The following is a 226,083-nucleotide window of genomic DNA, read 5'->3' on the forward strand; positions in this document are numbered from 1 at the left end:
GGTCCTCGAAGATCGGCAGGCGCATGAAGCTGGGGATGCCGGCGAAACGTGGGATCTGCGCGGCGTCCAGGGGTTGCGGGAAATCATGGGGCATGGGGCGTCTCCTGTCGGATTGAGATTCAGTCGGCCTGCGCCTGCAAGCTGGCGGCGGGTGCGCCGGCGAGGCTGACCACCACGAAGGTGACCAGGCTGGCGAGCAAGCCGTAGGCGATGGGGGTATTGGCGAGCACGCCGTCGATGGCCATGAAGGCGACCACCACCAGGCAACCGACCACGATGCTGGCCATGGCTCCGCGTGCGGAGGCACGACGCCACAGCAGGGCGCCGAGGATGGGCACGAGCAGGCCACCGACCAGCAGGTTGTAGGCGATGCTCAGGGCACCGATGACGTCGTTCACCAGGCATGCCAGGGCCAGCATCACCACGCCCATCATCAAGGTGAACAGGCGGCTCTCACGCAGGCCGTTGGGCGCACCAGGGCGCAGGAAGCGCGCATAGATGTCCTCCTGGAACACCGTGGCGGCCGCCAGCAGGCAGCCCGAGGCGGTGGACATGATGGCCGACAGCGCCGCCGCGACCACCAGCCCGCGCAGGCCTGGCTGGAGCACCTGGCGGGTGACTTCGGCGTAGGCGTTTTCCGGCACTGCCAGGTTGGGCAGCAGAACGTGGGCGGCGGCGCCGATCAGTGCACAGGCCAGGCCGTAGAGCATGCAGTAGACGCCCGCGCCGAGGCCGGCGTAGCGCACCACTTTCTCGCTGCGCGCGGTGAACACGCGCTGCCAGATGTCCTGGCCGATGAGCGCGCCGAAGAAGTACAGCAGGAAGTAGGTGAGGATGGTGTCCAGGCCGATGTGGCCGAGATCGAAGAAGCCCGCCGGCAGCACTTCCTGCATGCGCGACAGGCCGCCCGCCTCGTGGATCGACAGCGGCAGCAGCACGGCGAAGATGCCGAGGGTCTTGATCACGAACTGGATGATGTCGGTGAGGGTGAGCGACCACATGCCGCCAATCACCGAATAGACGATGACGATGCCGCCGCCGCAGAGGATCGCCGGGATGCGCGGGATTTCGAAGACCACCTCGGTCACCGAGCCGATGGCAATGGTCGCGGTGACCGCCACCATCAGGTCGTAGGCAACCATCACGATGCCGCCGATCAGCCGCGACGACGCCTGGTAGCGCTGCTCGAGGATCTGCGTGACGGTGTAGACCTTCAGCCTCGCGATCTGCCGCGAGAACACCAGGCTGAGGACGATGATCCCCAAGCCCAGCATGAACACCAGCCAGAGGCCGGACAGTCCGTAGAGGTAGCCCAGCTTCACCGTGCCGATGGTGGACGCGCCACCGAGCACCACCGCAGCCATGGTGCCCAGGTAGAGCCCTGGGCCTAGACGGCGCCCGGCGACGAGGAAGTCGTTCTGGTTGCGCGCCTTGCGCATTCCGTACCAGCCCAGGGCAAGCATGCCCAGGGCGTAGACCAGCATGATCAGGTAATCGAGCAGCATGGCGGGGGGCTCCTGTTGTTGTTGTGTGGGAATCAGGCCTTCGCCCCGCCAGCCTGATGCCCCTCGCCCCGCCGGCAAATCCCCGAAGCCGGAAGCCAACTTTCGCCGCCGCGAAAGTGCTGCTCCAGCCCGCATCCACAGGCCTTCGGGCGCCTTTCCGGGCGCCCGAAGCGAAAAACTTCCCCGTCCTCAAGTGCTTGATTCGTATACGTATGTTATCGTTGTAAACACTGTATACAGCGTAAACGGAGCTGTTCAAAAAGTGACCACCGTTGTCTCGTTCCGTGCCGATGATGCCCTCGTGGCGGCGCTGGACCAGCTGGCCCGCGCCACCCACCGGGACCGGCCCTACCACCTGCGCCAAGCGCTGGCGCAGTACCTGGAGCGCCAGAGCTGGCACGTGGCAGCCATCGATGAAGGGGTGGCGGACGCCGACGCCGGCCACCTGCTGGAGCACGCGGCCATCGAAGCCAAGTGGGGCCTGGCATGAGCCTGCAGTGGACGCACAAGGCTGCCGCTGACCTGGACGCCATCTACGACCACTACGTCGTGCTGATCGGCCCGGAGAAGGCACTGCGGGCCATCCAGGACATCGTCGAGCAGGTCAGCCCGCTGGCGAACCTGGAACAGAGCAGCAGCGGAGTGCCCAGCGAAGTGCCCGGCGTGCGCGAATTGCTGGTCGAGCGCTGGCCGTACCAGGCTGCTTTCCGGGTAAAGGGGCGTTCTGTGCAGATTTTGCGCATCGACCGTGTGGATAACTTGGGGTAAAAGTGGTCACACGGTTACAAGATGTTTCAAGGTATTGACTTTGGAATTTGGTTAAAAAGCATTCAAACGAACGAATACCAAAATCTCTGCCTATTTAGCGACCCTGATTGAGTGCGTGCATTTTCAATGACCGAAGATAGCGCTCATGGTCACAAATCCTCAGCGACGCCTGGCTTTTTCCAGGCAACAAAAAACCCGGCCTTGGCCGGGTTTTTCCGTTTTTGCGCTTTTTTCGCCAGCTTTGTCAGGCGGTTTGCCAGTTCACCGGCAGCTGGCCTTCTTTCCAGGCGAAACGGTCGAGGTGGCTGACCACCACGTTCTGCAGGCGCTCGAGGCCTTCCGCATCAGTGGACTCGGCGTCCATCAGCAGCGCTTCCGGGGTCGCGTGCAGACGGCAGGTGCCGAAATCGAAGGGCAGCACGCCACGGTCGTCGGTCAGTTCGACCGGCAGCTTATGGGCGAAGTGGTTGCACAGGCGCTTGAGGTAGCGCGCGGCATCGGGGGTAGGGACGGTGGCACGGCTCGAAGGCATCTTTTCTCTTCTCCATTTTGGGAGATGACATCCTAGGCGCCGGCAATCCAGGGAAAAACCCGCTATTTTGCCTTTCACTCTTTAGCGGAGCTTCACAATGGACAATCTTCGCGGCATGGCGGTGTTCGCCACGGTGGTCGCGCGCGGCTCCATGGCCGCCGCAGCCGAGGCGCTGGGCATGACGCCTTCGGCAGTCAGCCAGCAGATCCGCAAGCTCGAAGCCCACGCCCAGGTCACGTTGCTGCACCGCACCACCCGCAAGCTGACGCTGACCGAGGCCGGCGAAGCCTTCTACCGAAGTTGCGCGCAGATGCTCGCCATCGCCGAGGAGGCCGAGCAGCGCCTGGGCGAATGGCGCGAGGCGCCGGTGGGCGAACTGCGCCTGGCCGCGCCAGTGGGATTCTCCGGCAAACTGATCACCGAGGCGCTGCGCCCGCTGCTGGAGAACCACCGCCAACTGCGCCTGCAGCTGTTTTTCCACGACGAGCAGATCGACCTGATCGAACAGCGCATCGACCTCGCCATCCGCGTCGGCACGCTGTCCGACTCCAGCCTGGTGGCAAGGCACCTGGCGGAGTGGAACAACGTCATCTGCGCCGCTCCCGCGTACCTGCGCCGCATGCCGGCCCTCGATCATCCACAGCAACTGCAGAGCGTGGACTGGCTCTCGCTGAATACCGTGGCGCACCAGGCCTACCTGAACTTCAGCGGGCCGGGCGGGGAAAACTGCAAGCTGCGACTCGAGGCGCGCGTGGCGGCCAACAGCATGATCGCCCTGCGCCAGTTCACCCTAGACGGCCTCGGTGTGTCAGCCCAGCCCGAGCCGGAAGTCCGCGAGGCACTGGAGGAGGGCAGGCTGGTGCGACTGCTGCCGGAGTGGACGCTGCCGCCGTTCGGCATCTATGCCGTCACTCCGCGCCGCGATGCCCAGCCGGCCAAGGTGAAGGTCGCCATCGAAGCGCTGCGCCGGCACCTGGGCGGCTCGACCACGCTGCGCTTCCACGCACCGGTCTGAGGCGCGCTACCATGCCGCTCTGAAGACGCCACCTTGATGATCGGAGTGAACACCACATGGCCCTGAACTGGACCTGCAAGCACCACCGCGACCTGACCAAGGAAGAGCTCTACGCCATCCTGCAGCTGCGCACCGAAGTCTTCGTGGTGGAACAGAAATGCCCCTACCAGGAAGTGGATGGCCTGGACCTGCTTGGTGATACCTGCCACCTGATGGTGGAAGAGGAGGGCAAGCTGATCGGCTACCTGCGCCTGCTCGACCCGCAACGCCACGACGGCGACGTGGTGATCGGTCGCGTGGTGATCGCCCCGCAGGGCCGCGGCACCGGCCTGGGCCACCAGCTCATGGAGCAGGCGCTGCAGGCCATCGCTCGGCGCTGGCCGGGGCTGCCGGTGTACCTCTCGGCCCAGGCGCACCTGCAGGGCTACTACGGTCGCTATGGCTTCACGCCGGTGACCGAGGTCTACCTGGAAGACGACATCCCGCACATCGGCATGCGCCGCGACGCCTGATTCAGGCCGGATAGTGCCGGCCGAGGAAGTCCCCGAGCAGCGCGTTCACCCGCTCCGGCTGCTGGCTCTGGATCCAGTGGCCGCAGTTCTCCAGCACATGCTGTTCGAGGTTGGGCACGTGCTCGGGCATGCGCTGCACGGTGTAAGCCTCGAAACGGCCGACCGGGTCACGGTCACCGATCAGGAACAGCGTCGGCTGCTCGACCTTGCGCCCGGCCAGCGGTTCGGTGCGTTGCCAGCTGCGCTCGAAGTTGCGGTACCAGTTCAGCGCGCCGTGGAAACCCCGGCCCTCGAAGGTCCGCACGTACCACTGGAAGTCCTCTTCGCTGCACCAGGCCGGGTGCGCCGGCGGTGGCAGGCCGTCGAACAGGCGGCCGTCGGGGGACTGATCCGGCGCCAGACGCACGTTGTCGCCCAGGAAGTGGCGCAGACTCTGCGCGATGTCCGCATCCAGCTCGGCCTCGGCACGGCCGGGCTGCTGGAAGTAGAGGATGTAGAAGAACTTGCCAGCGAACACCTCGCGCATGATCTCCACGGGCGGGCGCTTCGCGCGGCCGGCAAAGGGCACCGAGAGCGTCGCCAGCACCGCCACGCGCTGCGGTTCCAGCAGCGCCAGGTGCCACGCCACCGGCGCGCCCCAGTCATGCCCGACCATCGCCACGCGCTCGTGCCCCAGCGCATCCATGGCGCCCTGGATGTCCGCGCAGAGCGTCAGCACGTCGTAGGCGTCCACCTCAGGCGGCGCGCTGGTTTGGCCGTAACCCCGCATTTCCGGGACGAACACGCGGTAGCCGGAAGCGGCGAGGGCGCGCATCTGGTGCTGCCAGGAATGCCAGCACTCGGGAAAGCCGTGCAGCATCCACACTGGCTTGCCGTCCGCCGGCCCGTAGCTGTAGAGGCTGAGCTGGATCCCGTTGACCGCCAGCAACTGGTGTTCGAACTCGTTCATGGCGCGCACTCCCGCAGATGGTGAGCTTCACTATGCCAAGCCCGACGTGCCAGCCGAACCCTATTCACCAGGCGAATGAAGGGGTCTTTCCAGCCGACAAAACGGCCACCCGGCGAAGCGCCGCTGGAAACTGCAGATAATGCCGGCGCTGCCACCGATCTCGCTCCAGGAAGGACTCCCATGAGAAGCCAGCCCACCGCCCAGCTCTGCCCGGAGCTCGACGCCATCCTGCGGGCCGAACTGCGCGCCGGCAACCAGCTCGGCGAAGGTCCCGTACGCACCGACTGGCCGCAGCCCGGCTCGATCTACGCGGCCCTGCGCGACAGCCTGAGAACCCGCGCGCCGGGCCAATCCGGCCCCGTCCGCCACTCGATCTGCCGCGACCCGCACTACGGCTGGAACGATGAATGCTACTGCGAGGTGCACGGCGATCTGCTGGTCGCGGGAAGCACGCAGCGGCCCTGATTTTTCCTGCCGGGAAGCAATCGGGTGCTCAGCGGCCCCTCCGAAAAGGACTTGCAATCCGACAATAAAAAACAGCATCGTATTCTGCACAGCGAAACATCATTCCGTTAAAACAACGCTAAAACGGAGTTCAGCATGTCAGATGCGGTACTGCTCGAACGCCGGGGCGAGATAGCCCTGGTGACAGTCGACAACCCACCGGTGAACGCCCTCGGACACGCCGTCCGCGCCGGGCTGCTCGCCGCCTTCCAGCAGGCCGAGGCCGATCCGCAGGTACGCGCGGTGGTGCTGGTCTGCGTCGGGCGCACCTTCATGGCCGGCGCCGATATCCGTGAGTTCGGCAAGCCGCCGCAGGCGCCGTCCCTGCCCGAGGTCGTCGATATCCTTGAAGGCGCCAGCAAGCCCAGCGTCGCCGTGATCCACGGCACCGCCCTGGGCGGCGGGCTGGAAGTCGCCCTGGCCTGCCATTACCGCATCGCCCGCCGCGATGCCCAGGTCGGCCTGCCGGAAGTGAAGCTCGGCCTGCTGCCCGGCGCCGGCGGCACCCAGCGCCTGCCGCGTCTCGCGGGTGTGGAAAAAGCCCTGGACATGATCGTCTCCGGCGCGCCGATCCGCGCGCCGCAGGCCCTCGAATTCAACGTCGTCGACGAGCTGTTCGACGGCGACCTGATCGACGCCGGACTCGCCTTCGCCCAGCGACTGCTGGCGGACGGCAAAGGGCCGCGCCGCACCGGCGAACGCAACGAGCGCGTGCAGGAAAGCGGCCTCGCCGAGCTGATCGCCCACAAGCGCGGCGAAGTGCAGAAACGCCTGCCCGGCCAGTTCTCCCCGCAACGCTGCATCGATGCGGTGGAAGCCGCGACGCAATTGCCGCTGCACAAAGGCCTGTTGCGCGAACGCGAGCTGTTCATGCAATGCATGGAATCCCCGCAGCGCGCCGCGCTGATCCACGCCTTCTTCGCAGAGCGCGAGGCTGCCAAGGTCGACGGGCTGGCCGCCGACGTGCAGCCACGGGACATCCGCCGCGCCGCAGTCATCGGTGGCGGCACCATGGGTGTCGGCATCCTGCTGTGCTTTGCCAACGCCGGCATCCCGGTGCAACTGCTGGAAGTGAATGACGAAGCCCTGCAACGCGGCCTCGACCGCGCCCGCAGCCTGTACGCCGCCAGCGTGGCCCGCGGCAGCCTGGGCACCGAGGAGATGGAGCGGCGTCTGGGCCTGATCAGCGGCGTGCTCGACTACGCCGCGCTGGGTGATGCCGACGTGGTGGTCGAAGCCGTCTTCGAAAGCCTGGAGGTGAAGCGCCAGGTCTTCGAACAACTGGACGCCCACTGCAAGCCCGGCGCGATCCTCGCCAGCAACACTTCGTCGCTGGACCTAGACGAGATCGCCGCCTTCACGAAGCGTCCGCAGGACGTGGTCGGCCTGCACTTCTTCAGCCCGGCCAACGTCATGCGCCTGCTCGAAGTGGTACGCGGCAAGGCCACCTCGGACACCGTGCTGGCCACCGCCATGCAGCTCGGCAAGCACCTGAAGAAGGTCTCGGTGGTGGTCGGCGTGTGCGACGGTTTCGTCGGCAACCGCATGATCTTCCAGTACGGTCGCCAGGCCGAATTCCTCCTGGAGGAGGGCGCCACGCCTGCGCAGGTGGACCGCGCACTGCGCAGCTTCGGCATGGCCATGGGGCCGCTGGCGGTACGCGATCTGTCCGGCCTCGATATCAGCCACGCGATCCGCTCGCGCCAGCGGCCGAACCTCAAGCCCGGCCAGACACTGCCCACGGTGCTCGATCACCTGATCGCCGCTGGCATGCTTGGGCAGAAGACCGGCACCGGCTTCTACCAGTACGGCGAGGGCGGTCGCGCCGCGCAGGACAACCCGGCGCTGCCGGCCATGCTGGAAAAGGCCGCCGCCGACCGCGGCATCACCCGCGCACCGGTCGCTGATGAAGAAATAGTCGAGCGCTGCCTCTACGCGCTGATCAACGAGGCCGCCAACATCCTCGACGAAGGCATCGCCCAGCGCGCCAGCGACGTCGATGTGATCTTCCTCAACGGCTACGGCTTCCCTGCCTGGCGCGGCGGCCCGCTGTTCTATGCCGACAGCGTCGGCCTTGCGCAAGTGCTCGAACGAATCCGCGAGTTCCACCAGCGCCTCGGCGCCTGGTGGCAACCCGCACCGCTGCTCGAACGCCTGGTGGCCGAAGGCCGCCGCTTCGCCGATCTGTAGAGGACCACCATGGACATCCACTTCACCCCTGACGAACTGGCGTTCCGCGATGAAGTCCGCCGCTTCCTCGACAGCCAGCTGCCCAAGGACATCGCCAGCAAGGTGCGCCTGGGTAAACACCTGAACAAGGGCGACCACCAGCGCTGGCAGCGCGTGCTTGCCGAGCAGGGCTGGTACGCCACGCACTGGCCGGAGGCGTTCGGTGGCACCGGCTGGAACGCCGTGCAGAAGCATATCTTCGAAGAGGAATGCGCCGCCTTCGGCGCGCCGCGCACCATCCCCTTCGGCGTCAACATGGTCGCCCCGGTGATCATCAGGTTCGGCACGCCCGAGCAGCAGGCGCACTACCTGCCGCGCATCCTCGACGGCACCGACTGGTGGTGCCAGGGCTACTCCGAGCCGGGCGCCGGCTCCGACCTCGCTTCGCTGAAGACCCGCGCCGTGCGCGACGGCGACCATTACGTGGTGAACGGCCAGAAGACCTGGACCACCCTCGGCCAGCACGCCGACTGGATCTTCTGCCTGGTGCGCACCGACCCCGAGGCGCAGCAGCAGCGTGGCATCAGCTTCCTGCTGATCGACATGCAAACACCTGGCATCACCGTGCGCCCGATCATCACCCTGGACGGCGAGCACGAGGTCAACGAGGTGTTCTTCGACAACGTGCGCGTACCGGTGGAAAACCTGGTGGGCCGCGAGAACGAAGGCTGGACCTGCGCCAAGTACCTGCTGACCTACGAGCGCACCGGCCTCGCCGGCATCGGCGCGTCCAAGGCGGTGCTCGCGCACCTGAAGCAGGTCGCCAGCCGCGAGCTGTGCGACGGCAAGCCGATGCTCGAAGACCCGCTGTTCCGCGCCCAGGTGGCGGAGGTGGAGATGCAGCTGATGGCCATCGAGATGAGCACGCTGCGCATCCTCGCCGCCGCTCGCGAAGGCGGCGTGCCGGGCGCGGAAAGCTCGATCCTGAAAGTGAAGGGCACCGAGATCCGCCAGGCGATCAGCCACCTGCTGCGCAAGGTGCTCGGCCCCTACGCGCTGCCCTTCATCGAGGACGAATTCGAGCTGGGCAGCGAGGCGCTGCATGCGGATTACTCGGCCGCGCCAGCCAGCCAGTATTTCAACCTGCGCAAGCTGTCGATCTTCGGCGGCTCCAACGAAATCCAGAAGAACATCGTCTCCAAGATGATTCTCGAGCTGTGAGGCCAGGACCATGGACTTCAAACTGAGCGAAGAGCAGCAGATGCTGCAGGACACCGCGGCCCGCCTGGTCCGCGACGCTTACCCGTTCGACAAGCGCGAGAGCTTCAGCAAAACCACGCTGGGTTACAGCACCGACTTCTGGCGCCAGCTCGGCGAGCTGGGGCTGACCTCGGTATCGCTGCCGGAAAGCCACGGCGGCTTCGGCGGCGGCGTGGAGAGCATGCTGGTGCTCACCGAACTGGGCCGTGGCCTGTGCCTGGAGCCTTACCTGCAATCGGTAGTGCACGGCGGTGGGCTGATCGCCCAGCTGGGCAGCGTCGCGCAGCAGGACCACTGGCTGCCGCGCGTCGCCAGCGGTGAAGCGCAGCTGGCAGTCGCGCTGGAAGAACCCCAGAGCCACTATCAGCTGCACGACGTGCAGACCCGTGCGGAGCAAACCGGTAACGGCTGGAAGCTGAGCGGACGCAAGGCGGTGGTGATCGGCGGGCAGAGCGCCACAGCGATCCTGGTCTCGGCGCGGGTGTCCGGTAATGCGCGGGACGAGGCGGGCATCGGCCTGTTCCTCGTCGACCCGCAGCAGGCCGGCGTGAGCCGCCGCGATTACCCGACGGTCGACGGCCAGCGCGCCTGCGAGCTGTTTCTCGACGGCGCCATCGGCGAGGCTGTTGGCCTGCCGGGCGAAGCGCTACCGGCGCTGCGTTATCAACAGGGCCGTGCCATCGCCGCGCAGTGCGCTGAAGCCCTCGGCAGCCTGCAGGAAGCCTGCGCGCTGACCCTGGACTACCTGAAGACGCGCAAGCAGTTCGGCACTCCTATCGGCAAGTTCCAGGTGCTGCAGCACCGCATGGTGGACATGCGCAGCGAGCTGGAACAGGCCACCAGCATGGCGATCCTCGCCGCCTGCGTCGCCGACCAGCCCGACAGCGTCGAGCGCAGCCGCACTCTGGCGGCGGCCAAGTTCATCGTCACCCGCGCGGCGCGCTTTGTGGCCGAGCAGGCGATCCAGCTGCACGGCGGCATCGGCATGACCTGGGAATACGTGCTGGCGCACCACGCCAAGCGCCTGGTGATGCTCAGCCACCAGCTGGGGGACGACGATCATCACCTGAAGGTTTATGCGAGGCTCATGGAAGTCGCGTGAGAGAAACCTCGAAGTTAACCGCCATTGCTCTTGAAGTCTTCCAGAGCGACATCCGAGCACTCCGGACCGCCCCTTTCAGGAGGCCTCGTTGAATTGGAGTTTCAGGGGTTGAGCGACATGGATGTCGCGAGAGCCACGATGGGCCAGGGATGGCCCTTCGTGGCGTGCCCCTGAAACTTCGATTCAACGAGGGTATTTTTCGCCTAGGCGAAAAACCGGATGGAGGGGCAAGACCTTTGCCTACTTTGGGTCTTTCCAAAGTGGGTCGCCCGAGGGGGCGAAACAAAATGCTCGCGCGCACGCCGAAGCGACGCGGGAAACAAGGCGTGAGGCTGACACATCGCGGACGGAGTCCGCTCCTACGTGAGCGCATGACGCCGTCGTTCAGATAGAGCCCCGAGTCAGCCGCGATGGATATCGCGGAGAAGCTCCGCTCCTACAAAAGCTTGCGGACGATCAGGCCCCGAGGCTCTCGATATCCCGCGCCAGAATCTCCAACTCATGCGCCAACGACCCGCACAGCGTTTCCTCGCTGAGCTGGAACGACGGCGCCCCGCAGGTCAGCGCCATCAGCCCGCCGTCGGCCAGGCGCAGCGGTACGCCGGCGGCGCGCACGTTGCGGTCCCAGTCGCCGAGGGACAGGCAGAAACCATGCTGGCGGAATTCCTCGAAGGACGCCTCCAGCGAGGCACGCATGACCGACCAATCGCCTTCGTGGCGTTCCTGCAGGGCCGACAGCAGGTGCTCACGCTCCTGCTCCGGGGTAGCGGCGAGGTACGCGCGGCCGGCAGCGGTGGTCGCCAGCGGCAGGCGCACGCCGGCGTCCATGCGCAGGGAGGTAGCTTTCGGAGGACGGCAGTTTTCCACGTAGATCATCGACAGCCAGTCGCGGCAGGTCAGGCCGACCGTGGTGTTGGTGCGACGGGCGAAGGCATCCATGTACGGCTTGGCCAGCTGGCGTACGCGCAGGTTGGAGACATAGGCGTAACCCAGCGCCAGCACGCCGGAATCCAGCTGGTACTTCTCGTGCTGCTGCGAGTAGCAGAGGTAGCCCAGTTGGGTGAGGGTGTAGGTCATGCGCGACACCGTCGCCTTGGGCAGGCCGGTGATCCGCGAGATTTCCTGGTTGCCGAGCACCACCGAGCCATGGGTGAAGGCGCGCAGCACGTCCAGTCCGCGGGCGAGCGCCTCGACGTACTTGCGGTCCTTGGGGGTGCTGCTGTCTTCGACGTCGTCGCTCATGGGGCCTCGGCGGGGGATTGCAGTTGCGGCGCCACGCGCGGCGCGGGCGAACGATAGCAGATCGCCCAGTCGCCACGCAGCGGTCCGCGTGTGCTCGTTGCGCCGGGCTAGCCTATCGCATACCATCGATTTCGACACGATGTTTCGCTGTGCAGAACAACAATTCGAATCCAGAGCCACTACAGGCTCGAAAAAGAAACGGAGAAGTCGATGTCTGCTCAACCCTCCGGTCACGTGGCCCGCGAGCTCGCCCGTCACGCCTACCAGAATCTCCACGACCTGCTGCGCGATGCCTGCCGCGAATTCCCCCAGCGCCTGGCATTTTCCTGCGGCGACAGCCACCTGAGCTTCGCCGAGCTGGAGCGCCAGGCCGATGCCTTCGCCCGCTACCTGCGCCACCACGCCGGCCTGCAACCCGGCGACCGCCTGGCGCTGATGCTGCCCAACTCGCTGCAGTACCCCATTGCCACCTTCGGCGCGCTGAAGGCAGGCGTGGTGCTCGTGAACACCAACCCGCAATACACCGCCAGCGAGCTGCGCCATCAACTGGCCGACTCCGGCGCCAGCGCCGTGCTGCTGCTCGACCGCCTGCTGCCGCTACTGCGCGGGGTGCAAGCGCACAGCGATGTTCGACAGCTTTTGCTGACCTCGATCGACGACATCGAGCGTCCGCAGTTCGACAGCGACGAGGCCGACTGCACGCGCTTCCAGCAAGCCCTGCGCCTGGGCGCCGAAGCGCCGCCAGTGGACACCGAGCCGGGCCTGGATCGCCTCGCGCTGCTGCAGTACACCGGCGGCACCACGGGCGTCTCCAAGGGCGCGATGCTCAGCCACCGCTGCCTGATCGCCAACGTCATCCAGACCCTGGAACTGTTCCTGCGCCCCGGCCTGCTGGAGCCGGCCACCGACGTGCGCATCGCGCCGCTGCCGCTCTACCACATCATGGCCTTCGCCACGAACTGCCTGTCCTCGGTGGGCATGGGCCTGCACACGGTGTTCATCCGCGACGGCCGCAACCTCGACGAAATCATCGGCGCCATGCGCCGCTATCCCTTCACCCTGATGAGCGGGATCAACACCCTGTTCGTCGGCCTGATGAACCACGCGGATTTCCCCAGCATCGACTTCAGCCACCTGAAGTGGGTGACCTCCGGCGGCGCGCCGCTGAACCGAGAGGTCGGCCGACGCTGGGAAGCGCTGACCGGCGCGCCGGTGCGCGAAGGTTTCGGGCTCACCGAGGCATCGCCGGTGGTCTCCACCGGCACGCTGCTGAGCCCGTACCGCGAGGGCTACGTCGGCCAGGCGCTGGTGGACACCGAGCTGCGCACCGTCGACGAGGAGGGCCACGATACCGGCCCCGACCAGCCCGGCGAACTCTGGCTGCGCGGCCCGCAGGTCATGCAGGGCTACTGGCAACGCCCGGAGGAGAGCGCCCAGGTGCTCACCACCGACGGCTGGCTGAAGACCGGCGACATCGCCGAGCTGGACGCCGACGGCATGCTGAAGATCGTCGACCGCAAGAAGGACATGATCCTGGTCTCGGGCTTCAATGTGTTCCCCAACGAGGTGGAAGACGCGGTGATGCGCCACCCCGGCGTACGCGAGTGCGTGGCCATCGGCGTGCCGGACGAGCGCAAGGGCGAATCGGTGAAGCTGTTCGTCAGCCTCAAGGACGAGACGCTGGCGCCGGCGCAGATCATCGCCCACTGCCGCGAGCACCTCACCGGCTACAAGGTGCCGAGCTTCGTCGAGGTGCTCGACGAGCTGCCCAAGACCAGTGTCGGCAAGCTGCTGCGCCGACAACTGCGTGACCTGGAACTGGCCAAAAGGACCACCGCGTGAGCACAGCGTCTATGGTTGAAGCAGGTGCGCACGACGAGACCCGCAGCATGACCGAGTCCTTCCACCGTATTGGCGTGATCGGCGCCGGGGCCATGGGCCGCGGCATCGCCCAGCTGTTCGCCAGCGCAGGCAGGACAGTGCGCCTGTACGACAGCAACCCGCAGACCGTGGAGCAGGCCCTGGCCTTCAATCGCGAGCTGCTGGAGCGCGCGGTGGCCAAGGGCAAGCTCGCCGCGGACGGCCTCGACGCCACGATGCAGCGTTTGCTGCCGACCCACAGCCTGGACGAGCTGGCCGACTGCGACCTGCTGATCGAGGCCATCATCGAGGACCTCGGCGCCAAGCAGGCGCTGCTCGCCGAGCTGGAAAAACGTGTGGCGCCGGATGCCGTGCTGGCGAGCAACACCTCGTCGCTCTCGGTCACCCGCATCGCCGCGCGCTGCCAGCACCCGGAGCGGGTCGCCGGCTTCCACTTCTTCAACCCGGTGACGCTGATGCGCATCGTTGAGGTGGTGCGCGGCCAGCGCACCAGCGAGTCGGTGGTGCGCCGCCTGAGCCGGCTGGCGGAGCAGGCCGGGCACTACCCGGCGGTGTCGCCGGACAGCCCCGGCTTCATCGTCAATCACGCCGGCCGCGCCTTCAGCACCGAAGCCCTGCGCATCCTCGGCGAAGGCATCGCCAGCCCGGCACAGATCGACCGCATCCTGCGCGACGGAGTGGGCTTTCGCATGGGGCCCTTCGAGCTGCTCGACCTGACCGGCCTGGACGTGTCCCACGCGGTGATGGAGTCGCTCTACCAGCAGTTCTACCAGGATCCACGCTATACCCCGTCGCCGCTGGCCGCGCAGCGCGTCGCCGGCGGCTTGCTGGGGCGCAAGAGCGGCGAGGGCTTCTACCGCTATCGCGACAGCCAGGCCGTGCGCGAGCCCGAGGAACAGCACGAAACCGTGTTGCTCAATCGCCCGTACTGGCTCGACAGCCAGGACCCGGAGCTGCGCCACCGCGTGGCGGCGATCCTCACCTTGGGCGGCGTGGTGCTGGAGACCGGTGAAGCACCGTCGTCCCGCGCCATCTGCCTGGTCACCCCGCTGGGCGTGGACGCCAGCACGCGCATCGACGCCCTCGGCCTGCCGCCGGAACGCAGCCTGGCGCTGGAGACCTTCACCGAACTGGACCGCCGCCGCGTGCTGATGCGCCAGCCGGCGCTCGACCCCAAGCTCGAAGCCCAGGCGCGCCAGGCGCTGGGCAGCGACGGCGTGCCGGTGGAAGTGATCAACGATTCGCCCGGCTTCATCAGCCAGCGGGTGGTCGCCGGCATCGTCAACCTCGGCGGCGAGATCGCCCAGCGCGGCATAGCCACCCCGGTGACGCTGGACCGCGCGGTACAACTGGCGCTGGGTTACCCCCTGGGCCCGCTGGCCTTCGGCGAGCACTACGGCGCGGCGCGCATCCTCACCATTCTCCAGGGCCTGCAGGTCTGCTACGGCGAGGCGCGCTACCGGCCCAGCCCGTGGCTGCGCCGCCGCGTGCAGCTGGATTTGCCGCTGCATAGCCCGGACAGGCCGGAGTGACGCTCCTCAACCTGCAGGAGCGAGGGGGAGCCTGGTTATTGCTCGCGAACGAGCCCCGGAGAAGTGCTCACCGGAAGCTGACGAACTCCCCCGCCTTCAGCTTTTCCAGCGCCGCCTTGCGCTCTGCCGGCGGCAACGCCCCGAGCTTTTCCACCCGCGCATAGAACGCCGGCCAGTTGCCGCCGACCTGGGCGAACAGCGCCGCGAAGGCCGGCACCCACTGGTCGTAGAGGCCGAAGGGCAACAGCTTGGCGTTGTTCAGCGGAGCGTTGACCCAGGCGTCGAAGGGCGCCTTGCCGCCCCAGTCTTCATCGCGCATCCGCGCGTAGTCGCGGCGCAGTCGCTCGAACTCGGCCTGCTTGCCGGCGCGCTTCTCGGCGTCGCTGCGTGGGCTGGCGTAAAGCGCCTGCAGGCGCTCGCGGGTATCGAGCACCAGCTCGGTAAAGCGCTTGCGTTGCTCGGCCAGTAACGGCGCTTCGTCCGGCAGATGGCGCGCCTCTCGCCAGCGGCGACCGCCCTCGGCCTCGACGAAGGAGGCGTAGGACTCGTTGAACGCCGTATCGCCGGGCAGGTAGAACTTCTGGTGCGCCAGCTCGTGGAAGATCGTTTCGGCCAGGCGCTGGTCGCCCCAGCGCAGCATGCTGCTGAGGATCGGGTCGTCGAACCAGCCGAGGGTCGAATAGGCCTCCACGCCGCCGACATAGACGTCCAGCCCCTGTTCCTTGAGGCGTTTGGCCTCGGCCTGCGCCCCCTGGTCGCCGTAGTAGCCGCGGTAGGCCACGCAGCCGGCGATGGGGAAGCAGTGGGTCAGCGGCTGCAGCGACAGCTCCGGCGTGGCGAACACGTTCCAAACCACGTTGGGCCGGTGGATGTCGGCATACAGGCGGTAGCTCTGGTTGTCCGGCAGGCCCAGCTCGGCGCTGGCAAAGGCGCGGGCTTCCTGGGACAGCTCAAGACGCTGGCGCAAGGCGGGGTCGCGGGTCGGGTCGGCGACCACTTCGGCCACGGGCTCGCGGGCGGCGAGCAGGCGCAACTGACCGTCCGCCAGCTGGCCGTAATACCCCACGGTGGAACAACCGCTCAGCGCCCAGATGGCCAGGCAGGGAACCCAGCGGCACAGGCGGCTGTCGAGTGTCGGGATAAGAAGGCGGAAGGGCATGCGCGGAACATAGCACAGGGCCTGGTCCGCTCGCTGCCGCCCCCTCGACCCAGGAGCCACCCCCGATGCGCGCCCTCCTCATACCTGCCGGCCTGCTCGCCCTGAGCGGCTGTTCGATGCTGATGCCCCAGCCGGACCCGAACCGCGCCTGGGTCGACCTGGACACCAATAGCCAGAGCGACCTGGCGGCCATGGAAGTGGACAACAAGGAATGGTCCAGCACCCGTTACTTCGAGGTCGACCCGGGCTCCCACGAGTTGCGTGTGCGCTTCCAATTCCAGGTCGAACCGGTGGACATCGGCCCGGTGGACGAGGCGCTCTGGCGCGACTGCGAAATGACGGTGCAATACAAGGAATTCAGCGCTGGCCAGCGCTATCGCCTGGAGACCGGCAGCATCGGCTTCCGCCCCTGGGCCAAGCTCTACGACGCCCAGGGCGGCGAAATCGCCCGCGGCCGCGAACGGGGCTGCGCCAAGGCCTGAGCGGGGTATGCTGTGGGGTGAATCCATCCCACGGTGAGCCTCCATGCGCCCGCGTCATCTCCCCGGTTTCCTACCCCTGGGCATCGCCCTGCTTGCCGGCTGCGCCAGCCCGCTGCCGGCCCACGACCCGCAGATGGCCTGGATCGACCTCTACACCACGCCAGGCAAGACGCTGATGGCCGAGCGCCTGGATGGCCAGTCGGTGAACGACGGCCGCTTCTACCAGGTGACGCCGGGACGCCACGAGCTGGTGGTGCGCTTCCAGTACGAAGTCTCCAGCGGCGGCGGCATGGGCCAGATGACCGACCCTTCGGAGCTGACCTGCCGGGTCAAGGTGACCTACGACGACTTCGCCGCCGGCCAGCGCTACCGGCTGGAGCTGCGCCCGCAACTGCGCAGCGCCCTGGCGCTGCTGACGGACGCCGATGGCAAGCTGGTGGCGAAGACGGATTTCCAGGGAGCGGTGCGCTGCGGGCCGTTCTAGATCAAAGGCGTTCGCAGCCGCTCTGATCGGCCTCTCCCGGTACGAGCGGGCCATGTCCGCGATCGCGCGCATGGCGCGCTCCTACAACCGGGCACCCGCGCGCAGGACTCAGCTGTCGTTCTTCTGGTAGATGATCCGCCGCTGCCCGTTGTCGCAGGTGCCGACCACCATGTTCGGGTCCTTCACCTCGGACTTGTCCACGATCTCCAGGGTGTAGGAGGTCACCCCGGCGGCCTGGATCTTGGTCTCGATCTCGGCCTTGAGCTCCTCGCAGGGCTTCACCGCCGCCCAGCTCGCGCCGCTCGCCAGCAGTACCGCCACGCCCGTCGCCACGGCCCACTTCATCGTCGTCATCACAGTCCCTCGTCATAGCCCCACGGCGGGGCACCCTATCCTAACGGTGGACCGCAACCGCCGGACAGAGTGCCCCGTAGGCTCATTCGAGGCTGGCGTCGAGGGTGATGCGCGCGTTGAGCACCCGCGAGACCGGGCAGCCTGCCTTGGCCTTGTCGGCAATGGCCTGGAAGGTCTGCGCGTCGGTGCCCGGCACCTTCGCCTTCAGCGTCAGGTGCACAGCGGTGATGGTGAAACCGTCGGTGAGCTTTTCCAGGCTGACCTCGGCCTTCGTATCGATACTCTCGGCCGTCAGGCCGGCCTCGCCGAGCATCATCGACAGCGCCATGGAAAAGCAGCCGGCGTGAGCTGCACCGATCAGTTCTTCCGGGTTGGTCCCCGGCGCGTCCTCGAAGCGGGTGTTGAAGCCATAAGGCTGGGACTTGAGCGCACCGCTCTCGGTGGAGATCGTGCCCTTGCCGTCCTTCAGACCGCCCTGCCAGTGGGCCGATGCCGATTTCTTCATGTCGCGTCCTCCGCGTGGGTTGCAGTCAGGACTTTCGAGGCCGGTCCGCACCCGTGGGTTCAGCTTTTTGCAGACCATGAAAAATGCCGGGCCCCTCGCGGAGCCCGGCCTCGTTGCACATCCAGGCGTTTACTTGGAGTAGACGATTTCCTTGGTGCCGCCTTCGCAGGTGCCGACGACTTGCTTGCCGCCCGCGCTGCCCTTGTCGACGACCTCCAGGCTGTACGAAGCAACGCCCTTGGCCTTGAGCTTCGCATCGATTTCCGACTTCAGCTCTTCGCACGGCTTGCCGGCGGCAAAGACGTTGCCAGCCAGGGCGAAGACCCCCACAGCGATCAGGAACTTCTTCATCGGTAACGCTCCCTCGTCGTTCACAGAAAAGGCCCGAACGGGCCGGAAAACCGGGCTACCCCGGTACGCACGACCACGCGCCTCGCCAACATGGCAGCGGCACGTGACAAAAGAGCCGCGTGAAAAATGGCCCTCGACAAACAGGCTCGAGCCGCAGGCGATCTAGCTGTTGGCGATGCGGAAGCCGACCTTGATGGTCACCTGGTAGTGCCCCACCGCGCCGTTCTCGATGTGCCCGCGAGTGTCCACCACCTCGAACCACTCCAGGAAGTCGATGCTCTTGGCCGCTTCGGCCAGCGCGTTGTTGATCGCATCCTCGATGCTGGTGCGCGAGGAGCCGACCAGCTCGATCTTCTTGTAGGTGTGGTGATTGGACATTGCCTCTCTCCTGGGTCTGGCGGCGCACAGGCAGAATGCCAGCGCGCCCAATGGACAGTAGTAGAGGGGTGGACCGACGGCAAACGGGGGTGGTTCAGACTTTACGCGCGGCCGTTCAGCTCCAGCTGCAGCCAGCGCGCCAGGCGTTCGGCACGCGGGTCGGCGCGACGCTCGGGGACCCACAGAGCCAGCCGCGCCGTGGTTTCGACGAAGCCCCAGGGTGCGGCGAGGCGGCCAGCGGCGAGGTCGTCGGCCACCAGTTGCTGCGGTGCGATGGCCACCCCGAGACCCGCCACGGCGGCTTCCAGCAGATAGTAGAGGTGCTCGAAGCCCTGGCCGAGCTTCAGCCGCATCGGGTCCAGGCCATGGCGTGCGGCCCACTCCGGCCACGCCTGCGGGCGAGAGACGGTATGCAGCAGCGACTCACCCAGCAGCGCCCCGGCGGGTGCCGCGCGCAGTTGCTCAAAGCGCGGGGAGCGCGGGCTGAGTACCGGGCCGATGCTTTCCACCGCCAGCTCCAGCACGCGCATGTCCGTCGGCCAGGGCGGCGTGGCGAAGCACAGGGTGGCGTCGAGGCCACCACGGCGCGGATCGAGGTCACCGTCACTGGCGGAAAGTTGCAGGCGCAGGTCCGGCAAGTCACGGTTCAGGCGGTCCAGGCGCGGGATGAACCAACGCGCCAGCAGGCTACCGGGGCAACCGAGAACGAAGGGCGCATCACCGCCGGCCTGGCGGCGCAGTTCGGCGCAGACGCTGCGCAGGCGCTCGAAGGAATCGCTGGCGACCTCGCTCAGGCGAACACCGGCATCGGTGAGTTTTACGCCGCGCCCCTCCTTGACGAACAGAGTCACGCCCAGCTCGTCTTCGAGCAGGCGAATCTGCCGGCTGATCGCCCCGTGGGTGACGCTCAGCTCATCAGCCGCTGCGCTCACGCCGCGCAGTCGGGCAGCGGCTTCGAAGGCGCGCAGGGCATTGAGCGGCGGAAGGTCTCGGCTCATGGCGTTCTATCTGTGAGTTTTCCTGACAGGTTGTGGCGATCTTATCGCTTTTCCCCGTCATCACACAGCCGTATCCTGAGCAGCACTTGTAGGAGCATCAGCCAACTCGCTGCGCGGTCGACCCGGTAGGGCGGATAACGCTGGCGCGTTATGCGCCCTACGAAAATTCACGCGGCAGCGCCCAGTGCCTTGCCGCCAAGAGACCCAAGGAGCCTTCCCATGTCCACACTGCGCACCGGTCCAGACGCCAAGGGCCTGTTCGGCCACTTTGGCGGCCAGTACGTCGCCGAGACCCTGATGCCGCTGATCCACGACCTGGCCCGCGAGTACGAGAAGGCCAAGGAAGATCCGGAGTTCCAGAAGGAGCTCGCCTACTTCCAGAGCGACTACGTCGGCCGTCCGAGCCCGCTGTACTTCGCCGAGCGCCTGACCGAGCACTGCGGCGGCGCGAAGATCTACTTGAAGCGCGAAGAGCTGAACCACACCGGCGCGCACAAGATCAACAACTGCATCGGCCAGATCCTGCTGGCCAAGCGCATGGGCAAGAAACGCATCATCGCCGAGACCGGCGCCGGCATGCACGGCGTGGCGACCGCCACCGTGGCCGCGCGCTTCGGCATGGAATGCGTGATTTTCATGGGCACCACCGACATCGATCGCCAGCAGGCCAACGTGTTCCGCATGAAGCTGCTGGGCGCCGAGGTGATCCCGGTCACCGCCGGCACCGGCACCCTGAAGGACGCGATGAACGAAGCGCTGCGCGACTGGGTGACCAACGTGCACAACACCTTCTACCTGATCGGCACCGTGGCCGGCCCGCACCCGTACCCGGCGATGGTCCGCGACTTCCAGGCCGTGATCGGCAAGGAAACCCGCGAGCAGCTGGCCACGAAGGAAGGGCGCCTGCCCGATTCCCTGGTCGCCTGCATCGGCGGCGGCTCCAACGCCATGGGCCTGTTCCACCCGTTCCTCGATGACGCCAGCGTGCAGATTATCGGCGTCGAAGCCGCCGGCCACGGCATCGAGACCGGCAAGCACGCAGCCAGTCTGAACGGCGGTGTGCCGGGCGTGCTGCACGGCAACCGCACCTTCCTGCTGCAGGACGAGGACGGCCAGATCATCGACGCGCACTCCATCTCCGCCGGCCTGGACTACCCCGGCATCGGCCCGGAACACGCCTGGTTGCATGACATCGGCCGCGTCGAGTACACCTCGATCACCGACCACGAAGCGCTGGAAGCCTTCCACCAGTGCTGTCGCCTGGAAGGCATCATCCCCGCACTGGAGTCCTCCCACGCGCTGGCCGAAGTCTTCAAGCGCGCGCCGGACCTGCCCAAGGACCACATCATGGTGGTGAACCTGTCCGGTCGTGGCGACAAGGACATGCAGACCGTCATGCACCACATGCAACAGGAGCCGCAAGCATGAGCCGCCTGCAGACCCGCTTCGCCGAACTCAAAGAGCAGAACCGCGCCGCCCTGGTGACCTTCATCACCGCTGGCGATCCGGGCTACTCGACCTCTCTGGACATCCTCAAGGGCCTGCCCGAGGCCGGCGCCGACGTGATCGAACTGGGCATGCCGTTCACCGACCCGATGGCCGACGGCCCTGCGATCCAGCTGGCCAACATCCGCGCCCTGGGCAACGGCCAGAACCTGGTCAAGACGCTGAAGATGGTCCGCGAATTCCGCCAGGACAACAGCACCACGCCGCTGGTGCTGATGGGCTACTTCAACCCGATCCACTACTACGGCGTGGACAAGTTCATCGCCGATGCGAAAGAGGCCGGCGTCGACGGCCTGATCGTGGTGGACCTGCCGCCGGAGCACAACGAAGACCTCTGCGACCCGGCCCAGGCCGCCGGCCTGGACTTCATCCGCCTGACCACGCCGACCACCGACGACCAGCGCCTGCCGACCGTGCTCAACGGCAGCTCGGGCTTCGTCTACTACGTTTCGGTGGCCGGGGTGACCGGCGCTGGCGCGGCGACCCTGGACCACGTCGAGGAAGCCGTGGCGCGCCTGCGTCGCCACACCGACCTGCCGGTCTCCATCGGTTTCGGCATCCGCACCCCGGAACACGCGGCGAGCATCGCCCGCCTGGCCGATGGCGTGGTGGTGGGCTCGGCGCTGATCGACAAGATCGCCGAAGCCACCAGCTCCGCCGATGCGGTGCAGAGTGTGCTCGGCCTGTGCCGCGAGCTGGCTGAAGGCGTGCGTAGCGCCCGCTGAGTGCTCCCCACTCCTGCAGGGAGCTGAGCAGTTCCGTTGCGTGATCCGCCCCCAGAAAAAAGCCCGGCGAATGCCGGGCTTTTTTCGTTTCGGGCGAAGCTTATTCGACGCTTTCTTCCTGCGGCTCTTCTTCCACACCAGCAGCGGCGCCGCCGCCCAGGCCCAGGCCTTGTGCGGAACCCATGGCGAAGGCCATGAATTCCGGCACGCTCATGTCCTTGCCGTTGAACTTCACCTGGTCGTTGGCGTAGGCCAGCGAGCTGGACAGCGCGTTGCCGTCGAGCACCGCCCACTGCGAGTTCAGGGCCATGCCGCTGAACAGGTCGGTCATGGCATCGGACTGCTGCTTGAGCGCTACCGGGTCGACGCTGCCGGCCGCCTCGCCCCCCAGCGAACCCTGCAGGGCGACGATGTCGCCGATCACCGCCTTGTCCACTTTCAGGTCGGCCTTGAGTGCGGCCAGGATGCTGCGCGCCATCTCGTCAGGCGTCGCAGCGGCGGCATTCGGCTTGCGCAGGTCGACCGACAGGGAGGCCTTGGCCACGCCATGGCTGGTCTGCAGCGACAGCTCGTCCAGCGACAGCACCGGCGAGCCTTCCAGCAGGGCCAGGCCGAGGCGCTTGAGTTCCTCTTCCTGGGCCGGGGTCAGCTCGGTGCTTTCCAGGCTGTCCAGCGCCATCTTGTTGTAGGATTCCTTGAAGGTCTTGAGCACGCCTTCATCAAGATTGCGCAGGCTCAGGTCGAGCTTCACGCCGCCGATTTCCTGACCCTGCACCACGACCTTGCCGATGCGGTAGGAGACGCTCTGGTCCAGACCTTTGCCGCCCTGCTTGAGGACTTCCTCGACCACGGCTTCGCGCAGTTCGACTTCCGGTGCACCCGGCGACTTGATGTTGAGGCTCTTGATGGTGGCGGAGCTGGGACCGAGGGCGAAGCCGTTGGCGTTTTCCTTCTTGTCCCCCTGCATACCCAGGTCGCGCATCTGCACGCGCGCCGGCTGGCCGGTGTTCTCGTCGGTGAAGTCCAGGTCGACCTCGGCGAGGTTGCCCACGGCGCTCACGTCCTTCTTGTCGGCGGAAACGCTGAAAGTCACCTTGGCCGGGGACAGGCGCAGCTTGTCGCTGTCCTTGGCGAATTGCAGGGCGGCGGTTTCAACGCTGCCTTCCTGCTTCTGGTCGTAGTGAATGGTCAGCTCGCCGGACAGCGGCGCCTTGCCGCCGGCAGCGGTGAACAGCGGGGCGGTCAGCTCGTTCTGCTCGAGGGCGAAATGGCTCTGCGCCATGACTGGCGCCAGCTTGCCAGCCGCCAGGCGCGAGGCGGGGAAGGGGCCATGCTCAAGGTGATCGGTGAAGACCAGGGTCTGCGGCGGCTCGCCTTCCTTGCCGGTGAAGGTCAGGTTATAGCGCGCAGTGCTGGAGAGCAGGCCGCGCTGGATGTCCACCAGAGTCAGATAGGCACCCAGACCGGGGGCTTCCTGCTGGAACAATTCGTTGGCTTCGGTGATGCCACGGTTCACTTCCTGCTCGACGCGGCTGCCGGTGTACCAGGCGCCGGCAACGGCGGCGCCGACGATGGCAACGGGAATGGCGATGGCCAGGGCGGTCTTTTTCATGCTGAGTCCTTTCAGGTGCGGCCGTACGGGGGACATCCTGTCGACCGTTTATGGGAGTGGGCGGCGGGATGCTAGCAGGCGCACTGCCATCACTCCAGCGTCGTTGGCGACCGACTTCACAGCGCCAGCATTGACCGTCGGGGCACGGCTGTCAGGATAGAGCGCTCCGACCCACCGGGAAGAACCGCCCATGGCCCTGCTGCACAGCCTCCATCATGTTGCCCTGATCTGCTCGGACTACCCGCGCTCCAAGCACTTCTACACCCAGGTGCTGGGCCTGAAGGTGGTCGCCGAGACCTACCGCACCGCCCGCGATTCCTGGAAGCTCGACCTGGAGCTGGGCGATGCGCGGCTGGAGCTGTTCTCCTTCCCCGGCGCACCGACGCGGCCGTCCTACCCGGAGGCGCAGGGGTTGCGCCACCTCGCGTTCGCCGTGGACGACCTGGAGAGCGCCGTGGACCACCTGCAGAGCCACGGCGTGGCCTGCGAGCCGATCCGCGACGACGAGCTGACCGGCAAGCGCTTCACCTTCTTCGCCGACCCGGACGACCTGCCGCTGGAGCTTTACGAGCGCTGATGCCTGGCTTCAGGTGCCTGGGCATGCCCTCACCCTAACCCTCTCCCAGAGGGAGAGGGGACTGTCCCGAGCGCTCTGAAAACTCGGTGCTCGCCGACTGACTCCGCCGTCTCGCTGCACGCCAAACGGCCCCCTCTCCCTGAGGGAGAGGGCTGGGGTGAGGGGGAAAACCAGCGCACCGATGCAGAACGGGACACGCACTCAGGCCGGCACCGCCTCGCTGCCCAAAGCTCCGCGCAGGCTTGCCAGATCGCGCAGCGGCGGCGCGCCGAACAGGCGGCTGTACTCGCGGCTGAACTGCGACGGGCTCTCGTAACCGACGCGATGCCCGGCCACCGCCACTTCCAGTCCTTCCGACAGCATCAGCCGCCGCGCTTCCTGCAGGCGGAGCTGCTTCTGGTACTGCAGCGGGCTGAGCGCGGTCACTTCCTTGAAGCGGTGGTGCAGGGTGGACACGCTGAGGTTCACCTCGCGGGCCAGGTCCTCGATGCGCAGCGACTTGTCGTAGTTGCGGTTGAGCCACTCGATGGCGCGGGTGACGCGGTGGGTCTGGCTGTCGGTCATCGCCAGGTCGTGCAGCAGGTGGCCCTGCGGGCCGCGCAGCAGGCGGTAGAGGATTTCGCGGACGAACAGCGGTGCCAGCATCTCGATGTCGCGCGGGGTGTCCAGCAGGCGCATCAGGCGCAGCAGGGCGTCAAGCACGGTGCAATCCAGGCGCTGCAGGTAGATGCCGCGGCTGGCCGGGCGCGGCGCGGTGCCGGCCAGGCCGGCCTCGGCGATCAGCCGGGTCAGCTCGCCGGGGTCGATGTCCAGGCGGATGGACAGGTAGGGCCTGTCCGGCGAGGCCTCGATGACCTGGCCGGAGACTGGCAGCGTCACCGACACCACCAGCAGGTTGAGTTCGTCGTAGCGATAGACCTCGCTGCCCAGGCGCACTTCCTTGCAGCCCTGGGCGATCACGCACAGGGCCGGGCGGTAGAGCGTCGGCATACGGCCTTCGTTGGGGCAGTCGCCGCGCGCGACCAGCAGCGAATCGATGGCGGTTTCGAAGAGACCCTCACCCTGGCAGTGGCGCTGGATGATGTCGGCCAGCTCCTGGCGGCCGGCGGCGATGGGATCAAAGGCGGGAACGGACTGGGACATGCACAGGACCTCCAGTGGCGGCGCACGAAGCTTACGCCCACGACGCATGCGCGCGTGTGACAGTAAGGCAGCCGCTGGAGGATCAGGCAAGCAATCGGCAGGAATGGACAAGCGATCCCGGCATCGGGTCGCGCACCGTGGCGGTGCAAGGGCCGGAAATGGCGCGGAAACACCCGGTTTCAGACTGCGACGAATGTCCCGCAGGATCAGGCAAGAAGGTGACAGCATCCGGATAACGCCCGGTGCTGGCCGCGCCGTAAGCTTCCTGTCAGTCGTCCGAGGAGCCACCTCGGGCTTCTTCCTGGAACGCGGAGGACAGGACATGCACTGGCAAACACCCATCGAACACGAATTGCAGATCCACCCCCGGCTAGGCCACGAGGCGGAGCTGGGTGCCCTGATCGACAACCTGGTCGACGGCGCACGCCGCGCGCCGGGATGCCTGCGCTGCCAGCTGGTGGCCCGTGAGAACGGCCAGCCGTGGCTGCTGCAGGGCAGCTGGAAGGACGAGGAGGCGCTGCTGGACTACTTCGCCACGCCTTCGTTGCAGCTGCTCGGCGAAGTGCTTTTATGCCACTGCCGAAGCCTCAGCGGCGGCATTGTGGAAACCCTCGATCAGGCCACCGGAAAGGTGGCCTGAGTCTTTTCAGGTAGAGAGATTTGGGTAGAGAGCTTTCTGGCTCTGAATTTCCAGGCACTCAGTATTCCAGGCTCCAGCCCAGGGTGAAGGTACGACCGCGACCCTGGTAGTCGTAGAGGTAGGCCGGCCCGTAGGTCGGCGAATAGAACAGCGCGGCGCGCTGGCCCCAGACGGTACTGTACTGCTTGTCCAGCAGGTTCTGGATACCGGCGCTGAAGGTGCCGAAACCGGTCTTCTGCTCGCCCATCAGGTCGAAGGTGGTGTAGCCGTCGATCTCGTGGTCCGCATCGTCCTTCAGGTTGAAGGCGTGCTGGCCCTGCAGGCGGGCACTGCGGGTGCCGTCGCTCCAGCCGACGAACGCGGTGGACTTGGACAGCGACGCATAGCGCGCATCGCGCTTGATCCAGTCACCATCGGCATCCTCTTCTTCCGAGCGCACCAGGTGCAGCGTGGTGCCGCCCTGCCAGCCATTCTCGAAGTAGCGGGTGACCGCACCCTCGAAGCCAAAGTCGCGGCTCTTCTGGTCCTGCACGTCGATGGTCAGGGTTGCCATGTCGGTGGTGATGATCTTGTCCGACCAGATGTAATACACCGCCGCCTGGGTCTGCCACTGCATGTCGCTGTAGCGCCAGCCGGTCTCGACCTGGCGGCTCTTGATGCCGGCCAGCGGGTTGTCGTCCACCGACAGGCCGGCCTTGCCGTAGTACTTGGCCGGATCGGGCAGGTCGAAGCCTTCGCTGTAGTTGGTCCAGACCTGATGGCCGTTCTTGAAGTCGTAGATCGCGCCGAGGTTGAACAGGTTGACCTGGTAGTCGTTGCTGCCGCCGGGCACGCCTTTGAAGTCGTCCACCTCCACGTCCATCTTCTGGTGGCGGGCGCCGCCGGAAATGGTCAGGTTCTCGGTGGCCTTCCAGTCCAGCTGGCCGTAGACCGACAGGCCGTCGACGATGTAGCTGGGGTAGCGCGGCGCACTGCTGGCGGTTTCCAGGTCCAGGCCGCCACTCTCGGAAGACAGGCGCTGGTCGAAGACCTTCTGCTCGGCGTTGAAGCGTTCGTGGTCGAAGTCCACGCCGTAGGTGAACTTCAGCGAATCCCACTGCTTGCTGAACAGGCCCTTGAGGCCGCTGACCTCGAAATTCTGCTGCGAGCCGGCGAAGTACACGCCCTTGGAACCGGTGGGCTTGCCGGTGTTGTAGTAGGGGAAGGGATAGAAGTTGTCGTCTTCCTTGCGGTAGTACGCCTGCAGGTAGAAGTCCTGCTCCAGCAGGTTGCTGTGGTGGTAGTTGGCGTTGAGCAGTACACGGCGCGAGCGCGGCTCCAGATCGGTGTCCAGACCACTGCGAATCTCCGCGTCTTCCAGGTTCGACGGGCCCTGGTACTTCAGGTTGGGAAAGTAGATGCCGGTACTGCCGTCGTTGCCCGAGTCGTAATACTGCGCCAGCAGGTCGAGGCTCTGCTCGTCGGTGAACTGCGCGGTGAGGTTGCCCATCACGTCGACGGTGCGGTTGTACTGCAGGTCGGTCTGGGTGTTGTCGATGAAGATCTGGTTGCCGGCGCCGTCGTAGAAGGCTTCGTTCTTTTCCGCCGAGACGCCCAGACGACCGACCACGCTGTCATTGCCGCCGCTGATGGACTGGGCGGCGCGGGTCGACAGGTCGTCGCTGTTGTTGAAGCCGCTGGTGGCGCCCAGTTGTGTTTCGAAGCGGGTATCACCGGCCGCACCCTTCTTGGTGATGATGTTGATGATGCCGCCGGTGGCGCCGCCGCCGTAGATGGCGCTGGCGCCGGAGAGCACTTCGATGCGCTCGACGTTGAACGGCGAGATGCTGTCGAACTGGCGCGACAGGCCGCGCGAGCTGTTCTGGCTGACGCCGTCGATCATCACCAGCACGTTGCGCCCGCGCATGTTCTGGCCGTAGTTGGTGCGGCCTTCCGGCGCCAGATCGAGGCCGGGGACCAGCTTGCCGACGGCTTCCTTGAGGCTCACGCCGGTGTCCAGCTGCTCGCGCAGCTGGGTCTGGTCCACCACCCAGACGGTGCCGGGGATCGAGCTGATCTCGGTGGGCGTGCGCGCCGCCACGCTGATCTGCATCGGCGCCAGGCTCAGGGCCGCGGAGTCGTCCTTCTCGCGCTTGAGCAGCACGGTGCGCTCGTCGGTGAAGCGCCAGCTCACGCCGCTGCCGGACAGCAACTGGTTCAGCGCCTCCTCGGTGCTGTAGGTGCCGTCCAGCCCTTCACTCTGCAGGCCCTGGATGTCCCCGGAGTTGAACAGCAGGTGCAGCCCGGCCTGGTCGGCGAACTGGGTCAGCGCGCTGTCCAGGCTGCGCGGGGCGATGTGCAGTTCGACGGCGGCGGAACCGGCCGCATGGGCCAGGGGAGCGGCGGTGCCGAGCAGGGAAGCCAGCAACAGCGCGCGGTGCAGCGGGGAAGGACGGTAGTGCATGCGGGTGAAATCCGTTCTTGTGTGGGCAGGGTCGCGTAGTGAGAATTTTTCGCGTTCCTGCCTACGACGAAACGGCCGGGCAAACCTTGCAGTGCTAAATGCAAAAAATTTTCATTTTCTTGTGTGAGAGGACGGTCATCGCTCTCGCAGGGCGAATGAAGCGGCACGCTTCATCCACCGATACGGCGTGCGCGGCGGATAACGCCGGGGCGTTATTCGCCCTACGGCTCCGCCCGGCTCTGTAGTCGTAGGATGGGTGGAGCTTGCGATACCCATGCTGAGCCCGAGCCGGAAATGATGGGTATCGCTGCGCTCCACGCCATCCTCCGAAGAGGCTCCGATCAGGCTTTCGGGGCGGGGCGGATCAGTACCAGCCAGGGCAGGTGGGTAACGCTCACCGGCTGCAACCGCTCCAGGGTCTTGAGCAGGGCGCCGGGGTCCTGCAGGTCGAACACGCCGCTGACCTTGTGCTGGCGTAGGGCGCTGTCGGTCAGCACGATGCGGCCGGGCACGTAGCGTTCCAGTTCATCGAGCACCTCGCCCAGCGGGCGCTGGTTGAAGATCAGCTTGCCGCGCTGCCAGGCGCTGGCGCTGGACAGGTCCAGCGGCTGCACCGGCTCGGGCACGGAGCTGTCGCGGTAGCTCAGGCGCTCGCCGGCGGACAGCCGCACCGGCGCACTGCCGGCACTGTTCACCTGGACCACACCTTCGGTCACGTCCACGCGAACCTGCGGCCCACGGCTGTCGACATCGAAGCGAGTACCCACGGCACGGACTTCGCCGCCTCTGGCTTCGACGATGAAGGGCCGTGCCGGGTCCTTGGCCACCTCGAACAACGCCTCGCCGCCATGCAGCCGCAGGCGCCGCTGCTGCGGGCTGAAGTCCACGGACAGCGCGCTGTCGCTGTTGAGCCAGACGCGGCTGCCGTCGGCCAGCTCCAGCATCCGCCGCTCGCCGGTGCGGGTGGCATAGTCGGAATACAGCCCGGCCAGCGGCTCGGGCAGGGCGATGGTCACCGCGATAGCGGCGACACACGCAGCGGCGGCCAGCGCCAGCAGGCGACGAGGGCGCCGCGCACGCTGGCGATAGCGCTGGGCGCTGCGGGTTTCCGGCAACGCGCCCCACAAGGCTTCGGCCTCGCGGGCGGCGAGCTCGTGCTCCGCGCTCTGTCCGCGCCAGCGCAGGAAGTCCATGCGCTCGGCGGCCCCGGCACTGCCCGACTGCAGCTGTACCAGGCGCTCGATGGCCTCATCCGAGAGGGATAGCTCCACGCGGCTCATGGCGTACCCTCCTGGCGCTGCGCCCAGTCGCGGCAGTGGCGCATGGCCTGAACGATGTACTTGCCCACCATGCTCTCGGACACGCCCAGGCGCAGGGCGATCTGCGCGTGGGTGAGGCCGTCGAGGCGGTTCATCAGCAGCGCCTCGCGGGCATTCGTCGGCAACTGGTCGAGGGCAGCGTCCAGATGTTCCAGCGCCTCATGGGCGAGCAGGCGGTGCTCCAGCCCGGACACGGGATCGCTCAGGTCGCTGGCAGCAGATTCGTCGACATGCAGCTCGGCCAGCCGGCCCTCGCGGCGCAGGTTGTCGATGGCAATGTTGCCGGCCACGCGGAACAGGTAGGCGCGCGGGTCCTGCACCTCGGCTTCGGCGGGGTGGTCGGCCAGACGCAGCCAGGTGTCCTGGGCAACGTCGGCGGCGCGTTGGTTGTCCCCCAGCCTGCGGGCAAGGAAGCGCATCAGGTCCGCATAGTGCGCCTGGAAGCTCTGCAGCAGGGAGGAGGAGGCGAAGCGCCGCATGATGGCCGAAATACCCTGGAAAATCGGCCAACGTCTGTCAGGCCGATACGAAGGGTGGGCAGCATACACCGAATCGAGAATTATTATCGAATGCAAAAAAGTGTCAGCTCGTGAACTGCGAGAGGTCCAGCGGCCGCAAGGCGCCCAGCCACATGGCGTAGTCGCGGTGATCACGCAGGTCGTTGCCGGTATTGGGGTGGATCAGGATCACCAGGCCGTCGCGGTTCAGCGCCAGCCACGGCACCAAGGTGGCGAAGATAGCGTTGTCGAAGGCCAACTGGCAGCTCCAGTCCGGATGCGGGCCGACCGGCCGCTCGTGGACGCGGCCCATCTTCGCGCCGAAGCGGCGCGCCGCCTCCTCGCACAGCGCGCGGGCGCGCTCGATGCTGCCGGCGTCGAAATAGACGTGGGCGTGGAAGTCCTGAATCTCGCTCATCGGTCCTGCTCCAGTTCCGCCTGCAGCCAGTCGACGAAACGCTGCACCAGGCGCATCCGCCGTTTGCGCTCGGGCAGCACGGCGTAATAGCCGAAGCGCGACTGCTGCGATCCGGCGATGGGTCGGCACAGTAACCCCTGTTCCAGCAGTTCGTCGACCAGATGCCGCCAGCCGATGGCCACGCCTTGCCCGGCGATGGCCGCCTGCACCAGCAGGGTGTAGTTGTCGAAACGCAGCCCGGCCGGCGCCGGCGCGCCGTCGATCCCCAGCGCGCGATAGACCCCGCCCCAGTCGAACCAGCGGCTGGAGGCCTCGGGCTTGAGGTGCAGCAGCGGCAATTCGGTGAGTGCCTGGGGCGACAGCGGCAGCTCGCGGCCTTCGAGCAGGCGCGGGCTGCACACCGGGAAGACCTCCTCGCTGAACAGACGCAGCGCCTCGCCGTGCTTGAAGCGCCCGTCGCCAAAGGCGATGGCCACGTCGATGTCGCTGCGCAGCGCAATCGGGCTGCGGTCGCTGCTGATCAGGCCGACGTCCAGCTCCGGATGCGCCTGGCGGAAGCGCGGCAGGCGCGGCATCAGCCAGTACGCGGCGAAGGCGAAGTCGGTAGCGACCTGCAGCACTTCGTGGGGATGTCGCGCGGTGACCGCGGCGATACCGGCGTCGATGGTCTCCAACCCGGCCTGAACGTGCTGCTGCAGCACCTGTCCACTTTCGGTGAGGGCAATGCCCCGGTGAATGCGGTCGAACAGGCGCACGGCGAGGAGTTTCTCCAGGCGCTTGATCTGCTGGCTGACCGCCGGCTGGGTGGTGCCCAGCTCGCCGGCGGCGGCGGTGAAGCTGAGCAGCCGCGCAGCGGACTCGAACACACGCAGCAGTTCCAGCGGCACGCTCATGGCTTGCTCTCGCATAAGCAGGCGTTATCCGAAGCATGCTGCGCCATGCGCTTTACCCCTAATCCAGCAGCCAACAGACTCGTACCGCACAGCATCCCATAACAGCGCCAACAGGATAAGCCCAACGCCATGAAGCGCCAGCGCCCAAACATCCTCTTCATCATGGCCGACCAGATGGCCGCGCCGCTCCTGCCCTTCTACGACACCCAGTCGCCCATCAAGCTACCCAACCTCTCGCGCCTCGCCGGTGAAGGCGTGGTCTTCGACTCGGCCTACTGCAACAGCCCGCTCTGCGCGCCCTCGCGCTTCACCCTGGTGAGCGGCCAGCTGCCGACAAAAATCGGCGCCTGGGACAATGCCGCGGATTTTGCCGCCGACACTCCCACCTACGCGCACTACCTGCGCCGCCTGGGCTACCGCACCGCGCTGTCGGGCAAGATGCACTTCTGCGGCCCGGACCAGCTGCACGGCTACGAGGAGCGCCTGACCAGCGACATCTACCCGGCCGACTATGGCTGGGCGGTGAACTGGGATGAGCCGGACGTGCGCCCGAGCTGGTATCACAACATGTCCTCGGTGCTCCAGGCCGGCCCCTGCGTGCGCACCAACCAGCTCGACTTCGACGAGGAAGTGGTGTTCAAGGCACGCCAGTACCTCTACGACCATGTGCGCGAACACGCCGAGCAGCCGTTCTGCCTTACCGTGTCCATGACCCACCCGCACGACCCCTACACCATCCCGCGCGAGTACTGGGACCTGTACCGCGACGAGGACATCCCGTTGCCCTCGGTGCAGATCGCCCAGAACGAGCAGGACCCGCACTCCCAGCGCCTGCTCAAGGTGATCGACCTATGGGGCCAGGAAATGCCCGCGGACAAGGTGCGCGCCGCCCGCCGCGCCTACTTCGGTGCGTGCAGTTATGTCGACGCACAGATCGGCGCGCTGCTGCGCACCCTTGAGGATTGCGGCCTGTCCGATGACACCCTGATCGTGTTCTCCGGCGACCACGGCGACATGCTTGGCGAGCGCGGCCTCTGGTACAAGATGCACTGGTTCGAGATGGCCGCCCGTGTGCCGCTGCTGGTGCACGCGCCCAAGCGTTTCGCCGCGCATCGGGTCAGCCAGTCAGTGTCCACCGTCGATCTGTTGCCGACCCTCGTCGAACTGGCCAGCGGGCAGGTCGAGCCCGGCGTCGGTCTCGACGGCCGCTCACTGTTACCGCACTTGCAAGGCACTGGCGGCCACGACGAAGTGATCGGCGAATACACCGCCGAAGGCACCGTCAGCCCTCTGATGATGATCCGTCGCGGCGACTTCAAGTTTATCTACTCCGAGCAGGACCCTTGCCTGCTGTTCGACGTCGCCAACGATCCGCGCGAGCTGCAGAACCTCATGGATTCGCCGGCCCACGCCAACCTGGTACGCGACCTGCTGGGTGAAGCCCGCGCGCGCTGGGACGTGCCAGCCATCACCCGGCAGGTGCTGGCCAGCCAGCGCCGCCGCCGGCTGGTGGCCGACGCGCTGACCCACGGCACGCTGAAAAGCTGGGATCACCAGCCCCTGGTCGACGCCAGCCAGCAGTACATGCGCAACCACATCGACCTCGACGATCTGGAGCGCCGCGCCCGCTATCCGCAACCGAAATAACAACCACAACACGCCGAAGGGGAAGGGAGCATGACCAAGCGCACCGTACGACAAGCAACCGCACTATTGCTGGCCAGCGCACTGGCGCTGGGCGGCCCGCTGGCCCGGGCCGAAGATGAAGCCTGCAGTACGGTGAAGCTGGCCGATCCGGGCTGGACCGACATCGCCGTCACCAATGGCATCGCCGCTTTCCTCCTCGAAGGCCTGGGCTACAAGGTGAAGATCGACACCCTGTCGGTGCCCATCACCTACGGCGGCCTGCGCGACGGCCAGGTCGACGCCTTCCTTGGCAACTGGATGCCGGCGCAGCAGGGCTTCCACGACCAGTTCATCGCCAGCCAGCAGGTCACCCAGCTGGCGAAGAACCTGCAGGGCACCGAATTCACCCTGGCCGTGCCGACCTACGTGTGGAATGCCGGGGTGAAGACCTTCGACGACCTCGACAAGCACGCCGACCAGTTCAACAGAAAGGTCTACGGCATCGGTTCCGGCGCGCCGGCCAACCAGTCGATCCAGAAGATGATCTCAGGCGACGAGTTTGGCCTGGGCGACTGGAAGCTGGTGGAGTCCAGCGAACAGGCGATGCTTGCGGAGGTAGGCCGCGCGGTGAAGCGCGAGCGCTGGGTGGTGTTCCTCGGCTGGACGCCGCACCCGATGAACGTGAAGTACGACATGAAATACCTCACCGGCGGCGAGAAGTATTTCGGCAGCACCGGCAGCGTGTTCACCGTGACCCGCAACGGCTACACCGAGCAGTGCCCGAACAGCGGCAAGCTGCTGGCCAACCTGTCCTTCGACCTGAAGATGGAGAACGCCATCATGGCCGAGGTGCTGGAGAAGAACGTGAAGAACCCCGACGCCGTGAAAGCCTGGATCAAGGCCAACCCGCAGAGCCTCGACACCTGGCTGCAAGGCGTGAAGACCCGCGACGGCGGCGATGCGCTGGCTGCCGTGAAGGCCAAGCTGTAGGCCGTCGATGGAGCGCCTGATCCGCCTGCTGCCGTTCCTCGTCTGGTTGCCCCAGGTCAGCGGTCGCGACCTGCGCCGTGACCTGGGCGTGGGCCTTTCCGGCGCGGTGCTCGCCCTGCCGCAGTCCATGGCCTACGCACTGATCGCCGGACTGCCGGCGGAGTACGGACTCTACGCGGCGATGCTGCCGGTGCTGATCGCCTGCCTGTGGGGTTCGTCGAAACACATGGTCGGCGGGCCGACGGCGGCGATCTCGGTGGTGCTGTTTACCGCCATCGCCCCGCTGGCGCCGCCGGGCAGCGCGCCGTTCATCCAGTACGCGCTGCTGCTGACCTTCCTCGCCGGGTTGTTCCAGTGGTTACTGGGCATGCTGCGTTTCGGCGTGCTGGTGAACTTCGTTTCGCACTCGGTGCTGCTCGGCTTCACCTGCGGCGCCGCGCTGGTGATCGTAATCGGCCAGTTGCCGTACCTGCTCGGCATCAGTGCAGCGGGGCAGGGCACGGCGCTGACCAGCGCCGCCGCGCTCTGGTGGAAGCTGCCGCAGTTCCACGGGCCATCGCTGCTGGTGGGCCTGTTCAGCCTGGTACTGAGCCTGATCGTCAAACGCCTGTGGCGGCGCGGGCCGGCGCTGCTGGTCGGCCTGTTCGGCGCCAGTGCGCTGGTCTGGGCGATGCCGACGACTTTTGCCGACGTTGCCAAGGTGGCCGCCTTCCGCAGCGCGCTGCCGTCGCTCAGCGCGTTGTCGTTCGACCTGACAGCCATCGCGCAGTTGCTCCCCGCCGCCGTGGCCTGCGGCATGCTCGGGCTGGTCACCAGCCTGTCGATTGCCCGCGCCCTGGCCGCGCGCTCGCACCAGCCGCTGGATGCCAACCAGGAAGTGCGCGCGCAGGGGCTGTCCAACCTGATCGGGCCCTGGCTGTCGGGCACGCTGTCCGCCGGCTCCTTCACCCGCTCCGGGCTGAACCAGGACGCCGGCGCACGCACGCCGCTGGCCGGGGTTTTCTCGGCAATGTGGGTCGCACTGCTGGCGGTGGCTGGCGCCGGATTGATCACCCACATCCCGCTGCCGGCCATGGCTGCGGGCATCCTGCTGATCTGCTGGAACCTGGTGGACCGCCCGGCCCTGCGCGCACTGTGGAAAGGCAGCCGCGCGGAATCCCTGGTGATGCTGCTGACACTCGCCGCGACCCTGCTGCTGCCATTGCAGAACGCCATCTACGCCGGCGTGCTGGCCTCGCTGTTCTTCTACCTCAAGCGCACCTCGCAGCCGCGCGTGCAGCAGTGGGAGAAGGAGGACGAGGAAGTGCTGCGCATCGAAGGCTCGATCTTCTTCGGCGCCTGCGACTACCTGCAGAAGCTGATGCAGCACAGCCGCGGCGAACGCCTGGTGCTGGACGCCCACCACGTGAACTTCATCGACTTCGCCGGCGCGCAGATGCTCCAGCAGGAAGCCCGCCGCCTCGCCGGCGAAGGCCGCAGCCTGGTGCTGCGCAACGCCCGGCCACGGGTGCGCGCGGAGCTGGAAAAGCAGATGGGGAAGGGCGGGGTGTTGCTGGTCGAGGAGTAGGTGTGCGCTTTTGCTTCACACCTTTGGGGTTGGGGTGCCCCGTTACGGGAGCGACCGTCCTTCACCGGATGATTCCGTGCTGGCGCTGTCCCCCTCACCCCAGCCCTCTCCCTCAGGGAGAGGGAGCAAATCGTGCCGGCTGACGCTGTGGTTTCATCCGGCACCGAACGGTCCCCTCTCCCCCTGGGAGAGGGCTAGGGTGAGGGCCGATCCGAGCGCAGGAGTAACCCAGGGGGAGCCCCGATCAGCCCTTGAGCTGACGGCGCAATTCATCCAGCACCGGCGCCGAATCCGGGCGCACGCCGCGCCACAGCAGGAAGGCTTCCGCCGCCTGCTCGACCAGCATGCCCAACCCGTCGATGCAGCGCGCCGCGCCGTGTTCGGCGGCCCAGCGGTTGAAGGCCGTCACGTCCTTGCCGTACATCATGTCGTAGCAGACGGTATGCCCCGGCTCGATCAGCGAAGGTTCGATGGGCGGCAGCTCGCCAGCCAGGGAGGCCGAGGTGCCGTTGACGATCAGGTCGAAGGGCTCGGCGCGCAGGTTGAAACCACCACCGCTCACCGGGCCCAGGTCCTTGAAGGCTTCCGCCAGTTGCTCGGCCTTGGCCGCCGTGCGGTTGGCGATGACGATGCAGGCCGGCTGCTGGCCGAGGAAGGGTTCGAGGATGCCGCGCACCGCGCCACCGGCGCCCAGCACCAGGATGCGCGCACCACGCAGGACGACGCCGTGGTTCACCGTGAGGTCGCGGGTCAGCCCGGCGCCATCGGTGTTGTCGCCCAGCAGCCCGCCGCCGTCGAGTTTCTTCAGGGTGTTCACCGCGCCAGCCCGGCGCGCTCGCTCGCTCAGCTCGGTGGCCAGGCGGTAGGCGTCTTCCTTGAATGGCACGGTGACGTTGCCACCCAGGCCCTCGGCGAAGAACTCGCGGGCGTTCCCGGCGAAGTCGTCCAGCGGTGTCAGTCGCGTGTCGTAGCTCAGCGCCTGGCCGGTCTGTTCGGCGAACAGACGGTGGATCTGCGGTGACTTGCTGTGGCCGATAGGGTTGCCGAAGACGCAGTAGCGGTCCATTCAGAATCCTGGAACGTAAGTATTGAAGGAAAGGGCTTGAGATTGCCGGGTTACCACCTGCGCTCCTGCAGGTTCGTGAAAGCTCGACTCAGGCCTGCGCCAGCCAGTCCCGATCGGTGAGGAAGTACTCGGTCAGGCGCGCCTCTTCGCTGCCCGGCTCTGGCTTCCAGTCGTAGCCCCAGCGCACCTGCGGCGGCAGCGACATGAGGATCGACTCGGTGCGCCCGCCTGACTGCAGGCCGAACAGGGTGCCACGGTCGTAGACGAGGTTGAACTCGACGTAGCGGCCGCGGCGGAAGGCCTGGAACTCGCGCTGCTGCTCGGTGTACGGGGTGTCCTTGCGCTTGCGCACGATGGGCAGGTAGGCGTCGATATAGGCATCGCCGATGGCCCGCAGGAAGGCGAAGCTGGTGTCGAAATCCCACTGGTTCAGGTCGTCGAAGAACAGGCCGCCAACACCGCGCGGTTCGTTGCGATGCTTGATGTGGAAGTAGCGGTCGCACCATTCCTTGTAGCGCGGGTAGACGTCCTCGCCGAAGGGCGCGCAGGCATCGCGGGCGACCTGGTGCCACAGCACGCAGTCTTCCTCATGGGCGTAGTAGGGCGTCAGGTCGAAGCCGCCGCCGAACCACCAGACCGCGTCCTCGCCTTCCTTCTCGGCGATGAAGAAGCGCACGTTGGCGTGGGAGGTCGGCACGTGGGGGTTGGTCGGGTGGATCACCAGCGACACGCCCAGCGCCTGGAAGCCGCGCCCGGCGAGTTCCGGACGGTGCGCGCTGGCGCTCGGCGGCAGGCCGGCGCCGAAGACATGGGAGAAATTCACGCCGCCCTTCTCGATCAGCGCACCGTCGCCGATCACCCGCGTCCGACCACCGCCGCCCGCCGGTCGCTGCCAGGCGTCCTCGACGAAACGAGCGTTGCCGTCCTCGGCTTCGAGTGCGGCGCAAATGCGGTCTTGCAGGTCGAGCAGGTAGGCCTTCACGGCCTCGATGCGGTCGGTCACGGGAATCACCTTGGAGCGGGAAAGCCACGCGTGGCGCGGGCCGGAGCGGGGTTCAGGTACGAAAACGGGGGCAAGCATACCATCGGACCCGGCAAAGCTGGTCTTGACGCCCGTCTTGCGGGCGGCTTGGATGAAAGTCTTTTCCCCGGCGAGGCAGAGCCTCGCGCCCTCAGGAGAGCGACATGGCCAAGCGTGTTCAATTCGCCAAGACCGGCGGCCCGGAGGTCCTCGAGATCGTCGACTACACCCCGGCCGAGCCGGGCCCGAACGAAGTGCGGGTGCGCAACCGCGCCATCGGCCTGAACTTCATCGACACCTACTACCGCAGCGGCCTGTACCCCGCGCCGAGCATGCCCTCCGGCGTCGGTACCGAAGGCGCCGGCGAGGTGGAAGCGGTGGGCAGTGCGGTGACCAGCGTGAAGGTCGGCGACCGCGTCGGCTACGCCACCGGCCCGCTGGGCGCCTACAGCGAGCAGCACACGCTGCCGGCGGCCAGCGTGGTGAAGCTGCCGGATGCGATCACCTTCGAGCAGGCCGCCGCGGTCATGCTCAAGGGCCTGACCGTGCAGTACCTGCTGCGCCAGACCTACAACGTGCAGCCGGGCCAGACCATCCTCTGGCATGCGGCGGCCGGCGGCGTCGGGCTGATCGCCTGCCAGTGGGCGAAGGCCATCGGCGCACACCTGATCGGCACCGTGAGCTCCGCCGCCAAGGCGGAGCTGGCGAAATCCCACGGTGCCTGGGAAACCATCGACTACAGCCACGAGAACGTGGTCGAGCGCGTGCTGGCGCTGACCGATGGCAAGAAGTGCCCGGTGGTCTACGACTCGGTGGGCAAGGACACCTGGCTGACCTCGCTGGACTGCACCGCCCAGCGTGGCCTGGTGGTGAGTTTCGGCAACGCCTCCGGCCCGGTGGACGGGGTGAACCTGGGCATCCTTTCGCAGAAGGGCTCGCTTTACGTCACCCGGCCGACGCTGTTCGGCTATGCCAGTACGCCGGAGCGTCTGCAGGCCATGGCCGACGACCTGTTCGGCATGCTCACCAGCGGCAAGGTAAAAGTGGAAATCAACCAGCGCTTCGCCCTGGCCGAGGCGGCCAAGGCGCAAACCGAACTGGCGGCGCGGCGCACCACCGGGTCGACCATCCTGCTGCCGTAAAGAGTGTATCCGTAGGCAGGACGGGGCCCTTACAGAGTCAGGAGGGCCTGACGGTCTCGCCGGTACGCAGATCGCGGATCAGGCTCGGATTACGGCGCCCGCCCAGGGCGCCACCGAGCACGCCATCCAGCTCGCCACGGAAATACTGCTCGACGCGCAGGCGGCTGCGCGCGGCAGGGCGGCCGGCGGGGTTGGCAGAGGTGGAGATCAGCGGGCCGGTGAAGCGGCACAGTTCGCGTACCAGCGGGTGGTCGGTGACGCGCAGGGCGACGGTCTCGTGCTCGCCGGTTACCCACTCGGGCAGGCGCCCCTGGTGCGGCACCAGCCAGGTATTCGGGCCGGGCCAGCTGTTGGCGAGCTTGTCCTGCCAGGCTTCGGGCAGGTCTTCGAGGAGGAAGTCGAACTGGCGGATGTCGCCAGCCACCACGATCATGCCCTTTTCCACCGGGCGCGCCTTGATCGCCAGCAGGCGGTACACGGCGTCGGCGCTCCACGGGTCGCAGCCCAGGCCCCAGACGGCTTCGGTCGGGTAAGCGATCACACCGCCGTCGCGCACGACCTGGGCCATGCGCTGGGTACGCCAGTTGCTGTACATCGTGAATTCCTCGGATCTGCGATGCGCGGCAGTTTACGTGCTCAGGGGGCTCGATGCACCCAGACGCCGGCCTCGCAGGCCACCCGCCCGTCCAGCTCCAGCTCGGTGAGTTCCGCCAGCAGCTGCGGCAGCTGCAGACCGCTGCGCAACGCCAGCTGCTCGCTGCTTTGCGGTGCCGCGCGCAGCAGGTCGACCAGTGGGTGAGGCGACAAGGCTGGCGCGACCTCTACTGTCCGCGCAGCGTGCGTCCACCCCTGCAAGCCTTCGAGGATGTGCTCGACCGTTTCCACCAGCATCGCTCCCTGGCGGATCAGCTCGTGGCAGCCACGCGCGCCGGGATGATGGATGGAGCCGGGAATCGCATAGACCTCGCGGCCCTGCTCGGCAGCCAGCCGCGCCGTGATCAGCGACCCGCTCGAGGGGCTGGCTTCCACCACCAGGGTGCCCAGTGACAGGCCACTGATGATCCGGTTGCGCCGCGGGAAGTTCGACGCCTGGGGCGCGCAGCTCAGCGGTAGCTCCGAGATCACCGCACCGCCCTGCTCGACGATGCGTTTCGCCAGCCCCAGATGACGACGCGGGTAGAGGTGCTCCAGCCCCGTGCCCAGTACCGCCACCGTCTTTCCTGCGACCTCCAGCGCCCCCTCATGGGCCGCGCCGTCGATGCCCAGCGCCAGCCCGCTGGTGATCACGAAGCCACCGCCGGCCAAGCTGCGGGCGAAGGCCCGTGCGGTATCCAGCCCCGGCTTGCTGGCCCGGCGGCTACCGACCATCGCCAGTTGCGGGCGCTCCAGCAGACCCGGATCGCCCGCCAGGAACAGCAGTGGCGGCGCATCATCCAGCTCGGCGAGCAGAGCGGGGTAACCGGGGGTGTCCCACATGACCAGATGATGCTCCGGCGCCTCCAGCCAGCGCAGCGCCTGAGCCGCCGGCTCACGGATGGACGCATCGCGGCGCGGCTCTGCGCAGACGGCGGGCAACCCCAGGGAGCGCCAGGCAGCCGCGGGCGCGCTCATGGCGGCGGAAGCCGAGCCGAAGGCCTCCAGCAGGCGGCGAAAGCGTCGGGGGCCCAGCTCCGGCAGGCCGTGCAGGCGCAGCCGTGCTTCGAGTTCGGACGGGGAGAGAGTCGGGTCTTGGGGCATGGCGCAGTCCTGGGAGAGGGGCAGACGCCCGGACTATGCCGCGCCAGCCGTAGCCCCCGCTGTCGGACCCTTCCGGATCGCGCCCACAAAAAACCCCGCCGGAGCGGGGTTTTCTTCAACTCACACGTCGATCAGGGATTGAGGACGCGGTCGTTGACTTCGAGCGAACGGGTGGCGGTCAGCACCAGGCCGTAGCTCAGGCGGTTGTAGGTGCGGAAGATCATCACCAGGCCCGAGCGCTCGTCCGGGATCTTCACCATGTCTTCGGTGACGCGATCGCGCACGGTTTCGCCCAGCTTGTAGATCGCCAGTACGTTGCCTTCGACGAGACCATCACGGGTACCCTTGTCGATGGTCACCACGTCGTACTTGCCGATCTGGGTCACGCCGCGCGGCACGTCGATGATGATGCCCTTGATCGGGGTGCTCGGCTCGCTGGGCATGAAGGTCGAGGTGATCGCGCGTTCCTCGGTGGGGAACAGGCGGTCGCCCGAGCGGACTTCCTGGGTCGAGCGGGTCAGGTTCAGGGTGGCGATATCGCGTTCCTTCGCCGTGACATTGGCACTGCCGACATCCATGGCGTCGACGCCCAGGACTTCGTTGGTTTCCGGATCGGTGTAGACCTTGGCCTGACGGAAGATGCCATAGCTGCCCTCTTCGGACAGCGAGTTGCCGCGAGCATAGGCGCGGTCGCCGGCACCGCTGATCACGCTTTCGGCGTCACCCGCAACCACATAGGGGGCATTGGCGAACTCATCGGTGCTGTCGACGATGCGGTTGGACAGCAGGAAGGCGTTGATCTTGTCCAGCGGGATGGTCGGGATCGCCTCGGCGATCGGAGTGCTGCGTACCCGCGGCGACAGCTTGATGGTCCCGCGCGATTCGCCGCGGTTGAGCATCAGGCGTGGCTGGCCGTCGACATACGTAAGGCTCAGCACGTCACCCGGATAGATCAGGTGCGGGTTCTGAATCTGCGGATTCACCTGCCAGATTTCCGGCCACTTCCACGGCTTGCTGAGGAACTTGCCGGAGATGTCCCAGAGGGTGTCGCCCTTCACTACGGTATAGCGATCCGGATGGCCTTCCTTGAGCTGCACGGCAGCCTGCGCCACCCCGCCTGCGGCGAGCAGCAGCAGGGCGAGTAGTGTTTTCCTCATGCGGTGAATCCCTTTATTATGTGTACACATGAAACGCCTGGAAGCCGCCCCTACCGCGCTTTCCAGCGTTTTTCGATGCTGCTCAGCATATTAGCAGCCGATTTTGACTTTATTCCACAAGTGCATCACAAACGTATATGGCCATTCTGAACATTCTCGAATTCCCCGATCCGCGCCTGCGGACCATCGCCAAGCCCGTCACGGTCTTCGATGACGCCCTGCGCACGCTGATCGACGACATGTTCGAGACCATGTACGAGGCGCCGGGCATTGGCCTGGCCGCCACGCAGATCAACGTGCACAAGCGCGTCGTGGTGATGGACCTGTCCGAGGACAAGTCCGAACCCCGGGTCTACATCAACCCCGAGTTCGAATTCCTCACCGAGGAAATGGACCAGTACCAGGAAGGCTGCCTGTCGGTGCCGGGCTTCTACGAAAATGTAGACCGTCCGCAGAAAGTGCGGATCAAGGCCCAGGACCGCGACGGCACTCCGTTCGAGGAAGAGGCCGAGGGCCTGCTCGCGGTGTGCATCCAGCACGAGTGTGATCACCTCAACGGCAAGCTGTTCGTCGACTACCTGTCCAACCTCAAGCGCGACCGCATCCGCAAGAAGCTGGAAAAGCAACACCGGCAACAGGCGTGACCCCATCCCCCAAAGGCTTGCCCCGGCAAGCCCCGCCAGCTCTTTCATAGAGAGCTTTTTTGTGAGCCCGATATGAGTCAGAGACTGCGCATCGTCTTCGCCGGCACCCCGGAATTCGCCGCCGAACACCTCAAGGCACTGCTCGATACTCCCCATGAGATCGTCGCCGTCTACACCCAGCCGGACCGCCCGGCCGGCCGCGGCCAGAAGCTGATGCCCAGCCCGGTCAAGCAGCTCGCACTGGAGAACGGCCTGCCGGTTCTGCAGCCGCCGACCCTGCGCGACCCAGCCGCCCAGGCCGAATTGGCCGCGCTCAAGCCGGACCTGATGGTGGTGGTGGCCTACGGGCTGATCCTGCCTCAGCTGGTGCTGGATATCCCGCGCCTGGGCTGCATCAACAGTCACGCCTCCCTGCTGCCGCGATGGCGCGGCGCCGCGCCGATCCAGCGCGCGGTGGAAGCCGGCGACGCCGAGAGCGGCGTAACCGTGATGCAGATGGAAGCGGGCCTGGACACTGGGCCGATGCTGCTCAAGGTCAGCACGCCGATATCCGCCGCCGACACTGGCGGCAGCCTGCATGACCGGCTCGCCGAACTCGGCCCGAAAGCTGTGGTCGAGGCCATCGCGGGCCTCGCCGCCGGCGCGCTCAAGGGCGAGGTGCAGGACGACGCCCTGGCCACTTACGCGCACAAGCTGAACAAGGAAGAGGCGCGCATCGACTGGTCGCGCCCAGCCGACGAACTGGAGCGCCGCATCCGCGCCTTCACGCCCTGGCCGGTCTGCCACACCGCCCTCGGCGAAGCCACGCTGAAAGTGCTCGGCGCCAAGCCGGCAGAAGGCAAGGGCGAGCCCGGCAGGATCCTCGATGCCAGCCGCGACGGTCTGCTGGTCGCCTGCGGTGAAGGCGCGCTGCTGCTGACCCGCCTGCAACTGCCCGGCGGCAAGCCGCTGGCCTTCGCCGACCTGTTCAACAGCCGTCGCGAGCAGTTCGCGCCAGGGCAGGTGCTGGGCGCATGAGTACCAATCCCCGTCTGGCGGCCGCCCGCGCGCTGGCCGCCGTGCTCGCCGGCCGCGCCTCGCTGGGCAGCTCGCTGCCGACCCAGTTGGAGAATGTCGAGCCGCGCGACCGTGGTCTGGTGCAGGAGCTGGCCTTCGGCAGCGCCCGCTGGCAGCCACGCCTGTCCACCCTCGCTGCACGCCTGCTGCAGAAGCCGTTCAAGGCCGGCGACCGTGACGTCGAGGCCCTGCTGCTGGTCGGTCTGTACCAGCTGCTCTACACCCGTATTCCCCCGCACGCGGCGATCGGCGAGACCGTCGGCTGCGCGGACAAGCTGAAGAAGCCCTGGGCCAAGGGCCTGCTCAACGCCGTACTGCGCCGCGCCCAGCGCGAGAGCGAAACCCTGCTGGCCGAGGTCGACAAGGACCCGGCCGCGCGCCTGGCGCATCCGCGCTGGCTGCAGAAGGCACTGAAGAAATCCTGGCCTGAGCAGTTCGAAGCAATCTGCGCCGCCAACAACGCGCACCCACCGATGACCCTGCGGGTGAACCGCCGTCACGGCAGCCGCGATACCTATCTGGAAGAGCTGAACCGCGTCGGCTTCGAAGCGACCGCCTGCGAGTTCAGCCGCGACGGCATCCATCTCGTGCAGCCGTGCGACGTGCGCGAGCTGCCGGGCTTCGCCGAAGGTCGCGTCAGTGTGCAGGACGAAGCCGCGCAACTGGCCGCCGACCTGCTGGAACTGGCGCCGAACCAGCGCGTGCTGGATGCCTGTTGCGCCCCCGGCGGCAAGACCTGCCACCTGATGGAAGCCGAGCCGGCGCTGGCTGGCGTGGTTGCCGTGGACCTGGAAGAGAGCCGCCTGGTGCGCGTACGCGAGAACCTCGCCCGCCTGCAGCTTTCGGCCGAACTGTTCGCCGCCGACGCCCGTGATACCGTCAAGTGGTGGGACGGCAAGGCGTTCCAGCGCATCCTGCTGGACGCACCGTGCTCCGCCACCGGTGTGATCCGCCGGCATCCGGACATCAAGCTGACCCGCACCGCCGAGGACATTGAGGCGCTGGCGCAGCTGCAGGGCGAGCTGCTCGATGCGCTGTGGGCGACCCTCGAAGTCGGCGGCGTGCTGGTCTATGCGACCTGCTCGGTAATGCCGCAGGAGAACAGCGAACAGATCGCCGCGTTCCTCGCGCGCACCCCCGGCGCCCGCGAGCTGGACCTGCCCGGTCCGTGGGGCATCAAGCAGCCCCATGGCCGCCAGCTGCTGCCGCAGGACGGCGGGCATGACGGCTTCTATTATGCCAAGCTCATCAAGATCTCGGCGCGCTAAGCAACACGGGCTGCTGCGCGTCGACGATACGTCGTCAGAGCACGGTTTCGAATGCTCATTTACATTCGTAAACTCCGCTTCCAAACCGCACTCTTCCTAGTCTCGTTCTAGCTCGCAATCCCTCCGTTAAGGAGTCAACAAAGAGCTCTCATGAAAATCATCATCCTCGGTGCCGGCCAGGTCGGCGGCACTCTGGCCGAGCACCTTGCCAGCGAAGCCAACGACATCACGGTCGTCGATACCGACGGCGAACGCCTGCGCGACCTCAATGACCGCCTGGACATCCGCACCGTCCACGGCAAGGCCTCATTCCCCACCGTACTGCGCCAGGCCGGCGCCGACGATGCCGACATGCTGGTGGCGGTGACCAACAGCGACGAGGTGAACATGGTGGCCTGCCAGGTCGCCTACACCCTGTTCAACACCCCCACCCGCATCGCCCGCGTGCGCGAGGCGGCGTACCTGACCCGCGCCGGGCTGTTCGACAACGAGGCGATCCCGGTCGATGTGCTGATCAGCCCCGAGCAGGTGGTGACCAACTACATCAAGCGCCTGGTGGAGTACCCCGGCGCCCTGCAGGTGATCGACTTCGCCGAGGGCAAGGCCCAGCTGGTGGGCATCCGCGCCTACTACGGCGGCCCGCTGGTGGGCCAGGAGCTGCGCCAGCTGCGCGAGCACATGCCCAACGCCGATACCCGCGTGGCGGCGATCTACCGGCGCAACCGGCCGATCATTCCCCAGGGCGACACGGTGATCGAAGCCGACGACGAGGTCTTCTTCATCGCCGCCAAGGCCCACATCCGCGCCGTGATGGGCGAGATGCGCCGGCTCGAGGACAGCTACAAGCGGATCATCATCGCCGGCGGCGGCAACATCGGCGAGCGTCTGGCCGAGGCCATCGAAAGCCGCTACCAGGTGAAGATCATCGAGATGAACCCGGCCCGCTGCCGGCACCTCTCCGACAGCCTGGACAGCTCCATCGTGCTGCAGGGCAGCGCCTCGGACCGTGACCTGCTGCTGGAGGAGAACATCGGCGACACCGACCTGTTCCTCGCCCTGACCAACGACGACGAGGCCAACATCATGTCCTCGCTGCTGGCCAAGCGCCTGGGCGCGCGCAAGGTGATGACGCTGATCAACAACCCCGCCTACGTCGACCTGGTGCAGGGCGGCGAGATCGACATCGCCATCAGCCCGCAGCTGGCCACCATCGGCACCCTGCTGACCCACGTGCGCCGTGGCGACATCGAGAGCGTGCACTCCCTGCGCCGCGGTGCTGCCGAGGCCATCGAAGTGGTCGCCCACGGCGACGCCAAGTCGAGCAAGGTGATCGGCCGCAAGATCAACGAGGTCCAGTTGCCGCCGGGGACCACCATCGGCGCGGTGATCCGCGACGACGACGTGCTGATCGCCCACGGCGAGACGAAGATCGAATCCGGCGACCACGTGATCCTCTTCGTGGTGGACAAGAAGCGCATCCGCGATGTCGAGCGGCTGTTCCAGGCCGGCCTGACCTTCTTCTGATCCTGAGGCGGGCCACCGTTTGGTGGCCCGCCAGATCAATCCGAGGCGGTTTCAGACAGGTCCTACTGCGCCAACCCGCTTCCCTTGTCACCCTGCGCGGCCTGTTCCAGCTTGCCTGTCTCCGGTCATGCGCTACTCCTCCATCGGTCGAATCCTCGGCGTGCTGCTGATGCTGTTCAGTGCCACGCACCTGCCGCCACTGCTCGTGGACCTTCATTACGCCGAGCGTTCGTGGCAACCCTTCGCGCTGTCGTTCCTGGTCACGCTGCTGACCGGCTTCGCCATCTGGTGGCCGTGCCGCCGGCACAAGCAGGACTTGCGCATCCGCGACGGCTACCTGGTGACGGCGCTGTTCTGGACCGTGCTGGGTTCCTTCGGCGCCTTGCCTTTCGCCCTGTCGGACGCGCCGCATATGGGTGTCATCGATTCGCTGTTCGAGTCCTTCTCCGGCCTGAGCACCACCGGTGCGACCGTCCTCACCGGGCTCGATACGCTGCCGCACGCGATCCTCTACTATCGCCAGCAACTGCAATGGCTGGGCGGCATGGGCATCGTGGTTCTGGCCGTGGCAGTGATGCCGATGCTGGGCATCGGTGGCATGCAGCTGTACCGCGCGGAGATGCCCGGCCCGCTGAAGGACCACAAGCTCTCCCCGCGCATCGCCGATACCGCCAAGACCCTGTGGTTCCTCTACTGCGGCCTGACCCTGGCTTGCGCGCTGGCCTACTGGGCGGCCGGCATGAACCTGTTCGACGCGGTCGGCCACAGCTTCTCGACCATTGCGATTGGCGGCTTTTCTACCCATGACGCGAGCATCGGCTACTTCGACAGCCCGTTGATCGAGCTGATCTGCATGACCTTCCTGGTGATTTCCGGGATCAACTTCAGCCTGCACTTCCTCGCCTGGCGCCAGCGCAGCCTGCGGCACTACCTGAAGGACACCGAGTGCCGGGCCTACCTCGGCATCCTGCTGGTGCTGTTCCTGATCACCGCGGCGACGCTGATCCTCAAGCACCACTACGACTCGCCGCTGCAGTCGATCCGCTATGCCGCGTTCATGGTGGTCTCGGTGGCGACCACCACCGGCTTCGGCCTGGCCGACTTCAGCAGCTGGCCGACCCTGCTGCCCTACCTGCTGCTCTACAGCACCTTCATCGGCGCCTGCGCCGGCTCCACCGGCGGCGGCATGAAGGTGATGCGCATGCTGCTGGTGTACCGCCAGGGCATGCGCGAATTCCTGCGTCTGCTGCATCCCAACGGGGTATTCCTGGTGAAGCTGGGGCGGCGCACCGTACCCGATCGTGTGGTGGAGTCGGTGTGGGCGTTCTTCTCGATCTACCTGCTCACCTTCGTCAGCCTGATGCTGGTGCTGCTGGCGCTGGGTGTGGATCAGCTCACCGCGTTCTCCACGCTCGCGTCCTGCCTGAACAACCTGGGCCCGGCGCTGGGCGAAGCCGCGGTGCACTATGGCAGCCTGCCGGCCAGTGCCAAGCTGGTGCTGAGCCTGGCGATGGTGCTGGGGCGACTGGAGGTGTTCTCCCTGCTGATCCTGCTGACGCCCGCCTTCTGGCGCACTTGAATGAGGCACAATGGCGGCCTGCTGACGGAGGTTCGCCATGATCGACTCGCTGGAAAAGATGCTCGCCAAGGGCGTGGACAACTCGCTGCTGCGCTTCGGCCTGGGCAAGGGCTACCTGGATGCCGGCGACGCCGCCAGGGCCGCCGAGCACCTTCGCCGCTGCGTGGAACAGGACCCGAAGTACTCCGCCGCCTGGAAGCTGCTGGGCAAGGCGCTGCAGGCCCAGGGAGACCTGGATGGCGCGCGCACGGCCTGGACCGATGGACTGGCCGCTGCACAAGCCCATGGCGACAAGCAGGCGGAGAAAGAAATGACGGTGTTCCTGCGCAAGCTGGATAAAGCCAGGGGCGCGTAAGAAAGAAAGGCGCCCATTGGGCGCCTTTTCGCGGGCGTGGCCCACTCCTGCAGGGCAGCTACAGAACCTCGGCCGCCACCGCATCCACCGCCGCCTTGGCGATGCCGACGACCTCGTCCGCTTCGGCGCGGGTCAGCACCAGCGGAGGGGCGAAGCCAAGGATGTCGCCGTGGGGCATAGCGCGGGCGATCATGCCGCGTTCCAGACAGGCCGCCGAGACCTTCGGGCCGACCTTCAGCGCGGGGTCGAAAGGCTTGCGCGCCTCGCGGTCAGCCATGAACTCCAGCGCCGCCAGCATGCCGTCGCCGCGCACCTCGCCCACCAGCGGATGGCCCTCGAAGGTCTGGCGCAGCTGCTGGTTGAGGTAGCCACCGACTTCCGCCGCATTGGCGGTGATGTTCTCGCGCTCGAGGATGTCCAGGTTGGCCAGCGCGGCCGCCGCACAGATGGGGTGGCCGGAGTAGGTCCAGCCGTGGCCCATGGCGCCTTCGCGGCTCGATGCTCGGTCGATCACGTCCCACACCTTCTCGCCGACTATCACCGCAGACAGCGGCGCGTAGGCACTGGTCAGGCCCTTGGCGGTGGTGATCAGGTCCGGGCGCATGCCGAAGCGCTGGCTGCCCATCTTGTCGCCGACGCGGCCAAAGGCGCAGACCACCTCGTCGGCGATCAGCAGCACGTCGTACTTTGCCAGCACCGTCTGGATCGCCTCCCAGTAGCCCTTGGGCGGGACGATGATGCCGCCGGTGCCCATCACCGGTTCGCCGATGAAGGCCGCCACCGTGTCCGGCCCTTCGGCGAGGATCAGGTTCTCCAGCTCCTGGGCGCAGTGACGCACGAAACTGGCTTCATCCATGCCGGCCGGGGCCTTGTAGAAGTGCGGGCAGAGGGTGTGCTTGACGCCTTCCACCGGCAGGTCGAAGTGCTGGTGGAAGCTCGCCAGCCCGGTAAGGCTGCCGGTGACGATGCCCGAGCCGTGGTAGCCGCGCTGGCGCGAGATGATCTTCTTCTTCTGCGGCCGGCCCAGCACGTTGTTGTAGTAGCGCACCAGCTTGACCTGGGTCTCGTTCGCGTCGGAGCCGGAGAGGCCGTAGTAGACCTTCTTCATGCCCGCCGGCGCCCAGTCGCGGATGATCCGCGCGGACAGCTCGATGATCGCCTCGGAGGAGTGGCCCACGTAGGTGTGGTAGTAGGCCAGCTGGGTGGCCTGTGCATGGATCGCGTCGGCGACTTCGGTGCGGCCGTAGCCGATGTTCACGCAGTACAGACCGGCGAAGGCGTCGAGCAGCTCGCGGCCCTGGTGGTCGCGGATGCGCACGCCGGAAGCGCCGGTAATGATGCGCCCCGGCAGCGCGCCGCTGGAGTGGTCGTGGGCGTGGGTCGAGGGGTGCATGAAGTGCGCGCGGTCGTCTTCGAACAGTTGGGCGTAGTCGGTCATGGCGATGGTCTCCCGGTCAGATGGCGCCGTGGTGCAGGGCGAAGTACTTGGTTTCGACGAAGGGCTCGAAGCCCTCGCTGCCGCCTTCGCGGCCCAGGCCAGAAGCCTTCATGCCGCCGAAGGGAATGGGGTGGCCGGTGAACCTGGCGCCGTTGACCGCCACCATGGCGAACTCCAGGCGCCGCATCAGCGGCCAGATATGATCCAGGCGTTGTCCACAAAGGTAGGCGGCCAGGCCGTATTCGGTGTCATTGGCCTGCCGGACGGCTTCGTCCAGGTCGTCGTACGCGCTGATGCCGGCGATGGGGGCGAAGTTTTCCTCGCGCCAGATGCGCATCTGCGGCGTGACATCGGCCAGCACGGTCGGCTGATGGAACCAGCCGCCCAGCGCATGGGGCTCACCGCCGGCAAGCAGGCGCGCGCCCTGGGCGATGGCGTCCTGCACGCGCTCGCAGGTGACGTCGAAGGCGCCCTGGTGCATCAGCGGGCCGATCTGGCTGCGCGAGTCGCTGGCCGGCCCGACGCGCAGGTCACGCACCGCGCGGGCGAAGCGCTGCAGGAAGGGTTCGTAGAGTTCGCGGGCGACCAGGATGCGGTTGGCCGCGCAGCAGTCCTGCCCGGAGGTCTGGAACTTGGCGTCGAGGGCGAACTGCACCGCCTGCTCCAGATCGGCGTCGGGCAGCACGATGAAGGGCGCGTTGCCGCCCAGTTCCAGGGCGACTTTCTTCACGTCCCGGGCGGCGGCCTGCAGCACGAGTTTCCCCACCCGGGTCGAGCCGGTGAAGCTCACGGCGCGCACGCGGCTGTCGCCGACCAGGGTTTCCATGGCCATCTGCGGCTCGCCGAGCACGACGTTGAACACGCCCGCCGGGAAGCCGGCTTCTTCGGCCAACTGCGCCAGAGCGAAGGCGGAGTAGGGCGTCTCGTGAGCCGGCTTGACCGCCACGGTGCAGCCCGCGGCCAGGGCGGCAGCGGCCTTGCGGGTGATCATCGCGCAGGGGAAGTTCCACGGCGTGAGCAGGGCGGCGACGCCGACCGGCTCGACCACCGTGCCCAGGTGCGCGCTGGGGATGTGGCTGGGAATGTTGCGGCCGTTCAGCCGTCGCGCTTCCTCGGCGAACCAGGGAATGAAGCTGGCGGCGTAGTCGATCTCGCCGAGGGCTTCGGCCAGCGGCTTGCCCTGTTCCAGGCTGAGGATCTGCGCGAGGTCCTCGCGATGCTGGCGAATCAGCGCGGCCCAGCGGCGCAACAGTGCGCCGCGTTCGTCCAGCGTGCGGGCTCGCCAGGCGGGGAAGGCGGCAGCGGCGGCGTCGACTGCGGCGACTATCTGCTCGTGGTCGAGCAGCGGCACATGGCCAATGACTTCGCGGGTGGCGGGGTTGTCGACGGCGATGCTGGTGCCGCTGGCGCTGTGCAGCCAGTGGCCATTCACATAGCAGAGCGACTTGAACAGCAGGGGATGGGCGAAGGACATGGCGGCGGCTCCCGGACGGTTGGCATGGAGACCATGCTAGGGGCCGGAGGCGCGCGGTTTTTTCCTAAGCGGGGGATGGCGGCGGCAAATCTTTTCGCAGTTCTGCCGCCGCTGTTGGGCTTTTTCGGGTGGCGTCAGGCCGTGGCGGCGCGACGCAGGTTACGGGTAATGGCGCTGAGCAACATGCCGTAGAGCGGCACGAAGAGCATCAGCATGACCGCCAGCTTCACGCCGTAGTCGACCCAGGCGATCTCCACCCAGTGCTCGGCCATGAAGGCGTTGTCGCTGTGCCAGAAGGCGATGGAGAAGAAGGTGAAGGTGTCCAGCAGGTTGCCGAACAGGGTCGAGACCACCGGGGCGATCCACCACTGGCGCATGCGGCGCAGGCGGTCGAAGACCTGGATGTCGAGGATCTGGCCGAACACGTAGGCCAGGAAGCTGGCCAGGGAAATCCGCGCGACGAAGGTGTTGAATTCGCCCAGGGAGGCGAGCCCTCTGAAGGCGCCTTCCTGGAAGATCACCGAGATCACGTAGGACGCCAGCAGCGCCGGGATCATCACCCGCGCGATGACCAGCCGCGCCGGGCGCTTGCCGAGCAGTCGGACGGTGAGGTCGGTGGCCAGGAAGATGAACGGGAAGCTGAACGCGCCCCAGGTGGTGTGCCAGCCAAAGAGGGTCATTGGCAGCTGCACCAGGTAGTTGCTGGCGATGATGATCAGGATGTGGAACGCGACCAGGCCGGCGAGTGCGCCGCGCCTTGCCGCCGGAAGGGATGCCGACATGCTTTGGGCCTTTTTCGTCGATGGGGTGAGGGAACCCATGCCCGGCACCATGCCGAGCGGCGCGCATTGTATACGATCCGGACCTGGAAGTCAGGATTTGTTGGGCAAAATTTGTTCAACCGCCGACGCGCGTTTATCTAGGAGCGAGCTGCCCGTAGGGCGGATAACGCGTCAGCGTTATCCGCCGAATCTGCCATCCGCACACAGAGGAACGGCGGATAACCTGTTCCAGGTCATTCGCCCTACGCAAGGCTCTGCTCCTGCGCCTCGACGGGAATCGCCGCATCCAGCGTCTTGATCACCTTGGTGACGATGTAGGTGAAGTAGCGCTCGATGCCCACGTCCTCCAGCAGCAGCTGGTCGATGAAGCGCTGGTAATGGTCGATGTCACGGGCCTGGATCATCGCGATGTAGTCCACCCCGCCGCCGGTGGCGTAGCAGAAGCCCACCTCCGGCGCCTGATGCAGGCGCTGCTCGAAGCGCTTCATGTCCTGCGCGGTGTGCCGTGCGAGGGTGATTTCCACCAGCACCTGCTGCTGTTTGAACAATGCCGGCCAGTCGATCTGCGCGCGGTAGCCCTTGATCAGCCCGGCCTCTTCCAGCTTGCGCACGCGCTCCCACGCCGGGCTGACCGAGAGGTTGATCGCCTCGGCCAGGCTCGACTTGGTGATGCGCCCATCGCCGGCGAGGATGCGCAGGATCTTCAGGTCATAACGGTCGAGCTTGATCATGCTTGCCTCCCGGACGGCTCAGTCGAGCACCTCGGCAACCACCGCGAGGGTGTCGCCGCTCTGAACCAGGCCGGGGAAGTGCCGCGCGACGAGGATGCCGCTGCGCCTGGCGCGGTACTCCACGGGTGCCGCGCCGGTGCGCAGCACGTCGTGCACCCGCGCCAGCACTTCGCCGTGTTCGACCCGCTCACCCAGGTCACGGCACATCTCCAGCAGCCCGCCGTGTTCACTGGCGACGAAGCAGTCGCCGTCGGGCATATCGAGCATCACCGACTGCGCCGGCTCCACGTCGCCGCGCAGGATGCCGGCCTGCACCAGCACGTTGCGCACGCCGCGCCGGGCGATGGCTACGGTGTGCGCGCTGCTGCTACCGCCGCCCCCGAGTTCGGTGGTCACGAACAGCTTGCCCTGCTCCTCGGCCGCCGTGTCGTACATGCCCACCGCGTCCAGCTCCAGCATGCGCATGGAGAAGGGCGCGGCGAAGGCACGCATCAGCGCCTCGCTGGCTTCCTGCTGGGCCTTGTCCGGCAGCACGTGGCAGGCGGCGAAGGGCAGGAAGTCGAGGGTGCGGCCGCCGGAATGGATATCCAGCACCACATCCGCCAGCGGCAGAAGGGTGCGCTGGAAATAGTCGGCGATCTTCTGCGTTACCGTGCCGTCCGGGCGACCGGGGAAGCTGCGGTTGAGGTTGCCGGCGTCGATCGGCGAGGTGCGCTTGCCGGCGAGGAACGCCGGGGTGTTCATGAACGGCACGATGATCACCCGGCCGCTCACGTCCTCGGCGCGCAGCTCCTGGGCCAGGCGGCTGAGCGCCACCGGGCCCTCGTACTCGTCGCCATGGTTGCCGCCCGTGAGCAGCGCGGTGGGGCCTTCGCCGTTCTTCACCACGCAGATGGGGATCATCACCGCGCCCCAGGCCGAATCATCCCGCGAGTACGGCAGCTTGAGGTGGCCGTGCTGCACGCCCTCGCACTGGAAATCGACGCTGGCGGAGATGGGGTTCTCGCGCAGCGGCTTGTCGAGTACATGGGTCATTGCCTCACTCCTTCACGAACAGCTGGCGCGGGTAGTCGCAGAAGGTCTCCACGCCGCGCTCGGTGATGAGGATGCTTTCGGTGATCTCCAGGCCCCAGTCGTCCATCCACAGGCCAGGCATGAAGTGGAAGGTCATGCCCGGTTCGAGCACGCTGTTGTCGTTCGGACGCAGACTCATGGTGCGTTCGCCCCAGTCCGGCGGGTAGCTGATACCGATGGGGTAGCCGCAGCGGCTGTCCTTGTGGATGCCGAACTTCTCCAGCACGCCGAAGAAGGCGCGGGCAATGTCGCCGGTGGTGTTGCCGGGTTTGGCGGCGTCCAGGCCGGCGGCAATGCCTTCGACCACGGCCGTTTCCGCGTCGAGGAAGTGCTTGGGCGGCTTGCCGAGGAACACCGTGCGCGATAGCGGGCAGTGGTAGCGCTTGTAGCAGCCGGCGATCTCGAAGAAGGTCCCGGCGCCGCGTTCGAAGGGCGTGTCGTCCCAGGTCAGGTGTGGTGCGCTGGCGTCGGCGCCGGTGGGCAGCAGCGGGACGATGGCCGGGTAGTCGCCACCATGGCCGTCGGCGCCGAGGATGCCGGTGCTGTAGATCTCGGCCACCAGCTCGTTCTTGCGCATGCCCGGTTCGATGCGCTCGACGATGTGCGCGTGCATCTTCTCGACGATGCGCGCGGAGACGCGCATGTACTCGATTTCGCGCGGCGATTTCACCGCGCGCTGCCAGTTCACCAGCGCGGTGGCGTCGACGAACTTCGCGCTCGGCAGGTTGGCCTGCAGCGAGCGGAAGGCGGCGGCGCTGAAGTAATAGTTGTCCATCTCGACGCCGACGGCCTTGCCTGTCCAGCCGTGCGCGGCGATGACCTCGCGGGACAGGTAGTCCATCGGGTGGCGCTCAGTGGACTGCACATAGTGATCGGGGTAGCCGACGATATTGTCCGCCTGCATGAACACCGTGCGCCGCGCACCGTTGGCGTCCTGGCCGCGACCGAACCAGACCGGCTCACCCTCCAGCGCCAGCAGCACGCACTGGTGCACATAGAAGGACCAGCCGTCGTAGCCGGTGAGCCAGGCCATGTTCGACGGATCGGTGACCAGCAGCAGTTCGATGCCGCGTTGTTGCATGCTGGCGCGGACCTTGGCGATCCGCTGGGCGTATTCCTCCCGGCTGAAGGGGAGGTTGACGACGATTTCGGACATGCGGAAATCCTCTTGGGAGAACCTGTTGCGGGCTTCTTCCGGACAGCCCGTGCCTGTGCAATTCCCTCATCCCAGCCCTGGCTGCGCGCCCCGCTCAAAGGGAGAGGGCTGGGGTGAGGGCGCTCATCCCGCGAAGCGGGACGAAATTTTTTCAGCTGCTGAAGCGAAATCCCTTGCCCATCCGCTGCGCCCGCTGGAAGGCCAGGCCGGCGATGGCGGTGTCCTGCGCGCCGGTGCCGGTGAGGTCGCAGAGAGTGATGTCTTCGGCGCGGCGGCGGCCTTCGCGCTGCCCGGCGATGACCTGGCCCAGCTCGGCAAAATCCGCATCCAGGCTGACGTTGCCGGCCTGCACCGCGTGGTGCAGCTCGCCCAGCACCCGGGTCTGGCTGAGGCGGTCGGCGACGTAGCAGTCCACCGCCGCCAGGGCGTCGGCGGCGATCTCGTTTTTGTGCTCGGCGTCCGACCCCATGGCGGTGATGTGCAGGCCGGGGCGCAGGTGCTTTTTCTGGATCAGCGGCTCGCGGCTGGGCGTGCTGGTGATGGCGATGTCGGCGCCTTCCAGCGCTTCGTCGATGCTGGCGCAGGCGCTGACCGCCATGCCCAGGCTGGTGCTCAGCTCCTGCGCGCAGTGCCGCGCCTTGTCGAGGTCACGCGCCCAGACGCTGGCGGCTTCGATGGGCCGCACCAGGCACAGCGCCTTGAGCTGCAACCGCGCCTGTTCACCGGCGCCGATCAGCGCGACCTGCCGCGAGTCCTCGCGGGCCAGCCAATTGGCCGCCACTGCGCCGGCGCAAGCGGTACGCACGGCGGTGAGATAGCCGTTGTCCAGCAGCAGCGCCTCGAGCAGGCCGGTGCGCGAGGAGAGCAGCATCATCATGCCGTTGAGGCTGGGCAGGCCGAGCTTCGGGTTGTCGAAAAAGCCGGGGCTGACCTTGATGGCGAAGCGCGGCAGGCCGGGCAGGTAGGCGGTCTTCACGTCGACTTCACCGTTGTGTTCGGGCACGTCCAGGCGAAGGATCGGCGGCATCGCCACCGGCGCCGTGGCGAGCAGGCGGAAGGCCTGCTCGACGGCGTCGAGGCTCTCCCGGTCTATGGCCACGCAGGCGCGCAGGTCGGCTTCGCTGAGCAGGGTGACGTCAGCCATGGGCGGATTCCTCGAGGATTTGCTGGTGTTGTTCGATGGCGATGTTGCGGCCGCTGACGATCACCACCACCGGGCCGACCGGGGCGATCAGGCCATCCAGCAGCGCGGCGATGCCGACGGCGGCGGCACCTTCCACCACCTGCCGTTCCTCGCGGTAGGCGTGGCGGATGCCGGCGGCGATGGAGGGCTCGTCGAGCAGGTGCAGCTGGTCGCAGTAGTCGCGGGCCAGGGCGAAGGTGTACCGGTTGTCCAGGCCGATGCCGCCGCCGAGGGAGTCGGCCAGGGTCGGCAGCTCTTCCACTTCGACGGGATGGCCGGCAGCGAGGCTGGCAGCCATGGCGGCGCCACGGCGCATACTGATGCCGTGCACGCGGATGCTCGGGTCGACGTGCTTGAGCGCCAGCGCCACGCCGCCGAACAGGCCGCCGCCGGAGAGCGGCACCAGCACCTGGCGTACATCCGGCAGCTGTTCGAGGATTTCCAGGCCGAGGGTGCCCTGGCCGGCGATGATCTGCGGATGGTCGAAGGGCGGCAGCAGCGCCGCGCCCTGCTCGCGGGCAATCCGCTCGGCTTCGGCCTGGGCATCGTCCTGGCTGTGACCGACTATGCGCACCTCGGCGCCCAGCTCGCGGATCGCCTGGACCTTGTTCGCCGGCACCAATTGAGACAGGCAGACGGTGGCGCGCACCCCGAGCATCCGCGCGGCATGGGCCAACGCCCGGCCGTGGTTGCCGGTGGAGGCGGCGACCACGCCCCTGGCCTTCTGCTCGTCGTCGAGCTGGGCAATCGCATTGCTTGCGCCGCGCAGCTTGAAGCTGCCGGTGATCTGCTGCGATTCGAGCTTGAGGTACACCGGCGCTCCGAGCAGGCGCGACAGGCTGGGCGAATGCTCCAGCGGCGTCTGCCGCACCAGGCCCTGGATGCGCTGGCGTGCTCGGTACAGCTCGACGAGGGAAATCGGCTCCATCTCGGCCTCCGGGGAATGCAGTGGGGCCGAGTGTAGGGGCGGGAAATTGTCGCAATGAATGTACTAGGACGATGTAGTTCGCGGAGGTGTTTTACGTAGCAGCGGATTCCGTCCGCGATAGCCTCCCGCGCGATGCAGCCCCATCGCGGACAGAGTCCGCTCCTGAGGGAAAGCTGGGTGCAGGCCGTAGGGCGCATAACCTGGAACAGGTTATCCGCCGTCCACCCTGCGGCGGATAACGCTGGCGCGTTATGCGCCCTACGAATAGGCCTAGCGCAAGCATCGACGTCCCCTGTAGGAGCCGGGCCATGCCCGCGATCGCGCCCGTGGGGCGCTCCTACAGGGAGGGGCCGGTGTCAGAAGTCGTGGATCTTCGGGTACTGCCCGAACAGTTCGCGCATGTCTTCCAGGGCGCTCGCCATGCGCTCGTCGCTGCATTCAGCGCCCATGCACAGGCGCACCGCTCGCGGCCTGGGGGTCCCGCGCACCATGAACGGATCGGGCGGCGTCACGGCAATGTGTCGATGACGCAGCTCGCGCACCAGGCTGTCCAGTTCCCAGTGTTCGGGGATGCCGATCCATGCGCTCAGCGAATGCGGATCACACCCGCGCAGATGCTCGCCGAGGTACTCGCGCACCAGCCCCTGGCGCTTCTCCAGCACTCGGCGCTGCAGGCCGATCAGCGCGGCGGCGTTGCCGTTGTGGATCCAGCGCGCCGCCACTTCCGCCAGCAGCGGCGTGCCCATCCAGCTGTTCACCCGCAGGATGCTCTCGGTGCGCAGCGCCAGCCGTCGTGGCATGGCCAGGTAGCCGATGCGCAGACCGGTGAGCACGCTCTTGGTGAAGCTGGTGCAGTAGAACGACAGGTCCGGCAGGTAATGGCTGAGTGGCGGCGGGCGGCGCTCGCCGAGCAGCGGACCGTAGACGTCGTCTTCGATCACATACACGCCATAGCGCTGGGCGATAGCGGCGATCTCGCGGCGGCGCGTATCGGGCATCAGGCAGGAGGTCGGGTTGTTCAGGTTGGGCGTGCACACCAGCGCGGTGATGCGTTCGTTGGCGCAGAGGTCTTCGAAGTGCTCCGGGTCGATGCCTTGCTTGTCGATCTCGACGCCCTTGAGGGTGAAGCCGAGCACCTGGGAATTGCCGATCACACCGTGGTCGGTGAGCTGCTCGCAGAGCACCACGTCGTCCGGCCCAGCGAGGGAGGCGAGGGCAAGGAAGATGCCGTGGGCCGCACCATTGGTGATCAGCACGTCGTCGCGCTCGCGCTTGAGGCCCAATTGCGCCAGCCATTTCACCCCGGCGTCGCGGTGCATATCGAAGCCAGCCACCGGGCGACAGGCGCGCATCCAGGGCTGATCGGTTTCCTGTGCCAGCTCACGGCAGCTGTCCTGCCACAGGCGGTCGTGCTCGCGGGTGTGGACGATGCTGGCGATGGAGAAGTCCACCAGCGCGCGCTCGGGATGGTCGACCATGTAGTGGGCCATGCCCTCGGTCATCCGCCGTGTGACGAAGCTGCCGCGGCCAACCTCGCAGCGCACCAGGCCCTGGCGCTCCAGTTCCTTGTAGGCGTTGGTCACGGTCTGCACGCTGATGCCCAAGCCATCGGCGACGTGGCGCTGCGGCGGCAGGCGCTGGCCGTCGCTCAGACGGCCCTGCTCGATGTCGCCGGCAATGGCCTGCACCAGGGTCTTGTACTTGGATTCGCCGACCCGCAGGTCGGCCAGGGCGCGACGCCAGGCTTCCATCTTCAGCGCTCCGTCTGGTCAGGGGTCCAGAGTGACGGACCGGCACACCGGCGGCAATTGTCCTAGTGCAATGTCGACCGTTCCGACCCTTTTGTATGCTCGGGCACAGGACATATAGCCGCGCACCTGTCAGTACATCGGGCCGCACATCGGGCCGCATTGTCAGGCCCGCGCAGAAAAAACCTGCGGATGCGTTCGTCGCGACGGTGGCTTTTTCCCGCCGCGGGGTTGTCGATCAGGAACAGCCGCAAGGCGCCGCGGCTTAGTCTGGCGTCGAGCTTGTCGCCGTCGCCATCGACAGCGGCGCAAGAACTTCGGAAGGCCCCACCCGGGGCCCGACCTACAAGAACAACAGTCGTACGACATTGCTACCTGCCATCCATCGCCGCGCGCCCACCGCGTTCGGCAAGCGAAGATCAGGAGATCCGAAGATGAGTACCGCCCCTGTTTTCCTGCGCCGCCTGAGTCTTGCCTGCACCCTGCTGGCCTGCGCCGTCGCCAGCGCCGGCAGTTACGCCGATACCACCCTGGAACGCATCAAGAGCACTGGCACCGTGCGCATCGGCTATGCCAACGAAGCGCCGTTCGCCTACACCGAGACCTCCGGCAAGGTCACCGGCGAGTCCCCGGAAATTGCCACGCAGATCTTCACGAAAATGGGTGTGAAGAAGATCGAGCCGGTGCTGACCGAATGGGGCGCGCTGATCCCCGGCCTGCGTGCCGGGCGTTTCGACGTCATCGCCGCTGGCATGTACATCACCCCGCCACGCTGCCAGCAGGTGATCTTCACCGACCCGCATTACCAGATTCCCGACTCGCTGCTGGTGAAGAAGGGCAACCCGAAGAACCTGCACAGCTACGCCGACGTGAAGAACAACCCGGACGTGAAGCTGGCGATCATGTCCGGCACCGCCGAGTTGGGTTACGCCCGCGCGGAAGGTGTGGCGGAAGAGCAGATCGTCCAGGTGCCCGACACCACCGCGCAGCTGCAGGCCGTGCGTGCCGGCCGAGCGGATGCCAGCGTCGGCACCGCGCTGACCATGAAAGGCCTCGCGGCGAAAGGCGGCGACTCGGTGGAAGCCATCACCGACTTCAAGGACGACCCGTCGCACATCGGTTACGGCGCCCTGGCCTTCCGCCCGGACGACAAGGACCTGCGCGATGCCGTCAACGCCCAGCTCAAGCAGTGGCTGGGCGGCGCCGAGCACCTGGCGACGGTCAAGCCGTTCGGCTTCGACAAGTCAAACGTCACCGACAAGACCGCCGCCGAGCTCTGCAAACAGTGACCGCGCAAGGTGCGTCGCTGGCATAGGGCGCGCCTGCCCGGTCGTTTGGTCGAACCTGTCGCAACGGGATACGTACCATGGGTGAATTGCTTCCTCTGCTGCTGGAGGGCGCCTGGATCACCGTCCAGGTGACCGTCTTCGGCTCCCTGCTGGCGGTCGCCGCCGCCATCATCGCCGCACTCGGCCGGCTCTCGCCGTGGCCGGCGGTACGCTGGGTGTCCATCGCCTACATCGAGCTGTTCCGCGGCACCTCCTTGCTGGTCCAGCTGTTCTGGCTGTACTTCGTGCTGCCGTTGCCGCCGTTCAACCTGGAGATGAGCGCCTACAGCGTGGCGATCATCGGCCTGGGCCTGCACATCGGCGCCTACGGCGCGGAAGTGATGCGCGGCGCCATCGGCTCGGTGCCCAAGGGGCAATACGAAGCCTCGCTGGCGCTGAACATGTCGCCCTTCACGCGCTTCCGCCGGATCATCCTGCCGCAGGCGCTGCTCTGCGCGATCCCGCCGGGTACCAACCTGCTGATCGAGCTGCTGAAGAACACCTCGCTGGTGTCGCTGATCACCCTATCGGACCTGACCTTCCGCGCCCGCCAGCTGGACCAGGCGACCTTCGAGACCATGAAGATCTTCCTGCTTACGCTGGTGCTGTACTTCGTCATGGCCCAGGTCATCGTCTTCCTCATGCGCCGCCTCGAACGCTGGCTGGGGCACGGCCGAATCCGCGGAGGCCTGTGATGAAATTCTTCGACTGGGACTTCGCCTGGCAGATTCTCCCGCAGTTGCTGCACGCCTCGCTGCGGACCATCGCCATCACCCTGGTGGGCTTCGCCCTGGCGGTGGTGTTCGGCCTGCTCTTCGCCATCGCCCGGCGCAGCCGGCACATCTGGCTGTCGTGGCCGGCGGCCTGGCTGATCGAGTTCATCCGCAGCACACCCTTGTTGATCCAGGTGTACTTCCTGTTCTACGTCCTGCCGACCTACGGGCTGAGCATGACCGCCCTGGTGGCCGGCACCCTCGGCATCGCCCTGCACTACGCCTGCTACACCGCCGAGGTGTACCGCGCCGGCCTGGAAGCGGTGCCGCGCGGGCAGTGGGAAGCAGTCACCGCGCTGAATTTCTCGCCGTTCAAGGCCTACCGCGAGGTGATCCTGCCCCAGGCCATCCGCCCGGTGCTGCCGGCGCTGGGCAACTACCTGATCGCCATGTTCAAGGACACCCCGGTGCTCTCCGCGATCACCGTGGTGGAAATCATGCAGCAGGCGAAGAACATCGGCTCCGACAGCTTCCGCTACCTGGAACCGATCACCCTGGTCGGGGTGTTCTTCCTGCTCATCTCCATCGGCCTGGCGGGCGTCGTGCGCCAGGTGGAAAAACGTACGGCGCTGCCATGACTGACTCTTCTGGAGGTACTCCGATGTCCGTTCACTCCCTACAGACTGCGCCGCGCGTGGCCAACCAGGATGCCCCGGCCGCGCGCGCCGAGACGGCCCAGCCGATGGTCAGCTTCCGCAACGTGTGCAAGAGCTACGGCAGCTTCAGCGTGCTCAAGGACCTCAACCTGGAGGTGAAGGCCAACGAGAAGGTCGCCATCATCGGTCCCAGCGGCTCGGGCAAATCGACCCTGCTGCGCGCACTGATGACGCTGGAGACCATCGACAGCGGGCTGATCGAAGTCGACGGCGAGCCGCTGACCCACCTCAAGCGCAACGAGACCCTGGTGCGCGCGCCGGAGAGCCACGTGCGCAAGGTGCGCAGCAAGATCGGCATGGTGTTCCAGTGCTTCAACCTGTTCCCGCACATGAGCGCGCTGCGCAACGTGATGGAGGCGCCGGTGCAGGTACTCGGCATGCGCCGCGAAGAAGCCCGCGAGCGCGCGGTGGAGCTGCTGGAAATGGTCGGCCTGGGCAACAAGCTCGACCACTATCCGTCACAGCTTTCCGGCGGCCAGCAGCAACGCGTGGCGATTGCCCGCGCGCTGGCGATGCGGCCCAAGGTGATGCTGTTCGACGAGGTGACTTCGGCGCTGGACCCGGAGCTGTGCGGCGAGGTCCTCAACGTGGTGCGCAAGCTGGGCGCCGAGCACAACCTGACCATGCTCATGGTCACCCACCAGATGGGCTTCGCCCGCGAGTTCGCCGACCGCGTGTGCTTCTTCCACCAGGGCAGCATCCTGGAACAGGGCAGCCCGCAGCAGTTCTTCGGCCATCCACAGCATGAGCGGACACGGGCATTCCTGAGTGCGGTGAACGAGGCGAATTGATAACGCGGGAGCCGTGCCCTGATGGTAGGAGCGAGCTTGCTCCTACAGAAAGGCAGTTCGCAGTGCAGCGGGGATCAGGCGTTGCCGACGAAGCGGAAGCCCGCGCCCTCGGCGTCGGTGCGCATCACTTCCATCTCCAGGATCGGCGCATCGAAGGGCATGTCCTGCACCTGGCCAGTCACGCGGGTGCCGGCGGGCAGCGCGGCGAGCACTTCATGACGGACGTAGACGCCGCCATCGGACAGATCACGGGTATGGCCGAACACATCACCGAAGCTGGCATGGCTGATCTTGATCCGGCACTTCATCGGGGTACGCGGGTACTGCCTTTGGTTCGACATGAATGGCATCCGTCCTGAATGTCAGCGCACTAATGGGCCTGAAACCCAGGGGTCAGGTCAAGCCAGCAATTGCGCGAGCAGCCAGAGATTGGCGGCGCTGATGACGCAGAACAAGCCCCAGGCCAGCACACGGGTCAGCAGGGAGTTGGCGAACTCGCCCATCAGTGCGCGATCGCTGGTGAAGCGGATCAGCGGCCAGAGCGCGAACGGCAGTTGCAGGCTGAGCACCACCTGGCTGAACACCAGCAGCTTGCCCACCGCCTTGTCGCCCAACATCACCACGCCGATCAGCGCCGGGATCAGTGCCAGGGCGCGGGTGATCAGGCGGCGTTGCCAGCAGGGAATCTTCATCTGCAGGAAGCCATCCATGATCACCTGCCCGGCGATGGTGCCGGTAAAGGTGGAGCTCTGCCCGGAGGCGAGCAGGGCGACGCCGAAGAGGATCGCCGCAAGGCCGGTGCCCACCAGCGGTTCGAGCAGGCGGTAGGCGTCCTGGATTTCGGTGACGCCGGTGTGGCCGGTCTCGTGGAAGGCCGCGGCGGCGAGGATCAGGATTGCCGCGTTGACCAGCAGTGCGAGGCTCAGCGAGACCACGGTGTCGATGCGCGTCAGGCGGATCGCCGCGGCCTTGCCGTTGCTGCCGCTGACCTGCCGCGTCTGCACGATGGAGGAATGCAGGTAGAGGTTGTGCGGCATCACCGTGGCACCGAGGATGCCGATCGCCAGGTACAACGGCTCGCGCTGGGTCACCGCGTCCCAGCTGGGCAGGAAGCCGGCGGCGACGTCGGGCCAGTAGGGCTTGATGAGGATCAGCTCGACCAGGTAGCAGCCGCTGATGGTGACGATCAGGCCGAGCATGATCGCTTCCAGGTGGCGGAAGCGCTGGCCCTTGAGGCCGAGCACGATGAGCGTGTCGAAGGCGGTGAGGATCACCCCGGTGACCAGGTCGACGCCTAGCAGCAGGTGGAAGGCCAGGGCGCAGCCGAGCACTTCGGCAAGGTCCGTGGCGACGATCGACAACTCCGCCAGCAGCCATTGCAGACGCGCCGTGCCGAGGCTGTAGCGGCTGCGCGAGAGTTGCGCCAGGTCCTGGCCGGTGACGATCCCCAGGCGCATCGCCAGGCACTGCAGGACCATCCCGGCGAGGCTGGAAAGCAGCACCACGAACAGCAGCTGGTAACCAAAGCCCGAGCCGGCTTCGATGGCGGTGGCCCAGTTACCCGGGTCCATGTAGCCGATGGAGACCAGCAGACCGGGGCCGGCGAACTGCAGGATGCGCTTCCACAACGGCGCGCCGGCCGCGACCTGGATGCTGCCTTTGACTTCCGAGGGACAGAACGGCGCAGTGGCGGTGGTCGGCAGGCCGAGCATGGGGAGGGATTCCGGGAGCGTGGGACGTTCAGCCTGACGCCCCGGGCATCAACAATCCAGGGGCGACGTGCCTATCGGGTCGATTGAGCGGGGCGTGCTCAGTACCAGCGGGCCTCGCCCTCGGGGCGCTTCTTGAAGCGCTTCATGGTCCACATGTACTGGCTGGGATAGGCACGGACGTACTTGGCCAGCTCGCGGCTGAGCGCAGCGACCGACACTTCCATGTCCTTGTCGTACATATCCGCCGGGGCCGCCTCGAGGATGACCTTGTAGCCGCTGCCATCGGGCAGGCGCACGGCGTGGAAGAACACGCCACGAGCCTTGCCGCGCGAGAGCAGCGAGGGCACGAACTTGCTGGTCAGCGCAGTGGTGCCCAGGTAGGGCACGAACAGGCCCGAGCCGAGGTCCGGCTCCGGGTCACAGGGGATGCCGACGCAGCCGCCGTTCTTCACTTCCCTGATCACGCTCTTGATGCCTTCAGGCGTCGAGGGCGCGACGCGGTTGCCCAGCTGTACGCGCTGCTTCTTCAGCAGATCGTCCACCGCCTTGAGCTTGGGCGGGCGGTAGAAAATGATCGGCTTGGCGTAGGAGCAGTAGAAGTGGTTGAGCACTTCCCAGTTGCCCAGGTGGCTGGTGATACCGACCAGGCCATCGCCGGAGGCCAGCGCTTCTTCCAGCACTTCCATGCCTTCGACTTCACGGATGTACTGCAGCGACTTCTGCGGCGACCACATCCAGGCGCAGGCGCTCTCGGTCAGCGTGCGGCCGATGTCCATCAGGCTCTGGCCGACGAGCTTCTCCAGCTCGGCCTCGGACAGTTCGGGGAAGCAGTGCGACAGGTTGATCCGCACGATCTCGCGGGACCGGTTGGGCAGCTTCCACATCAGCCAGCCGATGCCGGCGCCCAATGCGCCCACCGCGCGCCACGGCAGCATGGCGAACAACCGCAGGAAGCCCACCACCAGTGCGCCCTTGAATTTCTCCACGGAAAACTCCTTCAAGCAGATGGCGGCCATTGTAGCCGCTCGCGCCGGTAAATCGGGCGCCATCGCGGCTCCACACAATCTCCACCCGGCGAGCACATTGCGCCCACAGCGCGCGCGCAACCTGCGGCCATTCGATCCACTGGCCCGGAGGCCCGCGATGCTTACCCCCACCATCCTTGCACGGCTGTGCTGCCTGCTGCTGGCGATGAGCGCCAGCCTGGCGGCACTGGCTGCAGAGGACAGCAGCTCCAGTCCATACTTCTTCGTCGAGAATGCCGACCCGGCGATCGACGCGCTGCCCCTCAAGGCCACCCGCGTGGAGGCCCGCGTGCTGGGCAACATCGCCGAAGTGACGGTGACCCAGGAGTACCGCAACCAGGGCAAGACACCGCTGGAGGCGCGCTACGTGTTCCCCGCCTCGACCCGCGCTGCCGTCCACGGCATGACCGTGCACCTGGGCGACCGGGTGATCCAGGCGCAGATCCGCGAGAAGCAGAAGGCCAAGGCCGAGTACCGGCAGGCCAAACAGGACGGCAAGACCGCCGCGCTGCTGGAGCAGGAGCGCGAGAACGTGTTCCAGATGAACGTCGCCAACATACTTCCCGGCGACGCGGTGCAGGTGGAACTGCGCTACAGCGAGCTGCTGGTGCCCACCGACGGGCGCTTCCAGTTCGTCTTCCCCACGGTGGTCGGGCCGCGCTACAACGGTCGCGGTGAATCCGGCAGCGGCAAGCAGCAGTGGATCGAGTCACCGTACCTGCCGGCCGGACAGCCTTCGGCCACGACCTTCGCCCTGCAGGTCGAACTGCTGGCGCCGGTGCAGATCGGCGAGATCGCCTCGCCTTCCCATCGCCTGACCATTCAGCGTGACAGCCGGCGCGCCACCGCGCAGATAGCGGCTGACGATGCCACCGCCAGCAACCGCGACTTCATCCTCGATTACCAGCTCGGCGGTGAATCCGTGCAGAGCGGCCTGTTGTTGTCGCGCGGCGAGCAGGAGAACTTCTTCCTCGCCATGGTCGCCCCGCCGCGAGCGCCGGACGCCCGGCTTATCGTGCCGCGCGACTATGTCTTCGTGGTGGATGTCTCCGGCTCCATGAACGGCTTCCCACTGGACACCACCAAAATCCTGCTGCGCGACCTGATCGGCCGCCTGCGCCCCAGCGACACCTTCAACCTGCTGTTGTTCGCCGGCGACAACCGCAAGCTGGCGGAGCGTTCGCTCCCCGCCACGCCGGAAAACATCCGTCTGGCCATCGAGCTGCTGGACAGCCAGGTCGGCGCCGGCGGTACCGAGCTGATGCCGGCCCTGCGCGAGGCGCTGTCGATGCCCACGGATCCGGAGCGCTCGCGAAGTTTCGTGGTGGTCACCGACGGCTACGTCACCATCGAGAGCAGCGCCTACAAGCTGGTGCGCGAGAACCTGAGCAAGGCCAATCTGTTCGCCTTCGGCATCGGTAGCGCGGTGAACCGCAGCCTGATCGAAGGCCTGGCGCGGGCGGGGCAGGGCGAGCCTTTCGTGGTGACCGATGATGAGCAGGCGAACAAGGCGGCGCAGCGCTTCCGCAAGATGATCGACAGCCCGCTGCTCAAGGGTATCCATGCCCGCTTCGAGGGCCTCGATGTCTACGACGTGGAGCCGCTGCAATTGCCCGACCTGTTCGCCAATCGCCCGCTGGTGCTGTTCGGCAAGTGGAAGGGCGAGCCGCGTGGTGAGCTGCGTCTCGACGCCCACGCCGCCGACGGCCCGTTCCAGGTACGGTTGCCGACCAGCACCGGCAACCTCACTGACAGCGGCAGTGCGCTCGCCCACCTGTGGGCACGCCAACGCCTCGCCAGCCTGATGGACCAGGAGGCGCTCGATGGCGGCTTCGAGTTCAGCTCGCAGATTCTCGACCTCGGTCTGAAGTACCAGTTGCTCACGCCCTATACCTCGTTCATCGCCGTCGACCAGCAGGTGCGAAATCCCGACCCGCAGGCGAGCAGGACGGTCGACCAACCGCTGCCGATGCCCCAGGGCGTGAGCAACAACGCCATCGGCAGCACCGTGCCCGGCACGCCGGAACCGGGCGTATGGGCCATGTCGCTGCTGGCCGCGCTGGGCGCCTGGTTCTGGCGGAGGAAGGCCGCATGATCCGCCGCCTGCCCGGCTGGAGCTGGCTGCTGTTCGCCGCACTGGCGGCCTGGCCGAGCTGGCTGTGGGCGGCGCGACGGTTCAGTGATGGTTCGGATGATCCGTTGGGGATCATCGCGCTGGCGGCACTCGCACTACTGCTCCGGCGCGACTGCACCAGCCTGCGCAGGCAACCGCGCCTGCGCTGGCTGGGCAGCGCAGCGCTGTTGCTGGTTGTCGGGGCGCTTTCCCAATCGATCCTGCCGCCGCTGCTGCGCGGGCTGGTCTCGGTGCTGGCGCTGTTACTGGTGATCCTCAGCCTGCGTGCCTCCGGACAGCCCTGGCTGGCCTGGCTGGGGCTGGGCGTACTGTCGTTGCCGCTGCTGTCTTCGCTGCAGTTCTTCGTCGGTTATCCATTGCGCGTCGTCACCGCCGAGGTCAGCGCGTGGCTGCTGCGCCTGGGCAGTTGGACGGTGGAGCGGCAGGGCAGTGCGCTGCTGGTGGACGGCCAGTGGGTGATGGTCGATGCGCCCTGCTCGGGTATCCAGATGGCCTGGGTCGGCTACTTCACCGCCTGCGCGCTGGCGGCCTGGCTGCGGCTGCCGGACCGCCTGCTGTTGCGCCGCCTGCCGCTGGTGGGACTGCTGGTGCTGGGCGGAAACATCCTGCGCAACACACTGCTGGTGTGGGGCGAGAGCGAGGCGAGCGGGTTTCCCGGCTGGGCCCACGAGGCGGTCGGGCTACTGGTGTTCGTCGGAGTCTGCGGGATGATTTTCCGGGTGATCGGGCGGCGTGCATTTGTACCGTCGGCGTCGGTGGAAGCTACCCGGCCTGCCCCTTCTGCGCGTTTCGCCGGCAGCCTGCTCGGTGCCCTGCTGCTGGCGACGCTCTGGCCTTTCCTGTCACCGGCTACCACCGCGTCAGAGGCAGCTCGAGTCGCCCATGAATGGCCGGTGCAATTCGAAGGTCGTGTCTTGCGCCCGCTGGCGCTTTCGCCGGTGGAGCAGCGCTTCGCCGCGGACTTCCCCGGCCAGCTCGGCCGCTTCAGCGATGGCCAGCGCAGCATTGTGCTGCGCCAGGTGCTGCGGCCAACCCGCAAGTTGCATCCGGCGGAGGATTGCTTCCGTGCGCTGGGCTATCGCATCGAGCAGACGCAGCTTCGGCAACGGGTTGACGCGCAAGGTCTGCAACGCTGCTTCGTGGTCGAACGCGAGGGAGTGCGACTGCAGGTCTGCGACTACATCGAGGACGCCACCGGCCAATCCTTCTCCGATACCTCGTCCTGGTACTGGTCAGCGCTGACTGGCCGCTCCGCCGGGCCCTGGCAGGCGGTCACGGTGGCCAGCCCGCTGCCTTAGGCGCGGGTCAGCTCGGCGTAGCGGTCGCAGTCGACAGTGTGGTCCATCACCATGCCGGTGGCCTGCATGAAGGCGTAGCAGATGGTCGGGCCGACGAAATTGAAACCGGCCTTGCGCAGCGCCTTGCTCATGGCCTCGGCCTCGGGCGTCACCGCCGGCACGTCGCCGCGGCCGCTGAAGTGGTTGACCTTGGGCTGGCCGCCGACGAAGGACCAGAGGAAGGTCACCGGGTCCTCCAGCTTCAGCCAGGCCTGGGCGTTCTGCCGCGCCGCCTTGAGCTTGGCGAAGTTGCGGATGATGCCTGGGTCCTGCATGCGCTCCTCGATTTCCTCGTCGGTCATGCGCGCCAGGCGCGCGGGATCGAAGCCGAACAGCACCTCGCGGTAGCGCTCGCGCTTCTTCAGCACGGTGATCCACGACAGACCGGCCTGGGCGCCTTCGAGGATGATCATCTCGAACAGCGCGCGGGCATCGCGCTGGGGCACGCCCCACTCGGCATCGTGGTAGGCGATGTACAAGGGATCGTCGTTACACCAGAAGCAGCGGGGCATGGCAGTCGGCCTTGGAAACGGGAAGGTTCTGACTATAGACAAATGGCTGTACAAAAACACAGTCATCTGGCCAGTTTTTCGCTCATCGCGGGCGTACGAACGGTCGCGCAAAAAGCGCTGTGAAGCCCAAGCTGCAAGCGCCTTGCGGTATACTGCCGGGTTTTAGTCGCATATCCAGCACAGGTGAAATTCGTGAGCCAGACTACGCCCGCCGTGCCCACCTTCCAGGACCTGATCCTCGCCCTGCAAAAATACTGGGCCGATCAGGGCTGTGTGGTGCTGCAGCCCTACGACATGGAAGTAGGCGCAGGCACCTTCCACACCGCCACCTTCCTCCGCGCCGTGGGCCCGGAAACCTGGAACGCGGCGTACGTGCAACCGAGCCGCCGTCCCACCGACGGCCGCTACGGCGAGAACCCCAACCGCCTGCAGCACTATTACCAGTTCCAGGTGGTCCTGAAGCCCAACCCGGAAAACTTCCAGGAGCTGTACCTGGGCTCGCTGCAGGCTATCGGCATCGACCCGCTGGTGCACGATATCCGTTTCGTCGAGGACAACTGGGAATCGCCGACACTCGGCGCCTGGGGCCTGGGCTGGGAAATCTGGCTGAACGGCATGGAAGTCACCCAGTTCACCTACTTCCAGCAGGTCGGCGGCATCGAGTGCTACCCGGTCACCGGTGAGATCACCTACGGCCTGGAACGCCTGGCCATGTACATCCAGGGCGTCGACTCGGTGTACGACCTGGTCTGGGCCGACGGCCCGTTCGGCAAGGTCACCTACGGCGACGTGTTCCACCAGAATGAAGTGGAGCAGTCGACCTACAACTTCGAACACGCCAACGTCGAGAAGCTGTTCGAGCTGTTCGACTTCTATGAAAGCGAAGCCAACCGCCTGATCGAGCTGCAGCTGCCGCTGCCGACCTACGAGATGGTCCTCAAGGCCTCGCACACCTTCAACCTGCTGGACGCCCGCCGCGCCATCTCGGTGACCGAGCGTCAGCGCTACATCCTGCGCGTGCGCACCCTGGCCCGCGCCGTGGCGCAGAGCTACCTGCAGGCCCGCGCCCGCCTCGGCTTCCCGATGGCCACACCCGAATTGCGTGACGAAGTACTGGCCAAGCTGAAGGAGGCCGAATAATGAGCGCGAAGGATTTCCTCGTCGAACTGGGCACCGAAGAGCTGCCACCCAAGGCGCTGAAAAGCCTCGGTGAAGCCTTCCTGGCCGGCATCGAGAAGGGCCTCAAGGCCGCCGGCCTGACCTACGCCGCCGCGCGCTGCTATGCCGCGCCGCGCCGCCTGGCCGTGCAGATCGACCAGCTCGCCGTGCAGCAGCCGGACCGCACCGTGAACCTCGACGGCCCGCCGCTGCAGGCTGCCTTCGACGCCAGCGGCAACCCGACCCAGGCCGCCCTCGGCTTCGCCAAGAAGTGCGGTGTGGACCTGGAGCTGATCGACAAGAGCGGCCCGAAACTCAAGTTCAGCCAGACCATCGCCGGCCAACCAGCCGTGGGTCTGCTGCCCGGCATCGTCGAAGCCTCGCTGAACGAGCTGCCGATTCCCAAGCGCATGCGCTGGGCGGCACGCCGTGAAGAGTTCGTGCGCCCGACTCAATGGCTGGTGATGCTGTTCGGCGACGACGTCGTCGACTGCGAGATCCTGACCAAGAAGGCCGGTCGCGAATCCCGCGGCCACCGCTTCCACAACCCTGCCAACGTGCGCATCTCGGCACCGGCCAACTACCTGGAGGACCTGCGCAGCGCCCACGTGCTGGCCGACTTCGCCGAGCGCCGCGAGATCATCTCCAGCCGCGTTGCCGAACTGGCCGCCGAGCAGAAGGGCAGCGCCATCGTCCCGGCCGACCTGCTGGACGAAGTGACCGCGCTGGTCGAGTGGCCGGTGCCGCTGGTGTGCTCCTTCGAGGAGCGCTTCCTCGCGGTGCCGCAGGAAGCCCTGATCACCACCATGCAGGACAACCAGAAGTACTTCTGCCTGCTGGACGCGAACGGCAAGCTGCTGCCGCGCTTCATCACCGTGGCCAACGTCGAGAGCAAGGCGCCGGAGCACATCGTCTCCGGCAACGAGAAGGTTGTTCGCCCGCGCCTGACCGACGCCGAGTTCTTCTTCAAGCAGGACCAGAAGCAACCGCTGGAAGCCTTTAATGCCCGTCTGAAGAACGTGGTGTTCCAGGCCCAGCTGGGCACTGTCTACGAGAAAGCCGAGCGGGTTTCCAAGCTGGCCGCCTACATCGCCGAGCGCATCGGTGGGGATGCCACCAACGCTGCCCGCGCCGGCATCCTCTCCAAGTGCGACCTGGCCACCGAGATGGTTGGCGAGTTCCCGGAGATGCAGGGCATCGCCGGTTACTACTACGCCACTGCCGGTGGAGAAGCCAAGGACGTCGCCCTGGCGCTGAACGAGCAGTACATGCCGCGCGGCGCTGGCGCCGAGCTGCCGGGTACCCTGACCGGTGCTGCGGTGGCCGTGGCCGACAAGCTCGACACCCTGGTCGGCATCTTCGGCATCGGCATGCTGCCTACCGGCAGCAAGGACCCGTACGCGCTGCGTCGCGCAGCCCTGGGCGTGCTGCGCATCCTCATCGAGAAGCAGCTTGACCTGGACCTGGTCGACGCCATCGGCGTGGCTGTGTCTCAGTACGGCGATAAGGTGAAGGCCGAAGGCCTGTCCGAACAGGTGCAGGACTTCGTCTTCGACCGCCTGCGTGCCCGTTACGAGGATGAAGGCGTCAACGTAGCCGTGTACCAGGCCGTACGTGCACTCAAGCCGACCGCTCCGCTGGACTTCGACCAGCGCGTGCAAGCCGTGCAGGCCTTCCGTCAGCTCGCCGAAGCCGAGGCCCTGGCCGCCGCCAACAAGCGCGTGTCGAACATCCTGGCCAAGGCTGAAGGCGACGTACCCGCTTCCGTCAACGCCAGCCTGTTCACCGAGAACGCCGAGAAGGCCCTTGGCAGCGCCGTGGCAGCTGCCGAGAGCGAAGTAGCTCCGCTGGCTGCGGCCCGCGACTATCGCGCCGCCCTGGCCCGTCTGGCGGCCTTGCGCGCGCCGGTGGATGCCTTCTTCGAGGAAGTACTGGTCAACGCGGACGACAACGCCGTGAAGGCCAACCGCTACGCGCTGCTGGCGAAGCTGCGCGGGTTGTTCCTCGGCGTCGCCGACATCTCGCTGCTGGGTTGATGCCCGCCTGAAAGCCGGGAGTTCGCAACGGTTCGCCGTGACGGACTCCCGGCTTTTTCATTTCCAACTTATCGAAAGCGTCTGACTTGTCGAATCACTCATGAAGCTACTGATCCTCGACCGCGACGGTGTCATCAACCAGGACTCCGACGCCTACATCAAATCCCTCGACGAGTGGATTCCAATCCCCAGCGCCATCACCGCCATCGCCCGCCTGAGCAAGGCCGGCTGGACTGTGGCCGTGGCCACCAACCAGTCGGGCATTGCCCGCGGCTATTACGACCTGGCCACCCTGGAGAGCATGCACCAGCGCCTGCGCGAACTGGTGGCGGAGCAGGGCGGTGAACTCGGCGTGGTCGTCTACTGCCCCCATGGCCCCGACGAGGGCTGCGACTGCCGCAAGCCGAAACCCGGTATGCTGCTGCAGATTGCCCAGCATTACGGCGCGGAATTGCGCGGCACCTGGTTCGTGGGTGACAGCCGGGGTGACCTGGACGCCGCGCTGGCCGTCGATTGTCAGCCAGTGTTGGTAAAGACCGGCAAAGGCGAGCGAACCCTGACCAAGCCGTTGCCCGAAGGCACGCTGGTATTCGACGATCTGGCGGCAGTAGCCGACCAACTTCTTTCCTGAGGACCCATCTCCCATGTCGATAGTGCAGGCCATCAGAACCGTTCTCTTCTACCTGCTGCTGTCGTTCAGCGCTTTCGTCTGGGGCACCCTGAGCCTGCTCATTGCGCCCTTCCTGCCGTACCGCGCGCGCTACCGCTTCATTGCCCAGGCCTGGTGCAAATTCGCCGTCTGGCTCGCCAGCTGGGTGGTCGGCGTGCGCTACGAGCTCAAGGGCGCTGAGAACATCCCCGACCAGCCCTGCGTGATCCTGGCCAAACACCAGAGCACCTGGGAGACCTTCTTCCTCACCGGCTACTTCGAGCCGCTGGCGCTGGTGCTCAAACGCGAGCTGCTGTTCGTGCCCTTCTTCGGCTGGGCCATGGCGCTGCTCAAGCCCATCGCCATCAACCGCGAGCAACCCAAGGTGGCCCTCAAGCAGATCGCCAAGCAGGGCGATGAGTGCCTCAAGAAGGGCGCCTGGGTATTGATCTTCCCTGAAGGCACCCGTGTTCCCACCGGCCAGATCGGCAAGTTCTCCCGCGGCGGGGCCTCTCTGGCGGTCAACGCCAACCTGCCGGTACTGCCGATCGCCCACAACGCCGGGCACTGCTGGCCGAAGAACGGCTGGGCGAAATACCCCGGCACCATCCAGGTGGTGATCGGCCCGGCCATGTATGCCGAAGGGGAGGGCGCACGTGCTATCACCGAGCTGAACCAGCGCGCCGAGAACTGGGTCATCCAGACCCTGCGCGATATGGGTGAGCTGCCGGACGACGCCACTCCACAATCGGTGGCCGAGGCGTCCTGATTCACGGTTTCCGGCAGACAAAAGAAAAGGGCCCCAAAGGGCCCTTTCTTTTTGCCTGCAGCTTTCCTGGATCAGACGTCCAGGTTGGACACCGCCAGAGCGTTGCTTTCGATGAAGTCGCGGCGCGGCTCCACGGCATCGCCCATCAGGGTGTTGAACAGCTGGTCGGCCGCGATAGCGTCCTCGATGGTTACTTTCAGCATGCGGCGCACGTTCGGATCCATGGTGGTTTCCCACAGCTGATCCGGGTTCATCTCGCCCAGACCTTTGTATCGCTGGATGCTGTGGCGCTTGGTGCCTTCGGTCATCAGCCAGTCGAGGGCTTCCTTGAAGGTGCTGACCGACTTCTTGCGCTCGCCCTTCTGCACGTAGGCGCCGTCTTCCAGCAGACTGTTCAGCTTGCTGCCCAGCTCGGTTACCGCGCGGTAATCGTTACTGGCGAAGAAGTCGCGGTTGAAGGTGACGTAGTTCGACAGACCGTGGGCAACCATCTCGACTTCCGGCAGCCACAGGTGACGCTCGCGGTCTTCGCGCAGGCTGACCTTGTAGGTCAGGCCGGATTTCTCGACGGCCTTCAGGCGCGCCTGGAACTGCTCGATCCAGGACTGCATGGTGGCCTCGTCGCCCAGCTTTTCAGCTTCGATGCGCGGCAGATAGATGAAGTGCTCGGTCAGGTCCTGCGGGTACAGACGGGACAGGCGGGACAGGGTGCGCATGACACCGCGGTACTCGTTGACCAGCTTCTCCAGCGCTTCGCCGGACAGGCCCGGGGCGCTTTCGTTGACGTGCACGCTGGCTTCCTCGAGGGCCGACTGGGTCATGTATTCCTCCATGGCCACGTCGTCCTTGATGTACTGCTCCTGCTTGCCGCGCTTCACCTTGTACAGCGGCGGCTGGGCAATGTAGATGTAGCCGCGCTCGACCAGCTCCGGCAACTGACGGAAGAAGAAGGTCAGCAGCAGGGTACGGATGTGCGAACCGTCGACGTCAGCATCGGTCATGATGATGATGTTGTGGTAACGCAGCTTGTCGATGTTGTACTCCTCGCGACCGATACCGCAGCCCAGCGCGGTGATCAGCGTGCCGACCTCCTGGGAAGACAGCATCTTGTCGAAGCGAGCCTTCTCGACGTTGAGGATCTTGCCCTTGAGCGGCAGGATCGCCTGGGTCTTGCGGTTACGGCCCTGCTTCGCAGAACCGCCCGCGGAGTCACCTTCCACGATGTACAGTTCGGAGAGGGCGGGGTCCTTCTCCTGGCAGTCGGCGAGCTTGCCCGGCAGGCCGGCGATGTCCAGCGCGCCCTTGCGGCGGGTCATCTCACGAGCTTTGCGCGCGGCCTCACGGGCACGGGCGGCGTCGATCATCTTGCCGACCACGGCCTTGGCTTCGTTCGGGTTCTCCAGCAGGAAGTCGGCGAAGTACTTGCCCATTTCCTGTTCCACGGCGGTCTTCACCTCCGAGGAAACCAGCTTGTCCTTGGTCTGCGAGCTGAACTTCGGATCCGGCACCTTCACCGAAATGATCGCGGTCAGACCTTCACGGGCGTCGTCGCCAGTGGTGGCGATCTTGAACTTCTTCGCCAGGCCTTCCTGCTCGATGTAGTTGTTCAGGTGACGGGTGAGGGCCGAGCGGAAGCCCGCCAGGTGGGTACCACCGTCACGCTGGGGAATGTTGTTGGTGAAGCAGAGGATGTTCTCGTTGAAGCTGTCGTTCCACTGCAGGGCGACTTCCACGCCGACGCCGTCTTCTTCGCGCTGGCAGTTGAAGTGGAAGACCTGGTTCACCGCAGTCTTGTTGGTGTTCAGGTACTCGACGAAAGCGCGCAGGCCACCCTCGTACTTGAACAGCTCTTCCTTGCCGGCACGCTCGTCGCGCAGGACGATGCCGACGCCGGAGTTCAGGAAGGACAGCTCACGGATCCGCTTGGCCAGGATGTCCCAGCTGAAGTGGATGTTGTGGAAGGTTTCCGGGGACGGCTTGAAGTGCACCTCGGTGCCCGAGCCATCGGTGTCACCTACCGGGCGCAGCGGGAACTGCGGAACGCCGTGATGGTAGACCTGCTCCCAGACCTTGCCTTCACGGCGGATGGTCAGGCGCAGCTCGTGGGAGAGGGCGTTCACCACCGATACACCCACACCGTGCAGACCGCCGGAGACCTTGTAGCTGTTGTCGTCGAACTTTCCGCCGGCGTGAAGGACGGTCATGATGACCTCTGCCGCGGAGACCCCTTCTTCCTTGTGGATATCCACCGGAATGCCGCGACCGTTGTCGCGCACGGTGATGGATTCATCGGTGTGAATGGTGATGCTGATCTCGCTGCAGTAGCCCGCCAGCGCTTCGTCGATCGAGTTGTCCACGACCTCGAAGACCATGTGGTGCAGGCCAGTGCCGTCGTCGGTATCACCGATGTACATGCCCGGACGCTTACGTACGGCATCCAGTCCCTTCAGTACCTTGATACTGGAAGAGTCGTAGGTGTTCTCGCTCATTCTTCACTCCCGATGGTAGTGTCCTGAGAGACGCGCCCATGTTCCACGTGGAACATCGACACCGGCGTTTCCATTTGCCAGCCGTCTTTCAATAAGTGCGGATCGACGCAGGTGATGAATACCTGGCAACCCAGATCTTCGAGAAGCCGGCACAAAGACAACCGATGCTTCTCATCCAATTCGGAGGGGAGGTCATCCACCAGGTAGACGCATTGCCCGCGCTTGGCCTGGTTGATCAAGTGCCCCTGGGCGATCCGCAAAGCGCAGACCACCAGTTTCTGTTGGCCACGTGAAAGTATCTCCGCGGCATTGTGTCCCCCCAGGCGAATTCGTAGGTCCGCCCGTTGCGGTCCTGCCTGGGTGTGCCCCATCTGCTGGTCGCGCAGCAAGCTGGAGGACAGCACTTCGCTCAGGTCGCGTTCCTTATCCCATCCCCGGTAGTAGCTGAGCGTCAGGTCATCGATCTGGATCAGCTCGGCCAGGGTCCGCTCGAACTGGGGCTTGAGAGCCTGGATATAGGACCGGCGATACGCGTCTATTTCGTCGCTTGCCGAGCACAATTCCCGATCCCACGCAGCCTGCGAAGCACCGTCCAGTTTACCATGCCGGAGCCACGAGTTCCGCTGCCGCAGCGCCTTCTGCAGTCTCTGCCAGGCGGCCATGAAGCGTTGTTCCACGTGGAACACTCCCCAATCGAGGAACTGCCGGCGAATTTTTGGTGCCCCTTCCAGCAGGCGGAAACTGTCCGGGTTGATCAACTGCAGCGGTAAAGTCTCGGCAAGCTGAGCAGCGCTGCGTGCATTCTGGCCGTCGATGCGAATCTGGAACTCGCCCTGACGATCTCGCGAAACCCCCAGGCTGCTATCGAAGCCATTGCCCAGACGTACCTGTCCGAACACCGTGCAAGCCGGTTCTTCGTACTGGATGACAGGTTGCAGGCGCATGCTGCGAAAGGAGCGGGCGAGACCGAGCAGGTAGATGGCTTCCAGCAAACTGGTCTTGCCGCTGCCGTTTTCGCCGTAGAGGATGTTGATGCGGGGGGAGGGGGAGAAGGTCACCGGGTGCAGGTTGCGCACCGCGGTGACCGAAAGGCGGGTAAGGGACATCGATACGCGTCAGAGGCGCATCGGCATGACGACGTAGGCAGAATCGTCGTTGTCCGCTTCCTGCAGCAGCGCACTGCTGTTGGAGTCGGAGAGGATCATGCGCACCTGCTCGGTACCCATGACACCCAGGACGTCCAGCAGATAGCTGACGTTGAAGCCGATTTCCAGGCTGCCGCCGTTGTAGTCGACTTGCACTTCTTCTTCCGCCTCTTCCTGCTCCGGGTTGTTCGCCTGGATTTTCAGGAGTCCGTTAGAGAGCTGCAGGCGAATGCCGCGGTACTTCTCGTTGGACAGGATCGCGGTACGGCTGAAGGCTTCGCGCAGCACCTGGCGGTCACCGATGACCAGCTTGTCACCGCCCTTGGGCAGTACGCGCTCGTAATCCGGGAACTTGCCGTCTACCAGCTTGGAGGTGAAGGTGAACTCGCCAGTGGTCGCCCGGATGTGGTGCTGTCCAAGGACGATCGACACTTCGCCATCCTGCTCGGTGAGCAGTCGAGCCAGTTCGAGGATGCCTTTACGCGGTACGATCACCTGGTGGCGATCCTGCGCTTCTGGCACGCCGTTGCTCAGCGAGCACATGGCCAGGCGGTGACCGTCGGTCGCCACTGCACGCAGGGTGCCGCCACCCACTTCCAGCAACATACCGTTGAGGTAGTAGCGAACGTCCTGCTGCGCCATGGCGAAGCTGGTGCGATCGATCAGGCGACGCAGCTTGCTCTGCACCAGGCTGAAGGTCAGCGATCCCGGGCCTTCTTCCACGGTGGGGAAGTCATTGGCCGGCAGGGTGGAGAGGGTGAAGCGGCTACGGCCGGCCTTCACCAGGAGCTTCTGCTCGTCAACGCGGATGTCGATCACGGCGTCGCTGGGCAGGCTCTTGCAGATATCCATCAGCTTGCGCGCCGGCACGGTGATCTCGCCCGGCTCGGCAGCATCTTCCAGGGTGACGCGACCTACCAGCTCGACTTCCAGGTCAGTGCCGGTCAGCGACAGTTGCTGGCCTTCGACGACCAGCAGGACGTTGGAAAGAACCGGCAGCGTCTGGCGGCGCTCGACAACGCCAGCGACCAGTTGCAGGGGTTTCAACAGAGCTTCGCGTTGAATAGTGAAATGCATGGTCTAGTCCCTTGCCTCGTGAGGCTGCGTCAGGTGGTCAGAGTACGCAGCAGGTTCTTGTAGTCCTCGCGGATATCCGCGTCGGATTCCTTGAGTTGAGCGATCTTACGACAGGCGTGCAGCACCGTGGTGTGATCCCGACCGCCGAAGGCCACGCCGATCTCCGGCAGGCTGTGGTTGGTCAGTTCCTTGGAGAGTGCCATGGCAACCTGACGCGGACGTGCCACCGAGCGCGAACGGCGCTTGGACAGCAGGTCGGCGATCTTGATCTTGTAGTACTCGGCGACGGTGCGCTGGATGTTGTCGATGCTGACCAGCTTGTCCTGCAGGGCCAACAGGTCCTTCAGCGACTCGCGGATCAGCTCGATGGTGATCGGCCTGCCCATGAAGTGGGAGTGGGCGATCACGCGCTTCAGCGCGCCTTCCAGCTCACGCACGTTGGAGCGGATGCGCTGGGCGATGAAGAATGCAGCGTCGTGCGGTAGCTCGACCTTCGCCTGCTCAGCCTTCTTCATCAGAATCGCCACGCGGGTTTCCAGCTCCGGCGGCTCCACGGCCACCGTCAGGCCCCAGCCAAAACGGGACTTCAGGCGTTCTTCCAGGCCTTCGATTTCCTTCGGGTAGCGGTCGCTGGTCAGGATGACCTGCTGGCCGCCTTCCAGAAGGGCGTTGAAGGTGTGGAAGAACTCTTCCTGGGAACGCTCCTTGCGGGCGAAGAACTGGATGTCGTCGATCAGCAGTGCGTCCACCGAACGGTAGAAGCGCTTGAACTCGTTGATGGCATTCAGCTGCAGCGCTTTCACCATGTCCGCGACGAATCGCTCCGAATGCAGGTACACGACCTTCGCATTAGGGTTCTTCTTCAGCAGGTGGTTACCCACAGCGTGCATCAGGTGGGTCTTGCCCAGGCCGACGCCACCATAAAGGAAGAGCGGGTTGTAGCCGTGCTTGAGGTTGTCCGCAACCTGCCAGGCGGCCGCACGGGCCAGCTGGTTGGATTTACCTTCCACGAAGTTCTCGAAGGTGAAGGTGCGGTTTAGGTAGCTGGTGTGCTTGAGCGCACCTTCTACCTGGACGTTGCGCTCAGTACGCACAGTCGCGGCCGGCATGGCGGCAGCCATCGGATCGATACCCGGGCTGGATTCGTCGAGATCGACGATGGTCTGCACCGGCGCGGCCTGGATCGGCTGCGGCTCGGGCATGGACAGAGCCACCGGCGCAGGTGCGCTCACTGGTGCAGGCGCTGCGGCAACGGAAGCCGGCTGGACATTGACCTGCGGCGTCGGAACCAGGGCAGGGCGCGGAGTGCGGCTGCGTCGGCTGCCAATCAGCAGTGAAATCGCCGGAATCTGGCCGTTGCCACGCTCACTCAGCAATTCGAGCAGGCGCCCCATGTACTTCTCATTGACCCAGTCGAGTACGAAGCGGTTGGGTGCGTAGACGCGCAGCTCCTCACCCTCGGCCTCGACCTGCAAAGGTCGGATCCAGGTGTTGAATTGCTGGGACGGCAGCTCGTCACGCAGAAGCTCCACGCACTGCTGCCAAAGTTCCACGGACACGGATATCCCCCAAAAGAAGTCGCAAAGCGAAACAGACGGCTATTGTATCCCCGACGAACCAACTTATCCACAGTTAAGCGCGCCGGGATACAAGCAAAATCAAGGTGTTAATGATTTTACCGGTGGTCGGGTAATAACGCCTTGAACCTTGTGGATAACAGCTTGATGGGGCAGGGGATGACCCTGGTGATGGTTCTGTGGAAAAAATCCCTGTGGAAAAAACCGCATTCCATACCCAGCTTTCCAACCGGCTCCGCACAAGCGGCCCACGACTTCCCGACAGGGTTATCATTCCCCTTGAGGCGCTTGTTCAAAGGCTGCCGGCGAGTTATTCACAGGCATCGGCCGCCGTAAACATAATCACTGCTTCAATCTTTAGAAAAAGAGATTTCCCTCCTTTCTATAGATTTTGTATCCGGGTCTGGTTGGAAATTGACCTGACCGCCTGATTTCACTAGAATCGCCGGTCTCTTTAAACGGGGTCACTGCGACCTCATGTCGTCAAACCCAGGTACCGAATCATGAAACGTACTTTCCAACCCAGCACCCTCAAGCGCGCTCGCGTGCACGGCTTCCGCGCTCGCATGGCCACCAAGAACGGTCGTCAGGTTCTGTCGCGTCGTCGCGCCAAGGGCCGTAAGCGTCTGACCGTCTGATTTGTCTGACACAGGTGGTGAGTCGAGATTTCAGCCGGGATAAACGTCTTCTGACAGCCCGGCAATTCACAGCGGTCTTCGACTCCCCCACCTCCAAGGTTCCCGGCAAGCACATCCTGCTGCTGGCGCGCGAAAACGGTCTCGATCACCCCCGTCTGGGCCTGGTGATCGGCAAGAAGAACGTCAAGCTCGCCGTCGAGCGCAACCGCCTCAAACGCCTTCTCCGCGAATCCTTCCGCCATCACCAGCAGAAGCTGGCCGGCCTGGATATCGTGCTGATCGCGCGCAAGGGCCTCGGCGATCTGGAGAATGAAGAGCTGCACCAGCAGTTCGGCAAACTCTGGAAGCGCCTGTTGCGCAACCGGCCCAGCCCGGAACCTTCGACAGAATCTCCGGGAGTGGCCGACAGTTCCCATGCGTAGACTGGCGCTGTTACTGATCCAGTTTTACCGCTACGCCATCAGTCCCATGATGGGCAGGCACTGTCGTTTCTACCCCAGCTGTTCCTGCTACGCGCAAGAAGCCATTGAAACTCATGGTTTCCTGCGTGGTGGCTGGCTGGCCGCTCGTCGCCTAGGCCGCTGCCACCCCTGGCATCCCGGTGGCTACGATCCGGTACCGCCAGATCCTTCCAAGCCCGCCCCTTCCTCGACGGCCGAGTAACCATGGACATCAAACGTTCAATCCTATTCGTCGCCCTGGCAATCGTGTCCTACGCACTGGTCCTCCAGTGGAACAAGGACTACGGCCAGCCCGAACTGCCGGCGCAGACCGCGACCTTCAATCAGACTGAAGGCCTGCCGGACACTTCCGTGCCTGCCGGCAATGCGGCCAATGCCGACGTACCCACCACGCAGAACGCCCAGGCCAGCCTGCCCAATGAGCAGAAGCCAGCGGCCGCCAGCGAGCAGCTGATCCGCGTGAAGACCGATGTCCTAGACCTGACCATCGACCCGCGCGGCGGCGACGTGATCAAGCTCGGCCTGACCCAGTACCCGCTGCGCCAGGACCGCCCGGACGTGCCGTTCCCGTTGTTCGAGCGTGACAACCAGCGCACCTACCTGGCCCAGAGCGGCCTGACCGGCGCCAACGGCCCGGACGCCGCTGCCAGCGGTCGCCCGCTCTACGCCTCGGCCAAACCTGTCTACGAACTGGCCGATGGCCAGGACCAGATGGTTGTCGACCTGACTTATGCACAGGATGGCGTCAGCTACATCAAGCGCTTTACCTTCCACCGCGGCCTGAAAAACGACTGCACCGAGAAGGAAAAGGCACAGAAGAAGCTCGAATGCATCAATCCCAATGCCTACCAGGTCGGCGTGAGCTACCTGATCGACAACCAGAGCGACAAACCGTGGAACGCCTCGCTGTTCGCCCAGCTCAAGCGTGACGCCAGCGTCGACCCGTCCTCCACCACTGCTACCGGCGTATCGACCTACCTCGGTGCTGCGGTCTGGACCCCTGAAAAGCCCTACGTGAAAGTGTCCATGAAGGACATGGACAAAGAGCAGTTCAAGGAAACCGTCCAGGGCGGCTGGGTAGCCTGGCTGCAGCACTACTTCGTCACCGCCTGGGTTCCCGCCAAGGGCGACGCCCACAGCGTGATGACCCGCAAGGACGCCCAGGGCAACTACATCGTCGGCTACACCGGGCCCAACCTGACCGTTGCGCCGGGTGCCAAGGGCGAAACCAGCATGACCCTGTATGCCGGCCCGAAACTGCAGGCGTACCTGAAGGAACTGTCCCCAGGCCTGGAACTGACCGTCGACTACGGTCCGCTCTGGTTCATCGCCCAGCCAATCTTCTGGCTGCTGCAACATATCCACAACCTCGTGGGTAACTGGGGCTGGTCGATTATCTTCCTGACCATCGTCATCAAACTGGCCTTCTTCCCGCTGTCCGCCGCCAGCTACCGCTCCATGGCCCGCATGCGCGCCGTGTCGCCGAAACTGGCTGCGCTGAAGGAACAGCATGGCGATGATCGCCAGAAGATGTCCCAGGCGATGATGGAGCTGTACAAGAAGGAGAAGATCAATCCGCTGGGCGGCTGCCTGCCGATTCTGGTGCAGATGCCGGTCTTCCTCTCGCTTTACTGGGTACTGCTGGAAAGCGTCGAGATGCGCCAGGCCCCGTGGCTGGGCTGGATCGTCGACCTGTCGGTGAAGGATCCGTTCTTCATCCTGCCGATCATCATGGGCGCAACCATGCTGGTTCAGCAGATGCTCAACCCGACTCCACCGGACCCCATGCAGGCCAAGGTGATGAAGCTGATGCCGATCATCTTCACCTTCTTCTTCCTGTGGTTCCCGGCCGGCCTGGTGCTGTACTGGGTTGTGAACAACTGCCTGTCCATCGCACAGCAGTGGTACATTACCCGTCGGATCGAAGCGGCCGCGAAGAAGGCTTCTGCCTGATATCGCCGCCCGACACCGATCGACAAGACGCCCCCTCGTGGGGCGTTTTGCTATGTGGATAACTTTGCCTTGCCGCGAGCCACGACAACAACCGCGAGACCGCCGACATGAATGCAGCCCGTGAAACCATCGCCGCCGTCGCCACCGCCCAGGGCCGTGGCGGGGTGGGCATCGTCCGTGTCTCCGGTCCTCGTGCGCGCACCATGGCGATTACCCTGAGCGGCCGCGAGCCCCAACCGCGCTATGCCCACTATGGGCCTTTCCACGCTGATGATGGCGAGGTCATCGACGAAGGTCTGCTGCTGTACTTCCCCGGCCCGAATTCCTTCACCGGCGAAGACGTGCTGGAGCTGCAGGGCCATGGCGGCCCCGTAGTGATGGACATGCTGCTGCAGCGCTGCCTCGAACTGGGCGCCCGCCAGGCCCGCCCTGGCGAGTTCAGCGAGCGCGCGTTCCTCAATGACAAGCTCGACCTGGCCCAGGCCGAAGCCATTGCCGACCTCATCGAAGCCAGCTCAGCGCAGGCCGCACGCAACGCCGTGCGCTCACTCCAGGGGGAGTTCTCCAAGCGTGTGCATAACCTCACCGACCAGCTGATCGGCCTGCGCATGTATGTCGAGGCTGCCATCGACTTCCCGGAAGAGGAAATCGACTTCCTCGCCGACGGCCATGTTCTCTCGCAACTGGATGCAGTACGCGCGGAACTCGCCTCGGTGCTGCGCGAGGCAGGCCAGGGAGCCCTGCTGCGTGACGGCATGACGGTCGTCATCGCCGGGCGTCCCAACGCCGGCAAATCCAGCCTGCTGAATGCCCTGGCAGGGCGTGAGGCGGCCATCGTCACCGATATCGCCGGCACCACCCGCGACGTATTGCGCGAACATATCCACATTGACGGTATGCCGCTGCACATCATCGATACTGCCGGCCTGCGCAGCACCGATGACCATGTGGAAAAAATCGGCGTGGAACGCGCCCTGAAGGCCATCAACGAGGCGGATCGAGTCCTCCTTGTGGTGGATTCCACTGCCCCGGAAGCCAGCGATCCCTTCGCACTGTGGCCGGAATTCCTCGACAGCCGCCCCGACCCGGCGCACGTGACCCTGATCCGCAACAAGGCGGATTTATCCACAGAGAGCATCGGGCTCGAAGAGAGCGCTGACGGCCACGTCACCATCACCCTGTCTGCCCGTTCCGGCAATGGCCTGGAGCTGCTGCGCGAGCACCTCAAGGCCTGCATGGGCTTCGAGCAGACCGCAGAGAGCAGTTTCAGCGCGCGCCGGCGCCATCTGGAGGCCCTGCGCCTGGCTGGAGACAGCCTCGAGCACGGCCGCGCACAGCTCACTCTGAGCGGAGCAGGCGAGTTGCTGGCCGAAGACTTGCGTCAGGCCCAGCAAGCCCTGGGCGAGATCACCGGTGCCTTCACACCGGACGACCTGCTGGGACGCATCTTCTCCAGCTTCTGCATCGGCAAGTAATCCACAACGCTGCTTTCGCGTACCGCTGACGGGGCCGTCCCGTCAGCGCGCCTCCTGCTGCCCCGAATTCTTCGCCACATAAATCTATCCACAGCCATAAGCTCACAAAGACTCCCTATTTACGGGGCTTACAGAGCACAAAAAGTGGATTCCACAGGCCTCCGTGAACCTTGTGGAAAAGTCGCGTACAGATAGGTTAACAAGCGCTGTCTCAACCAGTGGATAAATCGGCCTGTTGATAACGTTACACTTAATCCACAAGCTAGCCACCGGAGATCCCCTGCAACCGTACAGAATCGACACAGGGTTGTTAGGCGCTGAAAGCATCGCCGTATCTGGGCTGAAAGTGGTTATCCACAGAAAACGGCTTCACCATACATAAACACAAGCTCTAAAAAGATTTAAAAAGATTCCTCTCTTTTATTTTCTATTAGAGGCGAACAGTACCCGTTGGCTATTTTTTGTTCAGGTGCCTTCAATCGAGAGCCCTTAGCCCCTATACTGTCCGGCTCTCTTCTTTCTCCTTGATCAACAGGCACGAGGTGCGTGGTGGATTTCCCTTCCCGTTTTGACGTGATCGTGATCGGCGGCGGCCATGCCGGCACAGAGGCCGCACTAGCGGCCGCACGCATGGGCGTGAAGACGCTGCTGCTCACCCACAATGTGGAAACCCTTGGCCAGATGAGCTGCAACCCCGCCATCGGTGGGATCGGCAAAAGCCATCTGGTAAAGGAAATCGATGCGCTGGGCGGTGCCATGGCACTGGCCACCGATAAAGGCGGCATCCAGTTCCGTGTGCTCAACAGCCGTAAAGGCCCGGCAGTCCGTGCGACCCGAGCTCAGGCTGACCGCGTTCTCTACAAGGCCGCCGTGCGCGAGATCCTGGAGAACCAGCCGAACCTGTGGATATTCCAGCAGGCCTGTGATGACCTGATCGTCGAACAGGACCAGGTGCGCGGCGTAGTGACCCAGATGGGTCTGAAATTCCATGCGGACAACGTCGTCCTCACAGCCGGTACTTTCCTCGGCGGACTTATCCACATCGGCCTGGAGAACTACTCCGGTGGCCGTGCCGGTGATCCGCCCTCGATCGCCCTGGCGCGCCGCCTGCGTGAGCTGCCGCTTCGTGTCGGCCGCCTGAAGACCGGCACTCCGCCGCGCATCGATGGCCGCAGTGTCGATTTCAGCGTGATGACCGAGCAGCCCGGCGACACGCCGATCCCGGTGATGTCGTTCCTGGGCTCGAAGGAAATGCATCCACGCCAGGTCAGCTGCTGGATCACCCACACCAACGCGCGGACCCACGAGATCATCGCGTCCAACCTCGATCGCTCGCCCATGTACTCCGGCGTTATCGAAGGGGTCGGCCCGCGCTATTGCCCGTCGATCGAAGACAAGATCCATCGCTTCGCCGACAAGGACAGCCATCAGGTCTTCCTCGAACCCGAAGGCCTGACCACCCACGAGCTGTACCCGAACGGCATCTCCACTTCGCTGCCCTTCGATGTGCAACTGGATATCGTCCGCTCGATCCGCGGCATGGAGAACGCGCACATCGTTCGCCCGGGCTACGCCATTGAGTACGACTACTTCGATCCGCGCGACCTGAAGTACAGCCTGGAGACCAAGGTCATCGGCGGCCTGTTCTTCGCCGGCCAGATCAACGGCACCACCGGCTACGAAGAAGCCGGCGCCCAGGGGCTGCTTGCCGGCGCCAACGCTGCGCTGCGCTCGCAAGGCCGTGAAAGCTGGTGCCCGCGTCGCGACGAGGCTTACATCGGCGTGCTGGTGGACGACCTGATTACCCTCGGCACCCAGGAGCCGTACCGCATGTTCACGTCGCGCGCCGAGTACCGGCTGATCCTGCGCGAGGACAACGCGGATCTGCGCCTGACCGAGAAAGGCCGCGAACTGGGCCTGATCGACGACGAGCGCTGGGCTGTCTTCGAAGCCAAGCGCGAAGGCATCGAGCGTGAGGAACAGCGCCTGAAGAGCACCTGGGTTCGACCCAACACGCCGCAGGGCGATGCCATCGCCGAGCGCTTCGGGACTCCGCTGGCTCATGAGTACAACCTGCTGAACCTGCTGGCCCGCCCGGAAATCGACTACGTCAGCCTGGCCGAAGTGACCGGCGCCGGCGCGGAAGACCCGCAGGTCGCCGAACAGGTCGAGATCCGTACCAAGTACGCCGGCTACATCGATCGCCAGCAGGAAGAGATTGCTCGCCTGCGAGCCAGCGAAGACACCCGCCTGCCTGTGGATATCGACTACCCGTCCATCTCCGGGCTGTCCAAGGAGATCCAGCTCAAGCTGGGCAACGCCCGGCCGGAAACCCTCGGTCAGGCCGGCCGCATTCCGGGCGTCACCCCGGCGGCGATCTCCCTGTTGCTGATCCACCTGAAGAAACGCTCCTCCGGTCGTCAGCTGGAGCAGAGCGCCTGATGTCCCTGGTTACTGCCCGCCACGCCGACGAACTCGCGCATGGCATCCAGACGCTTGGCCTGGATATCGACGAAACCACCCAGCAACGCCTGCTGGATTACCTGGCCTTGCTGGCCAAGTGGAACAAGGCCTACAACCTCACCGCCGTGCGCGATGTGGATGAAATGGTCTCCCGCCACCTGCTCGACAGCCTGAGCATCGTCCCGCAGTTCGAAGCTGCGGGCGGTGAGCGCTGGCTGGACGTGGGCAGTGGCGGTGGCATGCCCGGCATCCCGCTGGCCATCCTGTTCCCCGGCAAATCCCTGACCCTGCTGGACAGCAACGGCAAGAAGACCCGCTTCCTCACCCAGGTGAAGCTGGAACTCAAGCTCGACAACCTGCAGGTTATCCACAGCCGGGTAGAGGCCTTCCAGCCCGAGCAGCCGTTCAACGGCATCGTCTCGCGGGCTTTCAGCAGTCTCGAAGACTTCGCCAACTGGACACGACACCTGGGCGACACCCAGACCAACTGGCTGGCCATGAAAGGCGTCCACCCCAGCGATGAGCTCGCGGCACTCCCGGAAGATTTCCGGGTCGAAGCCGAACACGCTCTGGCGGTGCCGGGTTGCCAAGGCCAGCGCCATCTGCTGATACTGCGCCGCACTGCATGACGGGGAGTGGGGAAAACCATGGCTAAGGTATTCGCGATCGCCAACCAGAAGGGCGGCGTCGGCAAGACCACGACCTGCATCAACCTCGCGGCATCGCTGGTCGCCACCAAACGACGCGTGCTGCTGATCGACCTCGATCCACAGGGTAACGCCACCACCGGCAGCGGTGTGGATAAGTTGTCCCTGGACCATTCCATCTACGACGTGCTCACCGGCGAATGCGACCTGGCCCAGGCCATGCAGTTCTCCGAGCACGGCGGCTACCAGCTGCTGCCCGCCAACCGCGACCTCACCGCGGCGGAAGTGGTGCTGCTGGAAATGGACATGAAGGAACATCGCCTGCGCCATGCTCTGGCACCGATCCGCGAGAACTACGATTTCATCCTCATCGACTGCCCGCCCTCGCTGTCGATGCTGACGGTCAACGCCCTGTCCGCCTCCGACGGCGTGATCATCCCGATGCAGTGCGAGTACTACGCACTGGAAGGCCTGACCGATCTGATGAACAGCATTCAGCGCATCGCTGAGCGGCTGAACCCGGCGCTGAAGATCGAAGGCCTGCTGCGCACCATGTACGACCCGCGCATCAGCCTGACCAACGACGTCAGCGCGCAGCTGCAGGAACACTTCGGCGACAAGCTCTACACCACTGTGATCCCGCGCAACGTGCGACTGGCCGAAGCGCCCAGCTTCGGCATGCCGGCGCTGGTCTACGACAAGCAATCCCGCGGTGCCCTCGCCTACCTGGCGCTGGCCGGCGAGCTGGTGCGCCGTCAGCGCGCCGCCCGCACCACCGCCCCCGCCTAAGAGATTAAGGAACCCGCATGGCCGCCAAGAAACGAGGTCTCGGACGCGGGCTGGACGCCCTGCTCAGTGGCTCCAGCGCCGCTACGCTGCAGGAAGAAGCCGTTCAGGTGGACAGCAAGGAGCTGCAACACCTGCCGCTGGATCTGATCCAGCGTGGCAAGTACCAGCCCCGTCGCGACATGGACCCGCAGGCCCTCGAAGAACTCGCCCAGTCGATCAAGGTCCAGGGCGTGATGCAGCCGATCGTGGTGCGCCCGATCGACAAGGGCCGCTACGAGATCATCGCCGGCGAGCGCCGCTGGCGCGCGAGCCAGCAGGCCGGGCTGGACAAGATCCCGGCCATGGTCCGCGAAGTACCGGACGAAGCCGCCATCGCCATGGCGCTGATCGAGAACATCCAGCGCGAGGACCTCAATCCCATCGAGGAAGCCGCCGCACTGCAGCGACTGCAGCAGGAATTCCAGTTGACCCAGCAACAGGTCGCTGACGCCGTGGGCAAATCCCGCGTGACCGTGGCCAACCTGCTGCGCCTTATCGCCCTTCCGGAAGAGATCAAGACCCTCCTGTCCCACGGCGACCTGGAGATGGGCCACGCCCGTGCCCTGCTCGGATTGCCCGAAAACAGGCAGGTTGAGGGTGCGCGACATGTTGTCGCACGCGGCTTCACCGTGCGTCAGACTGAAGCACTGGTGCGCCAGTGGCTCAACGCCCCTGGGGAACCTGTCAAAGCGGTCAGGACTGACCCGGACATCAGCCGCCTGGAACAGCGTCTGGCCGAGCGCCTGGGCGCCCCGGTGCAGATTCGCCATGGGCAGAAGGGCAAAGGCCAGTTGGTGATCCGCTACAACTCCCTCGACGAGCTTCAAGGCGTACTCGCCCACATACGTTGATACGAACGTAGCATGTAGGGGTCGTCGGAAATCACTACCTGACGGTTGAACGGGGGGCCTGCAGCCCCCTATACTCTGCGCGCAATTTTGTCGGCACAAAGTATGCCAAGTTATTGATTTGTGACGCCGACGCCAGAGGACTGTGAGCTGAAGATGGAACCCCGCAAGCCCGATCGTTTGCCCTTCCATCATCAACCGGCTTTTCGCCTGTTGCTCGTCCAGCTGGTGGTGCTGCTTATCGGTGCAGCAGTCCTGTGGTTTGCACGGGGATCGGTCGCAGGCTATTCCGGTTTGCTCGGGGGCCTGATTGCGTGGTTGCCGAATCTGTACTTTGCTCGCAAGGCGTTCCGCTACAGCGGCGCGCGTTCTGCCCAGCTGATAGTCCGGTCCTTTTATGCCGGTGAGGCGGGAAAACTGATTTTGACGGCAGTGCTCTTCGCACTGACGTTTGCAGGTGTGAAGCCCCTGGCGCCCCTGGCGCTGTTCGGCCTCTACCTGCTGACCCTCGCGGTCAGCTGGTTTGCACCCCTGCTGATGCGAAACACATTTACAAGACCTTAGAGCGATTGAGGCAAACATGGCAGCAGAAAGCGCTTCGGGTTACATCCAGCACCACTTGCAGAACCTGACCCTGGGTCGTCTGCCGGATGGTTCCTGGGGGTTCGCCCACACCGCCGAACAAGCCAAGGAAATGGGCTTCTGGGCATTCCACGTTGATACCCTGGGCTGGTCCGTATTCCTCGGCCTGGTGTTCATCCTTATCTTCCGCATGGCAGCCAAGAAGGCCACCAGCGGTCAACCTGGCGGCCTGCAGAACTTCGTCGAAGTTCTCGTGGAGTTCGTCGACGGCAGCGTGAAGGACACCTTCCACGGCCGTAACCCGCTCATCGCACCGCTGGCGCTGACCGTGTTCGTTTGGATCTTCCTGATGAACCTGATCGACCTGGTGCCCGTGGACTTCCTGCCGCTCGCGGCCCAGGCGGTCACCGGCAACGAGCACCTGTTCTTCCGCGCCGTAGCCACCACCGATCCGAACGCCACCTTCGGCATGTCGATCGCTGTCTTCGCGCTGATCATCTTCTACAGCATCAAGGTCAAGGGCATCGGCGGCTTCCTCGGCGAACTGACCCTGCACCCGTTCCACAGCAGCAACATGGTGGTTCAGATCATCCTGATCCCCGTGAACTTCCTGCTGGAATTCGTGACCCTGATCGCCAAGCCGGTATCCCTGGCACTGCGTCTGTTCGGCAACATGTACGCCGGCGAGCTGATCTTCATCCTGATCGCCGTGATGTTCGGTTCCGGCATCCTCTGGCTGGGCGGCATGGGCGTCGTGCTGAACTGGGCGTGGGCCGTGTTCCACATCCTGATCATCACCCTGCAGGCCTTCATCTTCATGATGCTGACCATCGTCTACCTGTCGATGGCGCACGAAGACAGCCACTGATCCAAAGATTCTGTACGCCCCTTCCCGGATGGGAGGGGGTGAAAGAAGAGCTTCACCACCTTAACTTGCTTCACCTTTAACCAACACGACAAAAAAGTCGGGAGGAAAAATGGAAACTGTAGTTGGACTCACTGCTATCGCCGTTGCTCTGCTGATCGGTCTGGGCGCTCTGGGTACCGCCATCGGCTTCGGCCTGCTGGGCGGCAAGTTCCTGGAAGGCGCTGCTCGCCAGCCGGAAATGGTTCCGATGCTGCAGGTCAAAATGTTCATCGTCGCCGGCCTGCTCGACGCCGTGACCATGATCGGCGTTGGTATCGCTCTGTTCTTCACCTTCGCTAACCCGTTCATTGCTCAGGTTGCCCAGTAATTTCCGCAACGCGGGAATCTGTGACTGAACAACGAACGAGCGAGGTATTGGCGTGAACATTAATGCAACTCTGATCGGCCAGGCCATCGCGTTCGCCATCTTCGTCCTGTTCTGCATGAAGTTCGTATGGCCTCCGGTCATCGCGGCTCTGCACGAGCGTCAGAAGAAGATCGCCGACGGCCTGGACGCTGCCAACCGCGCGGCTCGTGACCTGGAACTGGCTCACGAGAAAGCGGGTCAGCAACTGCGCGAAGCCAAGGCTCAGGCAGCCGAAATCATCGAGCAGGCGAAGAAGAGCGCTAACCAGATCGTTGACGAAGCCCGTGATCAGGCCCGTGGTGAAGGTGATCGCATGATCGCTCAGGCCAAGGCCCAGATCGAACAGGAACTCAACAGCGTCAAAGACGCCCTGCGTGCCCAAGTGGGTGCCCTGGCTGTCTCCGGCGCCGAGAAGATCCTGGGTGCTTCGATCGATGCCAACGCGCAAAAGCAGCTGGTTGATCAACTGGCCGCCGAGATCTAAGCAGAGGGCGATATGGCAGAACTGACCACATTGGCTCGTCCATACGCGAAGGCGGCTTTCGAGTACGCCCAGGCTCATCAGCAACTGGCCGACTGGTCCGCTGCTCTGGGTGTGCTGGCTGCAGTGTCGCGGGACGACACCGTGCGCCAGCTGCTCAAGGAGCCCCAGCTGACCGCGGCAGCCAAGGCTGACGCGCTGATCGACGTGTGTGGCGACAAGCTCAATGCTCCGGCCCAGAACTTCGTCCGGACTGTGGCTGAAAACAAGCGGCTCGACCTCCTGCCGACCATCTTCGTGATGTTCGAGCAGCTCAAGGCCGAGCAGGAAAAGCTGGTCGAGGTCGAGGTCACCAGTGCCTTCGCCCTGGACCAGGAACAGCAGGACAAACTCGCCAAGGCTCTCAGCGCCCGGCTCAGTCGCGAAGTGCGACTTCATGCGTCGGAAGACGCGAGCTTGATCGGCGGCGTGGTAATTCGCGCCGGTGACTTGGTAATCGATGGCTCGGTGCGCGGCAAAATCGCGAAACTGGCCGAAGCGTTGAAATCTTGAGTTTGAAGGGGCAGCGGCATGCAGCAACTCAATCCTTCCGAAATTAGTGAAATCATCAAGGGGCGTATCGAGAAACTCGACGTCGCCTCGCAAGCGCGCAACGAAGGCACCATCGTCAGTGTTTCCGATGGCATCGTGCGCATCTTCGGTCTGGCCGACGTCATGTACGGCGAGATGATCGAATTCCCGGGCGGCGTCTACGGTATGGCGCTGAACCTGGAGCAAGACTCCGTCGGTGCTGTGGTACTGGGTGAATACCAGGACCTCAAAGAAGGCATGAACGCCAAGTGCACCGGCCGCATCCTGGAAGTACCGGTTGGTCCGGAACTGCTGGGTCGCGTTGTCGACGCTCTGGGTAACCCGATCGATGGCAAAGGCCCGATCGATGCCAAGCTGACCGACGCAGTCGAGAAAGTGGCACCGGGCGTGATCTGGCGTAAGTCGGTAGACCAGCCGGTTCAGACCGGCTACAAGTCCGTCGACGCCATGATCCCGGTTGGCCGTGGCCAGCGCGAGCTGATCATCGGTGACCGTCAGATCGGTAAAACCGCTCTGGCCATCGACGCCATCATCAACCAGAAGAACAGCGGCATCCGCTGCGTCTACGTTGCCATCGGTCAGAAGCAATCGACCATCGCCAACGTCGTACGCAAGCTGGAAGAGAACGGCGCCCTGGCCAACACCATCGTGGTCGTTGCCAGTGCTTCGGAATCCGCCGCTCTGCAATACCTGGCTCCGTACTCCGGTTGCACCATGGGCGAATTCTTCCGCGACCGCGGTGAAGATGCCCTGATCGTGTACGACGACCTGTCCAAGCAGGCCGTAGCCTACCGCCAGATCTCCCTGCTGCTGCGCCGTCCGCCGGGCCGCGAAGCTTATCCGGGCGACGTGTTCTATCTCCACAGCCGTCTGCTGGAGCGCGCTTCCCGCGTTTCCGAAGAGTACGTAGAGAAGTTCACCAACGGCGAAGTGAAAGGCAAGACCGGTTCCCTGACCGCCCTGCCGATCATCGAAACCCAGGCTGGCGACGTTTCTGCGTTCGTTCCGACCAACGTGATCTCCATCACCGACGGTCAGATCTTCCTGGAATCCGCAATGTTCAACTCGGGTATCCGTCCGGCCGTCAACGCCGGTATCTCGGTATCCCGTGTGGGTGGCGCGGCCCAGACCAAGATCATCAAGAAGCTGTCCGGCGGTATCCGTACCGCGCTGGCCCAGTACCGTGAACTGGCGGCCTTCGCCCAGTTCGCCTCGGACCTGGACGACGCGACCCGCAAGCAGCTGGAACATGGTCAGCGCGTCACCGAGCTGATGAAGCAGAAGCAATACGCGCCGATGTCCATCGCCGAGATGTCGCTGTCCCTGTATGCCGCCGAGCGTGGCTTCCTGCAGGACGTCGAGATCGCCAAGGTGGGCGCCTTCGAACAAGCGCTGATCGCCTACTTCCAACGTGAGAACGCCGCTCTGCTGGCGAAGATCAACGAGAAGGGTGACTTCAACGACGAAATCGACGCAGGCATCAAGGCCGGCATCGAGAAGTTCAAGGCCACCCAAACCTGGTAAGCCGCAGCGGGGGTCGTTAACGGCCCCCGCCTGCTAAACCGATAGGTGTGAAATGGCAGGCGCAAAAGAGATTCGCAGCAAGATTGCGAGCATCAAAAGCACGCAAAAAATCACCAATGCCATGGAAAAGGTGGCGGTGAGCAAGATGCGCAAGGCACAAATGCGCATGGCGGCCGGCCGTCCCTACGCGGAGCGCATTCGCCAGGTGATCGGCCATCTGGCCAACGCCAACCCGGAATACCGTCACCCGTTCATGGTCGAGCGTGAAGTAAAACGCGTCGGCTACATCGTGGTGAGCTCCGACCGTGGCCTGGCTGGCGGCCTGAACATCAACCTGTTCAAGGCTCTCGTCAAGGACATGAGCGGGCAGCGCGATCGTGGCGCGGAGATCGATCTCTGCGTGATCGGCTCCAAGGGTGCATCCTTCTTCAAGAGCTATGGCGGCAACGTAGTTGCAGCTATCAGCCACCTGGGCGAAGAGCCGTCGATCAATGATCTGATCGGCAGCGTCAAGGTCATGCTGGATGCCTACCTGGAAGGTCGTATCGATCGCCTGTACGTGGTTTCCAACAAGTTCGTCAACACCATGACCCAGAAGCCGACCGTGGAACAGCTGATTCCGCTGGTGGCCGAGGACAATGCCGAGCTGAAGCACCACTGGGACTACCTCTACGAACCCGACGCCAAGGCCCTCCTCGACGGCCTGCTGGTGCGCTACGTGGAATCCCAGGTGTACCAGGCCGTGGTTGAGAACAACGCCTGTGAGCAGGCGGCCCGGATGATTGCAATGAAGAACGCTACCGACAACGCCGGTGATCTGATCAGTGGTCTGCAACTGATCTACAACAAGGCACGTCAGGCGGCGATCACCCAGGAAATCTCGGAAATCGTCGGCGGCGCTGCCGCGGTGTAAGAACAGGTTCAAAATTCAGAGGAACCAGACATGAGTAGCGGACGTATCGTTCAAATCATCGGCGCCGTGATCGACGTGGAATTCCCGCGCGATGCCGTGCCGAGCATCTACGAGGCCCTGAAAGTTCAGGGCGTCGAAACCACCCTGGAAGTTCAGCAGCAGCTGGGCGACGGCGTGGTTCGTTCCATTGCGATGGGTTCCACCGAAGGCCTCAAGCGCGGCCTGAACGTGGAAAGCACCGGCGCAGCCATCTCCGTCCCGGTCGGCACCAAGACCCTGGGCCGCATCATGGACGTGCTGGGCAACCCGATCGACGAAGCCGGTCCCATCGGCGAAGAAGAGCGCTGGGGTATTCACCGCGACGCTCCGTCCTATGCTGACCAGGCTGGCGGCAACGACCTGCTCGAAACCGGCATCAAGGTTATCGACCTGGTCTGCCCGTTCGCCAAGGGCGGTAAAGTCGGTCTGTTCGGTGGTGCCGGTGTAGGCAAGACCGTCAACATGATGGAACTGATCCGTAACATCGCCATGGAGCACAGCGGTTACTCTGTATTCGCTGGTGTGGGTGAGCGTACTCGTGAGGGTAACGACTTCTACCACGAGATGAAGGATTCCGGCGTACTGGACAAGGTAGCCCTGGTTTACGGCCAGATGAACGAGCCGCCGGGTAACCGTCTGCGCGTTGCACTGACCGGCCTGACCATGGCCGAGAAGTTCCGTGACGAAGGCCGTGACGTACTGCTGTTCATCGACAACATCTACCGTTACACCCTCGCCGGTACCGAAGTATCCGCACTGCTGGGCCGTATGCCTTCCGCAGTAGGTTACCAGCCGACCCTGGCCGAAGAGATGGGCGTTCTGCAAGAGCGCATCACCTCCACCAAGAAAGGCTCGATCACCTCGATCCAGGCCGTCTACGTTCCCGCGGACGACCTGACCGACCCGAGCCCGGCGACCACCTTCGCCCACCTGGACGCCACCGTCGTACTGTCCCGTGACATCGCCTCGCTGGGTATCTACCCGGCAGTTGATCCGCTGGACTCGACTTCCCGTCAGCTGGACCCGCTGGTCATCGGCCAGGATCACTACGACACCGCTCGTGGCGTGCAGTACGTTCTGCAGCGCTACAAGGAGCTGAAGGACATCATCGCGATTCTCGGCATGGACGAACTGTCCGAGTCCGACAAGCTGCTGGTGGCCCGTGCTCGTAAGATCCAGCGCTTCCTGTCCCAGCCGTTCTTTGTGGCTGAAGTATTCACCGGCTCGCCGGGCAAATACGTCTCCCTGAAGGACACCATCGCTGGCTTCAAAGGCATCCTCAACGGCGACTACGATCACCTGCCCGAGCAGGCGTTCTACATGGTCGGCGGCATCGAAGAAGCCATCGAGAAAGCGAAGAAGCTGTAATCCGTGCGCCCGGCAACGGGCGCTTACGTGAGGCAAGGGTATGGCTATTACTGTCCACTGCGACATCGTCAGCGCCGAAGCGGAGATCTTCTCCGGTCTGGTCGAGCTGGTCGTAGCGCACGGCTCCCTGGGCGATCTGGGTATCGCTCCGGGCCACGCGCCGCTGATCACCGAGCTCAAGCCGGGTCCGATCCGCCTGGTGAAGCAGGGTGGCGAGCAGGAGGTGTACTACATCTCCGGTGGCTTCCTCGAAGTACAGCCGAGCATGGTCAAGGTTCTCGCCGACACCGTGATTCGCGCAGGTGACCTCGATGAAGCGGCTGCCCAGACCGCACTGAAGGAAGCTGAAAAGGCTCTGCAAGGTAAAGGTGCAGAGTTCGACTACAGCTCCGCCGCAGCCCGCCTGGCCGAAGCCGCAGCGCAACTGCGCACGGTCCAGCAGGTTCGCAAGAAGTACGGCGGCTAAGCCGCGAAGTCCCCAGGGACTTCAGCGTCAAATAGGAAAAGGGTAGCCTTGGCTACCCTTTTTCTTTTTCTACACCCGGGGTTTCCCCGCTCACCAGGACGGTCCCTCACTCATGTCCCTCGAAATCGTCATTCTTGCCGCTGGCCAGGGCACCCGCATGCGCTCGGCACTGCCGAAGGTCCTGCATCCGGTTGCTGGCAAACCGATGCTCGCCCACGTGATCGATATCGCCCGCGGCCTCAGCCCGACGCGTATCCATGTGGTGATTGGCCATGGCGCCGACCTGGTGCGCGAGCGCCTGCAGGCGGATGACCTGAATTTCGTGATCCAGGAGCAGCAGTTGGGCACCGGACACGCCGTGGCGCAGGCCGCCCCGTTCCTGAGCGCGGACAATGTGCTGATCCTCTACGGCGATGTGCCGCTGATCGAGCAGCCCACCCTGGAGCGGCTGATGGCCCAGGCCACGCCGGAGCAGCTGGCGTTGCTGACCGTCGAGCTGGAAGACCCCACCGGCTACGGACGCATCATTCGCGATGGCGCTGGCGAAGTTCAGGCCATCGTCGAGCAGAAGGACGCCACTGCCGAGCAGCGCGCCATCCGCGAAGGCAATACCGGCATCCTCGCTGCGCCGCGTGAGCGCCTGCTGGGCTGGCTGTCGCGTCTTTCCAATTCCAACGCCCAGGGCGAGTACTACCTCACCGACGTCATTGCCATGGCAGTCGGCGACGGCCTGCGTGTGGCCACCGCCCAACCCAAGGTGGCGATGGAGACCCAGGGCGCCAACGATCGCCTGCAGCTCTCCGAGCTGGAGCGCTTCTTCCAGCAGCGGGTGGCGCGGCGCCTGATGGCCCAGGGCGTGACGCTGATCGATCCGGCGCGCTTCGACGTGCGGGGTGAAGTCAGCGTCGGCCGCGACGTGAGCATCGACATCAACGTGATCCTCGAAGGCCAGGTGGAGATCGAGGACGACGTACAGATCGGTCCGAACTGCTACATCAAGGACAGCACCCTGCGCCGCGGCGCCATCATCAAGGCCAACTCGCACCTGGAAGGCGCCCACGTCGGCCCCGACAGCGACGTCGGCCCGTTCGCTCGCCTGCGTCCGGGCAGCGTGCTGGAGCGCAAGGTGCATGTGGGTAACTTCGTCGAGCTGAAGAACGCCCACCTGCAGGACGGTGTGAAGGTCGGTCACCTGACTTACCTGGGCGACAGCGAAGTCGGTGCGCGCACCAACATCGGCGCCGGCACCATCACCTGCAACTACGATGGCGCGAACAAATGGCGCACCACCATTGGCGAGGATGTCTTCATCGGCTCCAACAATTCGCTGGTGGCGCCTGTGGATATCGGCACCGGCGCCACGACCGGCGCGGGTTCCACCATCACCGCCGAGGTTCCGGCCGGCACCCTCGGCGTCGGCCGCGCCAAGCAGCGGGTGATCGAGGGCTGGAAGCGCCCGGAAAAGATCAAGAAACCCTGATGCACAAGCCATCGTCCTGTGGGTAAGTTGTTATCCACAGGATGATTGGCTCATTCCGTTATTCACAGGCCATCCCGCAAACCGCGGGGTGCCTCGTTCTCGCTGGAGTTTTCCCGGTCATGCTTGGCGTCGCCATCCTGATCTTTCTGATCACCGACCCGTTCGGCAACATCGCGGTATTCCTCGCCGCCCTCAAGTCCGTCCCCGCCGAACGCCGTCTGAAAGTGGCACTGCGCGAGCTGCTGTTCGCCCTGGGCCTGCTGCTGCTGTTCCTCACCCTGGGCGAACACATCCTCACCGGGTTGGGTCTGTCCAAGGAAGCCACCGGCATCGCCGGGGGCATCATCCTCTTCGTGGTCGCCATGCGCCTGATCTTCCCCACCCCCCAGGGCGTGCTGGGCGACATGCCGGACAACGAGCCGCTGTTCGTGCCGCTGGCCACTCCGGCTGTGGCCGGGCCCTCTGCGCTGGCGATGCTGATCACCCTGCGCAGCACCTACACTGGTCCGTTGTGGGAGCTGTATCTTGCGGTGATCCTCGCTTGGGCTGCGACTGCCTTCATCCTGATGCAGGCGGCGTTCCTCCAGCGCTTCCTCGGCCCGCGCGGGCTGATGGCCGTGGAGCGCCTGGCCGGCATGCTGCTGATCATGCTCAGCGTGAACATGCTCCTGCAGAACGTGCGCAGCTTCCTGCACATCGCTGCCTGATGCTCTCCTCCTGAGAACCGCCATGATCCTGCGTGTCCTGACCTTCGCCTTGCTCACCACACTGCTTGCCGGCTGCGCCGACAAGGGCCTGCAGATCGATCGCGAGCATGTGTCGAAGAACCAGGACAGCCGCATCCAGTACGTCATCGTCCACTACACCTCGGCCGATCTGCCGCGCTCGCTGGCGCTGCTGACTCACGGTGAGGTGAGCGCGCACTACCTGATCGGTGACAACCCGGCGACCATCTACCAACTGGTGGACGAGAACCGCCGCGCCTGGCACGCCGGCGCCAGCGAATGGCAGGGGCGTACCTGGCTTAATTCCACCTCCATCGGCATCGAGCTGGTGAACCCCGGCTACCGTGATACCCCGAGCGGGAAGATCTGGTATCCCTACCCGGATGCGCAGATCGATGCACTGATTGCCCTGCTGCGGGATATCACCAAGCGCCAGGGCATCACCCCGGAACATATCCTTGGCCACAGCGACATCGCCCCGCAGCGCAAGGTCGACCCCGGTCCGCTATTCCCCTGGAAGAAGCTCGCCGACGCCGGCCTGATCCCCTGGCCTAAGCCGGGCGAGCTGGCACGCCGCCTGACCGAGCTGAACGGCCAGCTGCCGGCTCCTGGCTGGTTCCAGCAGCAGCTGGCGCGCCACGGTTACGCGGTGCCGCTCGATGGGGTGATGGATGAGGAAACCCGCAATGTGATCGCGGCGTTCCAGATGCGCTTCCGCCCGGAGCGCTTCGACGGTGAGCCGGACCTGGAAACCGCCGCGCTGTTGCTGGCGGTACCGACCTCTTAAACCGGCAGCAGCAGGTAGAAGCGCGAGCCCTTGCCCTGTTGCGAACGCAGGGCGATGCGCCCGCCGTGCAGTTGCACGATTTCCCGGCATAGCGCCAGGCCAAGTCCGACGCCGCCTTTCTTGCGGCCCACCTGCACGAAGGGTTCGAAGATGCGTCCTTGCTGGCTCAGCGGGATGCCGTCGCCGCTGTCCTCCACCGCAATCGCCACGCGCTCTTCCTGGCAGCGCGCCTGCAGGCGAATGGTGCCGCCATCGGGTGTATGGCGCAGGGCGTTGCCGATCAGGTTGTCCAGCACTCGCTCGATCTGCGTGCGGTCGATATTGATGGCAGGCAGATCCTCGGCGATCTCCAGATCGAGCTCGATTCGCTTGTCTCCGGCCGGCCCGATGAAGCGTTGGTGAGCCTGGCGCAGCAGGTCGCCGACATCGCAAAGCTGCAGCTCGAGCTTCTGGGTGCCGCTCTGGTAGCGCGAGAAATTCAGCAGATCGTTGATCAGCCGCACCAGGCGGTGCATCTCCTCGTCCACGGTGCGCACCAGGTCGCGTTCGCGGGATTCCTCGGGAAACTTCAGGCGCTCGGCGAGCAGTCCGAAGGCCATGTGCATGCCCGTCATGGGCGTGCGCAGCTCGTGGGAAGCACGCAGTACGAAGTCGTTGCGCACGCGCTCGAAGGCGCGCTGCTCGGTGACGTCGCGCACCACCATCACCGCGCCGATGTTGCGTCCGTCGTCGTGGGTGACCGGCGACATGCCCCAGGTCAGCAGCCGACTCTCGCCGCTTACCTCCACCACCAGGTCCTGCGGGGTTTCCTCCAGCAGGTTGCCGCTCAGGACACGCTGCACGGCCTGGGTCAGCGCCGGGTTGTTGAGCATCGTGCCCAGTTCCTGAGCCTGTGGATCGCTGTGGGAAAACAGCTGGCGCGTGGCCACCGGATTGGCGTGCTCGATGCGGCCGTGACGGTCGAGGATCACCAGGCCGTCGTCGATGCTGTCGAGTACCGCCAGCAGGCGCTTGCGGCCCGAACCCAGCGCCTCGGTATTGCTCGCGCGGTAAAGCCGCAGGGCTTCGGCCATCAGGCCGAAGCGGCGACTCAGGGACGACATCTCGGAGACGCCGGAAACCGGCAGGGTGACGTCGAAATCACCCTGGCCGATCTTGTCTGCGGCCTTGGCCAGCGTCTCGATCGGCGCGCCGAAGCGGCGGGCAATGCTGTGGGCAGTGATGAAGCCGACCACCAGGATGGCGATGCCGATGAGCCCGAGCAGGCCGCTGACCAGCAGCGTGCGGTCGCGTGCCGAGCGTTCGTCGGCGCTGATGTTCTCCATCGCCCCCTGGTGCAACGCCAGCAGGCGATTGCGCAGAACGTCGAGGGTACGGCTGAGGTCGCTGTCCTCCAGCAGTTCCGGGCGCCCCGGACCGGGCGTGTCGGTTGCCTCGATGAACAGCCGGTGAGCATCGGCGATTTCCGTCATGGCCTGACGCTCACTGCTGGTACGCGCCAGAGCCCGCCCCTGCTCGAGCGCCTGGGAGAAGTGCGTGCGGGCCTGCTCCAGGCGTTCCGGGCTGGGCCGCGCGCTGAGTACCTGCACCAGTTCATCGCCCAGCGCCTGGCGCAGGCGCTGGCTGACCTCGATGGCGTCGAAGTTGCGCTGGATCAGCTGGGCCTGCTCGCGGCCGGTCAGCACCACGCTGAACAGCCCGAGCAGCAGGCCCAGCAGCGCTACCGTGATCAGCGCCGAGATACTCAGGAAGAGTCTCGTGCGCAGCGTCATCGGGATCGGCAGGTTCACAGGCTGTACTGCTTGCGCTTGCGATAGAGGGTGGAAGCGTCGATTCCCAGGGTTTTCGCGGCCTGGTCGAGAGTCGCGCTGGAGGCCATGACGGCGGCGATGTGGGCTTTCTCCAGTTCTTCCAGGCTCATGGCCTCGCCGATACGCGGCGCCGAGCTGGTGGTCTGTTCGCCGATAGAAAGCTGTTCGATACCGATAAGGTCAAGATTGCAGATGATGCTTGCGCGCTCGATAACATTGCGCAGCTCCCGCACATTTCCCGGCCAGTTGTAGCGGCGAAGCAGTGCGCGGGCCTCATCGGTGAAGCCGCGAGCAGGGCGACCATAGTCCTTCACGAAGCGCGCAAGGAAGCGCTCGGCAAGGCCGATGATGTCCTCGGCGCGTTCGCGCAGTGGCGGCAGATTCAACACGATGACGTTCAGACGGTAGAGCAGGTCTTCACGGAAAGTGCCTTGGGCGACCATGCCGGCGAGATCACGGTTGGTGGCTGCGAGGATGCGTACATCGGCGTTGCGGGTCACCGGATCGCCGATCCGCTCGTATTCCTTGTCCTGAATGAATCGCAGCAATTTCGGCTGCAGGATGAGGGGAAAATCGCCGATTTCGTCGAGGAACAGCGTGCCACCATCCGCCTGGCTGATGCGCCCGAGGGTGTTTTCGGTTGCGCCGGTGAAGGCGCCTCGGCTGTGGCCGAACAGTTCGCTCTCCATCAGTTCGGCGGAGAGGGAAGGGCAGTTGATGGTCACGCAGGACTTCTTCGCCCGCTTGCTCCAGCCGTGGATGGCCCGCGCCAGCTCACCCTTGCCGGAGCCGGATTCGCCGAGGATGAGGATGTTGGCGTCGGTGGCGGCCACCTGCCGAGCCGTCTCCAGCACGGCGGCCATGGCCGGGCTGTGGGATTCGAGCACATCGCCTTGTTTGCGCATCTCGCCTTCCAGTGCCTCGATGCGAGCGGTGAGCTGGCGCACTTCCAGCTGCTTGGCGGCGGCCAGGCGCAGCTGGTCGGGGCTGCAGGGCTTCACCAGGTAATCGGCGGCGCCGGCCTGCATGGCATCGACTGCGGTGTCCACGGCCGAATGCGCGGTGACTATCACCACGCGCATCCAGGGCGCTTGCACGCGCATCTGCGCCAGCACATCCAGGCCGTTGTCATCGCCCAGCCGCAGGTCGAGGAAGCACAGGTCGAACACCTGGCGCTGCAACAGGTTCTCGGCCTGCTGCGCGCTGTTGGCGGTAGCCACGCTGTACCCCTCGTCCTCCAGGCAGTAGCGGAACGAGCGCAGGATGGCGGACTCGTCATCGACCAGCAGGATCCGGCCTTGCTGTTCAGGCGTTGCGTCCATTCAGCGATTTCCTCGTTGTGTGATTCGTTGTTGTAAGGGGTGTGATTTTTCTTAGTCCAGGGATTTTCGTGCAAGTTGCAAGAATCTTTCGGGTCCCTCGGGCAGGGTGCACAGTCCGGGTTATGCACAGACCATTCAACACATTGAATTACAAGAATTTTATCCACAAATCGCACTGGCACGGCGCTTGCGAATCCAATGCTGCACCATCGTTTGACGGAGACCTGCCATGCCTAACCCGAAGATCCTTGTCCTCGCCCTGGGTTCCGCGCTGCTCGCCCTGCAGCCGCTGGCCAGCCACGCCGCCGAGGCCGGGCTGACCGCGCAACTGGCCGAAGCACGCCAGGAAGGTTCGATCTGGACGGCCATCAACCTCAACCGCGAACTCAAGCCCTACGCGATCAAGGTGGATGTGGAGAACGGCCGCGCGCAGCTGACCGGCGGCGTGGCCAGCGAAGAACAGAAGGCGCTGGCCGGGCAGATCGCCGGCAGCGTCGAAGGCATCACCGCTGTGGATAACCAGCTGGGCGTCGACGCTTCCCTGGCCGACGCACAAAAGGCCGACGCCACCAAGGACGAAGGCGTGGTGCAGAAGTGGGACGACGCCACGCTGGCGGCGAAGGTGAAATCCAAGCTGCTGCTGGAGAAACGCAGCGCAGGCCTGGATATCAAGGTCACCAGCAAGTCCGGTGCAGTCACCCTCGAAGGCACGGTTGTCAGCGAGGAGGCCAGCCAGAAGGCCGCTCACCTGGCGGCGCAGACCGAAGGCGTCAGCGCTGTGGATAACCGTCTGAAGGTCGACCCGGACGCGGCCTCCACGCAGACATTCGAGAAGTCAGTCGGTGATGCTCAGGCCGCCGTGAGCGATGCCTGGATCACCAGCCAGATCAAGGCCGGCATCCTCTCCGCTCATGCGCTGCAGGGGCTGTCCATCGGCGTTTCCACCCGCGACGGCGTGGTGAGCCTGAGTGGTCAGGTGCCCAATGCCGACGAGCGCCAGCAATTGATCGATTCCGCCCGCAAGACCCGTGGTGTGCGTGAGGTGGACGCCACTGCGCTGAAGGTGGCCGGCCAGGCTGCCTGACTCTTCCACCCTTCCTTTGCAGGAGTACCTGTCATGACACGCACGACCAGTCAGCTCAATGAACTCATCGAGATTACCCGCGACGGCCAGCGCTTCTACCAGCACGCCATCCAGGAAGTGAAGGATGCCCGGTTGCAGCGGCTGTTCCAGTCCATGGCGCAGGCCAAGACCGACGTGATCAACGCACTGGCCGGCAAGGTTGCCGCCAACCACGAAGACCCCGCCACCGGCGGCACGCTGCTGGGCAAGCTGCGTCAGGTCTATGCCGACACCCGCGCGACCTTGGCCAGCGATGAAGGCGCCACCTATGTCGCCCAGCTGGAGGAAGCCGAGGATCGCATCCTCCATGCCTTCGAGGACGCTCTGGAGAAAGGCACGCCGGAAACCCAGGCGCTGCTGCGCGCCGAACTGCCCAAGGTACGGGCTTGCCATGACCAGATGAGCGAGCTGAAGCACTCGCTGAAGTGATGCGGTTCACACGAGCGCAGGGAGGCGCTCCGGTGTCGGGATTGCAAATCGCACGACCCATCCCGACCCATCGTGCAGGATGCGGTAGAAAGGCACTTTGGTACCATATTTAACTGATTGATTTAAAAGGAAAAATAAAGATTCTGCAGACTGGCATGCGGCGTGCAATTCCTACTGCAAGACAGTCAACAAAACCACCCGCGACGACGAGAACCGGAAAGGCCAAGGAAACAGCCTCAAGGTTCGACAGACAGATCGGCGACGGGCAGGAGATGCGGGATGAACAGCGAAACCAACAGCCAAGTGCAAGTCGCGCGTATCGATGTGTGGAGCCGGATCTTCTTCGCCGGTGCCCTCCTGCTGTTGCTGGTCAACCAGGTGCAGTTGCAGATGCAGGTTTCCCGGGCCCAGGCCGCCAGCGCACCGGTCGCCTACGTTCCGGCCGCCTCCAGCACCCCCGATTTGTATCGCGAAGCTTCGCGTTATCCACAGGTCGCCCCCGCTCGCAATCAGGCCCAGGTGCTGCAAGCGCCGCAGGAGCAAACCCAGGCTCAGGTCCAGCCGATGGTTCGCCCGCAGGGTGGCTGGGTGTTCTGAGTCCCTGTTTCTGAATCAACGGCTTTCTGAATCGCTGGCAGGCCACTGGCTTGCCCGACAGGTCCGCAGTGCCCGGAAGCGCCCGGGCGGACACACCTTCCGGAGACTGCCTTGCGATGACTCCGGAGCAGGTACCCGAAGCGGTGCCGTACCGACAACGAGAAGAGGAGATACCCCATGCTTAGCTGGGCACTGACATTCCTGATCATCGCCATCATCGCCGCGGTCCTGGGCTTCGGTGGCATCGCCGGCGCCGCGACCAGCATCGCCAAGATCCTGTTCGTGATCTTCCTGGTGCTGTTCATCGTGTCCTTCGTCATGGGCCGTCGCCGGGGCTGACGCCGCGGCCCGGTGGAAGTTGAACAAGGAGCGTAGCGATGAGCTTTACCCGCAATCTGCTGCTGTCGGCTGTTCTGCTCGGCGCCGGGGCCCAGGCCCTGGCCGCCGAGGCGGACAAGGACGCGCAGTACCGCCTGAACGAGCTGGTGGCCAGTGACCCGCAGTACCGCGACACCTGGCAATCGGTGGTCAAGGACGAGAGCCGCCTGCCGGACTGGGTGATGAACCTCAGTGGCACCGCGACGCCGATGCAGGCGGTGGACGAGCAGGGCGACAAGTACCTGGTCGGCGAGCTGTGCGAAGCGCACAACTGCGCCGCCCACCGGCTGTACGTGGCCTTTACCTGGGACAAAGACAAAGCCTACGCGCTTTACGTGAAGGTTCCCGAGAACCTTCCGGCGGACAAGTCTCCGAGCAAGCACGCCAGTTTCCGCTGGCTGGGTGAGCCGGACGATTCGGTGAAACGGATCCTCGACGACCAGCTCAAGAGTGATCCGAACTGGTACTGACCGTACCAGCAGAGAGTTGCTGAGATACGCGTACCCAGAAGGCGTACGCACGGCCAGGGGGCCGGGATGTTCGGGATGCGTCAGGTCCTGAATGACCCAGGGGTACAGGGGGTACCTCCGCATCAGCGGGCCGGGCCAGGCAAAGCCTCCGGAACCGACGCGGGATTCTCGCGTCGGCTCCGGAGCGCTTCATTTCAAATTGCGGCTTTCATGCAGACATACAGAAGCGGCTATGCAGCAGCGGATCACGGCTTGAAGTTGGCCGCGTCGCGCGCCCAGCCATCGAGTACCGGTTTCAGGTCCGTCAGATTCAGGTGAGTGCTGGTGTTCTCCAGCGTCTTGCCAGCGCCCTTGCGCACTACCTTGGCGACCGGTTTGCTGGTCGCGCCATCCAGAGCCTCGAATTCCACGTAGACCTCGGTGTCCTGGTCGCGGGTGCCAATCGCCGTGGTCGTCGCGGCAACCACCAGGGCGATCGGGATCACCTCATAGGCTTTCAGGCCTTCGGTGGAGATGTTCACCCCGGTGATCGCCGTGCGCAGCACCAGGGTGTCGCGATCAGCCTGTTGGACGATGCGGTAGCGGCTGCCCAGCTGCAGCTCGACCTGCTTCTTCAGGTAATCGGGGATTTCGTTGAGGGTCTTCTGGTCGATGTTCTCGTTCGGCTTGGGCGGCGGGTAGTAGACCGGCCGCTCGACCAGTACCGAGCTGTAGTTCTGCAGCTTCAGGTCCGGATCGACCCAGCGCAGCACCGGCTGGCCACTGGGGGAGGTGGCGGGTTTGAGTTGCGAGTAGTCGCCGAGGAAGCCCGAGTATTGCGAGGCGTCCGGTTTCTGGCTGGAGCAGCCGGCCAGCGCCAGGGCGCCAGTGAAAAGCAGGGTGGGTACTACGTAGCGTCGCGTCATAGAGCGTCCTTATCCAGAGTGTCACCGCGTTGTGCTTTCACCACACATTCAACAACCCGTTGCTGCCCGGCTGTCGCGGTCGTGGCGGCAGGGTATCCGCACGCACGCTCGAAGCCGGTTGAACTTCACTGATGTCGGTCAATTCGGAGTGCTGTGGAAACGTCCTACAATCACTCGCCGATTCCCGTCGGTCGATTTACCCGACTTTCCGGGAACCAGCCACCGCCACAATGAAGAGCGGAATCCGGCGACTTATCCACAGGAGCGCCCGCATTCCCGCCAGCCTTGCAGTCGAAGGGCCCTTTGCTCGCCCTCGGCCATCCCTGACGGTCCCCGGACGGCGACCGTACATCCGGTAACAAGAAGCCGAGACGTGAACGTCCCGACCTTCCTGACCGATCAATCCGGGCCATTGATGGCCGTTTTGCACCAAGCCTAGACGGCTTTGAAGAGCGCTGCGTGACAGGCGTTGAGGAACCTGTGTCATGCAGAAAATCAAGGGTCTCGCGACCTGGAACCAAGGTTTCAGATGCCTTTTCCTATGCCGATTGTGCATGGGGTAGGCGTTTCCGGCATTAGACGGGGAAAGGGTGGGTCGGAATCATGCGCCCCTTTTTTCGCTGGCCGTCGGCATCCCGATGGTTCGGCGACCCCGACTTCCACAAGAATCAAGGGTGACTCACTATGGGCAAAGCCAAGCTCAGCCTCGCCTGGCAGATCCTCATCGGCCTGGTACTCGGAATCGCACTGGGCGCCGCGCTCAATCACTTCAGCGCGGAAAAAGCCTGGTGGATCAGCAATATCCTCCAGCCGGCGGGCGACATCTTCATCCGCCTGATCAAGATGATCGTCGTACCGATCGTGATTTCCTCGCTCATCGTCGGCATCGCCGGCATGGGTGATGCGAAGAAACTCGGCCGTATCGGCCTGAAGACCATCATCTATTTCGAAATCATCACCACGGTTGCCATCGTAGTCGGCCTGCTGCTGGCGAACATCTTCCAGCCCGGTGCAGGTATCGACATGAGCACCCTGGGCACTGTGGATATCTCCCAGTACGCGCAGACTGCCAAGGAAGTCGAACACCACCACGCGTTCATCGAGACCATCCTCAACCTGATCCCGTCGAACATCTTCGCGGCGATGGCCCGTGGCGAGATGCTGCCGATCATCTTCTTCTCGGTGATGTTCGGTCTGGGCCTGTCCTCGCTGCCGGCGCCGACTCGCGAGCCGCTGGTGAAGATGTTCCAGGGCGTGGCCGAGGCCATGTTCCGGGTCACCCACATGATCATGCGCTACGCCCCCATCGGCGTGTTCGCGCTGATCGCGGTGACGGTCGCCAACTTCGGCTTCGCCTCGCTGCTGCCGCTGGCCAAGCTGGTGGTCCTGGTGTACTTCGCCATCGCCTTCTTCGCCTTCATGGTGCTGGGCCTGGCCGCACGCCTGTTCGGCTTCTCGATCATCAAGCTGATGCGCATCTTCAAGGACGAACTGGTCCTGGCCTACTCAACCGCCAGCTCCGAGACCGTGCTGCCGCGCATCATCGAGAAGATGGAAGCCTACGGCGCACCCAAGGCGGTGAGCAGCTTCGTGGTGCCCACCGGCTACTCGTTCAACCTCGATGGCTCGACCCTGTACCAGAGCATCGCGGCGATCTTCATCGCCCAGCTCTATGGCATCGACCTGTCCATCGGCCAGCAACTGATGCTGGTGCTGACCCTGATGGTCACCTCCAAGGGCATCGCCGGCGTGCCGGGCGTTTCCTTCGTGGTGCTGCTGGCGACCCTGGGCAGCGTGGGCATTCCGCTGGAGGGTCTGGCCTTCATTGCCGGCGTCGACCGCATCATGGACATGGCGCGCACCGCGCTGAACGTGATCGGCAATGCCCTCGCGGTCCTGGTGATCTCCAAGTGGGAAGGCGTGTACGACGCGCAGAAGGGTGCCCGCTACTGGGAAGCCATGCGCAACGGTCGTGTCGAACAATTCCTTGAAGGGGAAGGTTCCGACAGCAAAGAAAGCCCGGCCATGCATTGACCTGAAAGGGTTAGCCACAAGGCCCCGGTTTCGTCCGGGGCCTTGTCGTTTCTGGCGTAGGACTGGCCCGTGCCGCTATCATCGCGGCCATTCCAAGGGGGACATCGCATGCTCAACGGCCTGTGGCTGGGCTTTTTCATCGTCGCGGCGGTCACCGCGCTTTCCCGCTGGCTGCTGGGGGGCGAGGCCACCGTGTTCGCCGCCATGGTGGAAAGCCTGTTCGCCATGGCCAAGCTGTCGGTAGAGGTCATGGTGCTGCTGTTCGGCACCCTGACGCTGTGGCTGGGCTTCCTGCGCATCGCCGAGAAGGCCGGGCTGGTGGAGAAACTCGCGGTGCTGCTCGGCCCGCTGTTCCGCCGCCTGATGCCGGAAGTGCCCGCTGGCCACCCGGTCATCGGCCTGATCACCCTGAACTTCGCCGCGAACGGCCTGGGCCTGGACAATGCCGCTACGCCCATCGGCCTGAAGGCGATGAAGGCGCTGCAGGAACTCAACCCCAGCAGCACTACCGCAAGCAACGCGCAGATCCTCTTTCTGGTGCTCAACGCCTCGTCGCTGACCCTGCTGCCGGTGACCATCTTCATGTACCGCGCCCAGCAAGGCGCGGTGGACCCGACTCTGGTATTCCTGCCGATCCTGCTGGCCACCAGCGCCTCCACGCTGGTCGGCCTGCTCAGCGTGGCGGTGATGCAGCGCCTGCGCCTGTGGGACCCGGTGGTGCTGGCGTACCTGATTCCCGGTGCGCTGGCGCTGGGCGCCTTCATGGCACTGTTGGCGGGACTGTCCTCCGCCGCGCTGGCGCAGTTGTCCTCGTTGCTGGGCAACCTGACGCTGTTCGGCATCATCATGCTGTTCCTCATCGTCGGCTGGCTGAAGAAGGTGCCGGTGTACGAAACCTTCGTCGAAGGCGCGAAGGAAGGCTTCGACGTTGCCAAGAGCCTGCTGCCGTACCTGGTCGCGATGCTTTGCGCGGTCGGCGTGCTGCGCGCCTCCGGTGCGCTGGAGATGGCACTGGACGGCATCCGCTGGGTAGTCGAAGGCGTGGGCTGGGACACCCGCTTTGTCGATGCGCTGCCCACCGCACTGGTCAAGCCGTTCTCCGGCAGCGCCGCGCGGGCGATGCTGCTGGAGACCATGCAATCCCATGGCGTGGACAGCTTCCCGGCGCTGGTAGCCGCTACCGTGCAGGGCAGTACCGAGACCACCTTCTACGTGCTTGCCGTGTACTTCGGTGCTGTCGGCATCCAGCGTGCCCGACACGCCGTGGGTTGCGCGCTGCTGGCGGACCTGTCCGGCGTGCTGGCGTCCATCGGTGTCTGTTACTGGTTCTTCGCTTGAAGAGCCTGAGCGGCCTTGCGCATCGACTGGGCCTGGAACAGCAACCACTCGCGCTGGATCACGCTATAGGGCACGAATACGCTCAGGCGTGACATACCGGCCAGCTCCGGTCGGTTCGCCGGCGGCCGGAAGCCTGCCTGGAAGCCGATGTTGATCCCCAGCACGCTGCCGTCACTGCCGATCAGCGGCCCGCCGGACATGCCCTTCGCAATAGCCGCGTCGTGCACGCCGTAGCGTTCGCCGCTGGCGGAACCGTCATCGACGAAGGGCACCGGCCAGACCTTGCCCCTGCTGCTCATCGGAATCAGCAAAGAACTGCTGCCCAGCGCCGTGACCACCTCGCCTGCGCGGAACTGGCGCCATTGCGGCAGGGCACCGTCAGCCTTGTGCGCGATGAACAGCAGGTCGCAGCCGGTGCTGCAGCGATAGGCCTGGTTGCGCAGGAAAGGCGTATGAGCGGCGGTCACGGCGTAATCGGCATTCCATTGCACCGCCGAGGCGACGATGAAGCCCGGAATCGGTGGTCCGGAGAGGACAGTGAAGTAGCGCTCCGTCAGGCGGCCATCGGTTTCCGGTGAGACCCAGCCGTTGCAGCCGGCGAGGGAACACAGCAACAAAATTCCCCACAGATTCTTCATGTGAAAGCTCTCCTTTTTTGTGGGAAAGCTAACTTCTAATCCAGGAAATTTCTTATATAAAAATAAGATTCTTACTTGCGATATTTCATCGGTAATTATCTTGAATAATGAAAACTTCCTACAGTTAATTGCGTAGGAAGTTAAATATGTAAAGGGTCAAGTAACTTCTCTGTTGATTTTAATATATTCAGATGAATGAGAGCTCTATCGCTAAACACAATCTTCCGACGAACGGGCACGAAGCTTTCGCCAATCTTTCAATCTCAGTAAATATGGGCCTTTCAGCCATTTTCTGATTGTCGAGCCGAGGCTTTTACACATAGGGTTACAAATCAATCGCCCATCCAGTGCCTGCCTGCCGCGGATGGGGATCATCGATTTCCCTGCCGGGAAGTCCCCCGTGTAACAGCCCTGAGTGATGTTCTTATGGCCTCGAACAACTCCAAAGCCAAAGCCGTCTTCCGTGTGGTGAGTGGCAACTTCCTCGAGATGTATGACTTCATGGTGTATGGCTTCTATGCCACCGCCATTGCCAAGACCTTCTTCCCCGGCGATGACCCCTTCGCCTCCCTGATGCTGTCGCTGGCGACCTTCGGCGCCGGCTTCCTGATGCGCCCGCTCGGCGCCATCTTCCTCGGCGCCTATATCGACCGCCACGGTCGCCGCCAGGGTCTGATCATCACCCTCGGCCTCATGGCCATGGGCACCCTGCTGATTGCCTTCGTCCCGGGCTATGCCACGCTCGGAGTGGCGGCGCCGCTGCTGGTGCTGTTCGGCCGGCTGCTGCAGGGCTTCTCCGCGGGCGTCGAGCTGGGCGGCGTGTCGGTGTACCTGGCGGAAATAGCCCCCCCCGGCAAGCGCGGCTTCTTCGTCAGCTGGCAGTCGGCGAGCCAACAGGTCGCCGTGGTCTTCGCCGGCCTGCTGGGAGTGATCCTCAACCACTGGCTGAGCCCGCAGGACATGGGCGAATGGGGCTGGCGCGTGCCCTTCTTCGTCGGCTGCCTGATCGTCCCGGCGCTGTTCATCATCCGCCGCTCGCTGGAGGAAACTCCCGAGTTCCAGCAGCGCAAGCATCGTCCGACCCTGAGCCAGGTGCTGCGCTCCATCGGCCAGAACTTCGGCCTGGTGCTGGCCGGCACCGCCATGGTGGTGATGACCACCGTGTCCTTCTACCTCATCACCGCCTACACCCCGACCTTCGGCAAGAACGAACTGCACCTGTCGGACTTCGACAGCCTGCTGGTGACCATGTGCGTGGGCCTGTCCAACTTCATCTGGTTGCCGCTGATGGGCGCGGTATCCGATCGTATCGGGCGCAAGCCGCTACTGCTGGCCGCCACCGTGCTGGCGCTGGCCACCGCCTACCCGATGCTGTCCTGGCTGGTGGCCGAGCCGAGCTTCGCGCGCCTGCTGGAAGTGGAGCTGTGGCTGTCCTTCCTCTATGGCAGCTACAACGGCGCGATGGTCGTCGCGCTCACCGAGATCATGCCGGCGGACGTGCGCACCACTGGCTTCTCCCTGGCCTACAGCCTGGCGACAGCGACCTTCGGCGGCTTCACCCCGGCGGTCTGCACCTGGCTTATCCACACCCTGGACAACAAGGCTGCGCCGGGTATCTGGCTCAGTGGCGCGGCGGCCCTCGGCCTGCTCGCCACGCTGGTGCTGTTCCGCAAAGGGGCCGCTAGAACAAGGCAGGGATTCGCCGCTCTGGAATCGTCCAGCACTTGATCCAATCGAGCGGGGAAATGAGGTTATCGTCGGTCAAATAAGGTAGAAAATTCCAAGAATAGGGTGTGAATGTCCTGAAACGTTCCTGCGCGCCGGGATAGCCGGATTCTGCGTGATAGCTTTCCGACTTCTTTGCCGGCGCCGCTTCCTGACGGGCCGGCTTTCGTCTTTTCGAGGTCGATTCGGGATGCCTATCAGCCATCTTCACAAGGAATTTCTGCCTGCTGCTCATGGCGCCTCACCCTCCCTGCGCCGCCAGGGCAGGTCGACGGTCAGTGAGCGGATGCCTGCGGATAGCCTGCTGCTGAGTGTGATTATTCCTGCCTATAACTACGCCCGGTTGTTGCCGCGCGCCCTGGCATCGGTGATGAGTCAAGCCGACCTGCGGGTTGAACTCATCGTCGTGGATGACGGCTCCAGCGATGACACGCCGGCCCTGTTGCGCGAAGCCCAAACGCTCTATGGGCCGTCCCTGATCGTGCTTCAGCAGGCTAACGCCGGTGCGGCGTCGGCGCGCAATCACGGGTTGCGGACCTGCCGCGGCAGGCATGTGCTGTTCCTTGATGCCGACGATGAACTGTTACCCAACGCCGTGGCGACCGTCCTCGATATCCTGGCAGCACGTCCCTCGCTGGACCTGCTGTTGGGCGGCAACATCAAGTGCGATCCCGACGGCCGCGAGAAGCGCTTCATGCCCGGCAGCCTGGCGAGGCAGCCGCGGCAACGGCTGAAGGACTATCTGCTGTTCAAGCGTATCGCCATCGGCCACGGTTACATGGTCGCCAGTCGCAGGATGCTGCAGACCCGGTGGTATCCGGAGCATTTCCGCTGCAACGAGGACGTTCCCGTCTTCGCTTACCTGCTGGCCCATGGGCAGGTCGCCAGTCTCCCGTTCGCGCTGGCGCGCATACACAAACACCCGGGCAGCCTGCGCCATCAACTGGCCGCCGACCAGGAAATGGACCTGCAACTGGTGGACGAAGTGTTTATGGGGTTGCCGGAGAGTTGCCTCGATCTGCGTTCCCGCTATTGCGCCCAGCGAAGTCTGTCGCTGTTCCGCAGCGCCTGCCTGGCCGGCAAGCGCGACGCGGCCCGTGGCTATTACCGGCGGGCTTTGAGCCAGGATCTTCGCCAGGCATTACGCCTGACATACCTGAAAAAGGCCCTGCGTCTCTGGCTGGCATGCTGATGCCGGTCCTGGTGCTGACCGCCGAGAAGAGGCTGCCTGATCTGACGGGGTTCTATCGCTCGCTGGGCAGCCTGCTGGAACTCGATATCCACCGGCTGGACAAGGCACAGCAATCGAATCTGCGCCGGACCCTGCGAGTGATCGATCTCGATCGTTACTCACGCGTTCTGCTTGACCTGCCTTTCCGCCAGGTGCATCGCCAATGGCGGACGTTGCGTCGGCTGCCGGGCTTACTGATCTACGACGAGGACGCCTGTCAGAACTACCTGGCCAACTCCCGCTGGCACGGTGCATTCAGCCAGCTTTATCGGCGCGTGCCAAACGCTCAGGTGGTGGTGACCGGTGCCCGGATCGCCGAGCGACTGGGCGAGGAAGGATTCGATGCGCACTGGTTGCCGAAGGGGTACGACTCGCAGCAGGTGTATTTTCAGGCCGGCGAACGAGATATCGAGCTCGGCTTCATCGGCCGGACCTCCAGCAAGGTCTACAGCGGTCGGCAGGAGCTGCTCGCGGCACTGGCTGCAGAGGAGCACCTGCAGATGTTGCGGACCGAGCCCGGCGCAGACTACCGCGCCGCCCTGAACCGCATCCGCTTCTTCATCAGCGCCGACGTCGGCCTGGGCGAGTACATGGCGAAGAATTTCGAGGCCATGGCCTGCGGCTGCGTTTTGCTGGCCTGGCGCCAGGGTCAGGAAGAGCAACGACTCGGCCTGGAGCACGGGCGTCACTTGCTGCTGTATTCGAGCCTCGCCGAACTGCGGGATCACCTTTCGCGCTTGCGCGGCGACCCGCGCTGGGCTGCGGACATCGCCGATCAGGGCCGGGCCTGGACAGAAGCCCGGTACAGCTACGCCCACATGGCCGCCTGCATGGCAAAACTGCTGATGGATCCCCGCCCGTTCAAACCTGCGGTCATCCGTTCCTCCTGGTGGCGCAGCCTGATACGCAGAGCAGTTCTGAGACCGATATGACCGAAGAATCCCCGATGAACGAACCTCTGGTCAGTGTGATCATCGCCTCATACAACCACGGACCCTACATAGAGGCTTCCATCGCGAGCGTCCTGGCGCAGACTTACCCCCATATTGAGTTGTTGGTCGTTGACGATGGTTCGAGCGATGACAGTGTGCAGCGAGTCCGCCGGCTGCAGGCTCTCCACGGATTCGATTTTCAGGTGCAGGCCAACCAGGGGTTGTCGCGGACGCTCAACGCCGCCATCGCCAGGGCCCGGGGAGGCCTGATCGCCCCGTTCGGGTCGGACGACGTCATGCTGCCCGGGCGTATCGCGGCCCAGGTCGCCTATCTGGCGGACAAGCCCGACGTCGGCATCTGCGCCGGCGGCATCCAGGAGATCGACGCTCAGGGCGCGAATAGAGGACAGGCACAGTGCCATGGAAACCGGCGTCTGGACTTCGAGGATGTCTTCCTCGATCGCAAAAAGGGCGCACCTGCGCCTACGCTGTTGTTCCGCCGCGAGGCGCTGGAGCGGGTGGGAGGCTTCGATCCCGCCATACGCCTGGAGGATCTGCTGATCGAGTTGCGTATCACCCGGGCGGGTTACTTCATCGATGTGCTGGATGAAGTCCTCGCCCTTTACCGGGTGCATGGCGATAACACGTACCTGAACTACCGCTTCATGACTCAGAATATTCTGCAGACCTATGCTCAGTTTGCAGACCATCCGGCGTACGAAACGGTACGCCTGCGTTTCCTGCGATCCATGGCCCTCAAGTGCGCTCGCCGGGACAAGGCACTGGCGCGCGAGCTGCTGGCGAAGCTGCCTCTGCAGGCCTGGAATTCGAAGGCGATCCGGGCGCTGCTGCGCCTGAAGTTTTCCCGCTGATCGCCTTGCTCTGGCGGGCAATCCACAAGCCAGCCAGCATCGCCAGGGGTATCCAGATTAGGAACCAGTGCTCTTTCGGTCGCGAGATGAAGGAGCCCCCCTCGGTCATGCCAGCTGTGAGGCCGAACACCAGCAAGGCTGAAACTCCGCGGACCCTGGCGCATTGGCGCTCGCGAATGCAGTAGGCCAGTGCCACGCCGTACATCAGCGTCCATAGCGCCCAGCCCGCCAGGCCGCCGCAGATGAGGACAGCCAACTGGATGTTGTGAGGTTCGGCGAACGCATCGGGAATGTCTTCAAGCTTGATGCGGATCGGATGCTCCAGACCGTGGCCGAACCAGGGCGATTCCTGGAATTGCCGTAGGGCCTCGCTCCAGATCTGCGGGCGGTAGGAATAGCCTCGCTGCAGCAACGTTTCGGGATGAATGCAGAACACCGCTGCGCTTGCGCAGGCCACGCAGGCCAGCAACAGCAGGCTCTTTCGATTGACATCGAGCAGGGTCAGCCAGAGCAGGGTGACGGCCAGCCCGACCAGGGGTGTCCGCGATCCGGTGGCCAGGATCAGCATCGACAGGATCAAGACCGAGGTGATCGGAATCAGCGGAAGCCTACGTTGATCGGAGAGCCAGCTGGCCAGCCACCACGCTGTGAAAAAACCATAGACATGGGAGGTCAGCAGCGGGTTGTAGAGTGCGCCGTACCCTGCCAGGCGGACCTCCGGGATGCCCTGCTGGAGCAGGTTGTAGTTGCTGTGCAAGAACCATAGCAGCGAGCCGAGAGCGCACAGGCTGCTGGCCAGGGCGGCCAGTTGCGTGGACCTTGTCAGAGCGTCGGAGGAGCGTTGTGTGAGCAGCGCACAGAGGGAAAACAGCAGAAAGATGTACAGCGGGCGCTTGATGATCCCTGCGACCGAGTTGTCTGTGTCGCTCCATTGCAGCGACAGCATCATGTAGGCGGAGAACGCGAGGAAACACTGCACCAGCGGATTGCGCAGCAGGTCGAGCACGGACTGCGGACGACACAGCAGGGCGACGAAGGTGGGAAGCGCGACCAGCAAGTAATAGAGCTTGTGGTAGTAGGTACGATCGGAGGTCCAGAACATTCCTGTCAGCAGGCAGAACCAGCCGAAGGGAAGAATGAAGCCTGTCAGCCAGGCAAAGGTCGTATTTGCGAGCGAGGGGCGTAAAAGGGGCATCGGGTGGGGTTTTCCGGGCGCGGCTATCTGCGCAGGGAGGCGATTGAGACGTTGGCAGGTGCCAGGGTTCGTCGGCTGATGACCTGGGACTGCGCCGCAATCGGAGCGAATCCGCGGGACGGGTGGGCAGACAAAATGGATTGCCCGGAGCCGGACGCCGAGAGTACTGATCCTGTGGGCGCGCGGGCGCCTAGCTGGAGTGCTTGGGAATTTTCTGGCGAAAGATTCGTCTGGAAGGCTGCGACGTTCTGCCCCAGCACGCTTCCGGGCAGCATTGACATAAGTCAGGCTCGACCGGCACTTGCAGGAGAAGGATAGGGTCATCCCAATCCCTCTTCGCCAGCGGAGAACGCGTCATGATGACCCACACCACCGCCGAGCTCGCAGCCCTCGGGGCTGTTGGCGCCGATCACTGGATAGAAACCCTCGACGACGGCAGCCATGTGCTGATCCGCCCGTTGCGCGTGGAAGATCGCGAGCGCGAGCGCCTGTTCCTCGAACGCCTGTCCCCCATGACCCGCAAGTTCCGCTTCCATGGCGAAGTGAAGATCGACGACAAGTTGCTCGATCGCCTCATGGACGTCGACTACCAGACCACCATGGCCTTCATCGCCCTGACCCATGTGGATGGTGAACTGCGCGAAGTCGGCATCAGTCGCTACGCGGCTGTGGATAACCAGCAGTGCGAATGCGCGGTGACCGTCGCCGACGAGTTCAAGCAACTGGGTCTTGGTCTGGCGCTGATGCGCCACCTGATCGACGTGGCCAAGCGCAACGGTTTCCACCAGATGTACTCGATCGACTCGTCCATGGACCGCGACATGCGTGACATGGCCCGCGAACTGGGCTTCCGCGCGCAGGTCGACCCGGACGATTCCTGCCAGGTCATTCGCCGCCTCGCACTCTGAAGTCTGAAGGCAATCCGACGGGGTTTCAGCCCCGTCGGCGCCACAGCGCCAGGCCCAGTAGCACTGCCAGCAACACCGCGCCCAGCGCCGCCAGCGGATAGACCATATCGTCATCCAGCAGCGGCTTCTCGATGCGCAGATAACCCTCGTCCTTGAACAACTGCTTCGCCACGTCGTTGGCGTGGGCCAGGCTGACCTTCGCCAGGCGCTTGTCCTCGTCCGGGAACTTGCCGTCGTCGAAGTCCGCCAGTGCGCCCCAGTAGTAATCCGCCAGTGTCGAATTGCCCGGCGTGCTCCAGGCCAGTTGAGCCCGCGCCACGCGCTGGATGCGGGCGAAGCGCTGAGGGTCGAGGCCGTCGTGGCGGATCTTCTCCACCAGCTCCCTCAGGGCCTTTTGCGCCACCTCCTGCTCATCCCGCTCGACATTCGCGTTGAGGCTCATGAAGCCCTGGTTGGCCCAGGCGGTGCGTTCGCTCCAGGGACCGTACGACAGCTCGCGGCGTACGCGCAGCTCGGTGTAGAGCGCATCGTTCAGGTAGGCCTGCAGCAGGTCCAGCGTGGCGCCGTCGGCATCCTCGGGCTCGGGGAATATCCAGTGCAGGACAGCGCTCTCGCCGAACAACCCGGTGGTCAGGTTTCGCTGGCGCTCGGCGCCTTTCTTCATCTGCGGCAGGTCGCGGCGCTCCGGCGTGTCGTGATCGACGAGAGCGCCATAGGTGCGTCCCAGGTAGACCGGAAGGCGCGGGTCGAGGTCGCCGACGATGATCAGGGTCATGTTGCCGGGGACGTACCAGTCCTTGCGCAACTGCTCCAGCTGGGCCTGGGTGAGGTTATCCACAGGCGCGCGCTCATCGCAGGACAGCCCCAGCTCCACGGCCAGCTGTTCCTGCCCGGCGCGGCTGACGTTCTGGTGATCCAGCCAGCGCTGCAGGTGCGAATAGTGGCCGCCGTCCTCGCGCACCAGCACCTGCTTGGCGGAGGCGATCTTGCGCTGGTCGAGCTGGGTGCGGGTGATGATTTCCAGCAGCAGGTCCAGCACCTGGCGTTGGGTGGCGGCGGGGGATTCGACGACGAAGGCGGTATCACCCTCGCTGGTATAGGCGTTCCACTGACCGCCCAGGGCCTGCATCCGCGCTTCCAGGTCGGCCTCGTCGCCGCCGTCCAGGCCACTGAAGAACAGGTGTTCCATCAGGTGCGGCAGCTGCCGGTCGCGGCAACTGAAATCGCTGAAGCCGACGCCGACGATCAGGCGGATCGACACGTGGCCCTTCTCGCCGGTGGGCTTGAACAGCACGCCCATGCCGTTCGCCAACTGGTAGGCCTCGACCGTCTGTCGCTGGTCCGCATGGGACCAGGCGCTGAGCAGCAGGGACAGCAGGGGGACGAACAACCAACGCATGAGCGGTGTGCCTGAACGCAAAGCCGTGAGGATAGCGGATTGACCGGCGCGAACCCACCGCGTTCAACCTTTGTCGGGTGGCATCTTCGGTCATGGACGCTGGCTTGCAAGGTCACTGTCGCTGTCGGACCACGACACTACGCTCAGATCATCTAACCTCAGTGATGGACCCGTCGTTCGTTCCGCGCGGAGCGATCTGGAGGCTACATGCGTGTCCTGGTTACCGGCGCCGCGGGAATTCTCGGGCAGAGTCTGCTCAATGAGCTTGCCGTCCAGCATCTGGACTGGACGCTCATTGCCGCCGATATGCAGCGGATCAAGTCCCAGGGCCTGCGGCCGAACATCGAGCCGGTAACGCTGGACCTCAGCGTGGCCGCCAATACGCGGGCCTGCGTGGAACACTGGAAGCCCGATGCGATCGTGCACCTGGCCGCGGTGGTGAATCCGCCGCGGGAGATGACGCCGCAGAAGCGCCATGCCATCGAGGTCGGTGGCACCCGCGCGCTGATCGAGGCGGCGCGGGACACCGGCGTCCAGCAACTGATAGTGACCAGTTCCGGCGCCGCTTATGGATTCCACCGCGACAACGCCGAATGGATCGACGAATCGCATCCGCTGCGCGGCCATCCCCACCTGCTCCACGCCCGCTGCAAGCAGGAGATCGAGCAACTGCTGGCCAACGCACGGGAGCGTTATCCACAGCTCAAGCAGCTGATTCTGCGCCCTGGCACCATCCTTGGCCGGCGTGTGCATAACCCGCTGGCCGAACTCTTCGCCCGCCCCACCCTGGTGGGAGTGCTGGGACATCGCAGCCGCTTCGTGTTCATCTGGGACCAGGACGTGGTGAACGTGATCCGCCAGGGACTGGAGCGCGGCAGTGAGGGCATCTACAACCTCGCCGGCGACGGCGCTTTGTCCATGCGCGAGATCGCCGGCCTGCTCAACAAACCTTACCGGTCCATGCCGGCAAGCTTGATGCGCGTGGGCTTGGGACTCCTCAAGCCGCTGGGGCTGTCGCGCTTCGGGCCCGAACAGGTGGACTACCTGCGCTACCGGCCAGTGCTGGACAACCGTCGGTTGAAGGAAGAGTTCGGCTATGAACCGCGCTATTCCAGCCGCGAGGCTTTCCTGGCCTATCTCGCGGCGCGTGGCCCGCACGGTTGATTCCCAGGCTGTGTAAAACCTGTAGACAAGTCTGTTGAAAAGCCTGTGAGCCACCCACTGGGATCGGCCCTGACGGCGCTCGTCAGTTCTCCGCCTGGCGCCGCCGCTGGCGGTACTCGCCCGGCGTCAGCCCCGTCCAGTGGCGGAAGGCGCGGAAGAACACGCTGGGCTCGGAATAACCGAGCAGGGCGGCGATGTCCGTGGCCGGCAGGTTGCCTTCCCCCAGGTAGCGCTCCGCCAGTTGCCGCCGGGTATCGGCCAACAGCTGTTGATAACTGCTGCCTTCCTCCGCCAGCCGGCGCTGCAGCGTGCGTTCGCTCAGGCCCAGTTCGCTGGCGACAGCGGCACGGCCGGGTTCGCCGCGGGTCAGTTGCTCGCCGAGCAGGGCAACTACCCGCCCACTGACACTGGCGCTGGGCAGGCGGGCGAGCAAGCCCTCCGCGTGCTGGCGCAGCAGGTCGCGCAGTGGTGGGTTGGCCTGCGGCAATGGAGCGTCGATGAGCGCACGGGGTAGGCCCAGGGCGTAGTCCGTTGCGTCGAAGTACAGTGGGCAGTCGAAGGCTTTTTCGTAGTCCGCGAGGCTTTCCGGCTGACTGTGCATGAAACGGCAGCCGGCCAGTTGCAGACCGCTGAGCAGGGCGCGCAATTGCCGCGACCAGAACCCCAGCAGCGCCAGCGCGCGGGCACGGGTGGCCGGCGCCTCCGGGTTCAGCGGGCGGTAGCTCACCCAGATGATCTCGGCCTGGGCCTCGATGGTTACCTGGCCGCCCTCTCCCACCAGGCGCTGGTAGCGCATGGCCGATTCGAGGGCGTCACCCATCGTGGTGCTCGACTGCAGCAGGTAGCCCAGCGCGCTGAAGGATGCCGGCGACAGTGCGCGGCCCATGGCCAGGCCGGGCTCGTCATGCTTCAGGTCGGTCTGGATCACCTGCCACATGCGCTCCTGCAATGCGAAGTCTATGCGCGCGTCCGGGTCGCTGAGCTGGGATTCCTGAATACCGCTGGCGGCGAGCAGGGCGTCGCGGTTCAGACCGAGACGCACAGCCGCCAGCAGGATGGCCTGGGTCAGGCTGGCGCTGACCGAGGGAGGGCGTTGGGATTGAGTGCATGCTTCCATGGCGGCGGATTCTGCCCGAACCCTGGGCGTCGTGATATCAGGACTTTGTAGGGGCTGGCGAAGGTTCCGACGGAACGTTCGCACAGGCCCCCTGGCCATCAACCCGTCGCACTGGAGCCGGGGGGAGCCGGCCGCTGGTGATCCTGTACCGCTTCGACTTCGCGTTCGACGAAGTCCTCGTCTTCCACAGGTTCGCCGATTGCCGAACTGCTGGCATCGGGGTTGTCCAGAACAGCATAGGCGATGGCGCAGAACAGCGAGTTCAAGCGTTTCATGTCGCTGATCAGGTCAAGGTGCAGCGAGCTGGTCTCGATGCTCTGCACCACCTGCTGGCGCAGGCGGTCGACGTGGGAGTGGGCGAACCGCCGTTCCTGCAGGCGGAAGCGCTGCTTGGCGCGGCGCAGGCGCTTGGCGCCTTCCTGGTCGCCATTGAGGAACACCGAGAGCGACAGGCGCAGGTTGGCCACCAGTTGGCCGTGCAGCACGGTGATCTCCTCCAGGCCGTTGTCGGAGAAGGAGCGGCTGCGCGAAGTCTTCTTGTCCTGCACGGCGCCGAGCATGTGCTCGATGATGTCGCCGGCCTGCTCCAGGTTGATCGCCAGCTCGATGATCTCCGCCCAGCGGCGGCTGTCGGCTTCGCTCAGGTCCTCGCGGGGCATGCGCGCCAGGTACAGCTTGATCGCGGTGTAGAGCGCGTCGACATCGTCGTCCTGCTTGCGGATTTCCTTGCCCAGCAGCGGGTCGCCGCTGTGGATAACCTGCATCAGGTTGTTCAGCATCTGCTCGACGATATCGCCCATGCGCAGGGTTTCGCGCACCGCGTTGACCAGCGCCAGGCTCGGCGTATCCAGCGCTGCCGGGTCGAGGTGGCGTGGGCGCACGGTGTCTTCCGGGGAGTGGCGGTCGGGCATGATGCGTGTGCAGAACGCCGCCATCTGCCCGGTCAGCGGCAGGCAGGCGAGGCAGCGGGTGGCGTTGTAGAGCACGTGGAAGGCGATCACCAGTTCGGCGGTGCTGAACTGCCAGTGGTCGATCCACTCGGCCAGCGGGCCCACCAGCGGCAGCACCAGGGCGCAGCCGGCGACCTTGAACAGCAGGCTGCCCAGCGCCACGCGGCGACCGGCGGCGTTCTGCGAGGAAGCACTGATCATCGCCAGGATGCCGCTGCCCAGGTTGGCGCCGACCACCAGGCACAGCGCCACCTTCAGCGAGATCACCTTGGACGCCGCCAATGTCGCCGTGAGCAGCACGGCGGCCAGGCTGGAGTAGGAAATCATCGCGAACAGCGCGCCGGTCAGGGCGTCCAGCATCACGTCGCCGGTGAGGCTGGAGAACAGCACCTTCACGCCCTTGGCCTGGGTCATGGGCTCGGCGGCGGCGACGATCAGCTGCAACGCAAGGATGATCAGCCCCAGGCCGATGAACACGCGGCCGATCTGGCCGAGGCGCGTCTGCTTGCGGCCGAGGAAGAAGATCACCCCGAAGAAGATCAGCAGCGGCGACAGCCAGGACAGGTCCAGGGTCAGCACCCGTGCCATCAGCGCCGTGCCGACGTCGGCGCCGAGCATGATCGCCAGCGCTGGCGCCAGGGCCATCAACCCGGTGGCGACGAAGGAGGTGGCCAGCAGCGCCGTGGCGTTGCTGCTCTGCACCAGAGCGGTGACGCCGATGCCGGCGGCGAAGGCCAGCGGGCGCTTCTCCACGCTGCGGCTGAGGATTTTTCGCAGGTTGCTGCCGTAGACCCTGAGAATGCCGGTGCGGACGATATGTGTGCCCCACACCAACAGGGCGACGGCAGAGAGCAGATCGAGCAGTTTGAGCATGTCGGGCCCCCTCGCACTCAAGCGGGCCCGTGGGCGGTGCGTCCGTCAACGGACCCTGTAACGACCTCGCCCGCGGCTCCGTACAGACAGCGCGGAGGGCCGAGAAGGACACGGCAACGCTCAGGCGATTGTCACAAGACTGTCATGGTAGACCCTCGTTCTTCCTTGAGGGTTCGCCAAATCTCTGATTTGCCGGCAATCCTGTCTGTCAGTAAAGCCGATCAAAAGCGGATGCGAGCGCCTTTGCATCGGTTAATTCGCACGGAATGGCGAGCGGTAATGTCTAGACTGCCTGTCCACTTGCTGAAAGAAACACACCAAGGGTCGAGGAGTAGTCCCATGCGTTGGTCGTTCCCCCTCCTGATTGCGCTGGCGGTTACCGGTTGTGGCGACAAGTCGGCGTTACCATTCACCGCCGGTACCGGGCCGCAACCGCAGCTGCCGGAACCGCAGAGCAGCCTGCTGCCTACCGTCAACATCGCCAATGCCACCGGCTGGCCCGCCGACCAGAAGCCGCGCGCGGCCGAAGGCCTGGAAGTGCAGCGCTTTGCCGAGAAGCTCGAGCACCCGCGCTGGCTCTACGTGCTGCCCAACGGCGACGTGCTGGTGGCGGAAAGCTCGGCGCCACCCAGGGAAGAGTCCGGCGGACTGAAGGACTGGGTCGCCGGCAAGGTGATGGAGAAGGCCGGCGCCAACGTACCTAGCGCCAACCGCATCACCCTGCTGCGCGATGCCGATGGCGACGGTGTGCCGGAGCAGCGCAGCGTGCTGCTCGAGGGGTTGTTCTCGCCTTTCGGCATGGCCCTTGTGGATAACTGGCTGTACGTCGCCAATGCCAACGCGGTGGTGCGTTTCCCCTACAAGACCGGTGAGACGACTATCAGCGCCAAGGCCGAGAAGGTCGTCGACCTGCCGGGCGGGCCGATCAACCACCACTGGACCAAGAACATCCTCGCCAGCCCCGACGGCCGCTACCTCTATGCCACCGTCGGCTCCAACAGCAACGTCGGCGAGAACGGCCTGGATGCGGAGAAGAACCGCGCGGCGATCCTGCAGATCGACCTGTCCAACCGCAACGTGCGGGTGTTCGCCTCCGGCCTGCGCAACCCCAACGGGCTGGATTGGGAGCCCAACAGCGGCGCCCTGTGGACAGCCGTCAACGAACGCGACGAACTGGGCAACGATCTGGTGCCCGACTACATGACCTCGGTGAAGGACGGCGGCTTCTACGGCTGGCCCTGGAGTTATTACGGCCAGCATGTGGATAAACGCGTTGAGCCGCCGCGCCCGGACAGGGTGGCGGAGGCGCTGGTGCCGGATTACGCCCTCGGCGCGCACACCGCTTCCCTAGGCCTTGCCTTCTATCAGGGCAGCCTGCTGCCGGAGCGCTATCGTGGCGGGGTATTTATCGGCCAGCACGGCTCGTGGAACCGCAAGCCGCGCAGCGGCTACCAGGTGGTGTTCATCCCCTTCGGCGGCGGCAAGCCCAACGGCCAGCCGGTGACGGTGCTGGACGGCTTCATCAACGACAACGACGAAGCCATGGGCCGGCCGGTCGGCGTCGCTGTGGATAAGTTCGGCGGCCTGCTGGTGGCCGACGATGTGGGTAACACCGTCTGGCGCCTGCGCCCGGCGACCCTGAAGTGAATCGACAAGGAGAAAGCATGGCGATTGCCCGGCGTATTGCCCTGATGACTTTGCTGCTGGCGCTGGGCGCCTGCAGCAGCCTGTTCGGCACGCGCGACCCGCTGAACATCGATCTGGTCGGCCTGGAGCCGGCCACCGGGCAGGGCATGGAAGCGCGCTTCACGGTCAAGCTGCGGGTGCAGAACCCCAATGACCAGGCCATCGACTACAACGGCATCGCCCTGGACCTGTCGGTGAACGGCCAGCCGTTGGCCAGCGGGGTGAGCGACGCCAGCGGGCAGGTGCCGCGCTTCGGCGAAACAGTGATCAGCGTGCCGGTGAGCATCTCGGCCTTTTCCGCCTTCCGCCAGGCCTGGGGCCTGTCCGGCGGGCCGCCGCGCCAGGGCATGCCCTACGAGATCAACGGCAAGCTGGCGGGTGGCCTGTTCGGCACGGTGCGCTTCAACGACAAGGGCGTGCTGAACTGGCCGGAGCCGGTCGCACGCCCTTGACGTCGAGCTGCTGTGGATAAGCCAGGCTGTGGATAGCCCGGCTTTTTATTGCCCGGCTGTTATTCACCGCCGGTGGATAACACTCGTGAATTACTGCCCCGGAATGTCCTTGCGCAGTTTCACCGGGTCTTCCTTCTTGCCGCGCGCGGTGCGCATGCGAATGTTCAGCGCTTCCACCGCCAGCGAGAAGGCCATGGCGAAGTAGACATAGCCCTTGGGCACGTGGACTTCGAAGGCTTCGGCGATCAGCACGGTGCCGACCACGATGAGGAACGACAGCGCCAGCATCTTCAGCGACGGGTGTTTGTCGATGAAGTCGCTGATGGCGCCGGCCGCCAGCATCATCACCAGCACCGCGACAACGATCGCCGCGACCATCACCGGCACGTTGGAGACCATGCCCACGGCGGTGATCACCGAGTCCAGCGAGAACACGATGTCGATGATGGCAATCTGGATGATGGTGCCGATGAAGCCGCCCATCACGCTCTTGGGTTCGCCCTCGGCTTCATCCTCGCCTTCCAGGCCATGGAAGATCTCGCTGCTGCTTTTCCACAGGAGGAACAGGCCACCGAAGAACAGGATCAGGTCGCGCCCGGAGATGCCCTGGCCGAAGACCTGGAACAGGTCCGCGGTGAGGCGCATGACCCAGGTGATCGACAGCAGCAGCAGGATGCGCGTGACCATCGCCAGCGCCAACCCGAAGAAGCGCGTGCGCGGCTGCATGTGCTTGGGCATGCGGCCGACCAGGATGGAAATCATGATGATGTTGTCGATGCCCAGGACGATCTCCAGGGCGGTCAGGGTAAAGAACGCAATCCAGATTTCAGGGCTGGTGAGCCATTCCATTTAATCGGTACTCGAAGTCAGTCGTTAAGCTGTTCATTTATTGAACAGGGGGAACAGGCCCAGCAGCAGGGCCGCGGCGAGGATCGCCAGGCACACCAGCACGGCCCACTTGAGGGTGAAGCGCTGGTGGTCGCCGAAGTCCACCTTGGCCAGCCCCACCAGCAGGTAGGTGGAGGGCACCAGCGGGCTGAGCAGGTGTACCGGCTGGCCGACGATGGAGGCGCGGGCCATTTCCACCGGGGTGATGCCGTACTGCGCGGCGGCCTGGGAGAGTACCGGGAGCACGCCGTAGTAGAAAGCGTCATTCGACATGAAGAAGGTGAACGGCATGCTCACCAGCGCCGTGATGGTCGCCAGGTACGGCCCCAGCGCCGGCGGGATCACCGCCAGCAGACTTTTCGACATGGCTTCGACCATCCCCGTTCCGGAAAGAATCCCGGTGAAGACCCCGGCGGCGAAGATCAGCGAGACCACCGCGAGGACGTTCTCGGCGTGGGCGCCGATGCGCTTCTTCTGCTCCATGATGCACGGATAATTCACGATCATCGCGATACCAAAGGCGATCATGAAGAGAACCGGCATCGGCAACAGGCCGGCGATCAGGGTGCCCATCAGGACCACCGTAAGCACCGCGTTGAACCACAGCAGCTTCGGCCGGCGCGCTTCGGGGAACTGCGAGACGCTGACCTCGGCCATGGCCTCGTGGTCGGTCGGCAGGTGCAGCTCGCCCAGGCGGGCACGCTCGCGTTTGCCGTAGACCCAGGCCAGGCCGAAGATTGCCGCGATGCCGGCAAGCATGGCCGGGATCATCGGCACGAAAATGTCCGCCGGGTCCACGTGCAGTGCGCTGGCCGCGCGGGCAGTCGGGCCGCCCCAGGGAGTCATGTTCAGCACGCCGCTGGATAGCATGATCAGGCAGGCCATCAACAGCGGGCTCATGCCCAGCCGGCTGTACAGCGGCAGAACGGCCGCCACGCAGATCATGTAGGTGGTCGAGCCGTCGCCATCCAGCGAGACGATCATCGCCAGCGCGGCGGTGCCCATCGATACCTTCAGCGGGTCGCCCTTGACCAGCCGGAGAATGCGCCGCACCGCCGGGTCGAACAGTCCGGAGTCGATCATGATGGCGAAGTAGAGGATGGCGAACATCAGCATCACACCCGTCGGCGCCAGGGTGCGGATGCCGTCCAGCATCATCGGCCCCAGGCCCTTGGCGAAGCCGCCGAGCAGGGCGAAGGCGATCGGGACCAGGATCAGCGCGATCAGCGCCGACAGACGCTTGGTCATGATCAGGAACATGAAGGTCGCCACCATGGCGAAGGCGAGGAAAGTCAGCATGGGGATAACTCCAGGTCGGCGCGGGGATTCAGCAGCGGCTGTGGATAAGCACGTGCGGTGCGGACGGAGTCGGGGCGGGAAGGGACAGGAAGCGGGGCATGGGCAATCACCGATTGTTGTTTTTGTACGCTGCGCGAACGCAGGTCCGGCCGGGAGGACCGAGGCGGCGATGCTAGGGGGTCAAGCTTTCAGCAGGCTTTCGCGGACGATGACCGCTGATCGGAGCGATTTCTCTAGGAGCGGGCCATGCCCGCGACAGCCTGGCAGCGAATCTTCCCCACGCTGATTCAGCGGCGCTGGAAAGCTTTGGCCGGCGGCTGCCAGTCCATCAGCTCGTTCTCCCGCGCATCGGCGTTGGCCTTGAGCCAGGCGCTCATGCTCTCGCCAATCGCCTTGCCGTAGAGCCTGTGGGAGTAGATCACCCCCGTGCCCGTGCCGTTCTCCAGCCTGAGGCGGGTGAACACCGCTTCGATGAAGCTCGGTTGCGGGAACACCGCGGCGATGAAGTAGACCGCGGGCTGACTGCCCCGGGCGGGGCTGGCGTCGACCTTGAGGATCATCGCGCCCTGCTGCTTGTAGTTGTCCAGCACAGCGTTGGCCACGGCCGCCATCTGCTCGGCATTCGTGGCCGCCGTGTAGCGGTGCAGGGTGACCATGTCCTGCCACTTCGCCAGGTCCTCCTGGCTTTGTGGCGTGAACTCGTGCTGATCCTCCCGGGACCAGCGATGGAAGTAGTCGGTGCCGGCGAAGGTGAAGTCCTTCGTCACGCTCGCGGCCCAGGACAGAGGAGCCATCAGAGCCAGCAGGATCAGCCAGAGACGCACGGTGTTGCCTCGTCGTGAGAGAAAACGGTGGCGTCAGCTCAGCTGCCCGACCACGCCAGGATCGCCTGCCTCCATTGTGGATCACTGCGTTGGCGATAGCGGCCCGCCAGGCGAAATTGCCTGCGGGACGGCCGTGTCGGCGATGGAGGGGGTTCGATCGGACCAGCAGACAATTCCCGAGAACGATCAGCCGAGCGTCTGGATCAATCCCATCACCACCAGCAGGCTGGCGCCGGCGAGCAACGTCTGCAGGGTAATGATCCCGGCCATCAGCCCGCTCTCGCCACCCAGTTGGCGTGTCAGCACATAGGCGGTCGGGGCTGTCGGCAGGGCGAAGAACAGCACCAGCAGCGCGCTTTCCAGCGGCGGCAGGGCCAGCAGGCGGGTGATGGCGAAGGCCAGTAGCGGCATGGCCAGCAGGCGGATCGCGCAGTTCCAGCCCAGTGCCGAGGCTTCCGCGCGCAGTTCCTGGGGCTGCAGCGCGGCGCCGACACAGAGCAGGCCCAGCGGCAGGCTGGCCACGGCAAGCAGGTTGAACAGCCGGTCGGTGCCGCCAGGCAGGCCGATGCCCGTGACATTGAGCAGAGCGCCGGCCACGCAGGCGAGGATCAGCGGGTTCTTCACGATCGGCAGCAGCAGCGAGCGCAGGCTGATGCCGCGCTCGGCGGTCAGCGCCCACACCGACATCACGTTCACCGTCGGCACCATCAGCGCCAGCATCAGCGCGGCCAAGGTCAGCCCCGGCTTGCCGTACAGACTGCCGACGGCGGCAAGCCCCAGGTAGGTGTTGAAGCGCAAAACGCCCTGGGCGATGGCGCCGAAACGTGCGGCGTTCCAGCCGCGCAGGCGCTTGACGACCAGCAGGGCGACCCAGGCGATGCCCAGGCCCAGCACCACCGCCAGTGCCTGGCGGGCGAGGCCGGGGTCGTTCAGCGGTGCACTGGCCAGGCTGCTGGCGAGCAGCGCGGGGAACAGGATGAAGTAGTTGAGCCGCTCAGCTGCCGGCCAGAAGGCGTCGCCGGGGAAACCTTTGCGGCGCAGCACGAAGCCGCCGACGATCAGCGCGAACAACGGCCAGAGGGCCTGGAACAGAGCGGTCACGGCAACCCCGCGATGGTGGTGGGAGCGGGCATCTTGCCGAGGGCGTGCGGGAAAGGGCAAGGCGTGTGGATAAGTTTCTCACCTTGCCCGAAGCGGTTTTCCACAGCCACCAGCGCTGTGGAAAACCTTGTCCACAGGATCAGCGGCGGAAGCCGCCTCCACCGAAATGACCCCCGCCGAAATGCCCGCCACCGAAGCCGCCACCGCCCCACTGCCGCTGGGTCTGGTTGAAGCGCTGCTGGCCGATCTGCCGCGACTGGTATTGCTGGTCCAGCTGGCTGCGGACATTGGCCTGGTTCTGCTGCACCGGTTGCCAGCCGTTGCTGGTGTGCTGCTGCCAGCCGCTGTCGGTGTGCTGGTAGACGTTGCCGTCGTGGCCGGCGTAGACGTCGCCGTTCTTCCAGGCCACGGCGTTGCCAGTGCGCCGGTTGTAGCTGATGCCCTGGTTCTGCTTGTCGTAGCTGCCGCGTCCGTCGTCCACGTCGCCGGAGACGCCCCGCTCGGCGATGGTGGTGCGGCCGGTCTGGGCGTTGTGCTGGATGCCCTGCTGGCCGGCCTTGAAGTCACCGCTGTCGGCGTCGTAGGCCACGCCGCTGCGGCCCGCGCCGGACATTCCGGTGGAAGCATTGGAGTAAGCCCCGCGCCGCCCGGCCACGCCCTCGTCGGTGTAGGGATTGAAGGCCGAACCCTGGGCGCCCTGGAAGTGCGTCCCGGTGCGCGGGTTGTAGCCCACCGCTGAGCTGCCCTGCCACTGGGTGCCGGTCCAGCCGTTGTAGCCATAGGCGTGGGTGACCGTGCCCTGGCCCCAGCGGCCGTAGAAGTTCGCCTGGTTCACGTTGGCGTAGCTCCAGCCTCCGTGCGGATAGGGGCCCCAGTACGGGCCCCAATAGGGTTCCGGGGAACCCCAGTAGGCGCCCGCCGCGTAACCGAAGGCGAAGCCGGTCAGCGCGCCCACGGCAAAGCCTGCGCCGTAGCCGTAGGTCGGCGGATAGCCGTAGTAGACGGTCTGGCTGACGTAGGCCGGGTAGGTGTAGCCGGTGCCGTAGACCACCGTGCCGTCGCTGCTCACCACCACGCCCAGGTAGCCGGGCGTGTAGCCCACCACCACGGTCTGCGGGGTGACCGAGTAGATGTGCACGTAGGTCACGTAGTACACCGGCGAGCTGGGCGGGATGCCGTAGATCGCCGCCGGCACCTCGGTTGCCACCTGCCAGGGCCCGGTGGGGCTGGGGGCAACGAACCAGACGCCGTTGGTGACGGCGAAGAACTGGTTGGCGGCGACCTCGATCACCGGCGTCGGCGTGTTCACCGCGTACTGCAGGCTGGTGCCGCTGATGGGCTGGAAGCTGGGCGCACCGTCGTAGCTGACCTTCATGGTCGCCTTGCTGCGCGAGACCGAGGCCGTCTGCGGGATGCTCGCGGCGATGGCCGCTTCCTTCGCCTGCGGGGTGCCGGGCACGGATACCAGTACGTTGGCCTTCGGATCCTTGGGCGAGATTTTCGCGAAGTCGGCGGGCAGGTCCTTGCCCTCGACGAACTGCCACGGTCCCTGCTCGCCGGGGCCGCTGAACCAGCGGCCGGAGAGCAGCACGTACCAGGTGTTGTGGGTCGGATCGACGAACACCGCGTGGTCGGCATTCTTCATCGTCAGCAGGCTGACGCCGTCCACCGGCTGCATCTGTGCGGTGCCGTCGCTGACGATCAGCTCGGTGGGCCGGGTCGCCACCAGAATCGCTGGCGCCTTGCCCGGCACCTTGCCGTCCTTGGGCAGCAGGGCGTCCACCGGGCCGGCTTTCTCCGCCACCTGCTGCGCATTGAGCAACGCCTTGGGTGGCTGGCTCAGCACCAGCCAGCTGCCATCCAGTGCCTGGGCCGTGTACCAGTTGCCGGCGGCATTGAGGTAGTGGTTGCCCTGGGCGTCGCGCAGGACCAGTACGCGGCTGTTGAGTACGCGCTGGAAGTCGCTGCTCGGCAGTGCCTGCCAGTTCGGCTGGCCATCGATCATCACCAGCACCGTCGGGGTCGCGGCGAAGACAATCTGCGGCGCGTCGTTCTTCACCTGCACATGGCGCAGCTGGTCGAGCTGCTGGTTCACCGCATAGGAAGCCTGCAGCTCATCGAGGGAGACGGTCAGACCGTCCCTGGGCAGGCGCGCTACCAGCGCGTCGCGCACCTTGCCGGCGCTGTCCGGGGCGGTGGGCACTTCCACCTTGTCGATGCGCAGGTCGGTGAGCTGCACCAGCCCCGTGGCCTTGTCGATGGCGGCGGCAGCGGAGAACTGCGCCACGCCGTAGGTCGGTGCGCCGTTGGCGGGGCCGATGGCGATGGCCGCGCGGCCACTCATGCGGGTGCCGTCCCAGCCCTCGATCTGCGGCTGGAAGATCTGCACGTGCTGCTCGCCCAGGGCGAAATCCCGCGGCCATTTCAGCTCGGTGACGGCGGGGGCCTGGGGATCGGCGGCGACGGAAAGAGCGGGGTGCAGCGACAGCCCGATGGCGAGCGCCAGGGCCGACAGAACGGGACGTAAAGCCATGTTGGAAACCTTCCTTGAGGAGAGCTGCGTTCAACCTTAGTGCAGCGCGAAACAACCCGCGCGTGTCCGAGTTCTCCCCTGCGCCATGCTGGTGCAATTTCGCCGGCAAGGCAGCTTTTTCTTATGGTGCAACGACATATTTAATAATTTTCCGAGCCTCCCGCTTCGGCGACCATCGGTCTGTCAGACATGTCGCGAGACAAAGCCTTCAGACGCTGAGCCATAGAGCTCGATGCCGCGCATGTCCCGGTTTTACCGGCCTTCTGGCCACTGCCGCAGTAAATCAACAAAAAAGCCAAACGGCTGTGGGAGTGCTTCATGATCAAGTCCTTGCTCGTGCGTTCCATCGCGTGTTCCGCCCTGGCTCTCGCCGCCGTTTCTGGCGCGCAGGCCGGCACCCTGTCCATCGGCCACACCACCTGGGTCGGCTACGGCACCCTGTACCTCGCCCGTGACCTGGGCTACTTCAAGGAGCAGGGCCTGGACCTGCAGCTGACCACCATCGAGGAAGCCTCGATGTACATGGCGGCCCAGGCTTCCGGCCAGCTCTCCGGCTCCGCCTCCACCATCGACGAAATCCTCAAGTACCGGCCCAAGTTCTGCTTCAAGGCCGTGGCCGCGCTGGACGACAGCCATGGCGGCGACGGCGTGCTGGTGGGCAAGGACGTCACCTCGCTGGCCCAGCTCAAGGGCAAGGAAGTGGCGGTCAACGAAGGCTCAGTCTCGCAATTCTGGCTGGCCTACCTGCTCAAGCACGCCGGTATGAACATGAGTGACATCAAGGTGCAGAACATGACCGCCGATGACGCCGCCAGCGCCTTCATCGCCGGCCGCGTGCCCGCCGCCGTGACCTGGGAGCCGCATCTCTCGCTGGTGCGCGAGAAGCAGCAGGGCAAGGTGCTGGTGGACAGCTCCACCACCCCCGGCGTGATCGTCGACGTGGTCGCCCTCAACTGCGACGTCATCGAGAAGCAGCCAGAGGACGTTAAGGCCCTGGTGAAAGGCCTGTACAAGGCCGTGCAATACACCAAGGAGCACCCGGACGAGGCCTACGCGATCATGGCCAAGGGCGTCGGCGGCTACCTCTCCGATCCCAAGGCCCTGGCCGATGCCGCCAAGGGCGTGCGCTTCTACGACAAGGCGATGAGTGAGCAGCTCATTGGCACCCCCGGCAAGCCTGGTGACATCAAGGGTTTGATCCGTCTCGCCAACGAGACCTGGAGCGGCCTGCAGGGCAAGCGCCTGGAAGTCAGCTACGACGACCTGGTCGACCCGCGTTTCGTCTCCGAGTAACCGTCTCACTCTCTGTCCCCGTGGGCGGCCCCGTGCCGCTCGCCTGGAGGAACCCGCGATGCCTCGTCGTTCGCAATCCTGGCTCAGCCGTTGCCTGACGCCCAAGGTCGACCTGCCGTTGAAGCTGGTCTGGTCCGCCGGCACTTTGTGCTGGCTGCTTGTGTTCGGCCTGTGGGCCGGGCTTTCCTACGGCGGCGTGGTGCCGGCGATGTTCTTGCCGACCCCGGACGCGGTGCTCGCGGCCGGCGTGCGCCTGGCCAGCGACGGCACCCTCGCCACCCACGTGATGGCCAGCGTCAAGGTGGTGATGATCGGCTTCATCATCTCCTCGCTGGTGGCGGTGCCGCTGGGGCTGCTGATGGGCAGCTTCCGCATCGTCCAGGCCTTCCTCGAACCGCTGGTGAACTTCATCCGCTACCTGCCGGTGACCTCCTTCGTACCGCTGTTCATCCTGTGGATCGGCATCGGCCTGGAACAGCGCGTCACCGTGATCATCTTCGGCGTGTTCTTCCAGCAGTTGGTGATGATCGCCGACGTCTCCCGCGGCGTCGCCAAGGACCTGGTGAACGCCTCCTACACCCTGGGCTGCAACCGCCGCGACGTGGTCCTCCACGTGCTCGGCCCGGCCTCGCTGCCCGGCGTGCTCGACACCCTGCGCGTGACCATGGGCTGGGCCTGGACCTACCTGGTGGTCGCCGAACTGGTCGCCGCCTCCAGTGGCCTGGGCTACATCAGCCTGAAGGCCATGCGTGGCTTCCAGGTCGACGTGATCTTCCTGGCCATCGCCATCATCGGCCTGCTGGGCCTGATCACCGACCAACTCTTCCGATTCATCCGACTGAAGGTGGCGTCATGGGCGCAGTAGCGATCAAGCAGGAAGAACCCGCCGTGACCGGTCAGCAACCTGCCAACCCGGCCCGCCTTCGGGTCGAAAACGTCAGCCTGCGCTACCGCACCCCGGACGGTGGCACCTTCAGCGCGCTGGAGAACGTCTCCTTCGAGGTGCCGGACCAGCAGTTCGCGGTCATCGTCGGGCCGTCGGGCTGCGGCAAGTCGAGTCTGCTCTACCTCACCGCCGGCCTGTCCGAGCCCACCGAGGGCGATATCTACGTCGGCGGCCAACTGGTAGACGGCCCCGGCGCCGACCGTGGCATGGTGTTCCAGAGTTACACCCTGTTCCCCTGGCTCACCGTGCGCCAAAACGTCGAATTCGGCCTCAAGCGCCGTGGCATGCCGGCGGCCGAGCGCCGCGAGATCGTCGACTACTACCTCGACGAAGTCGGCCTGCGGCGCTTCGAGAACAACTACCCCAAGCAGCTCTCCGGCGGAATGATGCAGCGCGTGGCGATTGCCCGCGCGCTGGCCAACGACCCGCAGATCCTGCTGATGGACGAGCCCTTCGGCGCGCTCGACAGCCAGACCCGCATGCAGATGCAGCAACTGCTGCTGCGCGTATGGGACCACAGCAAGAAGACCGTGGTGTTCGTCACCCACGACATCGACGAGGCCATCCTGCTGGGCGACCGCGTTTACGTCATGGGCGCGCGCCCCGGCCGCATCAAGCAGATCCTCGACGTGCCCATCGAGCGCCCGCGCTCGCTGGACATGGTCATGGACCGCCAGTTCATCGAGATGAAGCGCGAGATCCTCGGGCTGCTGCACGACGACCTGGAAGAAGCGCACTGACCTGCCGCCGGCTGGCGCCTCCTGCAGGGCGCCGGCCGATGCGGTGATCCGCTGCAGCACCGTTCGGCCCCCTCTTCCCTCGGGAGAGGGTTGGGGTGAGGGGTTCTGCGATTCACGCAAGACTCACTGGGAGAGCCCCCTTGTCTTCGAACCATGACTCCACCCAAGATGCCACCTACGACTACCTCATCGTCGGTGCTGGCTCCGCCGGCTGCGTGCTGGCCAACCGCCTGAGCGCCGACCCGTCGGTGCGCGTCTGCCTGCTGGAAGCCGGCGGCAGCGACGCCAGCCCGCGAGTGCAGACCCCGGCCGGCACCATCACCCTGTACAAGAGCAAGGTGTTCAGCTGGAACTTCTACTCCGCACCGCAGAAGCGCCTGAACAACCGCTCGCTGCACTGCCCGCGCGGCAAGGCGCTGGGCGGCTCCAGCTCGATGAACAGCATGATCTACATCCGCGGCCACGCTTCCGACTACGACCGCTGGGAAGCCGAAGGCTGCCCGGGCTGGGGCTGGAAGGACGTGCTGCCGTTCTTCAGGAAATCCGAGCGCAACCTGCTCGGCCAGGACCCGGCGCTGCACGGTACCCTGGGCGAACTGGTGGTGGACAAGCCGCGCGACCCCAACCCGCTGTCGCACCTGTTCATCAAGGCTGCCGCGCACCTGGGCCTGCGCCGCAACGATGACTTCAATGGCCGCGAGTTCGAAGGCGTCGGCATCTACAACGTGACCCAGAAGGACGCCAAGCGCCTGAGCAGCTACCGCGCCTTCGTCGCGCCGCTGCAACGCCCGAACCTCACCGTGCTGACCGAGCGCCAGGTGGGCCGCCTGCTGCTCGAAGGCGAGCGCGTCACCGGCATCGAACTGCGCAGCGGCGAACGTCTGCAGGCGCGTCGCGAGGTAATCCTCACCGCCGGCGCCCTCGGCTCGCCGCAGATCCTGCTGGCCTCCGGCATCGGCCCGGCGGCTGAGCTGAAAGCCGCCGGCATCCCGGTGCAACACGACCTGCCCGGCGTGGGCAAGAACCTCCAGGACCACCTCGACGGCCTGGTCACCGTGCGCTCGCCGAGCCCGCTGAGCCTGGGCTTCTCCCTCGGCTCGCTGCCGCAGATCCTGCTCTCGCCGTTCAAGTACCTGCTGGCGAAAAAGGGCTGGCTGACCACCAACTACGTCGAGGCCGGCGGATTCGCACGGACACCTCTCGCGCAATCGCTGGCTGACGTGCAGTTCCACTTCGTGCCCGGCTACCGCAGCCACCGTGGCCGACTGTTCGAATGGGGCCATGGCTACGCCGTGCACACCTGCGTGCTGCGGCCGAAAAGCATCGGCGAGTTGCGGGTGAAGCCCGGTGGCGACATCGAGATCGACTACAACTTCCTCGCCAACGAGGAAGACGGCCGCGTGCTGGTGGAAGGCGTGAAGCTGGCGCGCAAGATCCTCGCCCAGCCAGAGTTCGACAGCATCCGTGGCGCCGAGATGCTCCCCGGTCCGCAGGTGCAGACCGATGAGCAACTGATGGAACACCTGCGCGAATACGCCGCCACCGTGTTCCACCCGGTGGGCACCTGCAAGATGGGCGAAGACCCTCAGGCGGTGGTCGACCTGCGCCTGCGCGTTCACGGGCTGAAGGGCCTGCGCGTGGTGGACGCGTCGATCATGCCGACACTCATCAGCGGCAACACCAACGCACCCTGCATCATGCTCGGCGAGCGCGCAGCGGCGATGATCCTGGAAGAGAGCAGCGCGACGTCGGCCGCTCCCGCCCAGGCAGTCCCGGCCTGATAGCGGAGTGGTAGGGCGAATAACCTGGAACAGGTTATCCGCCGTTTTCTGCGCCCTACGACGGCACCCCCATTGGCTCTGCCGTCACCGGGAAGCTCATTCGTAGGAGGGGTGGAGCTTGCGATACCCATCGGCGAGTTTGCCGGTGATCGATGGGCATCGCTTCGCTCCACGCCATCCGACGCGGTGCCCCAGTCAATCTTGTGGATAACGGATCTAGAGCCCCAGATCGCTGAGCGACGGATGATCGTCCGGCCGGCGGCCCTGCGGCCAGCGGAAAAGGCGCTCGTCCTCGCTGATCGGCAGGTCGTTTATGCTGGCGTGACGCTCGAACATCAGGCCGTTCTCGTCGAAGGCCCAGTTCTCGTTGCCGTAGGAACGGAACCAGTTGCCCGAGTCGTCGTGCCACTCGTAGGCGAAGCGCACGGCGATGCGGTTGTCGGTGAAGGCCCAGAGTTCCTTGATCAGCCGGTACTGCTGTTCGCGCACCCACTTGGCAGTGAGGAACTGGACGATCTGCTCGCGGCCCTGGACGAAGGTCGCGCGGTTGCGCCAGCGACTGTCCGGCGTGTAAGCCAGCGACACGCGATGCGGATCGCGGCTGTTCCAGCCGTCCTCGGCGAGACGGACTTTCTGGATGGCGGTTTCGCGGGTGAAGGGCGGCAGAGGGGGACGGGCTTCGCTCATGGTGGTCTCCAAAGGCAGTGAGGGGTTTGAACCTGATCTCCATACTCCGCCCGGCCCCGGATGGGGTAAATGACGGTAATCCCACAGATATTGCCAACTTGCTTTTCGTAGCAGCGGAACTCCAGAAACGCAGGGTGCATAACCTGGAACGGGTTACCCGCCATGGCGGCGGATAACGCCGTAGGCGTTATGCGCCCTACAGGTTTCAGGCTTTGGCAGCGACCTTGCGCAACCCCACGCGGTCCTGGCTCGGGCACACCCCGAACTTCGCCCGGTAGCTGCGCGACAGGTACGAGGGCGTCTCGAAGCCGCAGGCCACGCCGATCTCCAGCACGCTCATGTCGGTCTGGCGTAGCAGCTGGCGCGCCTTGTCCAGGCGCAGGCCGAGGTAGAAGTTCGATGGCGTGTCGTTGAGGTGCAGGCGGAACAGGCGCTCGAGCTGGCGCCGGGTCACCTGGATGCGTTCGGCCAGCTCCAGCGTCGACAGCGGTGGCTCGGTGTGACGCTCCATTTCTCCGATCACCTGCACCAGCTTGCGGTTGCTCACCCCGTAGCGGCTGGCGACCTGCAGGCGCTGGTGGTCCTGGCGGGTACGGATGCGCCCGACCACGAACTGCTCCGAGACCTGCACCGCCAGCTCCGGCCCGTGGGCTTGGGCGATCAGGTCGAGCATCAGGTCGATGGATGCAGTGCCGCCGGCGGAGGTGATGCGCGGCCCGTCGATCTCGAACAGCTCCTGGGTCGCCTGCACCTGTGGATAAGTCTCCCGGAAGGCATCCAGCGCCTCCCAGTGCACCGTGCAGCGCTGGCGCTGCAGCAGCCCGGCCTCGGCCAGCACGAAGCTGCCGGTGTCGATGCCGCCCAGGGTCACGCCGTCGCGGTCCAGGCGCTTGAGCCAGTGCAGCAGCGCCGGGGTGCAGGCGCGCAGCGGTTCGAAGCCGGCCACCACCAGCAGGGTGTCGCCCTCGCGCAGCGCTTCCAGGCCACTGTCGGCGTTCATCGACATGCCGTTGCTGGCCAGCACCGGCCCACCGTCCAGGCTCATCAGGTGCCAGCGATACAGCTCGCCGCGAAAACGGTTGGCCACCCGCAGCGGCTCCACGGCGGAGACGAAACCCATCACCGAAAAACCGGGCAACAGCAGGAACCAGAAGTCTTGGGACATGGCGGGTACCGTGCAATTGGGGGCAGCGTAGTGGCAGCTGAGCCCATGCTTATGAACCAAGGACGTCGCCCTGGCAATCGGGGAGGTCGCTGCTGTGCAAGAGCTGGTCGCCGCAGTGCGATCCACCACCCCTGCGGCTGCGTAACTTGATCACCACAGCCCCCCGTGAGGGGCCGCATGACACACAACAACGATAACCAATGCCGCAAAGGCCTTGAGGGAGAAGTCATGAAGCTATCGATCCAAGCGCTCGGCTGTGCCGCGCTCATGCTCGCCGCCAGCACCAGCTGGGCCGCAGAGCCCGCCCAGTGCCAGAACGTGCGCATGGGCACGGTGAACTGGACCGACGTGGTGGCCAGCAGCGCCGTGGCCGAGGCCGTGCTCGACGGCCTGGGCTACAAGGTCAAGCAGACCAGCGCCTCGCAGCAGATCATCCTGGCCGGCATGGCCGACAAGCAGCTCGACGTCTTCCTCGGCTACTGGCAACCGACCATGCAGCCGGTGGCCAAACCCTACCTCGACAAGCAGCAGATCGACGTGATCACCCCGCCGACCCTGCCCGACGCGCAGTCCACCTACGCCGTACCGAGCTACGTCTACGACGGCGGTCTGAAGACCTTCGCCGACATCGCCAAGTTCAAGGACAAGCTGAGCAACAAGATCTACCTGATCGAGCCCGGCAGCGGCTCCAACCGCATCACCGCGAAGATGATCGCCGACGACAAGTTCGGCCTGAAGGGCTTCCAGATCGTCGAGTCCAGCGAGGCCGGCATGCTCACCGCGGTCAAGCGCGCCATCAAGCGCAAGCAGTGGGTGGTGTTCTTCGGCTGGAAGCCGCACCCGATGAACCTGCAGATCGACATGAAATACCTCACCGGCAGCGACGACGTATTCGGCCCCGACGAAGGCTCCGCCACCGTCTCGATCATGACCGCGGGCGGCTACCAGGCGCAGTGCGGCAACGTCGCCAAGCTGCTGCACAACCTCAAGTTCAGCAGCGAGCAGGTGAGCCAGGTGATGGTGCCGATCCTCGACCGCAGCCAGCCGGTGGACGCCGCCAAGGCCTGGCTGAAACAGAACCCTGAGCCGCTCAAGGCCTGGCTCGACGGCGTGACCACCTATGACGGCAAGGACGGCCTCGCCGCCGTCCAGGCCTCGCTGAAATAGCGCCCGGACAAACACCTCCCACCAGCAACTCCCTGCGCGTCCTCCGGCGCGCAGCGGGTTCGTTCGACCCGAAGAAGGACAGCCACCGTGAACCATGAAGTGATCGTCACCTGCGCGGTGACCGGCGCCGGCGATACCGTCGGCAAGCACCCGGCCATTCCCGTCACCCCCAAGGAAATCGCCGCCGCCGCCATCGAGGCCGCCAAGGCCGGCGCCACCGTCGCCCACTGCCACGTCCGCGACCCGCAGACCGGCAAGCCCAGCCGCGACGTGAACCTCTACCGCGAAGTGGTCGAACGCATCCGCGAGAGCGACACCGACATCATCATCAACCTCACCGCCGGCATGGGCGGCGACCTGCAGATCGGCCAGGGCGAGCAGCCGCTGGAGTTCGGCGCCGGCACCGACCTGGTCGGCCCGCTGGAGCGCCTCAAGCACGTCGAGGAGCTGCTGCCGGAAATCTGCACCCTGGACTGCGGCACCCTGAACTTCGGCGACGGCGACTTCATTTATGTCTCCACCCCGGCGCAGCTGCGCGCCGGCGCCAAGCGCATCACCGAGCTGGGGGTGAAGGCCGAGCTGGAAATCTTCGACACCGGCCACCTCTGGTTCGCCAGGCAGATGCTCAAGGAAGGCCTGCTGGAAGACCCGCTGATCCAGATCTGCCTCGGCATCCCGTGGGGCGCCCCGGCGGACACCACCACCATGAAGGCCATGGCCGACAACATTCCCGACGGCCTGACCTGGGCCGGCTTCGGCATCGGCCGCTCGCAGATGCCGATGGTCGCCCAGGCCATGCTGCTGGGCGGCAACGTGCGGGTCGGCCTGGAAGACAACATCTGGCTGGACCGTGGCGTACACGCCACGAATGGCCAACTGGTCGAGCGCGCTATCGAGATCATCGAGCGCCTGGGCGGCCGCGCCCTGAGCCCGGCCGAGGGGCGCAGGAAGATGAACCTCAAGGCCCGCTGATTGCGAACCGCAGGGCGAATAACCCGGAACGGGTTATCCGCCGCCGAACAGGATCGGCGGATAACGCTGCGCGTTATGCGCCCTACGAAGAACCCGACGCCCCGCCCACTTTCCGGAGCCACCCATGTCCTTCATCACCCAAATCAAGACCTTCGCCGCCCTCGGCAGCGGCGTCATCGGCAGCGGCTGGGTCGCCCGCGCCCTGGCCCATGGCCTCGACGTCATCGCCTGGGACCCGGCTCCCGGCGCCGAAGCTGCGCTGCGTGCGCGCATCGCCAACGCCTGGCCGGCCCTGGAAAAGGCCGGCCTCGCCCCCGGCGCCTCGCCCGATCGCCTGCGCTTCGTCGCCACCATCGAAGAATGCGTGCGTGATGCCGACTTCATTCAGGAAAGCGCCCCCGAACGCCTCGACCTGAAATGCGAGCTGCACGCGAAGATCAGCGCCGCCGCCAAGCCCAATGCCCTGATCGGCTCCAGCACCTCGGGCCTGCTGCCCAGCGAGTTCTATGCCGACACCACGCACCCCGAGCGCTGCGTGGTCGGCCACCCGTTCAACCCGGTCTACCTGCTGCCGCTGGTGGAAGTGGTGGGCGGCGCGAAGACCGCGCCGGAAGCCGTCCAGGCCGCCATCCAGGTCTACGAATCCCTCGGTATGCGCCCGCTGCACGTGCGCAAGGAAGTCCCCGGCTTCATCGCAGACCGCCTGCTCGAAGCGCTCTGGCGCGAGGCGCTGCACCTGGTCAACGACGGCGTCGCCAGCACCGGCGAGATCGACGATGCGATCCGTTTCGGCGCCGGCCTGCGCTGGTCCTTCATGGGCACCTTCCTCACCTACACCCTGGCCGGCGGCAATGCCGGGATGCGCCACTTCATGGCCCAGTTCGGCCCGGCGCTGCAGCTGCCCTGGACCTACCTGCCCGCCCCGGAACTGACCGACACCCTGATCGACCGCGTGGTGGAAGGCACCGCCGAGCAGCAGGGCAGCCGCAGCATCGCCGAGCTGGAGCGCTACCGTGACGACTGCCTGCTGGCGGTGCTCGGGGCGATCAAGGAGACCAAGTCCAGGCACGGCTTCGCCTTCGCCGACTAACCTCACGGTTCATCATTCGCTCCAAACCACCCCCTCTCCCTTCAGGGAGAGGGCCGGGGAGAGGGGCTCTTCGGACGCGAACATGACCCACGCCCTGAAAACCTACGAAACCCCCATCCTCGCCGAGTGGACCGACTACAACGGCCACCTGCGCGATGCCTTCTACCTGCTGCTGTTCAGCTACGCCACCGACGCCCTGATGGACCACCTCGGCCTCGACGCCGAGCACCGCGCGGCGACCAACAATTCACTGTTCACTCTCGAGGTGCACCTCAACTACCTGCACGAGGTGAAGGAGGGTGAGAAGGTTGAAGTGCGCACCCAACTGATCGCCCATGACCGCAAGCGCCTGCAGGTTTTCCACAGCCTGCACCGCGCTGGAGAAGACCTCGCCCTGGCCGCCACCGAGCAGATGCTGCTGCACGTGAACCTCGAAGGCGGCGCGCGCTCGGCACCCTTCGAAGGCGTGGTGCTCGAGCGCGTGCTGGCGCTGGCCGAGGCTCATCGCTCGCTGCCGCGCCCGGATTACGTGGGCCGCGTCATCGGCCTGCCGGGCTGAGCGGGCATGAGCCGGCGTTATCCGCTGTCCGATGCCATGCAGGCCTTCGTCACAGAGACGGAGGCTCACCCACTGGAAGGCCCCACGCTCGCCGCCCAGCGGGAAAACTACGAGCGCATGGCCGCCGCCTTCGCGCCGCCGGTTCCGCCGGGCCTGCTGGTCCGCGACGTACAGCCTGACGGCCTGGTGGAGCTGCGCCTCTACCGGCCCGAAGGCGCGCCGCCGGCGAATGGCTGGCCGACAATTTTCTACATCCACGGCGGCGGCTGGGTACTGGGCAACGCCCGCACCCACGACATGATCTGCATTCCCCTGGCTGCCGCACTGGGTGCGCTGGTGGTCGCCATCAGCTACCGGCTGGCGCCCGAGCACCCTTATCCCGCGGCCCTCAACGACTGCCTCGACACCTGGCGGCGGATTCACCTGGACGGCCTCGACGAGCCTGTGGATAAAACCCGTATCGCGGTCGCCGGCGACAGCGGCGGCGCCAACCTCGCCGCCGCGCTGTGCCTGGCCCTGCGCGGCAGTGGTGAAGCGCTGCCGCTGGCCCAGGCGCTGATCTACCCCGCGCTGGGCAACCTCGACACACCCTCGCGCACCACCTGCGCCGACGCACCGCTGATGACCAGTGCGGCGGTGGACGACTACCTCGCCGCCTACCTCTCGCGCCCCGCCGACCGGCGCGACCCGCTGGCGCTGCCGTTGCTCGCCGAAGACCTCGGCGGCCTGCCGCCGGCCTTCATCGCCGTCGCCCAGTTCGACCCGTTGCGCGACGACGGCGCGCTGTACCGCGACCGCCTGCGTGAGGCCGGCGTGGCGGTGGATTACTTCCCCGGTGCCGGGCTCGTCCACGGCTGCCTGCGCGCCCGGCGCGTGGCGGAAGTGGATGCCCTGCGCGGCGCCCTGATCGCGGCCCTGCGCCGCAGCCTGAGCTGACAAGGAGAAGAGCATGGAAACGACGCTGGAACGTCCCACCATCGCCGACTGGCGTACTTATCCACAGACCGCCGCGCTGACCTCGCTGCGCCCGCAGGCCAACCGCCTCGACCTGGTATGGGACGACGGCCGCGTCAGTCCCTTCCATCACCAGTGGCTGCGCGACAACTGTCCGTGCGGCGAGTGCGTCTACGCGATCACCCGTGAGCAGGTGCTGGAGATCATCGACGTGCCCGCCGATCTTGCGCCCGAGCGGGCCGCCATCGAACTGGGCTATCTGTGTGTGCACTGGAGCGATGGTCACCGTAGTCAGTACGACCCGGGCTGGCTGCGCGCCCACGCCTATGATGACGAGTCCCGCGCCGAACGCCTCGCCGCACACCAGACCACCCGCGTCTGGCGCCGCGACTTCGAGGCGCCGGTGTTCCAGCACGACCAGTTGATGGATGACGACTCGGCACTGCTGGAATGGATGCTCGCCCTGCGCGACCTCGGCCTCAGCCGCGTGGATGGCGTGCCCACTGCGCCCGGCTCCTTGCATCGCATCGCCCAACGCATCGCCTTCATTCGCGAGACCAATTTCGGCGTGCTGTTCGACGTGAAGTCCAAGGCCGCGGCCGCCGACAGCAACGCCTACACCGCCTTCAACCTGCCGCTGCACACCGATTTGCCGACCCGCGAGTTACAACCGGGGCTGCAATTCCTGCATTGCCTGGTGAACAACGCCGACGGCGGCGACAGCGTGTTCGTCGACGGCTTCGCCATCGCCCAGGCGCTGCGCGACGAAGCGCCGGAAGACTTCCGCACGCTCTGCGAGATGCCCATCGAGTTCCGCAACAAGGACCGTCGCAGCGACTACCGCTGCCTGGCGCCGGTGATTGCCCTGGACGCGCGGGGCGAGATCAGCGAAATCCGCATCGCCAACTTCCTGCGCGGCCCCTTCGACGCCCCGGCCGAGCGCATGGACGCGCTGTACCACGCCTGGCGTGCCTTCCTCACGCTCACCCGCGACCCGCGCTTCCGCCTGCAACAGAAGCTGCGCGCCGGGCAGATGTGGTGCTTCGACAACCGTCGCACCCTGCACGCCCGCACCGCCTTCGACCCGGCCAGCGGCGAACGCCACCTGCAGGGCTGCTACATCGACCGCGACGAACTGCTGTCACGCATTCTGGTGTTGCAGCGCGAGCAGTGAAGCGGCGAACGCCGGACAAAAAAATCCCCTGCGGCGCCCGACGCGCGGCAGGGGACAAATCGAGCCGGTTCGGGCTCTCAGTGTGCGAGGCCCCGCAGCGGGCGCCGGTGCCGGCCGCAGGGTATGGAAGCCAGTCTGCGCGTCGCGCCGCCGCCTCGGTTAGTCGAAAACGACCTGCGCTTGCCCGCCGCGGACATTCCGTCGGACAGATGCTTGCCGCGCCCCGCCGGGCTTACCAGAATCGATGCAGACCCCTGCCGCTCCCAAGGAGACCCGCGATGATGCACGCCGACCTGATCGACCAGGACGATTTCCGCGAACGCCTGCAAGCGCTGGGTTTCGCCGTGCCGCCGGGCATCACCGCCGAGCAGGCCTGCGAATACGCCGTGCGCGGCCTGACCCCGGAGCGCTCGCTGGCGCTGCGCCGCCTGGTGGAGGAAATGCTCGCGGGGAATGCGACCCTGCTGCCCGCCGTGCGCGAGGCGATCTCCCGGCAATTGCTGCCGGCGCTGGTGCCGAAGCCCCTTTAGCGGCAGCTAATCGTTCAGTCCTGACGCACTTCTTCTGCTAGCTCGGGGTGCGTCCTAAGGATGCCGAACAATTTGACCAGAGCGACCGGAGGCTCGGTTTCGCCGCGTTCGTAACGGCTGAAAGCGTTCGGGCCTCCACCGAACAGCTCTCCCGCTTCACGCTGGGACAGGTGCAGCAGCTCCTTGCGGACCTCGCGGATCAGCGTCTGGTGGCCGGTAGCCTGATTCACCTGTCGGCGATGCTCCGCCATGGCCTGCATGACACGCTCGCTCTGGGTGGGGCCGGTGATGGACTCGCCGCAGGCATCGCACCACTCAGCCTCGACCTGGGCGATGGTGGTGAACTGCCCCTTGTACGTGTAGGGCAAGTCGCGGATGGCGTGGACCAGGTCGGCCTGGCCGCAGACCGGACATAGCATGGTCACTTCTCCTTGAATGAAACGATGAGCAAGTCGCCCCGCAGGGTGAGCTTTACGTACGCCTGCCGGCCGTTCACCCACGGGCGATAGACGTCTTGCCAGATGCTGTGGTCGGCGTAGGTGGTCATGCTCTTGTAGAAGTCCGCCGCGGTGAGGCGGGTGATGACCGCCAGGACCTGTTCAGTGGACTCCAGCCCCAGTTCGACGGCGCCTTCCAGTGCCACGCGAGTGAAGCGGTATCGCCGCTCGGCAACAGCGAGCCTGATCAGCGGAAGCTTGTAGTGAGGCGTGCGTTTGTCCATCTGACGAAATTAACCTTATAGGTTAATTTCGGCCACGGCAATGCGGTCGTTCCGGAATCGTCCTACCGATATCCTAGACTGCCCCCTTCCCTCACAGGAGAACCCTCATGACCACAGCCACTCCTTTCCTCATGTTCCAGGACGGCGTCGCGCAGTCGGCGCTGGATTTGTATCTCGCCACTTTCCCCGACTCCCGCGTGGTGCACGTGGAGCGCTATGGCGCCGGTGAGCCGGGGCCGGAGGGCACGATCAAGGTGGCGCGGTTCGAGGTGTGCGGGCAGGCATTCATGTGCTCGGACAGCCCGGTGAAGCACGACTTCGATTTCACGCCGTCCAGTTCGATCTTCGTGGAGTTCGAGTCGGGGGATGTGCTGGAGCGCATCTTCGCGGTGCTGGCCGAGGGCGGGCGCATCTACATGCCGTTGGGCGACTATGGCTTCAGCTCGCGCTTTGGCTGGGTGAGCGACCGCTTCGGGGTGTCATGGCAGCTCAGTCTGGGGCGCTGAGTGTCAATCGGCAGGAGCGCCCCATGGGTGCGGTCGCGGGCATGGCCCGCTTGTGAAGTTCTGCGCGGGGGCGGCCCTCTCCCCCCTCCCTCTCCCTGAAGGGCGAGGGAGCTATCCGTGCCGGCTGGCACTGTGGTTTCAGCCGGCACCGAACCAGTCCCCTCTCCCTTCAGGGAGAGGGTTAGGGAGAGGGAAAATCCAAGGGACGAACTATCAGAAGAAGACAGTTGCTCCTACAACGGCTCCGTGGCTCGATAGCCTGGGTAGGGCGAATAACGCCGAAGGCGTTATCCGCCGTCCTGGCGGATAACCCGTTCCGGGTTATGCGCCCTACGCGTCTGTCGGTGGGTTCCTGAGACGGCTTTCACCAGGTGGGGCAATTCCCTGGTTGGGGCGGGTTTCTGCTCCGGTCAACGCGGGAGTTTCCCTACACTGCGCCGGCGTTGCGGTCCTACAAGCCCTCTGCGTAGCGTTCCTCGCACCGCGTTTCGGCGTGGTCAGGTGTGGAAACCTGTACTCATACGAATACACCGCTATAGCAGAAGCGATCAGCCACTCGTGGGCTGTATGGTTCTGGTGGTCTATGGCGGATCGTGTAAGGCGGACTTCGGTCCGGCCGGTTTTCGTTCGTATGAGCTGGTTTTCCACCCTTGCACGGTCCGCCTCCCTTGTTTCGGCTGTTTCGGGCGGCGGCTTCCTGTCTTGAGCAAGGAGCTTCTGCATGATGACGTCGATGTCCTTCCCGGTCGAACATGGCCTGAATACCCAATCTTTCGTGCGCTACAACCGCCAGTTGCGCGGCGTGCTGCTGGATCAGCAGCCGTGGTTCGTGCTGCGCGACCTGACCAAGCTGACCGCGAGCAAGCGCGGGGTGGACCTGGTGCGCAAGCTGGAGCCGGACCAGTCGCGCTGGGAGCGCCTGGCCGGCGCGGCCGAGGATGAGCTGCTGGTGAGCGAGAGCGGGGTGTATGCGCTGTTGTTGCTGCACCTGTACCACCCGGAGAACCGCAGCCTGCGGCAGTGGCTGAGCAACGAGGTAGTGCCGGCGCTGCGCGCGGCGCAGCAGGACAACGCGCTGTTGCCGCGCCACAAGTTCCGGGAGGTGCAGGGGCAGCACATTGCCTTGCTGGATTGGCAGGGGCGGTTGTGGGTGCGGTTTACCGATGCGGCGCGGTTGATGGAGCTGGATGGGCGTGGGTAGGGCCTGCCCGGCGTAGGAGCGGATTTATCCGCGATGGGTGGGCGACGGTGCGAGAGTGGGGCTATCGCGGACGGAGTCCGCTCCTGCGGGGTTGGCCGGAGTTGGGCTGGCCCTCACCCCAACCCTCTCCCAGAGGGAGAGGGGGCTGTTCGGCGCAAGAGGGTGGCCGTGGGTACTCAGGGGTGTCTTAGAGCACCCGCACGCTGGCGAAGGTGGATTCGCCCTGGGCCTGGCTGAGCGCGGAGATGGCCGAGGAGTTGGGCATGAGGGCGAGGTCCTGCGGAATGGGCATGACCATGACCGGCTGGCCGATGGGCTGGCCCTGGCGCTCGTCGCGCGGCGGGATGCCGAAGTATTCGCGGTAGCACTTGGAGAAGTGCGGGGTGGAGACGAAGCCGCACACCGAGGCGACTTCGATGATCGACATCGAGGTCTGCTTGAGCAGCTGGCGCGCGCGGATCAGGCGCAGTTTCAGGTAGTAGCGCGACGGCGAGCAGTGCAGGTACTTCTGGAACAGGCGCTCGAGCTGGCGGCGCGAGACGTTGACGTAGACGGCCAGTTCGTCGAGGTCGATGGGCTCCTCGAGGTTGGCTTCCATCAGCGCGACGATTTCCTGCAGCTTGGGCTGGTTAGTGCCGAGCATGTGCTTGAGCGGCACGCGCTGGTGGTCCTGCTCGTTGCGGATGCGCTCGTAGATGAACATCTCGGAGATCGCCGCCGAGAGTTCGCGGCCATGCTCGCGGCCGATCAGGTGCAGCATCATGTCCATCGGCGCGGTGCCGCCGGAGGAGGTGAAGCGGTTGCGGTCGATGGAGAACAGCCGGGTGCTCATCGCCACGCGAGGGAAGGCTTCCTGCATGGCGGCCAGGCATTCCCAGTGCACCGAGCAGTCGTAGCCGTCGAGCAGGCCGGCGCGGGCCAGGGCCCAGCTGCCGGTGCACACGGCGCCGAGCTTGCGACCCAGGCGCGCCTGGGCCTGGAGGAAGGTGGTGTGTTCGCGGGTGACGCTGCGCTGGATGCCGACGCCGCCGACCACGATCAGCGTGTCCATCTGCGGGGCGCTGTCGCAGGCTGCGTCGGGGGTGATCTGCAGGCCGTCGCTGGCCCAGACCTGGCGGCCGTCGAGGCTCAGGGTGTGCCAGCGGTAGAGTTCGCGTCCGGAGAGCTGGTTGGCCATGCGCAGCGGTTCCACCGCCGAGGCCAGGGAGATCAGGGTGAAGTTGTCCAGCAGCAGGAAGCCGATGGACTGCGGAGCTCGGTTTTGCGGGGGAACTCCGGGGTTGAACGCGTTCATTCAGTCACCTCACGCTAGTCACAGTCGCCTCACGGGAGGCGTTTCTTATGCTTGTTGTTCTGTTCGGGAATCGGCCTCGGGGTTGGCCCGGGCGGTTCCTCTGTTCTCGCTGCCTATGACAAGGCAAATGCCGTGCCTAGGTTGAATGGGCGTTCAACTAAAAAAGAAAACGGCATGGGAATGCCGTTTTTGCAGGTCCGGAATGCGACGCCTCGAAGGTCGCAAATACGCATGGATCGTGGCCTGGGGTTTTTGGTAGCACTCACCGGTCACGGGGCTGGTGGTGCTGTGCCCGGAACGGTAACGCCCGCTGTCTGGTCGGGACGGGCGTACCGCTTGCGCCATCAGGGGGCGCGCCGGGGCTGGCGTGGTCGATTGAGGGTCAGCACTCGATGATGCTGACGGCCAATCCGCCGCGCGAGGTTTCCTTGTACTTGTCGTGCATGTCGGCGCCGGTGTTGCGCATGGTGCGGATCACCTGGTCGAGGCTGATGAAGTGCTGTCCATCGCCGCGCAGGGCCATCTGCGCGGCGTTGATGGCCTTCACCGCGGCGATGGCGTTGCGTTCGATGCAGGGCACCTGGACGAGGCCGCCGACCGGGTCGCAGGTGAGGCCCAGGTTGTGCTCCAGGCCGATCTCGGCGGCGTTCTCCACCTGTTCGGGGGAGGCGCCGAGCACCTCGGCCAGACCCGCTGCGGCCATGGCGCAGGCGGAGCCGACTTCGCCCTGGCAGCCGACTTCGGCGCCGGAAATGGAGGCGTTCTTCTTGCACAGGATGCCGACGGCGGCGGCGGCCAGCAGGTAGTTGGTGACGTCGTCGTCGCTGGCGTCGGGGTTGAAGCGCATGTAGTAGTGCAGCACCGCCGGGATGATGCCGGCCGCGCCGTTGGTGGGCGCGGTGACCATGCGCCCGCCGGCGGCGTTTTCCTCGTTCACCGCGAGGGCGAAGAGGTTGACCCATTCCATGGCGGAGAGCGTCGAGCCGATGACGTTGGGCTTGCCGATTTCCTGCAGGTTGCGGTGCAGGCGCGCGGCGCGGCGCTGGACGTTGAGGCCGCCGGGGAGGATGCCTTCGTGGCGCAGGCCGTTCTCCACGCAGTCGCGCATGGCCTGCCAGATGCTCTTGAGGCCTTCGCGGATATCGGTTTCGCTGCGCCACATGCGCTCGTTGGCCATCATCAGCTCGGACACGCGCAGGTTGTGGCGGCGGCAGAGCATGAGCAGTTCGGCGGCGCTGGCGAAGTCGTAGGGCAGCACGGTGTTGTCGGTGTCGAGGCTGCCGGAGGCGGCCTGTTCCTCGTCGACCACGAAGCCGCCGCCGATGGAGTAGTAGGTGTCGCTGTGCAGCACATGGTCGCCTTCGATGGCGGTCAGGCGCATGGCGTTGGGGTGGTAGGGCAGGTTCTCCTCGAGCAGGCGCATGTCGCGGACCCAGTCGAAGGGGATCGCCCGGCTGCCGGCCAGCAGCAGTTCGCCGCTGCTGCGCAATTGCGCCATGCGCGGTTCGATCTGGCTCGGGTCGATGCGATCCGGCCATTCGCCCATCAGGCCCATGATCACCGCACGATCGGTGCCGTGGCCGACGCCGGTGGCGGACAGCGAGCCATACAGGCGGACTTCCACGCGGCTGGTGCGTTCGAGCATCTGCCGTTCGCGCAGGGCGCCGACGAACAGCGCGGCGGCGCGCATGGGGCCGACCGTGTGCGAACTGGAAGGGCCGATACCGATCTTGAACAGGTCGAACACACTGATTGCCATGCCGGACTCCGGGCGAGCTGCACATCCATGGGAGAGCATCTCTTGAGGGGTGAGTAGGCACGTCCCTGTGCCCGCGATGCCCGGCCATCATCGACCCAAGTCCGGCGCCGGCTGCGTCCATCGGCGACGCGGCCGTATCCAATAACGCCGCCTGCGCACCCCGTCGGTGCGGGGCGCGCAGCCACCTGTTCCGGGGCCGACGAAAGCTTGCCTCTTTACGACGCGAGCGCCGCGAACCACGACCGGTCGATAGGCGCAGGCGGCTTCGCTGTTCCATGATCCTCCACCGACGAACGGCCGCGTTCGCCCGTATCCACCCCCATTCTCCGCAGTCAGAGGCTGGTCTCATGAAGAGTCTTGTGTCGTCGCTGTTGGCGTTATCCGTGGTACTTCCGGGCGTCGTGCGCGCCGCCGAACCCGAATCCTGCGCCGTGGTGCGCTTCGCCGATGTCGGCTGGACCGACATCACCGTGACCACCGCGGTGACCCGCCTGGTGCTCAGCCACCAGGGCTACCGCACGCAGGTGGTTCGGCTGTCGGTGCCGGACACCTACAAGGCGATGTCGGAGAAGAAGATCGACGTGTTCCTCGGCAACTGGATGCCGAGCATGGCGAACGACCTCAAGCCATTCGCCGACAAGGGCCAGGTGGAAACCGTGGGTGCCAACCTCGAAGGCGCCAAGTACACCCTCGCGGTGCCGCGCTATGCCTATGAGGCGGGCCTGAAGACTTTTGCCGATATCGCAAAATTCAAGGAGCAGCTGGGCGGGCGCATTTACGGCATCGAGCCGGGCAACGACGGCAACCAGCTGATCCAGAAGATGATCAAGGAGAAAGCCTTCGGCCTGGGCGACTTCAAACTGGTGGAATCCAGCGAGGCCGACATGCTGGCCTACGTCAAGCGAGCCGGGGCCTTGAAGCAGGCCATCGTGTTCCTGGGCTGGGAGCCGCACCCGATGAATACCCGAATCCAAATGAACTATCTGGAGGGAGGGGATTCCTACTTCGGTCCCAACTATGGCGGTGCGACGGTCTTCACCAACGTCAGAGCAGGCTATCTTCAGGAGTGCCCCAATGTCGCGCGGCTGCTGAAGAACCTGAAATTCGACCTGGCGATGGAGAACCAGTTGATGGATGCGGTGCTCAACGAGCGACGCAATCCCCGCCAGGCCGCCAAGAGTTGGCTCAAAGCCAACCCGCAGGTACAGGACAGCTGGCTGCAGGGTGTCGCTCCGAGCTCATCGGGCGCGGCGCCAGGGGGCCAGAAAACCGCCGCCATGGAATGATCCGGGCCTCTGGAAGTCGCTGGAACCGGGCCTTTCCACTGGATGCGACATGGCTGGTGCTGAATACGACTTCGCCTGCACTGGATGCGACCCACCCGGTAGGCGACGAAATTTTCCTGTTCCATGATCGTTTACGAAATGACAACAAAAGGACCTGCGCCCCGAGGTCCCACTCATAATTCAGACCGCCGCGCCCCACTGTGGGCAGCGCCGGCGCCCCACCCCGCAGAGGAGTACGCTCATGAAAGGTTGCAAGTCTTTGCTGCTGGCTGCTGTGTCCGTTTGCGCACCGCTGGCGGTTCAGGCCGCTGAACCTGAGTCGTGCGGCACGGTTCGCTTCTCCGACGTCGGCTGGACCGACATTACCGTGACCACCGCTACTACCCGTCAGGTGCTCGAGTCGCTTGGCTACACCACCAAGGTGACCATGTTGTCCGTGCCGGTGACCTACAAGTCGCTGGCGAACAAGGATCTCGACGTGTTCCTCGGCAACTGGATGCCGAGCATGGCCAACGACATCAAGCCCTACGCCGACAATGGCTCGGTAGAGACGGTGAAAGCCAACCTCGAGGGCGCCAAGTACACCCTGGCCGTCACCCAGGCCGCTTACGACGGCGGGCTGAAGTCCTTCGCGGATATCAGCAAGTACGCCGACAAGCTGGGCAACAAGATCTACGGCATCGAGCCGGGCAACGACGGCAACCGCCTGGTCCAGGGCATGCTGGACAAGAACCAGTTCGACCTGGGCAAGTTCAAGCTGGTGGAGTCCAGTGAGGCCGGCATGCTCTCGCAGGTCGGGCGCGCCGACCGCCGCAACCAGTGGATCGTGTTCCTGGGCTGGGAACCGCATCCGATGAACACCCGCTTCAAGATGAAGTACCTCGAAGGCGGGGACGACGTGTTCGGTCCCAACTACGGCGGCGCGACCATCTACACCAACGTGCGCAAGGGTTACGTCCAGGAATGCTCCAACGTCGGCAAGCTGCTGACCAACCTGACCTTCACCCTGGACATGGAAAACAAACTCATGGACGCCGTGCTCAACGGGGGCAAGAAGCCCGAAGAGGCGGCAAAAGCCTGGTTGAAGGACCATCCGGAACTGCTCGACGCCTGGCTCGCCGGCGTGACCACCCGTGACGGCAAACCGGCCTTGGCGGCAGCCAAGGTGGCATTCGCTAAATAAGTGCCGAAATCATTGCCGTTGGCCGATTCCTCAAGCTTCTGATGGGCCCGCATTATGTTTCTGACTGACCACAAGTTACCGCTGGGCGAGCATATCGCCGCCTTCGTCGACTGGCTCACGCAACATGGCGCGTCGGTGTTCGACAAGATTTCCGACACCCTCGAGTTCCTCATCCACGGCGTCACCAACAGCCTGCTCTGGTTCAACCCGCTGGCGCTGATCGCGCTGATGGTCTTCCTGGTGTTCTACATCCAGCGCAGCTGGGGGCTTGCCGTATTCGCCCTGGCCTCGCTGCTGCTGATCCTCAACCTGGGGTACTGGCAGGAAACCATGGAGACCCTGGCGCAGGTGATCTTCGCCACGGTGGTGTGTATTGCCGTCGGGGTGCCGCTGGGCATCCTGGCGGCGCACAAGCCCTGGTTCTACACCGGGCTGAGGCCGCTGCTGGACCTGATGCAGACGGTGCCCACCTTCGTCTACCTGATCCCCACCCTGACCCTGTTCGGCCTGGGTGTGGTTCCGGGTCTGATCTCCACGGTGATCTTCGCCATCGCCGCGCCCATCCGCCTGACCTGCCTGGGTATCCAGGACGTGCCGGCGGAGCTGATGGACGCCGGCAAGGCCTTCGGCTGCTCGCGCTGGCAACTGCTGACGCGCATCGAGTTGCCGCACGCCATGCCGAGCATCGGCGCGGGGATCACCCAATGCATCATGTTGTCGCTGTCGATGGTGGTTATCGCCGCGCTGGTGGGTGCTGATGGCCTCGGCAAGCCGGTGGTCAACGCGCTCAACACCGCGGACATTTCCCTCGGCTTCGAGGCCGGTCTGGCCATCGTCCTGCTCGCCATCCTGCTCGACCGGGTGTGCAAGCAACGTTCGCTGCGGGGGAGGTAAGTACTATGTCGGCGATTCGATTCGAACATGTGGATGTGATTTTCGGCACCCACACCAAGGAAGCGCTCAAGCTGCTGGACCAGGGCCTGGGCCGGGAGGAAATCCTCAAGCGCACCGGCCAGGTGCTGGGTGTCGAGGATGCCTGCCTGGATGTCGAACGCGGCGAAATCTGCGTGATGATGGGCCTGTCGGGCTCGGGCAAGTCCAGCCTGCTGCGTTGCATCAACGGCCTCAACCGGGTCAGCCGCGGCAAGCTGCTGATCGAGCACGAGGGCCAGCAGGTGGATATCGCCAACTGCTCGCCGGCGGCGCTCAAGACCATGCGCACCAAGCGCATCGCCATGGTGTTCCAGAAGTTCGCACTGATGCCCTGGCTGACCGTGGCCGAGAACATCGGTTTCGGCCTGGAGATGCAGGGCCGCCCGGCCAACGAGCGGAAGAAGGTGATCGACGAGAAGCTGGAACTGGTCGGCCTGTCGCAGTGGCGCGACAAGCGCCCGGATTCACTCTCCGGCGGCATGCAGCAGCGCGTCGGCCTGGCCCGCGCGCTGGCGATGGATGGCGACATCCTGCTGATGGACGAACCCTTCTCCGCGCTGGACCCGCTGATCCGCCAGCAGCTGCAGGATGAACTGCTGGTGCTGCAACGCCAGCTGCACAAGACCATCGTCTTCGTCAGCCACGACCTGGACGAGGCACTGAAGATCGGCACGCGCATTGCGATCATGAAGGACGGCCGCATCATCCAGCACGGCAAGCCCGAGGAAATCGTCCTCAGCCCGGCGGATGACTATGTGCGCACCTTCGTCGCCCACACCAACCCGCTCAACGTGCTGTGCGGCTCCAGCCTGATGCGTGGCCTGGACCAGTGCCGCCGCCAGGCCGACGAGGTGTGCTTCGACCAGGGCCGCGACTGCTGGCTGGGCCTGACCGAATCGAACCAGATCAAGACCGCTCGCCAGGGCAGCAACATCATCGACCTGCAGCAATGGCGCCCGGGCGACCCGGTGGAGAAGCTCAAGCACGAGCCGACCCTGGTGGACGTCAACATCCGCATGCGCGACGCGCTGCAGATCCGCTACCAGACCGGCCACAAGCTGGTGCTGCAGGAGCAGAGCCGCGTCGTCGGCGTGCTCGGCGACAGCGAGCTGTACCACGCGCTGCTGGGCAAGAACCTGGGCTGATTCTTCGCCCTAATGAAAAACGCCGGCTCCCTGTGAAGGGAGCCGGCGTTTTTGTTGGGGCTGGCAACGGTATTCACCTGCTGGTGCGCCCTGCGGGCGCGATCCTACAGGTCAGCGCCCGAGCGCTTTTGTAGGATGGGTGGAGCGCAGCGATACCCATGCTGATGGCGGGGCGAATCGATGGGTATCGCTTCGCTCCACACCATCCTACGTTCAACTAGCCCGGCATATCGATCAGTGCTTGAGGTCCGCCAAACCCTTGAGCAGCGCGTCATGGAAGCGCTTCGGGTCCTGGATCTGCGGCGCGTGGCCCATGTCGTCGAACTCCACCAGGGTCGCATTGGGGATGGCCTTGGCGGTGGCCTTGCCCAGCTCGGCGTAGTTACCCAGCTTGGCCTTCAGATCGTCCGGGGCCAGGTCCTTGCCGATGGCGGTGTTGTCCCTGGTGCCGATCAGCAGCAGGGTCGGCATCTTCAGCTGGCCGAATTCGTAGACCACCGGCTGGGTGAAAATCATGTCGTAGAGCAGCGCCGAGTTCCACGCCACGCGCTCGTGGCCGGCGCCGTTGAACAGGCCGGCGAGCATGTTCACCCACTTGTCGTACTCGGGCTTCCACTGGCCGGCGTAGTAGGTCGCCTGCTCGTATTGGCGGATGCTCTCGGCGCTGGTCTTCAGCTCGCGCTCGTACCACTGGTCCGGGGTACGGTATGGCACGCCCAGGGCTTTCCAGTCTTCCAGGCCGATGGGGTTGACCATGGCCAGCTGCTCGACCTGCTGCGGATACATCAGCGCGTAGCGGGTAGCGAGCATGCCGCCGGTGGAGTGGCCCAGCAGGGTGACCTTGCCGACCTTCAGGTGCTCGAGCAGGGCGTGGGTGTTGGTCGCCAGCTGCTGGAAGCTGTACTGGTAGCGCTCGGGCTTGGTCGACTTGCAGAAGCCGATCTGATCCGGCGCCACCACGCGGTAGCCGGCATCGCTCAGGGCGGCGATGGTGGTTTCCCAGGTGCCGGCGCAGAAGTTCTTGCCGTGCAGCAGCACCACGGTGCGGCCGTTGGGCTGCTTCTTGGGCTTCACGTCGATGTAGGCCATGTGCATGTGGTGGCCCTGGGACGCGAAGCTGTAGTGACCGACCGGGAAGGCGTAGTTGAAGCGCTCCAGTTCCGGGCCGTAGGTGGGTTTGGATTCGGCGGCGTGCAGCGGCAGGGCGGCGGCCAACAGCAAGGCGGGTAGCCAGCGGCGGGGCATCGGGAAGCTCTCCTGGTGGTGGGGCACGGGTCAGACAGCGGGAAAGGTCATAGGTTGGCAGATTTCCGGGCGCGCCGCCGCATCGGTTGGTATCGAAATCCGTACGGTCGTGAGCTTGGCGGGAGTCGCAGGTGTCAGGCCGCGCTCACACCGCCGGTGAGCCAGTCGATGAACAGCGAGAACAGCTCGGCCTGGGAGTTGATCGCCAGCTTGGTATAGAGGTGCTTGCGGTGCATGCGCACGGTTTCCGGCGAGATATCCAGCACCCGCGCGCTGGATTTCACCGAGTGACCGCGCAGCAGCAGGTGGGCGATCTCCCGTTCGCGCTCGGTGAGCAGGTCGGCGCCGAAGTTCATGAAGGCCGCGCGGATGTGCCGGTTCAGCGGCGCCTGGTCATCCGGCGCGCTGACTTTCACGCCGCGCCCGGCCAGCAGCAGGTCCAGCCCGCCATTGCGCTCGAACTGGCGGAACAGCTCGCGCACCAGCGGCAGGGCGGTGGCCAGCAGGTCCAGCTGGGTTTCGCTGAAGCGCGCGCCACTCTCGCCCTGGTACAGGCACAGCGAGACCTTGCGTGTCTCGCCGAGGTCGATGATGAAGTGGCAGTCCTCGGTGCAGCCGAACTTGAGGTAGTAGGTCTTGTAGTACTCGCTGGCGAAGAAATCGTCCGGAGCGATGTCGGCCAGCGGGTAGAAGCCTTCGGTGAGGCCGTCTTCCATGGCCAGGCAGAAGGGGTCGAGCAGGTAGCCGCGGGCGTAGTAGCGGTCGACCAGGGCCTCGTGATGCTCCGGGTGGACGCCGCGATGGTAGAGCGGCTGCGGTGGCTGGCCGCGCTGTTCGAGGCCGAGCATCACAGACTCCACCGGTACCAGGCAGCCCAGGGCGTCGGCCAGGCGTTCGACGAAGACGACTTCGCCGACGCTGGCCAGGGCGCGCGCCAGCCCCGCATGCCAGGCATGCAGGGCGGGTGCGTCGGACGTTTCGCTCAGCGCCTGGGATTCGCTCATGTCCGGCAGTCTAAAGGGCTGCCGGGGTGTAGGCAAAATCCTCGGATCGATCATCAGTGCCCCGCGTAATCACCGCTGCGCTGAAGGTCTTCGGCGGCCTCGAGGATCGACTCGCGCAGGGTGTCGACGATCTCGTCGACCTGCTCGCGGGTGATGGTCAGCGGCGGCGACATCACGTTCAGATGCACGATCGGCCGCACCAGAAGGCCCTTGGCCTGGGCGCGCAGGTGGATCTTCTCGCCGATGTTCAGCTCCTCGGGGAAGAGCACCTTGCTGCGCTTGTCGGCGACGAACTCGACGCAGGCCATCAGTTTCTGGCAACGCACGCTGCCCACCAGCGGCAGGTCGGCCAGTTCCTGCAGGCGCTGCTCCAGGTAGCCGCCGACGTCCTTCACGTGCTCCAGCAGATTTTCACGCTCGATGATTTCGATGTTCTTCAGCGCCGAGACGCAGCTCACCGGGTGCCCGCTGTAGGTGAAACCGTGGGCGAAGCAGCGGCCCTTGTCGGCCTCGCCGATCACCTTCCAGATGCGGTCGGAGAAGATGCACGCGCCCAGCGGCAGGTAGCCGGAGGTCAGGCCCTTGGCGGTGGTGATGATGTCCGGCTGCATGCCGAATACGTCCTCGGAGGCGAAGAAGGCGCCGAGGCGGCCGAAGGAGGTCACCACCTCGTCGGCGACGTAGAGCACGTCGTACTTCTGGCAGACCTGCCACATGCGTTGGTGGTAGCCCTTGGGCGGAATGATCACGCCGCCCGAGCCCATGATCGGCTCGGCGAAGAAGGCAGCGACCTTGTCCTGGCCCAGTTCGAGAATCTTGTCTTCGAACTCCTTGACCAGGAATTCGAGGAAGTCGCCCTCGGTCATCCCTTCCGGCGCGCGGTAGGGGTTGGGGCAGGAGATGTGGTGGATGACGTCCTTGAGGAAGTCGAACTCGGCCGGATGGTCGGCGACCTTGCCGCCCAGCGACATGGTGAGGAAGGTCGAGCCGTGGTAGGCGTTGACGCGGCTGATGATGTGCTTCTTCTCGTGCTTGCCGCGGCAGTTCTGGTAGTACTGGATCAGGCGGTAGGCGGTGTCCACGGCGGTGGAGCCGCCGGTGGTGAGGAACACGTGGTCGAGGTCGCCCGGCGCCAGTTCGGCGAGTTTTTCGCAGAGCTGGATGGCGGTGACGTTGGCCATGTCGCAGAAGGGATTGGAGTAGGCCAGCTTGCGTACCTGCTCGGCGATGGCATCAGCCATTTCCGCGCGGCCCAGGCCGATGTTTGTGCACCACATGCCGCCCACGGCGTCCAGGTAGCGATTGCCCTTGGTGTCGTAGATGTAGGCGCCCTCGCCGGCGGCGATGTTCAGCGCACCGTTGACCCGGTGATCGTCGAACACGTGGTAGCCGTGCATGTAGTGGGCTTTGTCGGCGGCGACCAGCTGCTCGTCGTTGAACTGGGCGAAGAAGGCTGGGGTTGGGGTGGTCATCTGCTTTACCTCGGACTTTCGTTATTCGGTTGGGCGTTCTGCCCTCTCCCTAACCCTCTCCCTGAAGGGAGAGGGGACTGTTCGGAGTGCGTGGGGGCTCCGAACCTCCTTGTTGATCGTGTTGCTCGTTACTTTCAGGATGCCGCCGTGATTTCCGGAGACTCCACTTGGCCCCCTCTCCCTTCAGGGAGAGGGCTGGGGAGAGGGGGCTTGGGGTCTTGCGCCATCAGGTCCCGGTCTTCACCGCGTTCCAGGTACGGGTGATCAGGCGGGTCGCCTTGGGGGTCTGCACTTTCTGGGTGAACAGGCGGGCGCGGGTCTCGGCGTCGGGGTAGATCGCCGGGTCGTTGCGCACTTCGGCGGCCAGCAGCGGGGTGGCGGCGGCGTTGCTGGAGGCGTAGCGGATGTAGTCGGCGACGCCGGCGGCCACCTTGGGCTGCAGCATGTATTCGATGAACTTGTGGGCGTTTGCCACGTGTGGCGCGTCGGCCGGGATGTAGAAGTCGTCGAACCAGATCAGCGAGCCTTCCTTGGGCACGAAGTAGCCCAGCTTGACCTTGGCGCCGGCTTCGTCGGCGCGGGCCTGGGCGGTGGCGTAGTCGCCGGACCAGGTCATCGCCATGCACTGGTCGCCGTTGGCCAGGCCGTTCAGGTAGCTGGTGGAGTCGAACTTGCGGATGTACGGGCGGATCGATTGCAGCAGGTCCTGGGCGGCCTTGAGGTCCTCGGGCAGCGCGCTGTTGGGGTCGCGCTTGAGGTAGGCCAGGGCCAGCGGGATCACGTCGGTGGGGGAGTCGATGATGGTCACCCCGCAATCGGCGAATTTCGACACGATCTTCGGATCGAACAGCATCGCCAGCGAGCCGATGGGGGCGTCGGGCATGCGCTGCTTGATCTTGTCGATGTTGTAGGTGATGCCGTTGCTGCCCCAGGTGTAGGGCGCAGAGTACTGCACGCCCGGATCGTAGTGGTCCAGGTGCTTGAGCACATCCGCGTCGAGGTTGTTCCAGCTGGGCAGCTTGGACTTGTCCAGCGGCTGGAAGACGCCCGCCTTGAGCAGCGGCGGGACCAGGGCGGCGTTGAGCACCACCAGGTCGTAGCCCGAGCGGCCGGGCAGCAGTTTGCCCTGCACGGTCTCGTAGGAATCGAAGGTGTCGTAGACCACCTTGATCCCGGTTTCCTTCTCGAAATCGGCGATGGTGTGTTCGCCGATGTAGTCGGTCCAGTTATACAGCCGCAGCGTCTTCGCGCCTTCGGCATCCTCCCCGTGACCCAGTGCCGGCAAGGTCGCCAGCGCCGCGCTGAGTACTGCTGCGAGCGTTTTCTGCATGTCAGTCCCACCTTTGATTTTGTTATGGATTGGAGATATCGCGGATGAAGCCACTCTCGACCAGGGCCGGTTCCCCGGCCATTCCCCGAACGGGTAGGTACTGGCGCCTAATCGAACAATCGTTCAGATTGGCCACCTGAAACCTTAGGAGCCAGGCATGAACGAGGAAGTCCGCTTTACCCGACTGGAGCCGGAACAGCGCAAGGCGCTGCTGATCGAGGCCACCCTCGCGTGCCTGAAACGCCATGGCTTCCAGGGAGCATCCATACGCAAGATCTGCGCCGAGGCCGGGGTCTCGGTGGGGCTGATCAACCACCACTATTCGGGCAAGGACGAGTTGGTGGCCGAGGCCTACCTGACCGTTACCGGGCGGGTCATGCAGCTGCTGCGCGAGGCCATTGCCGAGGCGGCGCCGGATGCCCGCGCACGGCTGTCGGCGTTCTTTCGCGCGTCGTTTTCCGCCGAGCTGCTCGACCCGCAACTGCTGGATGCCTGGCTGGCGTTCTGGGGCGCGGTGAAGACGGCCGAGGAAATCAACAAGGCGCACGATCATTCCTACGGCGAGTACCGCGCGCTGCTGACGCAGGCGCTGAACGAACTGGCGAAAGAGCAGGAGTGGGCGGATTTCGACGCGGAACTGGCCGCGATTGCCCTCAGCGCCTTGCTCGACGGGTTGTGGCTGGAGTCCGGTCTGAACCCCAATACCTTCACCCCGGAACAGGGCGTGCAGATCTGCGAAGCCTGGGTGGATGGTCTCCAGTACGGCGGCCGGCAGCGCTTCTGTCGGGCGTCGGGAGTCTGTTGATCGATTGTTCAGCGGGCGGTAACCTGCCGCCATCTGCAGGACAGTTCCTACAGCTCTACCTCCACGCATAACAAGAACGGCCCCGTCACGAGCGGCGGCCTCAGCAGGGTATTGCGATGACTTCCCGTGTACTGATCGTCGACGACGATCCGGTGATTCGCGAGCTCCTCCAGGCCTACCTCGGCGAGGAAGGCTATGACGTGCTTTGCGCCGGCGCCGCCGAACAGGCCGAGGCGTACCTGGCCGAAGCCGAGCAGGCCGGCCAGCCCATCGACCTGGTGATGCTCGACATCCGCCTGCCCGGCAAGGACGGCCTGACCCTGACCCGCGAGCTGCGCGTGCGTTCGGAGGTCGGCATCATCCTGATCACCGGGCGCAACGATGACATTGATCGCATCGTTGGCCTGGAATGCGGCGCCGATGACTACGTGATCAAGCCGCTGAACCCCCGCGAGCTGGTGTCCCGTGCGAAGAACCTGATCCGCCGCGTGCGCCACGCCCGCCAGCCCGCCGCCGCGCCCGTCCAGGGCAGCAGCCGGCAGAACCACAAGCGCTTCGCCCACTGGACGCTGGACCCGGACCGCCGCCGCCTGATCGACGCCGGCGGCAGCGAAACCCCGCTGACCCACGGCGAGTTCCAGCTGCTCGGCGTATTCCTGCGCAACACCGGCCACACCCTGAGCCGCGATCAGCTGATGGACCAGATCCGCAACCGCGAATGGCTGCCCAACGACCGCTCCATTGATGTGCTGGTCGGTCGCCTGCGCCGCAAACTGCGCGACGACCCGGCCGAGCCCGAACTGATCATCACCATCCACGGCGCCGGCTACCTGTTCACCGCCACGCCCGCCGACGCCTGAGCCAGCACAATGATCTGGAAGGGCTTGGAGCAGTCCCCTCTCCCTTCGAAGCGGGGCGCGCAGCCAGGGTCAGGGAGAGGGAAATCCCCGCTCCAGTTCCTCCTGTATTTCCTGGCTTTGCTCTTCTGCACCGCCACCCAAGCCGCCCAGCCCATCCGCTACTGCGACTACCCCGTCTACCCCCCCATTTCCTGGACTGATGGCCATGAAGTTCGCGGGCTGGCGCCGCAGACCGTGCGCAGTGTGCTTGGCGGGCTGGGCTACGAAGTGCAGACCGTGGTACTGGGCAATTGGAAGCGCTGCCTGCTGGACGCCGCCGAAGGCCGCGTCGACGTGGTGCTCGCCTACCAGACCCCGCAGCGTGACGATGGCCTGCTGTTCTCCCGAGTGCCGGTGCTGCGCGAGGAAGTCGCGATCTTCTACAACCGCCGCAAGCTGGTGCGTTTCGACCAGCTCGGCGACCTCGCCAATTACCGTGGCGGGCTGCTGTTCGGCGAAAGCTACGGGCCGGAGTTCGACCATTTCGTCGCCGAGCACGGCAATGTCGAATGGGTCTCCGACAGCCGGCAGAACTTCGGCAAGCTGATCCGCCAGCGCATCGACTTCATCGCCCACGAGCGGCGCACGGGTACCCTGTTCGTCGAGCAACTGGCCGGCGGCCAGGACATCGCCGCGCTGCCCCGACCGTTGACCGTGGATTACCTGCGCATCGCCGTCTCCCGCCATTCGCCGCTGGCGGCGCGGATGGAGGAGATCGACGCGCTGCTGAAGCAGCGTGTGGACGACGGCAGTGTCGCCCGCTGGCTGCAGCAGAGCGAGCACGACTACCGCGCCATGCTCGCCGGCGACGGGGTGCCGCGATGAAGCTGCCCGGCGGCCTGGCCCGGCGCCTGCTGCTGCGGGTGCTGCTGTTCAGCCTGTGCTTCACCGTGCTGGCCAGCGCGGTGCAGCTGTACTTCGAATACCGCCGCGAGATGCGCGACATCGACACCCGGCTGGAGCTGGTCCGCGTCGGCTATCTGGCCAGCTTCGAACGCAGCCTTTGGGACCTCAACCAGGAGCAGCTCAACGTGCAGCTGCACGGCCTGGCCGACTTCCCCGACATCGCCCAGGTGCGCCTGCGCAGCGCCGACTTCAACCTGGTGCAGGACGCCGACGACCCGCGCGGGCCGTTCCGCGTCGAGCGCTATGCGCTGGCCTTCCAGCCGCCGGATGGCGAGCGCCGCGACCTGGGCGAGCTGGAAATCAGCATCGACCTCGGCGCCGTCTACCTGCGCCTGCTCCACGGCGGGCTGACCAGCCTGTTGTGGATGGGCGTGTTTCTCTGCGGCCTGGCGGTGGCGCTGAGCTGGCTGTTCCACAGCCTGGTCACCCGCCACCTGCGCGCCATGGCCGACTTCGTCCGTGGGCTCACCGGCGGCGACCTGGGCACCGAGCTGGCGCTGGCCAAGAAACGCTCAGGTGAAGAGGACGAGATCGACACCGTCGCCGATGCACTCGATGGTTTGCGTCGTGCCCTGCGTGCCGAACTGCGACGGCGTGAGGCCGACCGTGAAGCCCTGCAGAGCAAGCGCGACGAGCTGCAGCGCCGGGTCGAGCGGCGTACCGCCAGCCTGCGCCGCGCCAAGGAGGAAGCCGAGGCGGCCAACCGTGCCAAGAGCCGCTTCCTCGCCACCATGAGCCACGAGATCCGTACGCCCCTCAACGGCATCCTCGGCATGGCCGAGCTGCTGCGCGCCGCGCCTCTGGGCGAGTTGGACCGGCGCCGCCTGCAGGCGTTGTCCACCGCCGGCGAAGGGCTGCTGGCGATCCTCAACGAGGTGCTGCATTTCGCCAAGCTGGAAGACGGCGCCAGCCAGCCCGAGCTGGTGGATTTCTCCCTGCGTCGCCTGCTCGATGACGTGGTGACCCTGCTGGAGCCGCGCGCCGAGGACAACGGCACCTGCCTGCGCCTGCGCGTCGAGCCCCAGGTGCAGGACGGTTGTCGCGGCGCCGAGCAGTTCCTGCGTCAGGTGCTGAGCAACCTGCTGGCCAACGCGGTGAAGTTCACCGAAGAGGGCGAGGTATTGCTGGAGGTGGCCGTGCTCGAAGGCGGAGACGCCGGGCAGCGCCTGCGCTTCAGCGTGACCGACGACGGCATCGGCATCTCCGCCGAGCAGCAGGAGAAAATCTTCCAGCGTTTCACCCAGGCCAGCGACGAGGTGGCGCGGCGCTACGGCGGCACCGGGCTGGGGTTGGCGATCAGCAAGCGGCTGGTGGAAGCCATGGGCGGCGAGATCGGCGTGGAGAGCCTGGAAGGCGAAGGCAGCACCTTCTGGTTCGAAATCATGCTGGCGCCGGGCATAGTGCCGCGCTCCGACGTGATCATCGAGCCGGCGCCGGCCCTGGACGTGCTGGTGGTGGAAGACGTCGCCCTCAACCGCGAAGTCGCCCAGGCTTTGCTGGAGCGCGACGGCCACCGCGTGCAGCTCGCCGACGATGCGCAACCCGCGCTGGCGCTCACCGCCGCGCGGCGCTTCGACCTGATCCTGCTGGACATGCACCTGCCGGGGATGACCGGCCTCGACCTGTGCCGGGCGATCCGCGCGCAGTCCGGTGGGCTCAACGCGACTACGCCGATCCATGCCTTCACCGCCAGCGTGCAGCCGGGCATGGTCCGCCGCTATTTCGAGGCCGGCATGCAGGGTGTGCTGGGCAAGCCGCTGCGCCTGGACGACCTGCGCCGCGCGCTGTCCGGCGTGGCCTGGGAGCTGCTGCCCGCGGCTGTGGATAACGGCCCGCTGGATCGCCAGGTGCTCGAAACCCACCGTCGCCTGCTGGGCGCGCACAAGCTGAACGAACTGCTCGCCAGCCTGTGGAAGCTGCTGGATGAACAATGGCCGCTGCTGCTGGATGCCTTGCGCCAGGACGATGCGGTGGAGGCGGCCAGCCTTGCGCACCGGTTGGCGGGCAGTTGCCGGTCCATGGGCTTGCGCGGGTTGGGGGATTGCCTGGGTGAGCTGGAAGCTGCGGCGCTGGCGGGAGCTGCGCTCACTGGTTGGACGGAGCAGCTGGAGCAGGAACGGTCGTTGGCCGGCGAACTGATGGGCTCCCTGTAGGAGCGGGCCATGCGCGCGATCGCGCGCATGGCCCGCTCCTACAGGTTATCCGCCGACCGCTGCGGCGGATAACGCTGGCGCGTTATGCGCTTTACGAAAATCAGAAGCGCTGGAAAGCCCCGCCCCACAAGCCCTGCACAAAATCCTTACATCTTTCTACAACTTCGATCCAGGCGAACAACCCCGTCTTACATCGCCTTCCAATAATCCGGTGGCATCCGTGCCCGAGCCACGGCCTCTGATTGATTGGAGATAACAATAATGATCCAACGTAGAGTTCCGCTCAGCCGCGCCCGCCGTTCCCTGGAGGTGCGCCATGTCTGAGACCCATCACGCCGGTAGCGGCGAGAAGATCCAGCTCACCCGCGCGCTGAAGAGCCGCCATATCTTCATGCTGTCCCTGGGCGGCGTCATCGGCACCGGCCTGTTCATGGGCTCGGGCGTCACCATCAGCTCCGGTGGCCCAATGGGCGCCATCCTCGCCTACCTGGTCGCGGGCCTGCTGATGTACCTGGTGATGGTCTGCCTGGGCGAGCTGTCGGTGCAGATGCCCGTCTCCGGCTCCTTCCAGGCCCACGCCACGCGCTTCATCGGCCCGGCCACCGGGTTCATGATCGGCTGGGTCTACTGGATGAGCTGGGCCTCCACCGTCGGCCTGGAATTCACCGCCGCCGGCATGCTGATGACCCGCTGGTTCCCCGAGGTGCCGATCTGGCTCTGGTCGGGCTTCTTCGTGGTCGTGCTGTTCTCCCTCAACGCCCTGGCCACCCGCGCCTTCGGCGAGGCCGAATACTGGTTTTCCGGGATCAAGGTCGCAGCCATCCTCGGCTTCATCGTGGTCGGCCTGCTGGTGATCTTCGGCGCCATCCCGCTGAACGATGGCGCGGCCGCGCCGGGGCTGTCCAACCTGGTCAGCGATGGCCTGTTCCCCAACGGCCTGTCTGCCGTGTTCGCGGTGATGATGACGGTGGTCTACGCCTTCCAGGGTTGCGAGATCATGGGCGTCGCCGCCGGCGAGACCGACCAGCCGGAGAAGAGCATCCCGCGCGCCGTGCGCAACGTGGTGTTCCGCGTGCTGATCTTCTATGTGCTGGCGATTGCCGTGCTCTCCTGCATCGTGCCGTGGAAGCAGGCCGGGCTGATGGAAAGCCCCTTCGTGCAGGTGTTCGACATGGTCGGCATCCCGTACGCCGCCGACATCATGAACTTCGTGATCCTCACCGCGATCCTGTCCGTGGGTAACTCCGGCCTGTACGCCTCCACGCGCATCCTCTGGGCCATGTCCAAGACCGGCATGGCGCCGCGCAAGCTGTCCAAACTCAGCGCCCGTGGCGTGCCGTTCTATGCGCTGCTGATCAGCCTGGCGTTCGCCCTGCTCTCGCTGCTCACCAGCGTGGTCGCCGCCGATACCCTGTTCATGGTGCTGATGGCGGTGAGCGGCATGGCCGGCACCGTCACCTGGATCGTCATCGCCTACGCCCAGTACCGCTTCCGCCGCGAGCACATGGCCAAGGGCGGCACCGTGGCTGACCTGAAGTACGCCGCACCGCTGTTCCCGCTGATCCCGCTGGCGTGCATCGCGATCTGCTGCTCGCTGTTCGTGTTCCTCGCCATGGACCCGACCCAGCGACCGTCGCTGTATTGGGGCTTCGGCTTCATGGCGGCCTGCTACCTCGCCTACTTCCTGCTCAAGCGCAAGCGCGGGCAGGTGCTGAGCGACGAGGCGGTACCGAGCCTCGGCTGAGGCTTCGCCCGTTCCGCAGAAGCCCCGCAGCGCGGGGCTTCATGCTTTTTGTAGGAGCGGGCCATGTCTGCGAACAATCCCCGCAGCGGGCTCGGTCGCGGGCGTGGCCCGCTCCTGCAGGGCCGCTTCGCTGCTGAACGATTGTTCGAAGTTGTAACAAGCCCGCCGCGACTTCCCTGCAAAACCCCTCAGCCCCCGCGCCGCGCGGCCTTCCCGTCGATTGGCGGAGCGTTACAAGCCACCCATTCGGGTGGATTGCCGTCTTACTGAACACTTGTTTAGTATTGGCTCCAACGCTTCATCCGCCTCAGCAAACGACTACAAGAACGAGGGCAGCATGACTCAGCCATCCCCACTCAGCCGGGTCCAGGACGGTATCGCCTGGATCACCCTGAACCGCCCCGAGCAGCGCAACGCGCTCGACGTCCCCACGCTCAAGAACCTGCTCGCCCTGCTCGAAGCCTTTGAGGCCAACGAGGCCGTGCGCGTCATCGTGCTCAGCGGTGAAGGCCGCAGCTTCTGCGCCGGCGCCGACCTCGCCGAATGGGCCGAGGCCGAAGCCCGTGGCGAACTGGAAACCTACGGCTGGACCGAAACCGCCCACGCCCTGATGCGCCGCCTGCACGGCCTGGACAAGCCGACCATTGCCGCCGTCAACGGCACCGCAGTCGGCGCCGGGATGGACCTCACCCTGTGCTGCGACTTCCGTATCGCCGGCGCCTCCGCGCGCTTCAAGGCCGGCTACACCGGCATGGCCTACTGCCCGGACGCCGGCGCCAGCTGGCACCTGCCGCGCCTGATTGGCAGCGAAGCAGCCAAGCGCCTGCTGTTCCTCGACGAACTGTGGAACGCCGAGCGCGCGCTGCAGGCCGGGCTGGTCGGCGAAGTGGTCGCCGACGGTCAGCTGCAGGCCCAGGTCGGCGAGTTCGCCGCGCGTCTGGCTGCCGGCCCGACCTTCGCCTTCGCCCAGACCAAGCGCCTGATGCGCGACGGCGCCGCCCGCACCCTGGCCCAGCAACTGGAAGCCGAACAGGCCGCCGGGCTGCTCTGTGGCCGCAGTGAAGATGCCGCCGAGGCGCTGCGCGCCGTGGCCGAAAAACGCTCCCCCCAATTCAAAGGCCGCTGACGGCTGCAGGTGATGTGATGGATTTCCAACTGACCCAGGAACAGGAAATGCTCGTCGAGGCGGTCAAGGCTTTCGTCGAGAAAGAGCTGCTGCCCTACGAGGAAGAAGTGGACCGCGCCGATGCGGTGTCCCCGGAGCTGGCGGCGAAGATTCGCGGCAAGGCCCTGGCGGCCGGCTTCTATGCCTTCAACATGCCCGAGGAAGTCGGCGGTGGCGGCCTGGACTACCTGTCCCAGGCGCTGGTCGAGCGCGAACTGTCCAAGGTGTCCTGGGCGCTGCACGTGTTCGTCGCGCGGCCCTCGAAGATCCTCATGGCGTGCAAGGGCGAGCAGATCCAGGACTACCTGCTGCCGGTGGTACAGGGCGAGAAGATCGACTGCTTCGCCCTCACCGAACCGGGCGCCGGCTCCGACGCCAACTCGATCAAGACCCGCGCCGTGCGTGATGGCGAGGACTTCGTGATCAACGGCTCCAAACACTTCATCAGCCACGCCGGCCACGCCGACTTCGCCATCGTCTTCGCGGTGACCGACACCTTCGAGCGCAACGGCAAGAAGCGCAACGCCGTGACCGCCTTCCTGGTGGACAAGGGCACCGCCGGCATGACCGTGCGCCGTGGCCCGAAATGCGTGAGCAACAAGGGCTACCACACCTACGAAATCTTCTTCGACGACTGCCGCGTGCCGGCTTCCAAGGTCCTCGGCGAAGTCGACAAGGGCTGGGAAGTGGCCAACGCCTGGCTCACCGCCGGCCGCGTGATGGTCGCCGCCAACTGCGTCGGCCAGGCCCAGCGCGCGCTGGACCTGGCGCTGCAGTGGTCGGCCGACCGCAAGCAGTTCGGCGCCGCCATCGGCAGCTACCAGGGTATCTCCTTCAAGCTCGCCGACATGGCCACGCAGATTCGCGCCGCCGAGCTGATGACCCTGCACACCGCCTGGAAGATGGACCGCGGCAGCATGACCGACGGCGAGGCCGGCATGGCCAAGCTGTTCGCCAGCGAAGTGCTGGGCAAGGTCGCCGACGAGACCGTGCAGATCTTCGGCGGCATGGGCCTGATGGACGAAGGTCCGGTGGAACGCATCTGGCGCAATGCGCGCATCGAGCGCATCTGGGAAGGCACCTCGGAAATCCAGCGCCATATCATTTCCCGCGAACTGCTGCGTCCGCTGCTGCGTTGAGGCCCGTGCGATGAAACGCGAAAACCTCCAGCGCCTGCTGGCGCCCCGGCACCTGGCCTTCATTGGCGGACGCAGCATGGCGCGCGCGCTCAAGCGCTGCGCCGAAGGCGGCTTCGCCGGCCAGATGTGGCTGGTCAACCCGCAATACGACGAACTCGAAGGCGTGCCCTGCGTACGCAGTATTGCCGAGCTGCCCGAAGGGCCGGATGCAGTGTTCGTCGCCACCAACCGTGACCTGACCCTGCAGGCCGTCGCCGAACTGGCTGCCAGGGACGCCGGCGGCGCCATTTGCTACGCGTCCGGCTTCGCCGAGACCGGCGCCGAGGGCGAAGCCCTGCAGCGCCGCCTGCTCGCCAGCGCTGGCGACATGGCCCTGCTCGGCCCCAACTGCTACGGCCTGCTCGACTACCTGCACGGCTCCGCGCTGTGGCCGGTGGCCCACGGCGGGCACCTGGTGGAGAAGGGCGTGGCGGTGCTGACCCAGAGCGGCAACTTCGCCTACAACCTGTCCATGAGCGACCGCTCGCTGCCCATCGCCTACATGGCCTCGGTGGGCAATCAGGCGCAACTGGGAGTGGCCGAACTGATGGACGTGCTGCTCGATGAGCCGCGCGTCACCGCCATCGGCCTGCACCTGGAAGGCTTGAAGAACGTCCCCGGCTTCGCCCGCGCGGCCTTCAAGGCGCTGCAGAAAGGTATCCCGGTGATCGCCCTGAAGACCGGTGTTTCCGAGATCGGTGCCGAACTCGCACTCAGCCACACCAGCTCCCTGGCCGGCTCCGACGCGCTGTACGACGCGCTGTTCGACCGCCTCGGGGTGATCCGCGTCAGCGGCCCGGTGAGCTTCATCGAAACCTTGAAGGCTGCCGCCTGCGGCAACCTGCCGGCCGGTCCGAGCCTGGCCGCGCTGGCCTGCTCCGGTGGCGACGCCGGGCTGATCGCCGACTACGCCGAACGCAACGGCCTGAGCCTGCCCAAGCTGGTCGACGCCCAGCGCGCCGAGCTGGCCCAGGTGCTGCCGGACTACGCCAACATCGCCAACCCGCTGGACTTCACCACCGCCATCTGGGGCGACGGCCCGGCCCTGCAGCGCATGCTCGACAGCGCGCTGCAGACCTGCGCCGATGCCGCCCTGCTGGTGCTGGATTACCCCGGCGAGGAAACCGGCGAGCGCCCGCAGTGCGACCTGCTGCTGGAGCTGTACTGCGCCGCGCTGGAGCGCCACGGCAAGGTCGGCTTCATCGCCTCCGCGCTGCCCGAACTGCTGCCCAAGCATGCCCGCGAACTGCTGCACTCCCACGGCGTTGCCGCGCTGCAAGGCGTGGAAGACGGTCTCGCTGCCTGGGGCCGCATCGCTCATTACCGCCAGCGTCGCGAAGCGCTGCTGGCCCGTGGCGAAGCTGCGCTGGTGCCGCTCTGCCCGCAGGCGCTGGAAAGCGAAGGCCGGCTGCTCGATGAGTGGCAGTCCAAGCAGGCGCTGAAACCCTTCGGCCTGCCGCTGCCGCGCGCTGCCCTGAGCACGCCGGCACAGGCCCGTGAAGCGGCCGCCGATGTCGGCTTCCCGCTGGCCTTGAAAGTGGTCAGCGCGCAGCTGCCGCACAAGACCGAGGCCGGCGGCGTGGCGCTCAACCTGCGCAACGAGGCGGCGCTGGAAGCCGCGCTGTTCGACATGCGCGAGAACATCGCCCGCCACGCCCCCGGCGTGCCCTTCGACCAGGTGCTGCTGGAGAGCATGGCGAACCCGCCGCTGGCCGAGCTGATCGTTGGTATCAAGCGCGAAAACGGTTTCGGCCTGGCGCTGGTACTGGGTGCCGGCGGCATCCTCGTCGAGCTGCTCAAGGACAGCCGCAGCCTGCTGCTGCCGACCACCGACGCGGCGATCCGTGACGCCCTGCTGAGCCTGCGCAGCGCGCCGCTGCTCACCGGCTTCCGTGGCCGCCCGGCGGTGAACCTGGAGGCGCTGGTGGAAGCCATCCGCGCGGTCGCCGACTACGCCTGCGAGCACGTGGACAACCTGCTGGAACTGGACGTGAACCCACTGCTGGCGAACGCCGAAGGCGCCGTGGCGGTGGATGCGCTGATCCGCACCGCTGAATGACCTGCCTGTAGGCACGGGCCGCCCGCGAACGAATCCACCGAGGACCGTTCGCGGGCAAGCTCGTTTCTACGAAGAACGCTTCGAGGAGTGAACATGCAGAACGACAAGAAACTCACCGGCGGCCAGGCCCTGGTGCGCCTGCTGGCCAACTACGGCGTCGACACCGTATTCGGCATTCCCGGCGTACACACCCTGGAGCTGTACCGCGGCCTGCCCGGCAGCGGCATCCGCCACGTGCTGACCCGTCACGAGCAGGGCGCCGGCTTCATGGCTGACGGCTACGCACGCGTCAGCGGCAAGCCCGGCGTGGCCTTCATCATCACCGGCCCGGGGGTGACCAACGCCGCCACCGCCATCGGCCAGGCCTACGCCGACTCCATTCCGATGCTGGTGATTTCCAGCGTCAACCACACCGCCAGCCTGGGCAAGGGCTGGGGCTGTCTGCACGAGACCCAGGACCAGCGCGCCATGACCGCGCCGATCACCGCGTTCTCTGCTGTCGCCTTGAGCCCGGAGGATTTGCCCGAGCTGATCGCCCGCGCCTACGCTGTGTTCGACAGCGAGCGTCCGCGCCCGGTGCACATCTCCGTGCCGCTGGACGTGCTGGCCAACCCGGTCGCCCGCGACTGGACCAACGAAGTGGTGCGCCGTGCCGGCCGTGGCCAGCCCAGCGCCGATGCGCTCAAACAGGCTGTGGATAAACTCCAGGCCGCCCAGCGCCCGATGATCATCGCCGGCGGCGGCGCGCTGCATGCCGCCGATGCCCTGGCCGCGCTGAGCGAGCGCCTGGCCGCGCCGCTGTTCACCAGCGTCGCCGGCAAGGGCCTGCTGGCACCGGAAGCGCCGCTCGCTGCGGGCGCCACCCTGTGCACCCAGGCCGGTTGGGACATGATCGCCGAAGCCGACGTGGTGCTCGCCATCGGCACCGAAATGGCCGACACCGATTACTGGCGCGACCGCCTGCCGCTGACCGGCGAGGTGATCCGCGTCGACGTCGACTCGCGCAAGTTCAACGACTTCTACCCGAGCGCCGTGGCGCTGCTGGGCGACTCCAAGGCCACCGTCGAGGCGCTGCTCGCTGCGCTGCCGAGCGCGACCCGCGACGCCGCCAAGTCGCAGTCGCGAATCGCCGAACTGCGCGCACAGATCGATGCCGGCCACGCGCCGCTGCAACTTATCCACAAGTCGATCCTGGAGCGCATCGCCAAGGCGCTGCCGGACAACGCCTTCATCGCCAGCGACATGACCCAGTTGGCCTACACCGCCAACTACCTCTACCCGAGCAAGGCGCCGCGCGGCTGGCTGCACCCCACCGGCTACGGCACCCTCGGCTACGGCGTGCCCGCCGGCATCGGCGCCAAGTTCGGTGCGCCGGAGCGTCCGGGCCTGGTGCTGGTCGGTGACGGTGGCTTCCTCTACACCGCGCAGGAACTGGCCACCGCCACCGAGGAGCTGGACAGCCCGCTGGTGGTGCTGCTGTGGAACAACGATGCGCTGGGGCAGATCCGCGACGACATGATCGGCCTGGACATCGAGCCCATCGGCGTCCTGCCGCGCAACCCGGACTTCGCCCTGCTCGGCCGTGCCTATGGCTGCGAGATGCGCGAGCCGCAGAGCCTGGACGAACTGGAGCGCGTCCTGCGCGCCGGCTTCGGCCATCCGGGCGTCACCCTGATCGAGCTGAAACACGCCTGCGCCCAGTAGGACCCGTTGCACCCGCCGGAGCCCACGGGCTCCGGCACCTTGAAGGAAGCACAGCATGCGCTACTCGAACTTCACCCAACGCATCGCCGGCGACGGCGCCGCCGCCTGGGACATCCACTACCGCGCCCTGGCGCGCATGGAGCAGGGCGACGACATTCTGCTGCTGTCGGTGGGCGACCCGGACTTCGACACTCCGGTGCCCATCGTGCAGTCGGCCATCGACAGCTTGCTGGCCGGCAACACCCACTACGCCGACGTGCGCGGCAAGCGCTCGCTGCGCGAAGCCATCGCCCGCCGCCACACCCAGCGCAGCGGCCAGGCCGTCACCAGTGATGACGTGGTTGTGCTGGCCGGCGCCCAGTGCGCGCTGTATGCCGTGGCGCAGTGCGTGCTCAATCCGGGCGACGAGGTGATCGTCGCCGAGCCGATGTACGTCACCTACGAAGCGGTGTTCGGTGCCTGCGGCGCCAAGGTCATCCCGGTGTCGGTGCGCTCCGAGCACGGCTTCCGCGTGCAGGCCGAGGACGTCGCCGCGCTGATTACCCCGCGCACCCGCGCGCTGGCGATCAACAGCCCGCACAACCCGTCCGGCGCCAGCCTGCCGCGCGCCACCTGGGAAGCGCTGGCCGAGCTGTGCATCAGCAACGACCTGTGGATGATTTCCGACGAGGTCTACAGCGAGCTGCTGTTCGACGGCGAGCACATCAGCCCTGCCAGCCTGCCGGGCATGGCCGAGCGCACCGCGACCCTCAACAGCCTGTCGAAATCCCACGCCATGACCGGCTGGCGAGTAGGCTGGGTGGTCGGTCCGCAGGAGCTCTGCGCGCACCTGGAAAACCTCGCCCTGTGCATGCTCTACGGTTCGCCGGACTTCATCCAGGACGCCGCCTGCACTGCACTGGAAGCCAGGCTGCCGGAACTGGAAGCCATGCGCGAAGCCTACCGCCAGCGCCGCGACCTGGTGCTCGACTGCCTCGCCGACTGCGTCGGCGTGCGCGCCCTGCGCCCGGACGGCGGCATGTTCGTGATGGTGGATATCCGCGCCACCGGGCTCTCCGCCCAGGACTTCTCCGACCTGCTGCTGGACCGCCACGGCGTCTCTGTGCTGGCCGGCGAAGCCTTCGGCCCCAGCGCCGCCGGGCACATTCGTCTCGGCCTGGTGCTCGGCGCCGAACCGCTGCGCGAAGCCTGCCGCCGCATCGCCCTGTGCGCCGCCGAACTGCTCAAGGAAAAACGCTATGCGTGAGCGTACACAGCTCTACATCGATGGCGCCTGGGTGGCGCCGCAGGGGCAGGGCATGGCCGAGGTGCAGAACCCGGCTACCGAGGAATGCGTCGGCCGTGTGCCGCTGGGTGGCGAAGGCGACGTGAACCGCGCGGTGGACGCTGCCCGCCGTGCCTTCCCGGCGTGGTCGCAGACCCCGTCCCAGGTGCGCGCCGGCTATATCCGCGCGCTTGCCGAGCAACTGAAGAACCGCGCCGACGAGATGGCCGCGCTGATCACCGCCGAGCTGGGCATGCCCATCCAGTGGTGCCGCATGGTGCAGGTCGACGGGCCCATCGAGGGTCTGGAAAGCTACGCCGCGATGGCCGCGCACATGGACGAAGTGCGCGAGGTTGGCAACTCGCTGGTGGTGAAGGAAGCGGTGGGCGTCTGCGCCTTCATCAACCCCTGGAACTACCCGCTGCACCAGCTGATCGGCAAGCTCGCCCCGGCGCTCGCCGCCGGCTGCACCGTGGTGGTCAAGCCGAGTCAGGACACTCCGCTGCACGCCTTCCTGCTGGCCGACATGATCCACGCCATCGGCCTGCCGGCCGGCGTGTTCAACCTGGTCAGCGGCCCCGGTTCCAAGGTCGGCGAAGCCCTGGCGCGGCACCCGGACGTGGACATGGTGTCCTTCACCGGCTCCACCGGTGCGGGCGTCAAGGTCTCCGAAGCCGCGGCGCCGACGGTCAAGCGCGTGTGCCTGGAGCTGGGCGGCAAGTCGCCCTTCCTGATCACCGCCGATGCTGACCTGGCCACCGCCGTGCGCCACGGCGTGCAGGACGTGATGATCAACTCCGGGCAGACCTGCACCGCGCTGACGCGCATGCTGCTGCCGGCCCATCGCTATGCCGAAGCTGTGGAAATCGCCCGCGCCGAAACCCTCGCGCTGAAGATGGGCGACCCGCTGGATGCCGACAGCTTCCTCGGCCCGATGTGCTCGGGCGGCCAGCGTCGCACCGTGCTCGATTACATCCGCGTCGGCGAGGAAGAGGGCGCGCAGCGGGTCTGCGGCGGCGCCGAGCGCCCGGCCCATCTGGAGCGCGGGCACTACGTACAGCCGACGATCTTCGCTGGGGTGAACAACCAGATGCGCATCGCTCGCGAAGAAATCTTCGGCCCGGTGCTGTGCCTGATTCCCTACGCCGACGAGGCCGAGGCGATCGCCATCGCCAACGATTCGCCGTTCGGCCTGTCCAGCGCCGTCTGGGCGGGCGACCGCGAAGATGGCCTGCGACTCGCCCGGCAGATGCGCGCCGGCCAATGCTTCGTCAACGGCGGTGCCTTCAACTACCGGGCGCCGTTCGGTGGCTACAAGCAGTCCGGCAACGGCCGCGAATGGGGTGAGCAGGGACTGCACGAGTTCGTCGAGCTCAAGGCCATCCAGCTTTAAACAGACCCCCTCTCCCACCGGGAGAGGGCTGGGGTGAGGGCTGTGCCGCTCACCGACTTGTCAGGAATCCACATGAACGTACTGATCGTCCACGCCCACAACGAACCGCAATCCTTCAGCACCGCGCTGTACCAGCTCGCCGAGGAAACCCTGCGCGGCCAGGGCCATGAGGTGCAGGTCTCCGACCTGTACGCGATGAACTGGAACCCGGTGGCCAGCGCCGCCGACTTTGGCGCCCGCGCCAACCCCGAATATCTGGTCTATGCGCTGGAACAGCGTGAAGGCGCCAAGGCCAGGACCATCGCCGCCGACATCCAGGCCGAGCTGGACAAGCTGCTCTGGGCCGATCTGGTGATCTTCAACTTCCCGATCTACTGGTTCTCCGCGCCGGCCATCCTCAAGGGCTGGTTCGACCGCGTGCTGGTCTCGGGCATCTGCTACGGCGGCAAGCGCTTCTACGACCAGGGCGGCCTAGCCGGCAAGAAGGCGCTGGTGAGCGTGACCCTCGGCGGGCGCGACCACATGTTCGGCGACGACGCCATCCACGGCCCGCTGGAAGACATGCTGCGGCCGATCCTGCGCGGCACCCTGGCTTACACCGGGATGAGCGTGCTGCCGCCCTTCGTGGCCTGGCACGTGCCTTACATCAGCAACGAGGCCCGCCAGGAGTTCCTGCGCCAGTACCAGGATCGCCTGCAGAACCTGGAGAACGACCAGCCGCTGGAGTTCGTACGTCTGGATCAGTTCGACGAGCGCCTCTATCCGCTGCCGCGCTGACCGCTTTTCTGTAGGAGCGAGCTTGCTCGCGAACCCTGCTGTACTTCGGTGTTTCGGGCTGCCCTCACCCTAACCCTCTCCCAGAGGGAGAGGGGACTGATCGGCGAAGGATGAAGCAGTGGTGTCAGCCGGCACGAACTGCCCCCTCTCCTGGGGGAGAGGGCTGGGGTGAGGGGACCGCCCTCGCGTCGAACTCACCCGGCAGAAACGAAAAAGGGCGACCATCCGCAGATGGCCGCCCCTGGAGAAAGAGTCAGTCGCTGCAGCCAGGTATGCGCGGGGGAGAGGGCCGTCGATTGGTGTATCGGCGGCCGTACGATGAGCCTGGTATGCCCAACGTTGCTGCAGCGACTTGTCCGGCACTATACGTGGTAACAATCGGCAAAAAACGACCCTATACTGCGATTCAGTTTTGCGGCGCGGACAACAATGGTTGTCATCTCCTACAGGCGCCTACGACAAGATCAACACGCAGGGGGAAGCATGGACGTACTTCACGCGATGCGGGCATTCGTCCGGGTGGTGGATGCCGGCAGTTTCACCGCCGCCGCCAACGCTCTGGGGTTATCCACAGCCCAGGTCTCGCGTGTGGTCTCCGATCTCGAAGCCCAGCTGGAAGCGCGCCTGCTGCACCGCACGACAAGGCGCCTGGCGCTGACCGAAACCGGCGAGCGCTACCTGCTGCGCTGCCGGGAAATCCTCGCCGATGTCGACGAAGCCCAGGCCGAAGCCAGCGGCGCGCATCTCAATCCCCGAGGCCGCCTGCGCGTGCATTCGCTCACCGGGCTGGGCCAGCAGCACCTGATCCCGCTGATCTCGCGCTACTGCGAGTCCTTCCCCGAGGTCTACATCGAGCTGACTCTGGCGCAGCGCCAGCCGGACATCCTCGAGGAAGGCCAGGACGTGGTGATCACCCGCGACCGCGAACTGCCCGACTCCGAGTTCGTCGCCCAGACCCTGGGCACCATCTACAGCGTGCTCTGCGCCAGCCCCGAGTACCTCAAGCGGCGCGGCACCCCGACCAGCGTCGCCGACCTGCACCAGCACCAGTGCCTGCGCCTGCAGGACCCGACCTTCCCCGAAGGCTGGGCGTTCGAGGAGGGCAACGAGGAAAGCGTGATCCGCCCGCGCGACACTTTCATGGTCAACGTCGCCGAGGCGCTGACTGGCGCCGCCGCCGCCGGCATGGGCATCTGCCTGTTGCCCAGCTACGTTGCCGCGCCGGCACTGCGTCGCCGTTCGCTGGTGCGCGTGCTGCCCCGGCACAGCCTGCACGTGCGGCAGATCTATGCGCTGTACCCGTCGCGGCGCTTCCTCGACGCGAAGATCCGCACCTGGGTCGAATTCCTCAAGGCGGAGCTGCCGCGGGTATTCGAGGAAGACGAAGCAGCGCTCAACGATCCCGTCAACTGGGCATAAGGCAAAGGGCTAGCGTGGCGGATCGCCGCAGCCGCTCTATACCGGTGTTCTCGGACGATCGGCACGGATTGTTGCTTTTTAGGCAATGCTTTGTTGGTTAGCTAGCTATTTTTCGAGGGACTGTTGCGCCGTAACCTTTCATCAACCCCGACCAATCGGGTGTTCAGAAAGGATCACCGTCATGTCCCGTTCGCTTTATGTTGCTGCCCTGCTGTCCGTCTGCTCGCTGTCCTTCACTCAGCTGAGCTTCGCCGAAGAATCGCGCCTGATGACCGACAAGATGGTCAAGGCCAACGAAGCAGTGATTGCCCAGCAGCAGGCCCCGTCCGCCGAGCAGACCGCCAAGGCCGCCGCTGGCAGCAACGCCGATTCCTGATCGGCCGCTTCCCCCGGGAGGCTCGGTGCGTGAGCCGGGCTTCTCAACACCTTGCGCCGCATAAGACATGCGGCGTTTTTTTTGCCTGCGTTTCCCGCATCCCGACGGCGACTATTACAGAAGCTGTAACAGTCTTTCGCTGCCGGTGCTCTGTCTTCCTGTCCGATCGGTCAATATACTTGACCCAACAGTGCGGCCTTCGGCAGCGCCGTTACCGGCCTCACCGCCGGCAAGCTTCCCGACGTCGATTCTTGATTGCTCCAGATCGATGTCCGTCTCAAGGCCGCTGCTATCAGCGGCCTTTTTTTTGCGCGGAAAAATTAGCCGGCGTCCGCCTGGAAGACGAAGAACGGCAGGCCGAAATGGCCCTGCCAGGGGCCCCAGTAAAGATGTGCACGGACGTGGCCGAAGCCGGCGCCACGCAGTCGGTCGAGCAGGTCCCAGCCGAAGTGCTGGAAGCACAGCACGCCGCCGTCGCCCACCGGGTCGCCGTGGTATTCCGCCGGCAGCAGGTGCTCCAGAGCGCCGTCGGCGGCGAAGCGGGCGCGTACCTCGGTCTCGTTCTGGTTGGGGAAGAAGGGCACGCTGAACACCAGCCGTCCGCCCGGCCGTAACACCCGCCGGCACTCGGCGAAGGCGCGGGCGAAGTCCGGAATATGCTCGAAGATGTCCTGGCTGATCACCAGGTCGAAGCTGCCGTCGGCGAAGGACAGCCGGGTCAGATCCTCGTGGCGGATGCGCTGGCGGTGCTGCTCGTTCCAGTAGGCTTCTCCCGACACCTTGTCCGGCCCGAGGTACTCGCTTCCCAGGAGCCTGGGGAAGCGTCGTTCGATCTGGCGGAAGCTGGGGGTGACGCATTCGGCGATGAACACCCGTGAATCACTCGGCAGTTCGAGTTTCTGCAGGCGGTCCAGTACCGCGCGCATCCGGCTGTTGAGGCCGCAGCCCTGACACGCGGCGGTTTCCGTCCAGGCCGGGTGCACGCTGCCATCCGGGGCGATACCACCCAGGCGCCAGTCGATGTGCATCGGCTGGATGCTCTCGCAGGCCGAGCACCACGCCTTGATGTCCATGGGGTGTCGGGACCAGAGCACGCGGTCCTCGATGGCGCCGCACAGTTCGCGGGCGGTTGGAACCTGTTTCGCCTGGCGGGCCTGCTGCCAGTGTTCGGCGGATTCGAATTCACCCAGCCAGATAGAGGGGAGGAGGCTGCCGGTCATGCTGGTTTTCCTTGTTCGAGAGGGCGGCAGGAGTGGCCGGATTCCGGCACCCGCTTGAGGGTAGCGGCTCACCCGCTGATCGCCAGTGGGATGGCCCGCTCTGGCGGGCCGGCGCCGGCTGTGAGAGGCTCGGGCGCTTCAATGGACCGACAAGGATGCCGCCCATGACCACTGACAATCCCTTCGCGACACCCCATGCTCCACTCACTGCGCCTGCTGCCGTGCCGGCGGACGGCAACCAGCCCTGGCAGTTTGTTGCCGCCATGATGGTGGCGGCGGCGGTAGTGTTTTTCGGCAGCAATGCCGTGCAGTGGATCGGCGACCTGGGCAGCTACCGCGAGCGCCTGCCGCAGTACCTGCCGACTATGCTGGCAAACTGGCTGGGCGGGCTGGTCTTCTATGCGGCGGCTGTCCTGCTGCTGGTGCATCACCTGCGCGAGCGCCATGGCATTGCGCGTTTCCAGCCATTGGCCGGACTGCTGGTGGGTTTCGGCGTGGCCTACCTGATCGCCACCATGGTCGTCAGTACGGGGGTGTCCTACCTCAGCCTGTCCTTCTATCAGTGGGCGTTCGAGCAGGGCACCCGGAATCTCTGGATGGTCCTCTATGGCCAGGCCAATTCGCTGGTCAGTCTGGTTCTGGGCTGCCTGCTGCCGCTCTGGGTGGTGCTGTCTCTGGCGCGCTCACGCTCCGAGCGGTTGTTGCCCGGCGAGTCCTTTTTGCTGTCGTCCTGGCAAGTGGCGCTGGGCGTGTCACTGTGCTTCAGCGCGCTGGTCTACAAGGCGCTGGCTGCCCTCAGCTACGGGGCGCTCTATCTGTATAGCGGCGCGGACGGCTGGCAATCGATGTTCCTGCTGGCAGGCGGCGCGCTGCCCTTCGCCATCGTCATGACCTCGGTGCAGGCAAGCCTGCCATCGCAGGTCTCGCGCTTCGCCGCCGGTCGGGTACTGGCCTGCGCGCTGGTCCTGCTGGTGATGTGGACGATTGCGATCGTGCTGGTCTCGATCCTGTTGGTGTTCGCCGCCTACAACTCGCTGAACGCCAACAGCCTGCCGCTTTACCTGCTGCCGCCGGTGGTCCTGCTACTGGCGCTGCTCTGGCCGCTGGCGCGCTGGTGTAGCGGCTGGTTCTTCGCCGAGCAGCTGGCTCAGTCCTCGCCCAGGTAATCCCCACGGCTCAGCCCGTGGCGCTGCATCTTCTCGTTGAGGGTGCGGCGCGGCAGGCCGAGCAGCTCCATCACCGCCTTGATGTCACCCTTGCACTGGCCCAGCGCCTGGCGGATGCACTGTGCCTCGTAGGCTTCCATGCGTTCGAACAGGCCGTTGCCGGCGGGCTCGATCGGCAGCTCGGCGCGGTCCAGGCCGAGCACATGGCGCTCGGCGGCGTTGGCCAGTTCGCGTACGTTGCCCGGCCAGTCGTGGGCGAGCAGGCGCGCCAGTTCGCTGGCGGAGAGCGGCGCGGCTTCGCGGCCGAATTTCTCGCTGGCCAGCAGCGCGTAGTGCTCGAACAGCAGCGGGATGTCCTCGCGGCGTTCGCGCAGCGGCGGCAGGCGCAGCTCGGCGACGTTCAGGCGGTACACGAGGTCCTCGCGGAAGCGCCCGGCGCGGGCTTCCTCGAGCAGGTCCGGCTTGGTCGCGGCGATCACCCGCAGGTCCACCTTGATGCTCTGGTTCGAGCCCAGGCGCTCCAGTTGCTGTTCCTGCAGCACGCGCAGCAACTTCACCTGCTGGGCCAGCGGCATGCTCTCGATCTCGTCGAGGAACAGGCTGCCGCCGTTGGAGTGCTCCAGCTTGCCGATGCGTTTTCCCTGGGCGCCAGTGAAGGCGCCGCTTTCGTGGCCGAACAGTTCGGTCTCGAACAATTGCTCGGGAATCGCCGCGCAGTTCAGCGCGACGAAGGGCTTGCCGGTGCGAGGGCCGAAGTCGTGCAGGCAGCGTGCGACCAGTTCCTTGCCGCTGCCGGTGTCGCCGCGGATCAGCACGTTCACCGGCGTACCGGCCAGCGCCATGATCTGCCGGCGCAGGGTTTCCATTGGGCGCGAGACGCCGAGCAGGCGTGATTCGATCTGGTCCTTGAGCGCCGCCTGTTCACGCAGCTGACGGTTCTCCTGCACCAGCCGGCGTTTCTCCAGGGCGCGGCGCAGGCTGTCGAGCAGGCGTTCGGGGGTGAAGGGTTTCTCGATGAAGTCGTAGGCGCCCTGGCGCATCGCCTGCACCGCCATGGGCACGTCGCCGTGGCCGGTGACCATGATCACCGGCAGGTCGCGGTCGATCTCCTGCAGGCGCTCGAGCAGGGCCAGGCCGTCGGTGCCGGGCATGCGCACATCGCTGATGACCACGCCGGGCAGCTCGCGGGAGACGCTTTTCAGGCACTCGTCGGCGCTGCTGCACAGGCGCACTTCGAAGCCGGAGAGTTGCAACCACTGCTGCACGGCGTCGCGGATGGCGGCTTCGTCGTCGACGAAGAGGATGGTCTCGCTCATGGTCTTCTTTCTTCGCTGGCGGCCGGCAGGCTAAGGCGGAACACCGCGCCGCCGGTGGGCTGGTTGGCGGCGTCGAGGCGCCCGCCGAGTTCGTGGACGATGCCATAGGATACCGCCAGCCCCAGGCCCAGTCCCTCGCCCACCGGCTTGGTGGTGAAGAAGGGGTCGAAGACGCTGGCCAGGTGGGCTTCGTCGATGCCGGGGCCGTTGTCGGCCACTTCCAGGCACCAGTGTTTGTCATCGCGGCGCAGGGTCAGGCGGATCTGCGGCGGGGCGGTATTGGCCACCGCATCGAGGGCGTTGCGGATCAGGTTGACCAGCACCTGCTCCAGGCGGATCGCATCGCCCAGTACCCAGGCCGGCAGGTCGAGGTCCTGGCTGATCTCCACGCCTTCGGTGCGGATGCGCACGGTCAGCAGCTGCAACGCCTGCTCGATCACGTGGCCCAGTTCGATGCGCTCGCGCAGGCCGCCGGGCGTCTTGCGGGCGAAGGTCTTCAGGTGACCGGTGAGTGCGGCCATGCGCTCGAGCAGCTCATCGACCCGCACCAGCGCGGCGCGGGCGTCGTCCTGGCGGCCGGCGTCGAGCAGCAGGCGCACGCTGGCCAACTGCATGCGCTGGGCGGTGAGCGGCTGGTTGATCTCGTGGGCCAGCGCGGCGGACATCTGCCCCAGCGCGGCCAGCTTGGCGGCCTGCACCAGGCCGTCCTGGGCGGTGCGCAGGGCGGCGGTGCGCTGCTCGACCAGGCGCTCCAGCTCCTCCTGGTTGCGCTGGCGCAGGCGCGCCAGGCGGCGGCGTTGCTGCAGCCAGAGTACGAGGAACACCAGCGCCAGCCAGACGCCGGCAGCGGCCAGCCGCGCGCTGGTGACGTCGGACTGCACGCCGTGGGGATTGCGCAGCAAATGCAGGGTCCACTCGTCTTCGGGCAGGCCGACCGATTGCCAGAGGTAGTCGCCGCTGATGTCCTGGCCGTCGACGCGGACCATGCGCGCGTGCTCGCCGAGGGTTTCCAGCGTCCGGTGCGGCAGCGCGCTGAGCGGCTGCTTGTGGTACTGGCGGGTGTCGGCCATCTCGGCGCGGGCCACGGCGTCCAGCGGTTGCAGTTCGCGGTAGCGCCAGCGCGGGTGGTTGGCGAGGAACACCACGCCCTTGCTGTCGCTCACCAGCACCACGTCCGGGGTCTGGCTCCACTGCCGCTCGAGGTCGGGGAACTCCAGCTTGACCACGATGGCGCCGAGGAAGGTGCCGTCGTCGTCGCGCAGCGCGTTGGACAGGAAGTAGCCGGGAATTCCGCTGGTCACGCCGACCGCATAGAAGCGCCCCGCGCCCTGGGCAATGGTCTGGCGGAAGTAGGGGCGGAAGCCGTAGTTGTGACCGACGTAGCTGACCGGCAGGTTCCAGTTGCTGGCAGCTACGGCGAGGCCGGTGGGGTCCAGCAGCTCCAAAGTGGAGGAGCGCGCCGCGCCGTTGATTTCCTGCAGCTTGAGGTTGAGCCGGTGTTGCAGCTCGCCGGTCACCGGGCCGCGCATGGCCGCGCGCAGCTCCGGGTCCAGCGCGAGCACGGCGGGAATGCTGCGGAAGCGCTCGATCAGGGTGTGCAGGGAGTTGGCATAGAGACCGAGCTGTTCATGGGCCGCTTCCGCCTCGGCGAGCAGCGCGCGGTGCCGCGCCTTCTCGCCGGCCCAGAACACCGACAGCACCAGCCCGGCCAGCAGGAGCAGGCAGATCAGCAGCAGGCGAAGGGGGCGGGTAGGCGACATGTTCGACGGGGTTCGACCAACGGTTGGCGACAATAGCACGGCCGCGAGCTGGTCCGGCGCCCCGCCGCCTCGCTACACTGCCGGCATCCCGATGGAGAGCTTCGATGCAGTTGTCGTCCTGGACCCACGAAGGGTCCGCCGGTTTCACCCTGCGCGGCTGGCGCAGCGAGCCCAGTGGCAAGCCGCTGCTGCACTTCCTGCATGGCAATGGCTTCTGCGGCCGTGCCTACGAGCCGATGCTGAAAGTCCTGGCGCAGGATTTCGACCTCTGGCTGTGCGACGTGCAGGGGCATGGCGACAGTGACCACGGCGGGCGCTTCCACGGCTGGAACCGCAATGCCGAGATGGCGGTGGAAGCCTTCCAGGCCGGCAGCAAAGTATTCGGTGGCGTGCCGCATTACGCCGCCGGGCACAGCTTTGGCGGCGTGCTCACCAGCCTGATCCTCGGCCGTCATCCCGAGCTGTTCCGCCGTGCGGTGCTGCTCGACCCGGTGCTGTTCACCCCGGCGATGATAGGCGTGATGGCGCTCTCCGAAGTGCTCGGCCTGCACAAGCGCCGCACCATGGTGCAGAAGGCGCGCTCGCGGCGCAGCCAGTGGCCGGACCGCGAGGCGGCCTACGCCGGCCTGCACGGCCGCGGCATCTTCAAGGGCTGGACCGACGAAGCGCTCTGGGCCTATGTGGAGAACGCCATGAAGCGCACCGAGGCGGGCGTCGAGCTGAAATGCCGGCCCAGCCGCGAGGCGGAAATCTTCAGCTCCTTCCCCAAGCGCCTGTGGCCATCGCTGACCAAGGTGGTGACGCCGACACAGGTGCTGTTCGGCGAGCGCACATACCCGTTCGTGCCCAAGTCGGTGGCGCGCTGGTGCACGACGAACACGGTGGTGAGTGGCCAGTGTGTCGACGGCGGCCACTGCTTCATGCAGGAATTCCCCGAAGACAGCGCCGCTCGCGTGTCGCGCTTCCTGCTGGGCCACGAATGAACGATCCGGCCCGCGAGTCCGTCTGGCTGGCACTGTCCGAGCTGTGGCTGGACACCGAGCTGGACGAAGGCGGACGTGCCGCTATCGCGGGCACCCTGTCGATCAGCGGATTCAGCGTGGACGAGCTGGAGGCCATCTACCGCCTGGAAGTGGCGCCGGTGGTCTGGGCCAACACCTGGGTGACGGCGGGCGTCTGGGACGGTTTCGATCCGGACTGGCTGTTCGAGCACTGCCGGCGCAACCAACGGCGGCGAACGTCACTCTGGCACCGCGGACGCTGCCGGTTGTTGCGCAAGGCGATGACGGCGGCGGTGGACGAGGACTGGCGGAAGATCCGCGCTCAGCTCTAGTCGCCGACCTTCTTGTCCTGGTGCGCGCGGCGCCATTCGTCCAGCCGCACGACTTCGGCCCTGGGGCGTGGTGGCGGCGGGGTGTCGTCGAACACGGCGTCGACGATGTCCTCATCGACCGGCGCGGCGGCGGGGTGGAAAGTGGCGACCGGCGATACCGGCATGCGCGGTTCGGGTTCCATGCGGAAGGGCGCCAGCTCGATGCGGCCCAGGTGCTGGCCGAACATGGCGATACGGCCGGCGTAGCGTTCCTGCCCGGTGGCGGTGAACTCGAAGGCGTATTCGCGGGCCAGGCGCAGGTTGCCCCGGCCGTCGCGCTGGAAGCGGAAGCGCTGCAGGGCCATGGCGTCATCGAGCAGCTCCACGCCCTCGCGCGCGCAGTGCTGCTTGGCCAGCGCCAGCGCACGCTCGCGGATGCCATGGGCGCGCCACCACCAGGCGGCGCCCGCGACGACCAGCATGAAGATGAAAAGATTGCCCAGGTCCACTTCGGCTTCCTCGGAATCGGCGCACCAGCTTACTCACTCCGCCGTCGGGCGGCGAGGGGCGGATGTTCACAGCGTGTGAATTGCGCCCCATACTGGCCCATTCTGTAGCAGGACACCGTTATGCCGCGCACTCCCCACGTTCTCGCCATCCAGTCCCACGTCGTCTTCGGCCACGCCGGCAACAGTGCTGCCGAGTTCCCGATGCGCCGCGTCGGGGTGAACGTCTGGCCGCTGAACACCGTGCAGTTCTCCAACCATACCCAGTATGGCCACTGGACGGGGCAGGTGCTGCCGCCGGAGCAGATTCCCGCGCTGGTGGATGGCATCGCCGCCATCGGCGAGCTGGGCAACTGCGACGCGGTGCTCTCGGGCTACCTGGGTAGCGCGGCGCAGGGCCGTTCGATCCTCGAAGTGGTGCGCCGCATCCGCGAGGTCAACCCGCGCGCCGTGTACCTGTGCGACCCGGTGATGGGCCATCCGGAGAAGGGCTGCATCGTTGCCCCGGAAGTCGGCGAGTTCCTGCTCAACGAGGCCGCCGCCGTGGCCGACTACCTGTGCCCGAACCAGCTGGAACTGGACAGCTTCTGCGACCGCCAGCCGACCTCCCTGGAAGACTGCGCGGCGATGGCCCGCGGCCTGCTGGTGCGCGGCCCGAAGACGGTCCTGGTGAAGCACCTGAATTACCCGGGCAAGCCGGCGGACGCTTTCGAGATGCTGCTGGTAACCCTGGACGAGACCTGGCACCTGCGCCGCCCGCTGCTGGCCTTCCCGCGCCAACCGGTGGGCGTGGGCGACCTGACCTCCGGGTTGTTCCTCGCCCGCCTGCTGCTGGGTGATGACCTGCGCACTGCCTTCGAATTCTGCGCCGCCGCCGTCCATGAAGTGCTGCTGGAAACCCAGGCCTGCGGCAGCTACGAACTGGAACTGGTGCGTGCCCAGGACCGCATTGCCCATCCGCGGGTGAAGTTCGAGGCGGTGAAGCTGGGGTGATCTGAGGCGCACATCGGCGCTCCCCTGCAAAAGCGGGCCATGCCCGCTCCTGCAAGGGGCTCGGTGTCAGAGCATGTACTTGCCCAGCAGCAACCCGCCCACCACCATCGCCGTGAGCAGGCCGAACGCCAGCCCGAGGCGTTTCTCGATGGCTTCGCGCAGCGCAGGTCCTGCCCAGAACAGCAGGGCGCAGGTGGCGGCGAAGCGCAGGGTGCGCGCCACCACGCTGAGGGCGATGAACAGCACCAGGTCCAGCTGGGTGACCCCGCTGGTCAGGGTGATCAGCTTGTAGGGCAGCGGGGTGAAGCCGCCGCCCAGCAGCACCATCAGCCAGCCGAGTTCGTTGTAGCGCTCGGCGACCTCGGCGAAGTTCTCCTGCAGGCCGTAGAAGGCCAGGATCGCCTGGCCCACCGTCTCGAACAGCAGCAGGCCGATGAAGTAGCCAGCGATGCCGCCCAGCACCGAGCTGACGATGCAGATCGCCGCATAACGCCAGGCCTTGGCCCGGTTGGCCAGGACCATGGGCACCAGCAGCGCGTCCGGCGGGATGGGAAAGAACGAACTTTCGGCGAAGGTCACCCCGCCCAGCGCCAGCTCCGCCCGCGGATGCCCCGCCAGGCGCATGGTCCAGTCGTAGAGTCGGCGCAGCATGGCGTCAGGCCGACTGGGGCAGGTGATCGTCGCTGGCCGCCGGCGTGGCGCCCTCGCGCTCGACCCGCTCGACCATCCCACGGGCAATTTCCCGCTCGCCCATGATCACCAGGCTGGCGCCGTTCTGCTCCAGGTAGTCCACCTCGGCGTCGAAGTGGGCGCGGGCGATGATGTCCAGGTTCGGGTTGATCGCCCGCGCGTGGCTGGAAATCGTCCCGGCCTCGAAGCCGTTGGGGATGGCGATCAGCAGCCAGCGCGCCGAGGTGATGTTGGCCTGGGTCAGGACATCGGGGTTGGCGGCGTTGCCGACCACCACGCAGAGACCGTGCTCGCGCAGTTCGGCGGCCTTCTCGCGCTTGTCCTCGATGACCACCAGCGGAACTCTGTCCTTGCGCAGGCGCTCGCTGACCAGCGCGCCGACGCGGCCGTGGCCGATGAGGATTGCGTGGTTCTGCTCCAGCACCGGCGGGGGAAGGTCCGGCGCCTCTACCTGGACCGCACCCGGCTCGGCTTCGGCCTTCTGCTCCTGCCGCGCCTGCAGGCGGTCGATCGCGATGAACAGCAGCGGGTTGACCAGGATCGACAGGATCGCGCCGGCCAGCACCAGGTCGCGCCCGGCTTCGGGCAGCAGGTTCAGGGTCACGCCGAGGCCGACCAGGATGAAGGAGAACTCGCCGATCTGCGCCAGGCTCGCGGCGATGGTCAGTGCGGTGCTGTTGGGGTGGCCGAACATCCGCACGATGACGTAGGCCGCCACCGACTTGCCGAAGACGATGACCAGGAAGGTCGCCAGCACCGGCAGCGGCTCGTGGATCAGGATCGCCGGGTTGAACAGCATGCCGACGGAGACGAAGAACAGCACGGCGAAGGCGTCGCGCAGCGGCAGCGAGTTCTCGGCGGCCTCGTGGCTCAGCTCGGACTCGTTGAGGATCATCCCGGCGAAGAAGGCGCCCAGGGCGAAGGACACGCCGAAGATCACCGCCGAGCCGTAGGCGATGCCCAGGGCGATGGCCAGCACGGCCAGGGTGAAGAGTTCCCGCGAGCCGGTCTTGGCCACGCGCTCCAGTACCCAGGGTACGAAGCGGCGGCCGCCAAGGATCATCACCGCGACGAAAGCGGCGACCTTGCCCAGGGTCAGCAGGATCGGCATCAGCAGGCCGCCGTCACCACCGTCGGAAGTACCGCCCAGCGAGCCGGCCAGCGCCGGCAGCAGGACCAGGGTGAGGACCATGGCGAGGTCTTCGACGATCAGCCAGCCGATGGCGATGCGCCCGCGCTTGGTGTCGATCAGCTGGCGCTGCTCCAGCGCCCGCAGCAGCACGACGGTACTGGCCACCGACAGGGCGAGGCCGAAGACCAGCCCGCCGCCGAAGTTCCAGCCCATCATCCAGGCCAGGCCCAGGCCGAGCAGGGTGGCGACACCGATCTGCACCACCGCACCGGGGATGGCGATGGCTTTGACCGACAGCAGGTCTTTGAGCGAGAAGTGCAGACCGACGCCGAACATCAGCAGGATCACGCCCAGTTCGGCGATCTCCGTGGACAGCGCCTGGTCGGCGACATAACCGGGGGTGAAGGGGCCGGCCAGAACGCCGGCGAGCAGGTAGCCCACCAGCGGCGAGATGCGCAGGCGGTTGGCCAGGGCGCCGAGGACGAAGGCCAGCACGAAGCCGACGGCGAGGGTGGTCAGTAGCGGGGTGTGATGCATGGTCTGGGCTCCGGGCACTCAGGGAGCGACCGGACTGCGCATCAGCACCGGGTCGCTCGACGGTGGGTCACGGGGGCAAACCCGCGTATGAAAAGTCTAGGCGTAGTAATCGATTCCTACCTTGCTTTCACGCAAGGGTAACCTGTTGACGCATTGGGAAATTTCCGCGACACGAGGGATTTCTTTTCAGGAAATGTCGTGAACGTCTGTCATTCGTGGCGAAGCTCGGCGTAGCGCTGTTCCAGCTCCTGGCGAATCTGCCGACGCTGCTGGGCCTGGGCGAAACGACGTTTCTCGTCCTTGGTCTGCGGCACCAGTTGCGGCACCTCGATGGTCTTGCGGTCATCGTCCAGCGCCACCATGGTGAAGAAGCAGCTGTTGGTGTGGCGCACGGATTTCTCGCGGATGTTCTCGGTGACCACTTTCACGCCGATCTCCATGGAGGTACGGCCGGTGTAGTTCACCGAGGCGAGGAAGGTGACCAGTTCGCCGACGTGGATCGGCTGACGGAAGATCACCTGGTCCACCGACAGGGTCACCACGTAATAGCCGGCGTAGCGGCTGGCGCAGGCGTAGGCGACTTCGTCGAGGTACTTGAGCAGGGTGCCTCCGTGGACATTGCCGGAGAAGTTGGCCATGTCGGGGGTCATCAGGACGGTCATGCTGAGCTGGTGGTTGCCAGGTTCCATGGAATTCTCTTCGGAATTGTCTTGGGAAAAGGAAAGGGCCTAACTCTGGACAACCAAAGCGCGGCAGGCGACACAGTTTTTTCTATACCGCCGATTGGCGCCCGGCACCAGTGGGCCATTTACCAATGGCCTTTCTGTCGTTCGATCAACGCCCCAAACGAAAACGGGCGACCCCTGGCCGCCCGTCCGTCTATCTTCCGGCTCAGCGCCCGGCGGAGAGGCCGAAGTCGATGGCCAGGTCCGCGCCGGTGATGGCTTCGGATTCCGGTTTGCACAGGTACCAGACCAGCTCGGCGACTTCTTCGGGGCGGATGAAGCGTGACGCCTTGCCCTGTGGATAATCCTTCAGCAAGGCGCGCTTGTAGCTGTCCGGGTTGCCCTGGCCATAGCGCTCGGCCTGGTAGTCGAGCATCGGCGTGGCGATGTCCGCCGGGGAGATGGCGTTGACCCGCACGCCGGACTCGGCCAGTTCGAGCGCCAGGGTACGGGTGAGCATGGTCAGCGCCGCCTTGCTCGCGCAGTACGCCGCGGAGCCGCGATAGGCCTGGCGGCCGGAGTCGCTGGAGATGTTGACGATGCAGCCGTGGTTTTCCTTGAGGTACGGCGTCGCCGCCTGGCACATGTAGAAGGCGGCCTTGAGGTTCACGCCCATGACCAGGTCGAAGTCGTCCTCGTTGAAGTCTTCCACCGGGCCTTCGCGCCAGACGCCGGCGGCATTCACCAGGGCGTCGAGGCGGCCGGTGCGGGCGAGGATGTCGGAAACCAGGCTGTGGCAGTTGTCGGCGCGGCGCAGGTCGCCGACGGCGGTGGCGTCCAGCGGGACCTGGGCGTTGAGCGCATGCAGGCCGGCTTTGTCCACGTCGGTTGCGGCGATGCGCCAGTGGCTTTGGGCGAAACGTTTGGCGATGGCTTTTCCGAGGCCACCGGCAGCGCCGGTGATCAGTACGACAGGAGTGCTCATTGTCTACGGGTTCTCCCTGCCTGAGAGAGGACGGCGGCCGGCAGGCAGTACCGGCGGCGCCGCTTTGACCACGGGGCGCATCTGCGCCCCGTGCAATTACAGACCAAGAAAAGACCAGATTCTTCAGTCTGACAGGGTAAATTTTTCGTAAGGCTGTCGTGTGTCAGTGCGGGTGCTGCGAAGCGTAGGCTTGGCGGCGGATAACGCTTCGCGTTATTCGCCGTACTGCCGCACGAATCACGCGTGATGCAGGTACCAGCGCCAGTCCTGCTCGCCGACCTCGCCCATGAACTGGCGGTACTCCTCCCACTTGATTGCCAGGAACACCTTGAGGAATTCCTCGCCCAGCGCCTCGCGGGCCCAGGTGGAGGCTTCCAGTGCGCGCAGCGCGGTGAGCCAGTCGGTGGGGAGGAACTCGGTGGCCTGCTCGTAGCCGTTGCCGACGATGGGCGCGCCCGGATCGATCTGCTCGCGGATGCCTTCGTGGATGGCCGCGAGGATTGCCGCTGCCGCCAGGTAGGGGTTGGCGTCGGCGCCGCAAATGCGGTGCTCGATGTGCCGGCTTTTCGCCGGACCGCCAGGTACGCGGAACGACACGGTGCGGTTGTTCACGCCCCAGCTCTTGGCCAGCGGCGCGTAGCTGTTGGCCTGGAAGCGGCGGAAGGAGTTGGCGTTGGGGCAGAAGATCGCCAGCGAATCCAGCAGGCGCGCCATCATGCCGCCGATGGAGTGGCGCAGCAGTTCGGTGCCGTGAATGTCTTCACTGGCATAGAGGTTGTTGCCCTGTTCGTCGGCGAGGCTGACGTGCAAGTGCATGCCGGAGCCGGCGCGGTCGCCGAACGGCTTGGCCATGAAGCAGGCCTGCAGCCCGTGCTTGTTCGCCACGCCCTTTACCAGGCGCTTGTAGCGCACGCCTTCGTCGATGGCCTGCATGACGTCGAAGCGATGCTCCAGGGTCAGCTCGACCTGGCCCGGCGCGTACTCGGAGATTGCCGTGCGCACCGGCAGGCCCTGGACTTCGCAGGCGGCGTAGAGGTCGTCGAGGAACGGCTGCAGCTGTTCCAGTTCATAGACGCCATAGACCTGCGGCGCTTCCGGGCGGATGCCGTTCATCTGCACCGCCGGCTGCGGGCGGCCGTTGGCGTCGCGCTGCTTGTCCAGCAGGTAGAACTCCAGCTCCACCGCCATCACCGGGTGCAAGCCGTCGGCCTTCAGCCGGTCGACCACGCGGGACAGCACCTGGCGTGGGTCGGCCGGGGTGGCGGGCAGGCCCTGGGTCGGGTGCATGCTCACCTGCAGCTGGCCGGTGGGGCTGGTGCGCCAGGGTTGCAGGGTCAGGCTGCCGGGCAGGGGGTAGGTCCAGCAGTCGGCGTCGGCCACTTCCCAGACCAGCCCGGTGCCTTCGACGTCTTCGCCCTGCACGGTCAGCGCGAGGATCGAGCTGGGCAGCGGGCGGCCGTTGTCGTAGATCGCCAGCAGCTCGTCACGGTGCAGCAGCTTGCCGCGCGGGATGCCGTTGGAATCGATGATGAAGAGTTCGATGCTGCGCACGTCCGGGTGGGCGGCGAGGAAGGCTTCGGCTTCCTGTCGATCGGCGAATTGCATGGTGGTCCTCGGAGGCGCTCGGCGCCGGATTGTTCTTTTGGCAGGAGCGAACCACGTCCGCTCCTGCAGGTGGCAGGCGATCAGGCCTCGCGCGCGCCGGGGATCGCCAGCAGTTCGGTGATGCCGGCATCGAGGGTTTCGATCAGGCGATCCACGTCGGCGGTGGTGGTGTCCGGGCAGCACAGGGTCATGTTGTGGAACGGCGTGATCAGGATGCCGCGGTTGATCAGGTACAGGTGCAAGGCCATCTGCAGTTCGTCGTGGAAGGCGGCCTCGGCCTCGGCGCCAGTACGCGGGGAGACGGGGCAGAACTGGAACTCGCTGCGCGCGCCCAGTTCGGTCACCGACCACTTCAGGTCGTGCTGAGCGATCAGCCGGCGGAAGCCGTCGGCCAGGCGCTTGGCCAGCGGCAGCATGTGGTCGTAGGCCGCCTGGGTCATCACCTGTTCCAGGTTGGCGCGCATGCAGTGCATGGCCAGGGCATTGGCCGAGAGCGTGGTGCCCATGCCGCTGTGGCCGTGGCCATGGCTGTCTTCCTGGGCACTCTTGCGCGAGGCGGCCATGCGTTCGGCCATCTCCGCGCTGCAACCGAAGATGCCGCAGGGCACGCCGCCGGCGATCGGCTTGCCGACCACGAAGAAGTCCGGGTCGAGGTTCCACAACTTCGTGCAGCCACCGATGTTGGTGGAGATGGTGTGGGTTTCGTCGATGATCAGCAGCGCGCCGTATTTACGGGTCAGTTCGCGGCACTTCTGCATGAAGCCCGGATCGGGCAGGACCATTCCGATGTTGGTCATCGCCGGCTCGCACAGCAGGGCGCAGACGTCACCCTGGGCCAGCGCGGCTTCCAGCGCCTCGACGTCGTTGAAGGGGATGGAGCGGCTGTGCTGGGTCAGGTCGTAGGCCTGGCCAACCAGGCCGGAGCGGTGCACGGTCTCGCCGTCGCGGTAGCGCACCATCACGTCGTCGACGGTGCCGTGGTAGCAGCCGTCGAACACCAGCAGGGTCTTGCGCTTGGTCACCGCGCGGGCCCAGCGCAGCACATAGCGGTTGGAGTCGGTGGCGGTGGCGGTCACCTGCCAGTAGGGCAGGCCGAAGCGCGCAGCGAGCAGTTCGCCGCAGACCACGGCGTCTTCGCCGGGGAGCATGGTGGTCAGGCCGCGTGCGCCTTGCTCGGCGAGCGCGCGGGCGATCGGCGCCGGCGAATGGCCGAACATGCTGCCGGTGTCGCCCAGGCAGAAGTCCACGTAGTCATGGCCGTCCACGTCGTAGAAGCGGGCGCCCTGGGCGCGTTCGACGAACAGCGGGCAGGGCGTGGACCAGTCGGCCATCCAGTGCATCGGCACACCAGCGTACAGCGACTTGTGCGCACGCTCGGCCAGGGCGACGGACTTGGGATTCTGTTCCAGGAAGCGCTGGCGCTCGCGGGCGGTGAAGAGATCCACGGCCTGTTGGGCGATTCCGCTGGCGGTCATGTTGCACACCTCGTTTGTTATTTCGCACATCTTCCATTTGTGATCACAAAAATGTCAATACAGCGCGTCGGCTGCCTGATAACCTGCCCTGTAACGAATTCTGTGATCACAGATCAAGAAGGTGCCCATGAACGATGCTACGAATGAGTCCGCCTGGGCCGGCCAGATCGCCCTGATCAGCGGTGCCGGCAGCGAGTCCGGCATCGGCTTCGCCAGTGCCCGCCGGCTGGCGCGCAATGGCGTGAAACTGCTGCTCACCGCCAGCAGCGAGCGCGTTCTGCTGCGGGCGCAGGAGCTTTGCGCCGAGGGCTTCGAGGCCCGCGCGCGGCCCGCCGACCTGACCTGCGAGGACGACGTCTGCGCCCTGGCTGAATGGGCGCAGGGGCAATGGGGAAGCGTAGACGTGCTGGTGAACAACGCCGGCATGGCCATGCAGGGCAGCCCGGAGCCCTTCGCCGAGCTGGCGGCGATGGACCTGGCGACGTGGAACCTGTCGTTGGCGCGCAACCTGACCAGCGCCTTCCTGCTCACCCGCGCGCTGCTGCCGGGGATGCTGGAGCGCGGCTACGGACGCATCGTCAATGTCAGCTCTACTACCGGCGTGCGTGCCAGCAATCCGGGCGAGTCGGCCTACAGCGCGGCCAAGGCCGGGATGCTCGGCATGAGCATGGGGCTGGCGCTGGAAGTGGCGCATCGCGGGGTGACGGTGAACAGCGTGGCGCCGGGCTGGATCGCCACCGGCTCCAGCAGCGAGGAAGAAATCCAGGCCGGACGGCGCACGCCGCTCGGCCGTTCCGGGCGACCGGAGGAGGTGGCGGCCGCCATCGCCTTCCTGGCCTCGCCCGAAGCCAGCTACATCACCGGCGAAGTGCTGGTGGTGGATGGCGGCAACTGTCTGATCGAAAACAAGGGATAAGCAAGATGAAGCACGACTGCAGCCTGACCTTCGCCCAACTACCGGCGCCGCCGGCCGGCCGGGAGTGAGTCACGATGGCCGACAACCTTCAGGAACAGCTGTACCAGAACCTGCGCCAGGCCTTGCTGAGCGGGCGCTTCCAGCCCGGCGAGCGGCTCAAGATCCGCGACCTGGCCGATGAGTGGGGCACCAGCCCGATGCCGGTGCGCGCGGCCCTGCAACGGCTGGTGGCCGAGGGCGCGCTGGAGGGCGAGCCGCAGCGCTCGCTACGAGTGCCGGTGATGACCCGCGAGCGCTACCTGCAGATCCTGCAGGTACGGCAATCCCTGGAGGGACTGGCGGTGGAAGACGCGGCCAGGCACCTGAAGCCCGCCGACATGGCGGTACTGCGCGATTGCACCGAGCGCATGGAAATTGCGCTGAAGGCCCGCGACGTCCACGGCTACCTGGAGGCCAACAGCCGGTTCCACCTGACGCTCTACCGTGCCTGCGGCAATCCCACGCTGCTGCGCATGATCGAGGCGCTGTGGCTGCAGGTCGGGCCCTTCTTAAACCGGTTGTTCACCGAGGCCGACCTGTCGCTGCGCCTGAACGACTTCCACGAAGACACCCTGCAGGCGCTGGAGCGTGGCGATGGCGCAGGCGCGCGCAAAGCCATCGAACAGGACCTGGGCTACTGTGGCCAGTACCTGCTCAACCTGCTTGAGCTGGAAAGTGGGGGAAGGCTCGGGGCGCGCTAGGGCGCCCTTCACGGGGTCTTGATGAAGCGGACGTTGTCCTTCTTGATCAGGATCGTCTCGCCGTTGAGCTGTTCGAATTCGTAGTAGTCATTGTATTTGTCGTAGTCGGAGTGATCCTTCACCAGGATTTCGCTGCCGTCCTGCAGCGTCACCACGGCCTTGTCGGCGCATCCGGCGAGGCCGAGCAGCAACAGGCAGGTGAACAAGGCTTTCAACTTCATAGTTTCTCCACGGGGCATCGTACCCGCCCGGGCAGCAAGGGCTGGAGGTACGCTGGGTTGCCTGTGTGACCATGGAAGTTTCAGGAAATTCCGACACCGGGCTTCAAGTATCCAGCCATACGTCGCGTGCCCAGGTCCAGACGGAGTCCCAGGTCTCTTCGGTGAGCTCGCCGTCGGCCCAGAGAATCACCTCGCCGTCTTCGGCGACAGCGTAGTAGTCATCACCATCGGCGCAGAGCGGAATCAGCTCGCGCGGCAGGCCACTGGCCCAGGCCACGGCGGCCACTTCCGGCAGGTAGGTGTGGGACTGCGGATCGGCCACGGTGACCGGCTCCAGGCGCCCGTAGATCACGTCGCTGACCAGCAGGAGGAACTCACGGAATTCCGACGGAATGCCGATCAGCAGGGCTTCTTCGATCTCCACGAGCAGTTCTTCGTCGGGCAGTTCCAGCGGTACCGGAACCGGCTCGTTCGCTTCACGCAGTTTCTCGATCACATCTTCCACAGGCGGGGCCTCTTTGAATTCGACGGATGGCGCGCTTTATACAGTAGTAGCCGGCCATCCGCGCAAGACCACTGTGCGTGCACCGTCCGGACGAGCGGCGGGCCCGCGGGGAGTGCCGTGCCGGATTGCCGAGGCGGGCGACGGAAACGAAAAAGCCCGGCGATTGCCGGGCTTTTTCAGTGTTGCGCGCAGGATCAGTTCTGACGGATGCCCGCCACCAGCCAGGGCTGGTTCTCGCCCTGCGGGCGCTCCATGCGCCAGCTTTCGCTGAAGGGCTCGCCCTGGTCGAAGCGCGAGGACTTCGACACGCCGCTGAAGGTCAGGGTGGCGATGGTCTTCTCGGCCTGGTCGTCCACGCCTTCGAGCTGCACGTCGAGGTTGTCGATGTAGGTGGACTGGTAGCCCTCGCCCAGGTCAGCGCGCTCCTGCTTGAGGAACTGCAGCATCTGCGGGGTGACGAACTCGGCGATCTTGTCCATCTCGTTGGCGTCCCAGTGCTGTTGCAGGGACATGAAGTGCTCGCGGGCGGCGGCGACGAAACGGGTCTCGTCGAACCAGCTCGGCGCGTTGATCACCGGGCGGCTGTCCATCACCGGACGGGAGGCACCACCGAAGATCGACGGCGGGGCGGCCGGCATTTCACGCTGCATCGGCGCATGTCCACCGGCCATGGCGGGCTGGTTGCCCTGCTGCTGGCGGCGACGGGAGGCGATGAAGCGGAAGGCGATGAACGCGATCAGCGCGATGATCAGGATGTCGAGGAACTGCATGCCCTGGAAGCCGTCGCCCATGAACATGGAGGCGAGCAGGCCGCCGGCGGCGAGGCCGGCCAGCGGGCCGAGCCAGCGCGAAGCGCCGCTCTTAGCGGCGGCGCCGGCAGCGCCTGCGGCGGCACCGGCCGCGGCAGGACCTGCGGCAGTCGGGGAGTTCGGGGCGGCATTGGGTTGCGCCTGGCGGGTCTGGTGGCTTGGCGCCGAGCCCATGCTCTTGCCACCACCGAAACGCTTGGCGGCGTTGACGTCGAGGCTGAGCGTCACGGCGACACAGAAGGCCATGGCAAGGCTGAGAAAGCGCTTCATGGTTGTCATTCTCTTGGTTGGTATACGACGCACGTCATGTTGCCGGTGGGTGCCCGTGAGGGCCAGCCGGATTTTGTTTCGTGCTGTTGCCCTGCGTGGGCTCGCACCCTGATATGGGGCCTGACGAATCCCTTTCCAAATCAGTCTGTTACTGATTCTTTCAGAGCCGCCTGTCGGAGGACTCGGATGGTAGGCTTCGCTGAGCGAGGCCGTCAGCCGCGCGATCCCCCTGACCAGCCCGCCGCGAGGACCGCCGACCATGCATGCCATCGACTTCATCCAGGACCTCGCGGTGATCATGCTGATCGCCGGTTTCGTCACCATTCTCTGCCACCGCTTCAAGCAGCCGGTGGTGCTGGGCTACATCATCGCCGGGGTGATCATCGGCCCGCACACTCCGCCGTTCGCCCTGGTGCACGACGAGGAAACGATCAAGACCCTCGCCGAGCTGGGGGTGATCTTCCTGATGTTCTGCCTGGGGCTGGAGTTTTCCCTGCGCAAGCTGTTCCAGGTCGGCGCCACGGCGTTCATCGCCGCGTTCCTGGAGATCACCCTGATGATCTGGGCCGGCTTCGAGATCGGCCGCCTGTTCGACTGGAGCACCATGGATTCGCTGTTCCTCGGCGCGATCCTGGCGATGTCCTCCACCACCATCATCATCAAGGTCCTGGGCGACCTGAAGATGAAGAACGAGCGCTTCGCCCAGCTGATCTTCGGCGTGCTGATCATCGAGGACATCCTCGGCATCGGCATCATCGCGCTGTTCTCCGGCATCGCCGTGAGCGGCACGGTGGAGGCCGACCAGGTGTTCTCCACGGTCGGCAAGCTCAGCCTGTTCATGGTCGTCGCGCTGGTCGTCGGCATCCTGCTGGTGCCGCGCCTGCTGGCCTATGTGGCGAAGTTCGAAAGCAACGAGATGCTGCTGGTGACGGTGCTGGGCCTGTGCTTCGGCTTCTGCCTGCTGGTGGTGAAGCTGGAGTACAGCATGATACTGGGCGCCTTCCTGATCGGCGCGATCATGGCCGAGTCGCGCCAGCTGATCCAGATCGAACGCCTGATGGAGCCGGTGCGCGACATGTTCAGCGCGATCTTCTTCGTCGCCATCGGCCTGACCATCGACCCCAAGGTACTGGTGGACTACGCCGCGCCGATCCTGGTGATCACCCTGGTGGTGGTCGCCGGCAAGCTGGTGTCCTGCGGCGCTGGCGCCTTCATCGCCGGCAACGACGGGCGCACCTCGATGCGCGTGGGCATGGGCCTTTCGCAGATCGGCGAGTTCTCCTTCATCATCGCCGCGCTGGGCATGAGCCTGGGCGTGACCAGCGACTTCCTCTATCCGGTGGTGGTCGGCGTGTCGGCCATCACCACGCTGCTGACGCCCTACCTGATCCGCTCGGCCGACCCGCTGGCGCTGTACCTGGGCCGCAGCCTGCCATCGCCCATGGTGCGCGTGTTCAGCCTGTACGGTGAGTGGCTGCGCAGCATCAAGCCACGCGGCGACAAGGCAATCCTCGCCGGGATGATCCGGCGCATCCTGCTGCAGGTCGGGGTCAACCTGACCCTGGTGATCGCGATCTTCTTCGGCCTGGCGTTCTTCGCCGATCGCCTGTCGCAGTGGCTGGCGCAGTTCGTCGAGCACGAGGCGCTGCACAAGGCGCTGATCTGGGGCGCCGCGCTGTTGCTGTCACTGCCGTTCCTGATCGCCGCCTACCGCAAGCTCAAGGCGCTGGCGATGCTGCTGGCGGAGATGGGCGTGAAGGCGGAGAGCGCCGGGCGCCACACGGCCCGCGTGCGCCGGGTGATTTCCGAGCTGATCCCGCTGCTGTCGCTGGGCGGCATGATGCTGCTGCTGGCGGCGCTCAGTTCGAGCATCCTGCCGCCGGGCGAGCTGCTGGTGGTGGTGGCGCTGATCGCAGGATTGGTGATCGCGGTGTTCTGGCGCTGGTTCATCCGCGTGCATTCGCGGATGCAGGTGGCGCTGATCGAGACCTTTGAGCAGAACGGCGGCGGGCATCACTGAGCCCGCCGGCTTCATTGCTGGATTTCGAGGACGCTCTGGGAAGCCTTGCGCTCGCGCTCGGCCTTGTGCATCTCGCGTACGGCCTGGCGCACGGTTTCGTGATAGCCGCTGATCACGGTTTCCGAGTCGCTGCAGATGATCGACTTGCCGCGCTCGATCCACAGCACGCGATGGCATAGCTCGCGGATCGCTTCCATGCTGTGGGAAACCAGAATCACGGTCTTGCCTTGCTTGATCTTGCTGCGCATGGCGGCGTGGGACTTTTCGCGGAAGGTCTGGTCACCTACGCCCAGCACTTCGTCGATCAGCAGGATATCCGGGTCGGCATGGATGGCCACCGCGAAGCCCAGGCGGGCGCGCATACCGGTCGAGTAAGTGCCCACGGGGCGTTCGAAGAAGTCGCCCAGTTCGCTGAACTCGCGGATGTCGTCCATCTGCCGGCGGATGTCGGTGAGCCTCATGCCCAGCAGCAGACCGCTGATGACCACATTGTCGCGCCCGGACAGGTCCGGCTTGAAGCCGACGTTCAGCGCCAGCAGGCTGGCACTGAGCGGCTTGCTGCGCCGCAGTGTGCCGCGGTCGGGATCGACGATGCCGGCAATCATCCGAAGCAGTGTGCTCTTGCCCGCGCCGTTGTTGCCGATCACCCCGAGGGTCTCGCCCTCGTAGAGTTCGAAACTGACGTCCTGCAAGGCCCAGAACGATTCGTAACGCAGCATACCGACCCGCTGCCGGTAGGACAGGCCGACGTGCTCGGCCTGGAGAATCAGGTCACCGGACATGCATCACCTCAGAACAGCAGCTTGGGGTACTTGCGCTCGTTGCGGTGCATGACCCACAGCGCCACAAGCAGTAACGGGACCGCGACCGACAGTACGTAGAACTGCTCGCCCCACGCCGGCCACTGGTTGTGCAGCAGCACGTCGCGGAATGCGGTAATCATTACCGTCATCGGGTTGAGATTCAGCAGCGGCGCCATGGAGGCGGGAATCTCATGGATGCTGAAGAACACGCCGGACATGAACATCATCAGCATCAGGAAGTTGTCCACCACCTGGCGCAGGTCCGGCACGAAGGGCAGCACTGCGGCGAGCAGGAAGCCGAAACCGATGATGAACAGCAACTGGTTGAGGATCAGCACCGGCAGCGCCAGCCATTCCAGCGAGGGGCGGTAGCCGGCGACCAGCAGCGACAGGATCAGCAGCGTCAGGATGATCAGGAACTTGAAGGTGTTGCTCAGCACCGGGATCAGCGCGAACACGTATTTTGGCACATGGATCTGCTGGATCAGCCCGGCGTTGGCCTGGATGGCGTTACTGGCCTGGCGCACCGAGCCGTCGAACCATTTCCAGGCGACCATGCCGCTGAGCAGTAGCGGTACATAGCCTGGACGGCTGTGGCCCAGTGCCAGACCGAAGACGATATAGAACGCGCCCATGTACATCACGGGCTCGAGGATCCACCAGAGAAATCCGAGGAAACGCCGCGCCACTTCGGTGCGCAGGTCGCTGTAAACGCCGTAAAGAATGATGTCCCTGTGCTTCATGTCGTTCTTGTTGGATTGAAAAGGGTGGGGTATTTAAACACAATGCGTCGCAGCAAGCCTGCGTGCCGATTGCGGCGCAATCTGTGCGGATCATCGCCCAAACATAAGAAAAAAGAGCTGGTATGCGCCTATTTGATGTCTTGTTCGGAACCTCCCGAAAAGCCCCCCAGCCCCCGGAAGACCTGGTTCTCATGGTGGTCGGCATGCACCGCAGCGGCACCAGTTTCCTCACCGGCTCCCTGCAGGAGTCCGGCCTGGAACTGGGCAAGCACAGCACCTGGAACCCCCATAACCTCAAGGGCAACCGCGAGAATGGCGATATCGTCGCGTTCCACGATGCGATGCTCGCCGCCCGGGGACATGCCTGGGACAACCCGCCCAGCGTGGCGCCGGTCTGGACCGAGAGCGAATACGCCGCTGCCCGCGAGCTGATCGGCGGTTATGACGGTGTGAAGCGCTGGGGTTTCAAGGACCCGCGCGCGCTGCTGGCCGTCGAAGGCTGGCAGGAGCTGATCCCCAACCTGCGTTTCGTCGGCATCTTCCGCCACCCTTCGGCGGTCGCCGATTCCCTCCAGGCTCGTGGCGGCATGCCGCGCGAGCAGGCGCTGGGCCTGTGGAAGGCTTACAACAGCCGCCTGCTCGAACTGCACAGCCGGGTGAAATTCCCGGTGCTGTGCTTCGATCAGGATGAGGACAGCCTGCACCGGCAGCTCGACGACGTGCTGCGCAGGTTCGGCCTGCAGCCTCCGGCGGCGGAGCGCTTCTTCAGTTCCGAACTCAAACATCACCGGCACGGCGACGAGGACCTCGCGCCCGAGCTGGATGCCATGTACCAGGCTCTCAAGGCCATCGCAGACTGATCCGGGGGTTGTGTCATGCCCATCTTTCGCCGCACGCCGCGCCTGAGCGTCGTGGTCATCGTCTACAAGATGCCGGAGCAGGCTGACAAGACGCTGCAATCGCTCAGCCCTGCCTACCAGCACGGCGTAAACGAGCGCGACTATGAAGTCATAGTCGTCGAGAACCATTCCGACCGTCTGCTGGGCCGCGAGCGCGCCACCCGGCACGCGGGCAACGTGCGCTATTTCCACCGCAATGAAACCGAACGCACGCCGGTGCACGCTATCAACTTCGGCGCGGCCCAGGCCCGTGGCAGTCACGTCGCGATCATGATCGACGGCGCGCGCATGCTCTCGCCCGGCGTGCTCCGCCATGCGCTGGATGCTTTCCGTCTCGATGCGGAAGCGGCAGTCTCGGTGCCTGGTTACCACATCGGTCACAAGCTGCAGCAGGTGGCGGTGAACGAGGGCTACAACGAAGACGCCGAGCAGGTGCTGCTGCAGAGCATCGAGTGGCCGAGCAACGGTTATCGCCTGTTCGACATCGCGGTGCTCAGCGGTTCCTGCCAGGGCGGTTTCTTCCAGGCCAACTACGAGAGCAACTTCATCGGTATGTCGATGCGCAAATGGAAGGCGCTGGGCGGGGTGAATCCCCGCTACAACGATTTCGGCGGCGGCAACGCCAACCTGGACCTCTACAAGCGCCTGCTGGAGTACCCGAACACGCCGTTTTATCTGCTCTACAGCGAAGGTTCGTTCCACCAGTTCCACGGCGGCGTGACCACCGGCACGTTGCGCGAGGAGCGCGAGCGGGTCTACAAGCTGCTCGATGAACAGGACAAGCAGATCCGCGGCGACAACCGCACTCCGCCCAGCGTGCGGCCGATCCTGCTGGGCTCCGCGCACCCGCACATCTTCCGCTTCCTCAACCATTCGCTGAACCGGGTGCAAGCCGTATGACCGCGTTCCATGAGAAGCGCCCGCTGCTGTCGATCATCGTCATCGCCTATGACATGCCGCGCCAGGCACTCAACACCTTGATCAGCCTTGCGCCGGACTACCAGCAGGGCGTCGATGCCGACGACTACGAAGTCATCCTGGTAGAGAACCGCTCGCAGAGGAACATGGACGCCGAGGCCATTGCCCGGCTGCCCGGAAACTTCCGCTACTACCTGCGCGATGAGGCGGGTGTGTCACCCGCGCCGGCAATCAACTTTGGCGTTGCCCAGGCGCGCGGCCGGTTCATCGGGCTGATGATCGACGGCGCACGGCTGGTCACGCCGGGCGTGGTGAAGTACGCGCTGATGGCTTTCCGCATGACGCCCGACGCCATGGTGGTGGTGCCTGGTTACCACCTGGGGGAGAACGAGCAACAGTTTCACCTTACCCACGGTTATTCCGAAGAGGCCGAGCAGCAACTGCTGGCGGATATAGGCTGGCCGGAGTCGGCAAACGGCTATCGGTTGTTCGATATTTCCTGCTGGAGCGGTGCCAACCCGAACGGCTATTTCCACCCGTTCATGGAAAGCAACTGTCTGTTCATCAACGCCCAGGTGTTCCGTGACATCGGCCGCGCCGATGAACGCTTCGACATGCCCGGTGGCGGGGCACTGAATCTCTATCTGTACCGCAAGGCCGCCATGCACCCGCGCACCCAGTCGGTGATGCTGGTGGGCGAGGGGTCTTTCCATCAGCTGCACGGTGGCGTCACCACCTCCGAGGTGGAGGGCCGCGAGGAGCTGCTCAAGCGCCAGAGCGAACAGCTTTGTGAGCTACTGGGCGAGCCTTTCCGTTCGCCGACGGTAGAGCCGATCCTGCTCGGTCAGGCGAAGGCGCCCAGCCTGCGCTATCTGGAACGTTCGGTGCAGCGCGGTATGGACCGCGTACAACGCTGCACCGGACGTCAGGAAGACCCGTTCGCCGACCAGGCGCTCAAACCCGAATTCCGCCTAGCCCCGGTGCAGACACCGGTGCGGATCATCGCTCCTCGACCATTCGTTTCCGGAGAAGGCCAGATCATGAAGACCCTCTACATGCCCCCGTCGATCAAGCATTTCGAGCCGCTGCACATGGTCTTCAGCACCTGGGTGGACCACCTGCCGTTCGGCTACGACCTGGTGACCGCGCTGCGGCCCAAGCTGCTCGTGGAGCTGGGTACGCACAAGGGCCTGTCCTACTTCACCTTCTGCCAGGCGATGAAGGAGAACGATATCGATGGTGTCTGCTATGCCGTGGACACCTTCGAGGGCGACGCCCACACCGACAAGTACGACGAATCGGTGTTCAACGCGGTCAACAACCACAACCGCCAGCACTACCACGGCTTTTCCTACCTGATGCGTATGTTCTTCGAGGACGCGCTCAAGCACTTCGACGACGACAGCATCGAGCTGCTGCACATTGATGGTTTCCATACCTACGAGGCGGTGAGCGCCGACTTCGCCAACTGGTATCCGAAGGTGAAGCCGGGCGGCATCATCCTGTTCCATGACGTCATGGCCCGCCTGCAGGACTTCGGTGCCTGGAAGTTCTGGGACGAGACCCGCGGTCAGCACGAGACGTTCACCTTCAACCATGGCTTCGGCCTGGGCGTACTGCGCAAGCCTGGGGGCGATCGCAGCAACGACCATCCGCTGCTCAAGCTGCTGTTCGAAGATGCCAAGGCTGACGAAGGTGCTGGCCTGCGATCCTTCTACGTTCACGCCAGCAAACACCTGGAAAACACCCGCAAGCTCAAGCGCCTGACCCAGGGCCAGCCGCAGCAGCAGCCGGCCACCTGAGTGGTGAGCGAGGCTGCCGAAGTCCGGGCGGCGCTGCGCCAACCGGCCAGCTACCTGCCTGAGCTGGAATCCCTGCGTGGCTGGGCAATCCTGCTGGTGGTCGGCTTCCATTACTTCGGCATCCTCGCCCTGGCCGAGCGTACGGACAACCCACTGTGGGCGACGCTGCTCGGCGGGGGCAATACCGGCGTCACGCTGTTCTTCGTGCTCAGTGGCTTCCTGCTGTCGCGACCCTTCCTGCAGGGGCTGCGCGATGGCCAGCAGGTGAGTATCCAGCGCTTCTACACGGCGCGCTTCTTCCGCATTGTGCCGCTCTACTATTCAGCGGTGTTGCTGGCCTGGTTCATGACGCAGAAGGCGGCGGCCCTCAAGGCTCTGCTGTTCATACCGATCGGCTTCCAGGCCTTCCCGTTCAGCGTGCCCTGGTGGTCGCTGTGCACCGAGATCCAGTTCTACCTGCTGCTGCCCTGGGCGATGTGGCTGCTGCGCTATCGTGTTGGGCGCTGGCTGGTCGCCGGCGCCCTGCTGGCGTGGGCGATGGCGCACGTCTACCTGTTCCACTCGCCGGGGTGGCTATCGCCGAGTAACTTCTGGGAGAACTCGCTGTTCGGCCGGGCCGGTGCGTTTCTCGTCGGCGCGGTCTGCGCCGGGATCAGCCTCGGCCGTGGCTATGACTGGTTGCGCAAACGTGCGCTGGTCTGCACCGTGCTGCTGGCCGGCTGCCTGCTGGGCCTGGGCCGCCTGTGGCTGTGGTTCTCCCTGAGCGGGGAGCGCAATGCCCTGCAGACCTTGCCGATGTACCACAACATCGAGTCAGTGCTCTGGGGCGGAGTGATGCTCGCATTGCTGGCCCTGAGCTGGCGGGCCAAGGCGCTGTTGGCCAATCCCCTGATGGACCATTTCGGGCGCATCTCCTACTCGCTCTACCTGATTCACGTCCCGGTGCAGTTCTACTGCCTGTACCCACTGAAGGCCGCCGGCATGACGCTGGATGCGAATTCCGACGCCTATCTGCTGCGCATTGTCGCCAGCCTTGCGCTGTCCTGGGCTCTGGCCTGGGTGAGCTATCGCCTGGTGGAAATGCCCTTCCTGCGCCTGAAGTCCCGCCTGGCGACCTACTCCGGGCGCGCCCCTTGGGCGCGCCGTGCCGCCGACGCCTGACGCCGGTCAGACCGGGACGTCGCGCCAGTGGGTCGCGAAGCCGGGTTGCGCTTCACCTGCCGGGCGGCCATTGGTGTAGTAGTACAAGGCCAGGGAACGGCGGTAGACGTCATCGGGGCAGGTCAGCGGATGCGGATGACCGTGGAAGGAGCTGGACGTCGTGCTGAACACCACGCAGCGGTTGGCGATCGGCAGGACGCGAAGTGGAGGGCCGGCCATCTCCGTGTCCCACAGTTCGAGATGGCCGCCGTAGCTTTCGGGCCACTCCTCGTTCAGGTAGATGAGTACGTTGATCCGGCGATCCAGGCCGAAGTCGCGGTGGGTGGCGAAGTCGGTATGCACCTTGAGGAAGCCGCCACGGGAAATCTGGTGAATCCCCGCGCCGCGCAGGTTGGGGTCGGGGATCAGGTTGGGGATGCCGGTCAGCTGTGCCAGGTAGTCGAGGAAGGCATGGGAGTTGAGCTCCCAGAACAACTGGCGGTAGGTCGGAGGCATGCGCAGCGGATCGCGGATGTTGCGCTTGTCCTTCTGCACGTATTCGCCACTGGCCTTGTCGGTGTGCGTGGCGTTGTTCCACAGCGGATCGTTCTGATCGTGCGGATACTCTTGAAGCAGCCGCGAAAAGGTCGATGGAGGCAGAAAGTCGTCGATGACGATATGCGGGAAGGGGGCATTGCCGGCATAGTTCGGTGCCTGGCCGGCGACCTTGGCGGTCAGGGCGCAATAGTCCAGCAGCAGCCCATCGGATGGGGCGCTGACTTCGCCGTTGCTCTTTGGGGTGAAGAGATTCTTAAGCATTTTTCGGGAATTCACTGAATGTTGTTCTTTTCCACGCGAGCGGCAGCTGCGCTCACGACCCGACTAGCCATTGCCTGGCTGATTCTGCTTGCCATGGTCCCTGTGAGCAATGCTCAGGATCAAGGCGCGAAACCGAACATCCTGTTCATCCTGACCGACGACCTCGGCGTCAACGATATCGGCACCTGGGGTGACGGCAAGGCGCCCACGCCGACCCTGGACCAGCTCAGCCGCGAATCGCTGCGCTTTCGCGAGCACTATACCGACAGCACCTGCTCGGTCAGCCGTGCGGCGCTGATCACGGGGCGCGCGCCGGTCAGCATCGGTTTCGAGCCCAACGGCCTGGGTCTGTCGCCGGACCTGCAGACATTGCCCGAATCCCTGAAGGGGTTGGGCTACAGCACCCATCACATTGGCAAGTGGCACGTTGGCGAGGCTATCGAATACCTGCAGATCCGCCCCAACCACCACGGCTTCGATGACTGGTTCGGCATGCTCAACCACTTCGTCCTGCACGGGCCGGACAAGACCGGCAAGCTTGTCAACGGCCCGCCGACCTTCATCAACCCCTGGCTGGAAACCAACGACGGCCCGCCGGTGCAGTACCAGGGGCATCTGGACGATATCCTTACCGACCGCGCCATCGACCTGATCAAGCAGGGCCGGCAGGATAGCAAGCCCTGGTTCATCAACCTCTGGCTGTTCTCGCCGCATCACCCGTTCCAGCCGGCGGAGGCCTTCCGCCGCCAGTTTCCCGATACTGACGAAGGCCGGTACCTGGCGGTACTCAAGCAGCTCGACAACAACGTCTCCCGACTGCTCGACAGCCTGCGCGCCAGCGGTCAGCTGGACAACACCCTGGTGGTCTTCACCAGCGACAACGGCAGCCCGAACCTGGCCCGCGACAGTAATTGGCCGTTGGCTGGAACCAAGATGACCTACCTCGAAGGCGGCGTGCGCACGCCGCTGCTGGTGTTCTGGCCCGGCCATCGCGGCAATGCGGACGTGTCCGGCATCAGCCACATCACCGATCTCTACCCGACGCTGGTCGGCATGGTGGGCGGCAAGGCGCCGGGCGGGCTGACCGGGCGCGATCTGTCCAGCTACATCGCCAAGGGCCAGCCGTTGCCCAAGGTCGATGCGCTCTACTGGGCGGCCGATGTGATGACCTGGGGCATGACTTACGGCGGCCACCTGACCGACCGCGGCCTCTTCTACCGGCCTACGCTGGGCAAGCTGGAGAGTCATCCGGTGACCGGCGCCATCGGGGTGAGCGCACCCAAGACCGAGGACTTCCAGCCGATTGGCCGCGACGAGGCGATGAACCTGTTGCGCGGCTGGGAGCAGAAGTACCGACCGGTCCCATTGACCTGGCATCCCGCCGCCGGCAGGAAGCCTGCCTTCCTCAGCGGCCGCGACTACCAGCGCGCGCCGGTCCACGGTGCCTACAGCCTGGGGCTGGGCTTGGGCAAGGCGCGGGTAGAGGGCGCGCGGCAGGTCCTGGTCGAGCAGGAAGGGCTATGGGGCATGGCCATCGACAAGGGGCGTGTGGAAGTGTGGCGTGGCCCGCTGCGCCTGCAGAGCGAGCCTGTGGCGCTGGAGGGCCAGTGCAATGCCCTGGTGGCCAGCTTCAACGTGAAGCCCTATTCGAAATTCCCCTTCCCGGGGCCGGAAAAGGGCGCGCTGACGGTTTACCTGAACGGCAAGGTCATCCTGCAATCCCAGGAGCCGATGCCGCGGCCGGAAACCGCCGAGCCGCTGGCGCACCCGACCTACATCGGGGCTTCGGCCAACGGAGGGGATCGTTTCGCCGGCCGGATCGCCAAGCCTCTGCTGGTGGACAAGTTCATGCTGCCGCAGCTCGATGGCTACGGCCTGGACGACATGCAGGCGACGATCTGCCCGGCCAGCACCGCCGCTCGCTGACGGGACTGGAGGCCTAGATGGCCTCCAGCTTCGCGTAACCCATCATCAGCCACTTGCTGCCCTCGCTGTCGAAGTTCACCTGCACCCGCGCCTGGGCGCCGGAGCCTTCGAAGTTGAGGATCACGCCGTCGCCGAACAGCGGGTGGCGCACGGACTGGCCGAGGCTGAACGGGGTGTCCGGCACGCTGGCGCCGCTGAACAGGTTGCCGCTGCGCTGGTTGCCCGACAGCGGACGGCTCACCGAGTTGGACAGGCGCACTTCCTGGATCAGGCTCGGCGGGATTTCGCGGACGAAGCGCGAGACCTTGTTGTAGGTCTCGCTGCCGTACAGGCGGCGGGTTTCCGCGTAGGTCATGACCAGACGGTGCATGGCGCGGGTGATACCCACGTAGGCCAGGCGACGCTCTTCTTCCAGACGGCCGGGTTCTTCCAGGCTCATCTTGTGCGGGAACAGGCCTTCTTCCACACCGGCGAGGAACACCAGCGGGAATTCCAGGCCCTTGGCGCTGTGCAGCGTCATCAGCTGCACGCTGTCCTCGAAGGCGTCGGCCTGGGTGTCGCCGGACTCCAGTGCGGTGTGGTCGAGGAAGGCCACCAGCGGCGGGGTGTCCTCGTCGTCCGGGGTCTCGAAGGCGCGGGCGGCGCTGACCAGTTCTTCCAGGTTTTCCACGCGGGCCTGGCCTTTCTCGCCCTTCTCTTCCTTGTGGTAGGTGATCAGGCCGGACTGCTCGATGACGATCTGGGTCATCTGGTGCAGCGGCAGGCCCTCGACCTTCACCGCCAGCAGATCGACGGTTTCCAGGAACACGTTGAGCGCACTGGCGGCGCGGCCGGCCACGGCCTTGGCGGCGATCACGTCGTTGATCGCACGCCACATCGAGGTGCCGTTGTGGCGTGCGGCGTTGCGGATCGCCTCGACGGTCTTCTCGCCAATGCCGCGCGGCGGCACGTTGATCACCCGCTCCAGCGCGGCATCGTCGTCGCGCAGGCGGATCAGGCGCAGGTAGGCCAGGGCGTTCTTGATCTCGGCGCGCTCGAAGAAGCGCTGGCCGCCGTAGATGCGGTAGGGAATCTTCTCGCGCAGCAGCGCCTCTTCCAGCACGCGGGACTGGGCGTTGGAGCGATAGAGGATGGCGATGTCGCTGCGCTTGAGGCCGTCCTTGCGCAGGGCATCCTCGATGGTCTCGACGATGTAGCGCGCCTCGTCGTGCTCATTGAAGCCCGAGTACAGGGTGATCGGGTCACCGTCGACGCCTTCGGTCCACAATTCCTTGCCCAAGCGCCCGCTGTTATTGGCGATCAGCGCGTTGGCTGCCTTGAGGATGGTGCCGGTGGAGCGGTAGTTCTGCTCCAGGCGGATGTCCTCGGTGCCGGCGAAGTCATCACCGAACTGCTGGATGTTCTCGATCTTCGCGCCGCGCCAGCCGTAGATCGACTGGTCGTCGTCGCCCACCACCATCAGGCTCTCGCCGCCCTTGCCGAGGAAGCGCAGCCAGGCGTACTGCACGGCGTTGGTGTCCTGGAACTCGTCCACCAGGATGTGGCGGAAGCGCCGCTGGTAGTGCTCCAGCAGGCTCGGGCGGTCACGCCAGAGGTCCAGCGAGCGCAGCAGCAGCTCGGCGAAGTCGACGACACCGGCGCGGGCGCAGGCCTCTTCGTAGGCCTGGTAGACGCTGACCATGGTCGCCAGGTACAGGTCGCCGCCGGCCTGGATGTTCTGCGGGCGGTTGCCCTCGTCCTTCTGGCCGTTGATGAACCACTGCGCCTGGCGCGGCGGCCAGCGCTGCTCGTCGAGGCCCAGCTCGCGCACCACGCGCTTGACCAGACGCAGCTGGTCGTCGCTGTCGAGGATCTGGAAGTTCTCCGGCAACCCGGCTTCCTGCCAGTGCGCGCGCAGCAAGCGGTGCGCCAGGCCGTGGAAGGTGCCGACCCACATGCCGGCCGGGTTGATCCCCAGCAGCTGCTCGATCCGCGCGCGCATCTCGGCGGCGGCCTTGTTGGTGAAGGTCACGGCCAGGATGCTGTGCGGCGAGGCGTTCTCGACCTGGATCAGCCAGGCGATACGGTGCACCAGCACGCGGGTCTTGCCGGACCCGGCGCCAGCGAGCACGCGCTGGCGCCCCAGCGGCGCGGCCACGGCCTGGCGCTGCGGGTCATTGAGGGAGTTGAGCAGGTAGGAGATGTCATCGTTCATGGGGCGGCATTCTACCGACGGGCGGTTTTCCCCGGCAAACCCGCCCGCCGTCCGGCGTCTTCCCGACGAAAGTTGGGCGGGCACGCAGCCAATTGCCATCATCCTGCTTGGGTGGGGCTACCTCCTCGGGTATGCTCCGCCGACGCCTAGGCCTGACACCTACAAGAAAAACGCCTATGACCGCTTATGTAGAGCCTTCGGCGATCCCGGTGAGCCATGCCGAGATCCGCCAGCAGTACGCTCACGAAATTGCTGTCGAACGCACGCGCCTGCTCTATCAGGGCTCGCGGGTTCCGACCCTGCTCATGCTGCTCAACGGCCTGGCTTGCGCCGGGTTGCTGTGGGCATACGTGCAGCCGGGGCTGCTCGCCGGCTGGCTGGTGTGGCTGGTGTTGCTGGCCGTGCTGCGACTGATCCAGGTATCCGCCTTCAACGCCGCTTCCGCCGAGCGCCAGGCCAGTCCGCACTGGCAGCGCACCTTCCTGTTCGGCGCCGGCGCTTCGGGGCTGACCCTCGCCTTCGCCGCCATCGCCCTGGTGCCGCCGGACGCCTTCCTCCAGCAATCCCTGGTCTTCGGGCTGATTGCCGCGGCCATCCTCTCCGCCAGCGTCGCCTACGCGGTCAGCCTGCCGGCCTTCCTCACCTTCGCCTTGCCCTGCCTGTTCCCCTCCATTGCCTATTTATTGATCAGCGAAAACCCGCTGCAGCAAGGCTGGGGCGTGCTCGGGGTGATCCTGCTGGCCGCGCTGCTGGTGGTGGCCTGGCAGATCCACCGGGTGGTGCATGTCGGCCTGCTGAGGCGTTTCCAGGCCCAGGCGCTGGTGGCGCACCTGGAGCGCGCCAAGGCGCAGACCGAGGCGCTGAACCAGGACCTGGAGCGCGAAGTCGAGCAGCGCCGCCGCGCCGAACGCGAACTCTGCCGCGCCCGCGACGCCCTGCAGGAGCGGGTCGAGGCGGGCAGCGCCCAGCTCAGCCATACCGAGGCGCGGCTGGCCCTGGCACTGGAAGCCAGCGAGCTGGGCCTGTGGGACTGGAACCTGCTGACTGACGAAGTGCACCACTCGCACCTGGAAGAAATCTTCGGGCTGACCCAGGCGACGGTGAAGAGCGTGCGCAACGACCTGCGCCCGCGCCTGCACCCCGACGACCTGCCACTGCTGCGCCGCGCGCTGGTCGAGCACCTCAAGGGCCGCACCGACGGCTACCGTATCGAATACCGCGTGCGCCACGCCGCCGGCCACTGGGTCTGGGTGGAAGACCGTGGCCGGGTGATGGAGCGCGACGGCCGCGGGCAGGTCACTCGGATGGTCGGCACCCGCGCCGACATCTCCACGCGCAAGCTGCGCGAGGAAGAACAACGCCTGGCCGCCACGGTGTTCGAGGCCGCCAGCGAAGGCATCATCATTCTCGACCCGGATTACCGGCTGATCGCCCTCAACGAAGCCTTCACCCGCCTCACCGGCTACCGCCGCGAGGAAGTGCTGGGGCACAACGTCGCGCGGCTGATGGGCTCGTCGGAGGCGCTGCGGCGCTATCAGTCGATCCGCACCGAACTGGAGCGCCAGGGCACCTGGCAGGGCGAGCTGATCGAGACGCGCAAGAACGGCGAGCTGTACCCGCAGTGGCTGCAACTGAACGTGGTGCGTGACGGCCGCGGACAGGTCGCCCATGTAGTCGGCTTCTTCGCCGACCTCACCGCCCGCCGCGATGCCGAGGAACGCCTGCGCTACCTGTCGCACTACGACGAACTCACCGGGCTGGCCAACCGCACGCTGTTCAAGGAGCGCCTGCACGAGGCCAGCCAGCGCGCGCGCCAGGAAGGCCGCACGGCGGCCCTGCTGCTGATCGACCTGGACCGCTTCAAGCTGCTCAACGACAGCCTCGGCCACGAAGTCGCCGACCAGTTGCTGCGGCAGATGTCGCGGCGCATGACCCAGACCGTGCCCGAGGCCGACACCATCGCCCGGCTTTCCGGCGACGAGTTCGCCGTACTGATCGACTCCTACGCCAGTCTCGCGGCGCTGGCGCGGCTGTCCAGCCGCTTGCTGGCCAAACTGCGTACGCCGATGACCGTGGGCGGCCACGAACTGGTGATCAGCGCCTCGGTGGGTATCAGCCTGCTGCCGGAAAACGCCTGGGAAATCTCCGCGCTGATGAGCCAGGCGAACATGGCCATGCAGCACGCCAAGCACCTGGGCGGGAACACCTTCCAGTTCTTCACCGACAACCTGCAGGCCTGCACCCTGGAGCGCCTGCAGCTGGAAACCCGCCTGCGCAAGGCCATCGACGAAGGCCAACTGGACGTTCACTACCAGCCCAAGCTGAACCTCGCCAACGAGCGCCTGGACAGCGCCGAGGCGCTGGTGCGCTGGCGCCACCCGGAGATGGGCATGGTACCGCCCAGCGATTTCATCGGTCTGGCCGAGGAAACCGGGCTGATCGGCGCCATCGGCGAGTTCGTCCTGCGCCGCGCCTGCCGGCAGGCTCGCGCCTGGCAGCTCCAGGGCCGCGAGTTGCGGGTGTCGGTCAACCTCTCGGTACACCAGTTGCGCACCGGCAACCTGGTCGACCTGGTGCGCACCGTGCTGGAGGACACCGGCCTGCCGTCGCACCTGCTGGAGCTGGAGCTCACCGAAAGCCAGCTGCTGGACAACGTCGAGAGCGTCACCACGACCTTCCAGCAACTGCGCGAGATGGGCGTGAAGCTGGCCATCGACGATTTCGGCACCGGCTATTCCTCGCTCAGCTACCTGAAACGCTTCCCGGTGGACTACGTGAAGATCGACCAGACCTTCATCCGCGACCTGTCCGAGCGCGGCGAAGACGCGGCCATCACCCGCGCGATCATCGCCATGGCGCACAGCCTGGAACTGAAGGTGGTGGCCGAAGGCGTCGAGCAGGCCGAGCAGCTGCGCTTCCTGCGCGCCCATGGTTGCGACGAGATTCAGGGCTACCTGATCAGCCAGCCGGTGCCGGCGGATGCCTGCCTGGCGCTGCTGGAGAGAAGCGACCGGCTCTGAGCGTGCCGGTCGCGCGGGGCGTGAGTCGCCCGCCGTGGATTACTTGAGCGTGACGATCCATTCGGCGAGGGTCTGGGCTTCTTCCGGGCTGACGGCGTTGGCCGGCATCGGGATCGGCCCCCAGTTGCCCTTGCTGCCGGTCTTGATGCTGTTGCTGATGTGCGCCACGCCATCGGCCCCGTACTTCGCCGCGACTTCCTTGAAGGCCGGACCGACCACCGACTTGTTGACGGCGTGACAGGCCACGCAGGCCTTGGCCTTGAAAAGCTCTTCGCCGGTACTGGCCATCGCGGTGGTCTGCGCCAGCAAGCCGCCGAACAGCAGGGCAACCAGGGCTTTGTTCATGAACGTCTCTCCTCAGGCTTGGCGCCTCGAGGCGCCGATCGTTTTCGCCGGCTTCCCGCCCGGCTTCTGTGGCGATTCTAGGAGCGGCCCGAGTGGCCCTGGCTTGATGGCAATCAAGAACTCCTCTCGTCGTGCTTGAGAGAGGGGGCTTGGCTGATTAGCTTGCCTACCGAAACTTCCTACAGAGATATCTTCGCCATGAACGCCCCCGCCCAGCACATCGAGCCGCTCTTCTACCAGGCGACCGGCAACGAGGTGGCGCTGTTCACCCATGCCTCCGCCCAGGGCATGCCGGTGCTGATCAAGGGCCCGACCGGCTGCGGCAAGACGCGCTTCGTCCAGCACATGGCGCAGCGCCTGAACCTGCCGCTGTACACCGTGGCCTGCCACGACGACCTGTCGGCGGCGGACCTGGTGGGCCGCCACCTGATCGGCAGCGACGGCACCTGGTGGCAGGACGGCCCGCTGACCCGTGCGGTGCGCGAGGGCGGCATCTGCTACCTGGACGAGGTGGTGGAAGCGCGGCAGGACACCGTGGTGGTGCTGCACCCGCTGGCGGACGATCGCCGCGAGCTGTTCATCGAGCGCACCGGCGAATCCCTGGTGGCGCCGCCGGGCTTCATGCTGGTGGTGTCATACAACCCCGGCTATCAGAACCTGCTGAAGGGCATGAAGCCCAGTACGCGCCAGCGCTTCGTCGCCCTGCGGTTCGATTACCCGACGCCGGACGTGGAGGCCGGCATCATCGTCCGCGAGGCCGGCGTTTCCTCCGAACTGGCGCAGCGTCTGGCGCAACTGGGCGTGGCCTTGCGCCGGCTGGGGCGGCAGGAGTTGGAAGAGGTCTGCTCGACGCGCCTGCTGGTGCTCACCGCTCGCCTGCTGCAGGCCGGCGTGGCGCCGCGCGATGCCTGCCGCGCCGGGCTCGCCGAACCGCTGTCGGACGACGAGCCCACGGTCGCCGCGCTGATGGACCTGGTCGATGTCCACTTCGCCTGAGGCGACACTCAGTGCCCGGCGACTGCCGGGCGACCTGGCGATGTGGTTCTTCATCCTCGCCGAGCTGACGGTCTTCGCCATCCTCATCATCGTCTTCGCCGTGACCCAGCACCTGGACGTCGAAGGCTTTCGCGCCGGGCGCGCACAGCTGGACCTGTCCACCGCCCTGGCGCTGACCCTGACCCTGCTCACCGCCGGCTTCTGCGCGGCGCTGGCGGTGGAGCAGGTGCGCCACGGCCGGCAGCGCCGCGCGGCCGCCCTGCTGGGTTTCGCCGTGCTGTTGGGGCTGGCCCACGTGGTGCTCAAATCCGGTGAATACCATCACCTTGCCGCGCGTGGGCTGGACCTGGAATACAGCACCTTCTTCACCCTGTTCTGGCTGATCACCGGCTTCCATTTCCTGCACGTACTGCTGGGGCTGGTGATTCTCGGCTGGATGACGCTGCGCTGTCTGCGGGGCGCCTACCGCAGCGACGCCCTGGGCGGGCTGGAGTCCGGCGCACTTTACTGGCACATGGTCGACCTGGTCTGGGTGGTGCTGTTCCCGCTGGTCTACGTGCTGGCGCCCGGCTCATGAAAACGCTGCTGCTCGCCTGGCTGGTGATGCTGCCGATGTCTGTCGCTTCGGTCTGGCTCGGTCACCACGCGCCCGACCTGCTACTACCGGTGGCGGCGATCCTGCTGCTGGGCCTGGGCAAGGCCTGGATCATTGCGCTGCGCTTCATGGAGCTCAGCCACGGCCCGCGGCTATGGCAGGCGCTGCTGCTCGGCTGGCCGCTGGTGGTCACCGGCGTGATCCTGGCTCTGCACGCAACCCCCTGATTTTCCTTCGAAAAAATACCTGACTGGAATCATTGGTCTTTCTTGATTGCCATCAAGCGAGACGTCCTAGGACGCTTCCTACAATGGCCCCGACCGTGACCTAGGAGGGCCCCATGTCAGAGACATTTACCAAAGGGATGGCGAGGAACATCTACCTGGGAGGAGGCGTTTTCTTCTTCCTGGTGTTCCTCGCGCTGACCTATCACACCGAAACCACCTTCCCCAAGCGCACCAACCAGAGTGAACTCACCGAATCGGTGGTGCGCGGCAAGCTGGTGTGGGAGCAGAACAACTGCGTGGGTTGCCACTCGATCCTCGGCGAAGGCGCCTACTTCGCGCCGGAGCTGGGCAACGTCGCCATCCGCCGCGGCGGTGACGCGGCCTTCGGCAGCTTCCTCGCCGCCTGGATGAAGATGCAGCCGCTGGGCGTGCCCGGTCGCCGGCAGATGCCGCAGTTCCACCTGAGCGACCAGGAGGTCACTGACCTTGCGGCGTTCCTGCTGTGGACATCGAAGATCGACACCAACAAATGGCCGCCGAACAAGGAGGGTTGAACATGAACCCGGGCAATCCCTATCTGAAATTCGCCTCGCAGTCGGTGGCCAAGCCGTACTTCGTGTTCGCCCTGATGCTCTTCGTCGGGCAGATCGTCTTCGGGCTGATCATGGGCATGCAGTACGTGGTCGGTGACTTCCTGTTTCCGGCGATCCCCTTCAACGTCGCGCGGATGGTGCACACCAACCTGCTGATCGTCTGGCTGCTGTTCGCCTTCATGGGCGCGGCCTACTACCTGATCCCCGAAGAGGCCGACCGCGAGCTGTACAGCCCGAAACTGGCCATCGTGCTGTTCTGGGTGTTCGCCATCGCCGGCGTACTGACCATCCTGGGCTACCTGCTGGTGCCCTACGCGGGCCTGGCGAAGCTGACCCACAACGAGCTGCTGCCGACCATGGGCCGGGAGTTCCTCGAGCAGCCGACGATCACCAAGATGGGTATCGTGGTGGTGGCGCTGGGCTTCCTCTTCAACATCGGCATGACCATGCTCAAGGGCCGCAAGACCGCCGTCAGCGTGGTGATGATGACCGGCCTGGTGGGCCTGGCGGTGTTCTTCCTGTTCTCCTTCTACAACCCGGAAAACCTGTCCCGCGACAAGTACTACTGGTGGTGGGTCGTGCACCTGTGGGTGGAAGGCGTGTGGGAACTGATCATGGGCGCGATGCTGGCCTTCGTGCTGATCAAGATCACCGGCGTCGACCGCGAGGTCGTGGAGAAATGGCTCTACGTGATCATCGCCATGGCGCTGATCACCGGCATCATCGGCACCGGCCACCACTTCTTCTGGATCGGCGCGCCGCAGGTCTGGCTGTGGCTGGGTTCGATCTTCTCCGCGCTGGAACCGCTGCCGTTCTTCGCCATGGTGCTGTTCGCCTTCAACATGGTGAACCGTCGTCGCCGCGAGCACCCGAACAAGGCCGCCGCGCTGTGGGCCCTGGGCACCACCGTGACCGCCTTCCTCGGCGCTGGCGTGTGGGGCTTCCTGCACACCCTGGCTCCGGTGAACTACTACACCCACGGCTCGCAGCTCACCGCCGCCCACGGTCACCTGGCCTTCTACGGCGCCTACGCGATGATCGTCATGACCATGATCAGCTACGCCATGCCGCGCCTGCGGGGCATCGGCGAAGCGCCTGACGCCCGTGCGCAGAGCCTGGAGATCTGGGGCTTCTGGCTGATGACCATCTCCATGCTGCTGATCACTCTGATGCTCACCGCCGCCGGCATCGTCCAGGTCTGGCTGCAACGCATGCCCGCCGATGGCGCCGCCATGCCGTTCATGGCCACGGTCGACCAGCTGAAGATCTTCTTCTGGCTGCGCCTGTACTCCGGTGTCGGTTTCTTCATCGGGCTGATCTGCTACCTGCTGAGCTTCCGCCAGCGTGGCCGCGTGGCCGTTGCCTCCGGCGCGGCTCAGGTGAGCTGATCGATACCGTCCACCCGGGCCCGTCCGCTTTGCGGCGGGCCCTTTTTTCGTTCTGCAGAGGGCGCCATGACCATCCACCTCGAAATCGAAGAAAGCTTCGGCCGTGTCTGGCACCGCTTCATCACGCGCCGCGCCAGCCCGGAGTTCGAAGAGGCGGCAGTCAGCCTGGATGAAGTGCGGCGCAGCCTGCTGCTGCTGTTCCGCGGCACCGGCGGCGAGGCCGGGGTCGGCGTGGAGGCGGCCAGCGCCCGCGAACTGCTGGTGCGGCGCAGCCTGCTGCAGCAGGTGGCCGGCACCTGCCAGCAATTGCCGGTGGCCTGGTTCGACGCGGATTCCCTGCGCCTGCCCGCGCAGCTGGCGGTGTACCCCGACGCCGAGCTGAACCGCGAACTCTATCGCTGGCTGGCGCTGCTCGCGGCCCACAGCCAGCCGATGCGCCACTGGGCGCGCGACAACCAGGCCTGGACCTGCGCCGTGCTGGAGCACTACCCATTGCTGCGCCCGCGCTACCGTCGACTGGTGGAAGCGCTGCTCAGCCTGCGCCCCGACGCCGCTGATCTGCCGCCCGCCGAGGCGCAGCTGGAGCGGGCGCTGCAACGGGCGCTGCGCGATCCGGGCAGCGTCGAGCGCTTGCCGCGCAGTGAAAAAGCACCCTGGCCAGTGCCGCTGTGGCTCTACCCGCCGCAACGCCTGGCCGCGCCGCAGCACACCGACCTGATCGACGGCGACGAGCAGGGCCGCTCCGCCCACAGCGAGGCCAAGGGCCTGGCACGCAAGCGCGCCGAGCGGGTCGAGCAGGATCCCGGCCGCGGTGGCCTGTTGCTGTTCCGCCTGGAAAACCTGTTCAGCTGGTCCGAGCACATCGAACTGGATCGCGCCGGCGACGACAGCGAGCACCTCGATGCGGCGAAGGTCGCCGACGACCTCGATCACCTGAGCCTGTCCCGGCAGCGGCAGAAGAAGGGCGGCGGGCTGAAGCTCGACCTCGACCTGCCGGCCGCCGACTTCGATGACATGCCGCTGGGCGAGGGCATCCGCCTGCCGGAATGGGATTACCGTCGCCAGCAACTGATCGAAGACCACGTCTGCCTGCAGCCGATGCTGCCGCGCGACGCGGTGCCTGCGCCGCTGCCTGACGCCCTGGCGCCCATTGCGCGCCGCCTGCGCCGGCAGTTCGAGAGCCTGCGTCAGCAGCCTCAGTGGCTGCGCCGACAACCCCAGGGCGCGGAGCTGGACCTGGAAGCCTGGCTGGACTTCAGCGTCGAGCGGCGCCTGGGCGCGTGTAGCGAGCCAGGGCTGTTCCTCGAGCGCCGGCAGACCCGCCGCGACCTCGCGTGCCTGCTGCTGGCGGATCTGTCGATGTCCACCGACGCGCACATCGACAACGACCACCGGGTGATCGACCTGATCAGCGACAGCCTGCTGCTGTTCGGCGAGGCGCTGCAGGCGGTGGGCGACCGGTTCGCGCTGTACGGGTTCTCCTCGCTGCGTCGCCAGCAGGTGCGCCTCACCCAGCTGAAGACCTTCGATGAGCGTCACAACGACGTGGTGCGCGGACGCATCCGTGCGCTGCGGCCGGGCTACTACACGCGCATGGGCGCGGCGATCCGCCGGGCCACGCAACTGCTGCTCGAACGCAAGGAGCGCCAGCGGGTGCTGCTGATCCTCACCGACGGCAAGCCCAATGACCTGGATCTGTACGAGGGGCGCTACGGCGTCGAGGACACCCGCCAGGCGGTGCTGGAAGCCCGTCGCGCGGGGCTGGTGCCGTTCTGCATCACCATCGACCGCGAGGCGGCCGACTACCTGCCGCACCTGTTCGGCAGCCAGGGCTATCTGTTGATCAACGATCCGGCGCAGCTACCGGTGCAGTTGCCGCAGCTCTACCGGCAGCTTACCCGCCGGCAGGGCTGAGCGTCTTCTGTAGGAGCGAGGGGGACGCCTGGTTCTTGCTCGCGAACGGAACCCCAAGCGGAGCCTGTTCGCGAGCAAGCCAGCTCCTACCAAAAGCAGTTCGGTGCGGGTGTTCGGTCTGGCGGCGAAACGTAGGGCGAATGAAGCGGGACGCTTCATCCGCCCTACAGGGTGTCCACAGGTAGCGGCGGAAAGCGGGAATCAGCGCGGCAACCACACCATCATCACCCCGCAGAACACCGCGAGGATGACGCAGTACCAGGCGAAGCGCCGCAGCCTGCGCTGCTTCGCCAGCTCCTGGTCCACCGGCAGGGGCATCCCGCACTGCGGGCAGTCCGCCGCGTCCTCGGGGCTCTCGTGCTGACAGTACAGGCACTGGCGCATGGCTTACTCGAACTGTTCCAGCCGCGATACGTCGAGTACCTGCACGGTGCGACCGTTGAGGTCGATGATGTGCTCGTCGATCAGGCGCCGCAGCACGCGGGAGAAGGTTTCCGGCTGGATCGACAGGTGCCCGGCCACCAGCTGCTTGGCCATCGGCAGTTCGAAGCGGCCGTCCTGGTTGCCATGGCGGTTGAGCTGGGTGATCAGGTAGCGCACCACGCGGTGGGTGGAGTTCTTCAGCGACAGCGTCTCGATCTCGTTGATCCGCCGGTGCAGGCGCACGCAGAGGGTGGCGAGCAGGGAGAAGGGCAGCTGCGGGTTGCTGTGCAGCAGCTCCATGTAGGTGCGGTTGGCGAAGCGGTAGACCTGCGTGGGCTCCAGCGCCTGGGCCGAGGCCACATAGTCTGAGGTGTCCATCAGCATCATGGCTTCGGCGAAGGTCTGCCGGCTGCCGACGACCTCCAGCACCTTTTCCTGTCCCTCCGGCGTCAGGCGGTAGATCTTCACCGCACCGGAAATCACGAAGTAGAAGGAGTGGGCCGGCTCACCCTGGAGGAACAGCTTGTCGCCTTTCTCCAGGTTGAGCAGCGTGCTGGTGGCGAGCAGCTGCTCCAGCTGTTCTTCGTTGAGTACGTTGAACAGATGGTGGCCGCACAGAATCTGGTGGTGGACGCGATGCGCGAGCATGGCGGAGCGCTCCTGGGCGGGGACAATCCCGCCAGTATGCGCGATGCCGCTGGGCAGCGTGGTGAGACAAGCTGTCACTGGTCGCCCTCCTGGCTCTCGGTCCGGCACTCAGGCCGGGTGGTTGGCGCCCAGGAACAGCAGGTTGTTCTCCAGGTGGATGTGCTGCATCAGGTCGCGACGCAGCTCTTCCAGGCCGCTGTAGAGCCGGCGCCAGCTGTTGCAGCCGTCCGCCGGCACGGTGAGGTCGTCGGTCAGGTCGGCCAGCGCGGCGAGGGATTGCGAGTGTTCGTCGTGCTCATGACGCATCACGCCGATCGGGCCCTGCACGTGGGTCAGCGGGATGCCCTGGCGCAGCCAGGGGAACAGCACGCTTTCCTCCTTGCACATGTGCCATTCCAGCTCTTCCTGCATCTTCTTCAGGTGCGCGGTCAGCCCGGCGGGGCATTGCGGATGCGCGGCATGGGTCTTCTCGACGCGCTCGGCCAGCGGGATCAGCGCCGGCAATTGCTCGCGGTGGACCTTGTGGTAGCGCTCGAGGATGTGGTCGATCAGCTGGTCGTTGCTGGTCAGGCGCCAGTCGGTCTGGTCGTTGGCAGGCGGCAGCGATTGCAGTTCGGCGGCGATGCGCTGGGCGTCGAGGCCCTGTTCGCTGGCGGCTTCGCCCAGGCTGCGCTGGCCGGCGCAGCAGAAGTCGAGTTTGTAGTCGTGGAACAGCGCGGAGCTGCCCGGCAGGCTGAAGGCCAGGTCGCTCAGGGTGCGCTCGGTGAGGTTGTCGTTCATGGCGGGCCTCGGGTGGCGTGGGGCACGGCGGCCGCAGTCGTCGTGGCGGTGCTGGTGAGTCTAGGGAAAGCGGCGCGTCGGTCTCCTTGATTGCAGTCAAGCGTCCTCGTGCGCTACTTCCCGCTCGTCGCCGCCAGCGACCCGCATCAGTTGCTGCGGGTCGCACACCAGCAGCTTCTGCCGGCCTCCGATCACCAGGCCGCGGTCTTCCCAGGCGCTGAGGATGCGCGAGACGGTGTGCAGGGTGGTGCCGGTCATCTCGGCGATGTCCTGGCGGGTGACCGGGAAATCGATGCGGATGCCGTCGGCCTCCGGTCGGCCGGACTGCTGCACCAGGCGCAACACGGTGTGGGCGACGCGCCGTTCGACCTCTTCGGTGGCCAGCTCGCAGAAGCGCACGTGGGCTTCCTGCAGGCGCTCGCCGATGGCCTGCACGGTGTTCAGGGCGAAGCCGGGGTGGCGGGCGAGCAGGGGTTCCCACTGGCCGGTGGGCCAGGCCAGGACCAGGCTGTCCTGGCTGGCCGTGGCGGTCGCGGGGTAGTCGCGCCGGCCGAGGGCGCGGACGAAGCCGAACAGATCGCCCGGATTGACCACGCGCACCAGCACGCGCTGGCCGTCGCCGGTGAGCTGGGTGGCTTTCAGCCGGCCGTGCACCAGCAGGTAGAAGCTGGTTGCCGGCGAGCCTTGCTCGAACACGGCCACGCCGCTGTTCAGGCGCAGGATGCTGGCCTGGCGGAGGATGTCGTCCTGTTCCTCGCGGCTGCTGTTGGCAAATGGCGGCAAGCTGCCCAGCCAGGCGCGGTTCAGCGAGATATCAGCGGTCACGGCAATGATTCCCGTCGGTTCGCCGCAGCATAACGGTTAAGCGCTGCGGCGAAACTTGAGGGGAATCAAGGGATGTCTCTGACCAGGCGGAAGCCGAGGTTGTCCGGTGGCTGGCCGGCGCTGCAGCCGCCGCCGCGGGCATCGCGGACGAAATCGTTGATCGCCGCGCGGTGACGCCCTTCGGCGATGCGGATCGAGCAGTACTCGGCGCGGTGGGTCTGGGCGCCCTGGGCGTCGAGGTTGACCCGCTGGTGGCAGCTCTGGGTCCATTCCCAGACGTTGCCGCCCAGGTCGGCCACGCCGTACTCGTTCAGCCCGTGGTTGCCGCGCGCCTGGGGCAGCGCCGAGGCGCTGGTGCGGGTTTCCGCTTCCAGACGATAGCGCGCCAGCCAGCGCCGGGCGGGGTTGCTGCCATCGTCGTCTTCGATGCGCAGGGCATCGTCGGCCCAGCGCGTACCGGCGAAGAAGGCCCACTCGCGGTCGGTGGGCAGCCGCCACTGCTGGCCGGTGCGCCGCGACAGCCAGTCGGCGTACAGCTGCGCGTCCAGCAGGCTGGCGCCGGTCAGCGGCAGGTCGTCGCGGGGAGTGCTGTTGTCCAGTGCCAGGCAATCGCCCTCGGCGACGCAGCGGGCGTATTCGCCCTGGCTGACCTGGAATTTCATGACTTCAAAGCGCGGGGTGAGGTGTTCACGCTGCGACGGCGCATCCACTGCCTGTTTCTCCAGCCAGTAGTCGCCCGCCGGGCGAAAGTCGAAGTCGCGGGGTTCGAGTCTCACGGTTTGCGGCGCGAGTTCCGGCGCGTACTGCGGCCGTAGCAGGAGGAAGGCCCCGCCCAGCAGCAGTGCGACGGGGACGCCGATCAGGAGGGTCTTGCGCATGGTTGGCCCGGTCGCCCGTATCGTTTACTGGGTAAGGGCCGGCCCGGGAGGGGCCGGCCTCGGGGCTTACTTGATCGCAGTCGGCGGCTGGATCTGGCTCATCAGGTCGTTGTTCCATTGGCCTTCGACCTGGATGTGCGCCGCGGCGCCCAGCAGCACAGCCTCGATGAGGTTGTGGTTGAGGTAGGTGTACAGGCCCGGCTGCAGGAAGGTGTACAGCGCAGCGCCGGCCGCACCGCCCGGAATGAACCAGGTTTCCAGGTCTTCCTCCGGCGGGTTGTGGAACTTGCCGGTGGCCCAGACGTGGTCGCCATGGCCGCCGATGAGGTGCGGGCGAGTATCGCGGTTGGCCTGGGAGTGGACGATCAGCACGGTCTCGCCGACGTTGGCCTTGAGCGCGTTCTTGCCGGTGAGGGCGCCGACCTTGCCGTTGAACACGATGTGGCTGGGGATCAGCCCCTTCATGACTTCCTGCATGTCGTTGTAGCTTTCCATCGGCGTGCCATAGCGCTTGAAGTTGCCGTCCTTGTCGCGCGGGACGTAGTAGTCCTGTTCGCCGATATAGACCACCTTGTCGTACTTCAGGGACTTGCCTTCGCGGTCCTTCAGGCCGTCGCGCGGCAGCACCATGATCGCGCCGTTCATCCCCGAGACCACGTGCCACGGGATCATCGCGCCGCCTGGAGCGCAGTGGTAGACGAACACGCCGGGGCGGGTCGCGCGAAAACGCAGCTTCACTTCCTCGCCGGGCTGGATGATGGTCAGCGCGCCGCCACCCAGGGCGCCGGTGGAGGCATGGAAGTCGATGTTGTGGGTCAGGGTGTTGGTTGCCGGGTTCACCAGGGTGAGCTCCAGGTAGTCGTCCTGGTGCACCACCATCATTGGCCCGGGCACCGAGCCGTTGAAGGTCATGGCGTGGATCTCGGTGCCATCGTCGTCGATGACCAGCTTCTTCTCCTCGATCACCATGCGGAACTGCACGACCTTGGGCTTGCCCTTGGCACGTTGCTCGTGGGCATGGACGAAGGGCGGAGCGACCAGTTCGATCTGGACGTGCTCCAGCTTCGAGAGGTCCGCGGCCGGCCCCATGTTCTTCGGCGCTGCCTCCCCGTCGGCCATGGCCTTGCCGCTGCCGAGCATGCTGCCGGTAACGCCCAGTACCACGGCGCCGGCCAGCAGGGTGCGGCGGGAAAGCGAAATCTCTTCCTGATCAAACATGGGTAACTCTCCGTAATCGACGAACTGTCGTTGGCTACAGAAATACCCGGTCGGCAGATTCCTTCTTTGAGCCGGAACAAAGAAGGAATCAGCTGGACAACGTGTCGCAGGCTCTGCTGTGCGGTAGATCGCGTTTACAGTCTTGTACCCATGCAGGCGGGCAAGACCGGGCGCGGCGAGGTAAGATTCTTCCTGCTCTGAATTCTGGCCCGGCGTGCGGGCTGCAACGGACAAGGATCATTCATGCGTCTGTACGGACTGACCCTGCTGGCCCTGATCACCGGCTGCCTTGGCGTGCAGGAAGCGCGCGCGAGCAGTGACGACTCCTGCTACCCGAGCTGGAACCTCAAGCGCGACTCGCTGGACGTGTGCAACAGCTTGCCGTTCCTCAGCCCGGGCAACGACAGCCGGGTCAACCTGCAACTGCTGCTGGCCGACGCCGGCCAGGCCAGCATTCCCAATCGCGCGCTGACCGACGACGAGCAGCAGCTGGGCTACGGCCAGGTGCCGTTCCCGCTGGCGCGCTGGCTGGAAGGTGCCGCGCCAGGGGATTCGACCGACAGCGCCAGCGCTGCCAGCACCGCACCGCTGGCCGACCTCGCCGCGCGCATCGGCCTGCCGGCGGATGCCGTGCAGTCCTCCGCCGACAGCTTCGCCAGCGGTGAAGGCAGTCGCTGCCGCAGCAACAACGCGGGCACCGCCCAGGATTTCCTCAGCCAGCTGTTGCTGGTCGACAGCCTTTCCGCCGCCGAACGCCAGGACCTGGCCCGCGCGCGCCTGACCCTGCTGGGCGCCTGCCAGTGGGACGAAACCCAGCTCAGCGTGCTGCTGCCGGGTGACCTGCAGAGTGCGCAGGCCTTGGCCTACCGCAGCTACCTCAAGGGCGCCGCGGACTTCTACAGCGGGCGTTTCGGCGACGCGCTGAAATCCTTCCGCGCCCTGCGGGAAAGCGACCAGCCCTGGCTGAAGGAAACCTCGCGCTACATGGTCGCCCGTGCCCTGCTCAACCAGGCGCAGCAGAACGCCTTCGACGAGATGGGCTACCCGGACCTGCGCAAGGTCGACAAGAAAATCCTCGCCCAGGCCGACACCGCGCTGGGCGACTACCTCAAAGCTTATGCACAGGGCCGGTACAGCGCTTCGGCCAAGGGCCTGACGCGCCGCGTCTACTGGCTGATGAGCGATGAAAGCCGACTGGCCGGCGAGTACGCCGCACTGTTCGCCCGCGAAGATGCCGACGATCTCGCCCAGCTGGTTCAGGAAGTCGACAACAAGCTGCTGGTCACCGCTCATCCGGCCGACGTGCGCGACGCGCGCCTGCTGGCGGTGCTCGACCTGATGCAGATGCGCCACCACGAGCCCAACGAGCCCCGCGCCCTCGACGGCGCTGGCCTGGCCGCGCAGAAGGACCTGTTCGCCAGGTACCCCGGCCTGCACGACTACCTGACGGCAGCCTTCCTGCTGTACGTCGAGGAAAAGCCCGCCGAGGCGCTGAAGTCCTTACCCGCGGAGCTGCCGGCGAAGCTCGATTACCTTGCCTTCAGCCAGCAGACCCTGCGGGGTTTCGCCCTGGAAGCCGGTAACGACTGGATCGCCGCCGAGAAGCTCTGGCTGCGCCTGCTGCCGCTCGCCGAGCAACCGCTGCAGCGCGAGCAGCTGGAGCTGGCGCTGGCTTTCAACTACGAGCGCAGCGACCGCCTGGTGAAGGTCTTCGCCGAAGGCTCGCCGGTGCATACGCCGATCATCCGCGAGATTCTCCTGCGCCATGTCGCCGGTCCCGACCTGCTGCGCCAGCAGGCCAAATCCACCAGCATCTCGGTGGAGGAGCGCGACACCGCGCTGTTCGCGCTGCTCTACAAGGACCTGCTGCACGGCCAGTACCAGGCCTATATCGACGACCTCGCGCTGTTGCCCACCGACGGCAGCGGCAAGCCGCTGGGCGCCAGCATCGGCTACCTCTACGGCAGCATGCCGCTGTCGCTGTTCCAGTGGCCGGGCGGCAAGAACGACAGCGGCTACGAATGCCCGGCCATCGTCGACGTTGCGCGTGATCTGCTGCAGAACCCGCAGCCGCCCAAGGCGCTGAACTGCCTCGGCGAGTTCATCCTGCGCAACGGCCTGGACGGCTTCCCGCTGGATACCCAGCCCAGCGAGCGCGAGCTGGGCGGCGGCGAATCGCTGTTCCCCGGCATGCCCTATTCGCGCATGGACGGCTACCTCAAGGTCATCGCCGACAAGCAGGCGCTGGAAGAGGACCGCGCCTACGCGCTGTTCCGCGCCATCAACTGCTTCGCGCCCAGCGGCTACAACGGTTGCGGCAGCCAGGACATCGCTCCGTCGCAGCGCAAGCAGTGGTTCCGCACCCTCAAGGGCCAGTACTCCGCCACGCCCTGGGCGAAGTCCCTGAAGTACTACTGGTAAGCCCCGTGCGGCGCGTGCTGGCCCTGGCGCTGGCGTTGCTCGCGGGCAACGCCCCGGCGGCCGGCGTGGACGCCGCGGACCACAATGCCTTCTGGCTCTGGAGCGGCGTCGCACCCCAGCCGGTGCTGGCCCAGGCACGC

At 65.6% G+C, this 226,083-nt stretch carries 211 protein-coding genes and 1 pseudogene (2 of these 212 only partly in view); 124 read left to right on the forward strand and 88 right to left on the reverse strand.

Annotated features, from left to right (window positions below):
* Positions 1-94, reverse strand: the 5' portion of a protein-coding gene (gene speB / locus IB256_RS16860) for an agmatinase (protein WP_192403361.1). The gene continues 863 nt to the left of window position 1, outside the view; only the first 94 of its 957 coding nucleotides appear in the window; the start codon lies at positions 92-94; its stop codon lies off the left edge, out of view.
* 25 nt (positions 95-119) lie between these two features.
* Complete coding sequence (locus IB256_RS16865) at positions 120-1,505, reverse strand: sodium:solute symporter (RefSeq protein WP_151188885.1); 1,386 nt, start codon at positions 1,503-1,505, stop codon at positions 120-122.
* A 262-nt stretch (positions 1,506-1,767) separates the two neighbouring features.
* Here IB256_RS16865 and IB256_RS16870 point away from each other — a divergent pair, with 262 nt between their 5' ends.
* Positions 1,768-1,995, forward strand: a complete 228-nt coding sequence (locus tag IB256_RS16870) for a CopG family ribbon-helix-helix protein (protein WP_045213580.1) — start codon at positions 1,768-1,770, stop codon at positions 1,993-1,995.
* On the forward strand, positions 1,992-2,273 hold the full coding sequence (locus IB256_RS16875; protein ID WP_192403363.1) for a type II toxin-antitoxin system RelE/ParE family toxin: 282 nt from the start codon (positions 1,992-1,994) through the stop codon (positions 2,271-2,273). The genes IB256_RS16870 and IB256_RS16875 overlap by 4 nt, the downstream gene beginning before the upstream one ends.
* 244 nt (positions 2,274-2,517) lie before the next feature.
* Here the strand turns inward: IB256_RS16875 and IB256_RS16880 are convergent, their stop codons facing one another.
* Positions 2,518-2,805: a DUF2218 domain-containing protein gene (locus IB256_RS16880; RefSeq protein ID WP_192403365.1), complete on the reverse strand. Its 288-nt coding sequence runs from the start codon at positions 2,803-2,805 to the stop codon at positions 2,518-2,520.
* Between the two features lie 97 nt (positions 2,806-2,902).
* Here IB256_RS16880 and IB256_RS16885 point away from each other — a divergent pair, with 97 nt between their 5' ends.
* Both IB256_RS16885 and IB256_RS16890 read left to right on the forward strand, forming a co-directional pair.
* Complete coding sequence (locus IB256_RS16885; RefSeq protein WP_192294279.1) at positions 2,903-3,820, forward strand: LysR family transcriptional regulator; 918 nt, start codon at positions 2,903-2,905, stop codon at positions 3,818-3,820.
* Between the two features lie 56 nt (positions 3,821-3,876).
* On the forward strand, positions 3,877-4,332 hold the full coding sequence (locus tag IB256_RS16890) for a GNAT family N-acetyltransferase (RefSeq protein ID WP_192403367.1): 456 nt from the start codon (positions 3,877-3,879) through the stop codon (positions 4,330-4,332).
* A 1-nt stretch (position 4,333) separates the two neighbouring features.
* On the opposite strand, the gene IB256_RS16895 is transcribed toward IB256_RS16890, so the two are convergent.
* A complete protein-coding gene (locus IB256_RS16895) occupies positions 4,334-5,281 on the reverse strand; it encodes an alpha/beta fold hydrolase (RefSeq protein ID WP_192294283.1) in 948 nt (315 codons plus the stop codon).
* A 180-nt stretch (positions 5,282-5,461) separates the two neighbouring features.
* Here IB256_RS16895 and IB256_RS16900 point away from each other — a divergent pair, with 180 nt between their 5' ends.
* The 4 genes from IB256_RS16900 (at position 5,462) to IB256_RS16915 (ending at position 10,316) form a co-directional block, all read left to right on the forward strand.
* Positions 5,462-5,746 carry a hypothetical protein gene (locus IB256_RS16900; RefSeq protein ID WP_192403369.1) on the forward strand — a complete coding sequence of 95 codons (285 nt, stop codon included), beginning with the start codon at positions 5,462-5,464 and terminating at the stop codon, positions 5,744-5,746.
* Positions 5,747-5,881: 135 nt separating this feature from the next.
* The gene (locus IB256_RS16905) at positions 5,882-7,975 is read left to right on the forward strand and encodes a 3-hydroxyacyl-CoA dehydrogenase NAD-binding domain-containing protein (RefSeq protein WP_192403371.1); all 2,094 of its coding nucleotides are present in this window, start codon (positions 5,882-5,884) and stop codon (positions 7,973-7,975) included.
* 9 nt (positions 7,976-7,984) lie between these two features.
* Entirely contained in the window at positions 7,985-9,175 is a 1,191-nt protein-coding gene (locus IB256_RS16910) for an acyl-CoA dehydrogenase family protein (protein ID WP_192403373.1), read from the forward strand.
* A 10-nt stretch (positions 9,176-9,185) separates the two neighbouring features.
* Positions 9,186-10,316, forward strand: coding sequence for an acyl-CoA dehydrogenase family protein (locus IB256_RS16915; RefSeq protein WP_192294292.1), 1,131 nt, complete (start codon positions 9,186-9,188; stop codon positions 10,314-10,316).
* Positions 10,317-10,772: 456 nt separating this feature from the next.
* Here IB256_RS16915 and IB256_RS16920 read toward each other — a convergent pair whose 3' ends face one another.
* On the reverse strand, positions 10,773-11,558 hold the full coding sequence (locus IB256_RS16920) for an IclR family transcriptional regulator (RefSeq protein ID WP_192403375.1): 786 nt from the start codon (positions 11,556-11,558) through the stop codon (positions 10,773-10,775).
* Between the two features lie 210 nt (positions 11,559-11,768).
* On the opposite strand from IB256_RS16920, the gene IB256_RS16925 reads away from it, so the two are divergent.
* Both IB256_RS16925 and IB256_RS16930 read left to right on the forward strand, forming a co-directional pair.
* Entirely contained in the window at positions 11,769-13,400 is a 1,632-nt protein-coding gene (locus IB256_RS16925; RefSeq protein WP_192403376.1) for an AMP-binding protein, read from the forward strand.
* 47 nt (positions 13,401-13,447) lie between these two features.
* Positions 13,448-14,971: a 3-hydroxyacyl-CoA dehydrogenase gene (locus tag IB256_RS16930; RefSeq protein WP_192294298.1), complete on the forward strand. Its 1,524-nt coding sequence runs from the start codon at positions 13,448-13,450 to the stop codon at positions 14,969-14,971.
* 67 nt (positions 14,972-15,038) lie between these two features.
* Here the strand turns inward: IB256_RS16930 and IB256_RS16935 are convergent, their stop codons facing one another.
* Positions 15,039-16,130, reverse strand: coding sequence for an aminopeptidase (locus tag IB256_RS16935; protein ID WP_192403378.1), 1,092 nt, complete (start codon positions 16,128-16,130; stop codon positions 15,039-15,041).
* 65 nt (positions 16,131-16,195) lie between these two features.
* Between IB256_RS16935 and IB256_RS16940 the strand changes: the two genes are divergently transcribed.
* Together IB256_RS16940 and IB256_RS16945 are read left to right on the forward strand one after the other, a co-directional pair.
* The gene (locus IB256_RS16940) at positions 16,196-16,612 is read left to right on the forward strand and encodes a hypothetical protein (RefSeq protein WP_017517676.1); all 417 of its coding nucleotides are present in this window, start codon (positions 16,196-16,198) and stop codon (positions 16,610-16,612) included.
* A gap of 43 nt (positions 16,613-16,655) precedes the next feature.
* Positions 16,656-17,096: a hypothetical protein gene (locus tag IB256_RS16945; RefSeq protein WP_192403380.1), complete on the forward strand. Its 441-nt coding sequence runs from the start codon at positions 16,656-16,658 to the stop codon at positions 17,094-17,096.
* A gap of 108 nt (positions 17,097-17,204) precedes the next feature.
* Here the strand turns inward: IB256_RS16945 and IB256_RS16950 are convergent, their stop codons facing one another.
* The 5 genes from IB256_RS16950 to IB256_RS16970 all read right to left on the reverse strand — a co-directional run bounded on the left by IB256_RS16950 (position 17,205) and on the right by IB256_RS16970 (position 19,682).
* Positions 17,205-17,441: a DUF1161 domain-containing protein gene (locus IB256_RS16950; RefSeq protein ID WP_192294691.1), complete on the reverse strand. Its 237-nt coding sequence runs from the start codon at positions 17,439-17,441 to the stop codon at positions 17,205-17,207.
* 91 nt (positions 17,442-17,532) lie between these two features.
* Entirely contained in the window at positions 17,533-17,955 is a 423-nt protein-coding gene (locus IB256_RS16955) for an OsmC family protein (protein WP_138213407.1), read from the reverse strand.
* A gap of 129 nt (positions 17,956-18,084) precedes the next feature.
* Positions 18,085-18,306, reverse strand: coding sequence for a DUF1161 domain-containing protein (locus tag IB256_RS16960; RefSeq protein ID WP_081518936.1), 222 nt, complete (start codon positions 18,304-18,306; stop codon positions 18,085-18,087).
* A gap of 162 nt (positions 18,307-18,468) precedes the next feature.
* On the reverse strand, positions 18,469-18,684 hold the full coding sequence (locus tag IB256_RS16965) for a dodecin (RefSeq protein ID WP_017518905.1): 216 nt from the start codon (positions 18,682-18,684) through the stop codon (positions 18,469-18,471).
* Between the two features lie 101 nt (positions 18,685-18,785).
* Positions 18,786-19,682, reverse strand: a complete 897-nt coding sequence (locus tag IB256_RS16970; protein WP_192294304.1) for a LysR family transcriptional regulator — start codon at positions 19,680-19,682, stop codon at positions 18,786-18,788.
* Between the two features lie 219 nt (positions 19,683-19,901).
* Here IB256_RS16970 and trpB point away from each other — a divergent pair, with 219 nt between their 5' ends.
* Both trpB and trpA read left to right on the forward strand, forming a co-directional pair.
* Entirely contained in the window at positions 19,902-21,110 is a 1,209-nt protein-coding gene (trpB, locus tag IB256_RS16975) for a tryptophan synthase subunit beta (RefSeq protein ID WP_192294306.1), read from the forward strand.
* Positions 21,107-21,913 (forward strand): tryptophan synthase subunit alpha, encoded by an 807-nt coding sequence (gene trpA / locus IB256_RS16980; RefSeq protein ID WP_192403382.1) that lies wholly within the window; start codon positions 21,107-21,109, stop codon positions 21,911-21,913. The genes trpB and trpA overlap by 4 nt, the downstream gene beginning before the upstream one ends.
* Before the next feature lie 100 nt (positions 21,914-22,013).
* Here trpA and IB256_RS16985 read toward each other — a convergent pair whose 3' ends face one another.
* On the reverse strand, positions 22,014-23,525 hold the full coding sequence (locus IB256_RS16985; protein ID WP_192294310.1) for a YdgA family protein: 1,512 nt from the start codon (positions 23,523-23,525) through the stop codon (positions 22,014-22,016).
* A gap of 190 nt (positions 23,526-23,715) precedes the next feature.
* Between IB256_RS16985 and IB256_RS16990 the strand changes: the two genes are divergently transcribed.
* Entirely contained in the window at positions 23,716-24,102 is a 387-nt protein-coding gene (locus tag IB256_RS16990) for a VOC family protein (RefSeq protein WP_192403384.1), read from the forward strand.
* A 201-nt stretch (positions 24,103-24,303) separates the two neighbouring features.
* On the opposite strand, the gene IB256_RS16995 is transcribed toward IB256_RS16990, so the two are convergent.
* Positions 24,304-25,245: an AraC family transcriptional regulator gene (locus tag IB256_RS16995; RefSeq protein WP_081518942.1), complete on the reverse strand. Its 942-nt coding sequence runs from the start codon at positions 25,243-25,245 to the stop codon at positions 24,304-24,306.
* Positions 25,246-25,567: 322 nt separating this feature from the next.
* On the opposite strand from IB256_RS16995, the gene IB256_RS17000 reads away from it, so the two are divergent.
* Positions 25,568-25,885 (forward strand): antibiotic biosynthesis monooxygenase family protein, encoded by a 318-nt coding sequence (locus IB256_RS17000; RefSeq protein WP_138213414.1) that lies wholly within the window; start codon positions 25,568-25,570, stop codon positions 25,883-25,885.
* A 58-nt stretch (positions 25,886-25,943) separates the two neighbouring features.
* Here IB256_RS17000 and IB256_RS17005 read toward each other — a convergent pair whose 3' ends face one another.
* From IB256_RS17005 to IB256_RS17025, 5 genes are all read right to left on the reverse strand, one after another.
* On the reverse strand, positions 25,944-28,328 hold the full coding sequence (locus IB256_RS17005; RefSeq protein ID WP_192403386.1) for a TonB-dependent receptor: 2,385 nt from the start codon (positions 28,326-28,328) through the stop codon (positions 25,944-25,946).
* 341 nt (positions 28,329-28,669) lie between these two features.
* A complete protein-coding gene (locus IB256_RS17010) occupies positions 28,670-29,608 on the reverse strand; it encodes a FecR family protein (RefSeq protein ID WP_192403388.1) in 939 nt (312 codons plus the stop codon).
* Complete coding sequence (locus IB256_RS17015; RefSeq protein ID WP_192294320.1) at positions 29,605-30,126, reverse strand: sigma-70 family RNA polymerase sigma factor; 522 nt, start codon at positions 30,124-30,126, stop codon at positions 29,605-29,607. The genes IB256_RS17010 and IB256_RS17015 overlap by 4 nt, the downstream gene beginning before the upstream one ends.
* A gap of 103 nt (positions 30,127-30,229) precedes the next feature.
* On the reverse strand, positions 30,230-30,562 hold the full coding sequence (locus tag IB256_RS17020) for a DOPA 4,5-dioxygenase family protein (RefSeq protein ID WP_192294322.1): 333 nt from the start codon (positions 30,560-30,562) through the stop codon (positions 30,230-30,232).
* A complete protein-coding gene (locus IB256_RS17025) occupies positions 30,559-31,455 on the reverse strand; it encodes a choline sulfate utilization transcriptional regulator (RefSeq protein WP_192403390.1) in 897 nt (298 codons plus the stop codon). The genes IB256_RS17020 and IB256_RS17025 overlap by 4 nt, the downstream gene beginning before the upstream one ends.
* A 129-nt stretch (positions 31,456-31,584) precedes the next feature.
* Between IB256_RS17025 and betC the strand changes: the two genes are divergently transcribed.
* The 3 genes from betC to IB256_RS17040 are packed head-to-tail and all read left to right on the forward strand — an operon-like array spanning position 31,585 to position 35,638.
* Positions 31,585-33,102: a choline-sulfatase gene (gene betC / locus IB256_RS17030; RefSeq protein WP_192403392.1), complete on the forward strand. Its 1,518-nt coding sequence runs from the start codon at positions 31,585-31,587 to the stop codon at positions 33,100-33,102.
* Positions 33,103-33,132: 30 nt separating this feature from the next.
* Positions 33,133-34,071, forward strand: coding sequence for a choline ABC transporter substrate-binding protein (locus tag IB256_RS17035; RefSeq protein WP_192294328.1), 939 nt, complete (start codon positions 33,133-33,135; stop codon positions 34,069-34,071).
* Between the two features lie 7 nt (positions 34,072-34,078).
* On the forward strand, positions 34,079-35,638 hold the full coding sequence (locus tag IB256_RS17040) for a SulP family inorganic anion transporter (RefSeq protein WP_192403394.1): 1,560 nt from the start codon (positions 34,079-34,081) through the stop codon (positions 35,636-35,638).
* Between the two features lie 244 nt (positions 35,639-35,882).
* Here the strand turns inward: IB256_RS17040 and aroE are convergent, their stop codons facing one another.
* Positions 35,883-36,704 (reverse strand): shikimate dehydrogenase, encoded by an 822-nt coding sequence (gene aroE, locus IB256_RS17045; RefSeq protein ID WP_192403396.1) that lies wholly within the window; start codon positions 36,702-36,704, stop codon positions 35,883-35,885.
* A gap of 88 nt (positions 36,705-36,792) precedes the next feature.
* Positions 36,793-37,707, reverse strand: a complete 915-nt coding sequence (gene hemF / locus IB256_RS17050; RefSeq protein WP_192294334.1) for an oxygen-dependent coproporphyrinogen oxidase — start codon at positions 37,705-37,707, stop codon at positions 36,793-36,795.
* 182 nt (positions 37,708-37,889) lie between these two features.
* Between hemF and IB256_RS17055 the strand changes: the two genes are divergently transcribed.
* A complete protein-coding gene (locus IB256_RS17055; RefSeq protein WP_192294336.1) occupies positions 37,890-38,867 on the forward strand; it encodes an NADPH:quinone reductase in 978 nt (325 codons plus the stop codon).
* A 37-nt stretch (positions 38,868-38,904) separates the two neighbouring features.
* Here the strand turns inward: IB256_RS17055 and IB256_RS17060 are convergent, their stop codons facing one another.
* From IB256_RS17060 to IB256_RS17070, 3 genes are all read right to left on the reverse strand, one after another.
* A complete protein-coding gene (locus tag IB256_RS17060; RefSeq protein WP_081518955.1) occupies positions 38,905-39,462 on the reverse strand; it encodes an L-threonylcarbamoyladenylate synthase in 558 nt (185 codons plus the stop codon).
* Between the two features lie 41 nt (positions 39,463-39,503).
* A complete protein-coding gene (gene dprA, locus IB256_RS17065) occupies positions 39,504-40,604 on the reverse strand; it encodes a DNA-processing protein DprA (protein WP_192294338.1) in 1,101 nt (366 codons plus the stop codon).
* A 131-nt stretch (positions 40,605-40,735) separates the two neighbouring features.
* Positions 40,736-41,761, reverse strand: a complete 1,026-nt coding sequence (locus IB256_RS17070; protein ID WP_192294340.1) for a LysM peptidoglycan-binding domain-containing protein — start codon at positions 41,759-41,761, stop codon at positions 40,736-40,738.
* A gap of 137 nt (positions 41,762-41,898) precedes the next feature.
* Between IB256_RS17070 and def the strand changes: the two genes are divergently transcribed.
* From def to IB256_RS17100, 6 genes are all read left to right on the forward strand, one after another.
* Positions 41,899-42,405, forward strand: a complete 507-nt coding sequence (gene def, locus IB256_RS17075; protein ID WP_192294342.1) for a peptide deformylase — start codon at positions 41,899-41,901, stop codon at positions 42,403-42,405.
* A 72-nt stretch (positions 42,406-42,477) separates the two neighbouring features.
* Positions 42,478-43,422: a methionyl-tRNA formyltransferase gene (gene fmt / locus IB256_RS17080; protein ID WP_192294344.1), complete on the forward strand. Its 945-nt coding sequence runs from the start codon at positions 42,478-42,480 to the stop codon at positions 43,420-43,422.
* Entirely contained in the window at positions 43,419-44,729 is a 1,311-nt protein-coding gene (gene rsmB / locus IB256_RS17085; protein ID WP_192403398.1) for a 16S rRNA (cytosine(967)-C(5))-methyltransferase RsmB, read from the forward strand. The genes fmt and rsmB overlap by 4 nt, the downstream gene beginning before the upstream one ends.
* Before the next feature lie 150 nt (positions 44,730-44,879).
* A complete protein-coding gene (gene trkA / locus IB256_RS17090; RefSeq protein WP_017518880.1) occupies positions 44,880-46,253 on the forward strand; it encodes a Trk system potassium transporter TrkA in 1,374 nt (457 codons plus the stop codon).
* A 127-nt stretch (positions 46,254-46,380) separates the two neighbouring features.
* The gene (locus IB256_RS17095; protein ID WP_192294348.1) at positions 46,381-47,832 is read left to right on the forward strand and encodes a TrkH family potassium uptake protein; all 1,452 of its coding nucleotides are present in this window, start codon (positions 46,381-46,383) and stop codon (positions 47,830-47,832) included.
* Positions 47,833-47,869: 37 nt separating this feature from the next.
* A complete protein-coding gene (locus tag IB256_RS17100; RefSeq protein WP_192294350.1) occupies positions 47,870-48,187 on the forward strand; it encodes a tetratricopeptide repeat protein in 318 nt (105 codons plus the stop codon).
* Positions 48,188-48,245: 58 nt separating this feature from the next.
* On the opposite strand, the gene IB256_RS17105 is transcribed toward IB256_RS17100, so the two are convergent.
* The 9 genes from IB256_RS17105 to IB256_RS17145 all read right to left on the reverse strand — a co-directional run bounded on the left by IB256_RS17105 (position 48,246) and on the right by IB256_RS17145 (position 58,704).
* Complete coding sequence (locus IB256_RS17105; RefSeq protein WP_192403400.1) at positions 48,246-49,625, reverse strand: aspartate aminotransferase family protein; 1,380 nt, start codon at positions 49,623-49,625, stop codon at positions 48,246-48,248.
* 16 nt (positions 49,626-49,641) lie between these two features.
* Positions 49,642-51,099 (reverse strand): NAD-dependent succinate-semialdehyde dehydrogenase, encoded by a 1,458-nt coding sequence (locus IB256_RS17110; RefSeq protein ID WP_192403402.1) that lies wholly within the window; start codon positions 51,097-51,099, stop codon positions 49,642-49,644.
* Between the two features lie 134 nt (positions 51,100-51,233).
* Entirely contained in the window at positions 51,234-51,881 is a 648-nt protein-coding gene (locus IB256_RS17115) for a 7-cyano-7-deazaguanine/7-aminomethyl-7-deazaguanine transporter (RefSeq protein ID WP_192403404.1), read from the reverse strand.
* Between the two features lie 242 nt (positions 51,882-52,123).
* Positions 52,124-52,612: an Lrp/AsnC family transcriptional regulator gene (locus tag IB256_RS17120; protein ID WP_192403406.1), complete on the reverse strand. Its 489-nt coding sequence runs from the start codon at positions 52,610-52,612 to the stop codon at positions 52,124-52,126.
* Between the two features lie 18 nt (positions 52,613-52,630).
* Positions 52,631-53,647 (reverse strand): N(2)-acetyl-L-2,4-diaminobutanoate deacetylase DoeB, encoded by a 1,017-nt coding sequence (gene doeB, locus IB256_RS17125; RefSeq protein WP_192403408.1) that lies wholly within the window; start codon positions 53,645-53,647, stop codon positions 52,631-52,633.
* A 4-nt stretch (positions 53,648-53,651) separates the two neighbouring features.
* Positions 53,652-54,842 (reverse strand): ectoine hydrolase DoeA, encoded by a 1,191-nt coding sequence (gene doeA / locus IB256_RS17130; RefSeq protein WP_192403410.1) that lies wholly within the window; start codon positions 54,840-54,842, stop codon positions 53,652-53,654.
* Positions 54,843-54,993: 151 nt separating this feature from the next.
* Positions 54,994-55,986, reverse strand: coding sequence for a cyclodeaminase (locus tag IB256_RS17135; protein WP_192294364.1), 993 nt, complete (start codon positions 55,984-55,986; stop codon positions 54,994-54,996).
* Entirely contained in the window at positions 55,979-56,953 is a 975-nt protein-coding gene (eutB, locus tag IB256_RS17140) for a hydroxyectoine utilization dehydratase EutB (RefSeq protein WP_192294366.1), read from the reverse strand. The genes IB256_RS17135 and eutB overlap by 8 nt, the downstream gene beginning before the upstream one ends.
* A 356-nt stretch (positions 56,954-57,309) precedes the next feature.
* The gene (locus IB256_RS17145; RefSeq protein ID WP_192294368.1) at positions 57,310-58,704 is read right to left on the reverse strand and encodes a PLP-dependent aminotransferase family protein; all 1,395 of its coding nucleotides are present in this window, start codon (positions 58,702-58,704) and stop codon (positions 57,310-57,312) included.
* Positions 58,705-59,135: 431 nt separating this feature from the next.
* Here IB256_RS17145 and ehuB point away from each other — a divergent pair, with 431 nt between their 5' ends.
* The 4 genes from ehuB (at position 59,136) to ehuA (ending at position 62,249) form a co-directional block, all read left to right on the forward strand.
* Positions 59,136-59,990, forward strand: a complete 855-nt coding sequence (gene ehuB / locus IB256_RS17150; protein ID WP_192294370.1) for an ectoine/hydroxyectoine ABC transporter substrate-binding protein EhuB — start codon at positions 59,136-59,138, stop codon at positions 59,988-59,990.
* Between the two features lie 77 nt (positions 59,991-60,067).
* Complete coding sequence (ehuC, locus tag IB256_RS17155; RefSeq protein ID WP_138213443.1) at positions 60,068-60,724, forward strand: ectoine/hydroxyectoine ABC transporter permease subunit EhuC; 657 nt, start codon at positions 60,068-60,070, stop codon at positions 60,722-60,724.
* Positions 60,724-61,380: an ectoine/hydroxyectoine ABC transporter permease subunit EhuD gene (ehuD, locus tag IB256_RS17160; RefSeq protein ID WP_081518973.1), complete on the forward strand. Its 657-nt coding sequence runs from the start codon at positions 60,724-60,726 to the stop codon at positions 61,378-61,380. Before ehuC ends, ehuD begins: the two co-directional genes overlap by 1 nt.
* A gap of 104 nt (positions 61,381-61,484) precedes the next feature.
* Positions 61,485-62,249: an ectoine/hydroxyectoine ABC transporter ATP-binding protein EhuA gene (gene ehuA / locus IB256_RS17165; protein ID WP_192403560.1), complete on the forward strand. Its 765-nt coding sequence runs from the start codon at positions 61,485-61,487 to the stop codon at positions 62,247-62,249.
* A 74-nt stretch (positions 62,250-62,323) separates the two neighbouring features.
* On the opposite strand, the gene IB256_RS17170 is transcribed toward ehuA, so the two are convergent.
* The 3 genes from IB256_RS17170 to IB256_RS17180 form a co-directional block, all read right to left on the reverse strand.
* Entirely contained in the window at positions 62,324-62,590 is a 267-nt protein-coding gene (locus tag IB256_RS17170; protein WP_081518975.1) for a PilZ domain-containing protein, read from the reverse strand.
* A 57-nt stretch (positions 62,591-62,647) separates the two neighbouring features.
* Positions 62,648-63,961 carry an Nramp family divalent metal transporter gene (locus tag IB256_RS17175; RefSeq protein WP_192294374.1) on the reverse strand — a complete coding sequence of 438 codons (1,314 nt, stop codon included), beginning with the start codon at positions 63,959-63,961 and terminating at the stop codon, positions 62,648-62,650.
* 98 nt (positions 63,962-64,059) lie between these two features.
* On the reverse strand, positions 64,060-64,947 hold the full coding sequence (locus IB256_RS17180) for a lysophospholipid acyltransferase (RefSeq protein WP_192294376.1): 888 nt from the start codon (positions 64,945-64,947) through the stop codon (positions 64,060-64,062).
* 157 nt (positions 64,948-65,104) lie between these two features.
* On the opposite strand from IB256_RS17180, the gene IB256_RS17185 reads away from it, so the two are divergent.
* Both IB256_RS17185 and xrtQ read left to right on the forward strand, forming a co-directional pair.
* Complete coding sequence (locus IB256_RS17185; protein ID WP_192403411.1) at positions 65,105-67,081, forward strand: VIT and vWA domain-containing protein; 1,977 nt, start codon at positions 65,105-65,107, stop codon at positions 67,079-67,081.
* The gene (xrtQ, locus tag IB256_RS17190; RefSeq protein ID WP_192403414.1) at positions 67,078-68,418 is read left to right on the forward strand and encodes an exosortase Q; all 1,341 of its coding nucleotides are present in this window, start codon (positions 67,078-67,080) and stop codon (positions 68,416-68,418) included. Before IB256_RS17185 ends, xrtQ begins: the two co-directional genes overlap by 4 nt.
* Here xrtQ and IB256_RS17195 read toward each other — a convergent pair.
* Entirely contained in the window at positions 68,415-68,969 is a 555-nt protein-coding gene (locus tag IB256_RS17195) for a DNA-3-methyladenine glycosylase I (RefSeq protein WP_192294382.1), read from the reverse strand. The genes xrtQ and IB256_RS17195 overlap by 4 nt on opposite strands.
* A gap of 192 nt (positions 68,970-69,161) precedes the next feature.
* Between IB256_RS17195 and glyQ the strand changes: the two genes are divergently transcribed.
* From glyQ to IB256_RS17215, 4 genes are all read left to right on the forward strand, one after another.
* A complete protein-coding gene (gene glyQ, locus IB256_RS17200; protein WP_015474809.1) occupies positions 69,162-70,109 on the forward strand; it encodes a glycine--tRNA ligase subunit alpha in 948 nt (315 codons plus the stop codon).
* On the forward strand, positions 70,109-72,163 hold the full coding sequence (gene glyS / locus IB256_RS17205; RefSeq protein WP_192403415.1) for a glycine--tRNA ligase subunit beta: 2,055 nt from the start codon (positions 70,109-70,111) through the stop codon (positions 72,161-72,163). The genes glyQ and glyS overlap by 1 nt, the downstream gene beginning before the upstream one ends.
* Positions 72,164-72,263: 100 nt before the next feature.
* Positions 72,264-72,794 carry a D-glycero-beta-D-manno-heptose 1,7-bisphosphate 7-phosphatase gene (gene gmhB, locus IB256_RS17210; RefSeq protein ID WP_192294386.1) on the forward strand — a complete coding sequence of 177 codons (531 nt, stop codon included), beginning with the start codon at positions 72,264-72,266 and terminating at the stop codon, positions 72,792-72,794.
* 13 nt (positions 72,795-72,807) lie between these two features.
* Positions 72,808-73,581: a lysophospholipid acyltransferase family protein gene (locus IB256_RS17215; RefSeq protein WP_192294388.1), complete on the forward strand. Its 774-nt coding sequence runs from the start codon at positions 72,808-72,810 to the stop codon at positions 73,579-73,581.
* A 71-nt stretch (positions 73,582-73,652) separates the two neighbouring features.
* Here the strand turns inward: IB256_RS17215 and gyrB are convergent, their stop codons facing one another.
* The 4 genes and pseudogenes from gyrB to dnaA all read right to left on the reverse strand — a co-directional run bounded on the left by gyrB (position 73,653) and on the right by dnaA (position 79,851).
* Entirely contained in the window at positions 73,653-76,070 is a 2,418-nt protein-coding gene (gene gyrB / locus IB256_RS17220; RefSeq protein ID WP_138213454.1) for a DNA topoisomerase (ATP-hydrolyzing) subunit B, read from the reverse strand.
* A gap of 3 nt (positions 76,071-76,073) precedes the next feature.
* Positions 76,074-77,176 (reverse strand): annotated as a pseudogene (gene recF / locus IB256_RS17225) (DNA replication/repair protein RecF).
* Positions 77,177-77,185: 9 nt separating this feature from the next.
* Positions 77,186-78,292 (reverse strand): DNA polymerase III subunit beta, encoded by a 1,107-nt coding sequence (gene dnaN / locus IB256_RS17230; protein ID WP_024765010.1) that lies wholly within the window; start codon positions 78,290-78,292, stop codon positions 77,186-77,188.
* 29 nt (positions 78,293-78,321) lie between these two features.
* Positions 78,322-79,851 carry a chromosomal replication initiator protein DnaA gene (gene dnaA / locus IB256_RS17235; protein ID WP_192294392.1) on the reverse strand — a complete coding sequence of 510 codons (1,530 nt, stop codon included), beginning with the start codon at positions 79,849-79,851 and terminating at the stop codon, positions 78,322-78,324.
* 521 nt (positions 79,852-80,372) lie between these two features.
* Here dnaA and rpmH point away from each other — a divergent pair.
* The 21 genes from rpmH (at position 80,373) to IB256_RS17340 (ending at position 99,412) form a co-directional block, all read left to right on the forward strand.
* Entirely contained in the window at positions 80,373-80,507 is a 135-nt protein-coding gene (gene rpmH / locus IB256_RS17240) for a 50S ribosomal protein L34 (RefSeq protein WP_003100258.1), read from the forward strand.
* Between the two features lie 14 nt (positions 80,508-80,521).
* Entirely contained in the window at positions 80,522-80,929 is a 408-nt protein-coding gene (gene rnpA / locus IB256_RS17245; RefSeq protein ID WP_192403417.1) for a ribonuclease P protein component, read from the forward strand.
* Positions 80,922-81,170 (forward strand): membrane protein insertion efficiency factor YidD, encoded by a 249-nt coding sequence (yidD, locus tag IB256_RS17250; protein WP_015479779.1) that lies wholly within the window; start codon positions 80,922-80,924, stop codon positions 81,168-81,170. The genes rnpA and yidD overlap by 8 nt, the downstream gene beginning before the upstream one ends.
* Positions 81,171-81,172: 2 nt before the next feature.
* The gene (gene yidC / locus IB256_RS17255; RefSeq protein WP_192294394.1) at positions 81,173-82,921 is read left to right on the forward strand and encodes a membrane protein insertase YidC; all 1,749 of its coding nucleotides are present in this window, start codon (positions 81,173-81,175) and stop codon (positions 82,919-82,921) included.
* Positions 82,922-83,028: 107 nt separating this feature from the next.
* Positions 83,029-84,396 carry a tRNA uridine-5-carboxymethylaminomethyl(34) synthesis GTPase MnmE gene (gene mnmE / locus IB256_RS17260; protein WP_192294396.1) on the forward strand — a complete coding sequence of 456 codons (1,368 nt, stop codon included), beginning with the start codon at positions 83,029-83,031 and terminating at the stop codon, positions 84,394-84,396.
* A 549-nt stretch (positions 84,397-84,945) separates the two neighbouring features.
* Positions 84,946-86,838, forward strand: coding sequence for a tRNA uridine-5-carboxymethylaminomethyl(34) synthesis enzyme MnmG (gene mnmG, locus IB256_RS17265; protein WP_192294398.1), 1,893 nt, complete (start codon positions 84,946-84,948; stop codon positions 86,836-86,838).
* Entirely contained in the window at positions 86,838-87,488 is a 651-nt protein-coding gene (gene rsmG / locus IB256_RS17270; RefSeq protein WP_192294400.1) for a 16S rRNA (guanine(527)-N(7))-methyltransferase RsmG, read from the forward strand. The genes mnmG and rsmG overlap by 1 nt, the downstream gene beginning before the upstream one ends.
* Before the next feature lie 18 nt (positions 87,489-87,506).
* The gene (locus IB256_RS17275) at positions 87,507-88,295 is read left to right on the forward strand and encodes a ParA family protein (RefSeq protein ID WP_024765005.1); all 789 of its coding nucleotides are present in this window, start codon (positions 87,507-87,509) and stop codon (positions 88,293-88,295) included.
* Between the two features lie 17 nt (positions 88,296-88,312).
* Positions 88,313-89,185 (forward strand): ParB/RepB/Spo0J family partition protein, encoded by an 873-nt coding sequence (locus tag IB256_RS17280; protein ID WP_192294404.1) that lies wholly within the window; start codon positions 88,313-88,315, stop codon positions 89,183-89,185.
* Positions 89,186-89,338: 153 nt separating this feature from the next.
* Positions 89,339-89,746, forward strand: a complete 408-nt coding sequence (locus tag IB256_RS17285; RefSeq protein WP_192294406.1) for a F0F1 ATP synthase subunit I — start codon at positions 89,339-89,341, stop codon at positions 89,744-89,746.
* Positions 89,747-89,762: 16 nt separating this feature from the next.
* Positions 89,763-90,632: a F0F1 ATP synthase subunit A gene (atpB, locus tag IB256_RS17290; RefSeq protein ID WP_017518843.1), complete on the forward strand. Its 870-nt coding sequence runs from the start codon at positions 89,763-89,765 to the stop codon at positions 90,630-90,632.
* 109 nt (positions 90,633-90,741) lie between these two features.
* Positions 90,742-90,999, forward strand: coding sequence for a F0F1 ATP synthase subunit C (atpE, locus tag IB256_RS17295; protein WP_003457994.1), 258 nt, complete (start codon positions 90,742-90,744; stop codon positions 90,997-90,999).
* A 52-nt stretch (positions 91,000-91,051) separates the two neighbouring features.
* A complete protein-coding gene (locus IB256_RS17300) occupies positions 91,052-91,522 on the forward strand; it encodes a F0F1 ATP synthase subunit B (RefSeq protein ID WP_081518994.1) in 471 nt (156 codons plus the stop codon).
* Positions 91,523-91,534: 12 nt separating this feature from the next.
* Entirely contained in the window at positions 91,535-92,071 is a 537-nt protein-coding gene (locus tag IB256_RS17305; RefSeq protein ID WP_017518841.1) for a F0F1 ATP synthase subunit delta, read from the forward strand.
* Positions 92,072-92,089: 18 nt separating this feature from the next.
* A complete protein-coding gene (atpA, locus tag IB256_RS17310; RefSeq protein WP_045213785.1) occupies positions 92,090-93,634 on the forward strand; it encodes a F0F1 ATP synthase subunit alpha in 1,545 nt (514 codons plus the stop codon).
* A 52-nt stretch (positions 93,635-93,686) separates the two neighbouring features.
* The gene (gene atpG / locus IB256_RS17315) at positions 93,687-94,547 is read left to right on the forward strand and encodes a F0F1 ATP synthase subunit gamma (protein ID WP_017518839.1); all 861 of its coding nucleotides are present in this window, start codon (positions 93,687-93,689) and stop codon (positions 94,545-94,547) included.
* Between the two features lie 30 nt (positions 94,548-94,577).
* On the forward strand, positions 94,578-95,954 hold the full coding sequence (atpD, locus tag IB256_RS17320) for a F0F1 ATP synthase subunit beta (protein ID WP_045213787.1): 1,377 nt from the start codon (positions 94,578-94,580) through the stop codon (positions 95,952-95,954).
* Positions 95,955-95,994: 40 nt separating this feature from the next.
* Positions 95,995-96,420, forward strand: coding sequence for a F0F1 ATP synthase subunit epsilon (locus tag IB256_RS17325; RefSeq protein ID WP_045213789.1), 426 nt, complete (start codon positions 95,995-95,997; stop codon positions 96,418-96,420).
* A 112-nt stretch (positions 96,421-96,532) separates the two neighbouring features.
* A complete protein-coding gene (gene glmU / locus IB256_RS17330) occupies positions 96,533-97,900 on the forward strand; it encodes a bifunctional UDP-N-acetylglucosamine diphosphorylase/glucosamine-1-phosphate N-acetyltransferase GlmU (protein ID WP_081518995.1) in 1,368 nt (455 codons plus the stop codon).
* Positions 97,901-98,019: 119 nt separating this feature from the next.
* Positions 98,020-98,607, forward strand: coding sequence for a MarC family protein (locus IB256_RS17335; protein ID WP_017518835.1), 588 nt, complete (start codon positions 98,020-98,022; stop codon positions 98,605-98,607).
* A gap of 22 nt (positions 98,608-98,629) precedes the next feature.
* On the forward strand, positions 98,630-99,412 hold the full coding sequence (locus IB256_RS17340) for an N-acetylmuramoyl-L-alanine amidase (RefSeq protein ID WP_081518996.1): 783 nt from the start codon (positions 98,630-98,632) through the stop codon (positions 99,410-99,412).
* Here IB256_RS17340 and IB256_RS17345 read toward each other — a convergent pair.
* On the reverse strand, positions 99,409-101,196 hold the full coding sequence (locus tag IB256_RS17345; RefSeq protein WP_225601833.1) for a KinB sensor domain-containing domain: 1,788 nt from the start codon (positions 101,194-101,196) through the stop codon (positions 99,409-99,411). The genes IB256_RS17340 and IB256_RS17345 overlap by 4 nt on opposite strands.
* Positions 101,197-101,198: 2 nt before the next feature.
* The gene (algB, locus tag IB256_RS17350) at positions 101,199-102,545 is read right to left on the reverse strand and encodes a sigma-54-dependent response regulator transcription factor AlgB (RefSeq protein ID WP_192294418.1); all 1,347 of its coding nucleotides are present in this window, start codon (positions 102,543-102,545) and stop codon (positions 101,199-101,201) included.
* A gap of 229 nt (positions 102,546-102,774) precedes the next feature.
* Here algB and IB256_RS17355 point away from each other — a divergent pair, with 229 nt between their 5' ends.
* From IB256_RS17355 to IB256_RS17375, 5 genes are all read left to right on the forward strand, one after another.
* Positions 102,775-103,629, forward strand: coding sequence for a BON domain-containing protein (locus tag IB256_RS17355; protein WP_192294420.1), 855 nt, complete (start codon positions 102,775-102,777; stop codon positions 103,627-103,629).
* A 33-nt stretch (positions 103,630-103,662) separates the two neighbouring features.
* Positions 103,663-104,097 (forward strand): ferritin-like domain-containing protein, encoded by a 435-nt coding sequence (locus IB256_RS17360; protein ID WP_192294422.1) that lies wholly within the window; start codon positions 103,663-103,665, stop codon positions 104,095-104,097.
* A 279-nt stretch (positions 104,098-104,376) separates the two neighbouring features.
* Positions 104,377-104,694 carry a hypothetical protein gene (locus IB256_RS17365; RefSeq protein WP_192294424.1) on the forward strand — a complete coding sequence of 106 codons (318 nt, stop codon included), beginning with the start codon at positions 104,377-104,379 and terminating at the stop codon, positions 104,692-104,694.
* A gap of 177 nt (positions 104,695-104,871) precedes the next feature.
* Positions 104,872-105,033 (forward strand): DUF1328 domain-containing protein, encoded by a 162-nt coding sequence (locus tag IB256_RS17370; protein ID WP_081519001.1) that lies wholly within the window; start codon positions 104,872-104,874, stop codon positions 105,031-105,033.
* A 38-nt stretch (positions 105,034-105,071) separates the two neighbouring features.
* Positions 105,072-105,542 carry an inhibitor of vertebrate lysozyme family protein gene (locus IB256_RS17375; RefSeq protein ID WP_138213472.1) on the forward strand — a complete coding sequence of 157 codons (471 nt, stop codon included), beginning with the start codon at positions 105,072-105,074 and terminating at the stop codon, positions 105,540-105,542.
* 245 nt (positions 105,543-105,787) lie between these two features.
* Here IB256_RS17375 and IB256_RS17380 read toward each other — a convergent pair whose 3' ends face one another.
* Positions 105,788-106,447, reverse strand: a complete 660-nt coding sequence (locus IB256_RS17380) for a DUF3313 domain-containing protein (protein ID WP_081519003.1) — start codon at positions 106,445-106,447, stop codon at positions 105,788-105,790.
* Positions 106,448-107,131: 684 nt separating this feature from the next.
* Here IB256_RS17380 and gltP point away from each other — a divergent pair.
* Both gltP and IB256_RS17390 read left to right on the forward strand, forming a co-directional pair.
* Positions 107,132-108,481 carry a glutamate/aspartate:proton symporter GltP gene (gene gltP / locus IB256_RS17385; protein WP_081519004.1) on the forward strand — a complete coding sequence of 450 codons (1,350 nt, stop codon included), beginning with the start codon at positions 107,132-107,134 and terminating at the stop codon, positions 108,479-108,481.
* 108 nt (positions 108,482-108,589) lie between these two features.
* Positions 108,590-109,819, forward strand: a complete 1,230-nt coding sequence (locus IB256_RS17390; protein WP_192294426.1) for a nucleoside recognition domain-containing protein — start codon at positions 108,590-108,592, stop codon at positions 109,817-109,819.
* On the opposite strand, the gene IB256_RS17395 is transcribed toward IB256_RS17390, so the two are convergent.
* On the reverse strand, positions 109,801-110,457 hold the full coding sequence (locus IB256_RS17395) for a S1C family serine protease (RefSeq protein WP_192294428.1): 657 nt from the start codon (positions 110,455-110,457) through the stop codon (positions 109,801-109,803). The genes IB256_RS17390 and IB256_RS17395 overlap by 19 nt on opposite strands.
* Before the next feature lie 426 nt (positions 110,458-110,883).
* On the opposite strand from IB256_RS17395, the gene IB256_RS17400 reads away from it, so the two are divergent.
* From IB256_RS17400 to IB256_RS17415, 4 genes are all read left to right on the forward strand, one after another.
* Positions 110,884-112,185, forward strand: coding sequence for an MFS transporter (locus IB256_RS17400; protein ID WP_192294430.1), 1,302 nt, complete (start codon positions 110,884-110,886; stop codon positions 112,183-112,185).
* 187 nt (positions 112,186-112,372) lie between these two features.
* On the forward strand, positions 112,373-113,374 hold the full coding sequence (locus IB256_RS17405; protein WP_225601788.1) for a glycosyltransferase family 2 protein: 1,002 nt from the start codon (positions 112,373-112,375) through the stop codon (positions 113,372-113,374).
* Positions 113,374-114,345 (forward strand): glycosyltransferase, encoded by a 972-nt coding sequence (locus IB256_RS17410; RefSeq protein ID WP_192403421.1) that lies wholly within the window; start codon positions 113,374-113,376, stop codon positions 114,343-114,345. The genes IB256_RS17405 and IB256_RS17410 overlap by 1 nt, the downstream gene beginning before the upstream one ends.
* Before the next feature lie 14 nt (positions 114,346-114,359).
* On the forward strand, positions 114,360-115,217 hold the full coding sequence (locus IB256_RS17415; RefSeq protein WP_285887787.1) for a glycosyltransferase: 858 nt from the start codon (positions 114,360-114,362) through the stop codon (positions 115,215-115,217).
* Here the strand turns inward: IB256_RS17415 and IB256_RS17420 are convergent.
* A complete protein-coding gene (locus IB256_RS17420; RefSeq protein ID WP_192403425.1) occupies positions 115,102-116,412 on the reverse strand; it encodes an O-antigen ligase family protein in 1,311 nt (436 codons plus the stop codon). The genes IB256_RS17415 and IB256_RS17420 overlap by 116 nt on opposite strands.
* Positions 116,413-116,768: 356 nt before the next feature.
* Between IB256_RS17420 and IB256_RS17425 the strand changes: the two genes are divergently transcribed.
* Positions 116,769-117,320 carry a GNAT family N-acetyltransferase gene (locus IB256_RS17425; protein ID WP_192403427.1) on the forward strand — a complete coding sequence of 184 codons (552 nt, stop codon included), beginning with the start codon at positions 116,769-116,771 and terminating at the stop codon, positions 117,318-117,320.
* 25 nt (positions 117,321-117,345) lie between these two features.
* Here the strand turns inward: IB256_RS17425 and IB256_RS17430 are convergent, their stop codons facing one another.
* Entirely contained in the window at positions 117,346-118,719 is a 1,374-nt protein-coding gene (locus IB256_RS17430; protein ID WP_192294437.1) for a M16 family metallopeptidase, read from the reverse strand.
* Positions 118,720-118,926: 207 nt separating this feature from the next.
* Here IB256_RS17430 and IB256_RS17435 point away from each other — a divergent pair, with 207 nt between their 5' ends.
* Positions 118,927-119,883 carry an NAD-dependent epimerase/dehydratase family protein gene (locus tag IB256_RS17435; RefSeq protein ID WP_045213824.1) on the forward strand — a complete coding sequence of 319 codons (957 nt, stop codon included), beginning with the start codon at positions 118,927-118,929 and terminating at the stop codon, positions 119,881-119,883.
* Positions 119,884-119,965: 82 nt separating this feature from the next.
* On the opposite strand, the gene IB256_RS17440 is transcribed toward IB256_RS17435, so the two are convergent.
* On the reverse strand, positions 119,966-121,000 hold the full coding sequence (locus tag IB256_RS17440; RefSeq protein ID WP_192403429.1) for an AraC family transcriptional regulator: 1,035 nt from the start codon (positions 120,998-121,000) through the stop codon (positions 119,966-119,968).
* 98 nt (positions 121,001-121,098) lie between these two features.
* Entirely contained in the window at positions 121,099-122,823 is a 1,725-nt protein-coding gene (locus tag IB256_RS17445; protein WP_192294441.1) for a Na/Pi cotransporter family protein, read from the reverse strand.
* A 339-nt stretch (positions 122,824-123,162) separates the two neighbouring features.
* Between IB256_RS17445 and IB256_RS17450 the strand changes: the two genes are divergently transcribed.
* Both IB256_RS17450 and IB256_RS17455 read left to right on the forward strand, forming a co-directional pair.
* Entirely contained in the window at positions 123,163-124,470 is a 1,308-nt protein-coding gene (locus tag IB256_RS17450; RefSeq protein WP_192403431.1) for a PQQ-dependent sugar dehydrogenase, read from the forward strand.
* 17 nt (positions 124,471-124,487) lie between these two features.
* Positions 124,488-124,961, forward strand: a complete 474-nt coding sequence (locus tag IB256_RS17455) for an LEA type 2 family protein (protein WP_081519014.1) — start codon at positions 124,488-124,490, stop codon at positions 124,959-124,961.
* A 90-nt stretch (positions 124,962-125,051) separates the two neighbouring features.
* On the opposite strand, the gene IB256_RS17460 is transcribed toward IB256_RS17455, so the two are convergent.
* The 6 genes from IB256_RS17460 to IB256_RS17485 form a co-directional block, all read right to left on the reverse strand.
* Positions 125,052-125,810 carry a TerC family protein gene (locus IB256_RS17460; RefSeq protein WP_192294445.1) on the reverse strand — a complete coding sequence of 253 codons (759 nt, stop codon included), beginning with the start codon at positions 125,808-125,810 and terminating at the stop codon, positions 125,052-125,054.
* Between the two features lie 33 nt (positions 125,811-125,843).
* Positions 125,844-127,148, reverse strand: coding sequence for a CitMHS family transporter (locus tag IB256_RS17465; protein ID WP_192294447.1), 1,305 nt, complete (start codon positions 127,146-127,148; stop codon positions 125,844-125,846).
* Between the two features lie 287 nt (positions 127,149-127,435).
* The gene (locus IB256_RS17470; protein ID WP_225601789.1) at positions 127,436-127,972 is read right to left on the reverse strand and encodes a hypothetical protein; all 537 of its coding nucleotides are present in this window, start codon (positions 127,970-127,972) and stop codon (positions 127,436-127,438) included.
* A gap of 186 nt (positions 127,973-128,158) precedes the next feature.
* Positions 128,159-129,133: an AEC family transporter gene (locus IB256_RS17475; protein ID WP_192294449.1), complete on the reverse strand. Its 975-nt coding sequence runs from the start codon at positions 129,131-129,133 to the stop codon at positions 128,159-128,161.
* 79 nt (positions 129,134-129,212) lie between these two features.
* Positions 129,213-131,606, reverse strand: a complete 2,394-nt coding sequence (locus IB256_RS17480) for a carbohydrate-binding family V/XII (RefSeq protein ID WP_192403433.1) — start codon at positions 131,604-131,606, stop codon at positions 129,213-129,215.
* 140 nt (positions 131,607-131,746) lie between these two features.
* A complete protein-coding gene (locus IB256_RS17485) occupies positions 131,747-131,926 on the reverse strand; it encodes a hypothetical protein (RefSeq protein WP_139791602.1) in 180 nt (59 codons plus the stop codon).
* Between IB256_RS17485 and IB256_RS17490 the strand changes: the two genes are divergently transcribed.
* The 4 genes from IB256_RS17490 to IB256_RS17505 all read left to right on the forward strand — a co-directional run bounded on the left by IB256_RS17490 (position 131,925) and on the right by IB256_RS17505 (position 136,366).
* The gene (locus tag IB256_RS17490) at positions 131,925-132,899 is read left to right on the forward strand and encodes an ABC transporter substrate-binding protein (protein ID WP_192403435.1); all 975 of its coding nucleotides are present in this window, start codon (positions 131,925-131,927) and stop codon (positions 132,897-132,899) included. The two genes, IB256_RS17485 and IB256_RS17490, sit on opposite strands and share 2 nt — an antisense overlap.
* A 58-nt stretch (positions 132,900-132,957) precedes the next feature.
* A complete protein-coding gene (locus tag IB256_RS17495; RefSeq protein ID WP_024764976.1) occupies positions 132,958-133,764 on the forward strand; it encodes an ABC transporter permease in 807 nt (268 codons plus the stop codon).
* On the forward strand, positions 133,752-134,585 hold the full coding sequence (locus IB256_RS17500; RefSeq protein WP_192294453.1) for an ABC transporter ATP-binding protein: 834 nt from the start codon (positions 133,752-133,754) through the stop codon (positions 134,583-134,585). Before IB256_RS17495 ends, IB256_RS17500 begins: the two co-directional genes overlap by 13 nt.
* A gap of 140 nt (positions 134,586-134,725) precedes the next feature.
* On the forward strand, positions 134,726-136,366 hold the full coding sequence (locus IB256_RS17505) for a GMC family oxidoreductase (protein ID WP_192294455.1): 1,641 nt from the start codon (positions 134,726-134,728) through the stop codon (positions 136,364-136,366).
* A 216-nt stretch (positions 136,367-136,582) separates the two neighbouring features.
* Here IB256_RS17505 and IB256_RS17510 read toward each other — a convergent pair whose 3' ends face one another.
* Both IB256_RS17510 and IB256_RS17515 read right to left on the reverse strand, forming a co-directional pair.
* Positions 136,583-137,053, reverse strand: a complete 471-nt coding sequence (locus tag IB256_RS17510; protein WP_081519022.1) for a DUF1348 family protein — start codon at positions 137,051-137,053, stop codon at positions 136,583-136,585.
* Between the two features lie 205 nt (positions 137,054-137,258).
* Positions 137,259-138,218 (reverse strand): GlxA family transcriptional regulator, encoded by a 960-nt coding sequence (locus tag IB256_RS17515; protein ID WP_138213499.1) that lies wholly within the window; start codon positions 138,216-138,218, stop codon positions 137,259-137,261.
* Between the two features lie 228 nt (positions 138,219-138,446).
* Between IB256_RS17515 and IB256_RS17520 the strand changes: the two genes are divergently transcribed.
* The 7 genes from IB256_RS17520 (at position 138,447) to IB256_RS17550 (ending at position 144,664) form a co-directional block, all read left to right on the forward strand.
* Entirely contained in the window at positions 138,447-139,385 is a 939-nt protein-coding gene (locus IB256_RS17520; protein ID WP_081519024.1) for a choline ABC transporter substrate-binding protein, read from the forward strand.
* Positions 139,386-139,472: 87 nt separating this feature from the next.
* A complete protein-coding gene (locus IB256_RS17525) occupies positions 139,473-140,357 on the forward strand; it encodes a 3-keto-5-aminohexanoate cleavage protein (RefSeq protein ID WP_192403437.1) in 885 nt (294 codons plus the stop codon).
* A 124-nt stretch (positions 140,358-140,481) separates the two neighbouring features.
* Positions 140,482-141,447 carry an L-carnitine dehydrogenase gene (locus IB256_RS17530; RefSeq protein WP_192403439.1) on the forward strand — a complete coding sequence of 322 codons (966 nt, stop codon included), beginning with the start codon at positions 140,482-140,484 and terminating at the stop codon, positions 141,445-141,447.
* 82 nt (positions 141,448-141,529) lie between these two features.
* A complete protein-coding gene (locus IB256_RS17535) occupies positions 141,530-142,006 on the forward strand; it encodes a thioesterase family protein (protein ID WP_192403441.1) in 477 nt (158 codons plus the stop codon).
* A 6-nt stretch (positions 142,007-142,012) separates the two neighbouring features.
* On the forward strand, positions 142,013-142,942 hold the full coding sequence (locus IB256_RS17540; RefSeq protein WP_192403443.1) for an alpha/beta hydrolase: 930 nt from the start codon (positions 142,013-142,015) through the stop codon (positions 142,940-142,942).
* 13 nt (positions 142,943-142,955) lie between these two features.
* Positions 142,956-144,134 carry a gamma-butyrobetaine dioxygenase gene (locus tag IB256_RS17545; protein WP_192294467.1) on the forward strand — a complete coding sequence of 393 codons (1,179 nt, stop codon included), beginning with the start codon at positions 142,956-142,958 and terminating at the stop codon, positions 144,132-144,134.
* A 278-nt stretch (positions 144,135-144,412) separates the two neighbouring features.
* Positions 144,413-144,664, forward strand: coding sequence for a hypothetical protein (locus IB256_RS17550; RefSeq protein ID WP_017521458.1), 252 nt, complete (start codon positions 144,413-144,415; stop codon positions 144,662-144,664).
* Between the two features lie 14 nt (positions 144,665-144,678).
* Here the strand turns inward: IB256_RS17550 and IB256_RS17555 are convergent, their stop codons facing one another.
* Both IB256_RS17555 and IB256_RS17560 read right to left on the reverse strand, forming a co-directional pair.
* Positions 144,679-145,083, reverse strand: coding sequence for a type II TA system antitoxin MqsA family protein (locus tag IB256_RS17555; RefSeq protein WP_192403445.1), 405 nt, complete (start codon positions 145,081-145,083; stop codon positions 144,679-144,681).
* A 2-nt stretch (positions 145,084-145,085) separates the two neighbouring features.
* Positions 145,086-145,385 carry a type II toxin-antitoxin system MqsR family toxin gene (locus tag IB256_RS17560; protein ID WP_192294490.1) on the reverse strand — a complete coding sequence of 100 codons (300 nt, stop codon included), beginning with the start codon at positions 145,383-145,385 and terminating at the stop codon, positions 145,086-145,088.
* 107 nt (positions 145,386-145,492) lie between these two features.
* Here IB256_RS17560 and IB256_RS17565 point away from each other — a divergent pair, with 107 nt between their 5' ends.
* Positions 145,493-145,891, forward strand: a complete 399-nt coding sequence (locus IB256_RS17565; RefSeq protein WP_192294492.1) for a VOC family protein — start codon at positions 145,493-145,495, stop codon at positions 145,889-145,891.
* Positions 145,892-146,612: 721 nt separating this feature from the next.
* Positions 146,613-147,092 carry a Bro-N domain-containing protein gene (locus IB256_RS17570; RefSeq protein WP_225601790.1) on the forward strand — a complete coding sequence of 160 codons (480 nt, stop codon included), beginning with the start codon at positions 146,613-146,615 and terminating at the stop codon, positions 147,090-147,092.
* Positions 147,093-147,279: 187 nt separating this feature from the next.
* Here IB256_RS17570 and IB256_RS17575 read toward each other — a convergent pair whose 3' ends face one another.
* Together IB256_RS17575 and IB256_RS17580 are read right to left on the reverse strand one after the other, a co-directional pair.
* Entirely contained in the window at positions 147,280-148,386 is a 1,107-nt protein-coding gene (locus tag IB256_RS17575; RefSeq protein WP_024766695.1) for a GlxA family transcriptional regulator, read from the reverse strand.
* Positions 148,387-148,768: 382 nt separating this feature from the next.
* The gene (locus IB256_RS17580; RefSeq protein WP_192403448.1) at positions 148,769-150,145 is read right to left on the reverse strand and encodes an L-serine ammonia-lyase; all 1,377 of its coding nucleotides are present in this window, start codon (positions 150,143-150,145) and stop codon (positions 148,769-148,771) included.
* 347 nt (positions 150,146-150,492) lie between these two features.
* Here IB256_RS17580 and IB256_RS17585 point away from each other — a divergent pair, with 347 nt between their 5' ends.
* The 4 genes from IB256_RS17585 to choV all read left to right on the forward strand — a co-directional run bounded on the left by IB256_RS17585 (position 150,493) and on the right by choV (position 154,692).
* A complete protein-coding gene (locus IB256_RS17585; protein ID WP_192403450.1) occupies positions 150,493-151,431 on the forward strand; it encodes a choline ABC transporter substrate-binding protein in 939 nt (312 codons plus the stop codon).
* 241 nt (positions 151,432-151,672) lie between these two features.
* A complete protein-coding gene (locus IB256_RS17590; protein WP_138213546.1) occupies positions 151,673-152,614 on the forward strand; it encodes a choline ABC transporter substrate-binding protein in 942 nt (313 codons plus the stop codon).
* A 54-nt stretch (positions 152,615-152,668) separates the two neighbouring features.
* Positions 152,669-153,508 (forward strand): choline ABC transporter permease subunit, encoded by an 840-nt coding sequence (gene choW, locus IB256_RS17595; RefSeq protein ID WP_192403452.1) that lies wholly within the window; start codon positions 152,669-152,671, stop codon positions 153,506-153,508.
* A 5-nt stretch (positions 153,509-153,513) separates the two neighbouring features.
* The gene (gene choV, locus IB256_RS17600) at positions 153,514-154,692 is read left to right on the forward strand and encodes a choline ABC transporter ATP-binding protein (RefSeq protein ID WP_045213877.1); all 1,179 of its coding nucleotides are present in this window, start codon (positions 153,514-153,516) and stop codon (positions 154,690-154,692) included.
* A gap of 234 nt (positions 154,693-154,926) precedes the next feature.
* Here the strand turns inward: choV and IB256_RS17605 are convergent, their stop codons facing one another.
* From IB256_RS17605 to IB256_RS17620, 4 genes are all read right to left on the reverse strand, one after another.
* The gene (locus tag IB256_RS17605; protein ID WP_192403454.1) at positions 154,927-155,937 is read right to left on the reverse strand and encodes an alpha/beta fold hydrolase; all 1,011 of its coding nucleotides are present in this window, start codon (positions 155,935-155,937) and stop codon (positions 154,927-154,929) included.
* Between the two features lie 134 nt (positions 155,938-156,071).
* Positions 156,072-156,941, reverse strand: coding sequence for a helix-turn-helix transcriptional regulator (locus IB256_RS17610; protein ID WP_192403455.1), 870 nt, complete (start codon positions 156,939-156,941; stop codon positions 156,072-156,074).
* Positions 156,942-156,994: 53 nt separating this feature from the next.
* Positions 156,995-158,413 (reverse strand): aminotransferase, encoded by a 1,419-nt coding sequence (locus IB256_RS17615; protein ID WP_192403457.1) that lies wholly within the window; start codon positions 158,411-158,413, stop codon positions 156,995-156,997.
* Between the two features lie 226 nt (positions 158,414-158,639).
* Positions 158,640-159,743, reverse strand: a complete 1,104-nt coding sequence (locus tag IB256_RS17620) for a polyamine ABC transporter substrate-binding protein (protein WP_081519047.1) — start codon at positions 159,741-159,743, stop codon at positions 158,640-158,642.
* Positions 159,744-159,900: 157 nt separating this feature from the next.
* Between IB256_RS17620 and IB256_RS17625 the strand changes: the two genes are divergently transcribed.
* The 14 genes from IB256_RS17625 (at position 159,901) to IB256_RS17690 (ending at position 177,585) form a co-directional block, all read left to right on the forward strand.
* Positions 159,901-160,548, forward strand: a complete 648-nt coding sequence (locus IB256_RS17625; RefSeq protein WP_081519048.1) for a TetR family transcriptional regulator C-terminal domain-containing protein — start codon at positions 159,901-159,903, stop codon at positions 160,546-160,548.
* Between the two features lie 110 nt (positions 160,549-160,658).
* Positions 160,659-161,408: a response regulator gene (locus IB256_RS17630; RefSeq protein ID WP_192403566.1), complete on the forward strand. Its 750-nt coding sequence runs from the start codon at positions 160,659-160,661 to the stop codon at positions 161,406-161,408.
* A 102-nt stretch (positions 161,409-161,510) separates the two neighbouring features.
* Positions 161,511-162,272: a transporter substrate-binding domain-containing protein gene (locus tag IB256_RS17635; protein WP_192403568.1), complete on the forward strand. Its 762-nt coding sequence runs from the start codon at positions 161,511-161,513 to the stop codon at positions 162,270-162,272.
* Positions 162,269-164,506, forward strand: a complete 2,238-nt coding sequence (locus tag IB256_RS17640) for an ATP-binding protein (protein WP_192403459.1) — start codon at positions 162,269-162,271, stop codon at positions 164,504-164,506. Before IB256_RS17635 ends, IB256_RS17640 begins: the two co-directional genes overlap by 4 nt.
* Positions 164,507-164,822: 316 nt before the next feature.
* The gene (locus IB256_RS17645) at positions 164,823-166,250 is read left to right on the forward strand and encodes an amino acid permease (RefSeq protein ID WP_192403461.1); all 1,428 of its coding nucleotides are present in this window, start codon (positions 164,823-164,825) and stop codon (positions 166,248-166,250) included.
* A gap of 337 nt (positions 166,251-166,587) precedes the next feature.
* Positions 166,588-167,376: an enoyl-CoA hydratase/isomerase family protein gene (locus tag IB256_RS17650; protein WP_192403463.1), complete on the forward strand. Its 789-nt coding sequence runs from the start codon at positions 166,588-166,590 to the stop codon at positions 167,374-167,376.
* 17 nt (positions 167,377-167,393) lie between these two features.
* A complete protein-coding gene (locus tag IB256_RS17655) occupies positions 167,394-168,554 on the forward strand; it encodes an acyl-CoA dehydrogenase family protein (RefSeq protein WP_138213566.1) in 1,161 nt (386 codons plus the stop codon).
* A 10-nt stretch (positions 168,555-168,564) separates the two neighbouring features.
* Complete coding sequence (locus IB256_RS17660; protein WP_192403466.1) at positions 168,565-170,652, forward strand: acetate--CoA ligase family protein; 2,088 nt, start codon at positions 168,565-168,567, stop codon at positions 170,650-170,652.
* A 93-nt stretch (positions 170,653-170,745) separates the two neighbouring features.
* The gene (locus tag IB256_RS17665; RefSeq protein WP_192403468.1) at positions 170,746-172,356 is read left to right on the forward strand and encodes a 5-guanidino-2-oxopentanoate decarboxylase; all 1,611 of its coding nucleotides are present in this window, start codon (positions 170,746-170,748) and stop codon (positions 172,354-172,356) included.
* A 55-nt stretch (positions 172,357-172,411) separates the two neighbouring features.
* The gene (locus IB256_RS17670; RefSeq protein ID WP_192403470.1) at positions 172,412-173,602 is read left to right on the forward strand and encodes a pyridoxal phosphate-dependent aminotransferase; all 1,191 of its coding nucleotides are present in this window, start codon (positions 172,412-172,414) and stop codon (positions 173,600-173,602) included.
* Positions 173,595-175,013 carry an aldehyde dehydrogenase family protein gene (locus IB256_RS17675; RefSeq protein ID WP_192403472.1) on the forward strand — a complete coding sequence of 473 codons (1,419 nt, stop codon included), beginning with the start codon at positions 173,595-173,597 and terminating at the stop codon, positions 175,011-175,013. The genes IB256_RS17670 and IB256_RS17675 overlap by 8 nt, the downstream gene beginning before the upstream one ends.
* A gap of 72 nt (positions 175,014-175,085) precedes the next feature.
* On the forward strand, positions 175,086-175,790 hold the full coding sequence (locus IB256_RS17680; RefSeq protein ID WP_192403474.1) for an NAD(P)H-dependent oxidoreductase: 705 nt from the start codon (positions 175,086-175,088) through the stop codon (positions 175,788-175,790).
* Positions 175,791-176,273: 483 nt separating this feature from the next.
* Positions 176,274-177,209: a LysR family transcriptional regulator gene (locus tag IB256_RS17685; RefSeq protein WP_081519060.1), complete on the forward strand. Its 936-nt coding sequence runs from the start codon at positions 176,274-176,276 to the stop codon at positions 177,207-177,209.
* 181 nt (positions 177,210-177,390) lie between these two features.
* Entirely contained in the window at positions 177,391-177,585 is a 195-nt protein-coding gene (locus tag IB256_RS17690; protein WP_192294522.1) for a hypothetical protein, read from the forward strand.
* A 320-nt stretch (positions 177,586-177,905) separates the two neighbouring features.
* Here IB256_RS17690 and IB256_RS17695 read toward each other — a convergent pair whose 3' ends face one another.
* Positions 177,906-178,805 (reverse strand): class I SAM-dependent methyltransferase, encoded by a 900-nt coding sequence (locus IB256_RS17695; protein ID WP_225601792.1) that lies wholly within the window; start codon positions 178,803-178,805, stop codon positions 177,906-177,908.
* A gap of 164 nt (positions 178,806-178,969) precedes the next feature.
* Here IB256_RS17695 and IB256_RS17700 point away from each other — a divergent pair, with 164 nt between their 5' ends.
* On the forward strand, positions 178,970-179,971 hold the full coding sequence (locus IB256_RS17700; RefSeq protein ID WP_192403476.1) for a hypothetical protein: 1,002 nt from the start codon (positions 178,970-178,972) through the stop codon (positions 179,969-179,971).
* Here IB256_RS17700 and IB256_RS17705 read toward each other — a convergent pair.
* On the reverse strand, positions 179,953-181,287 hold the full coding sequence (locus IB256_RS17705) for a sigma-54-dependent transcriptional regulator (RefSeq protein WP_192294526.1): 1,335 nt from the start codon (positions 181,285-181,287) through the stop codon (positions 179,953-179,955). The genes IB256_RS17700 and IB256_RS17705 overlap by 19 nt on opposite strands.
* Positions 181,284-183,047, reverse strand: coding sequence for an ATP-binding protein (locus IB256_RS17710; RefSeq protein WP_192403478.1), 1,764 nt, complete (start codon positions 183,045-183,047; stop codon positions 181,284-181,286). The genes IB256_RS17705 and IB256_RS17710 overlap by 4 nt, the downstream gene beginning before the upstream one ends.
* A gap of 104 nt (positions 183,048-183,151) precedes the next feature.
* On the opposite strand from IB256_RS17710, the gene IB256_RS17715 reads away from it, so the two are divergent.
* Both IB256_RS17715 and IB256_RS17720 read left to right on the forward strand, forming a co-directional pair.
* Positions 183,152-184,030 carry an alpha/beta fold hydrolase gene (locus tag IB256_RS17715; protein WP_192403482.1) on the forward strand — a complete coding sequence of 293 codons (879 nt, stop codon included), beginning with the start codon at positions 183,152-183,154 and terminating at the stop codon, positions 184,028-184,030.
* Positions 184,027-184,380: a hypothetical protein gene (locus IB256_RS17720; RefSeq protein WP_151188790.1), complete on the forward strand. Its 354-nt coding sequence runs from the start codon at positions 184,027-184,029 to the stop codon at positions 184,378-184,380. Before IB256_RS17715 ends, IB256_RS17720 begins: the two co-directional genes overlap by 4 nt.
* Here IB256_RS17720 and IB256_RS17725 read toward each other — a convergent pair.
* Positions 184,377-184,868, reverse strand: coding sequence for a DUF3301 domain-containing protein (locus IB256_RS17725; RefSeq protein WP_081519066.1), 492 nt, complete (start codon positions 184,866-184,868; stop codon positions 184,377-184,379). The genes IB256_RS17720 and IB256_RS17725 overlap by 4 nt on opposite strands.
* 120 nt (positions 184,869-184,988) lie before the next feature.
* On the opposite strand from IB256_RS17725, the gene pdxY reads away from it, so the two are divergent.
* A complete protein-coding gene (gene pdxY, locus IB256_RS17730; protein ID WP_192403483.1) occupies positions 184,989-185,858 on the forward strand; it encodes a pyridoxal kinase PdxY in 870 nt (289 codons plus the stop codon).
* 66 nt (positions 185,859-185,924) lie between these two features.
* On the opposite strand, the gene IB256_RS17735 is transcribed toward pdxY, so the two are convergent.
* The 6 genes from IB256_RS17735 to IB256_RS17760 form a co-directional block, all read right to left on the reverse strand.
* Entirely contained in the window at positions 185,925-186,509 is a 585-nt protein-coding gene (locus IB256_RS17735; RefSeq protein WP_024766834.1) for a YqaA family protein, read from the reverse strand.
* A gap of 4 nt (positions 186,510-186,513) precedes the next feature.
* On the reverse strand, positions 186,514-188,217 hold the full coding sequence (gene ybaL / locus IB256_RS17740; RefSeq protein WP_192294532.1) for a YbaL family putative K(+) efflux transporter: 1,704 nt from the start codon (positions 188,215-188,217) through the stop codon (positions 186,514-186,516).
* Between the two features lie 209 nt (positions 188,218-188,426).
* Positions 188,427-188,906: an acyl-CoA thioesterase gene (locus IB256_RS17745; RefSeq protein WP_081519069.1), complete on the reverse strand. Its 480-nt coding sequence runs from the start codon at positions 188,904-188,906 to the stop codon at positions 188,427-188,429.
* A gap of 202 nt (positions 188,907-189,108) precedes the next feature.
* Positions 189,109-189,867, reverse strand: a complete 759-nt coding sequence (locus IB256_RS17750) for an SDR family NAD(P)-dependent oxidoreductase (RefSeq protein ID WP_045213936.1) — start codon at positions 189,865-189,867, stop codon at positions 189,109-189,111.
* Positions 189,868-190,104: 237 nt separating this feature from the next.
* The gene (locus IB256_RS17755; protein ID WP_192403485.1) at positions 190,105-191,472 is read right to left on the reverse strand and encodes a glutamine synthetase family protein; all 1,368 of its coding nucleotides are present in this window, start codon (positions 191,470-191,472) and stop codon (positions 190,105-190,107) included.
* Positions 191,473-191,552: 80 nt separating this feature from the next.
* The gene (locus IB256_RS17760) at positions 191,553-192,947 is read right to left on the reverse strand and encodes an aspartate aminotransferase family protein (protein ID WP_192294536.1); all 1,395 of its coding nucleotides are present in this window, start codon (positions 192,945-192,947) and stop codon (positions 191,553-191,555) included.
* A gap of 127 nt (positions 192,948-193,074) precedes the next feature.
* Between IB256_RS17760 and IB256_RS17765 the strand changes: the two genes are divergently transcribed.
* Entirely contained in the window at positions 193,075-193,863 is a 789-nt protein-coding gene (locus tag IB256_RS17765) for an SDR family NAD(P)-dependent oxidoreductase (protein ID WP_192294538.1), read from the forward strand.
* Positions 193,864-193,937: 74 nt separating this feature from the next.
* Entirely contained in the window at positions 193,938-194,603 is a 666-nt protein-coding gene (locus IB256_RS17770) for a GntR family transcriptional regulator (protein ID WP_192403487.1), read from the forward strand.
* An 8-nt stretch (positions 194,604-194,611) separates the two neighbouring features.
* Here IB256_RS17770 and IB256_RS17775 read toward each other — a convergent pair whose 3' ends face one another.
* The 3 genes from IB256_RS17775 to IB256_RS17785 form a co-directional block, all read right to left on the reverse strand.
* Positions 194,612-194,824 carry a YgdI/YgdR family lipoprotein gene (locus IB256_RS17775; protein ID WP_017521498.1) on the reverse strand — a complete coding sequence of 71 codons (213 nt, stop codon included), beginning with the start codon at positions 194,822-194,824 and terminating at the stop codon, positions 194,612-194,614.
* 103 nt (positions 194,825-194,927) lie between these two features.
* The gene (locus IB256_RS17780) at positions 194,928-195,329 is read right to left on the reverse strand and encodes an SMI1/KNR4 family protein (protein WP_081519074.1); all 402 of its coding nucleotides are present in this window, start codon (positions 195,327-195,329) and stop codon (positions 194,928-194,930) included.
* A 194-nt stretch (positions 195,330-195,523) separates the two neighbouring features.
* Positions 195,524-196,408: a Tim44 domain-containing protein gene (locus tag IB256_RS17785; RefSeq protein ID WP_192294547.1), complete on the reverse strand. Its 885-nt coding sequence runs from the start codon at positions 196,406-196,408 to the stop codon at positions 195,524-195,526.
* Between the two features lie 259 nt (positions 196,409-196,667).
* On the opposite strand from IB256_RS17785, the gene IB256_RS17790 reads away from it, so the two are divergent.
* Positions 196,668-198,428, forward strand: coding sequence for a cation:proton antiporter (locus tag IB256_RS17790; protein ID WP_138213588.1), 1,761 nt, complete (start codon positions 196,668-196,670; stop codon positions 198,426-198,428).
* A gap of 11 nt (positions 198,429-198,439) precedes the next feature.
* Here the strand turns inward: IB256_RS17790 and IB256_RS17795 are convergent, their stop codons facing one another.
* Together IB256_RS17795 and IB256_RS17800 are read right to left on the reverse strand one after the other, a co-directional pair.
* Positions 198,440-199,210, reverse strand: a complete 771-nt coding sequence (locus IB256_RS17795) for an ABC transporter ATP-binding protein (RefSeq protein ID WP_192294549.1) — start codon at positions 199,208-199,210, stop codon at positions 198,440-198,442.
* An 8-nt stretch (positions 199,211-199,218) separates the two neighbouring features.
* Positions 199,219-199,974: an ABC transporter permease gene (locus IB256_RS17800; protein ID WP_192294551.1), complete on the reverse strand. Its 756-nt coding sequence runs from the start codon at positions 199,972-199,974 to the stop codon at positions 199,219-199,221.
* A 203-nt stretch (positions 199,975-200,177) separates the two neighbouring features.
* Between IB256_RS17800 and IB256_RS17805 the strand changes: the two genes are divergently transcribed.
* The 4 genes from IB256_RS17805 to IB256_RS17825 are packed head-to-tail and all read left to right on the forward strand — an operon-like array spanning position 200,178 to position 204,754.
* Positions 200,178-200,834 carry a sulfotransferase family protein gene (locus IB256_RS17805; protein ID WP_225601793.1) on the forward strand — a complete coding sequence of 219 codons (657 nt, stop codon included), beginning with the start codon at positions 200,178-200,180 and terminating at the stop codon, positions 200,832-200,834.
* Between the two features lie 15 nt (positions 200,835-200,849).
* A complete protein-coding gene (locus IB256_RS17810; RefSeq protein WP_192294555.1) occupies positions 200,850-201,773 on the forward strand; it encodes a glycosyltransferase in 924 nt (307 codons plus the stop codon).
* Entirely contained in the window at positions 201,770-203,593 is a 1,824-nt protein-coding gene (locus IB256_RS30645) for a class I SAM-dependent methyltransferase (protein ID WP_225601794.1), read from the forward strand. The genes IB256_RS17810 and IB256_RS30645 overlap by 4 nt, the downstream gene beginning before the upstream one ends.
* Positions 203,594-203,596: 3 nt before the next feature.
* The gene (locus tag IB256_RS17825) at positions 203,597-204,754 is read left to right on the forward strand and encodes an acyltransferase family protein (protein ID WP_192403489.1); all 1,158 of its coding nucleotides are present in this window, start codon (positions 203,597-203,599) and stop codon (positions 204,752-204,754) included.
* Positions 204,755-204,760: 6 nt separating this feature from the next.
* Here the strand turns inward: IB256_RS17825 and IB256_RS17830 are convergent, their stop codons facing one another.
* Positions 204,761-205,552 (reverse strand): 2OG-Fe(II) oxygenase, encoded by a 792-nt coding sequence (locus IB256_RS17830; protein WP_192294559.1) that lies wholly within the window; start codon positions 205,550-205,552, stop codon positions 204,761-204,763.
* Between the two features lie 18 nt (positions 205,553-205,570).
* Here IB256_RS17830 and IB256_RS17835 point away from each other — a divergent pair, with 18 nt between their 5' ends.
* Complete coding sequence (locus IB256_RS17835) at positions 205,571-207,478, forward strand: sulfatase (RefSeq protein ID WP_225601795.1); 1,908 nt, start codon at positions 205,571-205,573, stop codon at positions 207,476-207,478.
* 13 nt (positions 207,479-207,491) lie between these two features.
* Here the strand turns inward: IB256_RS17835 and uvrD are convergent, their stop codons facing one another.
* Complete coding sequence (uvrD, locus tag IB256_RS17840; RefSeq protein WP_192403491.1) at positions 207,492-209,672, reverse strand: DNA helicase II; 2,181 nt, start codon at positions 209,670-209,672, stop codon at positions 207,492-207,494.
* A gap of 176 nt (positions 209,673-209,848) precedes the next feature.
* Here uvrD and IB256_RS17845 point away from each other — a divergent pair, with 176 nt between their 5' ends.
* A complete protein-coding gene (locus IB256_RS17845) occupies positions 209,849-212,692 on the forward strand; it encodes a putative bifunctional diguanylate cyclase/phosphodiesterase (protein WP_192294561.1) in 2,844 nt (947 codons plus the stop codon).
* Between the two features lie 39 nt (positions 212,693-212,731).
* On the opposite strand, the gene IB256_RS17850 is transcribed toward IB256_RS17845, so the two are convergent.
* Entirely contained in the window at positions 212,732-213,037 is a 306-nt protein-coding gene (locus IB256_RS17850; RefSeq protein ID WP_192294563.1) for a c-type cytochrome, read from the reverse strand.
* A gap of 198 nt (positions 213,038-213,235) precedes the next feature.
* Here IB256_RS17850 and IB256_RS17855 point away from each other — a divergent pair, with 198 nt between their 5' ends.
* The 6 genes from IB256_RS17855 to IB256_RS17880 all read left to right on the forward strand — a co-directional run bounded on the left by IB256_RS17855 (position 213,236) and on the right by IB256_RS17880 (position 218,750).
* A complete protein-coding gene (locus tag IB256_RS17855) occupies positions 213,236-214,033 on the forward strand; it encodes a CbbQ/NirQ/NorQ/GpvN family protein (protein WP_192294565.1) in 798 nt (265 codons plus the stop codon).
* Positions 214,017-214,610 (forward strand): cytochrome c oxidase subunit 3, encoded by a 594-nt coding sequence (locus tag IB256_RS17860; protein ID WP_192294567.1) that lies wholly within the window; start codon positions 214,017-214,019, stop codon positions 214,608-214,610. Before IB256_RS17855 ends, IB256_RS17860 begins: the two co-directional genes overlap by 17 nt.
* Entirely contained in the window at positions 214,607-214,855 is a 249-nt protein-coding gene (locus IB256_RS17865) for a cytochrome C oxidase subunit IV family protein (RefSeq protein ID WP_192403493.1), read from the forward strand. The genes IB256_RS17860 and IB256_RS17865 overlap by 4 nt, the downstream gene beginning before the upstream one ends.
* Before the next feature lie 113 nt (positions 214,856-214,968).
* The gene (locus IB256_RS17870) at positions 214,969-215,409 is read left to right on the forward strand and encodes a c-type cytochrome (protein ID WP_169935397.1); all 441 of its coding nucleotides are present in this window, start codon (positions 214,969-214,971) and stop codon (positions 215,407-215,409) included.
* Positions 215,410-215,411: 2 nt separating this feature from the next.
* Positions 215,412-216,836 carry a cbb3-type cytochrome c oxidase subunit I gene (locus tag IB256_RS17875; protein WP_081519088.1) on the forward strand — a complete coding sequence of 475 codons (1,425 nt, stop codon included), beginning with the start codon at positions 215,412-215,414 and terminating at the stop codon, positions 216,834-216,836.
* A 66-nt stretch (positions 216,837-216,902) separates the two neighbouring features.
* Positions 216,903-218,750, forward strand: coding sequence for a nitric oxide reductase activation protein NorD (locus tag IB256_RS17880; protein WP_192403495.1), 1,848 nt, complete (start codon positions 216,903-216,905; stop codon positions 218,748-218,750).
* 201 nt (positions 218,751-218,951) lie between these two features.
* Here the strand turns inward: IB256_RS17880 and IB256_RS17885 are convergent, their stop codons facing one another.
* The 6 genes from IB256_RS17885 to nirK form a co-directional block, all read right to left on the reverse strand.
* Positions 218,952-219,134 (reverse strand): protein DnrP, encoded by a 183-nt coding sequence (locus IB256_RS17885; protein WP_192294573.1) that lies wholly within the window; start codon positions 219,132-219,134, stop codon positions 218,952-218,954.
* A gap of 3 nt (positions 219,135-219,137) precedes the next feature.
* A complete protein-coding gene (locus IB256_RS17890; RefSeq protein ID WP_192294575.1) occupies positions 219,138-219,821 on the reverse strand; it encodes a Crp/Fnr family transcriptional regulator in 684 nt (227 codons plus the stop codon).
* 108 nt (positions 219,822-219,929) lie between these two features.
* A complete protein-coding gene (gene ytfE, locus IB256_RS17895; protein ID WP_192294576.1) occupies positions 219,930-220,601 on the reverse strand; it encodes an iron-sulfur cluster repair protein YtfE in 672 nt (223 codons plus the stop codon).
* A gap of 96 nt (positions 220,602-220,697) precedes the next feature.
* Positions 220,698-221,426 carry a Crp/Fnr family transcriptional regulator gene (locus IB256_RS17900; protein ID WP_285887807.1) on the reverse strand — a complete coding sequence of 243 codons (729 nt, stop codon included), beginning with the start codon at positions 221,424-221,426 and terminating at the stop codon, positions 220,698-220,700.
* 65 nt (positions 221,427-221,491) lie between these two features.
* The gene (locus IB256_RS17905) at positions 221,492-222,304 is read right to left on the reverse strand and encodes an SUMF1/EgtB/PvdO family nonheme iron enzyme (protein WP_192294584.1); all 813 of its coding nucleotides are present in this window, start codon (positions 222,302-222,304) and stop codon (positions 221,492-221,494) included.
* 66 nt (positions 222,305-222,370) lie between these two features.
* Entirely contained in the window at positions 222,371-223,522 is a 1,152-nt protein-coding gene (gene nirK, locus IB256_RS17910; protein WP_192294586.1) for a copper-containing nitrite reductase, read from the reverse strand.
* Positions 223,523-223,765: 243 nt separating this feature from the next.
* Here nirK and IB256_RS17915 point away from each other — a divergent pair, with 243 nt between their 5' ends.
* Both IB256_RS17915 and IB256_RS17920 read left to right on the forward strand, forming a co-directional pair.
* Positions 223,766-225,943 carry an outer membrane assembly lipoprotein YfiO gene (locus tag IB256_RS17915; protein WP_192403497.1) on the forward strand — a complete coding sequence of 726 codons (2,178 nt, stop codon included), beginning with the start codon at positions 223,766-223,768 and terminating at the stop codon, positions 225,941-225,943.
* Between the two features lie 5 nt (positions 225,944-225,948).
* Positions 225,949-226,083, forward strand: partial view of a DUF3142 domain-containing protein gene (locus IB256_RS17920; RefSeq protein ID WP_192403499.1) — the 5' end (the start) only. The gene runs 573 nt beyond the window's last position; only the first 135 of its 708 coding nucleotides appear in the window; the start codon lies at positions 225,949-225,951; its stop codon lies beyond the right edge, outside the window.

It is taken from the genome of Pseudomonas sp. PDM17 (genome assembly GCF_014851985.1).
In the GTDB taxonomy this organism is placed as follows: Bacteria; Pseudomonadota; Gammaproteobacteria; order Pseudomonadales; family Pseudomonadaceae; genus Pseudomonas.

Bases quoted from the DNA above. Each gene is read 5' to 3' on its own strand.
- IB256_RS17530 (WP_192403439.1), top strand. From the start codon at position 140,482: ATGTCCTTCATCACCCAAATCAAGACCTTCGCCGCCCTCGGCAGCGGC.
- IB256_RS17500 (WP_192294453.1), top strand. From the start codon at position 133,752: ATGGGCGCAGTAGCGATCAAGCAGGAAGAACCCGCCGTGACCGGTCAG.
- IB256_RS16920 (WP_192403375.1), bottom strand. From the start codon at position 11,558: ATGAGCGACGACGTCGAAGACAGCAGCACCCCCAAGGACCGCAAGTAC.
- IB256_RS17425 (WP_192403427.1), top strand. From the start codon at position 116,769: ATGATGACCCACACCACCGCCGAGCTCGCAGCCCTCGGGGCTGTTGGC.
- doeA (WP_192403410.1), bottom strand. From the start codon at position 54,842: ATGTCCGAAATCGTCGTCAACCTCCCCTTCAGCCGGGAGGAATACGCC.
- IB256_RS17710 (WP_192403478.1), bottom strand. From the start codon at position 183,047: ATGTCGCCTACCCGCCCCCTTCGCCTGCTGCTGATCTGCCTGCTCCTG.
- IB256_RS17590 (WP_138213546.1), top strand. From the start codon at position 151,673: ATGAAAGGTTGCAAGTCTTTGCTGCTGGCTGCTGTGTCCGTTTGCGCA.
- IB256_RS17835 (WP_225601795.1), top strand. From the start codon at position 205,571: ATGTTGTTCTTTTCCACGCGAGCGGCAGCTGCGCTCACGACCCGACTA.
- ybaL (WP_192294532.1), bottom strand. From the start codon at position 188,217: ATGCATCACACCCCGCTACTGACCACCCTCGCCGTCGGCTTCGTGCTG.
- IB256_RS17370 (WP_081519001.1), top strand. From the start codon at position 104,872: ATGCTTAGCTGGGCACTGACATTCCTGATCATCGCCATCATCGCCGCG.
- IB256_RS17535 (WP_192403441.1), top strand. From the start codon at position 141,530: ATGACCCACGCCCTGAAAACCTACGAAACCCCCATCCTCGCCGAGTGG.
- IB256_RS17640 (WP_192403459.1), top strand. From the start codon at position 162,269: ATGAAGCTGCCCGGCGGCCTGGCCCGGCGCCTGCTGCTGCGGGTGCTG.
- IB256_RS17715 (WP_192403482.1), top strand. From the start codon at position 183,152: ATGCAGTTGTCGTCCTGGACCCACGAAGGGTCCGCCGGTTTCACCCTG.
- IB256_RS16930 (WP_192294298.1), top strand. From the start codon at position 13,448: ATGACCGAGTCCTTCCACCGTATTGGCGTGATCGGCGCCGGGGCCATG.
- IB256_RS17510 (WP_081519022.1), bottom strand. From the start codon at position 137,053: ATGAGCGAAGCCCGTCCCCCTCTGCCGCCCTTCACCCGCGAAACCGCC.
- betC (WP_192403392.1), top strand. From the start codon at position 31,585: ATGAAGCGCCAGCGCCCAAACATCCTCTTCATCATGGCCGACCAGATG.
- yidC (WP_192294394.1), top strand. From the start codon at position 81,173: ATGGACATCAAACGTTCAATCCTATTCGTCGCCCTGGCAATCGTGTCC.
- gyrB (WP_138213454.1), bottom strand. From the start codon at position 76,070: ATGAGCGAGAACACCTACGACTCTTCCAGTATCAAGGTACTGAAGGGA.
- glmU (WP_081518995.1), top strand. From the start codon at position 96,533: ATGTCCCTCGAAATCGTCATTCTTGCCGCTGGCCAGGGCACCCGCATG.
- IB256_RS17745 (WP_081519069.1), bottom strand. From the start codon at position 188,906: ATGGAACCTGGCAACCACCAGCTCAGCATGACCGTCCTGATGACCCCC.
- IB256_RS16865 (WP_151188885.1), bottom strand. From the start codon at position 1,505: ATGCTGCTCGATTACCTGATCATGCTGGTCTACGCCCTGGGCATGCTT.
- IB256_RS17540 (WP_192403443.1), top strand. From the start codon at position 142,013: ATGAGCCGGCGTTATCCGCTGTCCGATGCCATGCAGGCCTTCGTCACA.
- IB256_RS16940 (WP_017517676.1), top strand. From the start codon at position 16,196: ATGCGCGCCCTCCTCATACCTGCCGGCCTGCTCGCCCTGAGCGGCTGT.
- IB256_RS17860 (WP_192294567.1), top strand. From the start codon at position 214,017: ATGTCCACTTCGCCTGAGGCGACACTCAGTGCCCGGCGACTGCCGGGC.
- IB256_RS17360 (WP_192294422.1), top strand. From the start codon at position 103,663: ATGACACGCACGACCAGTCAGCTCAATGAACTCATCGAGATTACCCGC.
- IB256_RS16915 (WP_192294292.1), top strand. From the start codon at position 9,186: ATGGACTTCAAACTGAGCGAAGAGCAGCAGATGCTGCAGGACACCGCG.
- IB256_RS17555 (WP_192403445.1), bottom strand. From the start codon at position 145,083: ATGCTATGTCCGGTCTGCGGCCAGGCCGACCTGGTCCACGCCATCCGC.
- nirK (WP_192294586.1), bottom strand. From the start codon at position 223,522: ATGTTTGATCAGGAAGAGATTTCGCTTTCCCGCCGCACCCTGCTGGCC.
- trpB (WP_192294306.1), top strand. From the start codon at position 19,902: ATGTCCACACTGCGCACCGGTCCAGACGCCAAGGGCCTGTTCGGCCAC.
- IB256_RS16895 (WP_192294283.1), bottom strand. From the start codon at position 5,281: ATGAACGAGTTCGAACACCAGTTGCTGGCGGTCAACGGGATCCAGCTC.
- IB256_RS17145 (WP_192294368.1), bottom strand. From the start codon at position 58,704: ATGGAAGCCTGGCGTCGCGCCCTGGCCGACCTGCGGGTCGGCGAATCC.
- trpA (WP_192403382.1), top strand. From the start codon at position 21,107: ATGAGCCGCCTGCAGACCCGCTTCGCCGAACTCAAAGAGCAGAACCGC.
- IB256_RS16955 (WP_138213407.1), bottom strand. From the start codon at position 17,955: ATGAAGAAATCGGCATCGGCCCACTGGCAGGGCGGTCTGAAGGACGGC.
- IB256_RS16890 (WP_192403367.1), top strand. From the start codon at position 3,877: ATGGCCCTGAACTGGACCTGCAAGCACCACCGCGACCTGACCAAGGAA.
- IB256_RS17735 (WP_024766834.1), bottom strand. From the start codon at position 186,509: ATGCTGCGCCGACTCTACGACTGGACCATGCGCCTGGCGGGGCATCCG.
- IB256_RS17175 (WP_192294374.1), bottom strand. From the start codon at position 63,961: ATGCTCGGCCTGCCGACCACCGCCACTGCGCCGTTCTGTCCCTCGGAA.
- choW (WP_192403452.1), top strand. From the start codon at position 152,669: ATGTTTCTGACTGACCACAAGTTACCGCTGGGCGAGCATATCGCCGCC.
- IB256_RS17395 (WP_192294428.1), bottom strand. From the start codon at position 110,457: ATGAAGAATCTGTGGGGAATTTTGTTGCTGTGTTCCCTCGCCGGCTGC.
- IB256_RS17790 (WP_138213588.1), top strand. From the start codon at position 196,668: ATGCATGCCATCGACTTCATCCAGGACCTCGCGGTGATCATGCTGATC.
- IB256_RS17705 (WP_192294526.1), bottom strand. From the start codon at position 181,287: ATGAGCGAGACCATCCTCTTCGTCGACGACGAAGCCGCCATCCGCGAC.
- IB256_RS17100 (WP_192294350.1), top strand. From the start codon at position 47,870: ATGATCGACTCGCTGGAAAAGATGCTCGCCAAGGGCGTGGACAACTCG.
- IB256_RS17560 (WP_192294490.1), bottom strand. From the start codon at position 145,385: ATGGACAAACGCACGCCTCACTACAAGCTTCCGCTGATCAGGCTCGCT.
- IB256_RS17440 (WP_192403429.1), bottom strand. From the start codon at position 121,000: ATGGAAGCATGCACTCAATCCCAACGCCCTCCCTCGGTCAGCGCCAGC.
- IB256_RS17880 (WP_192403495.1), top strand. From the start codon at position 216,903: ATGACCATCCACCTCGAAATCGAAGAAAGCTTCGGCCGTGTCTGGCAC.
- IB256_RS17390 (WP_192294426.1), top strand. From the start codon at position 108,590: ATGCTCAACGGCCTGTGGCTGGGCTTTTTCATCGTCGCGGCGGTCACC.
- IB256_RS17305 (WP_017518841.1), top strand. From the start codon at position 91,535: ATGGCAGAACTGACCACATTGGCTCGTCCATACGCGAAGGCGGCTTTC.
- dnaN (WP_024765010.1), bottom strand. From the start codon at position 78,292: ATGCATTTCACTATTCAACGCGAAGCTCTGTTGAAACCCCTGCAACTG.
- IB256_RS17905 (WP_192294584.1), bottom strand. From the start codon at position 222,304: ATGCGCAAGACCCTCCTGATCGGCGTCCCCGTCGCACTGCTGCTGGGC.
- trkA (WP_017518880.1), top strand. From the start codon at position 44,880: ATGAAAATCATCATCCTCGGTGCCGGCCAGGTCGGCGGCACTCTGGCC.
- IB256_RS17570 (WP_225601790.1), top strand. From the start codon at position 146,613: ATGATGACGTCGATGTCCTTCCCGGTCGAACATGGCCTGAATACCCAA.
- IB256_RS17760 (WP_192294536.1), bottom strand. From the start codon at position 192,947: ATGACCGCCAGCGGAATCGCCCAACAGGCCGTGGATCTCTTCACCGCC.
- IB256_RS16905 (WP_192403371.1), top strand. From the start codon at position 5,882: ATGTCAGATGCGGTACTGCTCGAACGCCGGGGCGAGATAGCCCTGGTG.
- IB256_RS17410 (WP_192403421.1), top strand. From the start codon at position 113,374: ATGCCGGTCCTGGTGCTGACCGCCGAGAAGAGGCTGCCTGATCTGACG.
- IB256_RS17285 (WP_192294406.1), top strand. From the start codon at position 89,339: ATGGAACCCCGCAAGCCCGATCGTTTGCCCTTCCATCATCAACCGGCT.
- IB256_RS17355 (WP_192294420.1), top strand. From the start codon at position 102,775: ATGCCTAACCCGAAGATCCTTGTCCTCGCCCTGGGTTCCGCGCTGCTC.
- IB256_RS17575 (WP_024766695.1), bottom strand. From the start codon at position 148,386: ATGAACGCGTTCAACCCCGGAGTTCCCCCGCAAAACCGAGCTCCGCAG.
- IB256_RS17215 (WP_192294388.1), top strand. From the start codon at position 72,808: ATGTCGATAGTGCAGGCCATCAGAACCGTTCTCTTCTACCTGCTGCTG.
- IB256_RS17605 (WP_192403454.1), bottom strand. From the start codon at position 155,937: ATGCCCCGCCGCTGGCTACCCGCCTTGCTGTTGGCCGCCGCCCTGCCG.
- xrtQ (WP_192403414.1), top strand. From the start codon at position 67,078: ATGATCCGCCGCCTGCCCGGCTGGAGCTGGCTGCTGTTCGCCGCACTG.
- IB256_RS17415 (WP_285887787.1), top strand. From the start codon at position 114,360: ATGAACGAACCTCTGGTCAGTGTGATCATCGCCTCATACAACCACGGA.
- IB256_RS17680 (WP_192403474.1), top strand. From the start codon at position 175,086: ATGAACGTACTGATCGTCCACGCCCACAACGAACCGCAATCCTTCAGC.
- ytfE (WP_192294576.1), bottom strand. From the start codon at position 220,601: ATGAACGACAACCTCACCGAGCGCACCCTGAGCGACCTGGCCTTCAGC.
- IB256_RS17365 (WP_192294424.1), top strand. From the start codon at position 104,377: ATGAACAGCGAAACCAACAGCCAAGTGCAAGTCGCGCGTATCGATGTG.
- algB (WP_192294418.1), bottom strand. From the start codon at position 102,545: ATGGACGCAACGCCTGAACAGCAAGGCCGGATCCTGCTGGTCGATGAC.
- gmhB (WP_192294386.1), top strand. From the start codon at position 72,264: ATGAAGCTACTGATCCTCGACCGCGACGGTGTCATCAACCAGGACTCC.
- IB256_RS17765 (WP_192294538.1), top strand. From the start codon at position 193,075: ATGAACGATGCTACGAATGAGTCCGCCTGGGCCGGCCAGATCGCCCTG.
- IB256_RS17435 (WP_045213824.1), top strand. From the start codon at position 118,927: ATGCGTGTCCTGGTTACCGGCGCCGCGGGAATTCTCGGGCAGAGTCTG.
- IB256_RS17770 (WP_192403487.1), top strand. From the start codon at position 193,938: ATGGCCGACAACCTTCAGGAACAGCTGTACCAGAACCTGCGCCAGGCC.
- IB256_RS16875 (WP_192403363.1), top strand. From the start codon at position 1,992: ATGAGCCTGCAGTGGACGCACAAGGCTGCCGCTGACCTGGACGCCATC.
- IB256_RS17135 (WP_192294364.1), bottom strand. From the start codon at position 55,986: ATGGCTGACGTCACCCTGCTCAGCGAAGCCGACCTGCGCGCCTGCGTG.
- IB256_RS17865 (WP_192403493.1), top strand. From the start codon at position 214,607: ATGAAAACGCTGCTGCTCGCCTGGCTGGTGATGCTGCCGATGTCTGTC.
- IB256_RS17795 (WP_192294549.1), bottom strand. From the start codon at position 199,210: ATGTCCGGTGACCTGATTCTCCAGGCCGAGCACGTCGGCCTGTCCTAC.
- pdxY (WP_192403483.1), top strand. From the start codon at position 184,989: ATGCCGCGCACTCCCCACGTTCTCGCCATCCAGTCCCACGTCGTCTTC.
- IB256_RS17420 (WP_192403425.1), bottom strand. From the start codon at position 116,412: ATGCCCCTTTTACGCCCCTCGCTCGCAAATACGACCTTTGCCTGGCTG.
- IB256_RS17105 (WP_192403400.1), bottom strand. From the start codon at position 49,625: ATGACCGACTACGCCCAACTGTTCGAAGACGACCGCGCGCACTTCATG.
- IB256_RS17890 (WP_192294575.1), bottom strand. From the start codon at position 219,821: ATGCTCGCGCATCGCGTCCACCACCAGATTCTGTGCGGCCACCATCTG.
- rsmB (WP_192403398.1), top strand. From the start codon at position 43,419: ATGAGTACCAATCCCCGTCTGGCGGCCGCCCGCGCGCTGGCCGCCGTG.
- gltP (WP_081519004.1), top strand. From the start codon at position 107,132: ATGGGCAAAGCCAAGCTCAGCCTCGCCTGGCAGATCCTCATCGGCCTG.
- IB256_RS17480 (WP_192403433.1), bottom strand. From the start codon at position 131,606: ATGGCTTTACGTCCCGTTCTGTCGGCCCTGGCGCTCGCCATCGGGCTG.
- IB256_RS17875 (WP_081519088.1), top strand. From the start codon at position 215,412: ATGAACCCGGGCAATCCCTATCTGAAATTCGCCTCGCAGTCGGTGGCC.
- IB256_RS16995 (WP_081518942.1), bottom strand. From the start codon at position 25,245: ATGTCCCAGTCCGTTCCCGCCTTTGATCCCATCGCCGCCGGCCGCCAG.
- IB256_RS17720 (WP_151188790.1), top strand. From the start codon at position 184,027: ATGAACGATCCGGCCCGCGAGTCCGTCTGGCTGGCACTGTCCGAGCTG.
- IB256_RS17000 (WP_138213414.1), top strand. From the start codon at position 25,568: ATGCACTGGCAAACACCCATCGAACACGAATTGCAGATCCACCCCCGG.
- IB256_RS17885 (WP_192294573.1), bottom strand. From the start codon at position 219,134: ATGCGCCAGTGCCTGTACTGTCAGCACGAGAGCCCCGAGGACGCGGCG.
- IB256_RS17775 (WP_017521498.1), bottom strand. From the start codon at position 194,824: ATGAAGTTGAAAGCCTTGTTCACCTGCCTGTTGCTGCTCGGCCTCGCC.
- IB256_RS17830 (WP_192294559.1), bottom strand. From the start codon at position 205,552: ATGCTTAAGAATCTCTTCACCCCAAAGAGCAACGGCGAAGTCAGCGCC.
- IB256_RS17800 (WP_192294551.1), bottom strand. From the start codon at position 199,974: ATGAAGCACAGGGACATCATTCTTTACGGCGTTTACAGCGACCTGCGC.
- IB256_RS17515 (WP_138213499.1), bottom strand. From the start codon at position 138,218: ATGTCCCAAGACTTCTGGTTCCTGCTGTTGCCCGGTTTTTCGGTGATG.
- IB256_RS16900 (WP_192403369.1), top strand. From the start codon at position 5,462: ATGAGAAGCCAGCCCACCGCCCAGCTCTGCCCGGAGCTCGACGCCATC.
- IB256_RS17620 (WP_081519047.1), bottom strand. From the start codon at position 159,743: ATGCAGAAAACGCTCGCAGCAGTACTCAGCGCGGCGCTGGCGACCTTG.
- ehuC (WP_138213443.1), top strand. From the start codon at position 60,068: ATGGGTGAATTGCTTCCTCTGCTGCTGGAGGGCGCCTGGATCACCGTC.
- IB256_RS17060 (WP_081518955.1), bottom strand. From the start codon at position 39,462: ATGTACAGCAACTGGCGTACCCAGCGCATGGCCCAGGTCGTGCGCGAC.
- IB256_RS17665 (WP_192403468.1), top strand. From the start codon at position 170,746: ATGCAGAACGACAAGAAACTCACCGGCGGCCAGGCCCTGGTGCGCCTG.
- doeB (WP_192403408.1), bottom strand. From the start codon at position 53,647: ATGACCCATGTACTCGACAAGCCGCTGCGCGAGAACCCCATCTCCGCC.
- atpD (WP_045213787.1), top strand. From the start codon at position 94,578: ATGAGTAGCGGACGTATCGTTCAAATCATCGGCGCCGTGATCGACGTG.
- IB256_RS17025 (WP_192403390.1), bottom strand. From the start codon at position 31,455: ATGAGCGTGCCGCTGGAACTGCTGCGTGTGTTCGAGTCCGCTGCGCGG.
- IB256_RS17195 (WP_192294382.1), bottom strand. From the start codon at position 68,969: ATGCCCCGCTGCTTCTGGTGTAACGACGATCCCTTGTACATCGCCTAC.
- IB256_RS17810 (WP_192294555.1), top strand. From the start codon at position 200,850: ATGCCCATCTTTCGCCGCACGCCGCGCCTGAGCGTCGTGGTCATCGTC.
- IB256_RS17625 (WP_081519048.1), top strand. From the start codon at position 159,901: ATGAACGAGGAAGTCCGCTTTACCCGACTGGAGCCGGAACAGCGCAAG.
- IB256_RS17520 (WP_081519024.1), top strand. From the start codon at position 138,447: ATGAAGCTATCGATCCAAGCGCTCGGCTGTGCCGCGCTCATGCTCGCC.
- glyS (WP_192403415.1), top strand. From the start codon at position 70,109: ATGAGCGCGAAGGATTTCCTCGTCGAACTGGGCACCGAAGAGCTGCCA.
- IB256_RS17115 (WP_192403404.1), bottom strand. From the start codon at position 51,881: ATGTCGGCATCCCTTCCGGCGGCAAGGCGCGGCGCACTCGCCGGCCTG.
- atpA (WP_045213785.1), top strand. From the start codon at position 92,090: ATGCAGCAACTCAATCCTTCCGAAATTAGTGAAATCATCAAGGGGCGT.
- IB256_RS17430 (WP_192294437.1), bottom strand. From the start codon at position 118,719: ATGCGTTGGTTGTTCGTCCCCCTGCTGTCCCTGCTGCTCAGCGCCTGG.
- IB256_RS17275 (WP_024765005.1), top strand. From the start codon at position 87,507: ATGGCTAAGGTATTCGCGATCGCCAACCAGAAGGGCGGCGTCGGCAAG.
- IB256_RS17655 (WP_138213566.1), top strand. From the start codon at position 167,394: ATGGATTTCCAACTGACCCAGGAACAGGAAATGCTCGTCGAGGCGGTC.
- IB256_RS17400 (WP_192294430.1), top strand. From the start codon at position 110,884: ATGGCCTCGAACAACTCCAAAGCCAAAGCCGTCTTCCGTGTGGTGAGT.
- eutB (WP_192294366.1), bottom strand. From the start codon at position 56,953: ATGGAGCCGATTTCCCTCGTCGAGCTGTACCGAGCACGCCAGCGCATC.
- IB256_RS16880 (WP_192403365.1), bottom strand. From the start codon at position 2,805: ATGCCTTCGAGCCGTGCCACCGTCCCTACCCCCGATGCCGCGCGCTAC.
- IB256_RS17405 (WP_225601788.1), top strand. From the start codon at position 112,373: ATGCCTATCAGCCATCTTCACAAGGAATTTCTGCCTGCTGCTCATGGC.
- IB256_RS17035 (WP_192294328.1), top strand. From the start codon at position 33,133: ATGACCAAGCGCACCGTACGACAAGCAACCGCACTATTGCTGGCCAGC.
- IB256_RS16965 (WP_017518905.1), bottom strand. From the start codon at position 18,684: ATGTCCAATCACCACACCTACAAGAAGATCGAGCTGGTCGGCTCCTCG.
- IB256_RS17335 (WP_017518835.1), top strand. From the start codon at position 98,020: ATGCTTGGCGTCGCCATCCTGATCTTTCTGATCACCGACCCGTTCGGC.
- IB256_RS17845 (WP_192294561.1), top strand. From the start codon at position 209,849: ATGACCGCTTATGTAGAGCCTTCGGCGATCCCGGTGAGCCATGCCGAG.
- fmt (WP_192294344.1), top strand. From the start codon at position 42,478: ATGAGTCAGAGACTGCGCATCGTCTTCGCCGGCACCCCGGAATTCGCC.
- IB256_RS17455 (WP_081519014.1), top strand. From the start codon at position 124,488: ATGGCGATTGCCCGGCGTATTGCCCTGATGACTTTGCTGCTGGCGCTG.
- aroE (WP_192403396.1), bottom strand. From the start codon at position 36,704: ATGGACCGCTACTGCGTCTTCGGCAACCCTATCGGCCACAGCAAGTCA.
- IB256_RS16985 (WP_192294310.1), bottom strand. From the start codon at position 23,525: ATGAAAAAGACCGCCCTGGCCATCGCCATTCCCGTTGCCATCGTCGGC.
- IB256_RS17380 (WP_081519003.1), bottom strand. From the start codon at position 106,447: ATGACGCGACGCTACGTAGTACCCACCCTGCTTTTCACTGGCGCCCTG.
- IB256_RS16990 (WP_192403384.1), top strand. From the start codon at position 23,716: ATGGCCCTGCTGCACAGCCTCCATCATGTTGCCCTGATCTGCTCGGAC.
- IB256_RS17650 (WP_192403463.1), top strand. From the start codon at position 166,588: ATGACTCAGCCATCCCCACTCAGCCGGGTCCAGGACGGTATCGCCTGG.
- IB256_RS17915 (WP_192403497.1), top strand. From the start codon at position 223,766: ATGCGTCTGTACGGACTGACCCTGCTGGCCCTGATCACCGGCTGCCTT.
- IB256_RS17670 (WP_192403470.1), top strand. From the start codon at position 172,412: ATGCGCTACTCGAACTTCACCCAACGCATCGCCGGCGACGGCGCCGCC.
- IB256_RS17070 (WP_192294340.1), bottom strand. From the start codon at position 41,761: ATGAGGAAAACACTACTCGCCCTGCTGCTGCTCGCCGCAGGCGGGGTG.
- IB256_RS17585 (WP_192403450.1), top strand. From the start codon at position 150,493: ATGAAGAGTCTTGTGTCGTCGCTGTTGGCGTTATCCGTGGTACTTCCG.
- IB256_RS17445 (WP_192294441.1), bottom strand. From the start codon at position 122,823: ATGCTCAAACTGCTCGATCTGCTCTCTGCCGTCGCCCTGTTGGTGTGG.
- IB256_RS17450 (WP_192403431.1), top strand. From the start codon at position 123,163: ATGCGTTGGTCGTTCCCCCTCCTGATTGCGCTGGCGGTTACCGGTTGT.
- IB256_RS17685 (WP_081519060.1), top strand. From the start codon at position 176,274: ATGGACGTACTTCACGCGATGCGGGCATTCGTCCGGGTGGTGGATGCC.
- IB256_RS17005 (WP_192403386.1), bottom strand. From the start codon at position 28,328: ATGCACTACCGTCCTTCCCCGCTGCACCGCGCGCTGTTGCTGGCTTCC.
- IB256_RS17565 (WP_192294492.1), top strand. From the start codon at position 145,493: ATGACCACAGCCACTCCTTTCCTCATGTTCCAGGACGGCGTCGCGCAG.
- IB256_RS16910 (WP_192403373.1), top strand. From the start codon at position 7,985: ATGGACATCCACTTCACCCCTGACGAACTGGCGTTCCGCGATGAAGTC.
- rsmG (WP_192294400.1), top strand. From the start codon at position 86,838: ATGTCCCTGGTTACTGCCCGCCACGCCGACGAACTCGCGCATGGCATC.
- IB256_RS17490 (WP_192403435.1), top strand. From the start codon at position 131,925: ATGATCAAGTCCTTGCTCGTGCGTTCCATCGCGTGTTCCGCCCTGGCT.
- rpmH (WP_003100258.1), top strand. From the start codon at position 80,373: ATGAAACGTACTTTCCAACCCAGCACCCTCAAGCGCGCTCGCGTGCAC.
- atpE (WP_003457994.1), top strand. From the start codon at position 90,742: ATGGAAACTGTAGTTGGACTCACTGCTATCGCCGTTGCTCTGCTGATC.
- IB256_RS17855 (WP_192294565.1), top strand. From the start codon at position 213,236: ATGAACGCCCCCGCCCAGCACATCGAGCCGCTCTTCTACCAGGCGACC.
- IB256_RS17700 (WP_192403476.1), top strand. From the start codon at position 178,970: ATGACCACTGACAATCCCTTCGCGACACCCCATGCTCCACTCACTGCG.
- IB256_RS17660 (WP_192403466.1), top strand. From the start codon at position 168,565: ATGAAACGCGAAAACCTCCAGCGCCTGCTGGCGCCCCGGCACCTGGCC.
- IB256_RS17095 (WP_192294348.1), top strand. From the start codon at position 46,381: ATGCGCTACTCCTCCATCGGTCGAATCCTCGGCGTGCTGCTGATGCTG.
- IB256_RS17120 (WP_192403406.1), bottom strand. From the start codon at position 52,612: ATGATCAAGCTCGACCGTTATGACCTGAAGATCCTGCGCATCCTCGCC.
- IB256_RS17550 (WP_017521458.1), top strand. From the start codon at position 144,413: ATGATGCACGCCGACCTGATCGACCAGGACGATTTCCGCGAACGCCTG.
- IB256_RS17055 (WP_192294336.1), top strand. From the start codon at position 37,890: ATGGCCAAGCGTGTTCAATTCGCCAAGACCGGCGGCCCGGAGGTCCTC.
- IB256_RS17340 (WP_081518996.1), top strand. From the start codon at position 98,630: ATGATCCTGCGTGTCCTGACCTTCGCCTTGCTCACCACACTGCTTGCC.
- IB256_RS16950 (WP_192294691.1), bottom strand. From the start codon at position 17,441: ATGAAGTGGGCCGTGGCGACGGGCGTGGCGGTACTGCTGGCGAGCGGC.
- IB256_RS17010 (WP_192403388.1), bottom strand. From the start codon at position 29,608: ATGAGCCGCGTGGAGCTATCCCTCTCGGATGAGGCCATCGAGCGCCTG.
- IB256_RS17020 (WP_192294322.1), bottom strand. From the start codon at position 30,562: ATGAGCGAGATTCAGGACTTCCACGCCCACGTCTATTTCGACGCCGGC.
- ehuA (WP_192403560.1), top strand. From the start codon at position 61,485: ATGGTCAGCTTCCGCAACGTGTGCAAGAGCTACGGCAGCTTCAGCGTG.
- IB256_RS17110 (WP_192403402.1), bottom strand. From the start codon at position 51,099: ATGTCCTTCGCCCATCCCCTGCTGTTCAAGTCGCTCTGCTATGTGAAT.
- IB256_RS16945 (WP_192403380.1), top strand. From the start codon at position 16,656: ATGCGCCCGCGTCATCTCCCCGGTTTCCTACCCCTGGGCATCGCCCTG.
- IB256_RS17695 (WP_225601792.1), bottom strand. From the start codon at position 178,805: ATGACCGGCAGCCTCCTCCCCTCTATCTGGCTGGGTGAATTCGAATCC.
- IB256_RS16970 (WP_192294304.1), bottom strand. From the start codon at position 19,682: ATGAGCCGAGACCTTCCGCCGCTCAATGCCCTGCGCGCCTTCGAAGCC.
- IB256_RS17015 (WP_192294320.1), bottom strand. From the start codon at position 30,126: ATGCGGCGCTTCGCCTCCTCCTCCCTGCTGCAGAGCTTCCAGGCGCAC.
- IB256_RS17785 (WP_192294547.1), bottom strand. From the start codon at position 196,408: ATGAAGCGCTTTCTCAGCCTTGCCATGGCCTTCTGTGTCGCCGTGACG.
- IB256_RS16885 (WP_192294279.1), top strand. From the start codon at position 2,903: ATGGACAATCTTCGCGGCATGGCGGTGTTCGCCACGGTGGTCGCGCGC.
- IB256_RS17375 (WP_138213472.1), top strand. From the start codon at position 105,072: ATGAGCTTTACCCGCAATCTGCTGCTGTCGGCTGTTCTGCTCGGCGCC.
- IB256_RS17750 (WP_045213936.1), bottom strand. From the start codon at position 189,867: ATGAGCACTCCTGTCGTACTGATCACCGGCGCTGCCGGTGGCCTCGGA.
- IB256_RS17460 (WP_192294445.1), bottom strand. From the start codon at position 125,810: ATGGAATGGCTCACCAGCCCTGAAATCTGGATTGCGTTCTTTACCCTG.
- uvrD (WP_192403491.1), bottom strand. From the start codon at position 209,672: ATGAACGATGACATCTCCTACCTGCTCAACTCCCTCAATGACCCGCAG.
- IB256_RS17170 (WP_081518975.1), bottom strand. From the start codon at position 62,590: ATGTCGAACCAAAGGCAGTACCCGCGTACCCCGATGAAGTGCCGGATC.
- IB256_RS17615 (WP_192403457.1), bottom strand. From the start codon at position 158,413: ATGACCACCCCAACCCCAGCCTTCTTCGCCCAGTTCAACGACGAGCAG.
- mnmE (WP_192294396.1), top strand. From the start codon at position 83,029: ATGAATGCAGCCCGTGAAACCATCGCCGCCGTCGCCACCGCCCAGGGC.
- IB256_RS17185 (WP_192403411.1), top strand. From the start codon at position 65,105: ATGCTTACCCCCACCATCCTTGCACGGCTGTGCTGCCTGCTGCTGGCG.
- IB256_RS17755 (WP_192403485.1), bottom strand. From the start codon at position 191,472: ATGCAATTCGCCGATCGACAGGAAGCCGAAGCCTTCCTCGCCGCCCAC.
- IB256_RS17325 (WP_045213789.1), top strand. From the start codon at position 95,995: ATGGCTATTACTGTCCACTGCGACATCGTCAGCGCCGAAGCGGAGATC.
- IB256_RS17805 (WP_225601793.1), top strand. From the start codon at position 200,178: ATGCACCGCAGCGGCACCAGTTTCCTCACCGGCTCCCTGCAGGAGTCC.
- IB256_RS30645 (WP_225601794.1), top strand. From the start codon at position 201,770: ATGACCGCGTTCCATGAGAAGCGCCCGCTGCTGTCGATCATCGTCATC.
- def (WP_192294342.1), top strand. From the start codon at position 41,899: ATGGCCATTCTGAACATTCTCGAATTCCCCGATCCGCGCCTGCGGACC.
- ehuD (WP_081518973.1), top strand. From the start codon at position 60,724: ATGAAATTCTTCGACTGGGACTTCGCCTGGCAGATTCTCCCGCAGTTG.
- IB256_RS16935 (WP_192403378.1), bottom strand. From the start codon at position 16,130: ATGCCCTTCCGCCTTCTTATCCCGACACTCGACAGCCGCCTGTGCCGC.
- dprA (WP_192294338.1), bottom strand. From the start codon at position 40,604: ATGCCCCAAGACCCGACTCTCTCCCCGTCCGAACTCGAAGCACGGCTG.
- atpG (WP_017518839.1), top strand. From the start codon at position 93,687: ATGGCAGGCGCAAAAGAGATTCGCAGCAAGATTGCGAGCATCAAAAGC.
- IB256_RS17870 (WP_169935397.1), top strand. From the start codon at position 214,969: ATGTCAGAGACATTTACCAAAGGGATGGCGAGGAACATCTACCTGGGA.
- IB256_RS17580 (WP_192403448.1), bottom strand. From the start codon at position 150,145: ATGGCAATCAGTGTGTTCGACCTGTTCAAGATCGGTATCGGCCCTTCC.
- IB256_RS17690 (WP_192294522.1), top strand. From the start codon at position 177,391: ATGTCCCGTTCGCTTTATGTTGCTGCCCTGCTGTCCGTCTGCTCGCTG.
- IB256_RS17545 (WP_192294467.1), top strand. From the start codon at position 142,956: ATGGAAACGACGCTGGAACGTCCCACCATCGCCGACTGGCGTACTTAT.
- IB256_RS17850 (WP_192294563.1), bottom strand. From the start codon at position 213,037: ATGAACAAAGCCCTGGTTGCCCTGCTGTTCGGCGGCTTGCTGGCGCAG.
- IB256_RS17645 (WP_192403461.1), top strand. From the start codon at position 164,823: ATGTCTGAGACCCATCACGCCGGTAGCGGCGAGAAGATCCAGCTCACC.
- IB256_RS16960 (WP_081518936.1), bottom strand. From the start codon at position 18,306: ATGAAGAAGTTCCTGATCGCTGTGGGGGTCTTCGCCCTGGCTGGCAAC.
- IB256_RS17610 (WP_192403455.1), bottom strand. From the start codon at position 156,941: ATGAGCGAATCCCAGGCGCTGAGCGAAACGTCCGACGCACCCGCCCTG.
- IB256_RS17675 (WP_192403472.1), top strand. From the start codon at position 173,595: ATGCGTGAGCGTACACAGCTCTACATCGATGGCGCCTGGGTGGCGCCG.
- yidD (WP_015479779.1), top strand. From the start codon at position 80,922: ATGCGTAGACTGGCGCTGTTACTGATCCAGTTTTACCGCTACGCCATC.
- IB256_RS16925 (WP_192403376.1), top strand. From the start codon at position 11,769: ATGTCTGCTCAACCCTCCGGTCACGTGGCCCGCGAGCTCGCCCGTCAC.
- IB256_RS17040 (WP_192403394.1), top strand. From the start codon at position 34,079: ATGGAGCGCCTGATCCGCCTGCTGCCGTTCCTCGTCTGGTTGCCCCAG.
- choV (WP_045213877.1), top strand. From the start codon at position 153,514: ATGTCGGCGATTCGATTCGAACATGTGGATGTGATTTTCGGCACCCAC.
- IB256_RS17465 (WP_192294447.1), bottom strand. From the start codon at position 127,148: ATGCTGACTTTCCTCGCCTTCGCCATGGTGGCGACCTTCATGTTCCTG.
- IB256_RS17495 (WP_024764976.1), top strand. From the start codon at position 132,958: ATGCCTCGTCGTTCGCAATCCTGGCTCAGCCGTTGCCTGACGCCCAAG.
- IB256_RS17280 (WP_192294404.1), top strand. From the start codon at position 88,313: ATGGCCGCCAAGAAACGAGGTCTCGGACGCGGGCTGGACGCCCTGCTC.
- atpB (WP_017518843.1), top strand. From the start codon at position 89,763: ATGGCAGCAGAAAGCGCTTCGGGTTACATCCAGCACCACTTGCAGAAC.
- ehuB (WP_192294370.1), top strand. From the start codon at position 59,136: ATGAGTACCGCCCCTGTTTTCCTGCGCCGCCTGAGTCTTGCCTGCACC.
- IB256_RS17485 (WP_139791602.1), bottom strand. From the start codon at position 131,926: ATGAAGCACTCCCACAGCCGTTTGGCTTTTTTGTTGATTTACTGCGGC.